Below are 229,089 nucleotides of genomic sequence, written 5' to 3'. Positions count from 1 at the left end.
CCGTTGTGGTCGGTTTGGGCGCGATGCTAGGACGGATTATCGAGGTATCAGGAGGCGCCGAGGCAGTCGCGCGCTACTTCACCGACAAACTTGGCAGACATCGTATTACTGCCGCCGTGACCATCGCAGCCTTTATCCTCGGTATTCCGGTTTTCTTTGACGTGGGATTTATCATCTTGGCACCCATCGTGTTCGGCTTTGCTGCCGTAGCCAAGATCAACCCATTAAAAATCGGGCTTCCTGTGGCAGGCGCGATACTCACCGTGCACGTCACATTGCCACCACACCCAGGGCCTGTTGCAGTGGCAGGAATCTTCGGCTCCGATCCCGGGCTCATGCTCACCTTGGTCCTGCCCATCGCTGCTGTGACCTGCGTGATCGGCTATTATGCCGCCAAGGTACTCAACCTAGAGTCAGTGGAACGCGGCCCCTCCCCCGTGGAGCTTTCCGACGCCTCCCCTAACCACCAAGCCCCTCCCCGTTCGCAGTCCTCGGCCTTATTTTGCTCCCCATCGCGCTCATCATGGTGGGTACCACCGGTGCGATGTATACCGAAAAAGGCACTGCGATTCATTCCTTTGTCAGCTTCATCGGATCCTCTCCTGTAGCACTCCTGATAGCAGTGGTCGTTGCGTGGTTAAGCATTGGCAAACAACAAAGTTGGAATCGCGAGCACTCCGCTGGCGTCTTGGATTCTGCGCTTCCTGCCGTGGCCATCATCATCTTTGTCACCGGTGCCGGTGGCGGCTTTGCCAATGTGCTAGTGGAATCCGGTATCGGCAAAGTGCTATCAGACATGCTTGTCGCAGCTCATATGCCTCTGATACTCATGGCATTCCTTTTGTCCTTAGCCTTAAGAGCATCCCAGGGATCGGCGACCGTCGCTATGCTCACAACAGCGGGACTCCTGGCCCAGCCGCTAGCAGAAGCCGGGCTGAGCAGCATACAAACAACACTCATCATGATCGCCATCGGGTTCGGCGCCATGTGTGTATCCCACATCAACGACTCCGGCTTCTGGATAGTCACCAAATATTTAGGACTGTCTGTGAAGCAGGGCCTGCGCACCTGGACGTTGCTGTCCACGGCCTTTGGCGTTGCCGGATTCATCCTTACCGCGCTGGTGTACGCGGTGGTGTAGTGGTTGTTTAAATCGTCAATCGACCGCTGAGGGCGCGGGACAACGTCAGTTCATCGACAAACTCCAGGTCCCCGCCCAACGGCATACCGGAAGCAAGACGAGAAACCACTAAGTCGGGGAAATCGCGGAGCAGGCGCGCAAGATACGATGCCGTCGCCTCGCCCTCAGTATTGGGGTCGGTGGCAAGAATTACCTCTGTCACCGTTGGGGTGGCGTCGTAAAGCGGTGCCTCAGGCGTAGAATCTGCCAGCTCCCGATCCGGAAGCACGCCTCCGATGCGCTGCAACAACGTAGAAATATTCAGTTCACGGGGGCCAATATTGGCCAGTGGGTCTAATGCCCCGCCCAGCACATGGTAGCGGCCATTATATTCACCTGTCCGCTCAATGACCTGAATGTCTTTGGGCTCCTCCACCACACAGATCATTCCGCGATCCCGGCCAGAATCCGCGCAGATACGGCACACCGACTCTCGCGAGATATTGCAACAAATACGACAAAAGGTTACGCCGTCGCGGACGGCTCCGAGAGCGTCCTGAAGCCTTGCAATGTCAGCGGGCTCCACGTGGAGCAAGTGAAAAGCGATGCGCTGCGCAGATTTAGGGCCTACGCCGGGGAGCCGTGAAAGCTCATCGATAAGGTCCTGAAGCGGTCCTTCGAACAACAGCTGCCTACCTTTTGTCGTTCCGATTGTTTAACCATAAAACTATGGCACATAAAGAAGACCAGCCCGGCCAACGAAACTCGGACGAGCTGGTACTTAAAAAGCCAATTCGCTTAGAACATACCGCCAAGGCCGTCAAAGCCCTGGGACAACGGTCCCATCTTCTGATCGGCAAGCTCGCCAAGCTTCTGGTGAGCCTCAGCAAACGCACCAACAATCAAGTCCTGAAGGGTATCCACGTCCTCCGGATCCACAACCTTAGGATCAATGGTAACGCTGCTCACCATTCCATTGCCCTGAATGTCAATGGAAACAAGCCCGTTGCCTGCTGTACCGGTAACGGTGCTAGCGAGGATCTCGCGCTGCGCCTCCTGCAACTGAGCTTGCATCTGCTGCGCCTGTGCCAAGAGCTGGGACATGTCCGGCTGAGTCATGAAAACTGCCTTTCGCGTTTGTTTGCCGCCTCCCATAACGGAAGGCGATCGGTCAATGGGCCAGTGTACCTACTTCACGTCTGTGAAGCTCATACGGGGAAGCCTAAAGCTGGCGCGCGCCCAACTGCTCTGCGAGTAGATCCATCGCAACGGTTAAAGCATCGCGGTGATCACGCGTTACCGAGCCGCTCGCGGCCTCGCGAACCATCTCCTCTTCCTCGTCATGGTCTGGAACATTAGACGTTTCTACCGCAGTCGTTGGTTCCGAGGAACGGTGCCGTTGATACTTTGATTCCTCCTGCGAGGGCTGAGGTGCGCCCCCGGTGGGTTCTGGAAAACCTTCGTCAGCGGCATACCTATAGGGTTCCTCCGGCGGGGTCCAGTCATCCGAGTCGGGAGCGCCAAAATCATCAGGTTCTGGCGGCAGTGGCACGCCATCGGAAAACTCTGGTCGCTTTGCCCGCTCTTCCGCAGCTTGAGCACTACGCGCCACGGCCTCCTGCCACCGCGACTTGGGTTTCTGAACCGGTGGCTTCTGGGCTGGTGGTTTCTGAACCGGCGACGTTTGGACTGGCGGTGTCGCAGGCACGGGCGTAGGCACAGTGGGAACAACCTCTCGCTGCTCAACCTTGCGTGCAGGCTGCTGCGATGTACCCTGCGGCGGTTGTTCAGATTGCTCCGACTTGGCCGGTGAGTCATTCACCGCGTCAGGCTGGCCGCCGAGTGGCGCAGGCTCTCCCCACCCAGTGGTTTGAGCCACCTGCGTCGGGGGTTCTGTTCGTGGTGCGCGCTGGGTGTCTCCACCAATCGGTGCGGGTTCTCCCCACGTAGAAGAAGCAGGCTCAGCCGGCGCAGGGGGTTTCTCAGCAACACGTGGCTGAGGGGCCTGCTGCGCTACGTCTGGCTGTTTCTCCTGCTCAGCAGCGATGGGTTCCGCAGCAACGGGCGTGGCAGCAGGCGCGGGCGCAGGCTCGGAAGTCTCTGGTTCAGAGACTTCTGGTTCCGGGCTCCAAGCCTTCTCTGCTTGAGGCTCGCTAAAACCCGCCGCGGCAGGATCCGTTCCCACGATGCAGTCGACAATGACGTCCCGCCCTAGCTCAGCGCGAATAACCTCCACGATAACGTCATTGTTTTTAGCAAGATTCAACCCCTGCGCAAGCGGCCCGGTGTTATGCCCCAACACCAGCGTCCCCTCGCGCATTCCCAGAACGCAGGACTCAGCGAGCAAGATACCGGCGACAGCGCTCTTCTTATGCACCATCTTCCGCAACGTTGACCATCGCGCGCGCACGTCCGCGACAAAGGCATCGTCATTACTTATCGACGCCCCCTCCGCAGCCGTTTCCACGTCATCCGAGGGAGCTACCGTAGGTGTTGGTAGCTCAGGCACCGGCGTAGCTTTTGCCGCGCTAGGTGTCTCAGGCTTCTCCGCCGCGTGTTCTTTCCGTGGCTCTGGTTCCGGAACCGAGGCCTGCTTCTCCGCTTGCGCTACTGGCTTAGGCTGAGGCATCTCCTGCTGCACAGCCTCGCGCTGAGCTGCTTCTTCCTGCGCAGCTTTGCGTTGAGCTGCTTCTTCCTGCGCAGCTTTGCGTTGAGCAGCCTCACGAGCCATGCGGACAGACTTGCGCTCATACTTAGCCGGAATGGCAGCAGAAGCCTCTGAAGACTGTCCACCCGTCGGAAGACCAGCGGGCTGTGCATTACCGGGAGGGGGCGTAAGAGCCACAGTGGCCGGGGTGCTAGGCAGCAGCATCTTTGCGCAAAGAATTTCCAGCAGCAGGCGCGGAGACGTCGCCCCTTTCAAACCGCGAAGCCCGTCATTGACCAATGCGGCCAGGTGGGCGACTTCGCCCTGATGAAAGTCTGCGGCTTGGGCGCGCATCACGTCCGCGCGGTCGGTGGGGGCGTCGACAAGCCCTAGTTCAAAAGCGTCCGGCACGGCCTGCAGGACCATGAGGTCGCGCAGGCGGTCAAGGAGATCTGTGGCAAAGCGTCGTGGATCAAGTCCCGCCTCGACGGCAGAGTCAATGGTGGTAAACAGCGCGGCTTTGTCTTGTGAGCTCAGTGCCGTGATGGCGGCGTCGATAAGCGCATCATCGGTGGCACCCAGCAGCAACCGCGCAGTCTCATAGCTCAGCCCCTGGGGGCCGGTTCCCGCGAGCAGCTGATCCAAAACAGACAGGGTATCGCGAGGGGAACCGCCACCGGCGCGGATCACCATGGGATACACAGAATCCTCAACTAGCGCGCCTTCGCTAGCAACCGTGGTTTCCAGCAGACCCCGCATCGACTGCGGGGTGAGCAGCCGGAACGGATAATGATGCGTCCGCGAACGGATCGTGCCAATAACCTTCTCAGGCTCCGTGGTGGCAAAGATAAAAATCAGGTGCTCCGGTGGCTCCTCCACGATTTTGAGCAGAGCGTTAGCACCCTGAGTGGTCACCATATGAGCCTCGTCGATGATAAAGATCCGGTACCGCGACTCCGCCGGCGCATACATGGCCCGGTCGCGTAGCTCCCTCATATCATCGACGCTGTTGTTACTCGCGGCATCAAGCTCAGTGACATCAAGGTTTCCCGGGCCATTAGGTGCCAAAGAAATGCACGAGTTGCACTTGCCACACGGAGTTGAGGTAGGACCTTCAACGCAATTCAACGAACGCGCCATGATGCGCGCCGAGGAGGTCTTGCCGCAACCGCGCGGGCCAGAGAACAAGTAGGCGTGATTGATACGTCCACTGTCCAAAGCCACAGACAACGGCTGAGTTACCTGCTCCTGCCCCACCACCTCAGCGAATGAAGCGGGGCGATACTTGCGATATAAAGCCACTGTCCTAGCCTACCTACCGTGTCCAGTCCGACAGATCCACGCCCTCATTGCCTAGCGCTTTCTGCAACTCATGGATCCCGTAGGTTGTAGCGTAATCGAATTCATTCTGCGTGAGCATAATAAGCTGCAGCAACGCCGTTAGCTGCGATGGCTCCGAATACTGCGGTACCTGCCCTCCCCACACATACGGGGCCACGAATAAACCATGTTTAACCGTGCACCTATCTAGAGCGTCCGTCATGCTACCCAAAGCTGGCACAAGCTGGTCCGGTTGCGCGGGGATAGAGCCGCCAACGTTATCCAAAAAGACAGCTAATCGACGCAGCACCTGAACCCCCACCTCTGTTGGGAACTGCCCGACAGTAAAGATCTCGCTACGCACATCTACCTGGTCGCTGCCATCCCCCAGGGTAAGACCAGTATCCACCCCGTTGAAGTCGAGCGTGGTGGCCAAAACCTGCTGGTCTCCCAGGTCTACAGTTCCTATATGAAAAGCCTCGCCATAAGAGGTTTCAGGCAGATGGATCGTCATTTCACCCGGGATAATCCCGTCAATCCACACAGCCGTCTCTTCCAAGATCACTGCCTAGCCCACATCCCCTCGGGTTTTGTCATCCACAACACGGGGGTAGGAATCTCACCTACCCCTATGTGAGGATACATCCCTAGGCGCGCTCTGCTAAGACCTTCTCCACGGCTGCGAGCAAAACGCAGGTAGCAAAGCCATCCATAGCCACTTCCAGCTCAGCGACTGGAGGAAGCGACGGTGCCAACCGAATATTCCGGTTCTGCGGATCGCGGTGCAATGGGAAGGAAGACCCAGCACCCGTCAAAGCAATACCGGCCTGTTTAGCCAGTTCCACCACTCGAGAGGCAGTCCCTTCAACCACATCAATAGAAATGAAGTAGCCGCCTACTGGCTTAGTCCACTCGGCAACCTGGTATTCCGCCAAGCGTGAATCGAGGATCTCTAAGACTCGCGCAAATTTCGGAGCAAGCGAACCCGCATGCTTGCGCATGTGAACACGCACGCCCTCGGCGTCTCCAAAGAATTGCACGTGGGCCAGCTGATTAATCTTGTTCGGGCCAATACCCCGCACATCCGCATGCGCGCCATACCAGTCCAGATTCTCCTTGGAAGAGGCAAAGAAAGCTACGCCAGAACCCGCATGAGTGATCTTTGAAGTAGAGCTCATAAACCAGAAGCGATTCGGGTTGCCAGCGCGTTCAGCGAACTCCAGCACGTTATGTACCACCGGGAATTCATCAGTCAACGTGTGCACTGCGTAAGCGTTGTCCCAGACAATGCGGAAATCAGGTGCTGCCGTCTCCAGCTCTGCCAATGCACGGCAGGTCTCCTCGCTAAATGTGATTCCCGTGGGGTTAGCAAAAACAGGTACTGTCCACATGCCCTTAACCTGCGGATCTTTAACCAGTTCACGCACCACATCAAGATCTGGTCCTTGGTCAGTCATAGGCACACTGATCATTTCACAACCAAAATGCTCAGTGATGGTGAAGTGACGGTCATAGCCGGGCACAGGACACAGCCACTTAACGGTCTCTTCATCCTTCCACGGGCGCTCCGAATCGTTGGTGCCAAAGGCATAGGCATAAGAAATCAGGTCGAACATGATGTTCAGGCTGGAACCGTCACCTGCAATGAGATTCTCAGCAGGAAGGCCCAGAACCTCAGCCCAGAGATCCCGGATATCTGCGATTCCCTTTGCGCCACCATAGTTACGGCAATCAGTGCCGTCTTGAGCGCGGAAGTTCTCACCCGGAAGCGACAACAACGCATTGGAGAAGTCCAGTTGTTCCGAAGAAGGCTTTCCACGAGTGAGGTCCAGCTTCAGATTCTCCGCCTTCAGGGCCTCGTACTTAGCGCTAATATCCTCATGGAACTGTGCAAGGCGTTCAGCATCGAAATCAAGCAAAGACATGGATTTCCCTTTCCTCGGTGGGAGCTAGGTGCACAACATTTGGGGTGTGGGAACCGGTCACCAATTGGCTATCCCGCACTGCTTAAAAGATATAGACATCCCCATGCATTTGGGCATCCTTTTGTGAGGCGAACTTTCACCTCCCGCGCTCCCCCTACTTTCTGTATATGCCCGGGGACATGTTTGGGACGCGTTGATGCATCATACACGCGCTGCCTCTGCAGTGCACGAGCTTTCACCCAAAAGATGTGGTTTGAGTGATAAAGGCTGAAGATACAAAAAGGGGACTCCGCACACCCGCCAGAGCCCGCTGACCCTTGCTGCATTCCTGCCCTGGGGGAGTTCACGGGATAAACGCCATGCGAAGTCTTGTCACATAGCATAGCCCATACATAGACCACCGCGCAAAGAAACCCCTACTCGGCAAGATTGGCAAGCACACATATGGCTTTATCATGCGATTTGTTAGTTCTTCACTCGACTGTGTATCATTTCCGGAGTAACACGGATTAACCGTGCATACACTGGAGGATTCGACTAGCGGCCTATGTCACACGCCTGGAACGCGTGCGGGTTTCACGACCCTCGTGGGTTCAAATCCCACATCCTCCGCCATAAAACCCCAGTTCATTGAACTGGGGTTTTGCTTTTGAATAGGCATGGAAATCGGGGGCCATTTCTGAGATTCAGGGCAGGCACGAAACCTTCAACATAAAACGCATCGTTATAGGTGATATATGCAACGCTCGTTGCTTTTCGCAGTCAGCCACACCACTGCCACCTCAAGCAGCTAGTCCGTTTTATACTCAGTCAATGACCACATTCGATGTCACAGGAAAATTAGCGCTGGTCACAGGCTCGACGCGCGGTCTCGGCCACACACTCGCTGCGGGCCTCATCAGCGCGGGCGCACATGTGATTGTGCATGGCTCCGACAAGCAGCGCGCAGCCGCGGTGGCCGAGGAATTAGGAGCTTATGGCGCAATCGGTTGCCCGCTGACAGACGCTCAAGCTACCAATGCCGCAATCTCAGAAATGCTGCAAGAGTACGGCACCCCGGATATTTTGGTGAATAACGCCGGAATTCAGCGTCGTAACCCTATTGAGCAGTTCGAGGACTCTGACTGGGATGACATCATCGGCGTGAATCTTTCAGGGGTGTTCCACGTGACCAAGCCAATTGCTGCAGCGATGAAGTCTGCTGGTCACGGCAAAATCATCATGATCGGTTCTGTCCAATCCCGTCTGGGACGCGCTACCATCGCACCTTATTGTGCCACCAAGGGCGGCGTAGCAATGTTCGCTCAAGGACTAGCTGCAGAGCTTTCTCCCCACAATATTCAGGTGAATACGCTCTCTCCTGGGTACTTTGATACTGACATGAACGCAGCGTTAGTCGCCGATACAGAGTTCACGGACTGGGTCTGTAAGCGCACCCCTGCAGGGCGTTGGGGCAATCCCCAAGAGCTGGTCGGCCCCTTGTTGTTCCTGGCTAGCGACGCTTCCTCCTTTGTCACTGGGCAGAATCTTGCCGTCGACGGCGGAATGACGGCGGTGGTCTAATGATGGCACAAGAACGTATGCAAGCAGCCATTATCCGCGGCGCTCACCAGTTGGAAGCCACGACTCTCCCCTGCCCCTCTCCTGCTCCCGGCGAGGTTCTGGTCACGGTCTCTTATGTGGGAATTTGCGGCTCTGATCTGCATTATTACCAGGATGGTGCGGTAGGCGCTTTTGAGGTTAAGCAGCCGCTAGTTCCTGGCCATGAAATGTCGGGCACTCTGCCAGACGGGACTCCGGTCACTATCCACCCTGCCACTTTTGGCACATGCCTGGAAGGCATAGAGGATCACCCACATTTGTGGCCTCATGGGGCGTATTTGGGCAGTGCCTCTACATGGCCGCATACTCAAGGCGCGATGCAGGAACAGTTGCTGGTGCGGGAGGATCAGATTCGTCGTTTGCCTGAGGGCGTCCCTCTGAAGCGGGCGTCGCTTGCCGAGCCTCTCAGCGTGGGTCTCCACGCCATCACTGTGGCAGGAGGAGTGGAAGGTAAGCATGTTCTGGTTTCCGGCGCCGGACCGATTGGTCAGTTAGCTGCCCTGGCGGCGGTGAGCAAGGGCGCTGCGGCGGTCACGATTTCGGATGTGGTGGATGGTCCGCTCGAGCGCGCTCACGAGTCTTTGACGTGTGTGAACACTACGCGCACGACGTTGAGCGATGAGTCTTTTGATGTAGTTTTGGAATGCGCCGGCGTTCCGGCAGCCACCACTGATGCGCTTCGAGTGGTGCGACGCCGAGGGGTTGTGGTCCAGGTAGGTATGCTGCCTAATCAGCCGGTTGGCATAAATATGGCCTCGCTGGTGTCTAAAGAAGTGCTTCTACGAGGCACTTTCCGTTTCCTTGACGAGGTAGATCAGGCAGTTGAAATGCTCAAAGACCCTATGTTTGACAGCGTGATTACTCACGAGTTCCCCCTCGCAGATGTGGTCACGGCGTTTCATGTCGCCGCCGACTCGCAGGTCTCTGGAAAGGTTGTGGTGAAGGTTTCATGAGGATCATAGTGATGGGTGTTTCCGGCTCCGGAAAAACCACGGTGGGCACGATACTGGCCCAAAAACTAGGAGTCCCCTATTTTGATGGTGATGATCTCCACCCTCAAGAAAATATCGACAAGATGGCACAGGGCACTCCGCTTAACGACGCCGACCGCTGGCCCTGGCTAGCACAAGTCGGGGAATGGCTCGCCCACCAGCCCAAGGGTGGAGTCATCGGGTGCAGCGCGCTTAAGCGCAGTTATCGCGATCTGCTTCGCGAGCACTGCCCCACTGCCGTTTTTGTGCATGTACACGGTTCGCGAGAGGTGCTGCTTGCCCGCATGAATCATCGACAAGGGCACTTCATGCCCTCTTCCCTCTTGGATTCCCAGTTTGCCACGCTTGAGCCTTTAGAAAACGACGAAGTCGGCCGCGTCTTTGACGTGACCGAATCCCCGAATCAGATTGCTGATAGCGCAAGCGAATGGGTTAAAACGCGAGGCTAACTCCGTAGAATCCCAGAACGATGGCAAAGCCAACGGCGCCCACTAGCGCCTGGTTCATCGTCCAGGTTCGCAAGGTCGTGGAGACGTCCATACCCATGAGGCGTCCCACTAACCAGAAGCCTGAGTCATTAACGTGACCGGCAAAGACTGAGCCTGCGGCCGAGGCCAACACCATCAGGGCGATCTGGAATTCATTGAATCCACCAGCTGCTACTGCGGGGCCCATCAGGGCTGCCGCAGTAGTCAACGCGACGGTTGCCGAGCCCTGTGCCAAACGCAGAATAGCGGCGACCAACCAGCATCCCACGATCACCGGAAAGCCCAGGTCAGACATCGAATCAGCCAATGCGCTGCCGATTCCGGAGGTGCGCAGCACCCCACCGAACATTCCGCCTGCGCCAGTAATCAACACGACGGAGCAGATGGGGCCGAGGGCGCCGTCGAGAAGCTTCTCAAGCTGCTCTTTCGGCTCACCGCGACGAATACCCAAGAAGTACAGCGCGATCAGCGTGGAAATCAGCAATGCAATCGGCGTATTTCCCAAGAACTGCAGCGTACGCACTGCTGCCGAGGTTTTCTCCACCCAACCTGCAGAAACCGCCATGCTCATCCCGGTGTTGCCAAAAATCAGCAGCATCGGCAGGAGCAACAACGCCACCACTAACTTGGGCGATGCCGGGTTCTTAGGATCAGCAGCCTGCGGGCCGCCAGCCAGAATATCCGGCACCGGCAATGGGTATTTAGCACCCATTTTCTTGCCCCACCACAGACCAGAAACCAGCCACGTGGGGATAGCCACCAGCAGGCCAAGCAGCATCACAAGCCCAATGTCCGCACTATAGAACTCAGATGCGGAGATGGGACCCGGGTGCGGGGGCAGGTAAATATGCATCACTGAGAACGCACCAGCTGCAGGAATACCATAAGCCAGCACGGGGCCATTCAGGCGACGAGCCACTGCAAAGATGACCGGAAGCATCACGATCAAGCCGGCGTCGAAGAAGATGGGGAAACCCATCACCAACGAGGCCACGCCCAGCGCAAAGGGGGCGCGCTGCTCACCAAAACGAGCAACCAGCGTCTCTGCCAGACTCTTTGCACCACCCGAGGTCTCAACGAGCCGCCCAAGCATCGCGCCCAAACCAACAAGCAGCGCGACGGAAGCCAGCGTGCTTCCAAACCCTTTAGTCATCGTGGACACGATTCCGTCCAACGGGATACCCGCAACAAGCGCGGTAAGGGCAGAAACAACGATCAGCGTGAGAAACGCATGCAGTTTAAACACAATGACCAGGATCAAGATGAGCGCAATTGCGGCAGCCGCAATCCCCAGCAAAGGGCCAGCGCTCAGTGTAGGAACCCAATCTTCCATTGGTTTTCTCCTTGAGGGAAGGTAAAAAGACCACCTAAATGTATGCCCTCTCCGCTATTTCGAACAATAGGGGTACGCGAGTACAGACTTTTGTTTCTCAACTACCCCCGACTCTTCAAGCCTGCATTTCCATAGACATAGACCCTCATATCGCACGCAATGAGGCGTTTTGTCTATGGAAATGCAGGCTTGAGGTCGGATCATGCAACAAAAATGGGGGTGTTTCCTAAAACTCACCTAAAAATGTAGGGCTCGCGGGGTAATGCATTGGGATCAAAGTGAGCCAAGAGCTCCGCTAGAGTCTGTCCTTTGAGCCCCAGGGAGTCGGCAATGCGCGGCAGGACGACAGTCATCTCGCGAAATGTCACCGCCCCATCTCGCTTGGCCAGGCGCTTCCCTTGCTCATTGAGCACAAGGGAAACATGGATGTATTCGGGGCTTGGATGCCCGAGCAGGTGCCCCAGATACGCCTGTCGAGGCGCAGAAGAGAGAAGGTCGTCACCACGCACTACCTGGTCAACGCCCTGCGCAGCATCATCAACCACCACCGCGAGGTTATAAGCCCAATCCGGTTGCTGGCCGCCGCGGCGCAGGATCATGTCATCCACATCCCCTACGATCTCGCCGGCATAGTAGTCGTGGATGCGCCAGGTGGTGGCGTCGGCACGCAAACGTAATGCAGGTACACAGCCCTGCGCAGCAAGCTCTTGCCGACGCCGCTCCCGCACCTCAGGTGCAAGATTCCGGCAGGTACCGGGGTACTGACCAGGGATACTATGCGGAGCACGGGACACTTCTTGAATGTCCTTGCGCGAGCAATAGCACTCATAATGAGGAAGCTGCTCCAGGGCCGCGAGGTAACGATCATAATGATCGTGCTGGTAGGTGGGTTCTTCATCCCAGTCGAGGCCAAGAGCTGCAAGATCCTCAAGCTGCCGCTGAGCAGACTCCAATGAGGAGCGTTGCGTATCCACGTCCTCGACACGAATCAGGAATCGCCTGCCTGTGGAACGCGCGAAAAGCCACGCCAACACAGCGGTGCGCAGATTACCAAAGTGCAGATCACCGCTGGGACTCGGGGCATACCTACCCGCGGGCATAGTAGCGACCCATGAACTCCGCTTTGTACTCCTCGTAGGTGCCGTTATCAATGGATGCGCGAATATTATCCACAAGCTGCACCATAAAGGCCACATTGTGCATCGTGCACAGCGTTCCCGCGAGGAATTCCTTCGCTTTCAGCAAATGGTTGATGTATGCGCGAGTGTATTCCACGGTAGGACCACCGAACTCTGCATCAATCGGAGTGAAGTCGCGCTTGAACTTAGCATTGGTCAAATTCATGCGCCCATCCAGGGTATATACGCCACCACGACGCCCCAAGCGCGTGGGTGCCACGCAGTCAAAGGTGTCCGCCCCGGCCTCAATAGCCGTAAACAGGTCGTCCGGTTCGCTGATCCCAAGGAGGTGGCGAGGCTTTTCCTTAGGAATCTCGTCGCAGACCCAGCCGACGATGGTGCCTAAGTTTTCCTTCTCCAGCGCGCCACCGATACCAAATCCGCCAAACCCGCGACGCCCCTCAGATTCTGCCTTATCGCTCAATTCCAGCAACCCGCGAATAGCCTGTTTGCGCAAATCCTCGTACTGAGCACCCTGGACTACACCCCAGAGCGACTGCAACGGCTTACCCACGCGCTCGTTGGTCAGACGATCATGTTCGACCAAGCAACGCTCCGCCCACCGGTGCGTACGGGCGACCGAACTTACCTGGTAATCACGCGTATCGATCAAGGTTGTGAGCTCGTCAAAGGCAAACATGATGTCTGCCCCAAGCCCATGCTGAATCTGCATGGAAACTTCAGGGGTAAAACGATGACGAGACCCGTTGAGCACGCTGCGGAAGTCCACACCATCCTCGTCCACCTTGGCCATGCGCTCGCGCTTCTTCGCCCGGATGTCGGCTTCTTCGTAGCCCTTAATATCCATGGCCAAGACCTTTTTAAAGCCCACGCCCAAACTCATCACTTGGAATCCACCCGAGTCTGTGTAGGTGGGACCATGCCAGTTTTCAAACGCAGCAACGCCGCCGGCCTCATCCACCACGTCGTGCCCCGGCTGCAGATAAAGATGATAAGCGTTGGACAGGATCGCCTGGGCGCTGGTCGAACGAATCTGCGGCGGCGTCAGTGTCTTGACCGTTGCCTTTGTAGCCACTGGGATGAACGCGGGCGTAGCAATATCGCCGTGCGGTGTATGGATAACACCAGTGCGGCCATGCCGGCCCGGCTCATCATACAGTTCAGTTTTCAGCTCAAAGGTTGTGTCCATAGCCTGCTAGTTTAGCTAACCCACCGCGCAAACTAAGACTCGCGCCTCCTAGACGCCCTTGTCTGCTGCCTGCCGTGCAGAATGCTCCCGCTCCAAAGCCGCACCCTCAACATCAAGGCGTGGCAGTATCTTGTCCAACCACCGAGGAATGTGCCATGTGCGATGCCCCATCAGGAACATAGCCGCGGGAACAAAGGCCATGCGGATGAGGAAGGCGTCGAAAAGCACACCTGCGCCCAGCGCGAACCCGAAAATCTTAATAAACGGCAGAGGTTGGCCAATAAAAGCAGCAAAAACAGCAATCATGATGAGCGCCGCAGCTGTGACCACCCGAGCGCTAGAGGCAAAACCTTCCACGATCGACTCTTCCACCGCGTTGTATCTGCTCTGTGGGCTGGCCGTTCCTCCGCTATGGGTGTAATGCTCACGCATCGCCGAGACAAGGAACACCTGGTAATCCATGGCCAGACCAAAGCACACGCCGATGAGGAAGATCGGCATAAACGCGATGATCGGTCCCGGAGTTGAGACGAAACCCCACAGTCCTTGCTGCCAGAACATGACCGTGACACCAAATGCCGCGCCCACAGACAACAAAAATCCCAGCCCCGCGACCATAGGCACCCAAAAGCTACGGAAAATCACCATCAGAAGGACAATCGCCAATCCCACCACAATGGCTAGATACAGCGGCATCACGCCGGAGAGCCTGTTAGTCACATCCTGCTGAACAGGGACCAGACCCGTGATACCCGACTCGACCCCCGTCGCCGACTCAACCTCCTTTTGCTGAATAAGCAGCGAGTTTATGAGCTCTTTAGTCGCATTATCCTCCGGCGAGGTCTTAGGCGTCAGGAGTAACTGAGCGGCCAAACCGTCCTGCGATATCCCCACAATTTGAACATGCTTTACATTCGCATTGACCGAATACTTCTGCACTATGTACTGGTAACTAGCGTTCGCCGCTGCTTTACGACGAGACTCCTCATCCGTAGGATTCTGCGCCCGGATCAGAGGATCCAACGCCACCGACTCCGGATTTGCCTGATGCGCATCCACCACCACAAGGAATGGCGAGTTAATGCCTGGGCCAAACGCCTCAGCCATAATGTCGGCTTGCTTACGCTGCGTGGTGTCAAGCTCAGACTGAGTATCCGAAGGCAAGGACAAATGCAGCTGAAGAGCAGGCAGCGTCAACGCACCTAGACCAATCACGGTCACGGCGATCACTACGCCAGGCACTTTGTGCACAAATTCCACCCAGCGTCGGCCCATAGTCCGTTGTGGGGCGACGCGTGTTTTTTTACGCCAGCGGATTTTGCCTTTAAATACCTTGTCGCCCAATGCCCCCAATAAGGCCGGCACAAGGGTAAGTGCAATAAGGACAGAGATCAACACTGTAAACGCTGCAGCAAATCCCATATAGGCAAGGAATGGAATATTAGCCACGGCCAAAGCCACTAGCGCAATGATCACCGTGAGACCGGCGAAAACTACAGCTGAGCCGGCGGTTCCCACCGCCATTCCTGCGGCTTCCTCACGCGTTCGGGTCAGTAGTTCACGCCGATAGCGGAAGATAATAAACAGGGAATAATCGATTCCCACAGCCAGACCAATCATCACAGCCAAGACCGGCGTCACATTGTTAAGCGACACCCACGCGGTGGCCAACGTAATGGACAAAGATCCAATGCCCACACCAATAATGGCGGTAAGAAGCGGCAAACCCGCAGCTACAAGAGCCCCGAAAGTGACCATCAGAATAATGGCGGCTACGGCCACACCGACGACCTCCGAGGTGGAACTGATGACGATCGGGTCGCCGAATCCCGCCCCACCCGCTTCTACCGTGAGGCCCTCCGAACGTCCCACGTCAAGCGCCGCATTGATCGCAGCACGCTGTTCCTTGGTCACGTTTGCCGGCAGCGGAACATCCAATGAGAAGGTTGTGTATCCCACTGCCCCATCCGCGGAGACCAGGCTTAAGTTCTCAGCATCTTTACGAGCGGTCTCCTCAGGGACTCCATTAGCCACCATTTGGTCGATCACGCCCTGCTGCAGCAGGGGGTTCAGAGTCACGGGGTTGCCGTACCGTTGTGTATCCACAATCCCCTGAAGATTCTCATTGAGGTGCGCCAGCACATCATCAATGGCTTTCTTATTCTGGGGATCCTCAAGGCGCTCACCTTCCGGCGCCTTAAACACGATGTTTACCCCGGTACCCTGCAGGGGATTTTTTAACTCGGGAAAGTTCTTAAGGTAAAGCTCCGTCGCCTTTTTGGCTGGCGTGTTATTGATCGTAAACAGGTCGTTGAATCCCGCTTGAAACGCCACCGCTGAACCACCCACGGCAGCAAGTAAAACGAGCCAGACTGAAATAACCAACCACTTAGCCCGAAACGACCACTTGCCAATTCGATAGAGCAGTTTTGCCACCGACGAACTCCTAACCAGCACACGCCCACACGAAACGACCCCCGTGAAAGCTTCTTTATCACTCAACTGTACCGGTGCTTCCGCCGCTCAGAGCATAAGCATGCGTCTTTTCCGAACACAGCAACGAGTTTTCATAGGGTCCAACGGACCCATAGGCGCGCTATGTGTCGCTTTTGAGAGCGGTAGCGAGTGTACGGCGCACAAACTACCAGGTCGCGATTTCTAGCGTTCTCAAAAACGACAATTTTGTGCTGCTCTCCCCTAGAAGCTGCTCTGAAAGACGCCCTGACGCTTACAAAAAAGAAAACCCCAGCTCAATGAGCTAGGGTTTTGGCGGTAGCGGCGGGATTTGAACCCGCGGTTGGGGGTTACCCAACACTCGCTTTCGAGGCGAGCACCTTCGGCCGCTCGGACACGCTACCGCGATTTACAGTAGCCAACCGCTTAGGTCTAACGCAAACCCTCAAAAAAATGGGTCATCAAGGCGGCGCATTCATCCTGAAGAATTCCGCCACGCACCTCCGGCACGTGCAGCGCAGCGGGATCTCTCACCACGTCAAAGGCTGAGCCACAAGCACCAGTCTTGGGCTCATAGGCACCAAAGAAAATTCGACCAATGCGCGCCCCTACCAATGCACCCGCGCACATCGTGCACGGTTCCAACGTGACAGCAAGGGTGCAATCGGTGAGTCGCCAGCCATCTCCATGGTTGGCGACCGCCTCGCGAATCGCCATGATCTCCGCATGCCCCAATGGATCCTTATCCGCTTCCCGACGATTCACGCCCCGCCCCAGCACCTCACCGTCAGGGCCAAAGATCACGGCACCCACGGGGATGTCTCCCGGGGGTGTGGCCTGCGCCTGGATGATGGCTTGGCGCATGAGGGATTGGGCGTCGATAAGCATGCGGTGCGCGGGCAGGCTCACAGTGCGTCGTCGAGTTCCTCGTCGCAGCCCAGCTCCTCCGCGATTCGCTGAAGCTGCTCCGAAGCCCACCAATCCGTCTCATCTGTGATCACAGACATAATCTGTTCGCCCACGCCAAGGTCCGCAAGAATATCAAAATCACCCTCAGCATAGGGGGCGTCGTCCGCATCCGGGAGATCTGCATCCAGCTCATCCAAGATCTCCGACGCAAAATCATCTTCCACGGCAGCCGTCGCATCAGAGATCAACAAACGCACGCCCTGAGGGGTGGGACGCACCAGCACAAAATAATCATCATCCACGCTGAGCATGGCAAACGCAGCGCCCTCCGCACGTAAAGAACGCACAGCGTTAATGGAGGTCTGCAGGGAAGAAAAATCGTCCTTAAAGACGCGGACCTGCCAGGCGGCGTCTACGCGCGCAACCGTCACAGCGAAATCTGACTTCATACCGCATAACCGTAGTCGGGTATGCCACACTTGTCAGGTGACCATCAATGAAGTTTCTCGCCCCGTCTGCATTCTAGGCCTCGGACTCATCGGAGGCTCTTTACTTCGTGCGCTTAAAGACACTGGCCTGCCAGCCTTCGGTTTCAACCGATCCCCCTCCGCCGCCCGTGCCGCCGAGAAAGAGGGCTTCGACGTCCACTCCGATCTCATAGAAACTCTCCAGCGTGCAGAACGCGAAAACGCGTTGATCGTCCTTGCCACCCCCATGCCGGCAATTGATTCCCTTCTGGAAGTCATTCAGGAGCACGCGCCTAGCTGTGGATTCACTGACGTGGTGAGCGTCAAGGGCGAGGTCTACGAGCTGGTGTGCGCACGCGGGCTCGCGCACAAATATGTGGGTGGGCATCCCATGGCCGGAACCGCCAACAGCGGCTGGGAAGCCTCCTACCCCGAGCTATTCCGCCGCGCACCGTGGGTTGTTACTTTTGATCATGCATGTGACGGCGCGGACCCGGAGTGGATCCAATTGTGGACCGACGTGGTCAATATGGCGTCCAGCGTAGGAGCTGAGGTTATTCCATCGCGTGTGAGCAGCCACGATGCAGCTGTCGCGCGCATCTCGCACCTGCCACATGTCTTTGCGGAAACCCTCGCAATCGTCGGCGACAACGGCGGCGCCCTCGCGTTATCCCTGGCAGCGGGAAGCTTCCACGATTCCACACGAGTAGCAGGTTCTGCCCCCTCATTGGTGCGAGCCATGTGCGAAACCAATTCGGAGGCCCTGTTAACTGCGCTCGATGAGGCCCTCGTGCTGCTTAACGACGCCCGCGCGCATCTCGCGGAAAAGCGCCCCAGCCTCGAAGAACTCGTGGACGCAGGCTACCGCTCACGCATCCGCTTTGAAGCCCGTTCCGGTGCGAATGCGCCAGAAAGTGCCGGGCCGACCAGAATTTCTCACCGCCCCGTATTCCGACTACAACCAGGCGTACGCGATTGGGTGAGCCAGCTGATCCAGGCAGAAGGCTTAGGCGCGCGGATCGAAGTGTTTTAGACGCGAAGGAGAAAAATGTCGTTTTTGAGAACGGTAGCGCCTGTGATGTTTGCACAACACCAGGATCCAATTTCTAGCGTTCTCAAAAACGACAATCACGCTATCCCGTGGGCTTAATCCAGATCCCAGTACGACCCCCACTTCCAGAAACCGCGCCGCCACATCGGCTCTTCATTAATTTCTGGCAGGGTTTTCGGCGCGCACTCCGCTGCAGTTTTGATCTGCTCAACGATAATTCGCTCATGATCAAACACGCATTGAGCCGAATACCGAAGTACGATAAAGCCCCTCAATACAGCGTCATTGGCTTTCCAACGATCGATTCGGGATCGTGTACGGTTTTCCGCCATAAGTCCATGGTGTGCATAGCCATACCTCGATGAGTACATTTCCTACTTTGATGTCCCATCGATAATCCCCAATCAGCACATTATTGGTGCACTGTAATCCTGCGCCACGCAGCGCATAGATGAGGTTCTTTTCAGCGGGAGAATCAGTGCCTATCGCCGCTTGGGCAATGAGTCTTCTTGTTCGATTAGGAAGTTTCCGCGTAGTACTTTCAAGCCTCTCAAGGCCATTTTTTCCTTTGTAGGCTTCTTCCAATAATTCGATCGCTGCTTCATCGTCCATATACGCGACTGCGAAAACTGCCGAGTGCAAACGCAGCCCCAGATAGCCACAGCTGTCAGTGTTTCTTACCCGATGAAACCTAACAAATCTGGTGCTTTTTACGCCTCTAGTTGTGGCTACGTGCAGTGGAAACGTCACGGGCTGCTCTTTATATACGTGCAATTGCGTGGGGCCGGTAATCATCATGCCCTGCCACGTGAGTTCTCTCAGCAGCTCGTACGCCCTCCCAGTAAATTCCAGCTCCGATTTTATGTAACTTATTTTTTGCTACTCGGTATTGAAGAACACGAGCAGATTCATTCCCCCGATAAACCCCCATGAGGCACGAGAATAGCCTAGGTTGTCGTTTTTGAGAACGGTAGAAAGCGCCTCCTGTGGATTCACTCCCACTACAAGCTCTAGCGTTCTCAAAAACGACAATTCCGGCAGGAGTTCCGGTCGGAACTCAACCCGTCAGCTTCTTATCTCACTCAGCCACGCCTCATGCAACCGAGTCTCACCTGCCGACTCCGGGTGAAAAGCATATGCATGTATCAATCCCTGCTTTACTCCCACTACGCGCCCTGCCACCTGCGCAGTCACTTCAACGGCCGGGCCCCACGAGATGATCTCCGGCGCACGGATAAAGGACACATCGGCTTCTACCTGATCAAATACGCGTACTTGGGTGTCAAAGGAGTCGGTCTGCCGGCCAAAAGCGTTCCTGCGCACAACCGCATCCAAGCATCCAAGACTGCGCTGCCCAGGGGCAGGATTGTCCACCTGCCCTAGGTAGATCAATCCCGCACAGGTAGCAAAAACTGGCAGTCCCTCCTGTATAGCTTGGGAAAGCGGTGCCGCCAAGCCCAAGGAGCGGGCTAGTTTGTCGATCACCGAGGACTCGCCACCGGGTATCACTAGCCCTTCAATCCCTTCGAGGTCTCGGGGGACGCGCACGCGACGCGTCTCTTCTCCGAGTTGGGATAAAACCTCGATATGCTCAGCAAAACCGCCTTGAAGCGCCAGAACTCCGATTACCATCCGCGTTCTGCAAGCCGGTGAGGTGCGGGAACGTCCGCTACGTTGATGCCTACCATGGCTTCGCCCAATCCACGCGAGACTTCAGCGAGGGCCGCTGGGTCGTCGTATAGCGTGGTTGCTTTAACGATGGCTGCGGCGCGCGCGGCGGGGTTGCCGGATTTGAAGATTCCGGATCCCACGAACACGCCTTCGGCACCCATCTGCATGACGAGTGCTGCGTCGGCAGGCGTTGCCACGCCCCCGGCCACGAACATGACGACGGGAAGCTTACCTGTTTCAGCGACTTCTTTTACCAGCTCATAGGGCGCCTGAAGCTCCTTAGCTGCCACATAGAGTTCATCGGCATCCATGCTGCGCAAACGATTAATATCGCCGCGAATGGTCCGCAGGTGTTTGACGGCCTCGGAAACATCACCGGTACCGGCCTCGCCTTTGGAGCGAATCATCGCAGCGCCCTCGGTGACTCGGCGCAGCGCCTCCCCAAGGTTGGTAGCGCCGCACACAAACGGCACTGTGAAATTCCATTTGTCGATGTGATTGGTGTAGTCGGCGGGGCTAAGGACCTCGGATTCATCGATGAAATCGACTCCCAGGGACTCAAGAATCTGAGCCTCTACAAAATGTCCGATACGGGCTTTTGCCATGACTGGGATGGAGACTGCGTTGACGATTCCCTCGATCAAATCGGGGTCGCTCATCCGGGCAACCCCGCCTTGCGACCGGATATCCGCCGGAACGCGTTCGAGCGCCATCACTGCCGACGCCCCAGCGTCCTCTGCAATGCGGGCTTGCTCGGGCGTAACCACGTCCATGATCACGCCGCCTTTGAGCATATCTGCGAGACCGCGTTTGACGCGGTTAGTGGCTGTAGAAGTTGGTGTTTCAGTCATGGGTTCCATCCAAGCCCACAAAAGTGGTCTACTGCTAGATCCAAATAATACATGTTGCACTAGACCACTTTTCGGAAGAAAATAAGCACATGCGATCCGAATTAGTCACCCAGGTCTCTATCGCCGTGGACCCGTCGTCATCGCAACCGCTCCCAGTTCAAATCACCTCGCATATCCGCTCTTTGGTGTCCCAAAGAATCATCGCGCCCGGTGACCATATTCCCAGCTCACGCACGCTGGCCGCCCAGCTAGGGGTCTCCCGGGGAACAGTCGTGGCCGCCTACGAACAACTCACCGCCGAGGGATACCTCCTTGCGTCGCATGGATCAGGAACCACGATTAACCCTCAGCTCACGGCCTTACAATCCCCACCACCCCCAATCAGTCACACCCCCAGGCACCCCTCCCCTCCTCCGCTTCTCAATCTGGAACCCGGCATCCCCGACACTGCCACGCTTGCCGATTCCTCCTGGCGCGCCGCCTGGCGTGCCGCATGCTCAACTCCGCCGGCGGTAACTGACCCCCTTGGACTTCCCCAGCTCCGCATGGAAATCGCCGAACACCTGCGCCATATGCGCGGCCTCATCGCAGATCCCGAGCAGATTGTGGTCACGGCCGGGGCTCGCGAGGGACTCAGTCTTCTGCTCACGTCTTCCCAGCGCCGCCTGACTATCGGTGTGGAATCACCCGGATATCCCAGCCTCCGGCGCATCCCCCATGCGCTGGGGCACCATACAAGCGACCTTCCCACCGACACCGAGGGGCTCAACCCCGACTCCCTCCACGATGGCCTCGACGCGGTGCTGGTTACCCCGAGTCACCAGTACCCCCATGGCGGCTCGCTCTCTGCGGCACGACGCACAGCGCTCTCCGCGTGGGCCAGCGACACGGATTCCCTTATCATCGAAGACGATTTTGATTCCGAGCTTCGATACGTCGGCATGCCTCTGCCAGCGCTCACTGCCATCAACCCCGAGCGCGCTGTCCTTTTGGGCACATTTTCCTCGGTCATCGCCCCGCAGGTGGCCACCGGCTATCTGGTCGCCCCACCTCATATCGCGAACACTTTGCGCGACTTACGTGCCGCGCTCGGTCAGCCAGTGAGCGCGATTACCCAGGATGCGATTGCGCGTTACCTTGCCACAGGAGCGTTACGACGCCGCACCCAACGACTTAGACGCATCTACCGGCGCCGACGCGAAATGGTGTCCGCAAAACTTGGCCACCTCAACTCCGCAGAATTACGCCCCATTGATGGTGGCCTCCATGCGGTTCTCTCCTGCCAGCGCCCCGAGGCAGAGGTCATAGCGGATTGCGCTGACCGTGGCATTCATATCGTTGGCCTCTCCAGCTATTGGGGAGGAACCGATGAAAGCACTGCCGCCGGCGACAATGGCGTCGTCTTTGGCTTCGGATCCCATGACGATCAGACTCTGATAAAAGCCCTCGATGCACTAGCTGCAGTTGTGGCGTAGATAAAGTGGCAGTCTCGCGAGCCTAAGTGGTCTGCTTATTTTTCTTCAGCAGCGACTCTACAGCTGCAAACAACGCCGCCAGCACAATCGTGGATGCCACAAATATCATGGCTACAGCTAATACTCGCTCCCCGCTAGAAAATATTTCTTTCGGAGGCCAGTTCGAAACGATCACTGAAATCAACGAGAAAAATATGGCTTTGGGAAGCTTTCGGAAAACGTATTGAGCATGCTGCATCTCCACTTCATCGGTCGAGTCAGAACATCACCACATCCCAATGTCTCATTAATCGCGACACAAAGAAACCCCAGCCCATACATACTGTGAGCCGGGGTTTTAACCGTGCGCCCGGAGGGATTCGAACCCCCAACCTTCTGATCCGTAGTCAGATAAGAATTCTGCTCTAACTGTGCATACTATAGCGCCATTCCGGAACCGTTCGGCTTACCGGCACACGACCCCACTACCTTTCAGCTTTTGATTTCAAAAAATAGCGATAGCTTAGAATTAACCTTGGTGTGATCTACTATTTTCTGGTATCCAAGAACGCCTATGGAATCCGACGAAATTTCATTAGAATGAATTTTCTCCGAGCTGCTTCTATGAAATGCCACGTGAAGATTCGCATGCACACCATTACCAACATAAACAGGAGATTTAGGGCGACAAAAGGTTACATCACCGTCTATAGCTCTGCATCGCATCCTTATTTTCCGACCATTTACGGAAATATGAGTCTTGGACTTATTAACGTCCAGCTTTCCAGGAATAGTCGGTAGTAGGACACCCGCGATTGGAAGCGGGGTATTTTCAGCAGTAATTTTTATGTCGTGCCCACTCTCCCCTTGAAAACCAGTTTGGATTATCGAATCTTCAACAGTGTTCCAACTGACAGCATACCCGTCATGAAGAAATGGTTGCGTTTTATGCCCCGGAGAATACGCGGGACGATTATACGAATTATGAACTACTTGAAATAAATTGATAATACTCTCTACAAAATTATATGCAGCGAAACCAATATCAACTAGCTCTCCTACCAATGGTATAGCTTGAGCAACCATTAAAGACGATAAAGCTATTGATTGTGCCACTATCTCTTCAGTATTGTGGTGAACGGCACCGTCCGCAATACCCATTACGCTACCGATACCAGGAAGTATCGAAAGAGCAGCAGTTGTCTTTTCCAAATTATCAGCTGTTTCGCTATCGATAACTTGCGCAACGTTTACTGCCCACGCCGCATAGTTAGCCCCAGCGAATACAGAATTGGTCCCAGTAACGGTTTTAAGTTCTGACAATTCAGGATGTTCTAATGCCGTTTGATGAAATTCTTCTAGATATTGTTTAGCTTTTTCCTCAGATACCGCTTTATTGGGACTTTCGCTCATTTTATTTTTGATAGGACCATGCTCTTTTAAAGACTCTATCTTTGTCTTAGTTTTATCCCTTATAGCATCCCAATCAAGATTTATGCATGACGATGAATTACCTACTGATCGCCTGACACGATTTCCCGCACACGATTGAGCCATATACTCATACATCGCATCTTGGCCACGTTTTCCACGGGTTTCAAAATTAATCTCAAGTTCTACGCTTAACGCTTTCGCCTGTTCCCAGTTATTAATATATTCAACGCTAGAACTCCCCTCAGCAAAGGGAAGGCTGAGTACTACACGTGAAGCACCATCACCAAACCTTTTGATAAACTCTTCCGATCCGACTTGCTCCATCAGTGGTTCAGTGAGACTTAGACCTAACTCTTTCTTAATAGTTTCGGCATTATCCACTTTTAGCGCGAGAATCTTCGTCAGTCCTGGATACGTCACTTTGACCACGCCTCCAGCTTTTCCAGAGAGCGGGTTTTCATTATCTACAGAGTATCCCGCAGCGTCGTATTTATTGTCGGTACTATAAAACCCTTTCCAATCATCGTCATAATTTCCTTGCGTACCAGATTTTGGCTTTTGTATACCTTTTTGAATGGAATCTACATACCCAGGTTTAGTCCCGTGGTACGAAGAAAAGTTTTCCATCACAAAAGATTTAGAAGAATCAACAACATCATCAGCGCTTGCATGAGCTGAAAGTGGGGTCCCTATCCCCAGCAGCGCCCCTATTAAGATTGACGCAAACAGTTTTCTGTTCACAACGTATCCCCTTACCAGGACTCATAAAATAATTAGATAAACCTATCCTAATTATAGGGGTGGTCCGAAATCAATAACATTTTTTGATAGATTGGTTACATGGGGAAAGCTAGCTAAGCTTCACTAGCAAAAACCAATCGGGACTTATTCCTCAATGAGTTTTTTAATCGCTCTCAGATCAGGGACATCATCCCAATCATTACAACCTGAGTGTAGCCACTGGATACGCAACGCCGGTTACCCCCAGCGTAGACCGGACCCGGATCAGGTGTGCCACACACAAAAATGGCCCCCTTGGCCTAGGTGATACACCTAAACCAAAGGGGACTAAATTTTTTATGCTTTTAACAAGCCTTTGATCTCACCTAAATCAACACTAACGCATTGACTCAAACGGCCTGCGTGCCTTACATTATGGGCACCGTGGTCACCCACATGCATTAAAGAATAGAAACGGCAAAGGTAATGAATCATGACGATAATCAGCATCAAACGCCGGGCACTTCTCATGGGGATCGGCAGCATCATGGACCTGAGGGGCAAGAGCACCTACCAACAAGCCCAAAAACTCCTACCCCCACCAGCCCCACGTACCAACCTCAACAGCCAATTCCTCCGAGCTTCAGCGCAGATGAACTCAGAGACAACCCCATCCTCCTCGCGCAGGTAACCGCGTACCTGCAGGAAAATCACCTGCATCTACCACTGCTCACGCCCGATCTGGATGAGATGACCCGTATGAAACAGGACACCCCCGAGCTTTACCGGGCATATGTAAAAGCCATCAATAAGCAGGTTGATGCCGATTATAAGGCGAGGACGCTCCCATATACCGAGCCAAGCTCAATCGCCAAAAGAGGCCAGCGGTTTGGGCTTATTGCGATCATCGCGGTTCTTACCTTTTGCGCTTTCCTTGCATTCCGTGGGCATGCTATCAGCGCCACCCTTATCGCCGCGTTTGACCTGATCGCACTGGCCAGTGTTTTCGCCTCCAATAAAGGGCCTTCAGAAGATAAGTAAAACAAAGATAGTCCCCTTCAGCCTAGGTGTATCACCTAAACCAAAGGGGACTAAATTTTTTACGCCTTCAACAAGCCTTTAATCTCATCTAAATCAATATCATCAGTCCTAGGTGGCTTCGCACCACCAGCCCACCGGATCAACTGCTCTAAATGCTTCACCGCCGTTACCAATGCCATACGCAGCCGGTGATTATCCACCTCCACACCACGCCGCTTAGCCCGCTCATCGTCTAAATCGGCCTGCATTATCAATGCGTGCCTCCACGCGTCCATGCGTGAGCCTTTCACAGCCTGCGTATCCGACCGGGCTTTTACCACACCGATCCACACACCACCCAGTGCGGTTATAAGGGCGCCGATGCCGCTCAGTATCGCAGCTACAACGCTCACTGCTTCCCCCCTTCTTTAACGAACGGAATATCCCCACGCTTCCCACGCCACACAGCCCACATCAACGACACCGTCAACGCGAAAATAAGCACAGCTACCAGCCATAACACAGCCTCACCAGTCTCAATGGATGCCACCATAAGACTTGATGCCCACGACAAATTCAACGCCGTAGACACCGCTAACACCACCGTATCCAGATGCCATTTCCGTATGATCGCAGCAACCACACCCACCACACCCACGATGATGTGCACCCACGCCCATATCATAAGTGGCATCACCAACTCACTAGGACGCTGCCACTGCAAAGGATCACCCAAAATCCCGGGCACATAATAGGCTCCCACGGCGATTTGCACCACAGCCAAAATCAGCAACGCGGTGGAATCAGTCATCACAAAAGCCCGCACACGGCGGGCTACAGGTCTCATTTTTGCAGGCAGTCGCTCAATCGGCATGGGCTACACCCACCTCAGCGGTACTCTGGCCTGAGTATATCGGCAAACCCGCAGGCTCCCCACTGCTATGGCGTGGCTCATACGATACAGCCTTGCTATACACCTTTGCTGCATCAGCAATACTTAACACCGCAGGCAACAACGCTGCCAGATCAAGACCTGCGGTTTGTTGATCAGGTGCTTTCGGTAGATTCACCACTGCCGTACCACCGGTCACGGCTGCTCCTGCACCAGCAACAACGCCCAAAAGGGACGCTATCTGCTCATAGCCCAAGGTGGTGGCCACAACTGCTGCCACACCCACAAGCGCGGATAAAACATACATCACAAGCCGTACCCAACCAGCAGGATTTAGTGTATTCATGAATTATTTCCCTTCCTTGTCCATAAGGCTCAAAATCTTGGCAACATCGGCACGCAAAGCAGCAATCCCATCAACCGGGGTTAAATTATCGCCGTGGATGTTACGCCCCAGTTGCGGCCATCCCTTCAACTCAGGGCCACGAAGCTGGGTGTGAATATCTTTCACCATGGTTTCTATGCGGAATACCGCATCAACAACCGGGGTTAAAAACCCAGTGATGAAATCCTTAAATACTTTTCCGTTAAAGCCCCCACAGGGGCCTCCTTCCTCTCATGTGTTTTCTGAGCCGCCGTGGAATACGCATAGCCTTTGGGCACAATCAGCGTGCAGAACTGGTCAAACCCAATCCAATAGCCATAAGGGTAGAACCCAGAATCAGCGATCCACAGCTTGCGCATGCCTTCATCCGAGTACCCCATCACTGCGATGTAGTGATACACCACCCCACCGCCATAACGCGGTGACATCGTTGACGGGGCAACAGCACGCGGATAATTGCTTGGCGGGGCCACAATATTGGCCACCACCCCATGACCTGCACGAATGCTATTAGTGATCTCATCCCAGATCACATCTTTCAACCGGTAATCCGGATAAGCCCCAACATCACGGTGCCGGTACTCCCCACCAGGAACATTCGCGTTCAACACCGCCGGGAATTGCCCAATATAATCAGTGCCATTAGTCGTCGTCCGAAGGTCTTTCCCCAAAACGCTTTCTGACACCAAGCCCCCTGTCGCAGACCTAATCACGGTCTGACAGGACGCCGGGCCACAGTTATAAAAAGTGTCTTGGGTTACTTGATCCCGTGGGTAATCAAGAACTTTTTCCATCACTTTCCTTTCTGCCTGGCCTCCACCAAGCAAGCGCTGCCCGATGCCTAGGGCGCGCTCATACCTTTCTTTTCGATCTTGGAACCCATTCAGCCCGCCATTAATCGCACGAGTGACCCCCTCGATATCCTCCGCATCACACAAGTCATTGATCTCGGGGCGGGCCACAGTCCAATACCACGTAGCAGCAAGAAACCCCCAACGGGGGTCTTGACGCACCAACTCCGGGTGCTGCTCAAAATCAAGTGTTGTCAGTCCCCGTGATTGCACCCACCTGGTGAACGCGCGGAAATTATTCCGGCCTGTCAGCTGTATCGGGCCTGAGCCCTTAAAACGCCTGCCGTCACCAGGGTGGATATTCCCCAGGTCCGACCGACCTTCGTAGGCATCACCGCTAGCTATCTCCTCCATATAGCGCAGACCTGCGGATTCATGCCCGATCTGCGCGCAAAACATCGCCGCGCGGCGCACCGTAGTACACCCTGCAGCATCCATCGCTTCTGTGAAAGGGGCTGCAAAGCGGGCGTAATCCGCACTACCGCCCATTACTTCAGCAAGTGTTTGAGCATCCAACGTTCCCTCCTTTTGGGCATAAAAAATGCACCCGATGAGGGTGCCTGCCATCTTGGTTAACTCCTGCGGAAACGTATCCACGCCAGCCCATCCGCGCCGGACTGCCCTGGATTAAACTTCCCCAAAATGCCTCCGGTGCCCCCACCACCACCATCCCCGGGGGTCATGCCAGGGGTATCGACACCAGCAGGAGAGCCAGCAGGTGCATAAAAACCATCAACCTTGACCTGCTCACGTACACCGGCTGCAGCACCTCCAAATCCACTGCCGCCTCCGCCTCCAACAGCAGTTCCGGTAATGCCACCCCCATTGACAGAGCTTTCACCTCCGGCACGCCCATTTCTATCATCCCAGGATAGCCCGCCACCCCCTCCAGCACCGACTGTAACTTTGAATTGAACTCTGCCTAGCAAGGGTTGGGTGCCACTTGTGACCTGCCCAGCGCCTCCGCCATTGCCTAAGCGCCCCCAAGAATTATCACCACACGCCCCACCACCACCGCCGGCGATGAGAACAAAATCCATAAACTTCGCCCACGAGGGAGAGAAAATCACGTAGTGCCCAGGCTGCCTAAACTCGCGAACCTCTGGATGGCGTGAATTCCTCCACACCAACACCCCACCGCGATACACCTCCTGAACCTGGACCGCACCGACAGTAATGCTTTTGATTGCTTTCCCACCAACAAAAATCACTTTATGACTCCCTGACGAAATACCACACGTTAGGCGCAGGATATTCAGGGGCAGCATCAACAACACGCATATCAGTATTCCTGCCAACGCGCGGCGCGCATAATCCCAGGCTTGCTCAACCTTCCGAGATTTTTCAACAACCCCGACAACGTCATCTCGATCAACCTTTTGGCTCAGGGAGCTTTTAAGCTCATTTATCTCACCACCTAGCCCTGTGATCTCGGAAGTTCTGTGCGTATGGCTCGTGTTCGCCTTACCAGCCAACGCCTGCGACAAACCAGACACACCAGAAATCGCAAGGGACTCAACTTTTTGACGCAGTGCCGAAAGCTCAGTCACAGACGCTTTCTCAGAAAGCTGCTTCATCAATACAGCCGCAGCACTCTTCTGAGACACCAACTCATCCGCTACTTCTTTCAGCGTGTCATAAGCTTGCGACGCACCATCAAGAAGCTTATTAATCGCTGATTCAACAACGCGGTTCGTCACCGACTCCGCGGTATTTGCCGCTGCTTGCGCTTTCAGCGAATGCTGCCCCGCTGTTGCAGCATCCCGCTTCACAGCTTCTGCATCACCTTTGACCTGCGAGATAACCTGCTGTGTGGCTTGGGTGATCTTTTCTTGCACCACCGAAAAAGACCTCTCAGCGTTGTCTTTCAGCCACTCATACTGCGGCTGCCACGCATCTAGCTGCTGGACGCGTGGCTCCCACTGAGCAAGCCGATCCTTCAACTGCTGCCACGCTGACGATGCCGCCGACTCCTTCTGACTGGCCACAGACGCCGACTCTTTAGCGGCGGTGGCGGACTTTTCCGCTTTCTCACGATCAGTAGCAGCAGCCGTAGCAGCCTCGCCAGCAGTCTTCACACCACGAGCCACCTGATCAGCCAGCTCAGCCAGCTTATCTGCCACTTCCGGGGTAAAATCCTTCGCATCCTCCACAGCCTGACGCAGCGTGGCCGTGCCCTCATGCACCAGCATCGGGATAGACTCACGAGCTGTGAAATCAGCCCCGATTAACACCAACACCGCAGCACCCACTGCTACATCAACACTGAACTCACCACGCTCATCCACAGTGATACGCACTGGCTCATCCACAATCAACCCACCACCCCCAGGGCGGGTGGCAGCAGGACGCAGCCACACCTCCCGAATACCAGAAGGCTGCTTGGTGACCGTGGACAATTTTCCCTGAATAACAGGCATACTTTTTATCTCTTTCCTTCGCTAAAAACCGGCAAAACAACAACGGTTGCAGACCTATACGCCTGGTAGGAGCAACCAGCATGCATCTCGTGAACTTGGCCGGCTTGCGTAATCTCCATAGCAGTGATGTCAGTCGCACCGTTCGTCGCAACACAGATCATCAGAATGGACCCCTTCCATCCAGCTTTGGAAATGAAAGCCGCGCCAGAATTTTTTGTGAACGTCGTTCCCCGAAATTCCAGGCTTCCGAATTCATCCCCTGTAGAAAGCTTCCCTGAAGAACTGCCATAAAACCCCGGCTTACCATCATCGATGTGCAAAAACCGTGGGGCACAGGTAAGGGCTATTGAGTTCGCCTCAATCGCGCGTTGCTGGTCGTCATTAGCTTTCGCGTTCGCCTCAATCTGAGCAGATTGCAGCGCGTCAGTTGCGTCTTTTTGCTCACGCCACTTCTCTATCGACAACTCAGCAGTCTTCTGGGCCTCCCCAGCTTTTTCGTCTGCGGCTTCAGCCTTCCCATCAGCAACCCTGGCGTCTGACTTCGCCTCGTGAGCAACACGAGAAACCTGAGACACATCCTTAAGACGCTGACGCTTCTCCTGCGCGATCTGCTGCAGAAGCTGGTCATTATGACTTCTTAGCGCTTCGGCGTCTTCAATCATCGCCCCGCCAACATGGTATGACCAGCCAAGAGGCACGGCCTCATTTGAGACCATCTCCCACCGAGTCACAGGAAGTCGCAGCGTTTTCCCCCAGATCAAAACATCAACAACATCCCCACGCTTGATATCAACACCTGGGCGATACCTGCCAACGCCTCGCCCGCTGATATCGCACTCGAAGAAAACATCACCCTCCGTGCGCCGCTGTGCGGCCTCAATCTGGGTTTCCAAATCAGACGTCTGCGCACCCACGTCAACAGTGGCATCAGCCCTAACAAAAGAGACATCAAAACGGCCCAACATCGAGGCATCAGGACGATAAATATAACCATCCTGCAGGCGTTTTTCACCTTCGACCTGCTCTTTTCCTTCCGGCAAGCGCACATCGAACGCCCCATAAACAAATGTTGCTTAGCAACGCCCAACAGTCATCGTCCCACCGTCGGCTATTAACAACGGCCTAGACATTGCTCACCGCCTTCTCACGCTGGTCAACACGCACCACAACCGTTGGGCGTGTGAGAGTCAACCCCGGGATGGCAGGGTCAGTTGGCCACCACATCGATGCAGAAATCATCACACCAGCAGCAGCCACCGGAGCCAACTCTTCCCAGATCGACCCATCCGTCGGGCGGATCAACACATGCGGCGACACATGGCCAACAGTGGCAGGGGCCACTTGGACAGGAGGATCATCAATAAGCCCTTGCTGGCCTATCGCGCGCCACACAGCCGCAAGAGACTCGGCAATAACCCTCCTGATCACCTGATCCGCAGGGCCTTCCACGGTTACTCCATCTGCTACGGTGGCAAGTTTGATGTCATGCAGATCCCGGGGCTTCTCAAAACGAACACCGACATTATCTGGGCCGGCCCAATCCCTGGTGAACGTCGCCCACTTACCTGCCCATGTTGTCGGGGCAGACATGGCAGGAAACCGTGCCAGCATCTTTGACATGTCCGTGCCATGGATCGTCAGTTTAACAGGAGCTGCAGCACCACCTTCGGCAACCACGAACTCCACACGAAACACCCGCCTGTGGCCTGCACGCTCAATCGCAAAAAACCGGGTCGGCCCTGACAAAGGCACCAATTTGCCCACCTCATCGGTTTTCCCAAGACCATCGGCGACAAGCTCAGAAATCACCGGGTGAACAACACCGCGAGCTGATTGCACACGAAGTTTCACCATCCCAGAAGCAGGATCGTTCGTTGCTTCAGGTAGTGACATCTCCACAATCGGAGGTAAATCCATCATGGGGGTTGCATTTTCATCAAGCAGCCCCAGCCATTGGCCTTGATCTGCGATCAGGTGATCGCGGTGTTTTTTGTGATTTCCCCAATCAAAACCCACGTAGATCACCTCCCAGGGGTCTGTCAGTGCGATCCTCCACATGGCGCAAGCACCTGCTGGGAGGATGAATCGTCGCTTTTGGTTCGGCGGAACTAGCTCCGGGACCACACTGATTTTTGATGGCCACAGACCATAATCAGGCTGCCCATCATCATCATCAAGAACAACGCAGGATTCCTCCGGGTCAAGGATGAGCGTTCGCCAGTCACTTGCAGGCGGAAGATCAAACATCGCACCTGATGGCAATGTGACCTTACCCCCCTTGTCTTTCCACCGGATGTGAATAGCCACGGCAATCTCCCCATCATTGATGACATCGACTGCCCCAACACCTGTGACCTGCTGGGTCCACCACACACCTTGGTCACAGATCAAGGGGATCTCCACAGCATCAACAGTCTCCTCCCCCAGTAAATCTAAATCTGCTTTGGGAGGGGTGATAAACCCAGCAAGTCGCACCTGTGCAGACACCATCCCATGGCACGGGGTGTGAATGCGCAAGGTTCCAGGCAGTGTGTGGGAAAACGCCGCACACAACCGCCGATACACTTGATCAACGGGGCCGCCTTTTCCTGAAAGAGCCACGGTGAGTGTGCCCTCCATCGCAGGGAAACGCACCGATTCCACCACCTGGCCTGGTTGTCCAATTGCCTGGATTGTGGTGGTATCCGCCTTGGCTTTCAACCCAGAAAGCCCGCCGTAGCGCAAGCCCGTATCCCAATCACTGGCGGAAAGATCAATGGCCTTCCCATGTGGGGTCATATACGAGATTTTGGTCATCCCATCCACAGGGTTTCCCTCCTATCTAATCTTGGAATCAACAAAACGATTCGCATCAACCTGGGTTAACGCCGCGATACGCCGCTCATATTCACTACGGACCTCATCGAGGATCGCCTGTGTTTGTCCCCGGGTAAATGCCTCACCTTCTGGCAAAACAAACTGCACCGGTTTAAGGCTGATCCCAGCTTTTGCGACTGCTGTGCGCTGGGCTTCCACAATCAACGCCAGCTGCCGATTCATCTCCACCTGCTGGGCGACGTGACGCTGGGACAAAACAAGCATCGCTTCACGACGCTGCGCTGCCACCTCAGCAGCCCTAGCCAAAGCTTCTGCTTCCTTCTTTGTGGAAGCCTCGGCAAGCTGCTTGTGTAATGTTTCATACTCAAGCTTCGCTTTTAACGCCTCCACCTGGGCTGCGTGCTGTGACTGCTGAGCAAACCTCTGAGCATCAAGTTTGAGCTTTTCCACATCCGTTGCAGAGGTCAACGCACTGCGCTGATCCTCATGACGGCGCTTCATCGCAGCAATCTTGGACTCCACGTCATAGGCCATCGACCCAATCGTGGCATCCATCCACTGCTGAGCAAGACGCGCACCACCTTGAGCAGCCTCCGGCCCAAACTGGTGAGCTAATGCACCACCGCCAATGGCAAGGCCTGCGCCACCAAGACCACCAAGGATCAGCCCGGCTTTACCACCGTGTGATAGACCCTTCCAGCCGTCCTTGATCTCTTTGCGGTTGTTGTGAACATCCACACCACCACGAACAAGATCAGTGATCCCACCTAAAGCCATCCCAGCACCAGCAAGAGCACCGACTGGGCCACCAACAGCAAACCCTGCAGCAGCGCTTAACAAACCACCTAAAATCTTGCCAAGACCGCCGGTGATTTTCCCGATGCCGCCAAAGCCTGCAGCTGCACCACGTGCCTGATTTGCGGTCAGGCCGTAAAGGTTTTTCGCGTGCTCTGTTAGTGCTGCCGTGTTCAGCCTGAGCATTTCAGCAGCAGCATTCTGGGCAAGGGTCGCCTCGGCTACCTGTAGCTGTGCTGCCGCCTGGGCATGGGTTGCTTCCAGGTGGTTAATCTCAGCCTGGGTTTTCGCTGCTTCTACCTGCCAGTGGGCTGCACGCACCGCAGCGGAATTTTCCACCACAGATGACGTAACCTGCTCGATAGAGAAAATACCGGTGCGTCTGAACCTATCCATCGCACCGCGCATCGCCTCAATCGAGGTCGCCCCCAGCTCTTGGCCTGCTGTAGGCGTGCTTTCTCCAGCGCTGCTTCAGCCTGGGCCACAGACACAGCACCTGCAACACGGGCTTTATGTACATCCCATTCTTTCACCTGGACATCGTGCAACGATTTCCACAGCTGCAGACGGTTGGTGATCTGCTGGGAGGAAAGCTTTGCGATCTCCTGGCGGGTGTTATCTACCCTACCATCTCGGCGAGATCACCCATTGCAGAAAAATACGACTGGACATGCCCAAGGCCAGCCTGCAAGGCCTCGCCAACACCCAACGCCATCTCTGATGCCGCCTTCAAACGTGCTGCGACAACCGTGCGCTCAGCGGCCTCAAGCCGCTTGGCTACAGTGGCAGATTTTTCTCGCAGCTCATTAATCTCAACATCAAGTGCGCTGATTTTATCCGCCGCAGCTTTCGCTTTATCCGGTGCATCTTCACGAGCTTTCGCCAGGTCACGCTCAGCTTTAGCAACCGCCTCAGCGTTCACGCGGCCCTTTTTATCGCCCTTGCGGGCTTTTGTGAGGGCCGCTTCACGGTCAGCAATCCGGTAGGTTGCATCACGCTCGGCCTTAGACAGCCCTTGACGTGCCTGGGCTGCGGCTTCCTCTTTGCGTTGAAGCTCAGCGGTTTCAGCTGCAATATTTTTCCGAGTTTGTTCCAACCCTTTCTCAGCATCGATAACGATCTGGGCATGGGAAAGGAAAGCAGCAGGGCCAGTGCCTGTGTGGAGTTGATGGACAACCGTATTCATCGCGTCAACAAGCTTGCCGATCTTGTTCCACTGATCTGCGGTAAGCACCGGTTCAGGCCGGCCTGAAAGATTCATCGCCAACCCACCATGCGGGAGGAAGCCACCCTGGTCATATAGCCCCACGTGACGCTTGGCGATGTCATGAAGCTCAGTAGCGGTTCCGAAGTGTGCATCACCTCGATGGCTTGCACCAGTAGAACTATCGCGCTCTGATTCTCGGCGGGCTTGGCTACTAACCTCACCACCACCTGGGAAATGCCGCCACTGGGTAAACCCACGACCATCCAACGGGCCGGCCTTGCCACCAATGGTGAAACCGCTACCAGTGTTACCGCCGGACTCGATAAACGTGCCATCCTGCAATGACATGGCCGTGTGCCCATTAGCACCACCGCCTTAATCCCACCAACCGACACTGATATCACCAGTGCTACCACGGCCAGGCAAAGCACCACGAGCATCAAGCCAGGTGCCTTCCGTGACCGTGGACATACGGGAATCAAAAAACGGTGCACCCAACGCAACATTGATCGTGCCAGAAACAGCACCGGAACAATCCGTCGCAGCCGGAGACCACCCACCCATAAGGTACGGGGTGCCATGCATAAACTGGATGGCTTTTTTGATCTCAGCAGCAGACTTAATCAACCCGCCCGCAGCATATGCCGGGTATGTGCCAGCATTAATCTGGGCGAGAATATCGTGGTATCGCTCCGAGGACTTGCGGTTGATAACCCATTCGCCAGCATCAACACGTGCAACAGGCATCCCATCGGAACCGACACCCAAAATCCCGTCAACACGATCCGTCCCAGGACCATACACAGGCAACCTACCACCGGTAGCGAAACCAGCAAGACCCCCCTCAGCGTTGCCGCCAAGCCACGACATCACTCTTTTTGCGTGGATCGTGACTACCTTGTCTTTGATACTGCCCAACCAGTTTTTGGACTCTTTCACAGATTCCTGCAACGGTTTGTTATCCGCGCTGATCGTCGGCTCGGTTTTCTGCTTGGCCACCTCATTAAGGTTGTCCAGCGCAGTTTTCTTATCCGCGATCAACTGATCCAAAACAAGCTTGGTTTTCGGGTCAGCAACCTGGGCAGACAGTGCCTCTAGCTCAGCAAGAGAGGTCTCTTTGCCTGCTAGAAGCTGCTCAATATTCAAACGAGCCTCAGCAGAGATATCAGCCCCATCAAGCTGCTTTAACAACACCTCACAGTCACGAACACCAAGACGAAACTTCGTATCGTGGATATTGATGGTCACCCCAGCGCGCAGATCATCAACCTTGGCAGTTGACTGCATCACCTCACCATATCAAGGTTGTTCAGTGCTTGCTCGGTGTCAGCAGTGATCTTGATCTGCCCGGTGTGGGCGTTAATCACATCGACTTTGAGGCCCAGTGCGGTGAGGTCATTGGAGGTTTTTTCAACATCAGCAACCTTGAGCTCCACAGGCTGGCCAAACTTGTCGCGCAGTGTATCAGCGTGTGACCACACAGTGGCAAGATCAGCTTTCGCTGGATCAGCGTTAACACTGATTGCCGTTTCAATCGTCGAGGGGACAAGACCCATGGAGGCGGCTAACTCCTGCACCTGCTGGGAGGTTAAACCATATTTTTCCGCCAGCTGACCCAAGGCGCCTTGCGTGTGAGACCACGCCTGGGCCATATCCCCACCCGTGGCAACAACCTGAGCCAACTCATCCCTAAAACCGATGAGCTCCTGACGCACACCTCGCGCGTTCTTCTTGGTCAGATCAAGACTGCCTGTGGCATTAAGCAGTGATGTACCAAAACCATCAGCTTTATTCACCGCCTGGGCGGCAGCCTCACTGACTTTATCGATATGCTCTGCCAAAGCTGCTGCAGCATCATCTTTTGATTGCTCTTGCCCAAACATGTGATCAAGCACGGTGTTGAGCGCTTTGACTTTGTCTGTTGCAGACGAAGAGGAATCAGCGATCTTGGCGAACGCCTCAGAGACCTCCAGTGCACCAGGAGCTAGTTTTTTGGTTTCCTCGCTGATTTTTTGCCACTCGGTGCGTTGGCGTGTTAATTGGGCAACAGCAGCCCGCCCGCCTTCATCGGTGTGGTCAAAACGAGCAATCAACGCTGAAAATTTTTCATCACTGCCGGTTATCGCATGAGTCATCTCATCAGCAGATGCACCCACTTTTTTGAACGCCTCAGCTGTTTTTTCAGCGTGCTCAGCGACCTTGCTTGTTGCAATGACCTTTTTTGATCCCGCGAACGCCTTGCCGTCAAAAAGGCCAGCAAAATCTCCCCATGCAGCAGAAAAAAGCTTCCCGAGTTTGCCAGGCTTGGTAGCTGCAAGTTCTTCCTGGCGGGTAACAAACCCCTCGATCTGGGAGTTCATCACAGAAAAAGCGCCTTGAAGATCACCTGAGGTGAAAGCCTGAGCCATCTCACGATAGGCCTTCTTCGTGTTCGTCGCAGCCTGCTCCAACAGCTTGTGCTGCTGGCGGGCTTTTCTTAGCTCGTTGGTAACTTCGCCGACTGTCCAGCCAGCTGCAAGCATCGCCGCGCCCCAAGGGCCGCCAAGCATGTTGATCAGGCCACCGGCTGCTGATTTCACACCAGAGATCGCAAGGGCAACTGTGCCTTTCATGGTCCCTGCAAACGATGCCGCCCTAGCTGCAGCCTGATGCCCCATCGACGCGCCCAAACGATCAACTGCCGTATAAAGAGGTCTTTTTCCGCAATCCACTGTGCTTTCGCAGCAGCAGCAGCCTCATAGTGTGCTGCTGCAACAGCTTTCAAATTCGAGGATGCACCGCGATAGGCGTCCCCCATTTTGCCGATGGCTGGAACCCGGCTTTCGATAACTGCCATGGCAGAGGACATGCGCCCAAGGGTCACCCCATGCTTTTCAGCTAAAGCCTTCTGAATGCGCATCTCGTCACCAAAGGCAGCGAAACCTTGCTTCGTCTCAAACGTTTTTTTCGAGAGCGCACCAAGCGCCCCGGTGTGCTTAGCGATAGCTAGCCCAGCCAGTGCGAACCCAAGGTGCTGTACCTCCGGTGGCAGCTGGGAAAAAGTATTGCCCAAGGCTGCTGCTGATCCTGCAAGATCGGCGAAGGTCCCGACGGCAGCTGCAGACACATCGGCAATGGACGGGGCAAGGCCTGTGATCCCTTCAGCAAGCCCTTTCAACCCATTGGCAAGAGGCCCTTCCACCGAGGTGTAAATACCAAGGGCTGTTTCCTCCCAGGCATTACCCACCATCTCAATAGCACCAGGTAGCCCTTGGGTCTGCGCTGCAGCCAGTTCTGCTGCTTGCCCTGCACGAGTGACAGCACTACGGGTACGATTAAACCCTTCCGAACCCTGCTGAGCGGCAATACCGGCAAGACGCATCGCGTCGCTTCCAAAAAGCGTCGCCGTAGCGGCCTGGTATTGCTCATCGGTCATCCGTGCCGCAGCGATATTGAGCTGATCGAACAGATCAGACATGCCCACGAATTTTCCGCGAGAGTCATAGACCGTGAGTCCAAGTTCTTTGATTGCAGCTTGTGCCGGCTTTCCGGTGTCCGTCAGCGCGAGCAACGCAGACTTCATGAGCGTGCCGGCATCGCTTCCCTGGATGCCAGCGTTGGCGAACATGGCCAGCGTGGCCGCGGTGTCTTCCATCGAGACGCCGAATTGGTGCGAGACCGTGCCAGCTTGCTGCAGGCCTTGAGCAATACCAGTGATGTCTGCGCTTGACGCATTTGCAGCACCTGAGAGCACATCAGCAGCCGTAGCCGCATAGTCAGCACTCAACCCAAAAGCTTGCAGTGCCTGAGACTGAATCGTCGCAGCATCAGCAGCTTCCATTGCCGCACCGGACGCCTGCGTGACCGCCTGCAAAGAATTCATCTCCGTGCGGTAGGTATTGCCTACGTCGATGATTTCCTTGCCGAGTCCTGCTATACCAGCACCTGCAAAAGCAAGCCCTAATGCGCCACCGAGCTTGCCGGCAACGCCGAGCGCAGGGCGCAGCCCTGCCTCCATCTTTGGACCAAAGCCCTTGACGTCCGGTTCGACGAGAATATCAATTTTGCCGCCAGCCATAGCATGCCCCTTTCACAAGGTGTAGGTGTTACCGCCCAAGCGCTGCGCGGAAAGCCTTTAATGACTTTCGTTTCTGCCGCTTTTTCTGTGCCTGTTCATGTTCCTGATATTGGCCCAGGACACGGACTGAGAGCTTTGCTGCTGCGCGCTGTGGTCGTTCCGCGATTGGCCACAAGATAGGCTTGGGAGGGGGTTTCATTCCGGATTGCTTGCGGTGCTCACGAGCACTCTGAATCTCCGGATCATCAGCGTCGGTGATCCACGAGGAATACTCGGCATTCAGCCAAAAATCTTCACGATCGACGAGATGGGCGATGTTCTCATCGGTTTTTGTCCACTCGAAATCATCAAGTTTTTCGACCAAGATCATAAGGTCGACCCACCAGCGGGTTTGGCGCTGCTGTCTCCAGTCGATGCCGTAAAAGCGCTGAAAGCCCACTAGGCAGCGAGCGTGTTCTTGTGGGTCTTCTAGGTAGGTTAGGAGTCTTTCGACCCCGTCAAAAAATTTCCATCTTCGCCACGGATGCCTGCGATCTGTGTGAGCATGATCTGCACTTTGTGAAATTCCGGGAATGAAAGCTGCATCAAATCATCCACGAAAGCTGCCTTCGCTTTCTCGTCCGATATGGAAATTATGTCGATGAGCTCACGGAGGACATTTTGTAGTGGCTGCTCGGCGACTTCTGGGCCGTATAGGCGGATGATCTTGTGGACTTCATCTGCGGTGAAATTCCGGCGGATGGTGAGATCATTTCCTCGAAGCGTGATCTCTTGCGGCTCGCCGGCGTCAACGGAGCATGCTTTTTCAAAAATATCGATTTTTTCAGACATAAGGGGTTTCCCTTCTTGGTGATGGAATAAAAAAGGGCGGATCCTTTTCTTCAAAGAAGAGGCGATCCGCTTTTCCTCAATGCCGGCGCTGCTGGTTATGCGACGGTGACCTCTTGCGAACTGGAACCAGTAAGGTTAGCGCCGTCTGCGGTCAGTACACCGGTCACACCCTTCACGGTGAAGGGGCCTCCTGCGCGGCCTGTGACCGAGGCTTTCTCCCCGCCCTTGACTTTGCGCAAAATCAGCTGGACAGCAGTACCGTTGGAATTCTGCGCAATATCAGCGGATTTCTGACCATCAATGGAAAGGGTGAAGGTGCCTCCGGATGCTCCGGAGGGAAGTGTCACGGTTTTTTCGCTGGCCCCATCTTCTTCATACTGATCGTTATCGTCATCGACGTTCATTCCTTCTGGAAGCTCAGGAAGAATTTCGACGGCAGGGACAAGGAATTCCACGGAGAATTCATAGCCATCAAGGCTCTTGCCATCAATCGCAGCGCGAGTCGCAGGGCCAGAAAGGGTGCATCGCTCACACCAAATGGCCATTTGATCCTCACCATCATCGAGGCGGATCAGCAAGGAGAATTCCTCACCAATACCCTTTTCGATGGTGTAGTGCTCACCAATCTTTTTGACTTTCCCACCCTGGGCACGCGTGCGAACAGTTGCCTCAGAGTTATCGACTGCACGGAACTTGCAGCCCTCGGTTAGCGGGTCACGAGCCACCTTGTAGGCCGCCTTGCGATAATTAAACACCTGCAGCTTATTGACCGCTTGCTCGGACGTCAGCTCAAAGCCAACTTCGACACCGCCATATGGCAGAAATCCCTCAAGTGCTTCAGCGAAAAGATCGCTAGGATATCTACGCCAGCGGTCCCTCGGAATGCATCGCCGTCAAGCCACACATAGGCTTTTTCCGGATTTGCGTATTGAGACATAAAAACTCCTTAAAATGTTAGATAATCTGCGCACGTCGGCGCAGGTGAACCTGAAAACGAACCGGCGCATAGTACAGAACTTTGTCTGCGCCGCGCTCGGTGTCATACAGCTGGATCGGCCCATCAACCCACGTGGAAGACCATGCGTGCTCATCATCAATAACGATGTTTTTCGCACGTCCAATAAGCTCCCCTGCCGTCGCGGCAAGGTTCCACGCGGTAACATCTGGGTCCTCATCAAGGCCGGAAGCATCACGCCCCGGCACCCACGGGGTGACCTGGATCATGAGCCGTCGTAGCATCGGGTCATCACCAACATGGCCCACCGTAGCTACTGTTACATGCGGCTTTATTAGAGGGTCTGGCACCTCACGTGTCGTGACCTTCCCACCGTGCAAAAGCTCGGTGAACGCTTCATGTTGAAGCAAAAACTTTCGGATCTCACCCGGCACATAGGGCATGGGTGTTCTCATCGCCTACCCTTGCCTTTCCTTGGTCGCATTCCTGAGTACTTGCCGTAACCCATCGCCGCATTGGTAAGTGATGCATGAGCAGGTGTTTTATTCGTGCCATACTCTTTGTGAATCGCCGTATCATCGTTATCGACAACCATGATTTGAGTTCCGGATTCTTTGACTTCAATCCCCGTTGCATAAGCGCCGGTTCGATAAGGTGCGTCAGCGCGGGCGGCGTCGGCGATTTGACGGGCGATTTTTCTTCTCCCTGACCTAGATTGCAACCTCACCTGCTGCCGGATCTGGGTCTTGAATATCGTTAGCCGCGCTTTCATCTCTTCCCCTTGGCCCGGCGAACCCGTACCGCGACGTACTCAGGCGCTTGGCCCGGTATACCACGCTCATGCCCATCAGTGATGCACTGCCAGACCTGCCCACGTGGATCTTCGACCTCGTCAGCAGCAGTCACCACCACATCAGAAACCCCCATTGACACAGGGCAGAACATGATCAGGCGTTCGTCCTTCACGGACGTTGGGCCCACTTCTTTTTCGCTTGACCATAGCGGCTCTTGGACTAACCCACGTCCAACAATCTCAGTAATGGTAGGACTGCCAGGTTCTCCAGTGATTGGGTCTTCACGGCCTTCTACCACTTTTCGGAGAGTGAAACCCGTTTGGAAAAGGACTGTTGCGCTCACCACCGATTGCTCCCTTCCGAAAAAGTTGGCGTGGGAGCTTTTCTAATGCTGAAGACCCCGCGTGGCTGCGGTGGAGAGAGCAAAACAATTTCATCCGTTGTAAGCCAGAGGAGATTTCCAGACCCGAGGCCGCCATCAGAAGACCATTCCATCTGAACTTCTGGGTACGCGAGCTTATCCATACCGCCACGGCCAGTTTTATCAAGGGCCCTAGGACCATGTCTTCAACAACGCCTGCGACCACACTGGCTGAAATTGATCCATCGCGGGTTCTTTTCTCCAGTGTGGGAAAACGCTGTATGATGATGGCCTCAGCGCGACCGACTAGCCTCTCAGCGTAGGATTCGCGAGAACCGTCTAGGTCAGGCCAGATTTCTGCAATGAGAGATTTCAGGAAGATTGCCATAAGAGCTACCTCCTAATCTTCTACGTGGGCCTCAATTACTTCGCGAAGACCTGCAACGTCAAGCCCTTCAGTATCGATACCGAGCGTTTGGGCGTAAGCAATCAACTCAGCTTTCTTTGCTTTTGCACCCGGTATTCCTGACGCACTGGTTTCGGAGGCTTCCTGATCTGCTAGCTCTTCGACCTCGATGGTGTACCCATGCCGCCTGTAATACGCGAGCTTGTTATCTGACACCTGACAGACTCCGTCAACGAAATAATCATCACCAACAGAACCCGTATATCCAGGCACTGGTGTTTTTACAATCGCCATCTCTGCCCCTCCTAGCTATCAGCGATCTTGACGTTGCGCATGACGGCAGCAGCCTTAGTGGACTTCAGCGCAACCGCAATCGGACCGAGCTCGACCTCGCCACGCTTGACGGCACCAGCGGTAGAGAAATCCGGAAGCCAAGTCTTGATCATGCGACCATCCGTCGTTGTGACACCATGGAAGCCATCAAGGCCAAACCTGACCGCATACAGGCTCGTCTTACCAAGAGTCACAGGAATGATCGGATCATTGCTACCGGCTTTTGTGCCAGGATCAACGATAATCACATTTCCGATCTGTTCACGCGTGATCTGATGACCATTGGATCCCAACAGACCATCAACAGGTTCGCGTGAATACATATTTGCTCGGCGCGCTGCTGCGCGAACCTTTGCTAGCGCACGTTTGTTACCGAAGAGCATGGTTGGCGGGCCGTCAAGCACATCCAAAAGTTCGTCGAGATCATCGAGCACCGACATCGCTTCATCTGCAGATGTGAACTTGGACCAATCGCGCTCGGTTCCTTCTTCTTCCTTGTTCAATTCGGTAGAAGAATCTTTCAGCGCCTTATCAAGGCCATCAAAACCGTTTGCGTCCTTTGCTGTGTCTCCGTTGATCACAGCATCACAGAACTTTGTAGTAGTCGCTTTGATCAGCTGTGACATCTGTAGAGCAATCTCATCAGATGCTGCTGGGCCAAGGTGTGCGAGCACACGATCGACTTTGAAGGAACCACCGAGCGGTTTCAGCTCGACACTGATTTTCTTTGTGGTGACTTCTCTATCGGTGTACTCCGCTCCGATTTCGCGGAATGCTGCATCACGCTGCGTAGCTAGGCGGCGATAGCCGTACGACAATGTGGCTCCACCTCCCGCTGGATTCACTGCCGTATCGAATGCCAAGCTATCCAGAATCACCGATTCCTTGCGGAACTCATCGATGACTGTTGGCTCATAATCTTCTAGGGTATTGAGCTTTGCTTGCTCTAGGTTTATAGCCATTTATTCCTCCTTTAGGCGTTAAAGTGGGCACGCAAAGCGCTTGAGAGTGAGTTTGTTTGCGACTTGCCAGCTGCGTTCTGACCTTGTGAAGGGTCTAATGCAGAGCGGTCGAAGCCGATTGTCTTTGCAAGTGCTTTTGCGTCTTCCATGATTTCTTCTGCGGTTTCTCCCCGCAGTCTTTCCGCCATCTCGGCGGGTAGTTTGGTTGCAGCCAATGCCCCTGCCACGGCCTCACGCCGTTTGGATGCAGCTTCCCCATCAGCGATTTGTTTTTCCAGCTCCGCAATTCTTGCTAATGCCTGATCACGATCCGCTACTGTTTTTTCGTGATCGCTCATTTTTGACCGCTCGATCTCATCGAGCTTTGCTTTGAATTCGTCGCGCTGCTGTTCTGCTTCTTGGCGTTTATCACGCTCACGAGCAAGATCCTTGAGCACCATATTCTTTGATCCACGGGCCTCCGGATCTTCATCACCGACATGACCTACGGCAGCCTTATCTCCTTCGGCTTTCCCGTCTTGCGGAGTAGTTTTAGGGCTGCTTTGGTCATCTACTCCCGCACTAGATCCACTATGAGCGGTGTCGGAGTCGTTGATGATCGCTCGGACCCATGGAGCTTTTTTCTTGGGCATTGCTTACAATCCTTCTGATTTTGGGTATAGAAAAACCCATTACCGCGATCGGTAATGGGTTAGTGAAATTGTTGAATTATGCGGCTTTATGGAGGAATGTGGATATATCTACACGAGGCTCCATGTCCGCATATTTTAGCAGGTTATGGTACGTTTTCAGCTCTATTGGATCAAGATCATCCAAGTCATCGTACATATCATCACTGAGCCATAAATCCAGAAATTCTTTCTTCAACTCTACGTCAAGATAACCATATTTAATGAGTTCTTCTACATAGCATATTTCAATAGCGATCTCATCTTGGTTACCCGGTTTTAGCCCTACTCCGAGATAGATCTTCCCACCGGTTTTTTCTTTTATTTTCTGGTACGTGTTCATGTCTCTATTCCTCCTTTCCTTTTAACTACATTGACGATACCATCTTGACGGATCACCGTAACACCTTGTCCCCCGACTGGAAAAGCAGTATTCACCTTAAAAGTCCTGCTGTCGCGTCCCTTCGTTGGCCCTGTATAAACAGTAACGTCCAAAGAATGCCCATCAGGACTTATAACCGATTTTTTTAGTGTCCATAAACCATTTTTTGAAATATCTATCCGATCAGGATCTGCAAGAATTTCACTGATCAATCCGGATTTTTCGTCTCCTAACCATGCTTCTAAAGCTTTTGTTCTTCCTTTCAACAATGGAAAGAAAGTTTTCTCACCGTTTGGTATGGAGACTCCATTCTCGACTTGCTCAACAACCCATGAGCGCCTGGAATGATCATGAGCACCTTGGATAAATTTCTTCTTTACCCTTCCAGTGATGATGCGTTCAATTGGCACGCGCTTATCCGCTGTACGCAAATCCTGGAAATACCGACGCCGAATCTCATCATCACCACCACCTATCTTCGACCAGCTTGGCGGATCACCGCTACCAGCCTCGACCTTTACACGCTTTAACTCTTTTTCATGCCGCGCTTTCAGCTTCACACGAGCTCGCTCTGTAGCTTCTTTTACGGCTTTGTCCCGCGTAAAAAAGTTGAGCTTAGAATCCAATGTGGGCGATGCATCCAGTAAGAACCCGTTTTTATGCAGCAATGACACAGCTATGTCGCGGTCACCACCTGCAAGGTGGTAAATCTCTTCCGGCATCAATCGCTGCCGTCCAGTATGCATATACCGCCCCCGCTTCGACATCTTCGAGTCATACTGCTGACGCAGATACATCGAAGCCCAACCGCGCTTCGTCGTTCCCTCCGAAGTCATAACAGCGCGAGTGCCAAAACGATCTGCAGCAACCTTCATTCCCCGTCGCGCATTGATGACCTGTGATGGGTCTGCTCCGTCGCGGATTGCTTGGGCGCCTGCGATGGTGAAGATTTTGTTTTGGTCTTTTTCGGATAGTTGTGCGAAATATTTATCCACATCAAATATCCACAGCTTGTGCATGTCCGATGTTTCTTCGGATACAGGGATTGCGTCGCAGTCACAGCCTGGGTGCCGTTGGAATCCAAGTCCTGCTCCTCCGCGTTTTCCTGCAAGGATTGCGCAGCGAGCGCAGCACGGTGGGCGGACGATTCTCACCCATGTGGTTCGTGGGCGGGCGATGAGGTTGGTGAGTTTAGCGATTCTCGATGCGTCTGAGATTGCCGTTTGCGTTGCCATTTGGAGGACTTGCCCGCTGTATTTCCATATTTTTGCCCTTTCTATATCGGTCGCGCCGTTGTCGATTGCTTCTGTGACACGCAGTCCTTGTGCGTAGGCGAGGCCCATGATTGGCTGCCCAGAGCCGGTGATTCCGGTGAAGGCTTCTGGTGAGGCGTGTCCTAGCGGGGTGCCGTCATAGCCTTGGAGTGCTAGTGCTGTGTCGACGGAGCCGATGGCGATGCTTGCTGCTTCGAGCTGCGCTTCTGCGACTCTCTTGGTGAATTCTTCGGCGTAGATCTCGAACCAGGTTGATGGATCCATTGGTCTGTTTTTATTCCAGACCGCTGATACCCATCTGACTGTGTCCCTTATGATTTCTGAGCGTGTGCCAGCTGCGGCGCGTAGTTCTGGTGGTAAACGGCTGAACTGATTGTCGTGCATTTCCCCACCCCCTTACTGTCACGTTTCTGCGTCACGTTCCAGTTTCTGCAGAAGTGTTCCGGCTTCTTCTTGGCTGAGCCATTCGATTTCGCGGTCGATCCTCGCTTGCGGCCAGCCCATTTCATTCATGGCTCCACGCACCGATAACGTTGGCCTACCGCCAGTCAGTTTCTGCATCGCACCTGCTTGCTGAGCTTCCGTTGGCGTCCCAGGATTACGCCACAAAATCTGGATCTTGCCATCAGCTGACCATTCTCTGGTGCGGATACGCTCGGCAATTCCAAGCGCCCATGCCCAGCCCGCTCCTGCAACGGAGTTGATTCTTTCGACCTGCTTGACAAGGCGTGACTCGTCAGCCCTGATAGCACCCTCAGCTGCCGGATTAGCGGTGTTTTGCCCCATCATCCGGACTGGAAGCCCCGTAATCGTTGAGGCCTGCTCGGCAAGCATCTTGATGGTGTCATGGAAGCCTGACAGGCTTGCACCTGCGAGCTGCTCCACTTTGGCGCCTTTGTTGGACAGCGCCCAGACAGCCCCCCCAAGTATGTGTCCCACGGATCGAGTCGTTCCCCGTTTTCGTCGACGAAATCTTCTTCGCTGACGCCAAGAGCGATTTTCTGTGGCATGGACGTGGTCTCCATCGCGAGCTGCAGCTGCAGCATTACACGCCCAGCCATATCAACGATTGGCTTGAGATCCGAGAGCTGTGTTTCCCCCTCGAAGGATCCCGACTGTTGGCGGTTAATCATCATGACGATCGGGACGCGCCCAAGATTGTGCTCAATCTGCGTCTTTGCTTTCCACATCCCCAGTTTTTTGCTCATGATCACTGTGGAATCCGGCAAATACAGCGTCATGTGCTCTGCAATTCCGATGGAATCGCGATAAATCCGCAGCGCCGCCGTCATCGATCTTGTAAGCGGATCAACGATTGCCGCCATATCTTTGGGAGATTCTGCTCTGATTCGAGGACGCCCACCGTCTGGATCAGCAGCCACCGAGATGAAAGCACGACCGTAAATCGTTAGGTCCTTGTGCACGAGGTGGCTTTGCACATCAAGATCATTTGCTTCCCAATCAAGGCGCAGCTCCTTGTCTTCGGTGATCTCACCAGAACGGATTAGCAAACGGACGTCTTGCCGCTCTTCAAGAACATCAACATAGGTCCTTCACCAATTGAGCGGAAAGGCGAAAGGCTGTACATCTGGAGGAACGGAGATTCCCAGATTGCCGATCTGCTGCAAGCCTTTGTAATAGCGCTCATTGATTTTGTCCTGGTTACGCTGCTTTTGAATCTTCATAAACAGCTTCTTCACGAGCTCTTCTTCCGGCTTCGTGAGATCCATTATCTTCTCCTCCTTCCTAAGACGACAACGCGGGTGGTCTCTGAATCCCATTGCTTTGCATGAGCATCCATCGCTGCTTCATGAGCGAGGATCGTCGCCATTGCTGCATCTATTTTTTGATGTTCTGAAGGCTTTCCGAGAACGTACTGCTGCCCAATTTTTGCAACTTTTTTCGCATTTGCCATTGCAAGCGCCGTCAGTGGGCATCCATCATGCGTGATTCGCCCATTGGCTAAATCAATTTCAAAACGAGAAATTGCCGCATACATTCTCTTGATCGCGTTGGTTGGCCATTCAAAAACACGTTCTTGGCCGATTTGCAGCGCCCACTCCCCGATTTCAGATCTCCAATCTTGCGGATCCGCGTAAAACCGCTGAATCTGATACCGGTTTCGGATCTCATCGACAGCGGCCATGACCTCCGACCGTGGAGTTTTTCCGCCCCACTCTGCAGGATTCCAGATAGTAGGCCTACGATCCGGCCCATAGCGCGGCGTGAAAATGAATCCACCACGCGTTTCAGCGCGCAAAGCCGTGAAATCGTTGTTTTCAGAGCCGTCGAATCCGACACAGATTGATTCACCATCAGGCGGGTTCTCGATCCAGTGCAAAGCAATCCTCCCAAAGATTCGTCGGCAACCATGTGCCTGATGAATATGTAATCCGATTCCCGAAGAATCGCTCTGCTTGCTCTGGATCGCGCTCTGAAATCTCATTTGCTTCTGCTAGCACCGAGTCAATATTGACCCATGGAGAGCCCTTATAGACGGCTTCGAGGATTCGGCGGCGGTCTTTAGGGCGTTTCCACAACAGCCCTTTTGGCGGCGGGATGTAAAAGCAAAACACATCTAGCGCCGTCGATTCAAACGTCGTTTGCGCAACTGAGCGTTCCGCCGAGTCGTAAGCATTTGTGGTTTCGATTGAACGCCCAGCCATACCTGCAAGGCCACGGCGTTGCGCGTCAGCTACTTTTTCCATCTTGTTCCGCTTGTTCCACAAACCGGTCTCGTCTTGAAGCACGAAACTGACGGGGTTACCGACCCTGGAGTCAGCAGAAGCTGTCACGGCGTCGATTCGATCAGCATCATCGCCTCCGAGCCCTCCGAGAATGCGAATGAATTCCCCTCGGGTGGCTAGAAGATGATGCAACGGCCCCATCTTGATCATCGACTTCAATGGGCGCATCGTGTTATCTACTTGGTCTTCTGATGTCGCTGTGAGCTGAATCAGCGGTGATGGGTGTGGGCGGCCTTTCGGCTCTCCCTTCTGGTAGGGAAACTCAAAACCACAATCGCAGCCCCAGTCAGCGCACCGATACGCCTCACCTTCTTCTGCCCAGCCATCAAATTCCGATGTCCCCACGGCCTGTATAAGCGTCATCGTGGCCGCCCACGGCCCCTTGCCCGTCTTTTGTGGAGCAATCACCTGCATTCGGCGATATTGGAACGCTTGATTGCCTAAAGGCTCGCCATTCCATTCCAGCCCGGCGCGGATGCGGCCGAACTGAGCCGCACACCAAAATTGCCAATCACTCCATTGAAGAGCTTGCCCGCGTTTGTATCCGTCTGGGATGAGGCAGTGTGCTTGTACCCATGCGTCCCAGAGGTCGCCGAGTGTCAGGAAGGTGATGAGCCAGTCGTTATTCTGTGTCTCCATTTACTGCGCGGAGCCGACGGATAGGCTGCGGAGACCGTGGCGGGGTGGTTGTCAGCGCCGCGTCTCCTTCCGTCTCGGATGCGGAGATCACCCAGTCATTTGCTCGGAGTCCTGCAGGAGAAAGACCGAGGGACTCAGCCATGCGCAAAACTACTGTCATCGTAGATGCAGGTGTTTCAGGGTCTTCTGTGACCACTAATTTCCGTACGTACTGCGCGAGCTCCAGCCAGCGCCACGGCTCGTTAATCCAGGCTGCTGCTTGGGGGTAAGTCCAGATGTGCTTCCATACATCACGCTCACGCTTCTTTGTCCCCTTCTGTGGCAATGGCCATGGTGGTGCATCTCCTTGCCATCCACTTGCGGGCAGCACTTGTAGTTTTTCGTCGAGCTTTCGGCGGTCTGATCGCCCCGATGTTGGGTCTGGTGCTGGGCCAGACCGGCTTCTCGCCCCACCTCGTGGCATAATTTCGCCTCCTTTCTCACGCCCATTGGGCACAATTCCAACATGTCGGGTTCAAAAAAAACGGCTGGTCAGTGAACTTTTTGAACCCTTCGCACCTCTGAGAGATCTCCCCCACGGCTGGGGTTCAAAGCCGTCGAGGGCCCCTCCCCTGGGGCCTACTGTAAGTGGATGCCAGCGCCCGCCGCACGTCCACTGCGTGACGGGAGTTACACCGCCGGCACAGCACCGTCAGATGCTGCTCCGAGCCGCCTCCGAGCGCTAGAGCCTGTGTATGCTGCGCGGTCAAATCATGGGCTTTATGTCCGTAGCACTTGTAGCCTGGGCACCAATCTCCATAGATTTCCCGCCATCTATCCACGGCTGCTCGTCTAATGACTGCTGTTCGTTGTCCATCAATCTTCGTTGCCACAGTTTTCCGCTCGTGTGTTTCATGGGCACGAGCATGCTCACTGCATCGTCCTCGGTATTTAGCCGGCTCTGGGCATCCTGCTTCGCAGCAAATTGAGCCTGCTCTCGCCATGACACCTCCTGAGCATGACAAAAGGCCCAGCCACATGATTGCGGTTGGACCCAGGTGATACGAGCGCTAGCTTACTACATAGGTGTCCCACGAGTCTACAAGTGTCATTGCAGCCTGTTCATAACATCACTCAAAGCCACGATGACAACACCGTCACGCACTGTGGAAGGAATAAGCCCATCATGCACCCACCGGTAAATAGTGCTCTTTGAAAGATCATGACCACGCTGCCTGCAAGCCGCAGCAATCTCTCTACACGAACCTTCCACCGGAGTGTCATCAGCAAAGATCGAATCAAGCAACTGTGCTTGAGCAATGATCTCTTCTGCAGCCACAGTGGCAGCTGGAGCATCTGCAAGCACATGGAGACGTGCCTGCATCCACGCAGCAATCCCAGCAATCCGCTGAGGACACAGTACAAGCCCCTGGCCAGTTTCACGCGCAAGGATCCTTGCCCAAAATGCAAGAAGATGCTCCGTTTCCATCTTGAGATCAAGAATAGGAACTCTCAAAGGCGGACGTGATGAACCTCGATGAGAGCCACTACCGCCACCTGCCTTCTGCCCTTGAGTAGGAACCATAATGTCATCAATCAAAGGACCAAGCTTTTCACAAAGATACAAAGCTTTCCCAAAATCATGCAGGCGCCAATCATCCATTCTTTTCTTCCCTTCCACCACGACGGCCTCTGCGCCTGCGGCGCTTCCTTGCCGTCCCTGCCTGTCTCTGCCCGTCCCGTCCCGAGAGATCTAGATCCGTCACCCCACCGATCTGTGATTTGTGCTTGATCCGTCGTAGGTTTTACCAAATCGTTATAAACATGGTTTCGGGTCGGCGCGTCAGCGTCCGGCGCTGCTCGAAGAGTCGGCGCTGCTGCCACCACGGGCGCTGCTGCCTTACTCTCCTGCTGCTGCCTTGACGGCGCTGCCGAGGTATCGATGGGAAGTTCGGTTTGGGCTGTGTAGATCTGGATTCCGTTCTCTTGAGCCCAGTGTGAGCCGTTGATGAAATCAACTGTGTGGCGTGGTAGTAGGCCTTTCCTTTTTCAGGAGCAGGAAGAAGTTCAAGCTCTTCTCCTGCGCCGCGTTTTGAATTACATTTTTTGCAAGCAACCACAAGCGTTTCCACTGTTGATTCCTTGTGCGCATTGAGCGAATCGATTGTTGCTGCCCGCCAGCTTTTTCGATCCTTCCAATTCACTGTACGGCCGCACCAGCGACACTGGTCACCATCGCGGTGACGTACTGCCGGTATAAGTTCTGGATTTCTCTTATCGGCTGCACGACGACGGTCGATTTCGACCTCTTCTTTGCTCCTGTTATGGAGAAATTCAACATCATCAACGATCCGCAAAACTTTTCGCCCATCTGCGTCTTTCTCCCTAAAAAGCAAACCAGCGGAAGAAAGAACCTCGATAATGACTTTTTCACGACCCGGCGCAACTTGTGCCATGTGTCCGTATTCGACGATGTAGTCGGTGAGGTGGGCTGCGCTGGCGGAGGTGAGTTGGACGAGGAGTCCGAAGGCTTCGTTTTTGAGTTGGTGGTCGAAGTCGCATGAGGTGAGGAGTCTGGCCATGAGCGGGTGTGTGGCGATGTTGTCGCCGAATCTGCTCCATGCCATTGTTGTTTCCTTGCTGTTGGGTGGTCATCATGCGGTTTTGCGTGCTGTTCGTGAGAATGTTGGGAAGCATTGTTCACATAATCCTTCACCTTTATGCGCACGCGCTTGAGGTGATACGTAGTGAGTTTTTCCTGATTGTGGGATCAACTCTGCCAAGCACGCCCTACAGGTTCGTTGGAGAGTCATAAGATCGTTAGCCATATGTCGTGTTCTCACATCTGAATAACGACCTGCTATAACACCTGTGATAGGTAAGTCTTGTTGTTCACACTCGGATAAATATTTTTCGCAAGGCTCTAACAGTGGGCATTGGTGGCAGATGAGTTTTGCCCGTAGATTGCGTGCAATCATTTCTTGCGTTGATTCCCCAGGCAGACGGGTATCCCAGAGAGAGGTCTCCCCTTTCATACGGCTACGGTGGCACAGGGCTTCGTTGTTGTTCATGAGATGCCTTTTGTGGGGTTTGTTTCAACAACACGCAGTGTTGTTTTTTCGGGGAGATCTGATTCAGGTTCTATCTCATCGTCTTGTTGCGATGCACCAGGTCTATCCAAGACACTCATAGCCCAGATTGGTGTTACAGCGACGATTCTTACAGCTGCAGTGTGGTTATGAACATAGGAGCACTGATAGAGTTCAGGGCGGCTTCCCATCGATGATGCGGCTTTTGCCACCGCCATGATCTGGCGTGGAAGTGGGCGAACAGGGCCAGGGTCAGAGGTTTGTTTAAGCTGGTTTATCACTCGTGTGATAGTTGCCCTGGGGTCACCGATGTTTGCTGGTTCTTGATGTCTTTTCACTTTGACCAAAGCGATATCAAGACCGATACCGGTTTCGTCAGTGATCGTGATCTGGTTTTCTGCCACATGCAGGCCGGTGAGAAGTTCCACATCACTGTCTTTTGTGATTCCTGATGTTGCCATAATGAAGGCAGGTAGCACCGTTTTCGGGAATTCGATGACCTCATCTTCTTCAGACCCCATGCGATAGATCCTTGTTTCGATGCTCGCGACAAATGTTGTTGTGTCGTTGACTGCGCACACTGCAAGGCCATCTTCACCATAGGGGCGCAGTTGAATCACGTCATAGGGGTCTTTATTTCCTGCAATCGTTTTTGCTGCTTTTAATGCACGATTGAGCATGCCCGTGGGGCAAACAATAAGTGTTTGTTCCTGTGGTTTACTTTTCGTCTGGTTCATTGTCTTTTCTCGATTTTTTCTAGAAGTTCCATTTGTCCTGGTATTTCCAGATTTGGGTTTTCCTTCATAGGTTTCTCCCGTTACCGTGCGTAATAATTTGCGATGGTCAGGAAGGCAGAAACCGGCATTGTGAGGCGGTTCCAGCCGTTTCTTTTCAAAAGTCTGATCACTTCGCTGGTCATGTCGTCTGCTTCGGCAGGGGTGAGTTTCCGGAAAAAGCGTGGCGCTGCAGCGAGAAGATCCTCCCGGCAGGTCGCGAGGTGAATATCGATCCCGGATTCTTGATGTGCGTGTGTCATATCTTTTTTTCCTATTTCTGGGTGCCCGCCGCCTAAAGTCTTGTGCAAATCTTTTAAACCTTTTGGTGTCACGCGGATCGTTGGGGAGGGTACTTCCATTGATCCTGTATGTGGATTGCGAAAAGGCTTTCCAAGCTTGTGCACCAAGCGGTGAGTATCGATTGCTTTTGCCTGGGATGCTTCCCAGTGACGCCTTCGTGCTCCACGGGGCCTGAAAATCCAGCCAAGTTTTTCCATGTGAGCGAAAAGGCGATCACGGCCAATAGAGATTGCTGGATCCCTCGAAAGGACTTTTGCAGCCTGGGCCACCGAGTAGTCTCCTTCAGCTTCTGCGAGCTGATTCCATGCAGCTGCAGGCGCTTCTAGCTGACGGGTTCTTTCCTGCTCCTCTTTAAGCTTGGACGCTAGGTAAATGATTGTGTCCGGGTCTGTGATGACCTGTTCAATCGTGGCAGGGGTCATATATGCCCCGTATTTCCGGATCGAGGGAAGAACTTCGGCAGTCACCCACTTTTTGAATTCTTTTGCTTGATCAAGGCGGCTTGCGAAAATCGCGGAGTACAGACCCGCCTCAGTAATAACGGTCATTGCCCTTGCTGAAGAATCGCCGCTGACCTGCGACGTACTCACTGAACGAGTACCTTTTTCATCCGCGTCCAAGCGACGCGTCATATTCGCAGCGTCCCGGTAGCCAAGGACTTTAGCTACATCACTGGCCACCCATTGTGGGTCACCTTGATCATCAATGATGATCCGGACTGTGTGACCTTGGAAGGTATAAGGCTGGATATTCATTCTTCAACTCCACTTTTAACGGGAGCTAGATTCGATGATGTCGGCCCTGTAGTCTGGCCGAGGAATTGTCATCTCGTTATAGATGTCATCAATGTGCATGGTTAGCGTCTGGATTTCGACGTCCATGTCATTGGATGCGTCCACGAGCTCAATCACCGTTTCTGCAAGGTTTGCCAGTTGTAAAGCAAGCCATACAGTTAGCATCATGGTCACGACCAGTGCAACAGTTAGCGTGATAATCATTGGTTTCTTCTTTCTTGCGCTGTTTGGGCAAAAGCGATGATGGCGGAGTGTTTGATCATGATGCGGTTGTTTTTCGAACCTGGCTTTTTCGATGACGGTAGAAGTCCTTCACGGCAAAACTTCCTGATCTGCCACGGTGAATATGGGATGATTTCTGCAGCCTGGTTTGGTGACAACCAGCGATCTAGTGTGCTAACGTTGGTCACGGAAATTCCCCTTTCCTTTTTGAGTCTCCATGACCGGCCTGTTACAGCAGGCCGGTTTTCTTTTCCCTCATGCCGGTCATGTCAAAACCCCAATTACCCTTCCCGGTATGGATTGGTGGTCAATTGTTTTGGTATCTCTGGTGTCATAAGCGGATGTGGCGGCATATTCATTGCGCAGCTGGCTTATCGCGCTGCGAAGAAGTCCAATAGCATCGCCAAGCGGGCGATCGGTGAAGCCGCCGAAGCAAATCGCATCGCTATACAGGCAAACCAATTGGCTGAGGATGCGAACTTGATCAGTAAGCGAGCGCTGAGGATCAACAGTGAAGATTTCGAATACGAATGGAGCTTCAGGGTTAAAGATGATGGGATCTGTTGCATCACCCATAAGGGTTCCCACGATGCTTACAACCTCACCATGTTCGTATACATGCAGTGTTCGGGTGAACTGGTAGGTTCCAGTTACTGTGCTCGAAGGAATACGCATTGTGTTTCCCCGTGTGAGCAGATCACGTTCGACGCGCAGAGCGTTTTCCCGCAACTGGTCACCGATGCGAGAGCACATACGCCTCTTTTTGAGTCCTCTAGCACCGAGGATTTCTTCCCTGCAGGGCGTAAGGCTATCAAGTGTAATGTCACTATTGTGGCGAATTGGCAAACGCCTGCTGGCTGCAAGATGGGTCGCATCATTGAGCACACATTGAGCTGTCGCGAGAACAAGGACGGTGTCATCGAGTTTGCTCTTATCGTCTAGCATGCCCTCGGTTTCGTTTCCTGAGATGGCATTTTTTATCCGTTTCCACGGCATGAGCTATCATCCCTTTTTTGAATTTGTGGATTAAGCCATTTTTTCTTGGTTAAGCGCGCAAACCGTATTCGCCTATGCCAGCTACGATGTAGTCTTTTGATATGAGCGAAAAAACTTTCACGCTTGACGTCAATGGATACGAATACGAGCTGGACTACTGGACTTTCCCCTGGATCGCACAAGCTGTGGCTGACCTTAAAGAGTCCAGCGTGGCGCTGAATCTTCGTGCCTCTGGCGGTATTGACCTGTGGATCAAGCCGGACTACCAAGTCAGCTTCGTATTCGCCGACCCGCAAGATCCCGAGATTCCTGAGCGTCTTACGCAGTATCAGTTCCATCAGCTCATGAGCATCTTTGACGGGGATCGCCTCTATGGTTATCGGGTCCTTGACCTTCACGGTGATGATCGAGAGCCCTGTTTTTTCGAGTGGGATGATCCCAACTTCTGATCGGGGAGCACCGATCATCTTCAACGTCATCAAACGCATGAAAAACTCCTATGCTATGTGTCCAAAGTTGTTCTTGTTTACGGTGGTCAGCGCTACACGCTGGCAACCTCAGATATTGCTTCTGTCCACTTCCGTATCACCGAGCGTTTGAATCATTCTGCGCACTACTGCGACCGACTCGACCGGCGCCCATTCGGACAAAGCCAAGGCAGTCTCCAAGATTTCCCCGGCGGTGCGTTGCTGGAGCAGTTCGACCCCTTTGAGGTTTTCGAGCTGGCGGACGGCGGCGAAGTCTGGGTCGCTTGCTACGACGGCGTTGACCTCGCGCTGGAAACGGAGCAAAGCACAAAAGACTTCTTTGAGCCGTACCGTAATCAGCGGTAACCATTCCTCTGGCACGCCCGCTGCGTCATAAACGCCGAATCCAGTTTCTTCTTGTTTTAATCGTGCGATTGCTCGCTCAAGCTCTTGGCGTGCCTCAATTTGGCGCGGACGCCGTTGCTTCGGCATCACTCCGGTTAGATCGATTATTTTTCTACGTCCATGCAGCTCTTTGTTGGTTCTTACCCAAGCCATGAGTAGTTCCTTTCTTTGCTTTCCGACGCCTACGGTTCCCGGCGCGTTTAGGCTGCTGTGGTTTCTGCGGTTTCCCAGGTGACGATTTCGGAGAGGCCTAGGCCGAAGGCTTGGGCGATTCCGATTGCGAATGCGAGGGATGGTTCGCGTTCGCCGGTTTTGACGTCGACGAGTGTGCTTCGGCTGGTTCCGATGGTTCGGGCGAAGGCTTCGTCGCTGGTGATTCCGCTCATGTTTCGGAGGCGGTCGATGAGACCATCACGGATTTTGATCTTTACATTTGCCATGTTCATCCCCTCTAGTGAAGTTCTTACAAATCACAGTGAAGTATTTTTAGCTCACACTGTCAAGCGCCAATGTTTCGCAATGTGTTGTTTTTACTACACGGGTGTGCCACTATTAGCTCATGGAACGTATCGAACTCTGGATTCGAAAGACCGTTGGCAATGCCTCAGATAGAGAGATCGGCAAGCTGGCGCACATCGGCCAATCAACACTCAGCCGTCAACGCCGCGATGGCACGGTTACCGTTGAGACGGCAGTAAAGATCGCACGCGCATACCAGGTAAGCGTCGTCCCGGCGCTGCTCGCGCTCGATGTTCTGACTGAGTTCGATCTCAAGGCATTTTCAACGTCGAGCGGAATCATGGACGCTAGTGATGAAGATCTTGTCGCTGAGATTCTCCGACGAATGAAAGCCGGGCAAGCTGACTGGGCAGAGAAACCAATCAGCGAGTTGGACACCCGTCGCAACGCAAAACGCGGCAATAACTCCCCCACTGCACCCCCGCATGTCACTGAGCCCGATTACGATGCCATCCTCGACGGCATCAACGCCGGAACAGAGCCAATTGCAGCACAAAAGGCCACCGACCCACTCGAAGAGAACTACACCTAGGAGCACTTCATGAGCCCTGTGGAAGCAGCCCTCGAAACACTCGCCCACAACATGGGCATCACAGTGATCGAGACGAGCAATCTGGGATGCACCCTCAACGCTTGCTTTAACCCACCGACACGAACCATCTTCATCAAAACCGGCCTCGACCCAGTCACCCGCCACTGTGCCATCGCCCACGAACTAGGACATGCTCACTACGGGCACGGGTGCTCAACTCCCGGCGCGGAGCGGCAGGCTGATGAGTGGGCTGCGCGGCAGCTTTTGGATGTTGGTGATGTGGAGGCTGTTGGTTGGGAGTGTGAGGGGTCGGCTGCGGCGATGGCTGCGGAGTTGGGTGTTACGCCTCATCTGCTTACTTTGTGGATGCGGATGTATGTGCAGGGAAGAATTCAGCAGGAGAAGAGGGCGTGTTGAGGTGCCTTTGTTTGTAATGGTCGTTATTTTACCACTTGAAACGTAACGCTATGTAGTGTTATAATGGGTGTGTGAACAGGAAGGAGGTGACAACATGGAAATGGTACATCATCATCAAGAAGGAGAAACGAAAAAAGAAATAGCCCAACCGGTTCCAGATATCCCAACTATCCGGAACCGGGGGCTACCCCCTAACACTAACAAACCGGAGAAAACAATGAACACCCCACTCAACAACGCCGCAATATACATCCTCGTCACAACACTCGCCTACCTTGCAACAGGCTGGACGTGGACTCTCATAATCGGCGCTATCGTCACCTGCTCAGCTATCGCCCGCCACATCCGCACAGATAAGGCATAATCATGAACCCCGGCATCATCGACAAAGATACTGGCCGCGAACTATGGACCGGCCCAGAATGCGCCGACTACATCGGCGTAACACCCGCCACATGGCGTAACTACTCAGCCAACGAACGCACCCCCAACTACGTGGCCACCATCCTGGGGAAAACCAGGCTATGGGACGCCGAAGAAATCAAATCTTGGCACACCAATCGTCCAGGCTCCCCAGTACCAACAGAAACCATATGAAGTAACAAAGACTCCCTTCCACGGTCATCTTGGCGGAAGGACGTGAAAGGGAGCTGACGCAGGGATTGAACTATTCGGAAACTCTAAATAGTTCGTCCCCGACAAGGAAGAAGTCTACCCCATGGCCACCGTCCGCGACCTCTGGACAAAAAGAAACCCCAACACTGAATCCCGGACTAAACGCATCCACTCAGAACGATGGGGCGTCGGCAAGCGCTGGCAGGCTGTCTGGATTGAGAACGGGCGCGAAGCAACGAAGAGCTTTGCCACCCGCGACGAGGCAGAACTCTGGGCAGCACGCGCCGAAGTCGGAAAGCAGACGGCACCTGGATCACCAAAGACAAAGCAGACGTCACACTCTCCGACCTATGGGATCCTTGGCTCGCCGCTAAAGGAAACGTCTCCGACAAAACCAAACGCGACTACCTCAGCTACTGGAATGTCCACATCCGACCACAATGGGGACAAACCCCCTGTGCACACATTCAACGCTCGGTCATCAACGCCTGGATACCCACGCTCTCGACAATGAAAGGCGTCCCAGCCAGCCAACCACCGCGACCACTCAGCGAATCAGCCATGCGCAAAGTAGGCCTCATCATTCACGGAATTCTCGACCTCGCAGTGGAACTCGGAGTCATCCACCAAAACCCCACCAAAACCGGTGAACTGCCAAAACAAAAGAAATCAGAACGCCGCTACCTCAAAATCACAGAAGTCGACGAACTGATCAGACAAGCACCAACCGAACAAGCACGACTTCTTCTCCGAGTCCTCGTCATGACAGGGCTGCGCCCAGGAGAAGCAAAAGGACTCAAAGTCAAAGACCTAGACCCAGTAGGCGGGCGTCTCATGATCCGCCGTGACGTCAACGACTTAGGACACGAAGACTCAACAAAAACACGAAACCACCGTGATGTTCCCATCGGTGGCGACATCCTCTTACGCCTAGACCGCAATGCCCAAGGCAAAGACCCGGATGATTGGCTGATCCCTGACGAACGCGGAAAAGTCTGGACTACCGCCCGATGGCGGGTCGTGTGGAAAAACCTGTGCATCTGGACTGGGATTGGTGACCTCGACACCTACGAGTTGCGCCACACTGCCGCATCTATCGCTATCGCAGCCGGTGCCGATGTGAAAACTGTTCAGCTCATGCTCGGCCATTCCAGTGCCGCTATGACTCTTGATGTCTACGCACACCTCTGGGAAGAAGGACTCGACGCCATCCCCGGCGCGATGGAAGCGCACATGGAAAGTGAAAGGAAACGCGCCGAAGAACTGTCCTCGATGCGTGAAGCATCAGAGGCAGAACGTCGACGCGCTGGTCTTAGGGTGATTGGGTAGCCCAGCTCGTATGTTACAAATACGCCGAATTCAGATTGGGAACTTTTCTGCTATTGGCTCGCCACTGTCCTTAACGCCCCTCTTTAGCTCGATTGCAAGCGGTATCTGTGCTGCTTCCAATTGGGCTCGAACATGATGAATTACGGAAAGTAGATTTGCGGCCTGGACAAAAGGGCGTGCTCGCCCTTTAACGTAACTCTGCGGCACTCCGATCCAATGAATGCCACTGCTACGGCATTGAGCGCGTTCCAACGTACGATCGGGGATCGCATTTGTTTGATATCGCTAGTAATCACCGCATCAACGTCCAGTTCTTCTAGGCGCTGAATAAGAGAGATGTCATAGAGCCCGTACGGGATACTCGGTCCCGATCGCAGAAACTCGTCCCTTTTAAGCCATTGTCTTAGTGGTTCGTCAACTTTGACATTCATGCACTCATCAAGGAAGAACCTCATGCGACATTCTCCAGCACCATCGTGTGAAATTCCACAGCATCCCTTGCAGACTCATATTCATGAATCCGTCATCGGTCCATACCTTGACAGTCTTGCCATCGGTGGCGAATTGATACTTAGAAGGGTGATCCACCATGTCAAAATCGCTCAACGATGAAAATGCCTTGCGAATCTGCTGAAGCGATGTCTGAGCCCGTAACTTGGCGATCGTACGCAAAGCGACCAAATCACGGAAAGAATATTCAACCGGCCTAGAAGCTGAGGCCTCAGGAACAAGCAGACCCGTCCTACGCCAACGTTGAAGTTGGGCAACCGTTGCACCGGTTAGCGTTGCCGTAAGTGAGATATCGTAACCCATGGCGAACTCACCTCCTTTCCCTACAGTGTATATGGGATCAAGATGCACTCCGCACTAATTTGATTAAGTTCTCCTGTTCGCTATCTGTTCGGTTTCTGTTCGGCCTATGTTCGGTATGCGTTCGGTACGAACGGCAACAACCTGCAACAATAACCAACAACCAAACAATCCACACAGCATGAAGAAATCCCAGCTCAAACATGCCATGAGCTGGGGTTTTATTTGTGCGCCCGGAGGGATTCGAACCCCCAACCTTCTGATCCGTAGTCAGATGCTCTATCCGTTGAGCTACGGGCGCTTAGGTGGATTGCTCGACGCGATGCCGTGCAACGGACTTAAACTATACTCCACTGGCATACATCGAACAAAACACCTGCTTAAAGCGAGTATTAGTCGCCTAATTCCGATTAACGGTTAGATAGCTGGAAGGTTGCGCCCTGCGGGTCTGCAACTGTAGCGATCCTGCCGAAAGGGGTGTCGACGGGGCCGTCGAGAAGCTGGCCGCCCAGCTCCTGGAGCTTGTTCACGGTAGCGTCAACGTCAGCGACCGTAAAGTACGTACGCCAGTGGCTGGGAACTTCCTCCGGAAGGAAGGAATTTGCCTCGCACATGCCAGCCGTGGCGGCCTCGCCCGGCGCGTTGGCGGCGTAGCGGATTCCGTCGCCTGGGCCATCGGTAGGTTGTCCGTCTTCGCCGATATAGCTCAGCTTCCAGCCAGTGACCTTTTCATAGAACGGTGCTGCTGCATCGAAGTCCTTGGTCATTACTTCAAACCAAGCAGGTTGTCCGTTGACTGCTTCACGGGTGATGCCCGGGAAGTCCAAGGCCTGCCACAGCCCCACCACGCCGCCCGCGGGGTCGGACACAATGGCCATGAATCCTAGGGTCCCTACCTGCATAGACGGGAGGATGATCTGTCCACCGGTTTCCAGCGCAGCAGCCAAGGCGACGTCCATGTCATCAACCTTGAGGTATATGGTCCATGCGGTGGGAGCCATCGGGGTCTCGGAACGACCTTCAGGACCCATGTGGGAGTCCATGGCACCGCCGACTGGTTCGCCTTCCGACAGGATGATGTTGTAGCCACCATATTCTCCACCCTGGCTGTTGAATTCCCAGCCGAAAAGTTCCTTGTAGAAGGTTCGTGATCCTTCAAGGTCATGGGTGGAAAGGTCGATCCACGTAGGATCACCGTGCAGAATGGGGGACATTGTGCCTCCTAAAAAGCGGCCTCGTAAAAGTGTTAGGACGACTCTACGCGCATAGGGCAAGAAAAGTTGCACAAAAAAATCCACTAGATAGAATTAATCCCCCGCAATGAGCCGCAATGCGGTTGTGCGGGGGATTAAAATTCTTTTAGCAGGTGGGGTTAGTTCAGAAACACCGTCACTTTTCCCGCGTCCGATTCCACATGATCCACGCATTTCTTATTGGTAAAAACCACAAGAGTGACGGGATCACACCCAGCTGCTCGTACTGCATCAAAATCTACGGTGATCACCGTTTCCCCTTGAACCACGTCCTGGCCGGATGACTTGTGGGAGACAAAACCGCGGCCTGTCATCCCAACGGTGTCAAGACCGATATGAACAAGGACTTCAAGGCCTTCAGGAGTCTTTATAGCAAAAGCATGCCCTGTTTTGAACACCGTGACCAGCGTTCCCGATACCGGCACCACAATATCTCCGACACCTGCATCTCCCGTTCCTTGTACAGGCTGCACAGCGAAACCTTCTCCCATCATGCCCGAGGAGAATACTTCGTCGCTGACGGAGCTGAGTGGCAACAAGGGGGCGTCGATAGGCGGAATAACAACGACTTTCTTCTTGGCAAACCCAAACATTATTCGCCCTGTTCACCTTTCAGCGACACTTTTCCGGCCAGCTGCGCGGCGACTTCATCGTAGACAAATTGCACCTGCGGGCCGATCACTACCTGCACGTTTTTAGCGCCAGGGCGCATCACGCCGATCACGCCTGCTCGTTTGATCGCGGGTTCATCAACGCGAGCGGAATCTCGGACGGTCACGCGCAAACGGGTAGCGCAATAATCCACAACGTCGATGTTGCTCGGCCCGCCTAGACCCTCAATAATCTGTGCCGACATCCCAGAAGCGGAGGCATCAGCCGTGCTTTCCGACTCCGCTTCCTCTTCATCTTCCCGTCCTGGGGTCTTGAGGTGTAGGACGCCGATGAGGGTGTAGAAGATACCAAAATACAGCGCAAAGTAGACCGCTCCCAGGACCAGCAACATCCACCACTGGTGCGCCAACGGGTTCTGCGAGGAAAGGAACATGTCAATAAAGCCCGCAGAGAATCCGAACCCTGCCGTCCAGTGGAAGACGGAAGCGATAAAGAGCGACAGGCCAGTAAGAAGCGCATGGACAACATACAAAACTGGAGCTAGGAACATGAAGGAAAACTCCAATGGCTCCGTCACACCAGTGAAGAAGGCAGCCAATGCACCAGCAAGCATCAAGGAGCCAACGACCTTCTTACGCCTAGCTTCCGCGCGTAGATATATGGCCAGTGCGGCACCGGGCAGGCCGAACATCATCACTGGGAAGAATCCCGCCTGATACTGGCCGATAACACCCACAACCTGGCACGACCCATCGATCCAGTTGCCGGGGCAAGATGCGGCATCCGTAGCTGCTTGGGCAGCCTCAATAGTCTTGCCGCCGCCAAGGAATTTACCGATGTCATTAATACCGATCACGTCGAACCAGAAGATCGAGTTGACTGCGTGATGTAGGCCAGTAGGGATCAGGAGTCGGTTAATAAAGCCATAGATGCCCGCACCGGCAGGCCCCATGCCCTGAATCCACTCACCGAAGTTAAACAGCACGTTGTAAATGATCGGCCAGACAAAGTACATAATCCCGGAGAGGATTATTGAGAAGAACGAGGTCAGAATCGGAACAAGCCGCCGCCCGGAGAAGAAAGCCCAGAAGTCCGGCAACTTTGTCGCGTGGAACTTGTTATACACCCACGCTGCGAGCACACCGACCAGAATGCCAAAGAGCACGTTCTTGCCACCGATGGCACTCCACCCCTGTGATGCCCATTCCAGGGCAGCGTCGCCTTCTAGTTTGGTTGGATCGCCGATTCCTTTGTAGCTGGATACCGCTTTTGGCCCTATTAACTGGGTAATCGTGGCAAAACCCACAAAACCTGACAGAGCCGCAGCACCATTGGAGTCTTTTGCTAGACCGCAGGCAAGAGCGATGGCAAAAATCCAACCGAGATTATCCAGAATCGCTAAGCCCGACTGGATAAAGATTGCCGCAACTGTGTTGTCCGCTCCCCAGCCGACAGGATCAATCCAATAACCAATACCCATCAAAATGGCCGCGACCGGCAGCACCGCAACTGCGCCCATCAGGGCCTTTCCCAGGCGCTGCAGGGCATTCATAACAGAACTCATCATCTATCCCTTCTCTTAGATTGAGAGATATTTAGTTGTGTACGTTTTCTTGCGTCCAACCGTGCAAAAACACCGCGAGGAACGCAGCCTCCCCGCGCACGGACGGTGGGAGCTGCGACTCACCAGATAAGTCAGCAAGCAAAGCCGCCGCGACCGAATACTCACACGGTAAGAGCTTTTCGACGCTCGCCAGCAGCACGTTATCGCGCAACTGCTTACGCTGAAGGCGTCGATAAGCCAAGGCCAGCTCCATAGATAGCGCGTCATTCCCGGCTTCCGTGGGGGCGTCGAGTAGCTGGCGCGCTTTTGCGGTCACCCTCCCGATCCTGTTTGCCACCGCGAGCGGTTGTTTCACAGTGCCACCGGTGCGGACCGCATGGAGGTGGAGGGCGATGAACGCGGCTTCGTCGATAGGCAGCACAATCGAATCAAGGTGTGTGTTCAGATAGTTGACCACCAGTTCAGCGGCTGAAAACTCCTCCGGAACCACCGCTTTGATCTCCGCGACGAGGGAGTTACGGATAGTTTCACCCCGCCCGACTCGCTGCACAGCAAAAGACAGATGCTCCGCGAGGATCACATAGACGCTCGGATGAAGCATGCCTAAAACATCGGCGGCAATATCAATGCTCGCTGAAATAACTTGGAAGGTAGCCTCATCAATGCTGCTCAGCCCCTCAAGAAGCGCACGATGCTGCTCACTAATCTCCACATACTCACGGCTTCCGCCGCCGTGCTCGACGTAGTCCCCCGGTTTTTTGGAAAACCCTATGCCTTTCCCCACCAGAATCCGCTCCCCCGCCTCCGAGCAGCTTTCCGCAGCGAGCACAGCATTATTGCTTAGCACGCGGCGAATAATTAGCTCAGGCATAACGGCTGCTCCTCAAGGCTCATATGGCCAACAAGTGCAGGCCACGATGGACTTAGCGGGGGATCATCCGGTCATGCCCGAGGACACCGGCAATGCACCAACACCAACAAAAGTGCACCCTGACCGGCTCAGTAACACCCAGAGGGAAGCTCACCATTACAATAACCCGCCACCCAACCCCTTGGGAACGATTTAGTGATTTTAACGTCAGACGACTGCTGTTTTACAGGATTTTCGACCCTTATTGGGGGCAAAGTTCAGTCACACAAAAGCACCGAACATCATAAGACATTCGGTGCCGTACTGGGTTTTATAGACGGTTAAAGAACTATGTCAAAAACCGGGATCGCCAAGAAGTAGGTCACCAGAGTAACCAGAATGATTCCGATCAAGTTCAGCCACACGCCACCCTTGACCATGTCGCCGATCTTTACAAAGCCAGAGCTATACGCGATTGCGTTAGGTGGGGTTGCCACCGGGAGCATAAACGCACAGGTCGCTGAGAGCGCAACCGGGATAGTGAGCAGAAGAATGTTCTGATCACCATTCGCATTCAGCCCAATGCCCACTGCCACGCCAGCCATAATCGGCAGGAAGGTCGCCGCAGTTGCAGTATTGGACGTAAATTCCGTGAGGATGAGCACCAGTGCAGCAATAGCGCCGATGAGCAGGATCAACGGCAGGACTCCCAGGCCCTTAGCTGTCTCACCAATCCACAGGGACAATCCCGACTCCGAGAACATCTTGGACAATGCCAAGCCGCCACCGAACAACAACAGCACGTCCCAAGGAAGCTCATTAGCGGTCTTCCAATCCATCAAGCGGGTACCCGTCTTACGATCCGCAGGGATCAGGAACAGCAGCATCGAGGCAACCAAACCGATAACGGCATCTGCAATGGAGACCTTCCACCCCATCCACTTAATAACCAGCGGAACAAAAACCCACGCAAGGGTTGCGCTTGCGAAGATGACAGCCGTGGCGGCTTCACCAAACTTCATCGCACCCATCTTGTGCAGCTCTTCCTTGATCATCTCTCGACCACCAGGAATCGTGTCCACTTCCGGCTTAAATACGGTCACCAAGATGAACCACGCGATGACCATGTACACCAGGGCAAGTGGCACGCCTACGAGCATCCACGTGCCAAAACCAATGTGAACATCATGGTTCTCCGCCATGTACGCCACCAGCAGCGCATTCGGAGGCGTACCAATGATCGTTCCCAATGAGCCGATCGAAGCAGAATAGGCGATCGCCAGCATCAGACTCGTGGCAAACTTCTTCTGTGCGCGCATTCCACCAACGGATTCCGCAGTGAGCTGAAGAACAGAAACGCCAATGGGAAGCATCACTACGGCCGTTGCGGTGTTAGACACCCACATAGATAAGAACCCAGTCGCCAACATAAAGCCAGCGACAAGCTGCTTGGGCTTAGTGCCAACCAGCAACACCACGCTCAAAGCCAGACGACGATGCAGATTCCAACGCTGCATCCCGAGCGCCAAGATAAACCCACCCATGAACAAGAAAATCGTTGGCGAGGCATACGGCGCTGAGATCTTAGAAAACTCAATGACCTGCAGCAAAGGGAACGCAACCAGCGGCACCAGAGCTGTAGCCGCCAGAGGAATGGCTTCAGTCATCCACCAAGCCCCCATCAAAACTGCAATAGCGGCTGTGATCCTCAATGCACCGTGAGTATAGGAGCCCTTGGAATCGGCAGAGCTCACCACGTCTACAGAAGACTCAGGGAAAATCAGATACACCAACGCTGCCAGTGCCAGACCAACAAAAAGGCCAATAATCTGGCGACGGCGTTCACTTTGATCGCGGACTTCTGCGTCTTCAGCCAACGCGTGTTCTGAAGACTCATGTGTAATGGGGGTACTCACGGACTCACTTTCCAGCTAGTTCGCGCACATTCAGTGCAAAATGATCAGCTTCTCCACCATCTGGGTGCACGATTATCACGGTGATGTGAAGAAAGACACTCAGTAATCTACAGTGACAAGCCGTAATCTTTACCCCCTATAAGGGAAGACTTTCCCAAAAATTCCAAGACAAATCCGCAAAAATCGCTTCACCTGTACAAATGCCACGCTTGCATAGGTTCGACACTCCCCCATAATGGGGAATGCTCGCTAGATAACACATAAGTGGAGGTTTTCTGCGGCGAAAACAGGCAGGAAGGATAACCCCAAATGAACGTTATGATGCGCGCTGCCACAAGCACAGGGTTAGGGCCTGCGGCTAGACCTTGTGTCGTTTTTGAGAACGCTAGGGGTTATCCAGCTAGCAAAACACCAAGACAAGAACATGCTGCGTTCTCAAAAACGACAACGGGCAAGAGCCACAGGGCAAAAGGCAAGCACCCACCCACACTAAACACGCAAAGAAACCCCAGCCCACACATACTGTGAGCTGGGGTTTTAATCGTGCGCCCGGAGGGATTCGAACCCCCAACCTTCTGATCCGTAGTCAGATGCTCTATCCGTTGAGCTACGGGCGCAAGTTCCACCAGGCCCGGTGAAACGCTCCCACCGAAGTGAGAGTGAGCGGAGACGAGAGGATTTGAACCTCCGGACCTGCGTAAACAAGTCAACTCCTTAGCAGGGAGCCCCATTCGGCCGCTCTGGCACGTCTCCAGCGATTCCGTTTAAAGAATCTTACTTAATATTAATCGCGAACGGCGTTTTAGACAAAACGCAAGGCCAGTGAACGAAATTACTAGCCAAAGGATAAACTAACGCCATGATTCGCGAAGACCTGGCACAGATTCCCACGTATGTCCCTGGAAAACAGGCAGACCATGCGTTAAAACTTTCTAGCAACGAGGTCGCCTTCGGCCCACTTCCCGGCGCAGCGGAGGCGATGGCAAAAGCCGCTACCACCGTTAACCGTTACCCAGACATGGGTGCTGAGGAGATTAGAAAACGCCTGGCCGAACATCTCGGTTTAGACGCCCAACAAGTGGCAGTGGGCTGCGGTTCTTCCGCTCTCTGCCAGCAATTAGTTCAGATCTCCGCCGGCCCAGGCGATGAGGTGATTTTCCCTTGGCGCAGCTTCGAGGCCTACCCCATCTTTGTGCATGTGACTGGCGCTACGCCGGTAGCCGTACCGCTTAAAGAGGGCTTCAATGATCTTGATGCCATGGCCGCAGCCATCACAGAAAATACTCGACTCATTTTCGTGTGCAACCCCAATAACCCAACGGGCACTCTCATCTCTCAAGACGCGTTCCTAGCGTTCATGAACAAGGTCCCAAGCAATGTGCTTGTTGCGCTTGATGAGGCCTATATCGAGTACGTCCACGCAGAGGATACGCCTCTTGCCACAGAGCTTATCGATGCCTACCCCAACCTCGTAGGCCTCCGAACCTTCTCTAAGGCTTTTGGTTTGGCAGGCATCCGAATCGGTTACGCTTTCGGCTCCCCTAGCCTCATTGAAGCGCTCAATAAAGTCGCTCTCCCCTTCGGCGTGAACGCCGTTGCTCAGGCGGGCGCAATCGCCTCATTAGAAAGCCTCGACGAGCTCATGGAACGCACTGAAGAGGTAGTGACCAATCGCGACCGCGTAGCTGACCATGTTGGCGCAGGCCACTCTCAAGCCAACTTTGTATGGATCCCCGCCGATTCCCGCCCAGAGTCCCCCATGGAAATAGCTGAGCAGCTCCGCAACCATGACGTGGTCGTCCGCGCATTCCCTGAGGGAGTCCGAATCACCGTGACCAATAGCGAGGAAACCGATCGCCTTCTTGCTGCCTGGGATGCAAGCTTCTCATAGTAGTATGAACCCCCAGCCTCAGCGGGCTTGATTCCGTCCGCTGAGCCGTCCGGACCGAGATTCTCCTCGTCGACGGTGGACTCATAGTAGGCCACGGATTCACCGTGCATCTACACAATGGCCGGCGCGGAAGCAGTTTACTGCAAAATGCACCAACGAACATTTGGGCGAGATCTTTGTTGCTATGCTCTAGCGGTTTTAAAGACTGCGTTGGCGCGAGAATAGACGCTTGCTTCAAGCAGATATGTACGCGAGTATGAAGATACCTGACTTGATACGTTCTAATGGTTATTCATTAAAAGAGCTCTCGTAACAGAAACAGAAATACAAAGAATCTAGCTCCTAAATGCACTAACGATCCTTTTTGACGCAATTGCTAATTGCTTCTGCTTCTCAAAAGTGGTGCCGTATCGTCCTTGCCAGGCAGCTAAAGAAGCACTTTGTCCCAAACGCTAACTAATCATCCTTTTTGATCTCTACGCTACGAAAGAATGAGGCTATGCAACAGAAAAAGGTTCCATTTATATCCGGAATCGTAGTCGCGTTAATCGCGTCACGAGCACTTCGTAGCACAACAGATTGGAACGAATTTTCCGTTATCGCCGTATCCATTGCTATCGCATTTGTAGTCTCGGCCATCATTGTTTTTATCGGAGGAGCCCTAGGAACTTTAGATGAAAACCCCAGCAAAGAGGAAGAACGCTCTTAGCCGTACAGACTGCTTAGCTACCCATCTTCCCGTTCCCCAAAAATCACTTTGAGGATTTAGCAGAAGATCACCAGAACAAGACGAAACAAACTCATCGCGTCCGTTCTTGGCAACAAGAGCGACTTTCCGAGAATCTACTCAACAGAGAATGGAATGGCAGCGCTGCGGCTTTAGCTGCTCTTGGACACCCTGTACGTCTGGAGTTATTGAGGTGCATCATGAATGGAACTCATAAGACGGCCGATTTGGCTGTTCTGGATATTTTGGGGACTACAGGCCAGCTACATCATCACTTACGACAACTTGTGGATGCCGGCTGGCTACAGGCAGTTACTCGCGGCTATTACGAGATTCCTGCGGCCCGAGTGATTCCATTAATGGCCTGCATCATCGCATCAGGAGAGTAGGACTATCGTGGATAGTCTGCTTTTGGAGAAGCGATCATGGAAGTACTGCAACTTTGGAAATAGGTGCAGTATGAAGGATAAACTCACACACCTTTACGGTGATCGCTTGTTATCAGCGAAGCTTCAACGCGAGCTGGACGGAACGGATCATCTCGGAGCGTGCGTAGCGTTCGTTAGTCCTGGACTCCCCAAACGGATCACTTACTGCGGGAGTGGGGGTTGCCCCAGAGCGTACGTTCCACATGGGGTCGATAGGCAAAGCCCTCAATGGGTTGATCTACTCCTCAATGGTCACTGAAGGCACTGTGTCAGGAGAAGACACCTTGAATAAATTCCTTCCATTGATTGGTGTGGACGCCGGTTTAGTAACCCGGGAATCTCTCGTGACTCACACTTCCGGATTGCCAACCATTGGTGGCGGACGACGCGCTTCGTTCCGGTCTCGTTGGCGTCTGTTGCGGAGGAAAGATCCCCAACCGGAAACTCTCGAGGAGTTTGTCTCCCATTTAAGAAAAGCCCCTGTCCGTCCCGAAGGATTTCACTATTCCAATCTTGGGGGTTCTGCGCTTGGGCACGCCTTGGCCGCCGCCGATGGAGTCTCCTATCCGGATCTCATTGCCAATCGCATAGCAAAACCGCTGGGCTGCCCGAGCCTATATGTGCCGGGACCCGGCGATCTAGAGCTGTCTGGCGACGTTCCCGGATTGAGCATATTCAACACCACACAGGAACCTTGGACGGGAGAAGGCTACGCTCCAGCTGGTGGGGTTCGAGCGTCAGCAGACGATATGATCATCATTCTGGACGCCATACTCAACCATCCGCTGCCGGGCTGGACAAGCGCTTTCACGCCATTAAGCCGTACAGATTTTGAAAGCTCTGACGGCCTACCGCATTCCATCGGAGCCGGGTGGTTTATTCAGGAGGCCACTGGTTCCACTGGTGAGCTGGCATGGCATAACGGTTATGCCAACGGATTTGGGTCGGCGATTGTCCTAGATCTAAAGAATTATCGTGGGGCTTTTGTTTCCGTCCTAGACGGAAGCATGCAAGTGGACACTGTGTCCACTGTTTTATCTTTAATGAAGAAAGAAGATTCTCATCGTTGACTGAGTCTCGCTCCTGTTGCCCCTAGCTCACACTCGCCTCTACAAAAGCCAGGAACACCTCGTTCGAAAGGGAAATGGTTGCATCCTTTCTTCGAGTCACCAAAGAACACCTTCAACCCCGCTGGTTGAAAAACGACCAGCAAACAGAGCAACCAGCTCTTTACGACACGCCGACCCGACACACATTTTCCCCCTAACCCCACATATCCAGACAAAAAGAAGAAAACGCAGGTCACTCACAACCTGTGGTTTCACTAGCAGCGGAGACGCAGGGATTTAACAACCACCACCCCCGGCGCGTGCCATATACGTGCCATAAGTGAAACAGGAAACACCCCGGCGAGCCAGGACACCTGCCCACCTATTGCGGACAGATGAACACACAACACCTGTTCTACGCTCAGGACGCGCTCAAGACTCACTGCGCCACTCCGTCGGACGCCTTACACGCGACCTGCCCCCAGCTCGTTACCGTGACCGTGGGAGAAAGTCAGGGTAGTACTCCCACTTTAAAACCCGTAAAATTAACTTTACAAAACTCGTAAAGTTAATTTTACAAATCGATGTGACAAAATGGCCCACTCCCCTGACACAGAGAAACCGGCAAATAACTAGGAATCGAATAGGAACATGACCACATACACCGCCAAAGCCTTCCGAGAAGAAGGCTGGTGGGGGGTTCAGCTAGAAGAACGCCCCAACATCCTTACCCAAACCCGCCGTCTCGACCAGATCCCAGACATGGTACGCGATGCTCTGAAACTTTTCCCCGAAATAGAACCCCACCCTGAAACCGCCACCATCAACGTCGTCGTTGTGGGCGACATCGAGTCACAGGTGGCAGAAGCCCTTGATCTGCGTAACCGTGCAGCAAAAGCACAGGAAGAGGCGACAGCATCTATGCGTTCCACGGCCAAAGCGCTTCACGATCAAGGACTCACATATCGAGACGTCGGCCAGCTACTCGGCGTCACCCATCAGACTGCGAAGAACCTCGCTACCGCTTAGCCCTGGGTTAAGTAGCAAAAAGAAGAAACCGCAGGTCGCTCACAACCTGCGGTTTCACTACCGGCGGAGACGCAGGGATTTGAACCCTGGGATGGTTTCCCATCGCTGGTTTTCAAGACCAGTGCATTCGGCCGCTCTGCCACATCTCCATCGCGTTCGCGCGCTTAAAGCGTGCCAACAAGTTAAGGAGTCTACCCGAAGTAGGCGAATTTCTTTAAAGTGGGTGGATATGAAGGCAATCATCATCGATGAAAACAAGCAATTGTCGTATCAAGACGTCGCCGATCCGCAGCTAGAATCTGGTTGTGCCCTGATTCGTGTTAAGGCCAGCGGGGTTAACCGTGCAGACCTACTGCAGGCTGCGGGACATTACCCGCCACCTCCCGGAGAGTCGGAGATTCTGGGACTTGAGTGCGCTGGCGTTGTGGAAGATCCAGGCGATACCTCGTGGAAGAAGGGCGACAAGGTCGCCTGTCTTTTGGCTGGTGGCGGCTATGCGGAGCTCGCTGTGGTTCCTGAGGGACAGCTCATGCCGATTCCTGCTGGTTATTCCTTTGCTGAGGCCGCGGCAATCGTTGAGGTCGCGTGTACCGTATGGTCGAATATCGGCATGCTGACTGGTCTCAAGCCGGAGCACACGATCCTCATTCATGGCGGTGCCGGCGGAATCGGCACGTTTGCTATTCAGATGGCTAAACATATCGGCGCCACGGTGGCGGTCACGGCGGGTTCCGCGGAAAAACTTGAGGTGTGTCGCGAGCTCGGCGCGGACATCCTGATCAATTATCGTGAGCAAGATTTCGCGGAGATTCTCAAGAACAAGTGCGACCGCATCTTGGACATCATGGGAGCCAAGTATCTTGACCAGAATGTCCGTGCGCTAGCCATGGATGGGCATCAGGTCACCATCGGGATGCAGGGCGGGGTGAAGGGCGAACTGAATATCGGCCGGTTGCTGAGCAAACGCGGGACGATCTCAGCCACCGCTTTGCGTGCGCGCGACCGCTCGGATAAGTCTCGGATAGTCGCTGACACGGTGAAAAACATCTGGCCGTTGCTGGAATCGGGCAGAATCGTTCACCGCATTCATGCCACGATGCCGCTGTCAGAGGCTCAGAAAGCCCATGAGTTGCTGGATTCCGGTGAGGTGTCCGGCACGCTTGTATTGCTTGCCGACGCCACCAGCTAGGCCAAGCTCGCCACAACGCGGATGAGCTGGTCCACATCCGCGACCGTGTTGTAGGGCCCTAGCCCCACGGAGATGGCCCCCTTAGTGTCGCCAATTCCCATTGCTGTCAGGAGGGGGTCTGGCTCAGCTACCGTGGCCACCAGCCCATTGTTTATCAGCCGTTGCTGGATCATGTCGGCTGGAACACCGTTGATGCAGAAAGTCGCGTGTGGGATCCGGTCCACGTCTGAACCTGCGGCGGCTTCACCGGTCACACCGAAGACGTGGGTGTTAGGGAGCGACTCGATGGAATCCACAAGGTAGGTCCCCAGCCACCCCAGATAGTTTGCTGCGGACTCCACGCCCTGTGCCAGGCGATAGCGGCGGGTTCCGCGTGCGTCTTCGTCGAGGTCTGCAAGGTGGTCTACGGCTGCGGGCACACCAGCGGCAAGACCTGCGGCAACAGGGGTATCAAAAGCTTCCATGTCTATGCGGGGGAACATCATGGTGTCGCGGAATGCCAGGGCGGCAACTTGGGGGCCACCAAAGGCAACGCAGTCCACGCTGATGATGTCCGCGCCTAGGGCTTCCAGAGTGATGGGGCGATGTCCGGCGAGTGGGGTGGCGTCGACAAGCACCCACGCGCGGGAGGAATCATGCACATGTTCCGCGATCTCTAGAATGGGGTTAATCGTTCCTACTTGGCGGCTGGCGGCGGAGAGCGCAACGACGCGGGTGCTGCCGTCGACAAGCTTGGCAAACTGCCACGCAGGCACCTCGCCTGTGCCCAGATCCGGCTCCGCCCAACGTATTTCTGCATCGAGATCAAGGCCGCAGGAATCTGTGCGCGAAAACACAGCGGAAGACCCACGCCGAAGCAACGGCCGCAACGCGCGCGACAACCGGGCAAAAAGCACATCACGGCTCGGGCCAAGAAGCACAGCTTCCGGTGACGTTCCCGTCATATCCGCAATTGCCATCCGCGCCGAATACATGTGATCGTCGGCAATAAAACGTCCCGCACGCTGTAATAGAGCATGCGATCCCGCGCCCCGCTCAATTTCTGCCGCCAGCGGTGCACTGCGAAAACCTCGGGAAACGGCAGACGACACCCGTTCCGGGATTTGCGGTTGCTCCTGTGCATTGAGATAAGTCCACGTACCGCTCACGGAGGTGTAAGCACCTCGCACACGAGCTACATCAAACGCCATCTCTCACTCCCTGAAAGTTCCAGAGCATCGCTTAAAAAATATGCAAAGCAACACCACCGCAACGGAAACAACTGCCAATTTCATCCCAACGAACTCACTTATTATGCCTGCCGGATTCATTCCGCGCACCAACCCAGCTAGGGTAGGTATTCGTGCAGGAACAGACCAAAGTAAATAATCCCGAGAGTCTCGAGTCGATGATCGCTCGTATCACGCATGTGGACGACGTTGACCCCAAGCCATCGCGGTCCAAAACCTTGGCAGCCGCATGGTCTGATCTCGTCCGTGGATTCAAGCAACACGAGCTCTGGCTACAGCTCGGATGGCAAGACATTAAGCAACGCTACCGCCGAAGCGTCCTAGGCCCATTATGGATCACCATCGCCACTGGTGTCATGGCCCTCGCCCTCGGGTTGCTTTACTCTGTGCTGTTCAAGATCCCTGTCGCCGAGTTCCTTCCCCACGTCACCGTGGGTCTTATCATGTGGAACTTCATCTCCGGCTGCATTAAAGAAGGCTCCGAAGTCTTTATCACCAATGAGGGGCTGATCAAACAACTCCCCTCTGCCCTTTCGGTACACGTGTACCGACTGGTATGGAAGCAAACGCTCTTCCTCTTCCACAACATGGTGATCTGGCTCATCTTGATGCTCGTATTCCCGCGCCCTTTGGGTTGGGACATCCTCCTGGGCATCCCAGCCATCGCATTGCTCGTGGTTAACGGCGTATGGGTGTCCATGTTCTTTGGCATCATCGCTACCCGCTACCGTGACTTCTCCCCTCTTCTTGAGGCCCTCACACAGCTCCTGTTCTATGTCACCCCCATTGTGTGGACCACGCAGACCCTCTACGCACAAGGCGGAGCTGTTTCCGAACGCGCCAAACTAGCCATGCTCAACCCCCTTTATCACTACATGGAGGTTGTTCGCGCCCCCTTGATCGGCGCCCCCATCAACCCATTGAACTGGTACGTTGTCATCGGATGCACCGTCGTGGGCACTTTCCTAGCCATGCTTGCAATGAAGCAGTGGCGCTTCCGTGTGAGCTACTGGGTATAGAAGGAGTACAACACCATGGTTTCCATTGATACCTATAACGCCTGCGTCGACTTCCCCATTTTCGAAGCCAAGTCGCGTTCCATGAAGAAAGCCTTCCTCGGTGCTGCCGGCGGTGCCATCGGGCGCAACAAAGACAACACCGTGGTTGTGGAGGCGCTTCGCGACGTCAACCTGCATCTCAAAGAGGGCGACCGCATTGGCCTCGTAGGGCACAACGGCGCCGGTAAATCCACACTGCTCCGGCTACTCTCTGGCATTTATGAGCCCACACGCGGCTCCGCTCATGTCCGCGGGCGCGTCGCCCCTGTCTTTGACCTCGGCGTTGGCATGGACCCGGAGATCTCGGGGTTTGAAAACATCGTGATCCGCGGCCTGTTCCTGGGACAAACGCGCAAGCAGATGAAGCAAAAAATGGATGAAATCGCCGAGTTCACCGAACTAGGCGACTACCTAGCCATGCCGCTACGCACATACTCCACTGGCATGCGTATTCGTCTTGCTCTCGGGGTAGTCACCTCGATTGAGCCCGAAATTTTGCTTCTCGACGAAGGCATCGGCGCCGTCGACGCCGCCTTCATGGCGAAAGCTCGCGAACGTCTCTCCGACCTCGTACAACGATCCGGCATCCTCGTCTTCGCATCGCACTCTAACGACTTCCTCGTCCAGCTCTGCGACTCCGCGCTCTGGATCGACCACGGAACGGTCAGGCAGGCAGGCGCCGTCGACGACGTCGTAGAGGCTTATGAGGGCAAAGGGGCTGCAGTCCACGTGCGGCGTCTGCAAAAGCGCATCCGCGAAGAGTCCAGCAAGTAGGTTTCTTGTCGTTTTTGAGAACGCTAGAAAATCTCTCCTGCGGTTTTCTCAGCGGTGCGACCGCTAGCGTTCTCACAACGACTAACCCGACGCCCCACATTATCGATCAGGTTCCACGCAAACGGCGCTACCGTCGTGCTCCAGATAACCGCAGCTATCACATCCGTGGGGTAATGCACTCCCATGGTCAGCACCACACCGGCGATACCTAGGGCAGCGCAAAGCACGAAAAGGGCTCGTAGGAGCAACGGCAGCCGAGCGCCCACAGTAAGCATCAACATCATTGCCAAGGCCGTCACATACGTCGTGTGCCCACTGGGGAACAACCAATCGCCCGGAGTCACGGGGATGGGATTGGAAAGCATCTCTGAACTGGGTCGAGGACGCTCAATAAGCATCTTGATAAAGACCACGGGCACCCATGTGATCGCAATGGCCACTGCACATTGCAGCCCTATTCGGACTTGTTTGCACGCAATGCCCACTAGCGCAGAAACAACCAGCGTGAGTACCAGCGCATAGGCGGGTTCCAAGCCATAGTAGATGGTATCCACGAGTGTCCCAACAGCGCCTTTTCGCTGGTCATTCATGGCTTGGGTGACAAAAAGATCGCTGGTTATCGGCTTAATCACAAAGCCCATGATCACCACGGTGAGAACTCCGAGAATCGCAGTCCATAACCGCTGAACACTTATAACCTCGTCCCACGGGCGAGAGGGCGATACTACGTGAGTTTCCGCTGCCATTGTTTTCTCCACTCCAAGAGATGTACTCTCCGCTTCTGTGCGTTTCCTCCAAACACTATGGGAAAACCGTAGGCAGATAGCAAAACTTCCCAGCTGATCGCCGGGAAGTTTCTCGGATTAGCCCTTGTAAGCGGCCGCAATAGTGTCCGCGTTGTAGCGCAACGCACCGGTGTACGTATCCGCAGGTGCTGTGGCTCCGAGTGAGTCACTGTAGAGCTCTGCGCTACTGACAGTAACTTTTCCGCCCTTAGCTGCCACGTTCTCTTCCAGGGACTTGACTGCCCGTGGGTTCGCAGAAGCGTCTTGCAAAATGACTGGAACTTTATGCTTCACGATGAACTCTGCCAGGTCGTTCAGCTCAGCAGCAGACCTCTGCGCATCCGAAGTCACAAAGTCAGTCGCCTTAATTTCTAAGCCGAACTGCTTGCCAAAGTAACGGAAGGCATCATGGCCAGAAACCAATGTGCGCTGGTCAGCAGGGATCGTGTTGATCTTTTCCTGCACATAAGCTTGAGTCTCGTCGATCTTCTTGTTGTAGTCTGCACCGTTGGACTTGTAGGTATCGGCTTTACCGGGATCTGCCGCAGACATCTTCTTTACTATCTGATCAACGACGAGCTTCCAGTTGTCCGTGGAATTCCATACATGCGGGTCCCAGGCACCGTGATTATGCCCTGCATGATCGTGGCCCTCGTGGTCATGGCCCTCATGATCGTCATGGTCGCCATCTTCCTCCCATGGCAACAACATGTTTTCTGGAATCTGCTCAGCCAGCGCGATTTGTTTATCTCCCAGGCCTTTAAGCTGGTCAATCATGTTGGCTTCCTGCATAGCCTTCACGTCCGAAGTTGAGGGCTGGTAGGTGTGAGGGTCGCCGCCAGGGCCCACCATAACGGTAAGGTTCGCGTCGGGAGCCACATTTTTAACGGCGTCTCCGATGTATCCGGTGGTGGCAAAGATCTTCAAGGAAGAGCTATCCTTCGCCGGTGCTGCTTCTTTGTTATCGGCAGCGCATGCAGAGGTGGCTAGCAGGCTGACTACTGCAATGGCAGCACGCAGCACCTGCGTTTCGGAAAAATGAGCGATTCATACAGCCACTATAGGAACAGAAATTTTTACCCCGCTAAATGAAAATGCACACCTTCAGCGAACTGCACATAATCAGTTTTGTTTTCAATAAGTCTCCCTCATGTGTGTGAATGGGCAGGCTAAACAACCTCCGCACGGATGCGAGCTTCTTTGCGTTTGCGCAGCACACGAACACCGATCCAGAGGGCAAGGAAAATAAGACCGTCGACAAAGGCCATCGTCGGAGACGTGGCGGCATCAATCCGATACGCCACCCAAAAACCAACCTGTGAGCTGGCCGCGGCGATCACCAATGTCATCACCACCATTGCCGCTTGCGAGCGGGTGATCATCAGCGCTGCTGCCGCCGGGACGATCATCAACGCCACGGCCAGAATCGCGCCAGCGGCATCAAAAACCACCACAATAGTCAGCGATACCAACACCATGACCAGGTAATTCAACAAATGAGTCCGAATCCCCACGGTTACGGCAAATGTGGGATCAAAAGTAGAAATCATCAGGGGCCTACGCGCCAGCACAACAACGACCAATGCCACGAGCCCCACTATGCCTATCGTCCATGCGCTCTTCGGGCCAAAGTCGATTCCCCACGCTACCCAGTGGTTCAGTGCTGCGATATTGAGGTCTCCGACCAGCACGGTGTGTTCCGAGATCGTCGAGGTATTAAAGCGTGTGGAGATGAGGATGACGCCAATGGCAAAGAATGCCGGGAACACCAGGCCAGTCGCGCTGTCTTCCGTGACCTTCTTCCGGTCGCGAATCCACTCGGTGAGGGCTATCACCGCAACGCCGCTTAATGTCGCGCCCACTAACAAGAGAGGGTCGTCCGGGGACGCAGTCCAGAGCGCCGCCACCGCGATACCGGGTAAAACGGCGTGAGAGAGGGCGTCGGAAAGCATAGCTTGCCGACGTAACACCAGCACGATACCGGGGATCGCCGCGGTCAAAGACACCACGAGCGCCAACACAGAGACAGATGCTGCGAAATTCATCGGACCACCGCCACGCGACGAGGGGAAGCCACAAGAGCCACGAGTACAAAGGCCGCAAGCACCAAAAGGATCACCGGCCCCGTGGGCACTTTACCTGCAGAAATAGAGATGTATGAGCCCACAATTGCAGAAACCGCGCCGATCAAGCCAGACACCACAACCATCTGAGCCACCGTCCGAGTCCACTGGCGCGCAGCCGCCGGCGGAAATACTGCAAAGGCGATCATCAAGATCAGGCCGACCGCTTTGACCCCAATCACAATCGCAACCACGACCAATAAGAAAAGCACATGCGATACCCACCGCGGCATACCCGAGACCTGGGCCAAAACTGGGTCAAAAGTGACCAGCGTAAAAGGCCGCCACAGAACGACCATCAGCACCAGAATCGCTATGGCCACCACAAGCAGGGTCTTTACGTCCAAATTAGTCAATGTGGCTGCGTTGCCAAACATCAACTCATCAATTCCGCCCTTGCCCCGAATATGACCGCGCTGAATCACCTGAAGCAATATCAGGCCACCTCCTAGGAACAGCGAGAGCATGACCGCCATCGTTGAGTCGATGCCAATACGAGTGCTATCAGCGACCGCATTGGCCAACACTGCCGAAGCCAACCCCGTGATCATTGCCCCGATGGTGATCACCGGCATCGAGCGGGCGTCGATGCCCCAGTCGGCGAGTAGCTGTGACTCGCTAAGCCACGGCGTAGTGGCAAAGAAGAGAAAGGCGCCCATTACACCGGGAGTCGCAGAATGACCGATCACGTCACTCATCATGGACTGTCTGTGCAGGTACAAAAACGTTCCCATTGCCCCTGAACACAACCCAATGAGCAGCGTTCCCCACACCACCCGCCGATAGGAGAACTCGGCAAGAAAATCAATAATACTCATAGCAACCCCAGGCCAAATGCAGCGTTCACGGTTTCCCTAGTAAACGCCTCTTCTACAGTTCCAGTTGCCACGATTCGCCGATTGATAACGGTCACGTGATCGCAAAGCTCTGCCACGGTGGACAAATCATGATGAACAATAACCACCGATTTTCCAGCCTCACATAAACAATGCAAGACATCGCGGATCACGCGTTCGCTGGCTGCGTCGACACCGGCGAAAGGCTCGTCCAGCAGGAAGATGTCAGGATTTTGCACCAGAATCCTTGCCACAAAGACACGACGGCGCTGGCCACCAGAAAGCTCAGAGATATGACGCTTAGCCAGATCGACGATGCCCACCCGCTCAAGGGCATGCCGAACTTCCTCGCGGTGTGCACCGGTGAGACGCTTGAACCACCCCACGCGGGAATACAGGCCCATCCCCACCACCTGCTCCACCGTGATGGGATAATCCCAGTCCACGGAGGCAGATTGCGGCATATAAGCAACGCGATCACGCACGTGCGAAAGAGGCTGACCAAAAAAGGAGACCTCACCATCATGATCTACAAGGTCGATCGCAGACTTGATAAGCGTGGATTTCCCTGCTCCGTTGGGCCCAATAAAGCCCATCACGGCACCGGCGGGAACCTCAATGCTTGCGTTTTCCAAGGCCACCGTAGGTCCATAGCTCACGCTGATACCTGTCATTTTCAGTGCCACATCCACTAGCCGCTTTGCCCTTCTATCTTCAATCACCACATGCGAGTGAAAATCACTACCAGCTGTTACTTTACGGGGTGCTTCCCGCTACGTGGCCAGAGCTGCCTTAATGGCATCAGCGTTATACTTTAAAACACCCAGATAGGTGTCGGTGGGCGCCGATTCTCCGAGCGAATCCGCATAAAGCTCTTTATCTGAGACCTCAACGTTCCAGCCTTTTGCTTTCACTGTTTCTTTCAGCGAGTTAATAGCTTGTGGATTGGCCAAATTGTCCTGGAAGATCGTCGGTATTTTCTTTTCTGCGATGAACGCGCCCAGTTCTGCCAGTTCAGTAGGAGACATCTCCGACTCCGAGGTAACAAAATCTGTGGCGTGAATCTCTAGCCCGAACTGCTTGCCAAAATAATTGAAGGCATCGTGTCCAGTAATCAGGATGCGCTTTTCCGCAGGGATGGCGTCGATACGCTCCTTAACATAGGCCGCGGTCTCATCGATCTGCTTTTTATACGCTTCAGCGTTCTTTTTGTAGGTCTCCGCGTTTTCTTTGTCTACCTCGGAGAGCTTCTTCACGATCGCATCAACAACGTACTTCCAGTTTCCCGTGGAGTTCCATACGTGTGGGTCCCAGAGTTTTTCACCGTTGTCGCCAAGCTCCGGCCATTCAAGACGCTCAGATTCCGGTATTGCTTCCGCCACCGCTGCCTGCCGATCCCCCTGTGCAGCCAGTTCATCCAGCATCTTGGCTTCCATGTGCAATCCCGACCAGAGGACAACGTTGGATGTCTTGATCTTGGAAACATCCTGAGTGGTCGGCTGATAGGTGTGCGGGTCTCCGCCAGGCCCCACCATCACGGTGACATCGGCGTCGGGCGCGATGTTTTTCACGGCATCGCCGATATAACCAGTGGTAGCAAAGACAGAGAGTGCGCCGGTTTTTGCTTCACTAGGTTTTTCATTGGAGCAAGCGCTGAGTCCGCCTACTAATGCCATTGCCGTGAGTGTGGACACAGCAGCACGGAGAAAACCGCGCCGGCTAGAACGATAGGATTCCTTAGTCATAAGTACGGATCCTATTACCGTTCTGCACTACCGGATAGCTTTTTCTTTGCTTACCCTTAGTTAGTTTTTCCAACCCTTATAATTCACTCTGTCAATAACTGAAAATAACCGTACCAACGTGCTATTTTTCAGTCCAACGCCAATAGCCGAGAGGTACATATCACAACCAAAATTGGGCAATCCCATCACAGCGATAACCACTATCTCCTCGCCCTGTGCAGACTATGCCACAATAAACCCCATGCCTATCGCTTCTACTGGTCGCATCGCGGCTGTCATTGTCGCCCACAACCGCGTTGAACTGTTGCAGAATTCCCTGAAGATCGTTGCGCAACAGACACACCCCGTGGATCACATCATCGTTGTGGATAACGGTGACGACCCCGCCGTCGAGAGCCTAGTTACCGATATTGCCGGCGAGCGCGCCGTCTATCTAGGAAGCAAACATAATCTAGGCGGAGCTGGTGGGTTTGCCCTTGGCTTCCTCACAGCGCTGCGACTAGGCGCCGACGCGGTCTGGTGCGCCGACGATGACGGACGGCCAGAAGACGAGCACGTTCTGGCAACGCTCTTACAGGTAGCGGAAAAACATCACCTCGATGAGGTCTCCCCGGTTGTCTGCAACGCAGAAAAACCCGACCAGCTGGCTTTCCCGCTGCGCCGTGGCACCACCTGGCGCAGGTTCCGTAGCGAACTCGGCAACGAAGACTTTTTGGCAGGCATCGCCTCACTCTTCAACGGCGCTTTGATCTCCGCCCATGCCATGCAACGCATCGGAGTCCCCGATTTACGTCTGTTTATCCGAGGCGATGAAGTCGAATATCATCGCCGCCTCGTGCGCTCCGGACTCAAGTTTGGCACCTGCCTCACCGCCGCATATCTCCACCCGGACGGCTCGGATGAGTTCAAGCCAATTCTTGGTGGCCGTATGCACACGCAATACCCCGATAACGAGGGAAAACGATTCTTCACCTACCGCAACCGCGGGTACCTCATGAACCAACCCGGCATGCGTCGACTTCTTCCTCAGGAGTATGCGCGCTTTGGGTGGTTCTTCCTTATCCAGCGCAAGGATCCTCGAGGATTTATGCAATGGCTCAAGCTCCACCGCATGGGCCGCTCGGAGCGTTTTGAACGGCCTTAACTACTTAAAAATAAAGATGCGCTGAACAAAGAAGTTGATCACCGTGGCTGTCCCCTGCGAGATCACGAAAGCAATAACAAGGGCAATGCGCTCGCTCAACCCGTAATGAGTCAAGAGCGAGAAGAGCAGCGCATGCCCGCCCACGTTAACAAAGTAGGTAATGGTATACAGCGCAGCTACCTGCAAGAACCGTTTGGTCGATGCCTCAGCATGGAATGTCCAACGCCGGTTGATCAGGTAAGCGGTAATCGTGCCAAAAATAAACCCAATGGTGCGTCCGCCTGCGGCAGAGAACCCAAAAATGATCTGACACAGGTAGGTCAGCCCGAGATCCACGACCGCGGAGATGCCTCCGGAGATGATGAACTTGATGCCTTGAGAAGTCACGCTCTCCGAAGAGGTCCTGATAGTCACGTTGGCGTCATGCGCGCCGGTGTTGGAATTAGCCACGGGGCGCGATTTTACCTCTTGCGGAGCAATTCCCGGTAGATATCGATTCTTTCCACAGCGGATAGCGCGTCGTGAACGCCACATCCGCCGACCTCTTCTAGCTTGCTTATCGACGCCCCGCACAATTCACGAATCCGCTCATCCGTGAGCTCCTCCTGCCAACCCAGCTTCCGCATGAGCCGCCCGGCGACCCGCAGCCTCAAGGCTTCCCCGCCCAGGCACGCCATCCCGATCACCAGTGACCACCACGCATCCCGTGCCTGACGCGATTCTTCCACAGGCAAAGCATGCAGGCCAGGCACGACGTGGTGTGGCTCGTCCTCAAGCCCTAGCGCCTGCAGGAGCGGAATCAGCCCAGTTTCCTGGGTGCGTTGGATAATGGAGACGACTTCCTCATGTGCATGGGACAAACCTCCAATAGCCATATTGATCCGAGCCGTATCCACTGGCATATCCGGTTCATAGAGGTTCCCGTTTCCTCCCAAGCATACGGCCTCCGGCGTGGAAGCTTCACGGGAATATGTCCCCAGGATTGAAAGGCGTACTCGCCACAGTTCCCAGTCATATTCGAGCTGCCCGGCGCGAATCGCAGCGACATGCTCATGAAGACAGTCGTTCATGGACAGCTGCTCGCCACAACGATAAAAAGACTGCGGTGAAGCGGCATCAAAACCAAAACACGTCTTGATAACCTCAGCGACCCCCGCAAGCTTAAGCGTGTCTCTCAGACCAATGATTCGATGCAGGCTCCCCGCCGCATCGGACCACCTTAAGCTGTAAAAGTAGTACCCTGGCCCGCCTGCGCCGGGTGACGGGCCTCCCACGGCGCAGACGGGCTTCACTCATCGAGATCACTCCGCTGCGCCGTATTATGTTGCCCAGCGTAGCGATTTTTAGCGCAGCGGTAGCGGCCGCGGCTCAGAGCCAAACGCTTCTTTGAGGTACGCGCGGCTCCTGCGCACGGATTCTATGTCGAGCCATTGTTGCATCCAGCCAGCCACCGCACTGGCCATCATCCATGCGTCTCGCACCCGAGGTTCGCCCCGATATGCGTCACGGAAGTCCTCCGGAGAAATGTCCATGATGGCCTCGAAACGCGGTGCGATGAGTTTTTCGTTCTCCGCTTTTGCTCGTGCGACTTCCTTCTTGATGGTATCGAGCCCCGCATGCACTGCGTCTGCAACGTCGTCAAGACCGATGCACTCACTTACTAACGCGCGAGCTTTGTCATTCAGGGGAAGGGCCATTGTTCCTGCAAGCAGGTCCGGAAGCCTATCGACGGGCGTAGCTTCCCCCGCCCCAAGCATCCACGCCCCGGACATGAGGCTGGTGGGATAGTTGGGGTCCGTGTGCACGTGCCAGAGCACAACGGTGTGATCCGGCGCCTCCCCGAGGACGTCGATAATGCTAATCACTTCGGATCACCGGAAGAAACAAAAACCAGCGCCGCCCCGAGGACGCCGAGGAGCGTATGGGGCTTGGACACGCCGCGGCGACGCAAAAATGCAACGACTTTTTTGGTGATTGCTCGATCTATTTTATTGATCCCGATGATCACCAGCAGCAGCACAGCAAAGGAAGCCCACGTAGCAACCGGACCAAATTCTTTCGCTTCGTCGCTTTCCAGCTTCTCTCGCACGTGTGCCGCGATTACGTCGGGGTCATTATCCGGATCATCATCCTGCGTGTTTGCGTACAACGCAACGCCTAGTAGAGAACCGAGAATGACAGTACTGATAACCCATCGGCATGTCTTATTGTGCACATAATCTGGCAGGGCCGTGACCAGACCTACGGCAGCGACCTGGGATATGCGTCCCTTCATGGTGTCATCTAAAGGGTCTGCATTTCTAGCGCGCGGCGCAGCAGTGGTGTCTTTCATGCACTCCAGAGTAGCGAACTCCGCAGGAGGTACAGTGACTTCTATGTTTGGATTCCTCAAGAAAAAGAAGGCCGTCGAAACACATATTGCTGCTGAGCAGACGAATACTCCCATGGACTCGCGCATGACACTACTCATGGCTGAAGAGATCCCTATGCTGGATAGTGCTTCCCGAGTACGCGTCTACCAAATCCTTGAAGAATATGACGGCCCGCAGATTACGTCGCAGGAAGAACTCCCTCAGGAAATTCGCGACATGATGGACCTCTAAACGCGTTTTAGTGAGGAAAACCACCCTTTCCAGCACGCTTAGACGTGGTCACATTCGGAAGTAAACGGGTACGGTGGTTAGACGATGACGAGCGCCAAGGGCACGTCCAGCACCGCAGCTTCGAGCGGTGTCTCCGGAGCCTTACACACAGAAGCCATGAAACTCACCGGCTGGGGACGCACTGCCCCCACGACGGCAGAGGTCCTCGCAACTCCAGATTTGGAGACCATCGTCAAGGCCGTGCGCCAAGTCGCCGAGCAAAATGACTCCAAGCCAGATTATCTGCGCCGTGGTGTAATTCCCCGCGGCATGGGCCGTTCCTACGGCGATCCTGCACAAAACGCTGGTGGCCTTGTCATTGACATGCAGCCTTTGAACAAGATCCACTCTATTGACCCAGAGACTGCCATCGTCGACGTTGACGGCGGCGTCACCCTTGACCAGTTGATGAAGGCAGCTCTCCCCTACGGGCTGTGGGTTCCTGTCCTTCCTGGTACCCGCCAGGTCACCATTGGTGGCGCTATTGGTCCAGACATTCACGGAAAGAACCACCACTCGGCGGGTTCTTTCGGCGACCATGTCACGTCCATGGAACTACTGGTTTCCGATGGTCGCATCCTGCACCTTGAGCCAGAAGGCTCCGCAGACGACCCAGACGGCTCTATCTTCTGGGCAACCGTTGGCGGCATGGGCCTCACCGGCATCATTGTCCGCGCGAAGATCCGCATGACCAAGACCGAGACTGCGTACTTCATTGCAGACGGTGACCTCACCGCTAACCTCGATGAAACCGTGGAATTCCACTCCGACGGATCCGAGTCCAACTTCACCTATTCTTCCGCATGGTTCGATGCCATCAGCCCAGAGCCTAAGCTCGGCCGTGCTGCCATTTCGCGTGGTTCTCTAGCAACTCTTGCCCAGTTGGAAGAGCTCTCCCCCAAGCTGGCCAAGGATCCGCTGAAGTTCAATGCTCCGCAGCTGGTAACAGTGCCGGACATTTTCCCGTCCTTCACCATGAACAAGCTCTCCATGATGGCGATCGGTGAACTCTGGTGGCTCAAGTCGGGCACCTACAAGAATAAGGTGCAAAACCTCACCCAGTTCTACCAGCCACTCGACCTCATCGGAGAGTGGAACCGTGGCTACGGCTCCAAGGGCTTCCTGCAGTACCAGTTCGTCGTTCCGCGCGAGGCCGTCGAGCCGTTCAAGGACATCGTCCGTGACATCCAGCGCTCCGGACACTACTCCGCACTCAACGTGTTCAAGCTCTTCGGAGAAGGAAACCGCGCACCGTTGAGCTACCCAATGCCAGGTTGGAACGTCTGTGTAGACTTCCCCATTAAGCCAGGCCTGGGCAAGTTCCTCGATGACCTTGACCGTCGCGTCATGGAGTTCGGTGGACGTCTCTACCTAGCTAAAGAGTCCCGTGCCAGCGCCGAGAACTTCCACTCGATGTACCCGGGCATGGAAGGCTGGCTCAAGACACGCAACGCGATCGACCCCACCGGCGTCTTCGCTTCCGACATGTCCCGCCGCCTTGAGCTGCACTAATCCGCCGAAAGAAAGATTCCTATGCTGAACGCAGTGGGCAAAGCCCAAAACATCCTCCTTCTCGGTGGCACCTCCGAGATCGGCCTAGCCATCGTGAACGAGTTCCTTACTCACGGCCCTGCGCACGTTACCCTTGCTGCACGCAAGGAATCGCCGCGTATCGACGCCGCCGTGAAGGCCATCGAATCCGCTGGCGCATCCGCTGTTGAGGTCATCGACTTCGACGCAACCGCCTTTGACACTCACGCTGACGTCATCGACCAGGCATTCCTGGTAGGAGATGTCGACGTAGCCATCGTTGCCTTCGGCACCCTCGGAGACCAGGAAGAGCTCTGGCAGGACCAGTCCAAGGCCGTGGCAAGCGCTGAAACCAACTACACCGCACCGGTGTCCGTTGGTGTGCTTCTCGCAGAGAAATTCAAGGCTCAAGGCCACGGCACCATCGTTGCACTGTCTTCTGTTGCAGGTCAGCGTGTTCGCCGCTCCAACTTTGTGTACGGCGCATCCAAGGCCGGCATGGACGGCTTCTACGTCAACCTCGGTGAGGCGCTCCGCGATTACGGCGTTAACGTCCTTGTCGTGCGCCCCGGCCAGGTACGCACCAAGATGTCCGCCGATGCAGGAGAGGCTCCGCTGACGGTGGATCGCGAGGACGTAGCTAAGGCAACTGTCCAGGCAGTTTTGTCCGGCAAGAGCTCCATCTTCGTTCACCCGTTGTTCGAATATGTCTCGCTTGCTTTCAAGTTCATCCCACAGACGATCTTCCGAAAGCTACCGTTCTAACTTTCTAGCCGCCGTGCGATGCACGGCGGCTTTGTACTTCAGCGGCAAAATCAGTGATGATCATCACTAAAGCCGCTGTCACCGGCAAGAATATCAACGGTATTTCTTAAAGCTCTCAAGAGCGTGTGACACACTGTTCTCTATGATCATTCGTGCCCGCAACGCAGATTCCCAACCGCCGAAAGACGACTCGGAAGCGCCGCACACCTCCGCTGCAGCCAGCGACCCATTTCCGGTGATGCTCAAGCACCCGGATAAGGCCAACCCACGGGACAAAAGCTACGACTTTGACTACACTCCCGACATCCAAGATGGCCCGCGCACGCTGCTCGGAATAGCCGCCGCGATCCTGGGAGGTGGGCTCTTTACCTTCATCTCCTGGTTCATACTCAAGCAGGTCAATCTCCCAGCATTCGGGCCTTCCCTGGTCACGCGCGCTCTAGCCACTGTCTGCACGCTTCTGGTTGTCTTTGCGGTCACGGCCCTCCTGATCGGGTGGGTCCATTATGAGAAGACAAACCAAGAACGGCCTCGCTGGCTGACCTGGCTTACCTATGTTGTAACCTACCTATCTCCAGCTGGTCTGGTGGTGGCTTCCCTCGGAATACCGCTCTCCCCGACCAAGCTCTATCTCGATGGCCTGACCGTGGACCAGGTTTTCCGCACCCAATACATGACGCGGCTTACAGACTCCTGGCACCTCACCGATATGAACTACATCGACCTGCCAGCGTATTACCCCGGCGCGTGGTTCTGGTTCGGCGGTAGATTAGGAGCACTCCTCGGCTTGCCCGGTTGGGAAGTATTTCAACCGTATTCGCTGATCTCCCTCGGCGTGGCCGGCTGTGTCCTCGTGCCGGTGTGGCAGCGTATCGTCGGCAGCTTGCCCGTAGCCACCGGCATCGCTTTAGTAACCACCACCGTTGCACTCGTCATGTGTGCAGAAGAGCCCTACGCCTGCGTTATCGCAATGGGCATACCAGCCGCGGTTATTATCGGCCGTCGTGCCTTGTCGGGACGCAAAAGCGCCATTCTTGCGATCATTTTCTACCTGGGTGTTTCCGCATCCATGTACACCCTCTACACCGCGATTATCGCCCTGAGCTTGGTCTCCATCACCGGTGTCATTTCCGCATTGATCCTGCGCTCGTGGAAGCCTATCGGACGCATCGTCATTATCGGCGTTTCTTCCATGGCCATCGCCGCTATCGCGTGGGGCCCGTACTTTACGTTCCTCTTAAGCGGCAAACACACCTCGGGCGCCACCGCCTCCCACTTCCTTCCCGTTGAGGGCACGGAAATTCCGCTGCCTATGTTTGCCGCCAGCATTGTAGGAATCCTCTGCATGCTAGGCCTGATCTATCTCCTTGCTCGAGCGGCAGATCCGGATATCAACTCACTAGGCGTTGCTATCGTCGTTGCTTATATCTGGGTCATCGCATCCATGGCCGTCACGCTCACAGGATCAACTCTCCTTGGCTTCCGGTTGGACCCCGTTATCACGATCCTCCTAGCCACCGCAGGCGTACTGGCTATAGCGGACTTCCGCCTCGTGGGAATCCACCGCCTCTACCCGGTCCAGTTCTCTCCCAGCACTTCACGGCAGATCACGATGGTCATTGCTATCGTGGTCGCTCTTGCCGGCATCAAATATGCGCAGGATATCCCCGCTAAGAACACGCACTCCATCGACCACGCTTATTCCAGCACAGATGGAAACGGCGAGCGGGCAGACCGCTATCCTGCAGATGCCACGCAATACTATGCAAGTATCGACGAAATCCTGAGGGAAAAAGGCTCAATTCCCAGTGAGACTGTGGTCCTCACGGATGAGATGAACTTCATGGCTTACTACCCCTACCGCGGTTTCCAGGCGTTTACCTCACACTATGCAAACCCTCTCGGCGAGTTCAACGAGCGGAATAAAACGATAGAACAGTGGGCGATGGACAGCTGGCAGCAGCTCAAGGACCCACAGGCCTTCGACCGCGCGTTGCAGTCCACTCCGTGGAAAGCACCCGAGGCGTTTATTTTCCGCGCCGATGCCACGGCAGAAAACTCACGTGGCTGGAACTTTGACCTTGCGGAAGACATCTACCCCAATAACCCCAATGTTCGTTTCCGCGGAGTGAAAATCAACCCTGAGGTCTTCACCGGCGAAGGCACCCCCTGGAAGGTCAATCAGGTAGGACCATTTGTGGTGGTGACCCGTGGATAAGCATGACGTAGACTCGAATTCCGTGTCTAGTTCAGTTTCGCAGAATCCAGTGAGAACGCTAAAACTTTTGGCGGTTTTATCTGGTGTGCTCGGCTTCTTATTCTTCCTTTTGACGCCGTTTATGCCAGTCAATCAGGTGCAGTCATCCCTGTCCTGGCCGCAGAATGGAAACCTCAACAGCGTGAATGCGCCGTTGATGAGCTATTCCCCACAGGAATTTAACGCGACTATTCCGATTAGCGCTTCTGAAAAACTCCGCCCGGGACAAAGCCTCATCGTAGGAACTCTGCCTGAGGACAGCGAAGATGCCGCAGCTCGTGGCCTCTTTGTGCGTTCTTCTGACAGCGGAATCCAGATCACATCCCGCGGCGAGCTGGTCTTTGAGCTTACTGCGGATGAACTTAAAAAACTGCCTGCCGACGCCACGATCACCGTCTCCTCCACCAAGGATGCGACCACCGCTTCCGTCGGTGAGCACAGCGGCTCTATATATGAAGACAAGCGCCCGCAACTCACAGGCCTGTATTCCGAACTCGAATCTCAGGCTGCGGGCGCTCTCAGCAGCGCGGGGCTTAAAGTCGACGTAGAGATTAACTCTCGCTTTACCACCTCCCCCACCACCGCAAAGTATGCAGCTATGTGGCTGGGCGGGATCATGACCGTGATTGCTCTTGTCTGCTTGGGTCTGCTAGATCTGCAAGACAACAAAAAGGTGCGTTTCCTCCAACAAGGCGCGTGGCGCCCTCGCGGACTCGACGCCATCGTCGTTGCAATCCTGGGCTTCTGGTATTTCATCGGCGCTAACACCTCCGATGACGGCTTCATCCTCGCCATGGGCCGAATTGCGGCACACGCTGATTATATGGCCAATTATTACCGTTGGTTTGGCGTTCCGGAATCACCATTCGGCGCACCATACTATGATCTCCTAGGTCTCATGTCGCATGTCTCCACGTCTTCTATCTGGATGCGACTGCCTTCCCTGATCTCTGGTCTTATCGTGTGGTTCGCGCTTTCCCGCGAGGTTCTCCCGCGTCTGGGAGAAAAAATTGCTGGACGACGCGTCTCTCAATGGACCATGGCCTTTGTATTCCTTGCCTTCTGGCTGGCGTACAACAACGGCCTGCGTCCAGAACCGATCATCGCTGCTGTCACTCTGCTCACATGGCTTTCCTTCGAGGTCGCCATCAAGACTGAACGCCTCCTCCCGGCTGCCGTGGGAACGCTTCTTGCAGCTTTCACCCTCGCTTGCGGCCCTACTGGTCTCATGGCTGTGGCCTGCTTGCTGGCTGGTTTGTCGTACCTGATCCGCATCATCTACCGCAGAATCCCGCTCCTGGGAGGCAAACCTGCCTTCAGCATCGCTGCCATGGTCGCACCTTTTGCTGCCGCCGGCACTGCGGTGTTGGTTGCTGTTTTCGGCGACCAAACCCTGATGAACGTCTTCGAGTCCATTCATGTCCGCTCGGAGACGGGACCGTCGTTAATCTGGTACAACGAATTCGCGCGTTATCAGGTGCTCATGCAGCAGACCGTAGACGGTTCTTTTGCCAGAAGGGTCGGTGTCTTCTTCACCTTCGTCTCAGTCGCTCTCGTTATCACCTCAATCCTGCGAAACGGGAAGGTCCCCGGCAGCAACAAGGGACCGGTTTTCCGCCTGCTCCTCGTCATGGTCGGAACGCTGTTCTTCATGATGTTCACGCCTACCAAGTGGACTCACCACTTCGGCGTATGGGCTGGTATCGCAGCGGCTCTCGCTGGCGTTGGCGCGGTCGCACTCTCGCACATGGCGTTGCGTTCTCCGCGATCACGCACCCTGCTCACGGGCGGAATACTCTTCGTGTTTGCCTTCGCGCTCTCCGGCACAAACGGTTGGTGGTACACGTCTAGCTACAGCGTGCCGTGGTGGGATAAGACGATTCAGATCCATGAGATCGAAGCTTCTACCGTGATGCTGCTTATTTCACTCATCGTGTTGGCCATCGGCGTTTTGCAGTCTTTTAAAAAGGACGTGGCAGAAGAACGCGGCGAGGCTCCTGCGGATTTCCGCAAACAGCGCTTTGAAGGCCTGGCGGCTGCTCCGATTGCGATACTCAGCATCCTCGCCGTGGCGTTCTCTATGGCGTCCCTAGGTAAAGGATTCATTTCGCAGTATCCTGCCTATTCTGTCGGCTTAGGCAACCTGCGCGCGGCTGCGGGCAATACGTGCAACCTTGCTAACGACGTCCTCGTGGAATCAAACACCAACGAGTCCTTCCTCCAGCCACTGCACAGCACTCTGGGTGAGTCACTCACTTTTGGTAAGAATCGAGCATTCGACCCCAACCACATTTCCTCCGAGGCTTACACGGAAGAAAGCAAGTCTTCCTCCAGTACCGCCGGAACCGCCAACAGCACGGATACCGCCGATACCAACACCGAGGGCAAAGAACATCGCGCAGCTGTGGGTGTCAACGGCTCTACCGCACAACTCCCCTTTAATCTGGATTACACGCGCGTGCCCGTTCTTGGCTCCTGGACCAGCGGCGAACAGCACTATGCCGAGGCAGTCTCGGATTGGTACAAGCTACCGGAACGCAGCGACTCTGCCCCTATCATCGCGGTTTCTGCTGCCGGAAGCATCGAGCACCTCGACCTAGATGGAATCAAAAAAGAGGGACAGAAGCTGCTCATTGAGTACGGCACCGCCTCAGGTGGCAAGGTCGAAATGCTCGGAGAAAAGCAGCTGATTGACATCGGCCCCGAGCTTAAATGGCGCAACCTGCGACTTCCGCTTTCGGAGCTTCCTGCGGAGGCCAACGTTATCCGTATCCATGCAACGGATGGCAACCTCAGTCCCGATGAGTGGCTAGCGTTTACGCCGCCACGTGTGCCCACGCTTGAGACGCTTAGCGACGTCTACACCGCAAATACCCCAGGATTGCTCGACTGGGCAGTACCGCTACAGTTCCCCTGCCAGCGCACCTTTAACCACTATGCAGGTGTGGCGGAGATTCCTCAGTTCCGTATTTCCGCCGATGCAGACGGCCGCGCTTCTGGCGCTTCCTTCCAGGATTACTTCGGTGGTGGCGTGACCGGAATCGCGGAAGCGGTGAACTACAACTACCAGCTTCCGAGCTACTCCAAGAACGACTGGCAGCGCGATTGGGGTTCCATCGAGGTGTACCACCCTCGCCCCAACTCACAGGGCAAGGAACCTGATCTGGCTACCATCAACACAGAGAAAGTAACACGATCAGGACTGTGGTACCCCGGCCCGATGAATATCAACACTGACCACTAGTGCGTTTTTAGCCATTCCTTGGCTATCAGCGCGCTAGGCAGCTGTTCTGTCACAGAACGCATATTGAGTTGAATCAAATCCTGGGTGGTGAGTTTCGCGTTCACCGCATTAAGTACTGCCACGGCATCTGCATCTAATGTCTTGCTGGCTAGTGGCACTACTCGTGAAGAAAGAAACTGGCCTTTGGGGTCCTTGAGACTCACCAGGTTATTTGCGGCAATAGATGGGTCTGCGCTGTAGATGATCGCCAATTGGATGTCGCCATCTTTGAGTGCTTTGACCGTTAGTGGGCCGCCGGAATCCTCGATGGGAGTAAAGGCGGCATCCACTCCGTACACGCTTTTGAGGCCTTTGGGCCCATTGGGACGGTCCTCTGCCTCGGAGTTAGCCCCCAGGGTTATGTTCTGGACCTTTCTAAGGTCCTGAATGGACTCCACACCATGTTCCTCGGAATATTCCTTAGTGACAACGTAGGAATCCTGGTCCGAGGCTTCTGCCTGGTTTAACACCTGCAACTTATCGGGAAGGGCGGATTGCAGTTCCGCATAGACGTCCTCTGGTAGCCAGGCCGTGGTGTCTGGCTTCCAATACTGCAGCAACGGGCCTGAGTATTCAGGAAATACATCTATGCTCCCGTTTTCTACCTCAGCCATATAAACTTCCCGCTGCCCGATCTGGAATTGGCGGTCTACTTTATGCCCTGCTTTTTCCAAGGCCTGCGCATAGATCTCAGCGATGACTTCGTTGGAATAATATGCCTGAGACCCAACAACGATCCCGCTGTAATCTCGGCCACCTTCAATGGATTCGATAGAGCCGCAAGCCGTTAGGCACATCGCGACTCCCAGTACTGCAATGCGTTTATTCATCGTTCCTCACTTGGCTTACTAGCGTTAATGGCGAGGGCATGCGGATCACGCCGAGGTCAGCTGTGGCATCCCTGTGGCATCTGATCCACAGATAGATAACAAGAGGATAGAGGCATACTGACACCACGACCACGTTGATGATAGCGGCGAGGTTTCCGTCCCAGGTCAGGTTCCAACAGAAATGGAAAACAAAGGCCACTAGCAACGCAACGCCTGCTACCTGAAAACGGCGTACCCGATCCCAACCATACGTAAACACGGCCAGGCCAATGCCGTATCCGGCTATTGCGGTGAAGAAAACGTGGAGCCCAGGGCCAGCAATGCTCCGTAGTCCCCAAGACACTAGCGCTCCAGGTGCATCAGAGTTTGCGTCGGACATTCCCCCAATAACCCCATACATCAGGTTTTCAAAGACTTCGAAGCCTAGGCCGACTATGCCACCGGTGACAAAGCCATGCCACGGGCGACTGAGCTTGGAGAAGGTAAACAGAATGAGAAGAACGCCGAGCGCTTTGGAAATCTCCTCCGGATACGCCCCGCCAAAGGAAGCGCTCACGGTCTTCCAACCCAGCTTGTCCGTCAAGTCAATAATAGGCTGCGCCGAGGCCATGACCAGGGCAAAGGAAGAACATGCGCCCCATCCGAGGGAGGTCAAATACCACTTCCAGCCAGCTTTAGGCCACATGGGGGATACTCGAAATATCAGGGTTCCCACTACCAGGTATGCAGCTCCGCACAGCAGGCCTACAGCCGATCCGCTGGGAGAGAGCAAGACATAAACCCCCAAAAAGAAGAGAGACACCGGAGTTGATATCCCGATAATCGCCCACATCACCCAAGAAATAGACGCTGGATGGGCAGCTGGTTTTACAGGGCCTACCAAAGCGCTCACGCGGCTACTCCCTTATAGTTCTGAAAATTGTTCACAATAAGTTGCACGGCGTTGTCCACGTCCGGTCCTTCCACAAGGACAAACAGAGTTTTTTGTTCACCGTCGTCCCCTTGTACAGCCAGGCTTAGTCCGATTTGGTCTTTAGGCCCTTCGATCATCCTGATATTTCCCTCACGGAATATCTCTGCGTTTTCCGGCAACGAGCTCAATGCGTTAAAACGCATCATCCTTCTCAGCGTGTGGTCTTGGTCTGTGCTGCCTTCCACCACCATCGAATTAATTTTGGTGCCTTCGCAATTCCATTGGGGCTGAAACAAGTCAGACATTTCTTCTCTGCATTGCAGGTGTGCGCCGTCTTCTAGCAACACCGGAAGTTCAATGCTCTCTGCCTCTCCTAGGGTCACGTTTTTCAGTTTGAAGTCAATGCTGGGAACAACGGCATTGAGCACGGCGGGGAGGGCAAGAAGCAGAGTGACTAGTGCAGCGACGAGCCACCAGGATTTTGCCGACATCGCAGGCCGGAACTGGAAGTAAGACATACTGTTCAAACTACCTTCTTCATCGAACATTCGATATATCCTGGGGACCATGACTTCTCAGCAACTTGTAATGAAAGACTTGTACCGCTTTGTTAATGGCGAATGGCTCGACACCCACGTCATCCCCGAGGACCGGGGCGTGGATGGAACATTTCATGGCTTGCGCGACCAGGCGGAGAGCGATGTCCACGAGTTGGTGAAATCTTCTCGCTCACGGGCAGGTAAACTTTATGCTTCTTTCATGGACGTCCCCGGAATTGAATCCGTGGGTATATCTGCTATCGACGAGGATTTGGACCTCCTAGAAACAAGCGACCTGGCTACTGCATTAGGAACGCTGGATCGCCTCGGCGTCGGCGGTCCCGTGAGTTTCTGGATAGCCAAGGATTCCGCTGGTAGCGATGCCGTAGCTTACATTGTGCAGTCGGGGCTTGGACTCCCTGATGAAGCTTATTATCGGGAGCACCCAGAGGTGCTCAAGGCTTACACGTCCCACGTCGCCACGATGCTGGGCTTCCTCGATCCACAGCGGCTCGGTGGTTTATCCGCCGAGGAGGCAGCAGATCGCATCGTTGCTTTAGAAAAGGACATCGCTCAGGGGCACTGGGATGTGGTGAGCACTCGCGATGCGCTAAAAACCTTTAACCCAACTGAGTTTTCCGAGATTCCGGAGAACGTCGCAACGCTCCTGCGTGCGGCAGGACTCCCTGAATCCCGCGTGATCGTGATGATGCCCTCCTACTTGGAGCACATCAACACCCTCCTCTCCCAGCGTATCGACGATTGGAAGCTGCTTACTACCTGGCATATCCTCCACGCTCGCGCAGGAGTTCTCACCCCCGAAATCTCGCGCGCAGACTTCGCTTTCTTTGGCACCACCCTTTCTGGTGCAACCGAACAGCGCGACCGCTGGAAGCGTGCCGTGGGACTTGCGGAAAGCTTTGTGGGTGAAGAAATTGGTCAGCTCTTTGTCCAAGAGCACTTCCCGGCCTCCTCCAAAAAAGACATGGCGATTTTAGTGGACTACCTCATCGCCGCATACCGGGAACGCATTCAGAATCTTCAGTGGATGACTCCGGTAACCCGCAAGCGCGCGCTGGAAAAGCTAGAGAAATTCAACGCTAAGATCGGTTATCCCGACACATGGCGTGACTATGGCGATCTAGATTTCTCCGAATCTGGCCAAGACTTGCTGCGCAACGTCCGCGCCGGTTCCGCTTTTGCCCACGACTACGAGCTCTCCAAGCTGGGCAAACCCGCAGATCGCTCCGAGTGGGTCACCACTCCACAAACCGTCAACGCTTTTTATAATCCGGTAGTCAACGACATCACTTTCCCCGCCGCCATCTTGCGAGCACCGTTCTATTCCGAGGCAAACGCCGCCGAAAACTTTGGCGCGATCGGCGCAGTCATCGGCCATGAAATTGGCCACGGTTTTGACGACCAAGGCAGCCAATACGACGGCGATGGCAACCTGAACTCCTGGTGGACAGAGGAAGACCGCGAGGCATTCACACGGCTCACCTCGCAGCTTGTCGAGCAATTCCATGGACTCGTCCCTTCTGTTCTCAAGGAATCCGCTGGCGTTAACGGCAGATTCACTCTCGGAGAAAACATCGGAGATCTCGGCGGCCTAGGCATTGCCGTGGTGGCTTATCAACGCTATGCAGCTGACCAGGGAGAAGAGCCCTACCTCCAACGCCTCTTCCTATCCTGGGCCCGCATCTGGCGCACGGCGATCCGCCCCGAGCTAGCGGAACAATACCTAGCCATAGACCCACATTCACCAGCGGAGTTCCGCTGCAACGTCATCGCAGGCAATATCGCCGAGTTCTATCAGGCCTTTGACGTGCCAGAAGATTCCCCTATGTGGATCGCACCAGAAAAACGCGTCGCGATCTGGTAATCCCGGCTTACCATGGGCCGCATGGATGATTTTGAAGTCGGCGGTAAAGATCGGAAACTGACACCCGAACAGCAATTGGAGCAGCTTTCCACATACATAGCGGCCCATTATGAACGCCCTGCGATGAATCCTCCATGGTCGGACTCTCCCTCTGACCCCCATGTTCTGGACACTTACGACGCCCGCCTCGCCGACCGAATCACCCATGCTTCCATGCTGATGCTTGGTTCCGCACTGGATCACACCACGCCGGGCGTCGCTTTTAGCGACGGTGTGACCACCGAAGACATACCCAACGCTCAGATCATCCGTCCCGCACACCCAACCGGAGTGTGGGGTATTTCACTCCACCCTGGCGGTTGGTGGAAAGGTTCGGGAGTCGCCTTGGAGAACTCCTGGCGCCCCGAGGTCGCAGCCGTGGCCAATCTCTCCGGCATCACATTCCTCGACCTCGACTACCCGCTCCTCCCAGAACACTCACTCTCCGAGGTAATCGCCGCGGTGCGTCACGCTGCCCAGTGGGTACGCAGCATGAACCCGCCGCGTCTCGTGGCTTGGGGATATTCCTCGGGAGCCGCATTAGCCGCTCTCACCAGCGATTTATGGGATGCGCAAGCCCTCACGTTTCCGCATTTAGCCCTCGATCATCTCCCCGCCCACCTACGCGACGCAGAATTCCCGCAAACTTTCCCACCCACCTTCTTGCAGGTGGCCACTCAGGATTCCGTCGCGGACCGCTACCCGTGGGCAGAGGCTCAATCCACCGTCAAGGAATACGTCTCTGAGCACCGAGTCGCTACTCCGGAAGTTATGCGCGAAAGGGTGAAAGACGTAGCAAATTTCCTAAATTAAAAACACATAAATTTTTCTTCGTTCTGTATTACCTTTAGTCACCTACTACCAAAGGACAAAAATGACTGGAGTTGAATATCTATACTGGGAGTTTTTTGGAACAACCATCCTGCTCTTGATGGGTAATGGCATCTGCGCGCTGGTGACCCTCCGTACATCAGCGGGGCGCAATGCAGGATGGCTGGCCATAGCATTTGGCTGGGGTTTGGCCGTCTTTGCAGGCGCCAGCATCGCCGACCCATCCGGTGGACACCTAAACCCTGCAGTAACACTCATGCTTGCCACCAAAGGCAGCGTCGCATGGAACCTGCTCCCTTGGTACTTCGCAGGCCAACTACTCGGCGGCATCTTCGGCGCATTCCTCTGCTGGGCAGCCTTTAAGCAGCTTTTCGACGCTAACAACTACGACGAAGACGGAAACCCAGGTGGCAACAAAACCACTGGCGGCATCTTCTTTACCAACCCGGCGCATCCGAATAATTTCTGGAACGCAGTCACCGAATTCATTGCAACCTTCGTGCTTCTAGCCTTTATTGCATTCGGTCCCTCCGGAGACGTTGGCCCACTCAAATACTTCGCCGTTGCATTCATCGTGGTTTCCATCGGCCTCTCCCTCGGCTCCCCCACCGCATATGCCATCAACCCGGCACGTGATCTCGGGCCACGCATAGCGTACGCATTCATCCTTCCAATCAAAGACAAAGGCAGCGCAAACTGGTCTTATGCATGGGTTCCGATTGTCGCACCTATGCTTGCTGCCGTCGCCGCAGGCCTACTGTAAGGAGCAATCATGTACATAGCAGCCATCGATCAAGGCACTACTTCAACCCGCTGCATCATCTTTGACCATGACGGCAACCAAGTCTCCGTCGGCCAATACGAACACGAACAGATCTTCCCACAAAAGGGCTGGGTTGAGCACGATGCCACTGAAATCTGGGACAACACCCGCCGTGCAGTAGGCACCGCCCTAGCCGACAGCGATCTCTCCGCCAAGGACATAGCCGCGTTAGGCATCACCAACCAGCGCGAAACCACAGTAGTCTGGGACAAAAACACCGGCGAGCCCGTATACAACGCCATCGTGTGGCAAGACACTCGCACCACCGCAATCTGCAAAGAACTCGCTGGTGACAAAGGCGCCGACCGGTGGTACCGCAAGACCGGCCTCCTCATTAACTCTTATCCCGCCGGCCCCAAAATCAAATGGATCCTCGATAACGTCGACGGCGCCCGCGAACGCGCAGAAGCAGGCGAGCTGCTCTTTGGCACCATCGACACATGGCTCCTGTGGAACCTCACCGGCGGAGCCGACGGCGATGACGGTACACCAGCATTGCACGCAACCGACGTCACCAATGCTTCCCGCACCCTCCTCATGGACATTGAAAAACTTGAATGGGACAAGGACCTCTGCAAAGCCATGGACATCCCCATGGAAATGCTCCCGGAAATACGCCCCTCGGTTGGCGACTTCCACCAGGTCCGTGAGCGCGGATCCCTCTCTGGCGTGCCCATCCGATCAATGCTTGGCGACCAACAAGCCGCCATGTTCGGCCAAGGTTGCTTCCGCCCAGGCGAAGCAAAAAATACCTACGGCACAGGCCTCTTCCTGCTCCTGAACACAGGAACCACCCCTAAATGGTCAGAAAATGGACTGCTCACCACGGTTGGTTTCCAAATCGAAGGCCAAAAGCCGGTTTACGCACTGGAAGGCTCTGTCGCGGTCGGAGGATCGCTAGTCCAGTGGCTGCGCGATAACCTCATGCTTGTCCCCAACTCTCCCATGATCGAAAACATGGCGCGCAGTGTTGAAGACAACGGCGGCGTCTATATCGTCCCAGCTTTCTCCGGGCTGTTCGCCCCATACTGGCGACAAGACGCCCGAGGAGTCATCGTCGGACTTACCCGCTTTGTCAACCGCAACCACCTGGCTCGCGCTGTTTTGGAAGCAACGGCATACCAGACCCGTGACGTTGCAGATGCTATGGTCGCCGACTCAGGTGTGGAGCTCACTGAGCTTCGTGTCGATGGAGGCATGACCTACAACGAACTCCTGATGCAGTTCCAAGCAGATATCCTCGGTGTTCCGGTCACCCGCCCTAAGAACGTGGAGACTACCGCTACTGGAGCAGCTTTCGCCGCAGGCTATTCTGTGGGTTACTGGGAGAATCTTGAATTCCTGACACAGCAAAAAGGCGATTTGCACGTCTGGAAACCCAAGATGAAGCAGGAAAAAGTCGACGAGCTCTACCACGATTGGAAGCGCGCAGTAAAGCGTTCCCTGAACTGGGAAGAAAACGTAGACGAGGTCTAGGCACTCTGGCGGATAGGTGTATCCGCCAGCCTTATCCGGTAACCCGCAGACTTGCGCCTACCTGGAGATTCATTTTCTTCTGGGGGAGCACCCGGTCTATAAAATTTTACGACCCCCGCTTCCCTCTCATAGTGCCCCACACCAAAACGAAAATCTCTTCTATCGTTGTTGCTCGTGTGGTGATGTCTGCATAATAGGGTTAAATTTTCAAGGTCCGTGCGCCTACCCTCAAACCACGCTACCAAGTGGTGAACGTCGCAATTAGAAGCGGGTTGTTCGCAATGAGGGTGCGAGCACACGGCCTCCCTAGCTACCAGCGCTAAACGTTGATAGACACTAGCTGTACGTTTACTTCTCCCTAGCTGCAGTGGAATCCCTTGTTGATCCATAAGACAAGCAAAGAGGTCTTCTCTGAGGCCTAGCATCAGCAGGTCTAGAGGAGAGAGTTCGACATCTGTGTTTGTGTAAAAACGAGTGGAAAAGTTAGCTTTTTCAAGTTCTTCCATGGTTGCAGACACAATAACAGTCCCTACGCCGCCATTGTGCTTTGCAATTATGGAAGAATTTTGAGCTAGGCATTGGTGGAAAACATCAACTCTTCGTTGCGCCCAGGTTCGCTTATCTTCTTCCGGAGCAACTGGTGATGCAGCACCTTTTCTCCTCGCAGGAGTGAGCAAAGATTTAAGCAAGGCCCCCGTGGCCGGCGGCAAATAACCACTCACGTATACCCCACCGTCTTTATCTGGTTTGCTTACGGTGAGTTTTCTTCTTTTAATCGCAGAATATGGGTCTGGGTCAGACTTACAGTTAAGCTCTTTCACACGATTTCTCATGTATTGCCCAAGGGCTTCCGCGCCCATGTCTTGCGCTTTCGCGATAAATTCCGCTCGTAAGTGATGGGCCCTTATCTCAGTGTTTTCTTTTAGGCTCCGCAGCTCTCGATCAATGCTCTTTAATTTTTCAACTTTTGTTCTCGCTGCGTCCGCCCGCAGATTGTCCTCTATGGGAAGGGCGAAAAGATTAATGCCTCTCGCGAGCCTTTCCCGAGCTTCCGATAGGGAAAGATCTAAACCATTAACAAGAAAATCGACGGACTTTTTACTCCCTACGAGTGCGCCTGCATTATTAATATGCGCGCAGTAGGCCACGAAAGCATCGCTATAGCCTTTAAAAGAGAAAGCTTGTTCTAATTTCACAAAGGAATCGACCACTTCAGAAAAGTTAATTTATTCCGGTTTGGTCAATAGTTCACGCAAAGAAGCAATATCGTCTGCGATTCGATCAATAGCTTCAGATATCTCTTGCATGACTTACCCCCTTGCCCAATTCCCTTCATTATAGAACATATTTTCTAAGACATGCAACCCCATCGAGACTTACTCATGGAAACCCTTTTCCCATTGTGCGCAATATTTTCTAAATCCCAGTGCTGAACAGCGCGATCAGCCACATGGCTACTCCCATCCGACCTCACTACCCTCCACCAAGCAGTCAGATGCCCAACCGTCGCCATAATCTTCCCGACTTGTCGCGGACCAGTACCTACGATTTCTGCAACATCTCCATAAGAAAGCACGTGGCCAACGGGTATTCCGTCGACCACGTCAAGGACTCTCGAACTGAGATCATCGAGCTCATGCATTTATTTAGAGACCAAATTGGCTGAGATCGATCCCATCTAAAGGATCAGACTCACGCCCTTCTTCCACGGCTTCTTCCACTTCACATAGCGTCACCGTGGCGCCTGTTGAATCGGAAATGATGCTCATCAAACCAAATTCTGAAGCAAATGGCTCACGAATTACTTCTCCTCCGTATTCCTTTGCCTTCCGCACTGCTTCATCCATATTGGAGACCCCGAGATAGGTCTGCCAAAAACTGGGCACCTGAGGAGGAAATTGCCCTTCTGCATTGAAAATCCCAGCGAAAGCGCCCCCGTCAGTCTCCGCTGTGGTGTACTCAAAATTATGATCCGAGTCCATCGTAGCTGTGGTCCAGTTGAACAGGGAGGGGTAAAATTCCACCACTTTGGCATAGTTCGTTGTACACGTTAATTCATGCCAAACTGGCGTTCCTGGTTCACCAGCTGCAATAAAAGCATCTTCCCCAGCAGGCTGAATTAATCCAAAAAGCGCACCTGAATTGTCCACGACAATGGACATGAGACCGAGCCGTACTTCCATTGGCTCTGCGAGCACACGGCCACCTAGCTTTTCGACGCTCTCACAATCAGTGTGAATGTCATCAGTCAGAAAGTAGGTCACCCAGGTATCAGCTTGCTGCTGATCCTCTGGTCTTTTAATAAATCCTGCGACTGGGAGGCCTTGTACCCGTGCCAGATAGTAATCCTGGCCGAATTCTTCAATCTCCCATCCCAATACCTGCGCATAGAAGTATGTTGATTTACGCAAGTCACTGGATGTCAGATCAATCCAATATGGCATTCCTGATGCAGCTTGGAAAGCTGGCATTAAACGTTCCTCCATACTTCCGGGTCAAAATCATCATCGGCTGTCTTTTCATCAAAGTAGTCGTCTTCTTCAGCCGTGGTTTTAACGCGAGCGCAGAGAGTTCCTACGCAGACCACATCTCCGTCGCTAAGCTTCTTGCCACGACGAGTATCCACGGCACCGTTGACCGTGACCTCGCCGTTCGCAATAACTTCCTTTGCAATGCCGCCAGTCTCTACGAGACTGGCGAGCTTAATAAATTGACCTAGTTTGATCTCTTGGTCACGAATGGTGACATCCTGCGCGTGCATGATGCTTAGTCTATCGTGCGGCCCACCACCTAGTGGTTTTGGGCAAAGCGCACTGCTGTACCGGTCGCAGAAACCATCATCATTCCGTTATCTGAGCCGAGAGTTTGATAGTCAATATCCACGCCCACTACGCCTTCAGCACCAAGCTCGATGGCACGCTGCACCATCTCCGCCAAAGCTTGTTCACGCGCGTTTTTCACTTCACCTTCATAGGCCTGGCTTCTGCCACCCACCAGGTTTCTAAAACCAGCAGTAATATCTTTGAACACGTTGATACCGACGATGGTTTCTCCCGCCACTACCCGGACGTACTCAGAAATTTCCCGGCCAGAAACAACACTGGTCGTAGTAACAATCATGATGTCTCCCAACTTGTCATACTGAAACGAAAAAGCACCCTTAGTCTACTTTTATTGCACGATCCCCGTAATCCCCTCAAAGACCATAACTGCAGCGATAATCACGAATAATGTGCCAGCAATCATGTCCAGCCAGAGACCATTTCTTAACAATTTTTCTGCCAGCACCCGCACCATCACTGCAAAGCTAATAAACCAGCACAGGCCAATCGTGATCAGAAAGACTGCAATAAAGATAGTCCAGGCAACACTCATATCTGAATGAAGAAACTGCGCAAATACTGACGCAAAAAACACTAATGCTTTGGGATTGGATAGGTTGGTTGCCATTCCAGTTTTTAGTGCATGAAACGGCGTCAAAGCTCCATTGTCCTGCTGCAGACTGTTCACAATCATGTCCGGTGAAGGCCCATGTTTATGGTCCCGCATCTCCTGAATACCGGATTTCAATGAGCTAAATCCGATCCAGGCAATATAGCAGCCTCCGATGATCTGTACGAGACGCATGAGAACAGGTTGTGCCATGAAGACCGTGGATAGTCCCATAAGGGAAGCAACAATCCATATGGTGCTTCCCATCATGATCCCTATGGCACACCAGATGCCAGCACGGCGGTCTTTTGTCCCCACCCGAATAACCTGAAGAAGCAGGTCCGGGCCAGGCAGAATCAGCACGCATATCCATACAACAAAAAGCGCACCAAGTTCCCCTATCGTCACGTTTCCTCCTCTTAAACGATTTGGTCGCGTGGAGTAATGACCATCCGATCAATGTTCATATGTTCGGGGACTGAAGCTACCCACCTGATGGACTCGGCAATATCCTCTGCAGTGAGATTGAGCTTATCTGCATAAACTGCATCAGCTTTAGCCTGATCACCGTGGAAACGGATGAGTGAAAAGTCTGTTTTAACTCGTCCTGGATTAATTTCTGTTACTCGTAAATTACGCTGGGCAAATTCGATGCGCATTACTTTAATTAACAGCAGTAACGTCAAACTTTGCTGCGTTATAACCCGCGCCACCTGCATAAGGGGCGATACCCGCAATAGAACTAACATTTATGATCTGTGCGCCGTCATGAAGCACGTCAAGAAGAGCACGAGTGACTCGGAGTGTACCGAGTACGTTAGTTTCATACATCCATTGCCAGTCTGCAATCGATGCCTCCGCTATAGGATCCAAGCCAAGCGCACCTCCAGCATTGTTGACAAGAAGATGGCATTCTTGAATGCGGGAAGCAAAATGAGCAACTGACTCATCACTAGTCACATCTAGTTGTATGGCTTCACCGCTAATCTCCGCTGCGATACGGTTCAGTCTGTCCATCCGGCGTGCCGCCACAATGACGTGCCAGCCATCGGCAGCTAACGCCCTAGCTGTGGCTTCACCAATCCCAGAAGAGCCCCCAGTCACGATTGCGGTCTTTGTCATGCCACCACTCCTTTGCGCAGATCATCGTCGAGTAATTTCGATGCCCCCACCGGTCTGTCATCGATCATGCCAATAGCTTGACTTAGCGCATAACACGTCGTTGGACCGATAAACGTAAATCCGGCTTTCTTCAGCGCTTGCGCTAAGGCTTTTGAGTCATGAGAAACCGTGGGAGTATCTGCTAGCGTAGCTGGCGGTTGATGGTCTTTAGGGGCGAATCCCCAAATAAAAGCGTCTAATCCTCCGGACTCCCGCAAGGCAATCGTCGCGCGAGCATTAGTTACCACGGCTTCAATCTTGCGTCGATTTCTGATAATTCCAGTGCATCCTAGTAAACGAACAACATCGCCCTTCGTAAAGCGAGCAACCGTATCCGCATCAAAATTATAAAATTCTGTGCGAAAAGCATCGCGTTTGCGCAACACGGTTGCCCAACTGAGACCAGATTGGAATGCTTCTAACGATAATCGCTCTAATAAGCCTGATTCTGTGTGAACAGGTTTTCCCCATTCATAGTCGTAATATTCTTTGAGCAATGGATCTTTTGCGGCCCATTCAGGGCGTACTCGTCCGTCTTCACCTACAACGAGCCCCTTTGCACGTACAGCGCTTGTGTTCAATGGTTTCAGTGCATTGCTGGTATTCATGTGGCCACTCTATAAACGCGCTATGACACTCATCCCCCTTCCCACCCCTTCAGCCAGTTAACAGGGCGAAGAACTACAGTTCTACCTGCCTAAACGTCATATTGATTCGCCCCTTTTCAAGTCCGCAGTTATCCGGGACAGTGGCGTCGTCGATACGCTTAATACCGTGAAATATCTTCCTTGAAGGACCACCAAATACAAGTGCATCGCCGCTTAATAACAGTATGTCTTGCCAGGGTTTATTCCGATTTCCCGAGTTACCTGCTCGAAACACCGCCGTGGCCCCTATGGATAGGGAAACAACCGGGGCCGAGGACTCCTCGAAAGCATCTTGGTGCAGCCCCATCCCCGAACCTGGCGGATAGTAATTCACGAGTGCAGCATCGATACGATAATGAGAAGCCCACGGTGCCAGGGAGGAGTCCAGACAAGCTGCTTGTTTCATGGCTTCATATGCTTGGGCCAAAAAGCTGTCTGGGATAGCGGGCACATTCTGCCCCTGCCATTCCGATACATACTGATGAGAGCTATATTCCCAGTGTTTTCCCAACGACATAAGATGTGCACTCATCGTCCCTGTCTTCCACTGCTGCTGATGCATTGCCAAAGGAGTATGAGCTAATCGACGCGCAACCGCACGCGCTTTCCCCACAATTGCGCGCTGTTCTGCGAGCGAGAGAAAACCTGGAAGATGCACAACGCCAGGCCTGATGACCTGCGGAGATCTAGGTACGGGATAAGAATCGAAAAGCGTAGGCACCCACCCAAATGTAGTAGCAATGTCAAACGCAGTTTTTAGAATCGTGCACATGAACTTTGATCCTCTAAACCACAGCACTTTGAATGATCTCCGCAACCAAAAATGGCACCTTCCGGTATCTGCGGAGATTAGAGAGCACACCGACCGAACCGCAGAGTTGGTATATAACTACAACCACACACGACCATCAGATTCGAAGCGACTCAAAGAGCTGCTCAAGCGCATATTGAGTCCCCAATCTTCGTATTGCACGATTAAACAGCCGATGACCATTGAATATGGGTGCAACACCACCGTGGGCAAAGATGTCTTTATTAATTACAATGTGACGATCCTTGATACCGCTGAAGTAACCATTGGTGCCCATGCCGTGATCGGGCCCAACTGCCAGCTCATCACAGTTACGCATCCCGTTGATGATGCAGAAATGCGGGCAGGTGGCTGGGAAATAGCTCACCCCATTGTCATAGGCGATCACGCGTGGTTAGGTGCGGGAGTGATCGTGCTACCAGGTGTTTCAATCGGACAACATGCGGTTATCGGGGATGGCAGCATTGTTTCTAAAGACATCCCTGATTACGCCATTGCTATGGGACAACCCGCTCGTGTTGTCAGAATGCCCTCGGAGTCTTGTTATGAACGATCGGAATTAGCCGTAGGTCTCCCGGTCCAGGGACTCACATCGGCGGTAAGAACCGATGATGCCACGCAGTAGCATGTATCCCACTATGACTTTCTTTGATCTCGATTCCATTGGCAACGGACTTCCAGTTATGGGTTCGATTTCCGCGATAGAATCGGCTTTGCTCTCTTCTGGTGCTGTCATAATCCAAGCTCCACCGGGTACGGGAAAAACTACAGTCGTTCCGCCGCTGATTGCCAATATTCTGCATAAAAGCAGGTCTCAGAGCCAGGGAAAAGTAATTGTAGTGGTGCCCCGTCGCGTCGCTGTCCGCGCGGCTGCCCATCGGCTCAGGTTCCTCGATGGTGCACGCGAAAAGAGCTCTCGCGTGGGCTTCAGCATACGAGGCGAGTCTCAACGCGGCACACTCGTAGAGTTTGTTACTCCAGGTGTACTGCTGCGCCGCCTTATGTCCAATCCGGAGTTACCAGGAGTTTCAGCAGTCATTGTGGACGAGGTTCATGAACGACAGCTGGATACCGATGTAGTTCTAGGCATGCTCATTGAACTCCGAGAGCTGCGTCCCGATTTATTCCTCACAGTTATGTCTGCAACTGTAGATGCACACAATTTTTCACGTCTTGTCGGCTCAGCCCCCATTGTGACAGTGGAGGCAATCACACACCCCGTGAACATAGAGTATCTTCCTGCGCCAGGACGCTCGGAGTTCAGTCGGGACTACATCCGCCATCTAGCCTCAGTCACCGCACACGCTGTGTCTCAGTCAGAACATTCCGCGCTCGTCTTTGTACCCGGTGTCCGTGAAGTTTCCTCAGTATGCGCTGCGTTAGAAGCCGCTACCTCCATCAAGGTTCTCCCCCTGCATGGACAACTCGGAAGCGCCGAACAAGAAGTTGCGCTTTACCCCGCTGAACAGCGAATAGTCGTATCCACTTCTATCGCAGAAAGCTCTCTTACCGTCCCCGGCGTGAGAATCGTCGTTGATGCAGGGCTTTCTCGTATCCCTAAACGAGATGCGGGAAGAGGAATGAACGGACTAGTCACGGTAAGCACTAGTCAATCTTCTGCAGACCAGAGGGCTGGCCGTGCCGGGCGTGAAGGCCCAGGTAGCGTACTGCGGTGTTATTCAGCCCAAGAGTTCTCCCGCTTTAGTTCTCATGCCTCGCCAGAAATATCTTCCGCCGATCTCACTCAAACAGCCTTATTCTTAGCTAGCTGGGGCGCCCCAGGCGGCGAGGGATTCCCACTGCTTACCGCTCCACCGACAGCAGCAATGGAGCAAGCACAGGGCACTCTTATTCGATTAGGAGCTTTGGATGATTCAGGGCATTGCACAGAACTTGGGCGTACATTAACAACGCTCCCCACCGACCCACGGCTCGGACGATCGCTCCTGGAGTACGGTGTTTCAGCAATCCCCACTGTCGCCGCCTTAGGCGCACATATTCGAGGCGATGTTTCCAAAGAAATTCAGAGTCTCAACGGGCAGCGCCACTATGAGTCAGAGAAAACTAGATTAGAAAAACTCCTTTCGCACAGATGCAGAGGCTCTTCTCCCGAAGGACATTCCTGCCAAGAAAAGTCCGCCTCCGTGGTTTCTCCTGGAGAAGCCATTGGGCGTGCTTTCCCAGAGAATATTGCTCGGGCAGAGGGCGAATCATATTTATTGGCCAAAGGTACAAGGGCGATTCTCCGCAATATCCCATCGTTATCAGGCGCGCCATGGCTGGCTATCGCGGAAGTCGCTTTGCCGCAAGGGGCCCAAAACCATGCGGTTATTCATACGGCGGCTGCTATCGATAAGGACACCGCACTAGAGATCATTGGCACGTCCGAAGAGGTCACAGCCACGTTCGCTGAAGGAAAACTACGAGGGACCCGCGTGACTCGAGCGGGTGCCATCGTACTCAACTCAACGCCTTGCGCTTTGGAAGGAGAATCCGCGCGAAAAGCTCTTGCAGAGGTCATTCAATCACGCGGATTGACCCTTTTTAATTTTTCAGAGAAAGCTTTGGACCTGAAGAATCGGCTTCGCCACGTATTCGATTGTTACGGAGCCCCGTGGCCTGATGTCGATTCCATCACCACGGAAGAATGGCTCACTCCAGAGATCGATCTTCTTTTAGCAGGGACGACCATCACCAAAGTCGATATGTATCCAGCACTCCAACGGCTGCTCCCGTGGCCTGAGGCCGCTCAGTTAGAGGAATTAGTGTCTAGTGCCCTGCACGTTCCCAGCGGACGTAGCGTCAGCATTGATTACTCCGACGATCGACCTAAGATCAGCGTCAAACTGCAAGAATGTTTTGGACTGCAGGACTCTCCCCTATTATCTGCGGGAAACCATTGCAATTCCACCTTTTATCTCCGGCTGGTAGACCGCTGGCTGTCACCGATGACTTGCGCAGTTTCTGGAGTGGTCCCTACCGCCACGTCCGCTCAGAGATGCGAGGACGTTACCCCAAGCATCCCTGGCCAGAAGACCCAACAACAGCGTTAGCCACAGGAAAAACTAAAAAAGCGCTCTCATGAACTGGGATTCAACGGGCTTATCCTAGTGGCGGAGGAGGAACTGGCGCACCTTGTGGCGGGGCTATGCGGGGATAAGCGTCAATGTTCTGACGACCTGCATCCCGACCTGTATCCGCTGAACCGAATCCGCCTGAACGATGCGGAGCGGGATCCCAGTTCCTTTCGACGAGCTTTTTCTGCGACCACAGTCCATGCCCAAGAATTGCGATACCGATGAGAACGATCAGGATAAGCCCCACGGTCTTTCCACTGTGGGCCGCTCCACCGATAAGTATTCCGAACCATCCAAAGTCTGCATCACCAAAGGTGGTGTTTGCTTCCCCAAAGGTGCCAAGGACCCCAAGAAGGAAAGCCGGAAGGAAGGTGATGAGCAGTCCGTTAACAAATGCACCGCATAGCGCGCCTCTGTGCGACCACCGGTGGCATTGCCATAAACGCCTGCCGCGCCACCAGTGAAAAAATGTGGAACTAGGCCGGGGAGAATCAGGGCCACCCCGAATACTGGATTCAACCAGGCAGAAAGCACTGCTAATCCAACAAGGCCTCCAACAAAAGAAGAGATAAACCCTATAAGGACAGCATTTTGGGCATAAGGGAACACAATAGGGCAATCCAGCGCAGGGATTGCGCCGAGGACTACTTTTTCTGCAATTCCTTGGAACGCAGGGACCAGCTCTCCCAGGATGGTACGCACGCCAAAGAGAATCACGGCTACTGCTACGCCAAATTGTAGGCCCTGGGTCACCGACTGCATAAGGTAATTTCCGACGCCTGTCGCACCTCCGGTAAAGGCCGTGAAAGCCTCGGTTTGACCAGCCCTAAGGATAAAAAGCACTGCTAGAACTACATACATCAGCGCCATCGATAGTGCAGTAGCGACCATGGAGTCGCGTAGGAATCTGAGTCCTTCAGGTAGTTTCATTTCTTCGGTGGAAGGGCTGGCTTTCTTTCCTTTGCCTCCCACCAGCTTGCCCACGGCACCTGCGGCCACGTAGCCGGAAGTGCCAAAGTGGCCAATCGCCACTGAGTCGTCACCCGTGATCCGACGAGTCCATGGATGCGCGATGGCGGGGAGGGAAACCATCAAAATGCCAAGAAGAACAGCACCGACGATGATAACCACCCATGGGTCAAAACCAGCAGTGGCCATCACTATGGTCAACAGCGTCGCCATAAAAAGAACATGGTGACCAGTGAGGAAAACATAGCGTAGTGGTGTAAAACGCGCCAACACCAGGGACACCGCGTATCCCAGGATCATGAGCCACGCTACCTGACTGCCATAGTGTTCCTGAGCAATTCCAACGATCGCCTCGTTGGTAGGTACCACTCCGTGCGCCTCGGTAGCCCCCTGGATCATCACTCCTAGTGGTGCTAAGGAAGCAGAGACGAGGCCCGCACCTGCGCCGATGAGAAGAAAACCCAGCGTTGCTTTCAGTGCACCACCAAGAACCTTGCCGGTGCCTCGGCCCAGCGCGCCGAGGCCGACAGCCGTGATGATGCCGATAAGGAATGCTGGAACGGCAAGGATCTCGTTGACAAGAAATTCCGCAATCGAAAGTAGGACGTTCATGTGTGCCTCCGTTAGACGTCGAAAAGCTGACGTAGGGCTGAGTCAATTTCTGCTGGTGAAGTGAAGTTTTGAATAACATAGACCGGCACACCTAGATCACCCAGGGTCGCCGCAATCTCCCCTGAGGTCAAGATGAAATCTGCCTCATGGGCACGCCCTTTTGCAGAAATCGTGTCGGTGGCTTCAACCGAAAAATAGGGGGACCACTTCCAATAATCGAGGACCTGTTCCAGCGTGTTTTTCAGGAACAAAGAGGTCCCCAGGCCATTCCCGCACACCGTGAGTATTTTTCCTTTGGGCGCTGTCGCCTGCGCGCTGGAAAGCCCAGCTGCAACCGTTACCGCGGGATTGACCGCAAAGCTAGCGCCCACGCCATCCCTCACAGCAGACCCCAAAACCTCCCGCAATTCCGCCACAGTCTCCACCCGGTTAAGCGCCTCCCTGCGTTGCTTGTCTCCCAACAACTGCGCCAAATCTTTCATCGCGGCAGTATGTGCGGTATCAGCGTGTGCAGCGAGCGCAACAACCAGGTCAACGGGATCGTTCTTTGGATGGCCAAAGGAAACTGGCTGCTCCAGACGCAGCCAGGAAATCGCAGTCTGTTTCACTGCAGAAGACGGGCGAGCATGGGCGAAGGCAAAGCCGGGTGCCACGACGATGTACGGCCCGTTGACTTCCACGTTGTCAATCATTGATTCGGTGTACGCACCCGCTATAACACCTGTTTTTTTCTAAAAGACCGCCAGCACTGGCAATGGCATCGCGCCAGGTTTCCGCCTTTCCGTGCAGTTCTATTGATTCATCTGCAAGCAGTTCATTGAGCATTGACATCATGACATCCTAAGGATGTTCAGCACTCACATGCGACAGCAGAAGTGCACACTAGAAACCTGATGAGACAATGTATAGCATCTGAGCCTGGCGTCGTCAGTTGCCAATTTCACGCTCTTTGCGCGACCGGCACCATCGGCGCGACCAGCGCAACCGACAAAGACCGGCAAGCCCATAACCTCAAGTCCTATACCCCGCGCACCTGCTGCACTGTCAGGTAGATGCTCATCACAATGACCAGAGTCAAAAGCGCTAGGCGCAGGATCTTGGTTCCACCACCCAACACCGTTTTTGCCCCGAGTTGTGCGCCCGCGATATTCGCCACAGCCAGCACGATTCCCAGGGACCACAAAACATGGCCTGCTGCGATAAATACGAGGAGAGCCCCCAGGTTAGTGGCAGTATTCACCACTTTGGTCAGGGCTGCCGACCGCAGAAAATCTTGAGAGAGCAGCGCGGTAAAAGCCATGATCAGAAACATTCCGGTACCGGGCCCAAAGAGGCCGTCGTAAAGCGCAATGGCCCCGGTCGCTACAACGGCAAGTCCGCGCCGCCTAGCGCTCGCGGTTTGTGTGGGTCCGCCCTGCCCAAATTCTGGTTTGAGGGCAACAAAAATCCCGGCTACCAGCATAAGTACGATCACGATCGGACGCATCACGTCTTTGCTTATCGACGCCGCCAGCAACGCCCCGCCCGCCGAACTCAGGGCCGCGACAGGCACAAGCCGCAACACCAGCGAGCGATCAACTCCCACTTTCCTCACCATTGTCACTGCGGCTGAGGCGGTTCCGCTCACGGCCACAAACTTATTGGTAGCGATGGCAACAACCGGGGCAAGTCCCGGCGCGACGGCCATGATAAGCGGGATGAGCACTAGCCCTCCGCCACCAATCATCGCGTCAACCCACCCGGCTATTCCGGCACCAGCGATCAAGATCCCCCAGCCGCTCACAGTAATGTCCACTGTTGCCTCCGATTATTGATGGCTGCCAATTTCATCAGAAGATATTACGCTCGGTAATAGTCAAAAGTGATCTATTTCAGAGGTCCTTGTGAACCGGAGGAATGTCCATGAAGAAGCTCTTCCCGTAGCATTATCCGCAGTAGTTCTCTTTGGCGCGAGCGCGTGCGCGAATACTCAACCGCCACAGCCCACGTCTACAGCCGCCGATGCCTCACGCACATCCGCAACAACGTCCCCCCTGACAACCCAGCAGACCCAACAGCCAGCAACTCAACAACCAACAACCCAGCAGCCCAAGCCTGCGCCGAGTCCGCCGTCGCCACGCCCTACCCCGCGACCGGATCTAGCTGCTACTCCGATCCCGGCTGGGGGCTATCTTCTGCCGTTGGATAAGGAAGTAACTCTTGCTTGCGTGGTTGATTATCCGGCAGGTGTCATTGCCGATTGCTCCCCCACCACCTATGCGATTACGTGGAAAGCTACGAGCGGAAATCATCCGCAGGCCAATAGGATCAAAGCCACATTTTCACCGTTGACGCTGAGCGCTACTGGCGATGGTGCAGCTGTCGACGGCAGCACGTTTAAGCGTCTCGACGCCGGCAAGAAGTACTCCGTCGACGCAGTCATCATCGATCTGACGGCACCCGGCAGCGTGACAATACGGGAGCATCGGGGCCCTGGAGTCCGGATTACCCGCGACTCTTTTGAAGAAGTCTCAGCTTCAAGGTAGTGCCACAGGCCACAGGTGGGATTAAAGTCGAGTGCATTCTAAGAGAGGAGCACTCGACGCATGAGGAGATTCATTACGGATAAGGGCCTGGTTCTCTGCTGGTCTGTGGTGGCACCTGTGTCCATTGCGTTTGGTTTCCTCTTTGCTTTTCTCCATGTCCCTGCTGCGTGGATTCTTGCAGCTATTGCGGCTTCTGGTACGTCGGCTCTTATCACGGGCAAAGAGTTACCGATGAACCGCCATTTGTTTAATTTTGCTCGCGGTTTTATCGGTGTCCTCGCAGCTCTGCCGCTGTTATCTACGCAATTGAGCCAACTCGCTCACTTTGTCTTACCCAGTATCGCGGTGACCATTGTGACGTTGGCAATTGGCATCGGCGGCGGGCTATTATTAGCCCGCAAAGAACCCGAGATTAGCCAGGAAACTGGAGTGCTCTCCATGTTGGCCGGCGGAGCCTCTATTATGCCGATCCTGGCTAAAGACCTAGGCGCCGACTATCGCTACGTCACTCTCAGCCAGTATCTGCGCCTTCTCACAGTCTCGATCTCCCTTCCTTTGATAACCCATCTCTTCTCGCATACGCCCGCCAGTCATGCTGTGTCTGAAGCAGCGCAGTCACAACCATGGTGGGCGCTGCTCATCGTGGTTGTTATCGCTTTGGTTGGCCATCGGGTGGGTAAGTTTTTAAGGCTGCCGGCAGCATCGATCCTGGGACCGATGCTTCTGGTGGTCATAGTTGGATTGTTTATCCCGCATGACGTGAGTCTTGCACCACCCGAGACAGTGCGCTATTTCGCTTTTCTCTCTATCGGGTGGATCTGTGGCGGTTCGCTTTCTTTAGCCGCGCTCAAAGCATTCGCCGCTCAGCTTCCATCCACCATTCTCTTTGTGGTTGTGCTGATAGCAGGCTGCGCACTGACCGCATGGCCTCTCATGTCTGTACTGCACGTCTCCTACTTTGAGGCGTATTTGGCCACCAGCCCGGGTGCTTTGGAAACCGTGCTTGCGCTCTCCAGCGAAGGTGGCGCGGGGTCGGTGGTCGTGGCTACTCAGGTCATCCGAATCGTAAGTGTTCTTGCATTAGCCGGGTGGATACCCGCTCTTATCGCTCTGCTGCAACGGAAAAAATCCTAAGGCGTCGCATCGCAATCATCAGTCTGTTCCGACTCCCACTGCCGCTTCTGCTCTTCAGATTTCTTGTGATTACGGATCGCCATGATGCCTACAAAGACAGCAATCACCAAGGGGATCCACACTTTTTTATACTCAAGAAGAAACATAACCCACCATGGGAGTTCAATATGAGGAAATTCCCAGTCCGGGAACTGCACCACGGGAAGCGTGATCTGCGGAAACCGTGGAACAGGAAGCTCGATTGAGGGGAGTTCCGGAAGATCAAAGAAGTCCCAGTCGGGCAACAACTCCAAGAGTTTTTTCACGATCCTGCTCATGATTGGTCCCAGAACGATCACGGCAATTGCCCAACCGCTCTTTCCTAGACCCGCCATCATGGGGAAAAGAATTCGCTTTATGCTGCTTTCTTCCATCGCCTGGTGGCGCTTATGCCCCCGAGTCCCCACGGGTGGGGTGAATTCTATGACTTGGCTTCCTTCGCGATACTCAATGCCCAGAATCTCGTTGAATATAGTGGACTGTACGTAAAGGTGAGGCTTTTTCCGGTTTACTTTTGCCATAGCCGGCATGGTTAAAGAATTGTCTACGGATTTGTTCAAAGCTATTCGGCCCGAGGGGACGTCGTTAAGCCGGCACCATGTCTCGCCGTTCACCTTAATGTGCAACCGGACCGGGGGATTATGGATAAGCGCTTCTATGCGTTCCTTGAATCCAGCGTTGGGACCAACGTGGCGGATTTCTTTTTCGGAGGGTTCCTCGGGCCAGTCCGGATCGGCCGCCCGAAACTCCGCGTCATAACCGCGTTCCACGCTGATAAGCCCCAGTTCAGGGTGCTCAAAAGACCATATCTCCATCAGTCTTCCTCCCCCAAGGAACGCAGCCCCTGAGGGGCTCCGAGGGCACCGCCTACAAACGCGAAGATCACCATGATGGGAAGGTAGATCCAGGTCCCCGCATTAAAGTACATCTGCATGTCCAAGAAGTACGCAACCCCAACCAGCAACGGAAAGCTAGCTGTAAAGCGAAAGGTTTTTGCGTCTATAAAACCAAAAATCAACGCCGCCAGCAGCAATGTCACGAGTATGACACCACCGCCGGCAAAAAGATGAAGCAGCGGCGGCATCAGAAGAATCATGAGCAAAAAAGCCACGATCATTCCGTAGCTCCAAGGCTTGCGCGAACTTTTCTTTGAGTGCTCTTTGTCCATGATCCCTTCTTAAGGGTTAATTTTGCTCATGAGATCGTGCATAGCAGCAAGGTCCTGGTGATCGAGTCTGAGGGTCTCCATGAGCTCCTCCTGCATGTCATCAGCACGAGGTTTGAGGCGTTTGCCCTTAGCGGTCAGGAAAATGCGCAGTCTTCGGTAGTCCTCTTTTTCATGCTGGCGTCGGACAAAGCCGTTATCCTCCATACGCTGCAACAGAGGAGACAGGGTGCCGCTGTCCAGATTGAGCGGATCGGCAAGCTGGCCAATCGACCTGCCATCGCGTTCCCATAGGCAGACGAGAACCAAGTACTGCGGGTAGGTAATGCCCCAATCGTCAAGATAAGGGCGATATATACGCTGCATCAGGCGGGATGCCGTGTACAGCTGAAAGCAGATGAGTTCATCGAGCGAGTGATCTTTGGCCATGCACTAATTATATTGTGCGCAATTAAATTACGCCAAGCTTAATTATTTAAACCCACCATAAATCCTCCGCGGCAGATCCGCAGTAGATCCACAGCAGAGGACTCTACATTAGCCTTGGAGTACTTGTGCACCGAGAATAGACATGGGGATTGATCCATAAGATAACGCACGAGTATGGAATTTCTTGAGAGTCTGCCCCTGAGCTACCGCACGGTCGCGCAGCTGTTGCCACAAGCGCTGCCCCAAAGCATAGGAAGGAGCCTGGCCGGGCCAGCCTAGATAGCGATCCAGCTCAAAGGCAAGATTGCGCTCGTCCATGGCGGAGTTCTCACGCAAAAAGAATTTTGCGTACGACGCATCCCAGACACTCGTTCCCTCCGGGGTCCGCTTTCCCAGATGGATCCCGATATCTAAGACAACACGCGCTGCACGGAGGCGCTGCGCATCCAACATTCCCATCCGCGTGCCTAGGTCATCGTGGTAACCCAAGTCCGCCATCAGCTGCTCGGCATAAAGCGCCCAGCCTTCGCCGTGGCCCGAGTTCCAACAGGCTATCCTGCGCCAAAGATTGAGGTTCTCACGCTCACAAACCGCCTGACCGCACTGAAGATGATGCCCAGGGACGGACTCGTGGAAAACGGTGGTCAGCTCTTGCCATGTGTGAAAAGTAGTTTGTCCCGCCGGAACAGACCACCACATGCGGCCTGGACGAGAGAAGTCATCCGATGGCGGGGTATAGAAAATGCCACCGGTACCTGCAGGGTCAATGCAGGCTTCCAGGGTCTGTACTGGCTGCGGAATATCAAAGTGAACGCCATTGAGCTGGGTGATAGTGTTATCCGCCCGCTCCTGCATCCATTCCCGCAGCGCATCAGTACCCGTGATGGTATAGCGAGGCTCAGCATCCAGTTTCTTCATGGCGGCAGCAACGGAGGTCCCCGCTCCATAGAGTTCCTCGGAGATGCTTTGTTGTTCGGCCACTATCTCTTGTAGACGATCAAGGCCCCACTCGTAGGCGTCGTCAAGATCTACAACATCGCCCACAAATAAGTGACTAAAGCGCTCGTACCGCTCCCGACCCACCGCATCGTTGTGAGGCGCATGCGGTGCTAATTGATCGCTCAACCACTCAGCCATAGAGCCAAAGGATTTCTTTGCAGACGTCACAGCGGCAGAATGAGGGTCTACTCCCAGCTGATCGAGCATGGAACCTGGTTGGGTAAGCTCACGGCACTGACCAATAACGGCCTCAATCTGACGAATCGCCGCCACTTTTCCGTGAGAGGCCGCCACAGTCAAAGACTCCCGGTATCCCGCGAGCGCCTTGCCCACCTGCGACAAACGAGACGCAATGGCTTCCCGCTGTTCCTCGGTATCCTGCGGCATCAGCAAGAAAGTATCCCTGATGGTCTGAATCGGAGACGCAATATTGTTGAGCTGGCCTAAAAACTCGTCGTTATGGTGCAGCGATAGATCTAGACACACCCGATCTCTCAGCACTGCAGCAGTGACGATATCAACCTCATCAAAATCATCCTCGTCATCGCAATCATCGGTGCCGTCGTCGAGAGCATCAACGTCCGCGAGCATCTCACGGTTACGGTTCGCGACGGCCTCCCAATACGACGGGGAAAAGTCTTGCAGTTCCCCGTCGTGGCCCTCAATGCCCCATGCGGTCGCCTCAGTCGGCGATAACGCAGCAAGATCATGAACAAATGCTTCGCAGGAAGCATCAAGGAGCGAGGGGGTTCGCACGTCCGTATTTCCGTGAGTCATGATTGGCTAGTTTAGCCAGAAGCACGCATTCCTTCCAGCATGTAGTTTTTCGCCCTCATTGGGGAAGAATCCGGGAACATCATGGCCCCTTAGCGTGCCGACTAATTCCATTTCAGGCCGGGGTTGACCCAGGTGGCAAAGCCCTCGAAAAGCTCATCGGTATTACCTGCAACGACCAGCGCATCAATGTATCGCTGCGCAATAAATCCTTCTTCGCTCATCGCATGGAAGGCTGTGACCAGCGGCTCCCAATACTCTTCTACGTTAAAAAGCGCCACGGGGCCGCAATACGGGCCAAGCTGCTGGCAGACCAGCACCTCAAACATCTCTTCCATGGTGCCCATGCCGCCGGGCAGAACCACAAAAGCGTCTGCCAGGTCCTCCATCCGAGTTTTGCGCTCAGCGATGGATTCTGTGATTTCCAATCGAGTCAGTCGCGGATGCGCCTGCTCTAGATCGACAAGATTCTGTGGCATAACGCCATGCACTTCTCCACCTGCGGCGATGGCTGCGTCTGCAGTCTCCCCCATCAGGCCGAGTTTGCCACCACCATAAACCATGGTGATGCCCCGTTCCGCGAGCGCAGTGCCCAGAGCCCGCGCCGCAGCGGTGTATTCCAGACGCGCCCCATGCGCAGAACCGCAATACACGGCCACACTCCGAATTTTCGGGCTAAGGGTTTTCAGCATCACGCTCCCTGCCACGGATCCACCGTCTTGAGTGACGTAATCGCAGCGTACATAAAGACGTCGCGCGGGGCTTTCCTTTTCCACGTTCACAGCAATGCCCGGCCAACCATGAATCCGGCCATGCTCTTCAGCCTGGTCCAACATCCATTGCCCCACACCCTTGCCGTGCCATTCCTCCGCGAGGTAGAGCGTCAGTTCCGGCACGCTGGCATTGATAAAACCGAATCCCTTAATAAAAGCAGCCCACATTATGCCGACGGTTTCTCCCGCATCATTGGCAAGCAGAAGGCCTATATCGCCACGAGCAGGGTCAAAGCTGAGGTAATGGCACAAAGGCTCGGACGCACAATCCTGCACATCAAAGCGCTGTTCAAAACGATTCAGATTCTTCAACAGCGCGGTCATACGTGCATCTTTGTCATCCGCAGTCATGGTGCGAACAGTCAAGCCGGAAATCAGTGGCTCCTGAGGGGAAAAGCTCATGGGGAATCAGTCTAGTGTGACTCCCCCACAAAACTATGAATGCATATGCTTATGACGCATCTCCGGTGCTCACAGTGGTGGCTGAGGCGTAGCGTCGATAAGCATTAATGTGCTTTACGACGCCGCGAACGCACCACGTCCCAGATCACACTGCACACGAGGAAAGCCAAGCACGTGACTCCGAATACCGGGGCGAAGAATCCATAGGCAATCATTCCCACCACCGCAAGGATTCCTGCCACGCCAAAACGAAGCTCAGCGCCGCGGGCACGCGCCGGCGCATCAGCCACAAGCTGGCCTTGCGGACGCCGCTGGGACCACAACATATAACCGCGAACAACCAAAATAATGATTCCTACCGCCAGTAAGCCCAACACGATCTGATTCGGAAGCCCCAGCATGGTGCCCATATGCAGCTGAATCATCCATGCAGTAGCTTGCGCAGCCAAGGGCCAGTCCGCAAATGCCAAACGGGCAGTGACTTCACTCGTATCGCCATTAACCGCAATAGAGTTGTTGTCTTTACGATATGCCTGACGATTCTCCATGACGCTCCACGCCTGACCCGCCTCACTTGGCGGACGCAAGGTGACACCGCTGCGCAATTCAGTAGCAGCAGTCGCCGCGACTTTTGTGGATTGCGCCGCAAGACTCAGCTTTGAGGGTGCTGCCGTCGCGGAGTGACCGCTGTGGTCATGACCAGCATGATCGTGGCCAGCATGATCGTGGCCAGCATGAGGATCTTTTACCGCAGGAGCAGCTGCGCCGTCGAGAGAAGTAGTCACTTTTGGTGTAGCCCAATTCAGCTCAGTACGAACTTTGCCAATATTGGTGCCCGCCACAGAAGACCATGTCAGTCCGGTGAAGGTGAAAAAGATCATGCCCAGTGCAAGAGCCGTGCCCAATGCTCCGTGCCAGCGCAGGTTCCTGGTGCGGCCGCGGCCAGAAACCTTCAGCATGGAAGCGCTTCTGCCAGTGCCGCTGCGCTGACGCTTCCACCAGAGGTACACGCCACTGACGGCCAAAACTCCAAGCCAAGACGCCGCAAACTCAGAATAGAAGCGCCCGGTGTCCCCCAACCATAGATCGCGGTGCCCGTGGGACAGCCAATCTCGCAATGGCAACGCTCCAGAGTTGCCGTATTGCACCATGTCTCCCGTGATCTCGCCGTTGTAGGGGTTAACAAATACAGCATCGGTGAAGCTTGCGCTCTTGGTGGGGTGCTTAAATAGCACCCGTACTGCCTGGTCTTTTTCACCGACGCGAATACCGGAAATGGGCTGTTCAGGGTGACGCTGCGTAGCTATATCCACGATCTTTTCCATCGGGAGCTGCTGACCATCAGCGGGGACCTCAACAGTGATATTGCTGGAGTACACCGCATTCTCAAGCGTCGGGGCAAAGGCATAGGCGAGCCCGGTAAGAGACGCTATGAAGATAAGCGGTGCGCAGATGATTCCCGCAAAGAAATGAAGCCGGCGTAGGTGGCGCGGCAAATGGCGGGACTTCCCGCTGTTTTCGCCGGCGCGTCCAGTCCCAGGTTCTACAGCTTGTGGCGCTGCACTTCCCGCCGAGAGGGCTTGATCGGTGGTGACCATGTATTCCTAATACCGCTTTCATACACACGTTGGATTACGCACAGACTGTGGCCACAGTCGTACCACGGAGGGATCCGTTCCACTCCGCGATGGGCGCATCCACAAAGGGAACCAATCTCGTTGTGAGTCAAGGACGAGAGGCATTCCCGGCGCGCTCAGAGATGCACCCGCGCGACGTTAGTAGTTGTCGCGCGAAAGTTGACAAGAGTTCCCAAAGTTCAAGCCTTTATTAAATTTTTTTCAACTCATCGAAGTTTGATGCTATGTCACCTACATCACATGGCATGGAGAAATGCGTCACCCCGTGAGTGAATAATGCTTACATTATTTCCCCCGACACCTCCTGAGATTAAGGGGCGCAGCCGGGGGTATCCATCCCCCAATTCGCGGTCAACCTCCCCCTTTCGCTTATCGACGCCCACACCCACCCAAAAAAGCTCAAGGTTTAAATAGTGACATTTGACTCAAAACTTTTTTGCAAATCATTTTTGAAAATACAACGCTCAGCGACATTTTTTCTCCGGCCCAAATATTCTGCCCATAATATACTGGTCAGTCTATTTAAATACTTCATATCTATATTTAAGCTGCTCACAGGTTGTCAAAACCGTCCAACGAGGGGGTGGATAATTTAGACTGCGTGGTCTATCGCTATAGAATTTTTATTATGCACACGCGCAGCCACTTGAGGAATACCCCTTCTTTTACTCAGCCGTCTGTACCGGCTGCATCGTGCCTGCACCTCATCAGGCACTTCCAGCCGGTGACGCGCTCCAAGCTCGTCCACGGCTCCGGAAAATCCCAGCCCACCGTGACCCGCGCCGTCGCAGCGCTCATGGAAGCAAAGCTCGTTCGGGAAAGACCAGACCTTTCCATCCCCAACGGCCCGGGTCGCCCCACCATCCCCATCGAGCTTTCAGCTTCCCCCTGGGTGCAGATCGGTGTAGCAGTAGGAACTAAGACCACGTACGTAGGTGCATACAGCACTCGCGGCGTAGTAATAAAGGAAAAAATCCTTGATATCGTTCCTACGCAGATGAGCACTGATCAGTATGCGGAGACGCTAGCCACAGCCATCCGCAAGGTCGCAGAACTCAGCGAGCTGCCCCTTGCCAACGTCGGCATTGCGACGTCCGGCCACGTCAACTCCCTCGGCCTTGTCACCGCGAAAAACCTTGGTTGGGAAGGCGTAGACCTCGCTGGACGGATCTACAACCGCATCTCTATTCCAGTGACCGTCGCCAGTGCTATTACGGCCATTGCGGGCGCTGAGCAACAGGCGCAAAACCCCGATGTGCCCGCCAGCTCACTCATCTTTTATGCGGACGATTCCATCGGTGCGGCACTGCAAAACCCCCAAGAGGTGGTGGTGCTGCCGATCGATGAGAATATTCATGGAGCTTCCTCCCTGGGAGCCTCAGCCGTAGCCCTAGTAGAGCAGACGCGACCAAAGGTTATCGTCCTTGCCGGGTCGGCATTCGAAAACTCAGAGGATGCCCTGGCAGTGGGCCAAGCGCTACGCAAGTCTCCTCACGGGACAAAGGATAAGTTGGAGATCCGGGTGATCCCCACTCACCTTGATAATGCCCGTGCCGCCGCCCGGGCCATCGCGATGGATCGGCTGATGGAAGACCCCTTGGGTCTTGCCAAGCGATTGATCACTAAGCGCAGGTAGTTCTAGCTAAAACACACCTGGTCGAGGCTCAGACTCATCCCAAGTTCTCTATGCATGCTGGCAACATTCACATACCTGCCAGCATGCGGGATGAACCCTGCCGATTGCTCGGGCGAGAGTTCCCGCCGGACTTTGGCTGGAACGCCAGCTGCAAGGGAGCCTGCGGGTATTTCTTGCCCTTCAAGCACCACGGCTCCCGCAGCGATCAGGCTGCCCGCGCCAACTACCGAGCGTGAAAGCAACGCAGAGTGCATGCCCACCAGGGTTCCGTTGCCCACGGTGGAGCCATGCACCAAAGCCATGTGGCCCACCGTGACGTCTTCGCCGAGGATGCACGGCGCATCGCCGTCGACATGCAGCACCGAGTTGTCCTGGACGTTAGTTCGCGCGCCCACACGAATCATGTTGATGTCTGCTCGCAAAACACAGCCATAAAACACAGAGGCATGCGCCGCTATCTCTACATCGCCGATCAAGGTGGCGTTCGGCGCGATAAAAGCGGTCTCGTGAACTCGCGGAGTTTTCCCATTAAACGGCAAAATAATCGGGCCAGAATTCACAGATTCTCCTTTAATGTCTCAATGCCGTCGAACAAATGCACCTTCAAGCCATACATCTGCCCCGCTTCAATATTGGCGCGCGTATCTTCAATAAACAACGTGTCCCCCGGCATAGCCCCAAACGCTGGCACGCAATGTCAAAAGCCCTCGCGCTTGGTTTAGCCACGCCCACCTCACCGGACAAAAAAACGGCATCAAAGTCTTCCATCCATGGTTGCTCTCGCCGCAGCCTACGCGCAAAGTCTAGGGGGATGTTAGACAAGATGCCGATGCGATGCCCCTGGTCTTTAAGATCAAGCGCCCACCGGACCATCTCCGCATCGACCCCCATGGACATCTCAAGATCCATCTGGTGAGCTTCCGCCCAATCAATATCATCGAGCCCCAAAGCTACTTTCATTTGCCGCCAGAAATTCTCCGCATTAACGCGGTTCTCATCAAACGATGGTCGCAGCTTATGAAACGTAGGACAGAATCGATCATCTGCGCCGATAGTTGCGCCCAGATGATCGATCTCCTCCTGAGTGGGGAGCTTAAGCAGCACCCCATAAAGATCAAACAAAAAAGTGGCCATAATGTCCCCTAGTCTACGGGGTGACCACACACAAACTCAGTCGCGCGCATAGCCGTCGTTAACCCGACGGCTCTCTGCCCGACCGGGATGCGCTGGGAATTCCGCAGGATATCCCATGCCGATCACCAGCCCCACTGCACGATCGCTGCGGTCGGCCAACCCTATAGCCTCAAGGACCTTCGCCTCATCCCACCCCGTGGTAGGCGACGTGGCGAGCCCCTCGCCTTGGGCAGCGATCAACGCAAAACCCGCCACCAGCATGGCATCTTTAAGCGCGGTCTCCCTCAGACGCGCAGCATCGGCTTTAGCTAAAACATTGCGCACAAACGCTGCACGTTCCACGCCAAGGATCTCGTCAAGATCCTCGGGGACGTCGGCACGCGCAACCGTGACCAGAACCACCGGGGCGTCGCGAAGCTGCTTCTGGCCCGAAGCCGCAAAAATCTTGTCCTTGATCGCCTGATCCCGAATCACTACAAGATCCGCACGCTGCGCATTAAACGCACTCGGCGCCTGAAGAGCTTGCGAAACGACGACGTCAAGCACCGCGTCGCTCACCTCCTGCTCGGTGTATTGACGAGTGGCACGGCGGTTCGCAATTGCCTCAGCAACAGTAAGGGACACGGGAAACTCCTTAAAAACGCTCACTGAATTTCTTAGGTATGGTACGAAAGTATCCCCGGCAGGAAACAATCGCAAAGGAGGTCGCGCTCCCGCATGGCAATTATCGACGCTCCCCTGCCGCTCTCCGCGCGGCTTCCAGCACGAGGGCTTTTTGAAGACGACTGGCGCGCCCGCCCCACTTCGCGACACCCCTACCCAGTGATTCTGATCCACGGCACCGGGGTGACCAAAGGCGACTGGATGGAACTAGGCACAGACCTACGCAAGAAAGGCTACGCGGTCTTCGCACCCGACTTTGGGATGCGGTCAACCGCCGCGGTGGCCGAATCAGCAGACCAGGTCGGCGCATATATCCATGCCGTGCTCAAAGTCACCGGCGCCGAGCGAGCGATCCTTGTCGGACATTCCCAAGGCGGAATACTTGCCAGATATTGGATGCATCACCTAGACGGGGCCCGCTACGTCACACACCTCATCTGCCTCGCAGTTCCCAATCATGGCACCTCCCACGGCGGCGTTATCAGTCCACTTACCCGTACTGCCCGCGGCACAGTCGTGGTAGATTCCATCATCACGAACTTCTTTGGGGCCTCGGGATTTGAGATGCTTGCCGAAAGCGACCTCATCCAAGAGCTCAACGCCAACGGCGATACACTGCCCGGCATCTATTACTCCTGCATCACCACAAAATCAGACACCATCATTCAGCCAGTGGAATCCTGTTTTCTCACCGGCCCCCTCGTCCGCAATATATACGTACAAGCAGTGTCAAAGCGCGCAATAGTTCTCCACGAAGATGTCCCCTACGATCGCCGCGTACGACGCATCGTGCTCAGCGAACTAGAACGAGTGGAACGTCTTACCGCTAAAAAGCACGTGCGCACCGAACATAACACTTAACTTCCCACCTACTTCCCACGGTGTTATGTTAAGTGGGAAGTTGAGTGTTATGTTGCCAGTTTTTCCATTCTGACCTGCATAAACAGCATGACACTACTGGCGCTGCATACTTAATTCAAGGCGAAGAAGAAGGCTTCGCCCAGCGTCACGATATGCAAGGACTGAAGAAGCCTATGGGCTTCTTGGACTCACTGGGGATTAGCGCAACAGCAGATGAAGCGATGGTGGCCCGTGTTCACCAGCAAGCAACCGCAGATAGCGACTAGAACAACGACCAAGACAACTGGATGGACAATGCTTTGGGAGATGAAGGGCCAGAACGTTAAAAAGCAGTCGGCGCATCCGCGCCATAAACAGAAGAGTCAGGAAGGTCATACCTCTCCCAAAAACTGCGATGGTTCCTGCGTAAAGAATCCATATCCAGCCGATAGAAGCACTGTCAACATTACGAGGGTAAGGCAATCAGTTTCTGGGAACTCCGCAGGACGTTGCCCGTATTGCTATTACCTATCGAAGGTTTACATGTTTACGAGCATGTAGTCTTCGTTAAGATATTGGCTAAAATTCTCCGAGTTAAGCAACAAACACCACTTATACCTAGTCCTAAGAGAAACAGCGAAACCCAGCCCAGCCCAACGCTAGCAGTATCACCAGAAAACTTGAGTATAAGGATTCCTAATACGCCTAGGGATATAAACAAAAGGTCTACGGAGAAAAAGCGCAGCGGAATGAGGCTGAGAATTGGTAATCCAACGAAGGAAATGAAAATTACAGCGTATATATGTCCTACGTGGTGACTTGAGAAAATATCAACAATAAAAGTGACAACCAAGAGCGCAATTTCAAGAAAGGGGATTCCGTACCATTTTGAAAATAGCAAAGGTTTTTGTCTGTCGGTATTTTCTCCGCTATCCGATGGTCTGTTTAAACTTTTGTGCATTTTTTACTCCCAAGTACATGAAGTCCGCTTCCGATCCTGTCAAGGTTGGTTAATCATGAGATTTTGGCAGAAGAAGAAAGCTTGTGGGCCCACCGATACTGTCGTATTTTCCTTGATTAGACCTCATACTTCGAAGCTAGTTGGCCAGTATACGCTACGGCCTGGGCAAGCATTCAAAGTCGGATTATCCGAATCTGAAAGTTGTGCTTCTCGAATTTCGGCTTTATCGGCTTCTACTTTATCAACACTGGCAGGGATCTCTTTCCTGTCAGAGCGCATCTGGCCAGGAATGATTTCACCATTCGGGTTTGGGGCTGGATGCCACTCTTCTAGTCCTTGTGGGTTACGTTCTTCCGCCATGGCCTGGTTGACTTCATAGCCTTCGACCCCTGGAGGTATGGGGATACCCCATTCCGCAAATGGACTACCTACTGTTTGCGTCGAAACTGCACCATTATCAGCGCCTGGGTCTTGAGACGTTTCGAGTGCCAGTTGCGACTGGTCACGATGAGACGAACCGGAAAACGGTGATTAGGCTATTGCAACACCGGGAGTAGTGCTAAGCAGTAAGCTTGTTGAGATAACGGCAAGTATTTTGCGCGAGAGCACCTTCATGGGTGAGCCTTAGGCCAAGAGCTAGAGTATAAGGTTGCTTATTGAGTTACCCTATAGGCTAATGAGAGTCTGTGTCAGTTAAATGAAAAATTCTCAGCCCTCAAGCGCGAGCTATCCCCATCGGAGGCGACCGTTCCAGACGCTACCGCTTGGTGGAATAGCAGTCCACTATTCCACCAAGGTTCCCGCGATTACACGATTCATTGTGAGATTAGACCCCTTCTATTCTCACAATCCCCAGGTCGCATTGATGTGGATGAGATTTGGTAGTGGTTTTCTATCACCCATCCATCCGTTCAATGTTTGGATAACTGCTAAACAATCACGTCAAGCACTTTCGAGCATGGAAAGCGGTTAACCATGCATTGTCAGTTTCGATATTAAAGCCAGGAGTGGTCGATACAGCACCGGCCAGCCATCCAAACAAAGCACAACAAAAAAAAGGGGTGTTGCACTTATATCTGCAACACTTTAAGCTTGCCCTGAATATAGCAGCCAAGTACCAGATGGAGAATGAGGTGAACCCCATGACAATACAAACAGAAGCATCGCTCAATCTGACTACAGAAGATGCGAAGATGCTCACTGCTTTTCGCCACCAACTGGCTGGCGAAGACCCCAAGATAACCTCAAAAGCGGGCCAAGAGGCTCCAGATCAGCTTATCGACATCATCCGCAAAGTGCTTGATGCCGTTGCACATGGCAGAGCGATTAGTATTTCCCAGTTGCCTGCGCGCATCACCACCACAACAGCTGCTTCCATGCTGGGAGTTTCTCGCCCTACAGTGATGAAGTACATCAAACAAGGAAAACTCAGCAACACCATGGTTGGATCACACCACCGACTGGACACACAAGAGGTGCTCAAGCTACTGAACGACCGCAAGGAAGAAATGCGCCGCTCCGTATTTGAAGTGCTCGATCTGGAGACATAGCTCCCTAGGATTGCATATAGTCTGACTGTGACAACTGCAGCTCCCAACGAATACACGCCAATCCCTAATAGTGTTTTGCCCGATACCAATATCTGGTTCTCTACTACACTGCATGCATGGATCGGGCTGCTGGCCGCAGAAGCCTTAGGTAGTTGGCCTTTCTACTGGACTGAGGATATTCTCGCTGAGGCAATCTATCACAAGCGGCGAGAGTATCCGAAGACTTAAAGCCATCCGAGACAGGCTGATGACTGTGATGGCGGAAAATCGAATCACTGGTTTTGCCATTGATGAATCAGTCTCCTATTCCGACACGTTTGACGCACATGTCCATAGCGCAGCGATTCACGGACGAATACAGATCATTGTCACTCAGGACTACAAAGACTTTGCCGGTCTCTATTCGAATTCAGACGACTGCCCGTATGAGGTTTTCACGCCAGATGAATTCCTGCTACTAGTTGCGGAAAGCGCCCCTGAAGCCAATGATGCAGTAATCGAGCAACAGTTTTCTTACTACATGCAGAAATCTCATTCCTTCAATCTGGCACAAAAGCTCATATCTGCAGGGTGTCCGCATTTTGCGGAGTATGTGAGAACGCGCCTGCAAGCACTATCACCATAAGGCGACAACCATCCCTACCGCTTTGCCAACCGCACGGCAGAAATGAGCCCTAGCAGCAGCACTCCGGCCGATACGTACAGCACCGAAGAGGTGGCGTCGGCAAAAGCTGTGCTGAGAACACTTCCCACGTCAGGCCCCATCTTTTCTGCCAGCGCGGGGATGGCAGCGCCAGCGGAATCGGCGGTAGCGTGTGCCAACTGCTCAGCTTGCGCCCCCGTCATTCCGAGGTTCGTGAGCCCTTCGACCACCCGGCGCACTACGTCGATTGCCAGGACAGTTCCCGCGATTGCCACACCGAGCGCGGAGCCGAGCTGGCGGGAGGTCGACTGCGTGGCCGATCCCATGCCGGAGGATTCGACGGGGACGTCGGCAAGCACAACAGAAGCCAGCTGCGCCGAGGCAAGCCCTACCCCCGCGCCGTAGATCGCCGGGACCAGAGCGATAAGCGGTGCCGACGTCGCCGGTCCGATCAGCAGGCCCGCTCCCGCAATACCGGCCACCTTCTAGCACGAGTCCAATAATCACGGTGACCGCAGGCCCAAATGCAGCCGCCACATGGCGAGCAGCCGCACCGGACAGTATCGAGCCAAGCGCCAGAGTAGCAAGCACCCAACCTGCGTGAATAGCGCCTAGGCGCAGTACCGAAATGAGGTACAGCGGCAGAACGAACAATGCGGAGAATTCACCTAGTGCCACGGTCAGCGCGGTGATATTGCCGTTGCTAAAGGACCCGATGCGAAAGAGGCGGACGTCGAGAAGCACCGGCTTGCCGGCCCGCTGGCGCGCGTTCCAGGACGATAAAAAGCGCGGCAGCGATAAGGCCACAGGCAATCGCGAACGGCACTGGGGAGTTCCACCAGCCTAACGACATCCCCTCAATGAGGCCGAAGACCGTCAACCCGAGGGCCAAAGCAGAAAGCAGGGTGCCGGGGACATCAAAACCAACAATGTCCCCCTTGTGATCCGGCCCGAAGACAAAGTGGCCGGCAATGAGCAGCGCAATGACGATGGGAATGTTGATCAGAAAGATCCAGTGCCACGAAAACGAGTGCGTGAGCCAGCCACCGAGCAGCGGCCCGATGGCTGCCATCGATGCCATTGTGGCACCCCAAATTCCAAACGCCCGTGCGCGTTCCTGGTCACGGAAAACAGTATTGATAGTGGCCAACAAGGTGGATGGCAGGATCATCGCACCGCCAACGCCTTGCAGACCCCGGGCCAGGATCAAAAGAGCTGCAGAGCCGGATACCGCGGCCAGCAGCGAGGCAAGCGCAAAAACGATAAGGCCGATGCGGAAGATAAGGACGCGACCGAATTTATCCCCCAGTGTTCCCGTGAACAGCAGCAATGCTGCAAAGACCACGGAATAAAGAGAAGAGACCCATTGCGCATCAGTGAGGCTCAAGTCGAGCGACGTGATGATCGTTGGGAGTGAAACGGAGACGATTGTTGAGTCGAGAACAATGAGCGATACACCGATCATCAGGATCGTCAGCACTACCCAGCGGTTGGATGTCTTGGTCATGGTGGAACCTCTCTCAAACCACTTTCAAAACTGCGACAGGGTGTCGCGCCATAACTTCATTAAAGCACATTCGGAGACGCTTCACGCAAGTGCTTAAATGGAAAACATGGGTAGCCAGGAACAAAATCGAGAAAAAACGCAGGCAGCGATACTCGACGCAGCCGAGGCTCTGCTCCGCGAGGGCGGAGTGGAAGCTCTTACGGCGGGCGCCGTCGCACAGCGCGTTGGACTAGCCCGTAACTCGCTCTATCGCTACGTGGAATCCATGGATGAACTGCGCGGACGCGTCATCCTGCGCCACTTTCCCGACTATGTGGATGCCATCAACCAAGCCATCCACGAGGCAACCACCCCCACAGAAGCCCTGTGCGCCTATATCTCAACAAACGTGCAGATCGTGGCGGTGGAAAACCACGGCTGGCTCATGGAATTGGCACAAGGTGTCGGCGGAGAAGCTGAAGCAAACATCGCCCACATTCACCGCCAGCTAATCGAATCCCTAAGCAACCTACTTATACCGTTTGACCTGGACAATCCCACGCTTGCAGCCGCACTCATTCAGGGACTGCTCAGCACAGGTTTCAACGCACTGGAACGAGGGCATGACGTGCAGGAAGTAAACGCACTATGCGTGCGGGGCGCGCTGGGGATCGTCGGCAAGCCACAATAAGGCCACAATAAGTACGCCGGGGTATCCACGCGACTCTCCTAGTGCGTACCAAGCACCCCGCGCACAGACTCATCGTTGATACACAACCCCCATAACCGCCCATAAGGGTAGGTTTTCCCTGCTAAGGGTAGGTTTCCAATCCTTGTTAATTCATGTTGAATAGGCCACAATCGGCAGGACACTCTCTCTTAGTGAGTGATGCCGCTTTCTACCCTAGGCAGGATAATCATGACGTTCCCCGACTACACCGCCGCGCAGCCGGAATCCCAAACGCAGCCGGAGACTCAAAAAGAATCGTCGAATCGACTGAACTCCCGCCTCAACTGGCTGAGGGCTGGCGTGCTCGGAGCCAATGACGGAATCGTTTCCGTATCCGCCCTCATCCTCGGCGTGATAGCCACTGGCGTGGGCCACGGCGCCATCTTGGCCTCCGGTATTGCAGCTACGGTAGCTGGTGCTATCTCCATGGCGTTGGGCGAGTTCGTCTCAGTCTCCGCACAACGCGACTCGGAGCGGATGGTCATGGAGCGCGAGCGCCTTGAGCTGCTTCATACCCCCGAAGAGGAACGACACGAGATCGCAAAGATCCTCTCGGACTATGGAATGTCAGAGGAAACCGCCTTGCGCGCGGCCACTGAAATTGGGCACAATGACCCGTTCCCCGCGCACTTGCGCATCGAATATGGCATCGACGCCCAAGATCTGACCAGCCCTTGGCACGCTGCGCTTTCTTCCGCAGCAGCCTTCACCCTGGGAGCTATCCTTCCCCTGCTCATGGTGGTCATCGCACCTCAGGGCAACAGCACGGTAGGAGTCATCGCGATCAGCTCGATCACCATCATCGCGCTCGCGGTTACCGGCTATCTCTCTGCAGCCATCGCCGGCACGTCGCGGATGCGTTCCGTTCTGCGCCTGGTGATTGGCGGCACCCTCGGATTGGCACTCACCTATGTTGCCGGCGCACTTTTCGGCGGAGTCGTCTAACACCCCCTCTTGAGGGCTTTTTGTCCTTCCATCCTCTATAAAAATCGGAAATTTTTGCTTTTCCTACCCGCTGGTCAATGCCAGTGAACCGATTCACTTAACCGATACACAAACGCAATTCCTGCCTTTACCTGAATAAAAGCGCCGATATAGTGGCGTGCATCCATAGATAGGGACGGGGGTTGCGTTTTTTGCAGCTTCCTTCCCGCCATCGCTTGCGAGTAAAGAGGAATCTGCATGAGTAACAACAGAACTATCCGCGTGGCCATTGCTGGGGTTGGCAACTGTGCTTCTTCGCTTATCCAGGGCGTGGAGTACTACAAAGACGCTGACCCCGCCACCAATGTCCCCGGTCTCATGCATGTGCAATGTGGCGACTACCACGTGGGCGACATCGAGTTCGTTGCCGCCTTTGATGTGGACAAAGAAAAAGTTGGCCTAGACCTGTCCCAGGCCATCAATGCCTCAGAAAACTGCACGATCAAAATCTGTGACGTCCCCGAACAAGGGGTCACTATTCAACGGGGCCCCACGCTGGATGGGCTGGGGAAGTATTACCGCCAAACCATCACAGAATCCGATGCTGAACCCGTCGATGTTGTCGGCACGCTCAAAGGCGTCCGCGCGGATGTCCTGGTTTCCTATCTTCCAGTCGGTTCCGAGGAAGCGGATAAGTTCTACGCGCAGTGCGCTATCGACGCCAATGTGGCCTTTGTCAACGCCCTTCCCGTGTTCATCGCCTCCGATCCCGAGTGGGCGGAGAAATTTGAGAAAGCCGGGGTTCCCATCGTGGGCGATGACATTAAATCGCAGGTAGGAGCCACAATCACCCACCGCGTGCTCGCAAAATTATTTGAGGATCGCGGCGTGCATCTTGATCGCACGATGCAGCTGAACGTCGGCGGCAATATGGACTTTAAAAATATGCTCGAACGCGATCGCCTAGAGTCCAAGAAAATCTCCAAGACGCAGGCTGTCACCTCTAACTTGGATCAGCACATCGAGGCGCACGACGTCCATATTGGCCCATCGGATTACGTCGGTTGGCTGGATGATCGCAAGTGGGCTTATGTTCGCCTGGAGGGAACCGCGTTTGGTGATGTGCCGCTTAATCTTGAGTACAAGCTGGAAGTATGGGATTCGCCTAATTCTGCCGGCATCATCATCGACGCTATCCGCGCCGCCAAGATCGCTAAAGATCGTCGACTCGGCGGCCCAGTATTCGCAGCGTCCTCGTATTTGATGAAGTCCCCGCCACAGCAGCTTCGCGACGAACACGCCCGCGCGGAACTGGAATCATTTATTGCCGGCGACCCTAGCTAAAACGCAACACCCCCTGAGGATGAGGCATCTCAGGGGGTAGTTGTTGACGTCGATTAGCGGGCGGCGAGGCCGCGGATCACCCGCGCGACCTGGTTAGCGTCGATATTGAGCCCATCTGCACGCATTGCAGCTTGAGAGCTCTGGCCTACGTCTATACCTGCAAGGTGGGCGGCGTTATCCAGCAGGATGATCAGGTCACCAACGGTGTAGTTACCGCTAGCCATCTTGTTCAGTTGATCGACCGGGAGCTTGCCAGCCTTAGCCAAAGCCTGCACCACCGCGGTGAGGTCCTGCGCACCCTCGGAGCTCAGACCTGCGGCTTCGGCGGCTTGAATCAGTTGTGGCGCGGCAGCTGCCCCGGCGCTCAAAGCCAGAATGACTGCCACTACCCCACCTGCACTCTTGCCCAGGTCTGCTAGCTCGGGGAGGTTGATCGAGGCGAATTTGTTGCCCGCAGCATGGAGATTACCTGCAGCAAAAGCGGCGAGTTCGCCGTCGTCACCGTTAAACAGGTTCATATCTACGTCGCCGACAATGCCGTTAATACGTCCGGAGCTGGAACGCTGCCAGAAATCAATTTGATCCCAGCCGCCCACGGTCCCGGGCACCTGCGCCTGATATGCCGCAAGCCAGAGTGGGTACTGCGAGAACTCAGTGGTGTTAGCCATCTGCTCAATCCAGAAGTACCGGTAGGTGTAGATCATGGGGACGCGACCGGTCTGCTTTTCCAGCTCTTGAACAAAGTCTCGTGTCCAGTTGACCAGCTCCTGCGGGGTTTTCCCCTCAGCTACCTCAAGGTCCAGAACAGGCGGCAAGGAATGATTCGGCGTATGAAAGATGACCTTGGCGTAGTGACGCGCCTGCTGCCGTGCGTCAGCGCCCGGACGGGCGTAGTGATACGACCCAACTTTGAGCCCCTGAGCCGCAGCTTGGGTGATGTCACTAGCGTAAAAGTCATTGGTCCAGCCCAGTCCCTCTGTCGCTTTAACAAAAGCGAAGGACTGACCGTGGGACTTGACGTCCTGCCAATTGATGCTGCTGCCGTTGGGGTGTTGGTGACCCGAAACGTCTATGCCTGAGGACGCGCCGATCGGGAAGGGAAGCGGAATTGCTTGGACCGAGGCGACGGCAAACGTGGACGAGGCAAGAACTGTACAAAGGGCAGTCTTCAGACGACGGGTTTTCATCATGATCGCCACCCTACCAATAATCCCACTAGTCACATAAGTAACATTCGTAACAATTATTGTCTTTTTAGGTTTTAGAACACTCGGAAATTCCATGCAAAGCTAGAAAATCGCTGTACAGAACACATATTTCCAACCCTTTGAACAATAAAAGGGGCCGGTTAAGGCCCCAAAAATTTTTAGCGCTTTACCTCCCCTATTACCCCACCCGCATCCGCAGATCGCGGCCATATCTGCCATGAGCATCTGCCAACGATCTGCGGATAACGCGCTCATGCGCCTAATTCTCCAGCGTCACGCTCTCCTTCCAGTTCTGTTGGCATAGCCGAATCCTCTACCAGCGATGCACCCTGATCAGAAGTAGTCCACGTGAGCTTCTTGGTTTGTTCCTAGGTATTTGCCTTGATTTCCATTAATTCTTGCCCCTGGTTGCTCGTCCAAAATTCTGCTTCATCTTTCTACAAAGTAATCTGTCGTATTTTCTTCTCTTTGAATACGGGGATTATCCCGGATTGATGTTATGAAACTCAACAGACATCCAGCTAACAGGAAACCGCTGATTTGTAAATGGGTAGCCCAGTTTCCGCCACCGCCGGAAACGACAAGGAAAATGGTAAAAGCGATAGCAGCCAAGCAATGGATAGCAAGGCGACTATGCGCTCGCAGCCGGCGATTCTTTGGCCATATTCCCTCAACGAACCAGTTGACCACTGTAAGGATAAGATAGAAAACGATCCCAGCTAACATCCCTGGCACTATGTAGAGCATATCTTCCCTTCTCCAGTAGGAAACCCGAGGGAGCTACCTAACAAAGTAGTAGATATCTCGAGCTTCCTTGTAAACCTATATTTAGGAATTGATGGGCTCTCGGCTAGAACTTTCCGCAGGATCTGTAATAGTCCTCCCGCGTCTGAGGTTCTCGCTTCTTGCGCTCAGCCAGTGCATACTCACCGTGTGGATCTGCCTTCCAGCGCTCTGCGGCTTTCTTACCTCCCCTACGTCCCATGGTGACCAACGCTTTCCGCTCGGTACTAGTTGCTTTCCCAGACGCGATCGAACCGATGGAGGCGTGCCCTTAGATTGGGTGACGTACCCGCACACACGCCTGGCCATGGCCTGGCAGTCACGCATCGGCGGCATCTCGTTATCACAACCTGCACCACCGTGAGTGTGTGGACATTATAGGCCTACTCATAGGCATCGATAATCACTGCGTCTGTCAGGCGCTGACCTTGCTGACGCAAGCGGTGACCAGTCTTGAGCACGCGCCTAAAAGCTGTTTCGTCACGTGCTGCGATGCCCTGGGCAATCCACAACACGCGAACACCATCGATAAGCTCCTCCGGGCCGTATTGGTCGAGACCACCAGAGATTTCCACATCTACGTCCCGTGCAAAAGCTTTAAACGCTTGTGCTTCTCGCGACGGGTCTTCACCGCGTTAATAAATTCGCGGCTAAAGCCGAACTGTTGGCACGGGGCAGGGATCAAACTGACCGTGTCCTGCCATATCCCTTGCCTACTTTACCAAGCCTCCAAAACTCATCACCCGGTTGTGCTGCCTATACCAACGATAAGCCGTAGGAACCTTGCCGGTACAGAACAGGCTACGGCTAAAACGGTGAGAAAACCTTGGGACATGGTCTAAAAGCTCACCCAACACACGTGTGGTCGCAGCCAGAAGCTTCATCTGCGGTATTAAAGAACTCATGAGTTTCCGGGTGATAGAAGAATGTGACTTTTTGTTTGTCCTGAGTCACCCGAAACTTCACGTTTTTACCATTGAGTACGCCCTCGTCACTCTCACGCGCTCCCTCGTTTAGTGCCCCATAGCTCCGATCCCAAGAGCCGCCAGTAGCAATCTTGTATTCGTACTCGCCTGGCTTAAGGGTCAGCTCTGCGGTCTTCCATCCGGAAGAATCATCGCGCAGTTCAGCAGCTGCACAACCAGGGTCCCAATTACCTTCTTGGCCTCCCGTGCATCCGAGGTCTTTGGTAAAGTTCCCCACCACAACGGCAGCGGGAACAGTGGCGGAAGCCGTGGTCGCAGAAACGCTTAAGGCTCGGGAATCAACAGCCAAGTCCACGCCAACCACGCCCCACCCATGGGAGGCTGTTTCTTTATTGTCGCCGTCGACGGTGACGGTCCGATACTCCACCACGGTGCCCGGCTCAAGGTCGCGCACGTTATGGAAAATACGAGCATCTTGGCCAGTGTCGGTCCCAAGGTAGTTCCACTCTTGTTCGCCAAGCTTGCGCCATCCAAAGTTGGCTTCCGACCAGGCGTTTCCGCCGACTGTCGTCATGATCGGCGCATCACCCTTAAGCTCTTGGCCCACGATGTTCAGGCCGCCGGACACAGACCCCGTGACCTGCTTTCCGTTTTTCACCTTGTACACCACAGCGGTTAAGCCCGGAACAGTAACATGGGTTTTTGCCTCGTTGTCAGTGGTCAGGGACTGGCGTGTCTCATTAATATAATCACTGGCATAGACCCGCTCGAATTCAGCGTTAGGAGTCAAAGCGTTCAGATCTACCTCGCGCGTGGTGGTGGCGTTATTCAAGGCCACCAAGTACTCCTGCTTTTCCTCACGATTCACACGAGAAAATGCATAGATACCCGCACCTGACGTTGCATAGCGCTCAATCTGCGCACCTTCTACCAGGGCTTTACTCTCCTTGCGCAGTTTTGCTAACTCAGTAATCGTCTTGGCCACCGGAGCCTCAGGCTTAAAGTGGTCGCCCGTTCCAAACTGCTCGCCATTGACCAGCTGCTCGTTGTGTACATCCGTGACCTTCGTGGCAAACATATCCTGCCGAGCATCTTTATCGGCACCCTTTCCGGCAAACCCCTGCTCATCACCATAGTAAACAACAGGCTGACCGCGAGTGAGGTACAGCAGGGCGTGCGCGAGCTGGTCACGTCGGAGCCGCTCGGCACCATCGCCACTATTCTGCAGCAGGCTTCCGATACGACCCATGTCATGGCTTCCCAGGAAGGTCGGCAGTACGGCGGCGTCGGAACGCGTTGTGGTGTACCAGTCATCTCCATAGAACAGGGACTTCAGCTTGTTGGTGTCCCCGCCTTTAGCAAGGTCAACATGCTTAACGGTGTCGATGCGGAAGCCATCCAACCCGTAGTCAACCCACTCGTTGTAGATCTTGGTCATGCCGTCGACAACGGTGGGGTGTTCTGTCATGAGGTCGTCGAGACCAAAGAAGTCACCCATGATCACGGATTCGCCACCATCGTCAAACATGCTGTTACAGCGGTTGTGGTAGAGGGTGACGTCGTTAAGCCAATCAGGGGTCAGCTTTTCAGAAGGATTCGTGCGCTGAGGGGTATAAGGGAACGATTTCTCATTGAGTTTAGGAAACTCGCTCGCGTCCTTGCCCGCGTAGTCTTCTAGCCGGAATTCTTTTCCGTTGACATCCTTATAGGGCTGTTCCTGCTGCGAGACATACTTGCTGCCATTGGAGCCGTTGCCGCCGGCCAGCTGAATCAGGTCGGCCGTATGGTTGGTCACGATGTCAAAGTAGACCTTCATTCCTTTCTCATGCGCAGCTTTGATCAGGTCCTTCATGTCCTGGTTGGTGCCCAGGTGCGGGTCAATCTGAGTGAAGTCCGTGATCCAATACCCGTGATAGCCAGCCGAGGCATCATTACCCGTTCCCTGCACTGCTTTATTTTTAAAGGAGGGTGTCAACCAGATTGCAGTGGTGCCCAAGCCCTGGATGTAATCCAGTTTCTGGATGATGCCTTTGATGTCACCGCCGTGATAAAAGGCTTTCGACGTTGGATCGAATCCATGCTGAGCCCTATCCCCCTGCTCAGCCGATGCGTCCCCTCGGTCATTCTTTGAATCACCATTATTAAAGCGATCTGTGAGCACAAAATAGAAGTTATTCTGCGCAGCGTTCTGCCGGTAGGGAGCCTTGATCAACTACCGATCCTCCGGCTTGACCTCATGATCACCGGTAGTAATCTGGGTGGGCCTAAGGCCAATATGGTGGCTCTCCGGATCGAATATGAACTCAAGTTCTGCGTCTGCCGCCAGCTTCAGCGGGACATTGTCACGCTCGTAGCCCTTTTTCCGGGAGCGCCATAACTCGTGTCCCAGTTTTTATCCAGAACGACCTTAAAATTCCAATCGCCTTTGGGAACCTTAATCTTCTTGCTGTAGAACTTGCCCTGCTTCTCCATCTGGGTCTGAGGGCAGGCAGGATCCCAGTCCTTTGTACAGCCAGCCTCGGTTTGGAAATCCGCCGCAATCACAACGAAACTCGGGTCGGCAGCCTGAGCTGGGGGCCTGGATAGGGCACCGCCAGCAGTGATGAGTGTGAGTGTGGTGAGCGCGTTAAATATTCTTCGCGCATGACAACGATAAGTTTTCACGTCTTTGAAAGCCTTACTTCAGTGATGAGGGAATAAAACACGAGCATTCTTTTACAAAGTGTGACTGGCATATAATTTTTGATTATTTGTGCCAGCGGTCACCGTTATAAGTAGGCTAACATTCTTTGCTGGTTTGAAACGTAAATTTTTTAAAATTAGTTTCAGTAATCTCCGCGATTCTCACCACACCAGAGAAAGACCCCCAGCCTGAATAAGCTACTCCCCAGCGATCGGTACCCGATTTCTCAGTCCAACCACTGGGGAGTAGCTCATTCATTCATCACTAGGGGTCTTTTCTCATCAAGCATGTGCCTTTATTGATAGGACACAAACCAAGGCCGAGGCTCGATCTTAAACGTCTGTTCGGGAGTGAACATCGGTTGATCCTCATCGATAAAGTTCTTCCACGCAAGGTAGAACTCGGGCTGCAGATTCTTTCGCACCATATCCCACGTAGCAAACTTATCGCCCGCGGTTCCGTGACCATCTGCGTGAAGAACCCACGAAAGCTCCGGTGCTGTAGTGTCCAACGTTTCCCTGTCCTGCACCATCTGATGCTGGAATTGGTGCACAACAAAGACTTTTTGCGGGAGCTCATTATCCTTTACCAGGTCCCGCAGCCACGCCGCAGTCTGGTTCACTTCCCCAGCCCCAACACTGCCGACCCGTTCCATGGGTTTCTCCCCCGGCTTCAGCCGCCACTCGGGATCTATCGCTAGTCCGACGTGCGGTAGCTTCAGCAGCTCCTCAAATTGTTGCGCCTGCTCAAGGAAGCTGGCGCTGCCAGGTTGTAGGTCAAGAATCGCTATGCCGCCAGCATCACCGATCGCTTCGACCCACGGGCGCAGCTCATCGACGTTCCCCTCATTGGAATAATTGCCATCCAGCCCTGCCGACGAGCTCGCCACGGTAGCAATGATCTCAAAGGCAGGGATCACGCTTTCTTCCGGGTCAATGGCCTGATACTTACCTACCAGGTCATTCACCTTGTTCACGGCTTCCTCAGCAGGTTGCTCGCCAAGCACTCCCAGTGCCCCACCGGAGGGATGACCGTAAAGAGCTACCACGCGATGCGAGGGGAAAATGAGGTGCCCGCCACCGGGGACCTCACCATAATTAATCATCTCTACCTGGCGATTAAAGCGCTCTTTGTTGGCAAAGCTTGGGCCCAGGGCAACCACATGAGCGTCGGGATCAGCGGATAGCGTGGAGCTTTCACGCGCGTCGCCCGAAGACAGGTATTCCACCTTGGCTCCCGACGCGCGTGCGGTGGCTACGTCAGAGGCCGTGGTGTGCCCGGAGACCAGGATGGACGCGCCGCCGTCGAAAAGCGGGGATTCGGGCGTGAGCTGCGAGATTTTGTCGGCGATGTTGGCTTCAGAAATTTCTGGGTCCGGGGTCTGGGGCTCGTCGATCGTGATAACGTCTTGAGCCCCGAGGCGCTTTATCTCCGCATCAATGGCCGACGCGTTATCGGCAGTGCGCACCAGCAGCGGCGCACCCCGCTTCACTGCCTCTTTCGCACCTTCCCATTTCTGCCCCACAGAATCACCGGCGATAACAGCGGATGTGGAAGAGGAAAAGAGCAGCTTAGATGCATCAATCCCGTCTGCGCTGTCTATCTGCGTTGTTTGTTCTATGGACAGCGCATTGCTCGGGGCGCCCGCTTTCCCCGTGCTTCCGCATGCGCCCAGAGCCAATGCAGTACTGCAAAGTATGGCCATTGTTAGCTTTCGCAAGAATCACACGCTCCTTCGAGCCAGATTGCAGAGCCAAATTACGTCAGAGCCATCTTTGTTCCTATTGACCCAATAGGCTATCTAAATGGCACCTCTCCGATCGTACGGCGTAACTTCCTCGTCCGCAGTTTTTCTGGGGTAAGAGCAAGAAGTTCCACGGCGTGCACAGCACACATCACGTGCGCCTGTTTGGAATTTGCATAGAAGGTTTGTGCTGCAGCCGGCAGCTTAGGCACGGCGTGGAGCGGAAGATCGGAGACGGAAAGCAAGGTGCCATAAGGAATGCGGTAGCGGTACCCGTTCGCCGCAAGCGTCGCCGATTCCATGTCGCAGGCAGCAGCGGTGGAACCCCGGAGCAGCTTCCATAGTTTTTGTGGGGTGTGCCATTCCCAGTTTCGGTCATCGGTGGAGAGGACCGTACCGGTACGCATCATGGAAAGATCCTCGCCATATACATCGCGAACACTCGTCTCTAGGGCGCGCTGCACCTCAGGAACTGCAGGAATGGGCAGGTCGAGCGGGATATGGTCATCGAGGAGGTGGTCGTCACGCTGGTAGGCGTTTCCCAGGATGAGGTCGCCGAGTCTCATGCGCCCGTCGAGCCCAGCACAATGTCCGATCATCACCCATGCTTCCGGGCGGAGCACAGCGAGGCAGTCGGTAATCGTCTTGGCGTTGGAGGGCCCCACACCAATATTGATCATGGTGATGCCCATTCCGTCTTCCGCTACTAGGTCATAGCGCGGCATCTGGAACCGAGATTCTAGGCTCAGGCTTTCACGATCGATGTTTTCTGCTTGGTCGCGCGTGATCTTGTGACCGTCGGGAAGCAACAATGCGCTGTAGCGCGAGCCCTCCCGCGACAGCTCGCATAGCCCAAAGTTCACAAATTCCCGGGCGTGCATGGCGTAGTTTGTAAATAGGATATATTTTTGCACGCTAGCTGGGGAAATACCCATGTAATGCTGGATGCGCGCACATGCGATATCAAAACGCTGCGGAGTGAAATGGAAAAGCGGCTTTTCTTCGCCGTGGAAGGCATCCCATTCACCGTCGATAATGGCATCGTCAACGTCATCCAAGGTGGGGCGCGGGATTTCTGCGGCAACATCGCCTGCGCGACGAGCCTCGGTCACGCCTTCTATGCCGTCGATATACTCCGGCGGGATGCGCACGGTAGAAGGCTCCACCGTGATCACACACTCGTAGTTTGTGCAGAGGCGTTCCAGCTGCTCACAGAGGTAATCATGAATCAACTCCGGCTTGGAGAGCACCGCCGAGTAGCATCCTGCAGCGTCGACGTAGCCAAACGGCTCGGTGCGATCAACGGGGTGCCAGCTAACGATCTTCACGATGAGCTTGGGATAAACTACATCGCAGTAACGCTCGTATTCACCAGTCTCTAGAATCTCCTTGGCAAGGCTTATCGACGCCGCGTAGATATCCTCCAGCTGTTGTACTACGTCCGCGCCCACACCTTTTTTCATTGTCATTGCATCCTACTTTCTAGATTTTTCCTAAGGATTCTTTGTGTCTAGAGTAGCCGCGCCAGTCTCCGGATGCAGGGCGTAGAAAAGGGAGCAGCCAGAAAGACCAGTCCACAAAAAGGGAAGGCATACATGAGGTTCAGGAGCTTTGAACAGTACGCAGCAGCAAAAGGTCTGAACTGCCACGTCACTCCTGAGGAACAAAATAGTGACTATCAATCTGGAATCGTAGAAATTTCGGAGGCCACCTGGCACATACGGACGGCACGCACCACGCCGACCAAGAAAGGTGCTTTTGTAGCCTTTTGGACCCGAAATGACGCCGGAGAGACCGTGCCTTTTAGCCCGCACAACGTACGGGGAGGTTTGCTGGTGTTTGTGGAGCAAGACGAACACCGAGGAGTCTTTACGTTCACCGCTCCAGACCTCGAACGCTTAGGCATTACATCGGGAAGCGCCGCAGGAAAACGCGGTTTTCGGGTATACCCAAGCTGGTGCACTGGTCTCAACCCTCAGGCCACCGCCACACAGCGTGCCCAAGCACCCGCGTTCAGCCTCTACTGAACGCGCTCCCTACCACCAGACCTATCTTTTCAACGCCGCCCCAGATACACAGAATCCACCGTGCCGTGCCGTGAGCAGGTTGCTTCCCAGCCGTCGGGACGCACTTGCACCACCATGCGACGCCCGCAGATCTGGCAGAAGCGCGGTGCCTCCAACCCGGCGCGCGCCGAGGGAGAAAGCCTGATTGTTTCTCCCGCAGCGATTTCCTGTCCGGTGTTGGGGTGAAAGAGCGGGGGCTCGTCGGCAAGCATTACCTGGATGAGCTCGGTTGATGTGGTTTTCATGCCAGTTAGACGCTCGCGTTCAGGGCCTTAATGGGAAGGCGCAATTTGCCCAGCATATCCAGGTCTTCTTCCATCGGACGGCCCAGCGTGGTCAGGTAATTGCCCACGATCACCGCATTGATGCCACCGAGCAAGCCTTGTTCAGTGCCCAAGTCTCCCAGGGTGAGTTCGCGTCCACCGGCGAAGCGGAGAATGGTCTTGGGCAGCGCAAGGCGGAATGCACCAATTGCGCGCAATGCATCTGGGGTTTCCATAACATCTAGGTCTGCAAAAGGAGTTCCCGGGCGTGGATCGAGGAAATTCATGGGGACTTCCGTGGGATTGAGTTCGGCCAGTTCGCAGGCAAATTCTGCGCGCTGTTCTAGCGTCTCACCCATGCCGATGATGCCGCCGGAGCAGACTTCCATGCCGGTCTCCCCGATCATGCGCAGGGTTTCACGGCGCGATTCCCATGAATGGGTGGTGACAACGTTGGGGAAGTACGAGCGCGCAGTTTCGAGGTTGTGGTTGTAGCGGTGCACGCCCGCTGCTTTGAGTCGGTCGACTTGCTCCTGGGTAAGGATGCCTATCGACGCCGCCACCTCGATGTCTACCTCAGATTTAATGGCAGCTACGGCCTCTTCCAACTGGCTCATGAGGCGCTCATCGGGACCTTTTACCGCAGCAACAATGCAGAATTCGGTAGCGCCGGACTTTTGTGTTTGCTTTGCAGCTTCCACGAGTCCCGCGATGTCGAGCCATGCGGAACGAACGGGGGATTCAAAAAGGCCCGACTGGGAGCAGAAGTGGCAATCTTCAGGGCAGCCGCCCGTCTTCAGAGAGATAATGCCTTCTACCTCAACCTCTTCCCCACACCACTTGAGGCGCACCTCGTGCGCGAGTGCAAGGAGTTCGGGGATTCTGTCTTCTTCCAGCGTGAGTACTTGGAGGACCTCCTCCTTATTCAGGCCGTTGCCTTCCTCAAGAACCTTGGTCCGGGCAAGTTCCAGAATGTCAGTCATGGGGTTTCCTCCTCGGCGTCAGCACCCGCGAGCGCTGTGTGCGTGCATTCATCGTCGTGCGAGATGTGGTGGCACAAGGCCAACACACATCACTTGATCAACGTTCAAGAATCCTAGCCACATCTCCTGAACACTGTTTAAATTTCCACACACATTTCACCCACAAGACCCCTAATTCACCCCTTTCACCCCCGAATCAGCCTATGCTGGGGCGCATGACGCTCTACTCGGACACGCTTTCATTGCTTACCCGCATGGTGCAGAACGCCTGCGTCAACGACCTCACCTCCGATTCAGGCCAAGAAGTCCGAAATGCCGACACCCTAGAGGAATTCTTTGCCGGCGAGGCCGTCGCCATCGACCGCTACGAGCCTCATCCAGGCCGGGTAACCATTGTGGTCACGGTCCCAGGCAGCGACCCCACCGCTGAGCCGCTCACCCTGCTAGGACACACAGACGTGGTGCCCGTGGATGAGAAGAAATGGACCAAGCCTCCCTTTGAAGCGCTCATAGAAGACGGAAAAATATACGGCCGTGGCACCGTAGACATGCTCTTTATTACCGCCACAATGGCAGCCGTGACCCGCGAAGTAGCGCGGAAAAAATCCAATCGAGGCACCCTTTACTTTGTAGGAATCGCAGATGAAGAGGCTCGTGGCGGTTTAGGCGCCCAGTGGCTCCGCGAACACCACTCAGACGCGTTCAGCTGGAAAAACTGTGTGTCGGAGACCGGCGGCTCCCATCTTCCCGGCGCAGACGGTTCCGACTCCGTGATCATCTATGTCGGTGAAAAAGGCGCTGCTCAACGCCGGCTCCACGTCCACGGCGACGCCGGCCATGGTTCGGCGCCGTTCCACAAGGACAGCGCCATTGCAAAAATCGGCGAGGTGGCGCGTCGTATAGCTAGCATCCAACCATCAGTGCACAGCGATGACACGTGGCACGGCTTTGTACGCGCGTTCCGCTTTGACCCCGCCACGGAGCGCAAGCTTCTCGACGGCCACCCCGATTCCTACGAATCCCTCGGCGAACTCGCAGCCTTTGGCGATGCCATCTCCCATCTCACCATCGCCCAAACAGTCCTCCGCGCCGGCCAAGCCATCAACGTTCTGCCCAGCCACGCATGGCTAGAAATGGACATCCGAACCCTCCCCGGACAATCGGACGACTACGTTGACCAGCTACTAAACCAAGCTTTAGCCGATGTAGCACCCGAGGTCACCATCGAGCGTCTCATCAGGGAGGAGGCCACCGTCTCCCCCACCGACTCGCCACTCTATAACGCCATGAGCGATACACTGCTGGAGTTCTTCCCCGAGTCCACCGTGGTCCCCATGATCGCACCCGGAGGCTCTGACCTTCGCTTTGCCCGGCGCGCAGGCGGGGTCGGCTACGGCTTTGCCGTACACGCCAAACAGCGCACGTTAGGACATGCGCATGCACAGCTTCATTCCCATGACGAGTTTCTTTACCTAGAGGACCTGGAGCTCACAGTTGCCGGCTATCAGCGACTCGTAACGCGATTCCTAGAGTACCCCTGACCCCGAGCCGATCCCGCCCCCAAATCCGCAGGTTGTATTACCCTTAAATGTGATAACTGCCCCTCAATACAAGGAGAATCTCATGGACATCCTCAACAAGGCTAAAGAACTGCTGGATCAAAACGCCGACAAGGTAAAGGACGCAGTAGAAAAAGTTGGCGATCTTGTCGACGAGAAAACCGACGGCAAGTTTGCAGACAAAGTCGACCAGGTCCAAGAGGCCGTCAAGAAGAAATTGGACGAAAAGTAATTTCTTCTCTCCCCCCTGCCTTGCCTGCGACACTACGCAGCTCGGCAGGGGTTTACTTTTATTGCTGGCACGAGGGTGCGCCGTATAAAGATCACCAAGCGAATCAAAGCGCTTAACCGACCAAAATTCGGTTACTCCCGGACTGCTCGGAGCTAAATCAGTATGATGGCTCATAGAGTCCGCTATAGGTCACGCTTATAGCCAAACAGCAAAACTCCGCAGTCTACTTTTTAATAGCAGGAACAGGAAATTAGCGTATAACACAGCAAATGCTCATATAATCCTTAAACAGACATTATTCATTTCACGTCACCCAAGCGGCAGAGCGCCAACGGAAGCAGCAACTATGATCAAATTTATCGACGTCAGCAAGAGTTACGCTAACCCCCGCAAAGAAAAAGGTGACAAGAAAAATAAGACACAAGTAAGCGCAGCATCAGGGAAGCAAGCACCAACAGAAAATGCTGTGAACAACTTCAACCTTGTCATTCCTGAAAATCAAACCACCGTTTTTGTTGGTTCCTCCGGCTGTGGAAAGACCACTCTCCTGAGGATGATTAACCGCATGGTTGAGCCCACGTCCGGTGAGGTTCGCGTACGCGGCCACAACGTGGCCGATGTCAATCCCGTGGAACTTCGCAGGTCCATCGGATACGTCATTCAAAGCGGTGGAGTCCTCCCCCACCGCAAAGTGCTGGATAATGTGACAACGGTTCCTTTGCTTAACCGTGAACCCAAAGAAGAAGCTATTCGACGCGCCCGGCTGGCCTTAGAAACGGTAGAGCTCGACCCCAGTTTTGAAAATCGCTATCCAGGTGAGCTTTCCGGCGGACAGCAGCAGCGCGTTGGTGTTGCCCGCGCGCTTGCCGCAGACCCGGACATTCTGTTGATGGATGAGCCTTTTGGCGCGGTCGACCCGATCGTGCGGCGAGCGCTACAGCAACAGCTCATTGAGTTGCAGGCCCGTCTACATAAAACCGTGGTGGTGGTGACCCATGACGTCGATGAGGCCTTTCTCCTAGGCGATAACATCGTGGTGCTGGAAAAAGGCGGAAAAATTGCCCAAGCTGGCACGCCTACGGAAATTTTCGCACAGCCAGCCAATGATTTTGTCGCCCAGTTCATGGGCACAAATCGAGCAGATAGAGACTTGCACACCGCGGTTATCGGCGGTTCCCGGGTTGTGGTGGATAAACAAGGTCGCCCAATCGGTCGCTTAGGTGCAGACTCATGAGGTGGCTGCGTCACGCGTGGCCATATGTGCTGGATATGACGGCCGCCCATCTCCTGCTCAGCGTTCCGGCAATCCTGATTAGTATTGCGGTCTCCATCCCCATCGGCATGTTCGCTGCCCGCAGCCCGCGCGTAGGCAACCTGGTGGTATCCGCGGCGTCCTTGGCCTATACAATCCCGGCTCTTCCCATGCTGATATTGGTTCCTTTCATCGTGGGGGTTCCGCTGCGGTCAGATACCAACGTCATTATCGCGCTATGCATTTATGGGGTGGCACTCCTTGCGCGTACTGCAACAGATGCCTTCCGTTCCATACCTGAGGACGTGCGTATGTCCGCATCTGCCCAGGGAATGAGCGCGCCTCAAATCGCCGTAAAAGTGGATCTGCCGCTTGCTATTCCGGTATTAATTTCCGGAATCCGTGTGCTTGGCGTCTCCACCATCGGCCTCGTAACCATCGGAGCATTGATAGGCGTATCAAGCCTAGGAACGCTGTTTACCGACGGCTTTCAGCGCAACATCATTGCTGAGGTACTCACTGGCATCGTTGCTGTAGTCATCCTGGCTGTGCTTTTCGACGTCCTCTGCCTCATCCTTCAACGCGTACTCGCACCTTGGTCGATGATAAAGAAATGAGCTGGTTTTCCGATCTCTTCGCCCTGCTCACTATTGCTTCCCAGTGGTGGGGACCCACCGGCTATCTTGCCCGAATTGGCGAACATGCGGGCATCAGCCTGGCTTCCGTAGCCATTGCTGCTGCTTTTGCCATCCCAGCCGGCGTAGCTATTGGCCATACCGGACGCGGTTCTGCGGTTATCGGCGCTGTCAGTGGTGCTGCGCGCGCACTACCTACGCTTGGTCTGCTCACAATCTTTGGCCTTGCTTTGGGCATCGGACTGAGTGCACCGCTCATAGCTCTCGTGATACTCGCTATCCCCTCATTGCTGGCCGGGGCTTATGCGGGAGTCGCCAGCGTAGACCGCGACACTGTAGATGCCGCCCGCGCTATGGGATATACCGAGTGGCAGATTATTAAAAACGTGGAGCTACCGTTAGGCGCTTCCGTGCTCGTGGGCGGCATACGCTCAGCAACCTTGCAGGTCACAGCCACAGCCACTCTTGCGGCTTATACGTCAGACATAGGGCTCGGACGATTCATCTTCCACGGACTCAAAGCGCGCGATTACATAGAAATGCTTGCAGGTTCCGTTTTGGTTATCCTATTGGCCCTGGTTCTTGATCAGATACTCTCCACTGTTCAGCGAACTACTGGAGCGCACAGCGCGACTTCATAATTTACCAATCGCGCATGGCTCGCCGAACCGTAGTCCGGTATGTGCCTCGTCGTTGCACAGGGCGCCCCGGCACCTGACCAGAAGAGTATTTACGGCTAACGGCGGGGCGTGACCCCTCGCCACCAAGACCACCAGCGTCATAAGCTGGGTCTAAAATCAGGCGTACTTTATTGCTCAGTTTTCCCCAGCGGTCATAGAAAATCAGGGTTTGTTTGTACAAATCCCCTTTTCCTATGTCCGGGTTTTCTGCTTCAATGCACACATAACGGTCTGGAGTTCTGCTAACGGAACTTGTTCGAGGGTACGAGGCCCTAGTGAGCGCACCACTACCTCAGCCTTATCGCGTGGGCGAAGCACCATAGCTTCAGTATTCACCCGAGTAAAGGATATATCGGCCACTATGTCGCCAGAATTGAGTGCTTGTTCTACTGCGAGCATGAGACGTTCACGGATTCGTCGGCCTAGTTTTTGGTTCGAGGCGCGGCAGTACGCTACAAAAAGTCGAGAACCCAATACCGGCCCCTCGACATTGATGATCGCTTTCACACCAGCAATGATTTCCTCATCACTGCCAGACGCGACGGATGCCACTTCTCCCTCGAACGCCTCGTAAGGCAGAAACTCCATAACGCTTTCCACTCCTTTAGCTCTTTTTTGACTTTCCCACAAACACGCCAAAAAGGTAGAAAATGTGCTACTTAAGGAAAAGTTCCGGCGTTTTTTACCCCTTTGGTTGGTAAAATTCACCGCACACAGAAAAACACACACGGAGATAAATAAACCGGGAGAGCGCCCATACATATGAACATCTCTCCCGATTTTTAAGCCTCAGCGTTACCCGAAGGTGAGCGAGTACGCTGTCACGCCCGGTTCGAGTTCCAGGGTGATGATGCCGTCGAGAGGCTTATCAGCGTCATAAATGTCTATCGTGCCATCGGACACGTCGAAAGTTTTACTGCTGCCATCGGGGAAAGTAGCTTTCACTTTTCCTTGCCCTGATACCACGAGCTGGACCTTAGCCGCATGCACGTTGATGGACAGTTTTGCATCCTTCACAGGGACAATGTGATCGCTTTTCACGTCCCACTTACCGCTGAGCGAGTATTGCCCCGTCCTAGGATCTTTATATGTAAAGTCACGTTCTCCTAGGCCGTAATTGTTGTTGTTAAAGAAGCGGGCCCGCTCAGCACCCAGATAGGTCTCCGGATTACGCTGCTCCGTGAGCTTAGAATCGGTTCCGCCACCTGTTTCAATCGGGTCAGGCAGCTGAACATTGGGGTTGGCCTGTTTGAGTAGCTGGCGCACAAGCTGCTCGGTCTCCGCATAAGCGCCTTCTCCCTCATGGATATAGCGCACATTGCCCTCAGCATCAATCAAATACCGCGCTGGCCAGTATCGGTTGTTGAACTTCTTCCAGGTAACAAAGTCATTGTCCTGTGCCACTGGATAGTTGATTCCCTCGCGTTTTGCCGCTGCGCGCACGTTGGCAGCCTCATGCTCAAAGCCGTATTCGGGTGCGTGCACGCCTACTACCTGCAGTCCCGCGTCCTTATATGCGTCATACAGCTTGGTGATGTGCTCGCCGGCGCGTTGGCAGTTAATGCAGGCATAGGCCCAGAAATCAACCAACGTCACTGTACCTTCGTGCGTTCCCACCGGCTTGTCCGTATTAAACCACCCGGTCAGGCCCTCAAATTCCGGTGCCGATCCACAGTCATGCAGGGTGCCTTTATCAGCCCTACGGCAGGAATCTAGGTTGCCATTTCCGCTATTAAGAGCGTTCTGAATAGCCTCATTATCGCTCAGTCGTTCCTGCACACCGGCAGTCCAGTCAGGAAGGCTGCGCTGCAGCTTCTCGGGAACGTTCAACGCCAGTGCCAGGGCCAACGCCAAGATAATCGCGCCGACGATGCCCCGATGCTTCCGGACGGCGTCGATACGCTCACCCATCTTGTTGCCGGCGAGGGCGAAGATGAGCAGCGGAAGGCTCGCGCCGATGGCAAACGCGACGGTCAGGATCACCGTAGAAAGTCCAATATCGCCAGTTGCACCAGCAACCGTAATAGCGGCAAGGATCGGTCCCGCGCACGGAACGTATACAGCGCCCAGCGCTAGGCCGATGGCAAAGCCGCCTTTATTACGCGCTTTGACCTGCAGCGACGTTGGACGCGGGATGCGGTTAAATGGTGCTTCAATCCACTCGCCAAGCTTAGGCACAATCATGCCTACGCCCACCAGGACCAGCAATGCGATACCGCCCCATCGCAGCACATCCTTAGGCAGTCCCAGCGCACCAAGGATCAAAGTGCCCACCAATGTAATAGTGGCAAAGCTAAGCGCAAGGCCGGAGATCACATGGGTGGGTTTACGGTCTACGGAAACCGCCAAAACAACCGGAAGGACCGGGAGAATACACGGAGATATACCGGTGACAATGCCACCGATAAGCCCGATCAAAACAAGTTCAAGCATGTGCGTTCCTTTTATGTGCTTTTATGTTTCAGCTTTAACAATCTTGTGGGAGCACGGCGCTTTCTGGATGCAACCATGCGCGGCGGCTCCCTGCACACTCACGACGCAACAACGATGGCGCGGTGTGCGAGCCGTCACTAAGAAGTACGGAACATAAGAAACTTTCAGATTGGATAAAGGTAATTGTGCAGGTAGGAGCGCTGAAAACGCCACTACATCCATGCACCTCACAGTTATTTTTATTTTTCCCAATCCATCGCACACAGCGGCTCCGAAGTATTCAATAAGCGCGGAAAGTAGGCCGCGCACCTACATCAGAACTCAGTCTTATATAAGGAGCTGACCCCTATGAAGAACACCACGATCCGCAAGGCACTTATCATCGGCGCATTCTCTGTAGCTGCCCTCGGACTCACAGCCTGCGGAGATGACCCAGCCCCAGCCAGCCAGACGTCCACGAGCGAGTCTTCCCAGCCCTCCGACGTAATGTCTAAGGACGCGATGACCAAAGATGCCATGCCCAAGGACGCGATGGATCGCATGGAGCACAAAGAAGGAATGGACGGCAAAGACCACATGGACCGCATGGAACATACGGAGCCCAGCGCCGCCATGAAGCACTAAATCCCGCCCTTCTTATGCCTATCTTGCGACCACAGCCTTAACACCTCACTAATAGTTCATGATTTCCACCCTTTCCGTTGTAGAGTTACCGGTCATGGACCCCGATAACCTGCTTGTTGCCAGCGCCCACGGCGACCAGCGGGCATTCGCCGCCCTGTATGACCTACTGGCCCCACAAATGTTGGGTTTAGCCGCGCAGATCATTTACGACCGCGCACAGGCCGAGGAAGTCATCCAAGAGGTATTCATTGAGCTGTGGCGCAGCGCTAAAAGTTACGACCCAGCCAAGGGCGGTGCCCGTTCCTGGGCGCTACGACTCACACGCTTGCGCGCAATCGATCGCTTGCGTACCGACGTAGCCACCAAACAGCGCGACAACAAAGACTTCCTAGAGCAGACCACAACGTGGCACGCAGCCGAGGAAGAAGCAGTGGAATCGCTGGAATCACAGCGAGTTCGCAAGCTTGTCGACGCCATCGGCGAACCACACCGCACCGCCGTCATGCTGGCTTATTTCTCCGGTCTCACTCACCCAGAGATCGCCCAGGCCACCAGCGTTCCCCTTGGGACCGCCAAAACCCGGGTCAGAGATGGACTTAAAAAACTTCGCTCAGCGATGAGCCTCATGCAAGGAGGTGCACAATGACCTCCACAGGTCACAGCGAGCCTTTCGACGACTTCCCACACGATGTCGAAGACCTGTTGGCGCAGGCACCTGCACCACTAACCCCCTCAGCCCAGTTACGAGACAACATCCTCGAGGCCATTGCCGATACTCCCCAAGAGGAACCAGAGGCAACGCATACATCGCCGGTCGGTGTCCTATCTGAGCCTATTGCGGATGTTATTCAGCTATCTGCGCGCCGTAAGTTGACGCGCGGGTTTCTTGCCGTGGCGGCGTCGATAGCCGTCATCGCTGGTGGCTTTGCATTCTGGCCGCAAGTAGATCCGCATGCAGAAATGCACAGCATCCTCGCGGCTTCCGACGTACGCCAGGCCAGCACTCATGCCATGGGCGCATCCCTGGATATTGTTGTGTCCTCGTCAATGAATGAGGGCGGTGCCCTTGTTGATGGCGCACCCAAGCTCAGCGAAGGCATGGGTGCACAGGTATGGGCAGTAATGGCAGACGGCTCCACAAAATCTGCCGGCGTTATCGGACCCGAAGATCACGATGGAGTATGGATGCCTTTACCAGGGGAAACCTCAAAGGTGATGATTACCGAGGAACCCCTCAAGGGTAGCTCTCAGCCGCAGGGCACAGTCCTTGCCGTAGTCGATGTGTAAGTGACTGCCGTGGGCAGTGTGAGGGGCTAACTGGTGCAGTAGTATTCGGTTAGCCCCTGCACCCCATTGACAGATATGATTTGCAACACTTACTTTTAATGGTGTCCTGACTCACATTAAAAGGAACGCAATGTTCACTTTCAAACAATCCCCAACAATCAAAGCTCTAGGGGGATCCACGCCTTCGCGCATCCAAGTACGAGAAGCCGTAGTTGAAAGAAACATTTCGGTATACCCTCGGCCAGGGACACCATAACGTGCCCACGATTTTTCCAGGCGACGGCAAGGAACTAGGTTCCGTCTATGCCCTTGCTGTTACCTACTTTTTCGTGGCCACCTGTGGGTCAATGACGTCGCTTGCTATTTCACTTCACTTTGTTTCGCGTGAAAGTGGCGAAGCACTGGTGGCCACAGTTCTCATCTCAGGGGCTTGTGCACAGGTATTTTTATCACCGCTCTCCACGCCTTTTTTGACAAAGTTAGTCCACTCACCGTCGCACAGACTGCCGCATTCATAGAATGTGTCGCTCTGGTACTTTTGTGTTTCTTCCCCGAACCAGTGTTCCTCATTGCTGGAAACGTTGTGGTGGCTACATTAAGTGGCTTGTCTATCCCAGCCTATTGTGTGATCGCGGAAGAATTCGCACCATCACACAATCAGGCGCGCGTATTTTCACTCCTTGACACTGCAGGGCTCAGTGGAAGCTTCGCAGGACCTGCACTGAGTGGCCTTCTTTTAGATTTTGGAACCCTAAGCACTGCACTGACCTACGAAGCTGCAGCCGTTGCAGGCTCATTCCTTGTGCTATGCATACTAGGTTTTCGCCTCCGCAAAAACTCTGCACAGACTAATAAATAGCACCAATACCAGCCGGAAACCGCTTAAAATCTTCCGCAGCATCCTTGAGGCCCCCGCACTGCTCCTTACTCAACCTCGCACGCGCCAAGCACTGACAAGCATCTGGACCGCCATCATTTTTACGTCCATCTACAACGTGTCTCTCGTCTTCTATGCCACAGAGACTCTCCAGGTGGGCGGACTTATGTACGCAATCGTGGCCCAATGCTTCATCGTGGGGCGCATTATTGGCGCACGTATTTCCGCACGCCTCACCGAGGCCAACGCGCTGCCCACCCTGGTTAAGGCTGGCGCTGCCATGGGTTTGTGCATCGCCATTCCGGGGTTCGTGCCGTCACTTTTTGTATGTATCCCATTCTTTGCGCTGGCCGGAGTCTGCAATGCTCTCCAGGTTGCCGCGCTCAGGATGGTCATTGTCGACAGTGTCCGACCAGCGATCAAGCCCAAAGCACTATCGACGATGGGCACGGTTAATAACTCAGCAATGCTCGTTGGCTATATCGTTGGCGCCCCGGTCGTCGCTAGCATCGGCCCCAGCTTGGCACTTGTTGTCGCCGGCCTCGGCACGATACTTTTTACAGTGCTACCGCCAACGTGGCGAGCGCTGCGCATCGCCACTCGCGGGAAGACCGTTACTTCCTCACCTTGGATAAAGAGGCATCTCTTCCTTCACAAAACAAAGTAAGAGCTGCAACCTACCTCGGGCAGAATAAGTACAATAAGCGGCTTTGAAAATAGCCCCTGATGCGAACACACTAAAAAGAATATTCAATTTATAGTTCTTTACTCCCCTCCCGCTTGGACACAATTCGATCTCCCGCAAATACTATTATCGAAAAAGCCACAATCCCCAATAAGAAACTAACTGTCAAAATGGCCTCAACCTTTTCGTTTCCCATAAAAATTAGAATCAAATTGAAAACACCGGCCAAACTGAAATAAATTGCCAGAAGGGTAAAGTATGGAGACATAGCTTCGTGTGCCACAATCCACGTCTCCTTTGATTTCAGCACATTAGGAGTAAGAATCCCAGGCAAAGACGTATATTCCCAGCGCTTATAGATTCCCTTCGGGGATTCTTTTGCAATAAAGAATATAAAAACACTCAACAAGGAGAAGGTAAAAATTGTAAATAGGGCTGAAGTAATCAAACTTTCACTCCTAAGATATTTTCAATTAATTATTACTTAAATCATTTTCCAACAGATAATTTTATAGAATTGAAACTATCCTAAGATGGCCTTAATTTCATCATTTCAAGATATAGACCTAGCACCCCTTCCATAATTACTGAAAAGCTCTCCAACCATCCCGCCCCAGCCCACAAAAAAGCCCCCTGCCAGTTGGTTCCTGATTTCTCAGTCCAACGAACAGGGGGATTTAGTGAGGATACGACCTATTTAGTGATCGTCCCAGTGGCCCTCGTGAAGGGCGTGGCGGTGTCCATCGTGGATGTAGTCCACGTGATCGCCGTGAGGAACAGCTACGTGTCCACATTCTGGGCCATGATGGTGATCGTGGTTCTCGTGAACATGGTGCTCGGTGGTCTCGCACTCATCCCAGTGGCCCTCATGCTCGCGGTGGAGGTGGCCGTCATGGACGTAATCAACGTGGTCGCCGTGAGGAACAGCTACGTGACCGCACTCAGGATCGTGAGCGTGGGTGTGCTCTGCGTGGGTTGCACAGGACATGGTGAACTCCTTTTCTCCAATAAGCGGCACCCGAAACTGTTGGCGTTTCAGCCCCGCTCCGTTATTTTCAACAAGATCTACAAACTGAAAATAACACCGATCTCAAAGATTTTCAACATGTTTCATTAATGGAAATGGCATCACTTAACCATCAGGCGCCAGCACCCCTTTTCCCCTGGTCAACAGACACCCCGACACCTACACTGGTGAGTTGTGCACCAGAAGATTGGGAACGTCGACAAGCTAGCTGCAGCCCTCGCCGCGCTACTGAGCAGCGTATATGTGGTGGGTTTCATTACCACGCCGACACTGCTCTCCGCCATCCTTATGTCCTGCTCCCTGGCATTTATCCCGGCTCTGCTCTTTTTGCACCACAATGTCCCCTGGATGGCAGCGCTCAACCTCGGAATCCTAGGTGTGTGGGCGTTAGTGTGCCTCATAGCTTTCCCCGCCAATCTCGGGGTTCCACCTCAGTTGATTGTCGCTCCCTGGGTGATATTTTCCGCAGCTCGCACCGAGTCTTCTCTTGTAGTTCGCAATGTATTCATCGCTTGCTTGGCAGGATCACTGCTGTCACCCGCTATGTGGAAAGTCGCAGATATCGGCAGGGTCGAATATCGAGGCCTAATAGATGCACCACTGATGCTGCTTGTTCATTGGCTTATTGCTCTTACCGCATTGCTTCTTGGGCGGGCAGTCAAAAGCCGTAAAGAGGCCCAGCTTGCGCAGGTTATGCGAGAGCGAGAACGGGAGCGAACCCTTATCGCCGCCGAGATTCACGATGTTCTCGCCCACTCGCTCACGCTCATCCGCATGCAAGCCACTGCAGGTATGGCCGTTCCCAGCACTGCTAACGACGCACTCACCACGATTCATTCCGTAGCTGGCGAAGGCATCGCTGAGGTTCGTTCCATCATCCATGCGCTCGGCAGTAACGGCATCTCTGCCCCGGAATCCGCCAACCTCGACGATCTTTTCCAGCGGTTTCGGGAACAGGGCCTAGAGATCACGGCATCTGTTGCCGATCTCTCCACCACCTCTCCCATCACCCAGCTTGCTGCTTATCGAATTATCACAGAGTCGCTCACCAATGCGCTCAAACATCAACGTCCCCCTATCAGCGCCGATGTCACCGCGAACACCGACCCGCGCGGCATCAGCATCACATGCACCACCCACGGCAACTCCGCATCCACGTCTACTCACGGGGGCTTTGGACTCGTCGGACTAAGCGAACGCTGCGCAGCCCTCGGGGGCACACTCACACACAACTTTGCTCACAAGCATGCGACGATAACCGCATGGCTCCCCAAGGAACAACCATGACCACACGCATTGTGCTTGCCGACGACCAACCTCTCCTCCTCAGCGCTCTTCAAACGATCATTGACGCACAAGAAGATTTTTGCGTGGTAGCAGCCACCTGCAGCGATGGAGTTCAAGCCGTAGCGACGCTGCGTTCAGACCCCACCATCGACATCGTCATCATGGATATTCGCATGCCGGTCATGGACGGAATCGAGGCTCTTACACAGATCCGCCAGGTTGCCCCTGAAGCGCGCGTCATCATGCTGACAACCTTTAACGTTGGAGATTACGTAGACCGAGCTTTGTTTGCCGGCGCCCATGGTTTTCTTTTAAAGGATGCCGAACCCGACGAGCTGATCAGGGCAATCCGCACCGTCGCGCGTGGAGAATCCATTCTCAGCGCCGGCGTCACAGACCATGTGCTCGACATGTGGAGATCCCAGCTAAACGGTCTTTCGCCGGCCATCCCGGCCGAACAAAAGCAAGGCCTGAGCCTTCTCACTCCCAGAGAACGTGAAGTCTTCCAGCTGGTGGCGCGGGGAATGAACAACTCAGAGATAGACAGCGCGCTTGTGGTCTCAGAGACAACAATTAAAAGTCACGTTTCTTCGCTCCTTGCCAAGCTACATTGCCGCGATCGGGTGGGCTTGGTTGTACTTGCAGGTAGAATGTAAAAAGACTCCCAGTAAAACCCTGCGAGCACGCTTGTCCCCCCTTCGTTGTTAGGAGAGATGTCCGTGGTTTCATATTTCATTCTCGTGGTAGGTCTCTTACTCATTGCTGGGCTAAATTATGGACTCAACAAAGCAACCACGTCCGGATCTCTTGTTCGCAATAATCTCATCGGAATCAGAACATACGCCACGCTATCCTCCGATGCCGCATGGGTTACCGGCCATAAAGCAGCCATGCCGTATGTCCGATACAGCGCATATGTCGGCGTCCTGGGAGCCGTGGTTTCGCTCGTGGCGCTGTACCTTGTTACCCGCGACGGCACCATCTCTCACAACGCTGTATACGCACTTCCCATCACGTTTTTCACTGTCCAGCTGCTCCTGCTCATAGTTGCCTCGATAAAGGCTAATGCCGCTGCTCAAACAGTCCAGGAATAACAGCTCGCCGAGCCACGCACACAGCACGTCGGGCCACACCATGCACACACGTCTCCTACTGCAGTAGGAGACGCCTTTGGTTCCACAGGAGGGAGCTTTACGCTCTTTGATAACCGACGATAAACAGTATGGAATCTTCGGGGAGCCTTTGCGTAAAGAACACCTGGCCAGCATCGGAGCCAGCATCAACGGGCCAGCACTTTATAGCCACCTCACTGCCCGTGAAAATCTTCAAGTTCACAGCTCTTTGCTTGGCCTACCCTCTTTAGAAATAGACCGGGTGCTCTCCATAGTCGGATTATCGGATACTGGAAGGAAGAAAACCCGCACATTCTCTACCGGAATGAAGGCCCGTCTGGCACTGGCTATTGCGTTACTTGGCAACCCCCGCATTTTGCTTCTCGACGAGCCCCAGAACGGCCTCGACCCACAAGGCATCGCAGATCTGCGTACCTTTTTACAACGGTGGGCTGCTGAGGGAAACACCGTCATAGTCAGCTCTCACCAACTCGGAGAGATCGCGCGCCTGGCACACGACATCACAGTGATCAAGCATGGAACAACTCTCTTCTCTGGACCTGCGGCAACGCTCGCTAACCATGGCGACCTTGAGAAAGCGTTCTTCCAGCTCACCGGGGAAAAGGGAGAACACTGATGCAGCTACTGTGGAACTCATATATAAAAGCGGAAGCGATCAAGGCCCGACGAACATCTTTGGTTTATCTTCCTGTTGTCGGTCTCTTCCTTGCACTGATGAACATCACCCTTTCGCAGTTAGCCAGAGGACAAGGGTTTCAAAGCACACCGTTCGCCTGGCAATCTCTCTATATCACCGGTATTTCGGCGCCCATTCTGGCTCTTATTGCTACCCTTCCAGAGCGGCGAGAGGTGCTTGCCCAGGATGGCGGAATTCCTATCCATGCAGTCTCGATGCAACGATTACGCCTGGCTCGCTTCCTCCTCGTATGCATCTCCTCGTTAGCTTTACAGCTCCTGCTTTTTGTCCCCATGATTCCGGTTGGGGCACCACCGCTCGTAGCATTCCTCGCCATCCTCTCTTTGTTTGGATCGGATCTCTCCTCGGCCCCCTCGGGCTTTTTAGCGCTCTCGGTAGAGTCATAGGACTTATCCCCACCTTGCTGGTAGCAGTGCTATGGCAGATCGTAGGGGTTATTTCTACGGAGAAGGAATTCTGGTACTTTTCCCCACCAGCGTGGGCGCTAGGCATCATGCTGCGCCCCATGAACATCCACGTCAACGCTGTCCCATTGGAACCGGACTCTCCCCTGCGTACGGAGTCCCCCGCCCTCGGCCTCATTCTTTGTCTACTTTTGGCCCTGTTAGCCGGTGTTCTTACATACTCGGTTTCTCCTGCTTCTCCAACAACGGAAAAACACCGTTGCCTTTTCATGCAGCACCGGCAGCATCAGGACCAAAACCGCACTACAACCGATGAAGACCACACTGCATTCGACCTTGCACATATAGCTCAAGGAACAGACCGGAAACCAGTCGGCTGCCTCAGAGCAATCGGCGCTTTTGCTCGCTCCTTGCGCCGAACTGGCATTTACCCCTTATCCATTCTCACGGTAGTGTTGATTACCCTGACAGTCTTCACCTATTCAGAGATCACCGCTCTGCAGCTCTATTCTTATTTCCTTGTGCCACTGGGCACCGGATTCCTATCTGTACTGAGCTGGTACGCCACGCGTTCTGTCTATTCCCAAAGCGCACTGGACAATCCCCGTGCTCATACCGGCTTCGCTCTTACTCATACCGCCATCGTGTCTGTGATTACGCTCGTGGTGTACGCCATCACGAGGGCTCCTTTTCCCAGTATTGTGCTGTTGCTCTTACTCGGCAGTGCACTGGCCACAGGTTGCTGCACAGCTGTAATGAGGTTTGGGAATGCAACTCCTATAGTGCTTAGCCTCATCGTGTGCGTTCTTTCCATCACAATCGGCGGAGATGTGCTTGCACACACCAAACTCTGGGTGATCGGAATAGCCGGCTGGCCATTACTTGCTTCAGCGGATCCCATGCGTTTTACCGTGGCTTTCGCATTGAGCGCGCTGCTCTGCGGCTGCTCCTGGTGGGCCTTTCATATCGCAAGCAAAAAGCACCATATTTAGCCCATTGCCCATTTCCATAAGCACAACCGTCGGTAGAATGGAGAAGCATGTTTAACCCTCGAAACGGACTCCCCGTTCCTCCCGCATGGCTTGAAACGGCGATCTTTTATGAGATCTATCCGCAAACTTTCTACGACTCTAACGGTGATGGAATCGGCGACGTGCAGGGGATCGTCGACAAGCTTGATTACATAGCTGACCTTGGCGCAAACGCGTTATGGATCAACCCTTGCTTCGATTCCCCCTTTAAAGACGCAGGATACGACGTCCGCGATTACTACACAGTCGCGCCTCGCTATGGCACCAATGCTGACCTAGAAAAGCTGTTCACGGAAGCCCACAACAGAGGGATTAAGGTTCTACTCGACCTTGTCCCCGGCCACACCAGTGAGCAGAACGACTGGTTCCAGTATTCCTGTAAAGCAGAACCCAACCAGTATTCGGATCGCTACATCTGGACATCTCACGCCTTTGATAACGGCGACGGCCTCCCTTTTATCGGAGGCGAGGCACCCCGCAATGGCACCTATATCCTCAACTTTTTCAAGAGCCAACCGGCACTCAACTACGGTTTTAACAAGAAAACACGCCCCTGGCAGCAAAGCGTTGATGCCCCTGGTCCGGTAGCTAACCAAGAAGAGATGGCCAACATCATGCGCTACTGGTTGGACAAAGGCGCGGACGGTTTCCGAGTAGACATGGCCGATTCCTTGGTCAAATTTGATGGTGAAGATAAACAAGAAACCATCAAGGTGTGGCAGAAAATCTTTGCGAGATTCCGCAATGACTACCCAGAGGCGGCATTTGTTTCAGAATGGGGTAAGCCTATTCAGGCACTTAAGGCCGGCTTTGACATGGACTTTTACCTAGATTGGCGCAACAACGGCTACAACGTCTTGGCCCGCAACACAGACGATCCGCTAGGGCACAGCGAAGACCTCAGCTTTTTCAAGCAGTCGTCTGGAACCTCGCCGCAGGAGTTCATCGACCAATACTGGCCACAATATGAGCAGATCCGCGATCTTGGATACTTCAGCCTGATCTCTTGTAACCATGACACCCCACGTCTTGCGCCTCGACTCAATGATGCCGAGCGTCGCCTTTTCTTCATATTTCTGCTGACCATGCCCGGCGTCCCCTTCATCTACTACGGCGATGAAATTGGCATGCGCTACCTCGATATTCCAACCAAAGAGGGCGGATACCAACGTACTGGTACACGCACACCGATGCAGTGGGATGCGACAAAGAAAAACTACGGGTTCTCTAGCGCGCAAACAGAGGAGCTGTATCTTCCACAAGACACAGCCCCTGATGCACCGGATGTAGCCTCGCAAATGCTGGACCCCGCGGCGTTACGCCCCTTCGTACAAAAGCTCATCGGGCTGCGATCGCAACACCCAAAGCTGCACGCAGACAGCGACTTCTCCTTCCTGTGGGCACATGATAACTCTCGGATCCTCGCGTATCGCAGAGAATCCTCAGGCGGAAATCGCTGTGCAGTAGCACTTAACGCCGGCGACACCGCAGATAGCATCACTCTGGAATCCCCGGCGACCATCATCGTGAGTTCCGGCGACGCCCGAGTGGAGGGTAACACCGTACACTTAGGGCCTTCATCGGGAGCAGTGGTGGAATTGGCTTAAAAAATATACGCGGTGCAGGGCATGGGCAGTGCGGGGCATGGTTGCAAGCCGGCTGCTCATGGCCTCAGTCCTCGTGCCTTTCCTGGCGCGAGGGCCAACCACACGAGGCAACGCGGCAACAAGGCTTAGCCTTGGCAATATAACTTCACAACAACCTGTGAATGTAATGCATCGAACATTGACCGGCTGAGAAATATTTATTTTTATTAAAAGGTCTTTAAAGATCTTAATCTAAGTCATCAGCTACCCGAGGAGGTGACATCGATGGACACCAGTGCGAGTCCTCTTCCTGCGCAACAGATAATACCTGGACAGCCCCATACGTCCATCGATTCGCCTTGCACGCAGGAATAAACCCGCGCTTTACGCCATCGATGAATCTGCTCTACCCGCACGAGGGAGATCACGATGCATCAGGGCAATCTTTCACCAACTACACCACCAGCAGATGCCTCAATGGTGGACATTCTGCATTCACACACACCGGAAGCTGCCGCACAGTGGTTCGCAGCCATGCCGCACAGCACGGTGACCACACTTATCGCAGGACTTTCCACGGACGACCTATACCTGCTGGCCACAGCCCTAACCCCAGAGAATGCCCGAGTCTTACTCACGGCACTTGGCCCCGAGGCAACCGCCCGCATCCTGCAAGCTTTATCGCCACGGGAGTGCGCGGAGCTCGTCGTTACGCTTGATACCGATGTCGCCGCACAAACGCTACGGCAGCTAGGCATTAGTTCCGAAGAGCTTGTCGACGACCTCCTATCAGCCTTGCCCGTGTCCACCTCGGCGGTACTCTCGCAAGTGCTTGCCTGGCCCACGGAATGTGCGGGTGCCTGGATACGCCCGGAAGCAATCAAAATTCCCGTGCACTCAGATGTCGGGGCAGCTGCGGAGGCATGTCGACAAGCCCCTGCAGCATTAGATGAAGGCATCTTTATCGTGGATTCCGACACGCACGTGGTGGGATGGCTTGCTCCGGCAACGCTCATCACGTCTCTGGACGGGACGCTAGTTGAGGATGTCATGGTCGATGCCGCCACGCTAAGAACCTGGTCAACCGGTCCTCTCAGCGACCAGGAACAGGCGGCAGAAGTGGCCCGGCGCTCCCCCACTGGTTCAGTCCCCGTTCTAGATGCCGACCATGTCCTTGGGGTGATCACCCGACACTCCATCACGCGTATTCGCGAGTCAGAATTGCGGGAGGACAATGCTCTCCAAGGCGGTGCTTCGCCTCTCGACGTCTCCTACCGGCAGGCTTCAGTAAAAGAGCTTTGGCGGGTCCGGATAGTCTGGCTGGCGCTATTGTTCCTGGCCGAGATGTATACGGGAACCGTCTTGCGTTATTTCCAAGATGAGTTAGAAGCAGTGGTCGCTCTGGCGTTTTTCATTCCCCTACTGATTGGCACCGGCGGGAACATCGGTACCCAAATCACCACCACTCTCATTCGAGCAATGAGCACCGAGAATATACGACTCCACGACATCGGCCGAGTGCTGACTAAAGAATTGGGAACAGGCCTGCTGCTAGGACTAGCCATGGGCCTATTAGGGGCGCTTCGCGCTTGGAGTCTGGGCGTAATCCAACCGGTCATCCTCACGGTCGCCATTGCTTTGGTGTGTATTTGCTTGTGGTCATCGCTGATCGCATCCATTCTTCCGCTCATACTTAAGAAGCTTGGCGCAGACCCCGCCGTGGTATCCGGTCCCATGATTTCCACAATCGTCGACGGCACAGGACTCGTCATCTATTTCACCGTCGCCCGACTCGTCATTCTGGGAGGCTAACCCCCCTAATCATCAGCGCGATTACCTGCACGACACACCAAAAAGTATTAGAAATGACATTCATTTCTGTTTAATATTGTCCAGGTGCCCCACCAAGATGCGATGAAACACCTCAACAACAGACCGGCGGGTACCAGTAACCAACGAACCACCCGCCAACGTCAAGCAGCCAAGACACGAGCCCTCTGCGCTGCCCTGACGTGCGCAATCCTCATTCTCCTCATCATTTCCGGAACAACCGGGACCGTTGAGGTCAGCTTTTTAGAGGCTGCACAAATAGTGACAGGACACCTCGTTCCCAACATGCCATGGATGAGCGATGGCAGCCTTAGCACCCTGCAAGATCAGGCTGTGTGGCAATTCCGTTTGCCCCGCACCTTGCTGGCAGGGGTTGCGGGTGCCGGCCTAGCGCTAGCAGGGGCATTGATGCAGGTTACCGTGCGCAATCCCCTTGCAGAACCTTATATCCTCGGAGTCTCTTCCGGTGCAAGCGTGGGGGCCGTGCTGGTGATCGTTTTTGGTTCAGCAGCGCTTGGCGGCCTCCCCTTGCACATCGCCGCATTCCTGGGCGCGCTATGTGCATGCATCGCAGTCTCGCTCCTGGCAAGGAAAGATGGCTCGCTTTCTCCTACGCGCATGATTCTGGCGGGCGTCGCTCTAGGCACACTATTGAGTGCCATAACAAGCTATCTCACCATTTCCACCAGCGCACAGAATGTGGTGAGCGTGATGTTCTTCCTGTTGGGGTCGGTGTCGGCGGCGTCGTTAAGCAGCGTGGTGGCACCGTTGGTCGCGCTTCTTGTTTCACTCGTGGTGACATACGTGCTGGCAAGGCATCTCAATGTACTTATGACCGGCGACGAATCTGCCATGTCCTTAGGAGTGAATGCGACGAAACTTCGCGCACTTCTTTTGGTCATAGCATCGGTCCTCACGGGGACGGTGGTGGCTATTGCCGGCGGCATCGGATTTGTGGGCCTTGTTGTCCCCCATATCGCGCGCATCGCGGTGGGCGCAGATCACCGCCGAATGATTCCGGTAACGGTACTGGGTGGCATGGCTTTTCTTATGGCAGCAGATCTACTATCTCGTACAATCGCGCACCCCACGGAGGTTCCGCTGAGCATCCTCACCGCTTTTGTTGGTGCGCCCTTCTTCCTGTGGCTTATGCGCCAGGGCGGCGCGGAGAAAGCGGGGTATGGCCGATGAACATCGAATTTGATTGCGTGAGCGTGGAATTATCCGGCCGGACTGTCGTTGATCAAGTCAGCGCTTCAGTGGAATCTGGTCAGATCCTCGGGCTGGTGGGGCCAAACGGTTCAGGCAAATCCACGCTTCTTCGCACCGTGTACCGCGGCCTTAACCCCGCGTCAGGAACCGTACGACTAGGAGGTGAGGATGTTCGCGCGCTTGCCCAGCGCGAGGTTGCCCGGCGCGTGGCGGTCATGCTGCAGGATTCTCCCACCGATTTCGATTTAACCGTTGAGGAGACAGTGATGTTGGGGCGCGCCCCGCATCATTCGATCCTGGGCCGAGACACCGGTGAGGACGTCCGCATCGTGGAGGAGGCGATGCACGCCACCGACGTCGTAGAGCTCGCGGACCGCATGGTCTCTACGCTATCCGGCGGCCAGCGGCAACGGGTGCTCCTCGCCCGCGCGCTTGCCCAGCGCACCCCAGCTTTGCTTCTCGACGAACCCAGCAACCACCTCGACATCAGCCACCAACATGAGCTCATGTCCACCGTGGCTTCTCGCGGTGGCACAGTCATCGCAGCACTGCACGACCTGAATCTTGCAATGCACTATTGCGACCAGGTGCTCCTCCTCAAACAGGGATCAGTGGTGGCCATGGGCACCCCTTCACACGTTCTCACACCAGAACTCATCCGCGAGACCTTTGCCATCAACGCCCACCTACTCCCAGGGCCAGTAGATCCCGTTCTCGCGTTTACTCCCCTTTCTTCCAGCCTTTAAGGATATTTAATGCGTATCTCTCACTCCCTCATCGTTGTAACTTCCACAGCACTGCTGCTCACGGCTTGTGGTTCTTCCGTGACCGCACCAGAAACGCCCACCAGCTCAGCAGCCAAAGCCGTGACCATATCCAACTGCGGTCGGGAACTGAGCTTTGATAAAGCACCCGAGGCCCTCGTGGGTATGCATCCAGCGCAGACAGAACTGCTGATCCGCCTAGGACTGACGGAAAAGATCGTTGGACAAGCTCAGGCGAAAGCGCAGGCCTTGCCTGATGATGTCGTGGATAAGGCAAAACCGAGCTCGAAGGCGTAGAAAAGGCGCTGAAAGACCAAAAGAAACTACGCGTCGCGCAGATCTACATGGAAGGCGACACTCTCCAAGCCATCGGCGCTGGCATTGAATATGACATCCTCAAGCGCGCCGGAGCAGACAACGTCTTCACCCCAGACCAGAAGAACTTCTCCGATTTCTTCGCCTCAACGTTAACCCCCGAGGCACTTGCAGCCGAGAACCCCGAGGCCATTGTCTTTGCGGCTTATGACGCAGACCATGAAAAATCCACGCGCGACTACCTGACCAAGACGTTCCCGGACATGCCGGCAGTCCGCGAAAACCGCATCATCTCAGTATCCACGTCCGATATGTTCCCCGGAACACAAGGAAACGTTAAAGCTGTGAAGCACATCGCCAGCCAGCTCTACCCCGGCGCGTTTAAATAGTCCATCACGCGCAATAGCCCCCTACTGTGTCGTTTTTGAGAACGCTAGCGTCTATCGGGTCTCTAAAACCCCAGGACGCGTTTTCTACCGTTCTCAAAAACGACAATTTTCCGGGGGGCACGTCAGCTCCCTCGAACTCCTCGGGGGAGTTTTCCCATGGACAGCACTATCATTTAATTATATATATTATTTAACGATATATTCGATGCGATGAAAGGAGGGCATTGTGGCCCGCAGCTCCGGGTTTAATAACGGCAACCTCAGCGACGCCGCCGTCCACATCCTCTTAGCCCTCACAAAACCCCGCCACGGCTACGCGGTAATGCAGTTTCTTCACGATGCAAGCCACGGCCACATCGACATCGGCCCTGCCTCGCTGTACACCACCCTGAAAAAACTCACCGCAGCCAGCCTTATCACTGAAGTAGACGCCGACGAGAACCGCCGCATCTACCACATCACCACCCACGGACACGAGGTTCTCACCGCCAATCTCGAACGCCGCCGCCAGCTCATCGCTATGGCCGACTCAATTTTGGAGACATCATGAACACCACCCGACTAGGAAGCGGACTCGCCTTCTCCCCCAACAAAGATCTGGAAATGTTCTCCCGCATGGCGGCGAAAGGAAAGCACCTCGCCGGAGTTGGGCTTGCTGGGCACGGATGGACCTTCACCGACGGAGAACCCGAGCATGCCACTTTTGACCTCGTCTACGAGCGCAATCCTCACAAAGACTTCTACGATATTTTCACCGCAGCCGGCTGGACGCACGTCCTAAGCGCAAGTGACATTCATATCTTCAAAGCGCCACCTGGCACCACCCCGGCCCACACCAGCCTCGAATCCAAGCGTGAGAAACTCACCCGCCAAATAAAGATCTTCTCCCGCTACAGCGCACTAACCCTGGCAGTCTTTATTGCCGCCGTTTTCCTCATCACGCACGTGCAGCTACCCTCCTGGGCCGCTCTCCTGATGATGGCGGTAACGCTCGTCCCTGTGGTGTACACCGTGATGCCGCTTCTAGGTTTCTGCTGGCACCGATTCAGGCTCCCCACACCGCAATCGTTTGCTTGAGGCGGGCGGCGTCGACAAGCATGGGCAAGCCGAGCGAGGCGTATCTTGGTCAGTGTCATGCAAGCGAACGGCACCCCCGGCAGGAGAACACATGTACCCCCTTGTCACCGCAGAATGGCTCAACCAGCATTTAGGACGCACAGATGTAGTGATCCTCGATGCCAGCATCAGCCTCGCCCCAACTCCCGTCCCCCACTCCGAGTACATCCCCGGGGCCAAAATTATGGACATCGACGGCGCGTTTTCCGACCCCAACAGCGATGTGCCGCACACCATGATTTCAGAATCGGAGTGCGAACGGCAGCTGCGGGCGCTGGGGATCAACGATGATTCCATCGTCATCATCTACGACAACCAAGGCATCTATTCCGCACCCCGCGGCTGGTGGATGCTGAAGTCCATGGGCCTGCCCAATGTCGCAGTACTCGACGGCGGACTCCCCGCCTGGCAAGCGCACGGATTCCCCACAGTGGCGCGCCCCAGTGCCCCGGCCGAACCCGGAACAGTGACCACGCGCTTTCAGCCCGACTACTTTGTCACGGCACAACACGTGCTTTCCTTGCTTGACGACGCCCCCACCGCCGTCATCGACGCGCGCTCCCACGAACGATTCCTCGGTCTTGCACCCGAACCTCGCAAAGGGCTCCGCCCCGGACACATGCCCGGCGCCATCAACATCCCTTTTACGACTGTCCAAAGCAACAACCTGATGCTTCCTCCACAGCAGCTCCGCGAGATCTTCTCCGAAGCCTTGGGCAACAAACAAAGAATCATCGCGTCCTGCGGATCAGGCGTCACCGCTTGCGTCATCATCCTCGCCGCCACGCTCGCCGGATACGAGGAACTCGCAGTATACGACGGCTCATGGAGCGAATGGGGACGCCCCGGCGACCTGCCCGTAACAACGTAAAGCCTTAGGAACGGAAGGGAAACTCACATGAGCCAAACCCGATACGCAGGAATCTCGCCAGCTCCCCACACAGTGCATGCGTTATGGGCAATGGCCCTGCTGATCGGCATCATGACAGGTGCCGCAGCCGGAGGATTTTCCGCCGGTTTTGCGGCTAAGCGCATCCAGGCGCCGGTAGCTGACTTTATCGCTGTCGGCGGCATGCTCGGAGCATTGTTGCTAGGGATTGCGATCTTCTACCTAGGCTTCATTCGACGATGCAACTGGGGACGACGAGAACTCGGATTTATACCTCCAACCAGATCGCTCTGGCACCTTATATGGTGGTTCCCCTTGACCGTCATGATCGGAGGCATCAACGCAGCAATCATCGGAACATCACTAGGGCTATCCCCCAAAGAAGCTGGCGGCACCGCAACGGGATTCCACCTTGGCCCCATTGCGGCCATCGTCTTACTCGCAGGAACCGTTCTCATTGTCCCCTTCTTTGAAGAAGTGATCTTCCGACGCGTCCTCCTCGACTGGTTAGCCACTAAAATTCCGATACAGCTTGCCTCGCTTCTCGTAGTGCTGGCATTCACTCTGATCCACATCTCACCAGCGATCATGGTGTACGTACTCTTCTTAGGGATCTCGCTGGTGCTCGCCAGACTGTGGTTTTCTACGATGTGGGCACTGTTTATCGTCCATGCAGCCAACAACGCCCTGGTGACGATCATTGCGCTAAGCGTGTGAACCAGAAACGATACTGTCATCAGTTTCAACAACAGTTATAGAAAATCCCACGCAAATCATCGTTTACATTAACAAAATACAATAAACGAACTCATAACGTTCTTGTTGATCATAGACCTTGCTACCCAGACAAACATACAGCTCTAGAAACTTCACAGTAGTAGTTTTCTCACGTACCCTCTACAGAAAACAGCCCACCAGATTACTTCGTCTAGAGCTGTTAAATTTCCCCTATCACTGGGCTAGCAACTGTTTCATTACAAAATTCTCTGTAAACACGCGACATCGACGTCTTCACGAATCCCCACTATCATCACGCCTACCTGACAAAACATATCCTTGGCAACAGCTTGATTCAAATATCGAATCTCACAATGAATAATGTCAAGTGACAATTCGGTGTCCCCGATAAAATCGGTATAGTAACTCCTCCAGCCTGATGATCACACCGAAATCCATCTCACAACCCCACGTTGGAAAATTCATGAACTCGCACTCGATATTGTTAGTCTTCACAGCTAGTTTTTAATTCAGGACTTCCGGCTAACTTATACCCCAGCACCAATAGCAGTCGGTAACTAAACTCAACTTCATGCACCATGCATCTTCACCATTACTTACACATCAGACCTATTTCGAGCATGCATTGGTAATTCTCTACCCCATGAGCATCTCACAAAAAGCAAACGTTCAAAGAGTTCGCAACCGCTACTAACCTACCCTTCTCATTTGTCTGACTTCGAACGTGACAAAAGGAAGCATCTTCTGAGGTACTTCGAAGCTTCTACAGGAATATCAATGATCATCTGATTGGATCCCACTAGGAGCGTTATTCACAAGCATATTGTATGGCCCAGAGCATTTTAATTGAGCAGGCGCTGCAAAAAGCACCTCCCACTGTGCTGATGTCAGCATATACTGTTTCAACGAGCCCTTCATGCACAGCTTGGCAGCACTCCATTATCCTTCCAGGTCAGGTCAATGCCACCATGAAACCATCATTGACAAGGCACTTTACGGTTGTCCTCCCTATTTCTCTGAAACCACCGGTGAGAAGCCCTTTTATGAACATTCTGTGTTATATAACCAATGATTATGCGAGGTTACCGTTTCCACCAGGGATTCAGCTATAAGCAGAATCCTTCCAGTATTAGTTATTACCACCAACCACGATCAAACCTAGGACTCGGCCTTCTGCGTGGTGACATCCACTATGAGGACCTCGACGTTGGAATAAAACAAGAGGAAAACACCATTCGTCATGCATACGTATAAAATGTCTTCTTGTCAGTAATCACGTTCAAACCGTGGGTATCAACAGCATCTCTGATAACCTCCGATATGCGTCGAAAACTCGGTATACACAAATCTAATTCATATCTCGACGCGTCCCGACTCTTAAATTCGATAAGATCGGATCTCGACAAACCATGAGGTTTTGGGAGGGCCATTCCTTCGGCACTTAGCAATTTAGATCGCTTCTTCAAAGCAAGCCAGATAACGTTTACTATCCACCCATCGAGAGCATTCAACTGAGTTTTATCATCGACTAGAGGAAAGTACGACATCACTCCGTCGAATTTTAATCGGGAAACAGCTCCCCGCCTGTACCTCCGTAGATCTTCTTCGCTTAATGAGCCGTAAAGATAACGTCTTATTTGAAAAATAAGCGTAACATAGTCTTTATCTACATCTGGATAAGAAAGTCGACCTTTGTCCTGTTTCTGACGAAGCGGCTCTAACAACAAATTGGTATAAATCAAGTGCTCAATCCGTGACTTGATCTTTCGGATCGATGATTCTTTGATTCTAACCTTTTTTAATCCTAAAGTGTGCCCTAGGAAGTCTACACTGGAAGTAGAAGCTATTTCTGCGCCACCGGAAGCCTCAGGAACGAGGAGGCGAATTCCGGGGCTCTTAATCTCATTAATTTCAACCCCCATACGGTCAACACAATCGTGAAGCGACTCTACCGCTCGGCAGATTTGCTCGTAACTCGGACTCCAGATCAAGGTGTCATCAGCAAAGCGTACAAAGCATACCCCGAGCCGCTCCAGCTCACGATCAAGTTCATGCGCTGCCATATTAGCTAAAAATAAGCTCAACGATGTTCCTTGCGGTATACCTACCTTCCGCGGCTTAGGGGCAAAACCTCCATTGTGATCAGGTACCAATACTGGCGAATCTAGGAAACTCTTCATTATCTGAGCTTCCAGATTTGTAATTTTGAACATCGAGCTCTCGACTAATGTCATGAAATACTCATGTCGAATGTTATCGAAGAATCCACGAAGGTCGTATTCAGCGATAAATAGTCTTTTTCTACACGAGAACTCACTATTGATGAACGAAATTGCATCATGTGGGCCACGGTCGTACCGATAAGCGTAAGCTCGAGAACTCAACACAGGAAGTTTTTATTCATCAACGAACGATACGTTCTAAGCGATACGATTTCATCAGCAATTTAGAACGTGCTTACTAAACGTTGATCGCCGTTTTCTTTGGGAACCTCGAATACACACGGCGTGCGAGGTTTGTAAGTGCCTGATTTCAGCGCATTGACTACCGAATGCGCAATGCTCTTGTGGCGGGATCGCACATGATAAGGGTTAAAACCAGGATCTGTATCCCAAGAGCTAGGCCTCAAAGCAGAGACTAGTCCAGCTGGGCCGTTACTCCTTTTACTTCGACGTCGGTTCTCATTATGCACCCATTTCAGATATGCTTCATGCTCACTAATTAAGTCAGTAGTACGTCGCTTGAGTACAGATTCAAAGTCTGACCATATCGCATTCATTCTTCCTCCAAAGGGAAAGTGGCACAGCGAAATGCTCACTATGCCACTCAACTTCGACCGGCCATAAAAGTATGCCTCTAGGTTTTACTCTAGAAGTAAGTTTCCGTGGGAAACTTACTCAAGAAAAAACCGGTGATCAGCCGCTTAGTTCTTTCCAAAACTGGCCAAAGTCTAAGCATCTCTTGATGCCTAGATTTGATTGTATCAAACCAACATTTAGGATTACTTCCCCTTCTTCCAGAATATTCGAATGACTTTTGAAACTGCGTATAGACTCCAATGTCAAACTTCTTTCCTAGAGTGTCGACATGTATAGAGTTCAAATCAGATGATTCTTACTAAAAGTCGGCGGAAATTACCTTTGCCCGTTACTTTGTGAGTATCCCCGATAATGGGGATACTCACTGGTCCCGGTATGGCTTATCTGCCCTGTAGTCTCAATGATCCAGGGGGTGTTGCCACCAGGAGCCAGGACGTTCGATAACAGCTGATAAGGACACGGCCAGTTTTCAAAACTAAGTCTCTTTGCAGGCGTGGGTGCTCGCAACGAATGTCATGACACCAGCGACTAGAACAACGACATATCTATCTCGTTTTCTAGGAGCTCACCATGTCCCGGAGCATTCCATCGACATATTCTTAAGGCCTAGACGTCAGCAAATCTGAACACCACACCTGCGCCCTAGACCGTGACGGCAACAAAGTTTTCGACAAGCCGTTGCCACAACTCGAATCCGAACTAGCAGGCATTTTCCACCAACTTCAGGAGCATGGCACCATACTCGTAGTCGTCGACCAACCCAACACAATCGGTGCCCTTCCCCTCGCTGTAGCCCGAGCCCGTGATTGCGGATGTGAAGTCGGATATCTTCCAGGCCTGGCCATGCGCAAAGCAGCCGACTTGTATCCGGGACATGCAAAAACAGACAAACGTGATGTTTTCATTATCGCCGATACCGCACACGTTACGGGCGGTAAACCGAAACAACGAAGTTCTCTCGGCACTAACGATGCTGTCCGGCTTCGACGAGGACATCGCTCGCGACTGCACCCGAACCGTCAACCGGCTGCACAGCATCCTCACCCAGATCTACCCAAGCCTGGAACGAGTCTTTGCAGATAGCACACTGACGCACTCCCATCCTGGACTTGTTGATCCACTACAAGGGGCCGCAGAGGCTTAAACGAACCGGATACCAACGAGTACTGAATTGGATGATCAAGCACACGCGCAAAGACCCAACCTCACTGGTAGACGAAATATTTGCAGCACTGAAAGCACAAACAGTCACCGTACCTGGAAGTCATGCCGCCGAGTTAGTAATTCCTCAACTGTCTGCAAACATCAAGGCCTTCAAAGAACAACGAAACACCATCGCAGAACAAGTCGAGGACATGCTTGATGATTTCCCTCTTTGCGAGGTCGTAGATAGAGTATGCGCGGAGTCGACCGTCTTGACCGCAGCACAGATCCTCCTCGTGATCGGTGATGGCTAAAGACTTCGACAGCGCTGGCAACCTAGCTGCCTACGCTGGAATTGCCCCAGTCACAAGACGATCTGGTTCGTCGATCAGAGGTGAATTCCCCGCACGGTCGGGAAACAAACGACTAAAAAACGCCTTGTTCTACTTCGCTTTCGCCGCTATCCGCAGCCGTAATTTGCCTGGCACGACGCCGATGCAACGTCATCTACGCAATGCTGAAAAACAAAAAATTCTTCCGAGAAATCCCACCACGGACAGCCGCCGCCTAATCCCATAAGAACATGTCGACCAGCATTCGCTGGCCGGCTCCTAGGCATGCCAAAACTACCCCATGTCTGTACTCGTCAGCATTGGCCTCACACTTGACAAAAACATAGGGACGCCCCCACAAGTCCCCGCCCATCCAATCCGACGCCACCTCCCCCGGAAAACCAAAAACCGGAGCCCCCACACCCCAAAAGAGTGTGCGACCTCCGGTCTCAGCGGTTCAAAACCGCTCTTTGTGCCCAGGGGGGGACTTGAACCCCCACGTCCTTGCGAACACTGGCACCTGAAGCCAGCGCGTCTGCCAATTCCGCCACCTGGGCAGGTGGTGAAGCAATAATTGCGACCGGTCAAACGTATCACAAAATTACCCGCCAGTAGCAAACAAGCACTTCTTTAGTATATTTTGCGCGTTACACATGGACATTTCCTTGGTGCACGGCTAGGGTAAGCACCCCTTTGCCCCCTATACTTGGTTGCATCGTGTGCCCGTGGGCACGTGATCTCAGCTTTTCACATGCAAATGCCAAGGCTACGCTCAGAAGTCATCTCTTCTGTCGCCAGTATGGCAACTACACCCCAGGCCCTAGGCCTGGAGCTAAGGCAATGTGGATGGTGAAATCACGGTTAGCGAGTAAGTACGTAAGGACTATGCATTTTTAAGGAGGCGATGACTCAATGTCTTTGATGGACAAGGTGGCCAGGCTGGATAGCGCTATGCAGCGCGGCTTGGACAATGGCTTCGCCTTCGTCTTTGGCGGCAAGGTGGTTCCTGCGGAGATCGAGGAGCTGCTCAAGCAGGAGGCCGAGGACAATCTAGTCCGTACATATGAGGGTGACGTCGAGGCGCCCAATGTTTTCCACATTGGTGTAAGCCCCAAGGATCTGGCTAATCTTTCGCAGCGCTATCCTTCGCTGGCTGATGATTTCGCGGATCAGATGAGCCGTTACACCCGTAATCAAGGCTGGACGTGCGTGGGCACTGTTGTGGTGACCATTGCCGTTGAGTCAGGTTTACGTACAGGCCAGTTACGCGCTTCCTCAAGTGTTGACCCAACTCCCACGGGTTATAGCGGCTTCCAAGGAGTTGATTCTTATGCCGCGCCCGATTCCGTTGATGCAGACGATATAGAGGATGCAGACAATACGGACTCCGAGGAATCACAGTGGGATTCCTATTCTTCCCAGGACGATGAAAGCGAGGACGTCGTGCAGCACTATCAGTCGCCGCAGTTCCCCCAGGAGCCCCGCACCGAGTACCTTACGGCGCAGGCCCCCGAGGCTATCCATACGGAGGTTCCAGTTCCTCCGGCAGCACCGACTACTCCAACGGTGAGCTTGTTGTTGCAGGATGGTTCCTCTCGGACCTACTTAGTCCAGGAGGGGTCCAACATTATTGGCCGCAGAAACGATGCTGATTTCCGTCTTCCTGATACCGGTGTCTCCCGTCAGCACGCAGAGATTACGTGGAATGGGCACGATGCCATCCTTACGGATCTAAAGTCCACAAACGGCACGACCGTTAACGACACTCCCATTGACAATTGGTTGTTGGAAGACGGCGACGTGATCACCGTAGGGCATTCCCACATTGAAGTCCGTATTGTTCATCCCACGTACTATTAACCTCCCCCACTCCGGTCGTTTCCGGCGGCCGGCGCATTGCTCACAGGACAAAAGCTAGGTTTATAAGGAGCTCCTCGTGGAATCCGTTATTGTTTTCAGCTTGCGCATCGCTCTACTGGTGCTCTTATGGCTGCTGATCCTGCTTGCGCTGTGGATCCAACGTAAAGACGCCAAGGTGGCCTCGCAGTCGAGTGGCGCCCCCGTAGCTGCGCCGGCCATTCCTGGCGCGGTGAGCGTCGGCAAGCCTGCAAAGCGAGGTGGCACGCCGCGTCAGATCGTGATCGTTGAGGGCCCTCTGATGGGCTCGCGCCTGGATTTGGGTTCGCTGGATGAAATTACGTTGGGCCGGGCCAAGGAGTGCACGTTTGTTGTGGGCGACGATTATGCGTCTGCACGCCATGCCCGCTTGATCAGGCGCGGCAACGAGTGGTTTGCTGAGGACTTGGATTCCCGCAATGGCACGTTTGTGGACGGTTATCGCATTGACCAACCAGAGAAGATTAGCACTGGTAGTGACATTAAAATCGGGCGTACAACGGTGAGGTTGGTTGCTTAATGCTCAGACTTAATTATGCGGTGGCCTCCGACCGAGGCCTCGTGCGAGGTAACAACGAGGACTCGGCGTATGCGGGTCCTCACCTCATTGCGCTTGCCGACGGCATGGGCGGCCACGCAGCCGGCGAGGTGGCATCGCAGCTGATGATCAAGCACCTCATGCCGCTCGACGCCAGCCCCGACGACAACGATATGCTCGCGCTGCTTGCATCGGGCGCCGACGACGCTAACCGGGCGATCGCACAAGGCGTGCGGGATGAACCGGCCACCAACGGCATGGGCACCACGCTCACCGCAATCATGTTCAACGGCACCGACCTGGCAATGTGCCACGTCGGCGACTCGCGCGGCTACCGCTATCGCGACGGCAAACTTGAGCAGATCACTGTGGATGACACGTATGTGCAGTCGCTCGTGGACAAAGGCGAACTCTCCCCCGAGGACGTCTCCACACACCCGCAGCGTTCCATGATCCTCAAGGCCTACACGGGCCGTCCCGTCGAACCCACGCTCACCATGCTGGAGGCGCGCGCCGGCGACCGCCTCTTACTGTGCTCCGACGGCCTCTCTGATCCAGTCACGCACTCGACTATAGAGACCGCCATTACCTACGGAACGCCCGCCGAGGTCGCCCGCAAGCTCGTAGACCTAGCGCTGCGTTCCGGCGGCCCGGATAACGTCACCGTGGTGGTCGCGGACATTGTGGAAGGCCCCAGCGACGGCCAAGAACTCCCCGTGGTTCCCATGACGGCAGGGGCTTTGAATGGAGAACAACCGGAAGACCCCCGGCCGGATACCTCCGCAGGACGTGCCGCCATGGCAATCGCGGCGCGCCAGCCGCAACCCATCCCGGCGCGCGACGCACACGCACCCACCGCGAATCAGACCGATGCCGCAGCTCCTAACGAGGCACCAACCAATGGCGAGAAGAAAAGTAGGCGCGGTAAGTTTTGGGCCGCTATCATCGCGCTTCTTGTGATTGGCGCAGTCATAGCCGGTGGCTGGTGGGCAAAAACCACGATAGATAACAACTATTACGTAACCACGGCCAATGAAGAAGGTCTAGAAAACGCCATCGTGATTGAACGAGGCGTAGATATCGACCTCTTTGGCAAGCCGTTGCACTCCACTTACCAATACGCCTGCCTCAACTCCAGTGGCGATCTCACCCTCATACCCGCAGATTCTCACGACGCCTGCCAGCGCTTCCGGCTCAAAGACCTCACCGAGTCCGCGCGCAGTTCCGTCGCTAGCCTGCCGGAGGGCAACTACAACGATGTGCAACAGCAGGTGCAGCAGCTAGCCAATCAGCTGTTGCCGGTGTGCATCACCCGCGAGGCAGTGGCTAAGCCGGAGGAGAAGAAGCCCGAAGATCAGGCAGCTAATGGCTCCCCTAGTGCAGAGCCACAGCCAGCTGCTCCGCAGGAACAGGAGGGTGCGCTACCAAGCACAATGCCAGAGCCGGGTGATCTCTCCACTCCCGGAGTGACCTGTAGGGAGGTGAAGTAGATGTCTTTTGCTCAACGCCTTGCTTCACGACGCATCGAGTTCGGGTTGCTTGTCCTGGCCACCGTCCTGATCGGGGTCACCCTGATCAACCTGAATATGGCGCAGGGCCTCAAAGTAACTACGGAGACGCTGTGGGTGATCGGTGGATTCATCAGTGTGTTCACCATTGCGCACCTCGCCATCTGTTTCACGGCCCCCCATGCGGACCAGCTCATGCTCCCCGTGGCCAGCGTGCTTAACGGGCTCGGGCTAGTGACCGTCTACCGGCTCGACTTGGCCACTGGAAAATCACTGGCCAGCCGGCAGGTTATATGGACGCTCGTGGCCATCATTTTGATGATCGTGGTGCTCGTTGTGATCCGCGATCACCGAATACTCTCCCGCTACTCCTATATCCTGGGGCTTCTTGGCCTTGTGCTTCTCGCGCTGCCGCTTGTATGGCCCACCAAGATGAACGCCGACGCGAATATCTGGATCTCCATCGGCCCCTTCTCTGTCCAGCCTGGCGAGTTTTCCAAGATCCTGCTGCTGCTCTTCTTCGCGCAGCTGTTAGTAAACAAGCGAGCGCTCTTTAACGTGGCGGGCTACCGCCTCTTTGGCCTCGAATTCCCTCGACTGCGCGACCTCGGCCCTATCTTGGGCGTATGGTTCTTTGCCATCCTGGTGATGGCCGGAGAAAATGACTTTGGCCCAGCACTCCTGTTGTTCAGCACCGTATTGGGCATGCTCTACCTAGCTACCAACCGAGTCTCATGGCTGCTTATCGGCGCCATGTTGGTGGGCATCGGCGGTACCACGCTGTACCAGATCTCCTCCAAGATCCAATCCCGCGTCAACAACTTTATGGATCCCCTGGCCAACTTCAACGGCACGGGATATCAGCTCTCCCAGTCTTTGTTCGGGCTTTCCTCCGGCGGTATCGCCGGTTCTGGCCTCGGGCAAGGCCATCCCAGTCTCATTCCAGTCGCAGAGTCTGACTTCATCCTTGCTGCTATTGGCGAGGAGATCGGGCTCGTAGGGCTGGCAGCCATTCTGGTTCTCTTTGCGATCTTTATTACCCGTGGTTTCCGTACTGCATTGCGTGCCCGCGACTCCTACGGAAAACTCGTTGCCTCTGGACTCTCCCTCACCATCGCTATCCAGGTATTCGTGGTGACCGCCGGTATCACAGCTCTGATGCCGATGACCGGTTTGACCACACCGTTTATGTCCCAAGGTGGTTCCAGCCTTATGGCCAACTACATCCTCCTTGGATTGATCCTGCGGATCTCCCATTCGGCGCACTCCGCACAGTCTGGTGCTGTGGGAGCTGCCGCTCAGGATGGGTCTTCTGCTGGGCGTAGGTCAGTTGCTAGCGAGGAGGCTCAACGATGAACCGATCAATCCGTTTTACCAGCATCTTCGCTCTTCTTCTCATTCTGGTTCTCCTGGTTAACCTGACCAGGATCCAGGGCTTTAGCCAAGAAAAGTATGCGCAGAGTCCTTACAATCGACGCGCCTTCATCGAGGCAAAGTCGCAGGCCCGCGGCCAAATCTCCGCCGGAGGCCAAGTGCTAGCTGAGTCCTATAAAGACGAAAATGGCTACTATCAGCGTCGTTATGTCACTAACCCCATCGCTTACGGCCCGGTGCAGGGATACCTATCCGATATTTATGGTGCCGCAGGCCTGGAATCGAGCTACAACGGGATCCTCAACGGCACGGATGATTCCCTGGGATTCTCGCGTTGGTGGGAGGATATCCTGGGCAAGAAGCATAAGGGCGCTAACGTAGAGCTCACGCTGATCCCCAGTGTGCAAGAAGTGGCGTACAGCCAGTTGGCCAACGCTGGCTACGAAGGTGCTGTGGTAGCACTGCGCCCCTCTACCGGTGAGGTCCTCGCCATGGCGTCTACCCCGAGTTTCAACTCTGCTGAGATCGTCGATCCCGCAACTGCAGAGACCACATGGGCAGCACTCAACGCCAATCCGGGCAACCCACTCCTCAACCATGCGACCCAGGAAATCCTGCCGCCTGGTTCCACGTTTAAAGTGATTACGGCAGCTGCGGGTCTCAACGCCGGGTATGGCCCAGATTCCAAGCTCACTGGCCAATCGCAGATCACGCTTCCGGGAACCACGGCAACGTTGGAAAACTACGCTGGTCAAACGTGCGCTGGTTCCAATGAGGTCACCCTGGCCACGGCTTTCCAGCTGTCCTGTAACACGGCCTTTGTTCAGATGGGCATAGATACAGGGGCTGAAAAGCTGCAGGAAGCAGCCAATGCTTTTGGTGTTGGGGATTCCTACGATCTTGGCATCGGTATGGCACGCGGAACGATTGGAGACATTTCTTCCGCAGCAGCCCGGGGACAGTCCGCAATCGGCCAAAAAGACGTCGCGATGTCGGTTCTGCAAAATGCCGTCATCGCTGCGACAGTGGCTAATGGTGGCAAGCGGATGGAGCCACACCTGGTATCCAAGATCGTTGGCCAAGATTTGAAGACGATTTCTGAGACCAAACCCCGCGAGCTCAACCAAGCGATCACCCCTCAAGTAAGCACGACGCTGACCGAACTCATGCGGCTTTCGGAGCGCCATACAGCGGGATACACCGGCGCGGACATCGCCTCCAAGACAGGTACTGCCGAGCACGGCGAGGATTCTCGAAACTCCAACCCGCACGCCTGGTATATCGCTTTTGGCCCCTCTGTTAACGCCGATGTTGCCGTGGCTGTGGTGGTCAAGAATGGTGGTTCTGCTGGCCAAGCAGCAACTGGTGGTTCAGTGGCTGCCCCGATTGGCCGGGCAGTGATCGCAGCGGCTCAAGCAGCGCGTGGTGCGCAGAGATAGGACTGACATGAGCACTGATTACAATTCTCCAGATCCCGCGCTCCAGGCCCTCATCGGCGACGATTATCGTCTCCAGTGGGTCGTGGGCACCGGCGGCATGTCTACGGTATGGCTTGCCGACGACACCCGCAACCAGCGCGAGGTGGCTGTCAAAGTTCTGCGCCCCGAGTTTTCTGACAACAACGAGTTCCTCTCTCGCTTCCGCAATGAGGCGCTCGCCAGCGAGAACATCCTCTCAGAAAACGTTGTACAAACTTTTGATTACCGCGAACTCACCGACCCCTCCGGCCGAACCCTGTGCTTCATTGTCATGGAGTACGTGCGTGGTGAATCCCTCGCAGACATGCTGGCGCGTAAAGGCAGCCTCGACGAGCACCTTGCTCTCGATGTCCTTGAGCAGGCAGCTCATGGCTTGTCCATCATCCATAGGATGGGCATGGTGCACCGGGATATTAAGCCCGGCAACCTCCTGATTACTCAAAATGGCCAAGTAAAAATCACCGATTTTGGTATCGCTAAGGCAGCTGCGGCTGTCCCACTAACCCGCACGGGCATGGTGGTGGGCACGGCGCAGTATGTTTCTCCTGAACAGGCCCAAGGTAAAGAGGTCACTGAGGCCTCTGATGTGTATTCCCTGGGTGTTGTTGGGTATGAGATGCTCGCTGGCACGCGTCCTTTCACTGGCGATTCTTCTGTCTCAGTGGCAATTGCCCACATCAATCAGGCGCCACCGGCTCTTCCCACAACAGTCTCCGCCCCGGCGCGCGAGCTCATCGGTATCGCTTTGCGTAAGGATCCAGCGCATCGGTATGCCGACGGCAATGAGCTTGCGCTAGCAGTATCCGCTACTCGTATGGGGCAACGGCCTCCGCAGCCGCAGTCAGCACAGCTCCAGCAGATAGCACCCGAGCCAACACCTACCGCCTCAACGTACGCATTAGGTCAAACGGCACAGCCCACCACGGTCATACCAGCAACCGAGGAGGTTCCGCAGACTGTTGCCGTTGGTCAGGTAGCAGGACCGCGTACTGGCTATGGTGCTGCTCCAGCAACGATCCCGCCGGAGGAAAATAAAAAGAGCTCTGGTGGGGTGGGCACGGGTCTTGCCGTGGGGGTTCTCCTCGCAGCATTGTTTGGTGCCGGCATATGGGCTGCTAATCAGGGTCTTTTTGGTGATTTATTGGGCGGAAGCGACCAGCCCAGCAGCTCGGTTAACCCTGCGACGATTACCGCCACGGTCACGGAAACGCCTACGATTCGTGAAGAACCACGGCCGATCCAGCGCCCACAGGAAACTCCTACGCCTACCAGCGAGCCATCGGAGTTCCCCGATGCCTCGGAGTCTGTTGTTCCGATTCCGTCTACTGACGATCCCCGGACAGCGCCGACTGTAGATCTCAATGATGGGTCACAGATCCCCTCTACTCATCGCAATCCGGCTCCCAGTCCAACACGCGGAAACGGTTCCGACCCCATCGCCGATCTACTGAACAGTCTTAATGCCCCAGAACAAGGAGGTGCCCCATGAACGATGTGATTGCTGGCCGCTATGAGCTTGGTGAGGTCATCGGCACGGGTGGAATGTCAGAGGTGTACTCTGCCACCGATACTCTCCTTGGTCGCGAGGTTGCGATAAAGATGCTGCGCGCGGACCTTGCGCGCGATGTGAACTTCCGCGAGCGGTTCCGTCGAGAAGCTCAAAACTCCGGCAGACTGAATCATCCCGCAATCGTTGCGGTGTACGACACTGGCGAGACCGAGCGCGCTGGTATCAGCACGCCTTATATCGTGATGGAACGCGTGCACGGCAGGACCCTGCGAGACATCGTGAGGGAAGACGGGCCGCTTTCTCCGACGGAAGCCGCACAAACGTTGCTTCCGGTATGCCAGGCGCTGCAATTTAGCCATGACGCGGGGATTATCCACCGCGACATTAAGCCCGCAAACGTGATGATCACCAATACGGGCACTGTAAAAATCATGGACTTCGGCATCGCCCGTGCGCTTGACGACGCCACCAGCGCCATGACGCAGACCTCCGCAGTGATCGGCACCGCCCAGTATTTATCCCCGGAACAAGCCCGAGGCAAGCTTGCCGACGCCCGCTCCGATGTCTACGCATTGGGCTGCGTGCTTTATGAGACACTTACGGGACGCCCTCCTTTTGAAGGGGAAACGCCTTTCGCCGTCGCATATCAGCATGTTCAAGAGGACCCGGCAAAACCCAGTGATTTTGTTTCTGATCTCACTCCCACCGCTGCGGTGAACGTGGATGCTGTCGTGCTCACAGCAATGGCCAAGCACCCCGGCGATCGCTACCAAACGGCTATGGACATGGGGGCGGATCTTGAACGCCTGGCTCGTCATGCTGTGACAGAAGCTGCTCGCCACTATGTTTCGCCGGCGAGTTTGATCAGCCAAGAACCCAATCCCACCACCATCGTCCCTGTTACTCAGCTCGATCAGCCAGGACCTGCCTCAGCTGCGCCGCACACCGAGATAGCTGGGTATGAGCGCTCTGCGTTCACTGGCCCGGCTCATGCTGCGGAAGAAGAACGCTCCGGTATGAGCAAGGCCATGAAGGCCATTCTCGCGGTTCTTGCAGTGCTCGTCCTTGGTGTCGGTGGTGCTTTTGCCTATGATTTTGTGAGCAACAGCAGCAAGAATAGATCTCTTGTCAACATCCCCAAGCTGGAAAAGACCTCTCAGCAGGACGCTGTGAATCAGCTAGAGCAGCTGGGTCTGCAGGTCAACTTGATCGAAGAGGCTAACCCGGAGATTCCACGAGGGAAAGTCATCAGAACAAACCCCACCAGCGGATCCTCAGTACAAAAGAACACCACTGTCACGGTGGTTGTCTCTTCTGGCAAGGAAGTCACAGAAGTCCCCGATCTTGCGCGCAAGAACACCGCGGATGCCGCGAAGATTCTTGAAGAAGCCGGCCTTCAGCTGGATTCGACTGTGCGCGAGGAGAGCTCAGATAGTGTTCCCAATGGAGAAATCATAGAGCAGACACCGAGTGCCGGCTCGCAGGTTTCCCGAGGATCAAAAGTGGTCATCACTGTGTCTACCGGAGTGCAAAACGTTCGCGTCCCGGTAGTGACGGGAATGAAGTGGGATCAGGCGGAAGGCAATCTCACTTCCTTGGGATTCGTCCCCGATGTACGCACTGTCGACGCCCCCGAGCCAGCCGGTACCGTTGTCTCTGTGTCCGGCGAGGGCACTGAGGTTCCTAAAGGATCAACTGTCACGGTCAAGGTATCCAACGGACAGATGTTTAACGTCCCTAACATCACCCGACTCACCGTCGCTGATGCGGTGAGAGCGCTCAACGCTGCAGGGTGGACAGGTACTGCATCTAAGATCACGCAAGGCGAACGGGTGCCTACGGTGTCTTTGTCTGATCAGAATTTGATCGCATCCCAGGTGCCGGCTGCCGGCACGCCGCTGCGCAAAGATGCCCCGATAGAAATTCATCTCTACGAATTCAGCCTCTCGGCCCTTACCAACCCGCGCTAGTATCCCTGATACCCACGCGCAGGGCTGGTAAGTCCACCCAAAGCTGATAGATTAGTTCCATTACGTGACCTGCGGGCCACACCAACGATATACAGACATACAAAGGTGCATTATGCCAAAGTCAAAGATCACCCAGAGCTCCGCTCCTTTTGCGTCGAGCTCTACTACCAACCGTACCCCGGTGAAGATCAACTCCACTGGAACCCCCGTGTGGTACAAAACCATCATGTTCGGTCTTATCCTGGCCGGTCTGCTGTGGCTTATCGTCAACTACCTCGCAGGTGAAGACATTGCCTTCATGATGTCTCTTGGCGCGTGGAACTACGGCATCGGCTTTGGCCTGTTTATCGTGGGTCTTCTCATGACCATGGGCTGGCGCTAGCCTCCCCCGCTTAGTCTTTAGGCATATCGCGTGATCGGTTACGCGATATGCCTTTTCTCTTTCACGCATCGTTGGATTGGCGACACAGAAAAGAGAAGAGCCACAGAGTTGTCTCTGTGGCTCTAATTTTTTAAGCGTTAATGCCCGAGCATTCTTATTTCTTAGGAAGCAACTCCTTGAGGTCTTCCACGATCTGCATAGCGCCGGTGGGCCCAAAGCCTAGGAACCATACGTCATCGTTAACCTCATGTGCCTGACCATTCTTTACTGCGCTGAGGTTCTTCCACGCAGCACCATTAACAATGGCGTCTTGGCCAGTGGCATCGGTCTTGCCGTAGCTGCTATAGAAGATCACGCTTCCTTCTGCCTGGTCAATGGTCTCAGGGGAGATCTCGGTAGCCAGCTCGTCAACGTTCTGGTTCTCCGGACGGGTAATTCCTGCGTCTTTAAGAATCACGCCGATAAGAGACTTGTTGGCGTAGAGACGGATGCGCTTAGGCATGAAACGAACAAGTGAGACCGTGGTGTCTGCTGGCACGGAATTCTTGATGCCCTCAACCTTGGCGGTGTACTCGTTCAGCTTTGCTTCTGCTTCTTTTTCCTTGCCTAGAGCCTCGCCGATGAGGAGGAAGTTTTCTTTCCAGGGGAAGCCGGGGCGTATGGAGAAGACGGTCGGTGCGACCTCAGAAAGCTGGGCGTAGATTTTTTCTGCACGCAGTTTGCTGCCCATGATCAGGTCGGGCTGCAAGGCAGCAATCTCTTCTACGTTGATCTCATTGATCGTTCCCACGCTCTTCGCGTCTTTTACTTTGTCTGCAAGGTAGCTTGGAACAGGATTTGCGCCCTTCGTAGTCACCATTCCCACGGGGGTGATCCCCAAGGAAAGAACGCTATCTAGTTCGCCAGTGTCTAGAACGACCACGCGCTTGGGTTGTTCCTTGATCTCGGTCTCACCCAACGCGTGCTTGACGGTGCGAGGGAATTCACCTGGGGCTGCGTCGCTACCAAGCTTTGCAGTTTCCGCGTCAGCCGTGGAAAAGTGTGCGCCACCGGTGGCTACATCGGAGTTTCCTTGTCCGGTGTCCTTGGATTGTTTTTCTTCAGTAGAACATGCTGCCAGCGCAAAGACGAGGGAGACAGAAACAAGAAGAGCCAGCATCACAGCGATGCGACGACTCCATAGGTTCAGAGATTGAGTATCTTTCACATTGTGCAGTTTAGCCTAAACTAATTACTGTAGTTAACATAGAACAATGGTTTCGACCGCCACCTCCAATTCCGACTCACACCGCAGCTTCCCCGCGAAGCATCCGCGCACCACCCAACGGACACGCCGACCCCTGATCGCCGTAGTAGCACTGCTAGTAGCACTGCTAGTAGTACTGCTTGCAGCGTTAAGCGTCGCCAGTGTCATGATCGGCGCGAGACTCATCCCGCTCCCCGAGATCGCCAACGCCATACTCCACCCAGATCCCACTAATGTGGCCTCCACGATTGTGTGGGACAGGCGCATCCCCCGCACCCTCCTTGCCCTTGTTGCTGGCATGTCTCTTGGCCTTGCTGGCACACTCTCGCAAGCGCTCACCCGCAATCCCCTGGCAGACACCGGCGCGCTGGGAATCAATTCGGGCGCAGCCTTTGCCATCGTGGTGGGCATAGCCCTCTTTGGCGCATCTTCCTTGTGGGTGTTCTTAGCACTCGCCCTCGCGGGCGCATGCGCTGCCGCAGTGGTGGTGTACTCAGTGGGCACGCATCGTGCGAAAACGGCAGACCCGGTCCGGTTGGTTCTATCTGGTGTTGCCCTGAGCGCGATTCTTTCCGGAATCGGCGAGGGACTTTCTCTGGTTAACCACCAGGCCTTTGACCGGTTAAAGAGCTGGATGGTGGGAAGCGTGGACGTCGGCACGCTTACGCCTCTAGGCATCGCCGGCGCTGGTCTTGCGTGCGGCATTGTCCTCACGATCACGTGCGCTCATGGGCTTAATGCGCTGGCGCTGGGCGACGCCATGGCCACGTCCATCGGTGCATCCACCGCGCGCATCCGCTTCATTTCTTTTATCGCCATAGTGATCCTCGCGGCCAGTGCTACTGCCACAGCCGGAGTGATTATCTTCCTTGGACTTATGGTTCCCCACGTCGCGCGATGGATCGTGGGACCAGACCTCCCCCGAGTGCTCGTCACGTCTCTCCTTCTCGGGCCACTCGTCCTTGTTGCCGCAGATATTCTGGGCCGCTTGATCGTTCCCGGCGAGTTTCCCGCCGGAGTGGTCGTGTCCTTTATCGGCGCACCCTTCCTAATTGCGTATGCCCAAAGCCGGAAGGGGGAAATGTGATGATCCACCGCCGTTCCTTATACACCGTGTTCGTTCTGGCGTTGTTGCTGGTTCTCTCCGCGGCAGTGGCCGTTTCACTGCCAGGTGCAGGCATCACTACTGCCAAAGTCTGGTCAGTTTTCCAAGGCACTGAATCTGGTCTTGCTCACACCATCGTCTTTTCTTGGCGAACCCCGCGAATCGTCACAGCTCTCTTTGTCGGCGCTGCCTTAGGAATTGCGGGATCGCTATTCCAGGCGCTAACCCGAAATCCGCTGGGTTCTCCCGACATCATTGGCTTTAACACTGGCGCCTACACTGGGGTTATTCTCACCATGATGGCGGGCATGACCGGTTTCACTTCCGTCGCTTTCGGCGCCCTCGTCGGCGGATTAGCCACAGCCCTCGCGGTTATGTTGTTCTCCGTCCGCGTGCGTATCGACGGCCTCCGCATCATCCTGGTCGGCCTTGGCGTTTCCGCAATGCTCTCGGCTTTCAACCGCTGGCTTATCACCCGTGGCGACCTCAACACCGCAATGTCTGCCGCCAGCTGGGGCGCCGGAACCCTCAACGGAATCCGTTGGTCCGTAGCCACCCCTGCCGTCATAGCGCTGGCCATTATCGTGGCACTTGCTCTACTCCTAGGCTCTCGCATTGACATCCTCAACCTCGGCGACGATACCGCCACGGCACTGGGGCTGCCAGTTAACCGCAGCAAGCTTATGTTGCTGATCGTGGGAGTCCTCCTCGTCGCGATCACTACCGCTATCGCCGGACCCATTTCTTTTATCGCGCTGGCCGCTCCGCATATCGCTCAACGCATCACAGCCAGCCCCCGCACTCCTTTATTAGTCTCTGCACTCACAGGGGCGACGCTTCTTCTTATTGCAGACATCATCGCCCAGCGGGTATTCTCCCCCGTTCAGCTTCCCGTGGGACTGGTCACCGTGGTTATCGGCGGCATATATCTACTCACGCTCATCGCCTCAGCTTCTCGACGCGCCTAAGGATTCCCATGCACACACCCGCAACTGCCTCCCCAGATTCCTCCTCCGCAGCCAATACTTCCGCGCTTCGCACAGAAAACGTCACCCTCAGCTGGGATAAGCATGTGGTGAGCACCGACCTCAGCGTCGATATTCCCGCAGGAAAGTTCACGGCAATCATCGGCCCTAACGGATGCGGAAAATCAACATTGCTTAAAAGCTGCGCCCGCATTCTCGCCCCAGACACCGGCTCTCTTTATCTCCACGGGCACGACCTCACCCACCTGCACACCAAGGAGATAGCCAAACAACTCGCACTTCTCCCCCAGAGCACCATCACCCCAGCCGACATCACCGTAGAAGAACTCGTCCGCCGCGGACGATTCCCCCACCACAATTGGCTGCATCAATGGACCAAAGAAGACACTCGGGCCGTCGATGCTGCGCTCAGTGCCGCCAGCGTTAAAGAACTCACTCACAAACGCGTCACTGATTTATCTGGCGGGCAGCGCCAGCGCGTATGGCTTGCCATGGTTCTCGCACAGAACACCCCCACCGTGCTTCTCGACGAACCCACCACCTTCCTGGACATCGCCCACCAGTACCAACTCCTTGAACTAGCACGCTCCCTGACAACCCAGCTCAATCGCACCGTCGTCGCGGTACTTCACGACCTCCAGCAAGCCGTCCGCTACGCCGACCACCTGATTGTTATGAAAAACGGAAGCGTCGTAGCCACAGGATCCCCCAAAGACGTGATCAGCGCAGAGCTCATATCCGAGGTCTTTAACATCACTGTTCGTACCACACTTATCGACGACCAACTCATCGTCATCCCAACCGAATTACCAGTTCCAAACGTCGCAATGATGCAGGACTAGGGCCTCCCCTGTATTACGGGAGGCCCTAGAATGCGATGCCGACTTGGCGGCTACCAGCTCACCACGGATTATCTGCGGCAGTGGCCAAGTGATGGGTATCGGAGTGTTTATCTACCCACGTCTTGATGGCTTTGAAAGAGTTTTCAGTGCCTGCGTGACGGTAGAAGTGGGTCACTTTAAAACCAAAGATCATTCCGTCTACGTGGGCTTTTTCTAGGAGGTCATTGACGCGATCATCCTGGCCTGTAGTGATTGTCCATCCAAAAGTTTTACCGAGTTTTCCTTGGTCGCGAGCTTCGCTGGATTTACGCAGTTGATCGCATGTCTTATTGCCGTCGCCATAGCAATTACCAAACCCTTGGTTGATGTTGTAATACCCATAGTCGGCAATCTTTTGTTTGGTCAGGATCTTGTCTCCTGCTTTTGCAAAATCGTTCAGCACGTCGTGCGTCGGCCCGCTGAGCGCTACTGCCTCGTTATCGCGCAGATCAGAAGTAATTGTCTTCCATCCTGGGCCGCCAACTGTTTTATAGAATCCATACAGCACTCGAACACCTGCTGGCTCAAGGTATTTGCGCGCTAAGTCGCGCAGCGCGTTAATGGAACACACGCTATGAGGGTCTGTGCAGTAATCAGGATTCTTAATATCGAGCCAGGTGAAAGTGATATTTGCTCCCTGCTTCCGCTTTTCAGCGATATGTTTAAAAATCGCCTCTGCAGTAGCTCCTGCGCTGGTGGGAATGCCATCATGGTCCGCCCACCAGCCACCGTGCCATGCCGTGAAGTCAATTTCGAGTGCATTCGCACCAATTGCGACTGCATCGTCTACGCCTTGAGTAGTGAGGACCCTGTGCGCAATCGCATAAACGGGCCGGTTCCCTGTGGAAGCTGCGTCATGTGAAACAGGCGTTGCTACCGCATTTCCTACAGGAAGTAAGATTCCTATAATTATAGATAAGAATAAAACAACTTTTTTCCTCATCGTTCATCCCTCTACATTCGGTGCATAACGGCAAAAAGATGCCACACCATCGTTTGCGGATAGATTTTTCGCGGAAAGATGCTCAAAAAATGGTCACTGACCAGTGTGAACAACCTGCGCTATACCCCCATTGTAAAACTTAAACCACTATAAAATCAATGGTTATTTCCTGTAACTATAGCTCACATAATTTTTAGTAAATTGACAGTCAGTGTAAAAAAGTTGGCTTTTAATAAAAGGAATCAAAATAAGTCGTGAAAGGCTAGCGCTATCAATCAGGCATTATGCATGGACAATAACTGTGTAAAATATGTCAAAATAGCCAAAGTTTTTATACTTAAAGGCCAAAAAGTGTGTCCAATATTGCTGTTTTTAGGCTATGTGTAGCAGATTTAAAGCTGCTAATTATAAATTATGGCTTCACACCCATACGGGCATCACTGCGACATATGCGGCAGTACCTTAAAGAAAAACGGCAAAACATCCGCAGGGAAAACCCGGTACCGATGCAAAGGATGCGGAGCGTCGTCGACAGCAACGCGATCAGGAACGCTGCATCAAAGACAGATGAAAGCCTTCATATCATGGCTCTTAGGCAACTCACGCGATAAAAGCGATGTTTCACGAACCCAGCGCCGCTTAACATCGTGGTGCTGGCAGGTTCCCGTTCCGCAACCATATATGACGGACAAAGCGTGCATATTAGTGATGAATGACGGCACGTTTTTTCACTCGTGGTGCCTCATCGTGGCCTATAACAACACCCATGTGCTGGGATGGCAATGGGTAGACAAAGACAATAAAGCCGCGTGCACACAGGTGTATACCTATTTTCCACGGCCAAGTGCCGTGGTTATCAGTGGAGATGAATCCACTGCTCAGGCGATCCACTCCATATGGCCAGGGGTACCAATACGTCGATGCTTATCGCGCATCAAAGAAAGCGTTTATCGGAAGACGTCACAAGCACCCCACACGCAACCCGCGATAGAGATCAAAAACCTGACCGAGTCCCTTAACTACGTTTACACCCCCGAGCAGGCAAAACTGTGGCTCGATCGCTATAACAGCTGGGAGACTACATGGAAAGAGCTGCTGAAGCACCGCACAGATTCTCCCAACCCTAACCACAATAAAAACAATTGTGGATGGCAGTGGACGCATAAAGAATTGCGATCAATCCGCTTAATGTATAGGACTTTGATCAAAAAAGAAGAGCTCTTCTTTCAGTTCACAGAACCCGCTATCACCATCAGTGACGTAGCTTTGCCCTACCGTACTTCGCATCTAGGAGACGACATCAGCGCGGACATTAAAAATCTCTTCCGCACACACCGCGGCATCACCCACGAACATGCCCGACGCATGGTGGAGTGGTATCTCAATAGTAAAACTGAATTTCCTTTTATACCCGAGCGAATTATCAAACACGACCACTGGGAATAATCGATTCCGCCCTGCAGTATATGCAGAGAAGTGGCCTCTCGTGCTTCTGTGAGAGACCACTTCTTAAAAACCTTACGCAAACAGCGCTTTGGTCTTTTTTAACCAGTCCGAGCGCTCTTGCACCGCAGGCACGTTAATATGCTCCGCCGAGGTGTGCAGATCGGCGCTGCAGTGATGAATCTGAACCCGCGCAGTATCGCGTTTGGTGCCAGAAAGATCACAAGCAGGGATGCGATGAAGCACATCGACGTCCGCAGTAGCACCTAAAAAGAACGGGAACGCTGGCGCGAAAGCCTTCCGCCCTAAATAGGTGCTGAACTTCGGCGCACGTAGCGCGTCACGCAACAGCTCACCATGCGTGTCCGATGCGACTTCGACGATAAATTCAGCTTCTGCCAGGTAGGTCCGCTGGATAATACTTGTCATTCCGCGTCCATCAGGAGTTAAACGAGTTGCCTTAGCACTGGGCCGTTTTCCCGTCGCAAAGATCAGACGCTCACGGAACAGCATCTCCTCTTCATGGGCTGACACCGTTTGAAAATCATCCACGAATTTTCCAGGATGATCCACACGAACCCGAAAGCTAAGACGATTAAGCCAATCGGGCCACTCGTCACGTCGATAGCCACAAGCACCCGCGATGAGACCTACTAATGCAGAATGTGTGGGGATTGGTCCCGTTCGTACAAAGTTTCCCGTTACAGCGGGCCCTGCCCATGACTGCAACGGTCCAGCTAATCGTAGATATACCGAGGTAGTTGTCATACGATCACCAGTTAACGCTGAATCCAGGCAACAACTTCGTCGATAAAGCCATTCTTGTCAGAATACTTAGCACCGGCAAAGAACTCAGATACCTCGGGGTAGGTGCCAGAAACTACCTGGGTTTCCCCAAAGTTATCTGCGTCGAAAGCCCTGGCAGAGTCATACTGACGTTTCAGTTCTTCCACGGTCGGCTTGAGGTAGCCGCCTTCACGAGCATCTGCTTGGACAGGGGACTCAAAATCATAAGCACAACGGTAGGATTGTTCTTCCGCCAAGATCAGGGCGGGCTGGACAAAAGGCGCCGTTGAATGCTGTTTTCCGCGGGAAAGTCCATAAATGATCGCATTTACTAACGCAGCAAGGTTTTCCTTTGCGTCTTCGCGATCCAATCCAGTCCAGCTTTCGCGCAATTGTTCTTTATCAATTGTCACTGTCCGATAGAAAACGCCGGTGGTGTACTGTATACTGTGCCACGCCAAGATAGGTTGCTCCAGTATCGCGATTTCGCTCACGAATATCATCGACCGTGGAGAAATAGTCCGTAGCAATCGTCACGCCGTGAGTTGTCACCGCAGGAGACACACTCAGAGCAGCCTCGGTTCCTTTCTGCGGAGCAGCTGCAAACATGCGACCAAAGGCAGCGATAGCCAGCGAACCTGTCCGGCCGTCCTCGATAAAGTCTTTCTTTTCCGCTTGCTCAACCACGCTCACAGCGGCGGCTTCTAGCTCCTCGGCGCTGAGCCAAATCGAACGATCTGATTCACCTTCAGATTCATTAGCCTCGGCAACCTTTGTCAAGGTACCAATGATCTTCTTCACTGCTTTTTCTAGCGCTTTAGTGTCTGCCTCAGGAGCAAGTACTTTCGCTCTTTCAAGCACGTCGTCCGCGATACGACCTGAACGCACCGAGGTGTCCAAAGAGGCTTCCTCGTATTTAGTACGAATTCCCTTTTTAATGGACTGGGAGCTCAATAGTGCACATGTCACTCCGCCTCGACGAACATTCTTCGGTGTACCAGAATCGTCACGGTTGAGGTTGGAGTAAGGAACAGAAGCAACAACGTGAATAGTGAGATGACGAGACATTATTTTTCTCCTTCGGAAGAGCTTTGTGGATCAGTGTTTTCTTTTTGTTTGGTGCTGTAAAAATCGCGCAGGACACTGAGTCGATGCTTTGTCGACGCGTCTGTAAACCCATTTCCCCAATACCAGAAAAGTTCGACAAACTGATATGGGTTTAATTTGGTAGTCACGTTTTTTCTGTCGGCAAATGCCATGATGCGCCGCAAGAAGAAATCGCTTCTTCCAGATCCTGCGTATGCAGATATTTGATTCGAGACGCCACCATAGAATCGGGTTCTGACTGCCCTTGTTTTCCGTCAAAGGCAACACGGTTCACCCATTGACCTACCGATGAAGCTGTAGCTTTTTCACCACTGGAAACAACATCCGGATACTCGGCCAACGCTGCCATGCAACGTAGCAAAGCAGTTTTTGTGCTCCTGAGTGTTTTTCTCCTAAAAATGGCAGAACATACGAGTAAGCACGGAACTCCGTGTATGTTCCAGACCCGGCGCGAAGTGCCGATCGTTTGGCCCGAAACTCCTTATCTTTCTTTCTCTGAGCAAACTCGGCTACCAAAGGTGTCCATGATTGCTTGGGTCTACTAGTTGTCACTTCTGATCACCTTCATTTGTCTCTGCGATCTTGCTTGCCAAATAAGAATGGATGCGTCGACGCACTTCATAGGCCTGGCTGGGATTCTGCAGCAGATAGGGTTCAAGGACCATATCGAACGCCTTTTGAGCAGTACTAACAGCGTCTTTTTCCAATTCCTTGAGAGTCTTTTTCGCTTGAGCGCGAACTTCTTTCCTTGTCTCATCTCCAGACACTTGTTCTGTGAAATAAAGGATGAATTCCTCATATATTGGTGCGATTTCCCGCCAAAAAGTCGCGTTCATCTTTGGTCGCTCGCTGGCCAAACTATCCAAAACTCTTCGTCCTCTATCGCGGTCGCTCTTGTTCTCGCGCCTAAACGGACTCAACACGATATTTCTCAGCGAGAGAATAAAATCTGCTTTGCCTCGCACTTGTTTCTGCAGCGCTCCGGTGGTGTCAAAGACCCACTGCTGCTTTCGAGCTTTAGAAACCACCGACTCACGGATCATCGCAGAGGAAGCATTGCCACCTATCTGGTGCCTGATGAACAATAATGAGTCTTTTTTAAAATCGACTCTTAATGCGCGACCGCGCACTCTATCAGCTAATGCGGTGGACAAGTCTTCTGCAACCCACTCCACAGCCAGTTCTGTGAGGTCCCGGCTTAAATCAAGGCGCTTTGCTTTTAAAGCTCCACCCTTATCCGGTTGATAGAAGTAGAAAGGATCCTCGGTATTTCTTTGATCCCACCATTCTTTTCTAGCCTCGGGCTTGCTTCCCATCTCAAGGGCATACCATTCTGGAGGAATTCCACCTATGCCCACACCAACTAGAGTTTCTCCGTCCCAACAACATGCTGCAGTATTAGAACTCCACGTCGCACGCCATAAAGGATGCATTTCCCCATTGGGTTTTCTGGATTCGGCACCTGTTCGATCTAACCAAGCAGGCAATCCACCTGGTTCGCACCATTCCAACGGAATGGATTTAAGTAAAGATAGCAGTGGCGTTTGCGTTTGGGCTTCAATGATGAATTCCGTGGCCGTGTTTCCACTGCCAAGGAACCTGATGCCTGGTGATCCGTTGAGGCACTTTGCGCCATCGTATTTCGAGTTTCCAGTAAATGAATACATAGAGAAAACCATCAACGCAACAATCGCGTCTACAGCTTCCAAGGATTCAGGCTTTAGCTTCTCCAAATTCCAATAAATCTGGGATTTTTCACTGGGGGCGGTTGGCGATAATTTCCAAGCAGGATCTTTCCCTGGACCTACATACCGGGCAGTATCCTTCGGATTTTCCCCCTCCAAAAGAGGGCGCTGGAAAAAAAAGATTTTTCCCCTCAGTCAAACTTATTTTTGATCCTAAATCATCAAGTATTTGAGATATAAATTCTGGATCAAACCTCAGTTCAAGGCTAGTTTCCTTCCCCTCCAAAAACGAAGGATCGCGTTGCACTAGCACTGCAGTGAGTGAGGTAAGTAATCGCCAAATCGCCCCATATTCATATCCAGGAATGGAAAGATACAAATGGAGAGATTCTTCATGACTGGAATGAAAAAACTCTTCCACAGTCATGGGCCCCTTATTAGTTTTTATGAATGGAAAGTCTTTAAAAACATTGCTTTTCATGGTCCCCTTCCTTCAACTTTAAGTTCTCAAAACAGTTACCTAAAATTACCTAAAATTTAAAAGTCTGATAAAGTTAGGACAAGGGAGAAGAAGCACCCTACCCCCGCAAAACGCAAGGAATCATTGGCCAAGGTGCTTCTTCCTCATTGAGGCTATACAGAAAGAGGTCTACCATGCCAAACACTATTTTTAGAATAGTGGTCTGCTACCGACACTCCGGTCACTCTCCTCACCGCAACAATGCCTGCATGGCAAAGAGAAAAATTCCATCTCTCTTACACCGGAAAAGAACCCCACTTTAAAGGAGTCTTTCCTTCTCTAGAAGGCTGATCGACACCTAGTAAGAACACAGAAACCAGCCAGGAAAACATCCCCATTGAAGCTTCCACTATCCCAATCCACATAGACAAAATTGCACACAATGAGATTGTGGATTCTCACGTGCAGTGGGTTATCGAGCAGAGGAAACTTTTTCCACAAGCACGGATTGGCATTATCTGTAATACGGTTGGTCGCGCGCAATCCATTGCAGAAGCTCTAGCCCATGAGTCACCGATTGTCTTACATTCTCGTATGACCGCGGGGCATCGTAAAGAAGCAGCAACAAAGTTAGAACAAGCAATCGGCAAAAAAGGAACAGCAAACGCCACCCTTGTTATTGGCACACAGGCAATCGAGGCATCCCTTGATATTGACCTCGATCTGCTCCGAACCGAGCTGTGCCCCGCTCCCTCTCTTATTCAACGCGCAGGAAGATTGTGGCGACGTCTTGATCCACAAAGGGAGGTACGTGCCCCAGGGATGGTGGGGAAAAGCTCACCATTGTAGTGATGGATTCACCTAGTACAGGACAAACTCTCCCCTATCTACGCTCGCAGTTATACAGGGTGGAATCATGGCTCAAACAACGAGACCGGATTGAATTCCCTGCCGATATTCAGGATTTTATTGATGCAACTACGCCTGGGTTGCAAGAGCTCTTCCAAAGAGTGTCATTACCGGAAGATTGTAGTTCTGCCGAAGAACGCGAGACTCTCGCCGATGATTATCTCAACGAGGTTGCCTCTTGGGTCACTAAACAGCGCCAAGCAGGTACATCGCGTATTGATTTTGCAAAACATGGGAAACCACGACAGGTTTTATCCTCTGATTGCGTAGTAGAGGATTTTCTTCAGATCACTTCTGCAAAGGATCTGGAAGAAAGAGCTACTCGACTCATCGACTATCCGACTACTTCGGCGATTCTTTGCGATCCTACGGGGACGATTCCTGGCGCGTGGACGGGTAGTGTGGAAAAGCTTATAGCAATTTCTTCCAAAGACAGCGAGTTTCTCCGTAGGGCACTCCGTGCGTCTATTTCGATACCACGCTCAGATAAATTTCTCCCGATCACCAGCAGGGAGGTCCCGCTATCAGAGGCAAAACCCTGCTCTCTGGTTATTCAGCCGTACGTACACATCCAGCCTGAAGAATATGACCTCCAGAGCGGTTTGAAAGGCCCACAAAAGTGAGTTATTCCAATGAAGCCCTCGCATTTTCTACTATCCCAGCTTCTGAACAAATCAGGCTCGAAGACAGAGTATCTTTTCTGTATCTCGAATATTGCCTAATCAGACAAGACAGAACAGGGGTTATCGCTGTAAGCCGTGGCGACGAAAAAGCCCCTGCCGAGTTGAAAGATCTCCCGATCAAAGCCCGAATCCAACTTCCTGTAGGAGGGCTTGCGGTGCTCATGTTGGGGCCAGGAACTAGCATAAGTCAGCCTGCCGCTACCTCCTGTGCGCGAGCAGGTGTCTCCGTCTTATTTACCGGTGGCGGTGGTGTTCAAGCATATAGTTTGTCCACCCCACTTACGTCCTCTGCACGATGGGCCATCGCACAAGCACGTCTTGCATCAAACGAAGCCAAACAACGGACAGCTGCCCGAATCCTATACAAACGACAACTGGGCATAGAAGAAATAGAAGCAGACTCCATCGCAGTTATGCGTGGCGTTGAAGGCCGGACCATCAGAAACCTATACAAAAGGCTCAGTGCTCAACACAAGATCAAAAATTTTAAGCGCGATACTAACGCCACTGATCCTGTGAACACCAACCTTAACCTGGGGAATTCCATCCTTTACGGATGCGCCGCCTCTGCATGCGCAGCACTAGGAATTAACCCAGCTCTAGGGATCATTCACCGCGGAGATATCCGATCCCTCCTCTTTGACCTCGCCGACCTCTACAAACCAACACTCACAATCCCCGCTGCTTTCAAATGCGCTAACAACGACGACGATGGTTCCGAGTTTAGAAGACTCGTGCGAAGCGAAATCGTGAATCAGGACCTCCTCAAAAACATGATCCACATTATGATGGAGATCCTCACTCCGCATCTCCCCGAGCGTACCGATGACCGCCTCATCGGCGGAAGAAACCACGAAGTCCCAGGGCACACACAATACGGTGGTAAATAAATGTTTGCGGTCATCCAAGGACATAACCTTCCGAACCACCTCAACGGCTACCTCAGTCGTTTCCTTTCCGAAGTGGACGCAGGTCTTTATGTAGGAGTTCTATCCAGAGCTGTCATGGAAAACCTTTGGGAAAAATGCCACTCCGTAGACCTAGCAGGATCTCTTACTCTGATTCACCCGCAATATGATGCTGAGCAAGGGTTCAGAATCCGCACAACAGGAAAACAACGCCGCCCCGTCGTTGATCTTGATGGTCTTTTCCTCTCTGCTCGTGGTCTAATAGAAGATGTGCGTTTTGCTGACCCCCTGGATGAAGCCGATGCAATTATTCCAGACGAAGTTTTGGAGGATTTTTGCTCGGAGAGTGAGTAAAAGCGCAGGTTATTTAGTCTTTTCTCCGCGTATGCGGAGGTAGTTCCATCGCCATCCCTGAACTGGACAATTATATAGTTTGTCCCCGAAAATTCTCCGTTGATAGGAATTTGATATACCGACAAATTTTCAGCGTTGGGGATAGATACAGTTTCCGAGATGTTAATCTCTGAGAGGTTTGCATTGTGTGGAATCAGACCATTAGAGAGTTTTCTAGAAGATTTTGCTCTTCAGCAGAACTTATTTTTGCCCCTACTTGTGTTGTCGCCATCTGTGATGAGGCTGAACATTCAGAGGTTTGGTCTGCATTTCTTGAGCAATTGCAACTGGTTGATTAAGCGATAAAAGGCGCATCCAATTGCGATGACCACTTTGACAGAACTGAAACGTTTTACTTTTTAGTTTCTTTCTTTTTTTTTCAGAGCGTTGCGCAATAAACATAATTACATACACGAACAGCCAAAAAGCGGTAGCTATGACAATAGAGCCGATAAGCCCTGCTGCGATTATTTCAGGAGAGGACTTAAAGGAAAACACCCCTGACAGAATCAATCCGATAAGCGACAATACTTGTATGGCTAAGAAGGCTGTAATGGCTTGTTTTTTGTTCATTGCACGATCCTTTCAGCGTGTAGGCAGGTTTATTTCATTATTCATACGCCATTCCAGATGTTGCGGTGCAAATTCTTAGTTTTTTATATAAAAACTCCTTTAAATTGTGTCTTTATTAACAAACATTAATTATAATACCAAACGGCTCTTGTTTGATTAAAATATATATAAGTCGCATTTCAGACATTCACACTCCAAGTTGTCTCTGCACTTTCAGGTGTATGGTATGACTTTTTAAATTCTAAAAATCTTGAAAGTTCAGCCCTTGAATGTGAAGTCTGCGGCTCAAGTGATTATTGCTGTCACTATGGTGGCGAGGTCCCTTGCTCACGAAAAACAGTGACAATGACAATGATGAAGTCATAGAGCAGGCAACCGACTACCAAGAGTCCATCTAGTGCTACATACCTAGAAATATAGCAATCTAGAAATGTAGCACCCAGGAAAAATACTTGCCTGCTAGGGCACAACCGCTATACGAAATCTATTCAATGAAACGCTCGCTTTTTCTCTGCACGTACGTAGGGGCCGGAAGAAAACTCTAGACGTAATTCTCACAAGATTATGGTCTTCGACCTATCCATAGGTACCAACGCTTGGACACTTATATAAATATATTATTGTGTGTGGAATTGAGAATACGTATCGATAACAAAAAGAAGCAAGCTTCACACAGCACGGTTAAAGAAGAAGACTTATTTAATAATTAGATACGCCGACTAAGCACTATTTTTATTATCTCAATTAATTTTAGTTTTCAAACCATATACAAAGAAAGTCCATCTCCAACAATCCGCTTACCATTCCTGAATTACCAGAATGATCATCAATACCCCCAAAAGTGATCTTACAAATATTAACCACTGACAAATTTATAGATATTGATCAGGAAAGTCACCATAGTTAAGAAGTATATTTTTTATATGTAACACCTATTGCAAACACCTTATTTATATTCACCATCTGCATCTACATAGATAAAAGGTAGTTATTGTTCGCATGTCAACAATGGAGACAAATAGTGGTTATTACACCCGAAGAAGTTATGCGCCTGATAGGCAAAGGCATGACCCAATCCCAGATCGCTAGAGAATATGGGGTTACCCGTCAATACATCTTCATACTTGCCAAGCGGGCTGGCCACGAAGCTGCAGAGCAGGAATATATCAAAAACGATTTACCGTGGACTAATATCGACGAGACACATAAGGACAATACAATCTTTAAAGCTTTGCGTATGCACGCCCGTTATATGGAACGTGGACAAGAGGGTTTGCACGGTTCGAGTTGCGTTAAGCTACTCGGCATGTACCGAAAATTTGTTCGATTCAATCAGGTTATCGACTACGACGAGGCCTATCCACCTGTAGAAGGTTTGTCGAATACAGGCGGGTTTATGTACGTACCGAGGTCTCCAGAAGACGGGAACCTCATTATCAAAATGAAGCCCGGTGTGCGGATCACAAAAAGAGGTGCGCGCATATGGCAACTGTTTCCAGAGAAACAGTAAAAACAACTACATTTTACAAGTAGATAGAGATAAAAAATGACCAACACTTTTACATCCCTCACGGAACGAGGTGAGGGCTGGTGGGTAATCCAGCTTAAAGAAGATCCAGGCTTACTAACCCAAACCCGGCGCCTGGATCAAATTCCAGATATGGTCCGCGATGCATTGGGGCTTTTCCCTGAACTTACCGACGATCCAGAAAATGCCATCGTGACCATCGAGTTCCGTGAAGGAGAAGATATAGCGGATATAGCCAACCAAGCGGTGCAGGCTAATCAAAAGGCAAAACAAGCCCAAAAGGAAGCCTCCCAACTCATGCGACAAGCCGCCGCAGAACTATCCAAAAAGGGCTTGTCTTATAGGGACATCGGCACATTGTTGGGGGTTAGCTTCCAAAGAGCGCAAAAACTCGCAACGGCGTAGCAGCGGCGGGCGGGCGTCGAAAAGCTAGCCCCTTGAGAGAAGAACAAGGGGCCAGATTTCACTTATTTCCGGTGGATCATTCTGAGTTGCGTTTTCTGCGAATAATCATGAGCAATCCCACGCCACCAATTATCAAGAACAGGGCAGGGATAACCAGACCTGCGACGGAAGCTCCAGTACGAGCTAGAAGGTGCTTTGCGGGCGGTTTAGGTGCAGCGTCCGCAGGCTTATTGGAAGCTATCGACGGTGTGGCGGGCGGCGACACAGGCGCAGGAGCATGCGGCGTCACCGTTGTGGTCACCGGTGGTGCAGGCGGAAGCGGTATGGGGATGGGAATATGTATCGGCAATAAAGGATTACGCGGTGCCCGCGTGGGTTCTGTAGTTCTTGGCGATGACGACGGCGCCGACGACGTGGTTGTCGTTGCAGAAGGCTCGGTCGTCTTCGTTGCAGTGGTGGTTGTAGTCGTGGTCTTCGTTGTAGTCTTCGTTGACGTTGTTGTCGACGGCGCATAGGACGAGGTAGTCGTAGGAGGCACAGGAGGGATCTCCGGATCCTCTGGTTCTTCCTGGCAATAAATATTCGTTGCTACTACTTGAACTGCCTGTTCTTCAGGCTGCCTGATGGATATGGTTACGGACTTTCCTTCTTTTTCCTCACCATCTACAGACCACTTCAAAGAATGCTTCTTCTCAGACGCTGCATCAGCATCTTCCTCTTTAATCACACACGAGGCATCTTTATCCAGCTGTTTCTCATGATGCACGTCCCCGTTTGCGAGCTTAATCGTGCCACTCTTCATTTCTTTGCCTTGCGACGTGCACGACCACGCAAAGGAAAATTGTTTCGAGGTATGCTCCCCGGAAACAATTTTTTCAATCGTAAACCCGCCTTTGCTTCCCCGACCCTGGCCACCGGCGCTAGGGAACGTAACGCTACCGCTGATCTTTCTGCCATTTACTTCTGCGGTGTTATAGACAGTAGAACCTAAAGCAGGCTTCTCGGTTGAGATAGTGAGCAAAGAGATGAGCGGGCTGGAGTCAGGGGAAATTCCGTAGGGAAAATCGACGGATATCTGCTGTGGCGTGCAGTTGAGTTTGTAACTATGCCCAGCCAAAAAACCATCATCGTTTTTGATACTGTCTCCAAACCCATGCCTAGTTCCTCCCTGGTCAAAATTTTGAGGATTTATATTTCGATGACGCAGAATCTGGGGAGGGTTCCCTTTTAACAAGGTTGATACATACACCGGAGCATATCCGTCGTTATATTTTCCGTCGCAGGCAAAGCTCCATCCAGCGGGAGCATTATCGGTGACCAAGACTCGCTGCCCGTTTCCCGTTTTTCCGCTCAGCCCTACTGTCCACTGGACTTTATGCACCTTATTCTCGGAATCATATCCCTGATATTCACCAATCTTGGCAGTCTCGTGTGAATCACCTTCCGAGCCTTCCTCGTATCTTCCGTTAAGAGATCCACTACCGCATCCGTTAAAGCTCAGCGACCCATCAAATTTCTTAGGGTTTCCATCAATCCCATCACGGTTCCATTTCACTGAGACAAAGGCTGTTCCGTGCACGTTAAAGTGGGTGTTGGCAAACTGTTCAAGCGTAATCACAAAAGATTTAAGCCTACTGTCCCAACTTCCCCGCGCTACAAGTTCGTTCTCACTATCCCTCAGTAAAATTGATCCGGTGTCCACGCCTTGTAATTGTGGTGGAAGTGTAAAAGTGATTTTGTCGCCCTGCCTAGCGTCAGCTTTTGCCTTCCACGTAAACTGCACTTCAGCGTAGGAACCCGGCCCATAGTAGGTGTTAGCACTCAGGCTAGGGTTTGAATGCTCGTCTTTCCATGCAAGGTCAGACCAATTCCCGCCACTACATACGGATTCAGCACGTGCTAGAGGCTGCCTGGTGGCAAACACCATCAGCGATGAGACGAGTGCGATCACACATGCAACAACGCATAGAAGTTTCCCTGCTCGCTGAGAGCGCGCAGGGAAAGACATATTTTCCATAGTTCTTCACTTCCTGGATAAAATTTATATAAATCTCAGGATCAACAAACCCGGATTGATGCCCAATTTCTTAACAGGGATTACACCTGCATAAATACCAACACATCAAGCGATAATCGCTCCACTTTCCTTAAAATATGCCAATCTAAGAATTTAAAAAACCTTTAAACGGAAGGTGTCTAGTGTGCAACACACGCCTAAAAAACTTTTATACACAAAACACAAGGTTATGGCACTAATAAGGTTTCTCCGCGGCACGCTTCCACCCCAGAAACGCTTCCCAATAAGTGACCAATCCCATCCACAGGTGTGACGCAACACGGGCGTTCCGGGCCCGACCCACCTCCCGCAAACCACGTCGGCGCAACCACTCATGTTTAGCCATAATCCGCATAGCAGCGTTCATCCCCACCCCTTTTTATTCACAAGAACCGTTGCGCCCTAGCCAATCAGACACAATCGGCGATTTGATTTTTATTCGCCACCACAGCGCGTCACCTCCGCAATAACTACAGGATCACAATCGGTCCCATTTTTTTCTTTCCACTGCTATGTGTACAACTGTGCACAAAGTTATCCACAGGCTGTGTATAAAAATGTGCAGAACCCAGCCATAGGATTATCCCCAGAGTTTCTTCACAGCCTGTGGATAACTTTGTGCACTTCTTCCCCACCTGGGGCTTTGTTCGAGAGCTTCTGCAAAAGCGCAGGTTGTTCCCCGTAAAAATTCAGAAATTAGAGAATGACGCGTTGAACAACACTCGTGTAATTATCCACAGTGTGGATAACTCTTGTGGATAATTCACATCCTTGTGAGAACTACGAATTATTCCAAAAATCTGTGTAATTTCAGTGGATAACTCGATCGACACAGGGCTAAATCCCATGATTGTGATTTAAATGAACGCGTGCGTCTCAAAGGCCATGTATAAGAAGACAGATACAAATGCAATCAGACATATTCAGGCACTCGCAGTCCTCCAGGAGAGAAGTGAGGACATAAAAATAGTGCTGTGAAACCGCGTCAACGATTCCACAGCACCATCCCACGTTGTGGGCTACAACAATCTAGTGCCGGCTACCCAGATTCCGATGACCTCGCATACAGCAATCGCGGCCACTATAAGCCATGTAATTACGTGTCCGCGTAGAAAATGACGACGAGTTCTCGGCGTTGCATAAGCTAAAAGTACTCCGGTAACAGAGCGGCTGCGGTGTGCAGACATGAGAGGAAGCGCGACTATAGCGCCAGCAATAAGACCGCCGATGTGTCCCCAGAGAGAAACGTTGTCGGTGATCAATGAGTATCCCACGTTCACGGCAACGAGAATGAGAGGTGCACGAATATCAGTTTTGCGCGTTATTGCTATGGCCACCATGATTGCCATTAACCCGTAGATAGCGCCGGATGCTCCCGCAGTCGGCGAAAGCGGATCCATAATCATGATTGTTAGCGATGCACCTAATCCGCTAATAAAATACGCGGCGCTAAAGAAAGCAAACCCCATAAATTGCTCAACTTCACGGCCCAAAAAGAAAAGTAAAAAGAGGTTGATCGCAAGGTGTGCAGGGCCAATATGCAGGAACATTGAGCCAATTGCGCGCAACATTCCTAGGGGGTCGTGCATCTGCGGAGTGTAGAGAATCCAGTGATCGCCGAGCCACGAGTCATAGAGGTTATCGGTTATCGACCGCGATTGGAAAGCGGTGATCAGGAAAATGATGAGCGTCGATAAGCTAAGTATCACTGTGGCAGGAGCCTGGTTATACGCTGCACGCAATGTTCGTTGGGCGGACATTCTCCCATTTTCGTTGAAAGTAGAAGAAAACCCCAAGTATCCGAAGCACGGTGGCCGCGGTACTTGGGGCTATGTGGAGCGTTTTACTCCGTGATCTCTACAGACTCGATCACAACTGGCTCGACAGGGCGATCCATGCGGTCGGTGGAAGTCTGAGCAATGTCCATAACAACCTTCTGCGATGCGGGATCAGTGACCTCGCCGAAAATGGTGTGGTGGTTGTTGAGGTGCGGGGTGGGCACCACGGTGATAAAGAACTGGGAACCGTTGGTGCCTGGGCCTGCATTGGCCATAGCGAGCAGGAACGGACGGTCGAACTGAAGCTCCGGGTGGAACTCATCTGCAAACATGTAGCCTGGGCCGCCACGACCGGTGCCTGTGGGGTCACCGCCTTGAATCATGAAGCCATCGATGACGCGGTGGAAAACCGCACCATCATAGAACGGTCCTTCAGCGTTTCCGGAGGCGTTCTCAGTCTTGTAGTCTGCAGAGCCATCTGCCAAGGTGACAAAGTTTTCGACGGTCTTTGGAGCATGGTTGCCAAAGAGCTCGATTGCAACATCACCACGGTTGGTGTGCAAAATCGCGGTAGCGGTTTTCAAAGTCATACGCAACATCATAAGCGCGAATGTGTCAACCTCGCTACGCTGGAAGGAACAACGAACTCATTTTGTCAGTTTCTGATGGGAGCATCCTATGAACAGCAGCACTACTATTCGCGGCGCCGTTTTGGTGACCAAGGCGGCATACGACAAGTACGCAAACTACCGCGATCGTAAGACTCGTGAGGCATATGATGCGCTACTCAATGCTGCCGATTCTTATGATGACGTCCGCAAAGACGTAAAGTCCAACGTCGCAGATCTCTACGATCAGTCCCAAGAGCGCGTCAGCAGCCTCACCGCGCAGGCCCGCAAGCGCCTTGATTCCGCAATCGCCGACGCCGCAGCCGCCAAAGATGACACGGTGAAAACAGTCAATAAGCAGGCTTCCAAAGCATCTAAGTCTTTGAGCAAGCAGTCTAAAAAAGCTCAGAAGGCCGCGCGGAAAGCTGCACAATCTGCTAAGAAGAGCGCAACACCCAAGAAGCAGCCCAGCTTTGGTAAGCGCCTGTTCAATTTCTCGCTCTTCACCACGCTTCTCGCTGCAGTGGGCGCCGTCACCTACTACTTCTTAAGCAAGCGTGATGTCGTCTCTACTGAGCCGCCACACGTAGAGGATTTCGGCGCAGACTCTGTGAACACCCAAGAATCCCGCCTTGTTTATTCCACTCAAACGCCTGTCGATGGCGAGGACGAGCACGTGGCGTCTCCGGAGGAAGGGGCCACAGAACGCGACGAGGAACTCCTCGGTTCCCTAGAAGACCAGCTCAAGCAGCATACGGATTCTAAGGAAGACAAGTAAAACAACACCGCCTCTCCGCTAGTCCCGGATGAGGCGGTATTTTTGCTTATCGACGCCCTCCCCTGCCCGCGATCTTCTCCCTAACGGGATAACTCGTGGCTTAACGCCTCTAGTTCCCCACCACCGGCCATCTGCTGCGTTAATTGTTCTAGGGTTACCTGATCCCGCGACGCGTTCAATATCTGATTGCCCAGGTTGAGGATAGTAAAGCGGTCGCCCACCAAGTATGCATGGTGGGGATTGTGGGTAATAAGAACAACACCAATCCCCTTGTCTCGTGCGGCTGCCACAAAGCGCAGCACCATGCCAGATTGCTTCACGCCGAGCGCTGCAGTGGGCTCGTCAAGGATGATAACGCGAGCGCCGAAATACACAGCGCGGGCAATGGCTACCACTTGGCGCTGTCCGCCTGACAAGGACTCAACGTCCACGTCTATGTCGGGCAGATCGATCCCCATGGCCTTCAACTGTTCTTGAGCAATCGAACGCATTTCCTCTTCACGAAGACGCCCCAAAAAGCCTGTGAGCTCTTGACCTAGGAAAAAATTCCGCCACACCGACATCTGTCCAACCACCGCTAAGTTTTGGTGAACAGTAGCAATCCCATGGTCTAACGCCTCGCGAGGGCTGCTAAAAGTTACTGGTTGGTCGTCGATAAGCAACTCTCCCGAGGTCTGCTTATGCAAGCCCGACAATATCTTGATGAGCGTGGATTTTCCTGCGCCGTTATCACCTAGAACACACGTCACCTCACCCGGCGCGACGCTCAGGTTCACGCCGCGTAGGGCATCGAATGCGCCATAGCTTTTTGTGATGTCGCGTAGTTCAATGATCGGAGTTGTGGACGTATCCATTTATTTCCTCCCCTTGGTGAGCGTGGCAAAGGAAGTGTTGGTGAGCACTGCAAAAAGCAACATGGCGCCGAGGAAGAACTTAAACCAATCGGGGTTCCATCCTGCATAGACGATTCCCTGGTTTGTCATTCCAAAGATGAGAGCGCCGATAGCGGTGCCTATGATCGTGCCGCGCCCACCGGTCATTGCACAGCCGCCAATCACCGCAGCGATGATGTACAAGAACTCGTTACCCACGCCTTGACCAGCTTGAATGGAATCGAAGGTGAAGAGGTTATGCATGCCCACAAACCAGGCGGCAAAACCAACGAACATGAACAAGATTATTTTGACGCGTGCCACGGGCACACCAGAGGCGCGGGCGGCATCAGCATCCCCGCCGACTGCAAAAATCCAGTTGCCAAATCGCGTCTTAAACAGCAACCATGAGCCCGCTGCGACAAAGAATATCCACCAAAAAACGGTTGCACGCACGGAGACGCTGCCGATGTGTACGGTCCCGGCAAAGACCTTCTGAGCTGAAGGAAAACCTTCCATATCGGCGATACTGGGGGTCGCTACTTGGCTGGTCACCAGCTTAGTGATAGCCAGGTTAAGTCCTTGCAGCATGAGGAACACCGCTAGTGTGATCAGGAAGCTATCGATCCCGGTCTTAGTCACCAAATATCCGTTCAGTGCGCCGATTGCCAGCGCAATGAACAAAGACATAAGCGCACCGACCCAACTGTTGAGATGCAGGTTGTAGTTCAGCATCGTCGCAGCTAACGCCGCTGTAGTCACGGCCACGCCCGAGGACAAATCAAATTCATTGCCGATCATGAGCAGGCCCACGGCCACAGCGACGATTCCTAAAGTAGAACTCGCATAAAGGACCGTAGTCAGCGCGTCAATGGAGCGAAACGACGGTGCCACGCTCAAAAACAGAACGAATATGGCGACCGCGCCTAGCAGGCTGGCAAACTCTGGGCGCAGGATCAACGCGGAAAGGCCTGTTCGTCGGCGCAGTCGATCGTCACCTTGTGTGGCAGTTCCAATGTCCGCAGTGCCTGCTGCTGCGGATTCTGAGGTAGGAGGAGTGATCAACGTAGGCCTGCCTTTGCGGAATCTGCAATCTTGTCTACGTTGGTGGCGTCGACAAAGCTCGGGCCTGTGTAGACCGGTCGATTCCCTCCGACGGTTGATCTATTGCGTTGCGCAAGCCACAACGCATCAATGGCCATGTAGCCCTGAAGATACGGCTGCTGATCCACAGCCCACTGCACTGTGCCGCCCTTGATGGCAGTCACGAGCTGCGCATTGGTATCAAAAGTTGAGATTTTGGCTGAGCTTCCAGAGTTTTTTACGGCATCAACGCTGGTGAGAGCCACAGGTGCCACAAGCCCCATCACCCAGTCAATGCTCTTGTCCTGTGCGAGCTTTGCTTGCACAGTGGATTGAACGCTCGTCATATCCTTACCGTTGACATAAAGCACTTCCATGTCAGCGCCGGCAAGCCCCTCTTTAAGGCCCGCGCAACGAGCTTCCTGTGAGGAATTTCCTTGCTCATGGATAACGCAGAGCGCGTGTTTGGCGCCGTCTTGGGCAAGGCGTTTGCCGGCTAAGGTCCCGGCTACTTTTTCTTCCTGCCCAAAGAACGCAGAGATGTCATATTTTTGGTATGCGTCCATTCCGGCGTTGAGCGCCACCGTCGGAATCTTGGCGGTCACCGCTTTCTTGGCGGTTGGCCCAATTGCCTCTGCGTTGGGCATAGTCACCGCGATTCCGTCGACTTTGGAGTCGATGGCATTTTGAATCAGATTAGATTGATTCGGTGCTTCGGGATCCGAGGAATAGCGCAGCTCCATGTTGTTCTTTTTAGCTGCGTCTTCTGCGCCCTTACGCACCAAATCCCAGAAAGTATCGCCAGGGGCGCCGTGCGTCACCATTGCGACGACATAACGAGGCGTGTCCACTCCGCCTACCTGCCCGCCCGAAGTATTCGAGGAACGCGGGGCACCGCCTGTTGCAGAGCAAGCGCTGAGCACGACGGACGCGGCGAGCGTAACGACCGCCGCACGTAGGGGGAACCGGAGATTTTTCACCTATGCATAGTGTCGCACTATGTGACCGGGGGTCAAGCCCAGCACCACTGTACTGACCAGCTAGTTTATCGATTCAGAGGCGTTGAGCTGCACAAGCATCACCCCGCAAACGGGGGCATGCTCTTATGTCCGTTCATGTGAGATGTGCGACCTCGCCTCAAAACCTCACGATTCTTTTCATGAACCTCTTTTCACAAATCCTCGGTGTTCTACTTTCCCTCTGCCAGGTTGCCGATATGCAATGTGAGATACGCAGTCTCTGTGAGCCCCAAAGTGGCATGGGTTTGTTCTTCAATATGCTGCTGCACGTTTACTGCAACATCCCAATAGCTCGGCATCGACGTCTTAATCGTATGAACAAATTTTCTGCGTTCTTTCACCTCAGGCCCTTGCTTTTCAAATCTTCCCAACACAAACCTCAAATGGGTCACAAAGCGTCGAGTGGCAAAGTCATCGCGTGAAACAACAAAACCTAAATGTTCTGAGACCAGTCGCAGGATGTCGTCGATAAGCTGCGTCATTGGCCACGGCTCGGGAAATCCTAGACCGGCCAAACTGCATACTCACCACGTGCAAAGCAAAAGCAGCGGCTTCACTTGCTGGCAGAGAAACGCCCAGTTCCGCGATGATCATTTTTAAAACATGCTGGCCAAACTCATATTCTTTGGGAAATAAATGCCGTATCTCCGTTTCCAAGGGAAAATCTACGTATTTTCCTGCGCCAGCACGATCTACGGCAAAACTCATGTGCTCCGCAACGGGGAGCAACAATGCCTCAGCGTTGTCTATCCCTAAACGATCGTGTGCTGCGACAACAATGGGCCGAGTGAGAATAAGAATCTCAGGAGAAAGGCTGCTCAGCCTCACCGCAATGCTTGCCGCATGCTGTTGTGATTCCAAAACATAGGTCATTTCGATCCGGGTTTTGTCTATTGAGTCTCCTACAGACACCCCAAACCCAATGCCTCTGCCAAGCAGCACCACGCTACGTCCGTGGTCGTCGATAGCTTGCACCACATTGTTGTTGTGACGGCGTTGCATCCGGTACATGGTTTTTACTTCAGCTCCATGACGATCTGTCCAAAAGCTGCGTTCTTATCAACAGCTCCCACATTAAATTTATCCGCGTTAGTAACCACGACAACGGTATCCATTGAAGGGACGCGCGCAGCTGTCTCTTTCCAATCGCGAAGTTGCACCAACTGTCCCTGCGCCACGAGAGCTTGAAACCCCTCCCCCTTGAGTTTCACTGTGTCTATTCCGATGTGTACGAGCACCTCCACACCGTTTTCCCCACGTAAAGCGCACGCGTGACCTGTGGGAAACATGACTATGACCTCCCCTGAGATGGGAGCGACAATGGTGTTGTTTGCCGTGTCTACGGCAAACCCAGGCCCTAATGTTCCCTGCGCAAATACCGGGTCAGACACCTCAGCGAGGTCTTTAATCTGCCTTATCACCGGCGCAACGATCCCCTGCGGTACAGGATTTTTCTTTTTAAACCCAAACATTTTTACTTCATCATTCCTCTCGTCGCTATGTGGCTAACGCGGGAAACACCAATTCAGCATTTCCCGCATTATCTTCACAATCGCTTCCCGCAACTTTTAGTCGTCGATGCCTAAGATGTCTGCGATGGCGTTCTTATACAGAATGGCTTTGGCACCATAAACGGCTTGGACCCCACCAGATACGTCAAGCACATCCGCAGCTCCTAGTCGTTTCAATCGCTCGCGATCCACCTGGGAAGAATCTACAACTGACACCCGAAGACGCGTGATGCACGCATCAATGTCTTCTAGGTTCTTTTCGCCGCCTAGTGCATCCACAATCTCACGTGCCTCGGTATACAGTGCTGCTTGTTTTTTCTCCGCCCCGGCGGTGTCCGTTGAGGTATCGCTCACGGTATCGTTGAGTCGGCCTGGTGAAGCCACGTTGAACCGCTTGATATACCAGCGGAATACCACGTAATACAGGCAGAACCAGGCAACGCCGACGGGCAGTACATAGAGCCAGTGTGTTTTTTCTTGTCCCTGCAAAATTCCAAACAACGTAAAGTCAATAAATCCACCCGAGAAGGTATTTCCGATTCTGATCTGTAGCAGGTCTGCGATGAGGAAGCTCAAGCCATCAAAGAAAGCGTGAATCACATACAGCGCAGGTGCCACGAAGAGGAACATAAATTCCAAGGGCTCGGTTATGCCTGTAATAAAAGAGGTAAGCGCAACGCCTAGGAACAGACCGGCATATTTCTTTCTGCGATCTCGGGGGATACTGTGATACATCGCTAGTGCAGCACCAGGAAGCCCGAACATCATGGTGTCAAAGTGCCCGGCAAAGTATCGAGTTCCTTCAGTGAAAAGCCCATGATGGTTGGGGTCCGCGAGCTGAGCAAAAAAGATCTTCTGTGCCCCCACCACGGTTTCCCCATTGACCTGCTCTATTCCACCCAACTCGGTGTACCAGAACATGGGATAAATCGTATGGTGCAGTCCTACGGCACCCGATAGTCGAAGCACAAATCCATAAAGGAACGTGCCTATGGCCCCCAGGTTGGCCATTCCGTTTCCCGCGGTTACGAGTAATCCTTGGAACGTTGGCCAAATAAGATAAAACACTCCGCCCACAAGAACGGCTGCGCCGGCGGTCACTATCGGCACAAAACGAGATCCGCCAAAGAACCTCAGAACCGCCGGAAGCTGAATGTTGTGATACCGATTGTGCAGATAAACAGCGACAGAACCCACGACCAAAGATCCGATGATTCCCGTATCAATGGCTTCACCGTCTGGATTGAAGACTTTGAGCAACGAGGCAATGGTGCCTGTCATGACAAGGTAACCGACCATACCCGCTAGAGCTGCGGTCCCCTTATCTTTCTTGGCCAGGCCGATACAAAGTCCAACGGACAGCAATAGCGCAAGGTTGGCAAAAATGATGCTTCCGGCATCAGACATCACGGTAAAAATGCCCTGTGCTACCTAGTTATTGAGGGCCGGATACGCCGCGATCGTGTTGGGATTGGAAAGCGCACCACCAATGCCGAGCAGCAAACCAGCTGCCGGAAGAATCGCGATGGGCAGCATGAATGCTTTGCCGACTTTTTGTAATGTTTTAAACGCCGCACCACGAGGGGTAGGCCGCGACGCCACACTCTGTGACATGGACTGAGTCACGGTGTTCTCCGATCTCCTGCATACACAGGAAAACGAATGCGAGTGGTCTGCAGTCATGCCCACGCATATATCTAGGTAACAATCTGCAGCCTTTGTGAGGTAATCGTTCCTCTTAGCGCACACATTACTGCGAGCAGCCAGGCAGAAGCAACGATCCTCACCCCCTACGTTTAAGCGTATCGACGCTTTATCTCACACCATTAATGTCAGATCGACGATGCCCCGCGAAGTTCCGCAGAAGACGAGGCGAACGTCGTGATGTCGTCAGGCCGGGGCGAGCGTCTTCCATCGTTTGAGCTGATCGGTAACGTTGGGCGCGTTACGGACGAGGGTAGTTTTCCATGACAGTAGGCCATCGTTTTGAAGCCTGCCGATCAGCGTAATCGGGTGCACACCCAGCGCCTCCGCTTGTGTCTGTGCCCAGGTCATGCTTGGCCGTTCGGGAACGACGGGAAGCGGTCTCGAAATCGTTAGTTCACTAGCAAGCTGATCAGCTTCCATTTCCTCGTCCTGGCTCTCTTCAGACAAATCATCAATGATGACTCCCCCGTCCTCTGAGACATGCCCCAGCAAAACATGGGCAGTTTCATGCAGAATTGTGAAGAGTACTTTATCTAGCCGCTTCCATCGACCGGAGATACCGATCACGGGGGTTTCATCGACTATCAATGCACACCCATCGAGCTTCCCTCCAGGGAATGCTTCAACGTAGATCAACTTCACTCCGACTTCCATAAACGATGCTTGAAAGTCTGCAAACGCCTCCGGGTTGCGTGCTCGTTCCGAGAGTTGCTCAGCCAACCGGCGGAGTCGTTCACGAGAGTACGGCGCAACCTCTAGCTCACGCGCACTGGCTTTGACGCACGCAACCCAAGCCCGTTGCAGCACGGTGACTGCCTCGTCCGGGTTGCTTCTCCTCGCGGCGAACCTTACCGTCGGTTCTTCATCAAGGCTCTGCATTCCGAAGAGGCGAAGGACCTCGTTCGATTGGCCTTCTGGATCGGCCATGGTGATAAATCCGCGCTTCCTTAATAGGGCGACCGGTGCCAACGCGCGCAATCTAGCACGGGTCTTTACAGCATCAAGATTCTCCCTGGTGCGAGAGTCCTGTGATTGTTTCCAAAGAAGATAAGAGTCCTGGAGTTTAAGCCAAAGCTCCGCGCTTGTTCCGAGCGCAGTCGCGATCTGCGCGGCAGACTCGCGAGTGATCTCTTTCTTTCCCGAGATGACCTCGGACACGAACTGTGCTGGTCTTCCCAGCACCTCCGCAAAGTCAGCCTGAGTCCAACCGCGTGCGTCGAGTTCGTCAGCCAGGTGCTCCCCGAGCGGGAATACCTCGGCAGCCATCGGCGTACTCATGGTCATCACTCTCCTTCAGTGGTTAATCAACCATCTCGATGACGATAACTATCCGGCCCTCGTCATCCGTCTCAAACTTGATGATGAGCCTGAACTGGTCATTCAGACGAATGGATGAGGTTCCAGCACGGTTGCCTTTGAGTCGCTCCAGCCGGAGGGAACGCATCGCATATAGGTCTCGTTCGTCGGTAGCCGCGAGCAGTACTTGGATCTTCTTCCGGTACGCCTTGATGATGTCTACGCCCCAGCGCCGCGGCGCATAGGACGCATTTTCGGCCAGTCGACGGGGGTCATCATCCTTAAAGACGACACGCAAGCACTCCACCTCGCCCAGAACAACATGGTCAGGTCTGCACTACTACATCCCTTATTTGAGATACATACAATAAGCTTATCACCCCTTGTGTGAATCATGCAAACCAAATAATATTGGTTTCGAAAACACATCAATTACAGAGGACCGACCCCAGTGGCGGCTACTTGAACCACAAGGAGGTTCAAATGTCCGGGTATGCCAAGATCCCTAGTTTCATCAATGAGTTGGTTGACCATTGTTCGACGGATACCTTCTATGTGGGCAAGACACTGACATACCAACTCTCGGATCTGGCATCCGGTGCTCTTGAACACCTTGGGATCACTTCAGACGGAGAATCTGTACACCTCACTAAAGCCGTGGTGCCCGAAGCCACCAACGGCAAGTGGTCTCGGTACAACATCGACGGCAGACTCTTCGTGCGTAAGGACCTCCCGAAGGTCAAGAAGCTTATTGGAGGATGGCAAGTTCCCAACTTCGGAGACTGGAAGCATGGTAGTCATACACACTATTCCACGCGCAAGGTCTTCCAAAAGGAGATCTGGTACGCGAAGCAGCTGCCGATTCTTATCGATGTCCAGGACCCGGAGGATGGAAAGGTCATTATTGGATTCCGTGTTGATCATGTATTCGACCGCAGGGAACTCGATGAGCGTGATCTTCACCTGGCAGCTTCACTTCTAAGAGAAAATATCAACGCTCACGTGTCTATCGTTTCCTCGAAGCTCTCGGTCACTGATTGGCTTAACGACCAGCAAGTGACATGGGAGCTTCTCCCGAAGGGCGAAGCCAGCTTCACCAGGGTTCTGACGCTTCTGAATCCCACCCCAGGAAGTCCGCGCTTGAAAACAATGCAGAATAGATACGAAGTTGTGAACGGGTTTCACCCGAGCGCGACCATCGTAGGGAAAGGACAGTTCTCTCGTTATTTCGGATTCAAGTTTCGTGAAAATCTTATCGTACTGGAGAATCTCGACTATGGAAACGCCCTCTATGTGATGTACGAAGACTGGACCAATCTCAGCCGCCGCAGCCGGATCGACCTTCTCTCAGATTCAAAAGCTGATTACGTCAGAATCATCCACAAAAAAGGCTGGGAAAATCGTCTCAAGGATACGCTTACCCTCAAGGGGCATGACATCACTGGAAGAGAGAAAGAAAACCATAGGCAGTCCGAACTATAACTGGCCCGTCTTGGTCATACACGACTGCAATGAGATCTCTCACAGTATCGCGATATCGCCAATAAGGTGGACAACCGACGTCGAACTAACAATGCAGAGTCGTCGTATATTGGGGAGGCGCTCGGCACCGCGTTCGAGCACACTACAGTCATCGTCGTGTTCATAAATCCCGATGAGGTCACTACCTACAGCCGTGCTACGGCAACGGTGAAAGCGCGTCGAGATCCAGCTTGCCACGCAGACTCAGCCTAATATTCTATTCAAAGCGGGAATGACTTTATTACGCAACATACCCGACGGCGGTCTTATACCTGGGTTGCTCCAGCCGCGTACAGCACCTTCGAGAACAGCTTCGACCGGGCACCGCTGCCCCTGGGTGTTCGAGATCTATCACAAAGGAGAGCACACCGTCCACGACCTACTCGTCGAAGCAGCCACCAGGGATCTGCCTCCCCCTTATCTTCCTCCAAATGCACCCCCTCAGAACCGTAGAACGCTCAATACTTTCAAACTGTTGTGCACCCCCTACGCATCAAACAGGTCAACCACCAAGACTCCGTGTGTGCCGGTGTATACGAACTAATCGTGGATCGTTCCTGGGACTGACAGTCAGTCCAGGCTCCGTAGGACAGTGTGACTGCGAGGTAACGCCGCCGCAAACACGACTACTACGTCAAGGCACCCTACACCAGGAAGGCCGCCCCGACATCGTCGAACAACCCGCCCCACCTCACGTCAAAACACCCCATTCACGCGAGAAGACCACCTCTAAAATTAGAGGTGGTCTTCTTCATGCCGTGGAGCATAGGAGAATCGAACTCCTGACCTCCTGCTTGCAAAGCAGGTGCTCTACCAATTGAGCTAATGCCCCGGTGCGGTATCAGTGTAGCAACTAGATCCCCGCTACGTCTAATACACCCGTATACAGCATAAACAAGATCGTTTTGACTTAGGACCCAGCCACCAGCTCAGCCGATAAACGCAGCATATTTCTACTAGAAAAGAACAGTGAGGTTCTCCTTGTGGGGGCCTCACTGTTCTTTCACTACATAAGTTCATTCATGCGGTTAGCGTCGTTGCATATGCATCCTTACTCACCCACAGTGAAGGGCGTTTCTGCCCACGTTACCTTCCCATCAAGGTCGATGACCTTGACTTTTACCGTATATGTGTCGCCGGGTTTCGCATCGGGACTAGCGCTAACGCTAACCTTGCCGGTTTCCTCATCCACGGAGACAAACCAGCCCTCCGGGATGCCAGACTGCGAGTAACCAAAGATGGTGTCGTCATCAACTTCTCCCTTGATGTCCGCATAGGCGGTGTGCCCTGCAGCCACGGTCGTCGGCTCGTACTTCAGCACGTCGTCCAGATCATCAACCTCTGGTGTCTCTACATCGGGAGCGTCGTCGAGATCCAGAAGCTCTGGCTTATCCACCTCAACAGGAATGTCCTGTTCGATGGTGGGGGCAGGTTTTTCTGCATTGACCGCTGGTGGTGTTGCTGGCTCATCGGCAGCCATAGCTGCTCCAGCAGTTCCGAATACCGCACCAAGACCCAGGGCGGTGGCACCAGCAGCTACTGCTAGGTTACGGAGAGCAACGTTCTTGTTAGAAGACAAACAATTCTCCTTAATCCACATTGAAGGTTCAGGATGATGCCTGTTGTTGGCATGATCGAGTGCTCAATCCTGTTGTCCCTTGTTTGGGACGAGCCCCACCTTACGGATAATCGTTTTTCTATCAACAGGCGATCTCATTTCGGGCACGATTCGGCAAAAAATCATCCCTATTACCACCCGTTTTCAAAAAGTGAGTTCTATGCCACACACCAAATACGGAGTGTTCACATATGCCCAGAAAATCCCCAGCACACAGCGGTGTAGATATGAAAAAATTAATCTTTAGCAGCAAAAATAACCTTTTGAGGTGCCAGGTCTTTTTATATCAACGAGGCGGAAGCACTGCGGCTAGAACGACCAACACCCCGAGGAGAGCGTCGAGAAGCCCTACTTGCTTGGGTGTCCACGGGCGTTCCCGACGCGCACCGGTAGTGGGCATGAGCCATGCGCGAAGCAGAAGGATTCCAGCGATCACTGCCACCGCACCGTGAACCGCCTGATACGCAACGGCCACACATGCAGCAATCAGGAAAGCTAGGTGAAAAGTTATAGAGCCGATAATCCAGGGGCGGGAGCCACGTTCCCGGATAAGCGTTTTCACGTACGGGATACTGCCAGCAAAATACAACAGCAAAACCCCACACACAGCCCACACACGGGCAGTAAGACCACCACCAGCCCAGGCGATAACAGGCAAGATAAGGCAGGCCGCACATACGGTGGATAGACCAGAAAGAAGTGAGCGCGGCCTGCGTCGCCATGTTTCATATACGGCGATCCCTACGAGAGGAAGAAAGGCAGGGATCCACACCACCAGCCGCCAGTTGCAGAACAAGACCACCAGCCCCGCAAGCGCAGTAACGGCACCATAAACAGCAAGTGGCGGTAAGTGGCGCTTTCGGTACCTCCCCCGCATCCATACACTTCCCGCAAAAAACGCAAAGTACCCGCACCACCACAACAGCAGAAGAGGAATATCAATCCACGCAGGGGCAAGGACCACTCCGATGAGGGCGGGAACAGTCACCATAAACCATGCCCCATGCTGGTTAGGGACCCATCCTGGTGAGCGACGGGACTTCCGAGGAGTCGCAACTCTAATCATATAGTTCATCCTAATGTCAACACAAAGGAGCACTAACGGGTTGTGTCTAGGATCATTGCAACAAACAAAGGACCCAAGCCTAAGCTTGGATCCTTTGTTTGTGGAGCATAGGAGAATCGAACTCCTGACCTCCTGCTTGCAAAGCAGGTGCTCTACCAATTGAGCTAATGCCCCGTTGTTCCTGGTGGGCCTAGCAAGAATCGAACTTGCGACCTCATCGTTATCAGCGATGCGCTCTAACCGACTGAGCTATAGGCCCTGGGAACGAGATAGAACTTTACCTAGAAACTATAAAATTTAGCAAATCGCCTGCACATAACCCCTTTTTCCAAGGTTTTGCAATGTACTTGAATGCTCATAAAAGGCTCATAAAGATAGCCTCTTGCTCAGATCCTCTGTTCTCCAGGATCCTAGCAAGAGGCCTCGTTCACGCCACAGCGACTAACTAATCGTTTTCTTCACGGTACGTAATGGCAAGGCCACCAAAAAGGTCCACGATCGAGTTGTAGATGATCGCACCGAGGGGAGCCAGAATAGTAACGATGATGGAGGTAATAGCGCCCATCAACGCAGCCACGCTAAGAACTAGACCAAACGTAACTATTTGGCTGCCACCGACGCCACCAATAACCTCGTTGACGTTATCCCAGACCCCTACAGACTGCATGCCAAGGTACAGCAGAGCCACGCAAATGACCCATGCAGCCAGACCGATGAGGGACAGGGACAAGGCGGTTTTAAACGCCGATACAGGTGAAATTCGAGTTATAACAACATGACGTGTTGCCATTACTGGTCTTCTCCTTCGGGCTCAATGGTCACTTCGGTCTGACGGCCGCGATTGGCGGGACCATCGATGGCTCCCGTAGCAACTGCTTCAGCGGTTTCTTCGCCTTCGCCTTCAACGTTGCGGTCGATAGCAAGCAATTCCACGCCGTCTTCCAGATTGACCAAGCGTACACCCATGGTTGCTCGCGAACTTGGGCGAATCTGGTTGACCTCGGTACGGATCACTCCACCTGCAGATGTAATAGCAAAGATCTGATCGTCCTCATCAACAACCACGGCGGCAATGAGTTTGCCGCGCTTTGGTGTGTACTTGAAGGTAACCACACCAAGGCCACCACGACCCTGCTGGGAGTATTCCTCAAGCGAGGTGCGCTTTCCATAGCCACCCGACGTTGCGACGAGAAGATAAGCGTCCGAACGCACCACGGTCATAGCGAGCAGCTGATCGTCGCCACGGAATCGCATGCCCTTCACGCCGGCTGTTGCACGCCCCATGGGGCGCAGCTGATCGTCGTCGGCGCTGAACCTAATCGACTGCCCTTCCTCCGACACCAGAAGAAGCTCGTCGTCGTTGGAGCACAGAGCAGCGCCAATGAGCTTGTCGTCTTCCGCCAGGTTGATAGCGATCAGGCCGCCGGAACGGTTGGACTCGTAGTCGGACAGACGCGACTTCTTAACGCGTCCCTGCGCGGTGGCGAGCACCAGGTATGGCGCATCTTCATAGGACTGCAGCTGGATAACCTGGGCAATGCGCTCCTCCGGCTGGAACTCCAACAAGTTAGCCACGTGCTGGCCGCGGGCGGTGCGGGATGTCTCTGGCAGCTCGTAGGCTTTGAGTCGGTAGACCCGGCCAAAGTTGGTAAAGAACAGGATCCAGTCATGGGTGGAGCAGACAAAGAAGTGGCGGACCACGTCGTCTTGCTTGAGTTCCGCACCACGCACGCCTTTGCCGCCGCGTCGCTGTGACTTATAAGCATCGACTTTGGTGCGCTTAGCGTAGCCGGTGGAAGTAATGGTCACGACCACATTTTCCCGCGCAATAAGGTCTTCCTCAGTGACGTCCCCGGTGGCTGCAATGATTTGCGTACGACGCTCATCGCCGTACTTAGTCACGATCTCTTTAAGCTCATCACGAACAATGGCACGCTGACGTTCCGGCTTAGCAAGAATATCCTTGTAATCGGCAATTTCGATTTCAATTTCTGCCAACTCATCAATGATCTTCTGACGCTCAAGGGCTGCCAGGCGACGCAATTGCATAGCCAAAATAGCGTCAGCTTGAATCTCGTCGATAGTGAGCAGATCAATCAACCCACTGCGAGCAACGTCCACCGTGGCAGACCGGCGGATCAAAGCAATAACCTCGTCGAGCATATCCAGGGCTTTAACCAAACCACGCAGAATATGAGCACGCTTCTCAGCTTCTTCAAGGCGGTGCTGTGTACGACGAACGATGACTTCGATCTGATGCGTAACGTAGTAGCGCAGCATCTGATCCAACCGCAGGGTGCGCGGTACTCCATCGACGATGGAGAGCATGTTCGCACCAAAGTTAGTCTGCAGCTGGGAATGCTTGTACAGGTTGTTCAGCACAACGCGCGGCACGGCATCGCGTTTCAGCGTGACCACGATGCGCATACCCACACGATCGGAAGACTCATCTTCGATCTTGGAGATACCGGCCAGTTTTCCATCGCGCACCTGCTCCGCGATGTTAGAAATCATATTGTCCGGGTTCACTTGGTACGGAAGTTCCGTGATCACAATGATCTGCCGGCTTCCTTCTTCCTCAATCGAGGTCACGCCCCGCATGCGGATAGAACCGCGGCCGGTTGTGTAGGCATCATTAATACCTTGGGAACCAACGATTTGACCTGCTGTGGGGAAATCTGGGCCCTTCACATAGGACATGCACGCTTCAAGGGCTGCGGCTTCGTCGGCATCTGGGTTTTCCAGGAGCCAGAAGATCGCGTCGGCAAGCTCGTTGAGATTGTGGGGCGGGATGTTGGTTGCCATGCCCACGGCGATGCCGTTTGAGCCGTTCATCAAAAGGTTAGGAACGCGGGACGGAAGAACGTCTGGTTCCTGGGTCTTACCGTCGTAGTTCTGGGAGAAATCAACGGTATTTTCGCGAATATCCCGGACCATTTCCATGGCCAGCGGTGTGAGTCGGCACTCCGTATAACGCATGGCGGCGGGGCCATCGTTACCGCGGGAGCCGAAGTTACCTTGGCCGTCGACAAGCGGATAACGCATGTTCCAGTCCTGGGCAAGGCGAACCAGCGTGTCATAAATAGCTGAGTCGCCGTGCGGGTGGAATTGACCCATGGTGTCCGAGACCGGACGGGCAGATTTTACATACCCGTGCTCCGGGCGGTAGCCCGAGTCATACATCGCGTAAAGGATACGGCGGTGCACCGGCTTAAGTCCGTCACGGACCTCCGGCAAAGCACGTCCGACGATGACCGACATCGCATAATCGATGTAGCTGGTCTCCATCTCCTCGTTGAGGTCAATCGGATGAATCCGGTCGAATCCCTCGCCACCCAAGAGATCGTCGCTCATATGTCACCTTTTCTAGGGTTGTCCGAACGGCTTACACAAGCAGTCCGAATATGTCGCTGAGAACTTAACTCTTAGAGTCTATCCGCTTAATTCGCCCAGCGCCCCACTGAGACGTGATTACGGCACATCTCACCCCATTTTTGCTACCAAACTGATACCATTTGCTAATGGCGATGACTCTACGGCTAACTCCCGAACAGGATCGAGCGCTCACACTGCTCGCAGAAATTCAAGGTTCCAGCAAACACGAGGCAGCTGTGCGCGCCATCGTGAGCACGGCGGTTCGCACAGTCGCAGATTCCGAAGTACGAGAGCTGGCCCGCGTGCATCTCCCCACATTCACCGCCACAGAACGCCGCATACGAGGAAACAGATAATGCGAGGCTTTTCCGCAGAACAAGTGCTTATGCTTGCCGACGACTTCTGCAGCACCTGCAACGCCACAATCAACGACTTTGCCGCACTAGCGGCAATAGCAGCAACGACAACAGCCTCTTTTGAAGGGGTATCACCCTTTTCTTCGCCTATGCAGCAGTCGGAATATCTCAGGTTTTTTGTCCCCCGAGTATCTCCACTCACCAGACAGAACGAGTCCTTTGGCATATTTCTTTCCCGCGTATTAAAGGACCTGAACTCCTAATGCTTAGGAATTACATGGCATGAGCACAGTATGGGATTGCACACACATAGTGTTGATCAGCACAGAAATACAGCTTCGGTAAAAACAACGGTGAAAGATCGATGCCAAAAACTACGTCATTTTGTGTCATTATTGCCGCAAGAGAGGCGAATCATATAACATTTGTGACTGTTGTGATTACAGTAAACAGCAGTGAACAATGTACCTGTTCAAAAAAATTGCTTTTCCTGTGGTGGAAGAATGACAACACAAGTGACCTCCGTCGTTGGACGCATCAATGTCTGGTGTAGCCAACAATGGAGGTCGCTTTATATATAATCAAGCGATAACCTAAATGTTTCCGGCTATGCCATCATTGTGAAAGGTCATATATATGTCGAGTCTGAAGTCCCTCCTCGAAACCAAGCACGCCACCGTGGGGGCAGAACTCTCCGCTTTCATCGAAACAACCGTTGCTGAGCAAAAGGGCCTCTCCGGTATGGCGCTTAAAGGCACCATCGGAGCTGCAAAAACAGTCAACGGCGACATCGTCACCAAAGCTGCGAACCGACTCCTCCCCGAGGTCATTGAGGTTCTCGATCCTTATTGGACTCAGTTTGAAAAATCAGGAGACGCTGATTTTGGCATTTTCCTAGCAGGACGCAAGGAAGAAGTATCCAGCGAATTGCTCGTCATGGCAGACCGTAACGCAGAAAAAATCGACGTTCCGGCTCTCAAAAAGGCATACAGCTCACTTCGCGGCAAGGCTGCGGGCTTCATCGAGCCTAACGTCGAAGGCCTCGGCCGTATCATGCACAACCACATGTAGTATCCCGCAGATACGCCTTGTATAAAGCTTAGGCCGCCACCGAAAAGTTTTCGGTGGCGGCCTAAGCTTTAGGTTAAGAGCCTAAATATCAAGGAAACGAACGTCCTTTGCCCTACGGGTGATGAAGCTACGACGAGCAGCAACGTCATCACCCATCAAGATGGAGAAAATTTCATCAGCACGCTGTGCATCGTTGATGTCCACACGACGCAATACACGGAACTCTGGGTCAAGCGTGGTTTCCCACAGCTCACTAGCGTTCATCTCGCCCAGACCCTTGTAACGCTGGATTCCGTCATCCTTGTTGATCTTGCGTCCCTGCGCTAGGCCCTCTTCCAAAAGTGAGTCGCGCTCGGCATCCGAATATGCAAAGCCAGGGTCACCCTTGCCCCACTTAAGCTTGTACAGAGGCGGCTGAGCCAGGTACACGTGGCCTTCCTCGATGAGCTGAGGCATGAAGCGGAACAAGAGAGTAAGCAGCAGCGTAGCAATGTGGGAGCCATCCACATCAGCGTCGGCCATAAGAACAATCTTGTGGTAGCGCAGTTTATTGATGTCAAACTCATCGTGAATGCCGGTGCCCAAAGCAGTGATAATCGCCTGAACCTCGGCGTTCTTAAGCACCTTATCCAGTCGCGCTTTTTCCACATTCAGGATTTTTCCGCGCAAAGGAAGAATAGCCTGGTAAAGGGAGTCTCGGCCTGCTTTAGCCGAGCCACCTGCGGAATCACCCTCCACCACATAAAGTTCCGACTTCACGGGATCTTTAGAACGGCAATCTGCAAGCTTGCCTGGCAGTCCACCAAGGTCCGTTGCAGACTTGCGACGCACCAGGTCACGAGCCTTGCGTGCCGCCATACGCGCATGCGCAGAAGACACAGCTTTATTAATGATGGTCTTTGCTTCTGCCGGGTTCGCGTCTAGCCAATCCGCCACATGCTCGTTGACCATGCGCTGAACAAAGCCCTTGACCTCGGTATTACCGAGCTTTGTCTTAGTCTGTCCCTCGAATTGAGGATCGCCCACGCGCACGGAAATAACCGCAGAAAGGCCCTCACGGCAATCGTCACCGGTAAGGTTGGATTCTTTTTCTTTAAGCAGTCGGTGTTCACGGGCATAGCGATTCATCAACGTTGTGAGCGCAGCGCGGAAGCCCTCTTCATGGGTACCACCCTCAATGGTGTTGATGGTGTTAGCAAAGGTATGCACGCTTTGTGCGTAGCCGTTGTTCCACTGCATAGCCACCTCAACCTCGTGGTCCTCCCCTTTGGCTTCAAAGGCGACGATGGTCGGGTGAATGACCTGCTTGGACTTATTCAGATGCGCAACATAGTCTTTGAGGCCCTCGGGGTAATAAAAGACCTTTTTCTTCTCGCGTTTCTTCGGCGCAGCAGGAGCCTCGATGTTGCCATCGGCATCGGAATCTATTTTTTCCAGCGAAACGTTCTCTGCGGTATCGCCTTCATCGGCGATTGCTTCCAGCTCAAGTTCCTCATCGCTCACGCGCTTATCTGTCAGCGAAAGGGTCAGTCCCTTGTTCAGGAACGCCATTTCCTGCAATCGGCGTGCAATGATGTCGAATTTAAACGTGGTGGTTTCAAAAATCTCAGCATCCGGCCAGAACCGGATGGTAGTTCCTGTCCCCCGCGCATTTCCGCCCTGGATCAACTCGTCCGGAACCGCGTTGGAGAAGTTCTGATACCAGTGCTTGCCGTGAAGTTTAATGTCGGCTTCAACGCGAGTGGACAGCGCGTTCACGACAGAGATGCCCACACCGTGAAGACCGCCGGAGACAGCATAGGAATCAGAGTCGAACTTGCCGCCCGCGTGGAGCTGCGTCATAACGACCTGCACCGTCGGTGCACCAGAAGCGTGCATATCGACAGGGATACCACGGCCGTTATCCACGACCTCCACGCCGCCGTCTTCCAGCAGTGTGACGTCGACATGCGTGGCGTGACCAGCCATCGCCTCATCGACGGAGTTATCTACGACCTCCCACACCAAATGGTGTAGGCCGCGTTCACCGGTCGAGCCGATGTACATACCGGGGCGCTTACGTACAGCCTCTAGACCCTCAAGGATCGTAATGGATGAGGCGCCATATTCATGTTCAGCGGTTGCCACGGAACGAGCACTCCTTGTTATTAAATACGCTTAGACCGTTCCATCTTACACTGCCTACCCCTCCCTACAAGGAATGCATTCACACGCTTATAACGGCAAAATAGGGGTGAATTAGACGATTTTGAGGCAGTTCTCCCCGCCTTATCCGTATGTATCGCGCGGGCCGCGACCTTTCACATGCAAGGGGCCATGGCGCCAGCTAGGTGTCTTAGGGCCAAAAATCTTCAGCTCCGCCACCACATCAGGGCCTACTTTTTCCGCAATAGCCTGCAAGATCGTACGCTGCATCATACGCAAATTTGTAGCCCATGCAGTGGAATTACACGATATAAAGAGGGACTTCTCTTTGAGTATTTCCACTTTGGTGTGCGCCGCGATTTTTTCCCCCACCAGTTCATCCCAATGCGAATGCACCCAACCACCAGCAATCCCGTGTCGCCATCCGCGGCGTTGGATTTCTTTACTCAGCACAGAGCCTACTGGCTCGACATCATAAGAGCGCCGTAGTCTACGGCCATCCGGACCAGTCGGTTTTCCCGGGGTTTTGGGCCGGCGAGGAGTAGCGGGGGCGTCGTTAAGCTTTAATCCGGGGCGTGGATTATGGGCAGACAGGTCAGGGATACGCCCCGTGCGGCGTTGCGCCTCGGCGCGAATAGCTGCAAATGCCTCTGCTACGGGATCTTCTGATCCAGCATCAGCAGGCTGAGTGCTCATCGCTCGATCCTTCCGCGTCTTTGTCCTTGTCCAGCTCAGAAATACGTCCCTCTGGGGTATCCGTCATGGTCACCATATGCCGGTGTACCACCGATTCTGCCAGGTTATCTGGAAGATCGTCGCCGACAGCCGCCGTGATGAGCACTTGTTCGGCCTCTGCGGTGATCCCCACGAGTTTTTGTCTGCGTTTGGAATCGAGTTCCGCAAACACATCATCGAGGATCAAAATCGGCTCCGACCCGTCCGCGCTGAGCAGGCGAAATTCCGCTAGCCGCAGGGCTAACGCCATCGACCAGGTTTCCCCATGGCTCGCATATCCTTTAGCGGGATAATCACCCAACAAAACAGCTAGGTCGTCGCGATGCGGCCCCACCAAGGATAGTCCCCGATCAATCTCCTTTTTTCGCTGAACTCCCAGCTGAGAAAGCATAGCGGCTTCCAGTACGTCCATGTCGGGAATGCTTGTCGACGCAGCCTCGGTATCAACGACAGAGGCCGGCACGGGAACAGTAGATTCATAGTTAATTCGCGCGGGCCGCGATTCCGGAGCAATGCGGGCGTACGCGGAATGAACAAGCGGGGCGAGCTCTGCAACGAGGCTAAGTCGAGTATGAATAAGCTCGCTGCCGAGCCGAGCAAGCTGGGTATCCCAGACATCCAGCGTGCTCAGAGTCCCGTCATCTGCACCATATCCCCGGCGCAGCGATGCACTAGCTGTTTTCAACAGCGAATTTCTTTGCTTTAAGACCTTGTCATAATCTGCTTTTACCCCTGCCAGCCTGGGCTTTCGGGTAGCGACGATATGATCCAGATAGCGCCGGCGTTCCCCCGGCTCGCCACGAACCATGCTCAGATCTTCCGGAGAAAACAAGACAGTCCGAACCACACCTAAAAGCTCTCTGGGAGACTTCAGCCGGGTCCGATTGATCTGAGCCTGGTTGGCGCCCTTATGTTGGATCAACATATGAGCTGTTAGCTCGCGTCCCTGGTTAACAGCGGTAACGGATACCCGCGCAGAGTCTTTCCCCTGACGAACAAGCGGAGAATCCTGGGAGACTCGATGGGATCCCAAATGCGCAATATAGCCGATGGCTTCAACGATGTTGGTTTTCCCAAAACCATTGCGCCCAACAAAAACCGTGACACCCGGTTCAAGATTTACGTGGCAGTCTGCCCACGAACGAAAATCTCGGAGCGATAGCTCGCGAATGTACACGGTAATTACCTCTAGTTGCTTTCTTTTGGTGAGACACAAAGATGCATCTCACCAGCAGTTTTCGCTTTTAGCCTGGCAGTCGAACTGGCATCAAAAGGTACGTGAAGTCAGTGTCGGGTGTGGGGAACGTGCCATCGGCATCAGCCTCGGGAAGCTCTTCTGGTTCCGGGATCATGATCGCCGGACGAGACGGCTCAGTAAAGCCAAAGACCACACGGTTTGTCTTGATCACGCCTAGGCCATCGCGCAGGTAGCCCGAGTTAAAAGCGATGAGGAAATCGTCTTCCCCGGTGTATGCGCAAGGAACTGATTCTTCTGCGTGGCCGGCATCCGATCCACCGGCAGACAAAATGACTTCGTTCTTGGAAAATTGGAGCCTGATCTGTGCGTTTCTTTCAGCGACCAAAGCCACACGACGGATTGCGTCTGCTAACGCAGAAATCTCGACACTCGCCATCGACTTGTGCATCTTAGGAAGCAGCGGGTTCACATTGGGGAAATCCGCATCAAGCATGCGCGTTGTTGTCTGGCGACTGTCGATGTGAATGCCAAAGAGGCCTTCAGAACCGATGCTCTCGCCAGCACCGACAGCGATTTCGACCGGATCGGTTGAGTTTTGATCAAGGCTGCGTGCGTTATCCGAGAGGTTCTTCGCGGGAATCAAAAGATCTGCTTTGGCATCGGCGACAGCAGGTGTCCACTGGAAGCGTCGTAAAGCCAAACGGAATCGGTCGGTGGCCGTGAGCGTGACGTCTTCCCCGTCGATCTCCATGTGAATACCGGTGAGCATAGGCAGCGTGTCATCTTTGCCAGCTGCTGCTGCGACCTGGAGCACTGCATCTGCGAAAAGTTTAGGGTCGATGGCGCCTGTTGCTGCAGGTAGCTTAGGCAAAATCGGATATTCATCCAGCGGGATGAGCGGAAGCTCAAAGCGAGAAGATCCACAGACCACGAGAGCCTGGCTACCTTCTACAAAAATTTCCACCGGCTTTGCTGGCAGAGTTCCGATGATGTCTGAGAGGAGCTTTCCAGCAACAGCGATACGTCCCGGTTGGCTTACATCTGCGGAAATACGAACTTTTGTAGAGATCTCATAGTCAAAACCCGCAAACTCTAGCCCTTCATCATCAGCTGTGATGACCACGGCTCGCAGTACGGGTTGGGTGGGCTTTGTTGGCAGGTTACGCGCAACCCAGCTCACTGCACCTGAAAGGTCTTCCTTCTCGACCCGGAATGAGACAGCTTGTGCGTCCATGCGTATGAGGGCTCCTCGCTTGAGTGAATCTTGGAATTACAAGACCTAACCGTACCCGGGTTGACGCGACTGCAAAACTCCGCAGCCCCAGATTTTTGTAATTTCAAGAATCCGGTGAGACCGCAGGCCGAGCCTCAAAAGTTGTTATTCCCCAGCTCCTCTTTCTACTTAGTTTCATTAAGAGTAAATCGTTGGTAGTAACAGTAAGTCCTGTGCATTCTGTGGAATGAGGGGTGAACGCTACGGTCGTAGCGGATTTTTTGGCTGTGAATGCGATTGTGGAATGTCGGTGGATAACTCGACGGTCCTGTGGATAACTTTTTGGGGTGGTGAGTTGTTCACATTCTATCCCCAGTTCAGGGTTAATTCTTACACATAAAAGGCAGTGTTATCCACAGGTCTTGGGCGGCGTCGAAAACCTCAAAATGTGTCGAGTATCACCAAATTACATGTTTGTAATTACACAGCTGTGTATAACTCTGTGTACTACTTTTAAAACTGTTGTGACCTGGAAGAACCCACAACAAAGGCTGCCTCCCGGTAATTCTGGGAGGCAGCCTTTGTTAGAAGCCGATAACGGTCTTATCCGCGAGAAGAACTCTTGATCTGCTGCGTGAGCAGCTGAATTTCGTCGTAAGTTTCTTTCTTCTCTGTGATCTCTTTACGAATTTTTCGATCCGCGTACATCACCGTGGTGTGGTCTTTACCGCCGAATTGTTCGCCGATCTTTGGAAGCGACAGATCTGTAAGCTCGCGGCACAGATACATTGCTAGCTGACGTGCATGAGCCACCGCACGCGTCTTACCACTGCCCTTGAGCTCATTGACATCCATCTCAAAATACTCAGCAGTAGCCGCGAGAATGGTTGTCGCCGTAATTTCTTGATTGGCCTGCTCCGGCATCATATCTTCAAGAGCTTTTTCGGCTATCCGCAGATCAATACGGTGCTTGCCCTTATCTGGAGACATCAGCGACGCATACGCAGAAACACGAATGAAAGCGCCTTCTAGCTCGCGGATCGACGTATTAAAACGGCTCGCAATCAGCTCGATAGCTTCACGATCCGCAACAATGCGTTCCGACGTCGCCTTCTTCATCAAAATCGCAATACGAGTTTCTAAATCTGGCGGATAAATGTCTGCAATAAGGCCAGCCTGGAACCGGGTACGTAGTCGATCTTCCAAGGTAGTCAGCTGTTTTGGAGGCCTATCTGAAGACAAAACAATCTGCTTATTAGCTTGGTACAAAGCATTAAACGTATGGAAGAACTCTTCCTGAGTACCCTCTTTACCCTGGAGGAACTGAATATCATCAACCATCAAAATATCTAGTTCACGATACTTACGCTTAAACGCTTCCTGCCGGTCATCTCGCACCGAATTAATGTATTCATTAGTGAATTCCTCACTAGAAACATACTTAATGCGAAGACGCGGATTTAAATATTGGGCGTAGTTGCCTACCGCATGCATGAGGTGAGTTTTACCTAGGCCTGAGTCTCCCCAAATAAAGAGCGGATTGTAGGCACGAGCAGGCTTTTCCGCCACAGCGATTGCTGCTGAGCACGGCAATTTATTGGAATCACTGACTACATAAGAATCAAATGTGTAATGCGGGTTAAGCGCTAAAGCACGATCGGGGTTAAACGATGGCTGCTCACGAGCACGCGGTGTGCCGGAAGGAATCTGTTCTGCAGGAGTGGGTTCCTGGATATGGTCAGTACGCCATCCTCCAGTATTCCCCTGATAGTCCTGGTTCAACGATGGTTCAGTTCCACGCGTTTGAAGTGGATCATGCAATAACGCAGATCCACTCTGTGGTGCGGTATGAGAAGTCGCCGGCGTGGTGTGTTGAGCCTCGTTAAAATTTTGCTCGTTAAACCCATAATGAGGAGTGGAAAAGCACTGTTCAAGAGTGTTTTCTGGGTACTTTTCATTTCCGTATGAGAGGGAACCAAAAGTCACAGGATGCTGTGCGTCCTGTGACTGGCGGTATGCCGCGCTTTGCTGATTCTGATACGCCGCATTGACAGAGCCTGCGCCATAATGACCAGAAACAGCAGATCGCTCCTGGTATGCAGGCGCGGTATCTGGGCTAAGTGAGGAGTCTTCTGGTTCTTCCTCTGAAGCATGAACGCTCACTGCAAGGCTGTACTGTCGCCCTAACCTACGAGACAATACCTCAGTGATAACAGGGCCCAGCGTAGTCTCAATCTCTTTTTTCGCTCGGGCGTGGGGAACGCTTAAAACTGCAATACCCTCTACAAATGCGACTGGCTTAACCAACCGCAGGTATGCACTTTGCTGGCGAGTAATGGAAATACCACTTTCTGGGTCCTGAGACTGTGACAGCAGCTCATTAGTAACTTCCTGCCACCGTTCGTTCCATGTCGATGGAGTCTCCGACAC

At 53.8% G+C, this 229,089-nt stretch carries 233 protein-coding genes, 11 tRNA genes, 1 other RNA gene and 9 pseudogenes (1 of these 254 only partly in view); 99 read left to right on the top strand and 155 right to left on the bottom strand.

Annotated elements, in window-relative coordinates; translation table 11 throughout:
- Window positions 1–1,141: pseudogene (locus CBE74_RS13470) on the top strand (GntP family transporter); it begins 196 nt to the left of the window's first position.
- 7 nt (window positions 1,142–1,148) lie between these two features.
- On the opposite strand, the gene CBE74_RS13465 reads toward CBE74_RS13470, so the two are convergent.
- From CBE74_RS13465 to ffs, 6 genes are all read right to left on the bottom strand, one after another.
- Complete coding sequence (locus CBE74_RS13465; protein WP_013910599.1) at window positions 1,149–1,805, bottom strand: recombination mediator RecR; 657 nt, start codon at window positions 1,803–1,805, stop codon at window positions 1,149–1,151.
- 113 nt (window positions 1,806–1,918) lie between these two features.
- Window positions 1,919–2,239, bottom strand: a complete 321-nt coding sequence (locus tag CBE74_RS13460) for a YbaB/EbfC family nucleoid-associated protein (RefSeq protein ID WP_087454815.1) — start codon at window positions 2,237–2,239, stop codon at window positions 1,919–1,921.
- A 103-nt stretch (window positions 2,240–2,342) separates the two neighbouring features.
- Entirely contained in the window at window positions 2,343–5,069 is a 2,727-nt protein-coding gene (locus CBE74_RS13455) for a DNA polymerase III subunit gamma and tau (protein WP_087453232.1), read from the bottom strand.
- 13 nt (window positions 5,070–5,082) lie between these two features.
- The gene (locus CBE74_RS13450; protein WP_087453231.1) at window positions 5,083–5,652 is read right to left on the bottom strand and encodes a suppressor of fused domain protein; all 570 of its coding nucleotides are present in this window, start codon (window positions 5,650–5,652) and stop codon (window positions 5,083–5,085) included.
- 82 nt (window positions 5,653–5,734) lie between these two features.
- On the bottom strand, window positions 5,735–7,012 hold the full coding sequence (locus tag CBE74_RS13445; RefSeq protein WP_087453230.1) for an aspartate aminotransferase type Ic: 1,278 nt from the start codon (window positions 7,010–7,012) through the stop codon (window positions 5,735–5,737).
- 277 nt (window positions 7,013–7,289) lie between these two features.
- Window positions 7,290–7,386, bottom strand: an RNA gene (ffs, locus tag CBE74_RS13440) — signal recognition particle sRNA small type.
- A 152-nt stretch (window positions 7,387–7,538) separates the two neighbouring features.
- On the opposite strand from ffs, the gene CBE74_RS13435 reads away from it, so the two are divergent.
- The 4 genes from CBE74_RS13435 (at window position 7,539) to CBE74_RS13420 (ending at window position 10,055) form a co-directional block, all read left to right on the top strand.
- Window positions 7,539–7,627: transfer RNA gene (locus tag CBE74_RS13435), tRNA-Ser, on the top strand.
- 198 nt (window positions 7,628–7,825) lie between these two features.
- A complete protein-coding gene (locus tag CBE74_RS13430) occupies window positions 7,826–8,575 on the top strand; it encodes an SDR family oxidoreductase (protein WP_087453229.1) in 750 nt (249 codons plus the stop codon).
- A 17-nt stretch (window positions 8,576–8,592) separates the two neighbouring features.
- The gene (locus tag CBE74_RS13425; protein WP_166741067.1) at window positions 8,593–9,567 is read left to right on the top strand and encodes a zinc-binding dehydrogenase; all 975 of its coding nucleotides are present in this window, start codon (window positions 8,593–8,595) and stop codon (window positions 9,565–9,567) included.
- The gene (locus CBE74_RS13420) at window positions 9,564–10,055 is read left to right on the top strand and encodes a gluconokinase (RefSeq protein WP_087453228.1); all 492 of its coding nucleotides are present in this window, start codon (window positions 9,564–9,566) and stop codon (window positions 10,053–10,055) included. Before CBE74_RS13425 ends, CBE74_RS13420 begins: the two co-directional genes overlap by 4 nt.
- Here CBE74_RS13420 and CBE74_RS13415 read toward each other — a convergent pair.
- From CBE74_RS13415 to CBE74_RS13385, 7 genes are all read right to left on the bottom strand, one after another.
- A complete protein-coding gene (locus CBE74_RS13415) occupies window positions 10,039–11,427 on the bottom strand; it encodes a GntP family permease (protein WP_087453227.1) in 1,389 nt (462 codons plus the stop codon). The genes CBE74_RS13420 and CBE74_RS13415 overlap by 17 nt on opposite strands.
- 233 nt (window positions 11,428–11,660) lie before the next feature.
- Entirely contained in the window at window positions 11,661–12,527 is an 867-nt protein-coding gene (gene gluQRS, locus CBE74_RS13410; RefSeq protein WP_087453226.1) for a tRNA glutamyl-Q(34) synthetase GluQRS, read from the bottom strand.
- Window positions 12,514–13,755, bottom strand: a complete 1,242-nt coding sequence (tgt, locus tag CBE74_RS13405) for a tRNA guanosine(34) transglycosylase Tgt (protein WP_087453225.1) — start codon at window positions 13,753–13,755, stop codon at window positions 12,514–12,516. Before tgt ends, gluQRS begins: the two co-directional genes overlap by 14 nt.
- A 48-nt stretch (window positions 13,756–13,803) precedes the next feature.
- Complete coding sequence (locus CBE74_RS13400; RefSeq protein ID WP_087453224.1) at window positions 13,804–16,191, bottom strand: MMPL family transporter; 2,388 nt, start codon at window positions 16,189–16,191, stop codon at window positions 13,804–13,806.
- Window positions 16,192–16,522: 331 nt separating this feature from the next.
- A tRNA-Ser gene (locus tag CBE74_RS13395) sits at window positions 16,523–16,613 on the bottom strand.
- Between the two features lie 28 nt (window positions 16,614–16,641).
- The gene (locus CBE74_RS13390) at window positions 16,642–17,097 is read right to left on the bottom strand and encodes a nucleoside deaminase (protein ID WP_087454813.1); all 456 of its coding nucleotides are present in this window, start codon (window positions 17,095–17,097) and stop codon (window positions 16,642–16,644) included.
- 17 nt (window positions 17,098–17,114) lie between these two features.
- Window positions 17,115–17,567: a tRNA adenosine deaminase-associated protein gene (locus tag CBE74_RS13385; protein ID WP_014835782.1), complete on the bottom strand. Its 453-nt coding sequence runs from the start codon at window positions 17,565–17,567 to the stop codon at window positions 17,115–17,117.
- Window positions 17,568–17,604: 37 nt separating this feature from the next.
- Here CBE74_RS13385 and CBE74_RS13380 point away from each other — a divergent pair, with 37 nt between their 5' ends.
- Entirely contained in the window at window positions 17,605–18,618 is a 1,014-nt protein-coding gene (locus CBE74_RS13380) for a prephenate dehydrogenase (protein ID WP_087453223.1), read from the top strand.
- 113 nt (window positions 18,619–18,731) lie between these two features.
- Here the strand turns inward: CBE74_RS13380 and CBE74_RS13375 are convergent, their stop codons facing one another.
- From CBE74_RS13375 to pdxS, 4 genes are all read right to left on the bottom strand, one after another.
- A complete protein-coding gene (locus CBE74_RS13375) occupies window positions 18,732–18,872 on the bottom strand; it encodes a hypothetical protein (protein WP_225870247.1) in 141 nt (46 codons plus the stop codon).
- Window positions 18,873–18,918: 46 nt separating this feature from the next.
- A complete protein-coding gene (locus CBE74_RS13370) occupies window positions 18,919–19,248 on the bottom strand; it encodes a hypothetical protein (RefSeq protein ID WP_225870248.1) in 330 nt (109 codons plus the stop codon).
- A 453-nt stretch (window positions 19,249–19,701) separates the two neighbouring features.
- Complete coding sequence (gene pdxT / locus CBE74_RS13365; RefSeq protein WP_087453222.1) at window positions 19,702–20,268, bottom strand: pyridoxal 5'-phosphate synthase glutaminase subunit PdxT; 567 nt, start codon at window positions 20,266–20,268, stop codon at window positions 19,702–19,704.
- Window positions 20,262–21,158 carry a pyridoxal 5'-phosphate synthase lyase subunit PdxS gene (pdxS, locus tag CBE74_RS13360; protein WP_087453221.1) on the bottom strand — a complete coding sequence of 299 codons (897 nt, stop codon included), beginning with the start codon at window positions 21,156–21,158 and terminating at the stop codon, window positions 20,262–20,264. The genes pdxT and pdxS overlap by 7 nt, the downstream gene beginning before the upstream one ends.
- An 89-nt stretch (window positions 21,159–21,247) precedes the next feature.
- Between pdxS and pdxR the strand changes: the two genes are divergently transcribed.
- Window positions 21,248–22,633, top strand: coding sequence for a MocR-like pyridoxine biosynthesis transcription factor PdxR (pdxR, locus tag CBE74_RS13355; RefSeq protein ID WP_142778469.1), 1,386 nt, complete (start codon window positions 21,248–21,250; stop codon window positions 22,631–22,633).
- 22 nt (window positions 22,634–22,655) lie between these two features.
- Here pdxR and CBE74_RS13350 read toward each other — a convergent pair whose 3' ends face one another.
- From CBE74_RS13350 to tox, 3 genes are all read right to left on the bottom strand, one after another.
- Entirely contained in the window at window positions 22,656–22,808 is a 153-nt protein-coding gene (locus tag CBE74_RS13350; RefSeq protein WP_166741070.1) for a hypothetical protein, read from the bottom strand.
- 169 nt (window positions 22,809–22,977) lie between these two features.
- Window positions 22,978–23,088 (bottom strand) — tRNA-Ser (locus CBE74_RS13345).
- Between the two features lie 16 nt (window positions 23,089–23,104).
- On the bottom strand, window positions 23,105–24,787 hold the full coding sequence (gene tox / locus CBE74_RS13340; protein WP_087453219.1) for a diphtheria toxin: 1,683 nt from the start codon (window positions 24,785–24,787) through the stop codon (window positions 23,105–23,107).
- A gap of 465 nt (window positions 24,788–25,252) precedes the next feature.
- Here tox and CBE74_RS13335 point away from each other — a divergent pair, with 465 nt between their 5' ends.
- Window positions 25,253–25,807: a hypothetical protein gene (locus CBE74_RS13335; RefSeq protein ID WP_134316405.1), complete on the top strand. Its 555-nt coding sequence runs from the start codon at window positions 25,253–25,255 to the stop codon at window positions 25,805–25,807.
- A gap of 59 nt (window positions 25,808–25,866) precedes the next feature.
- On the opposite strand, the gene CBE74_RS13330 is transcribed toward CBE74_RS13335, so the two are convergent.
- From CBE74_RS13330 to CBE74_RS12315, 35 genes and pseudogenes are all read right to left on the bottom strand, one after another.
- Entirely contained in the window at window positions 25,867–26,199 is a 333-nt protein-coding gene (locus CBE74_RS13330; protein ID WP_087453218.1) for a hypothetical protein, read from the bottom strand.
- A complete protein-coding gene (locus CBE74_RS13325; RefSeq protein WP_087453217.1) occupies window positions 26,196–26,660 on the bottom strand; it encodes a hypothetical protein in 465 nt (154 codons plus the stop codon). The genes CBE74_RS13330 and CBE74_RS13325 overlap by 4 nt, the downstream gene beginning before the upstream one ends.
- Window positions 26,650–27,024 carry a hypothetical protein gene (locus CBE74_RS13320; RefSeq protein ID WP_087453216.1) on the bottom strand — a complete coding sequence of 125 codons (375 nt, stop codon included), beginning with the start codon at window positions 27,022–27,024 and terminating at the stop codon, window positions 26,650–26,652. The genes CBE74_RS13325 and CBE74_RS13320 overlap by 11 nt, the downstream gene beginning before the upstream one ends.
- Before the next feature lie 3 nt (window positions 27,025–27,027).
- Window positions 27,028–27,192, bottom strand: coding sequence for a hypothetical protein (locus CBE74_RS13315; protein WP_166741455.1), 165 nt, complete (start codon window positions 27,190–27,192; stop codon window positions 27,028–27,030).
- A 35-nt stretch (window positions 27,193–27,227) separates the two neighbouring features.
- A complete protein-coding gene (locus CBE74_RS13310; RefSeq protein WP_225871224.1) occupies window positions 27,228–28,481 on the bottom strand; it encodes a C39 family peptidase in 1,254 nt (417 codons plus the stop codon).
- A gap of 5 nt (window positions 28,482–28,486) precedes the next feature.
- Window positions 28,487–30,334: a glycine-rich domain-containing protein gene (locus CBE74_RS13305; protein WP_087453215.1), complete on the bottom strand. Its 1,848-nt coding sequence runs from the start codon at window positions 30,332–30,334 to the stop codon at window positions 28,487–28,489.
- 5 nt (window positions 30,335–30,339) lie between these two features.
- A complete protein-coding gene (locus CBE74_RS13300) occupies window positions 30,340–31,380 on the bottom strand; it encodes a hypothetical protein (protein WP_193432999.1) in 1,041 nt (346 codons plus the stop codon).
- Between the two features lie 76 nt (window positions 31,381–31,456).
- The gene (locus CBE74_RS13295) at window positions 31,457–33,112 is read right to left on the bottom strand and encodes a hypothetical protein (protein WP_259493878.1); all 1,656 of its coding nucleotides are present in this window, start codon (window positions 33,110–33,112) and stop codon (window positions 31,457–31,459) included.
- A gap of 39 nt (window positions 33,113–33,151) precedes the next feature.
- Window positions 33,152–39,210 (bottom strand): annotated as a pseudogene (locus CBE74_RS13290) (phage tail tape measure protein).
- Window positions 39,211–39,238: 28 nt separating this feature from the next.
- Complete coding sequence (locus CBE74_RS13285) at window positions 39,239–39,580, bottom strand: hypothetical protein (RefSeq protein ID WP_087454810.1); 342 nt, start codon at window positions 39,578–39,580, stop codon at window positions 39,239–39,241.
- Between the two features lie 107 nt (window positions 39,581–39,687).
- Window positions 39,688–40,041, bottom strand: a complete 354-nt coding sequence (locus CBE74_RS13280; protein ID WP_087453214.1) for a hypothetical protein — start codon at window positions 40,039–40,041, stop codon at window positions 39,688–39,690.
- Window positions 40,042–40,136: 95 nt separating this feature from the next.
- Window positions 40,137–40,796, bottom strand: a complete 660-nt coding sequence (locus CBE74_RS13275; protein WP_225870171.1) for a hypothetical protein — start codon at window positions 40,794–40,796, stop codon at window positions 40,137–40,139.
- Between the two features lie 29 nt (window positions 40,797–40,825).
- Window positions 40,826–40,978, bottom strand: a complete 153-nt coding sequence (locus CBE74_RS13270) for a hypothetical protein (RefSeq protein ID WP_225870172.1) — start codon at window positions 40,976–40,978, stop codon at window positions 40,826–40,828.
- A gap of 17 nt (window positions 40,979–40,995) precedes the next feature.
- Window positions 40,996–41,451, bottom strand: a complete 456-nt coding sequence (locus CBE74_RS13265; RefSeq protein WP_087453212.1) for a hypothetical protein — start codon at window positions 41,449–41,451, stop codon at window positions 40,996–40,998.
- Window positions 41,448–41,768, bottom strand: coding sequence for a hypothetical protein (locus tag CBE74_RS13260; RefSeq protein WP_087453211.1), 321 nt, complete (start codon window positions 41,766–41,768; stop codon window positions 41,448–41,450). The genes CBE74_RS13265 and CBE74_RS13260 overlap by 4 nt, the downstream gene beginning before the upstream one ends.
- A complete protein-coding gene (locus tag CBE74_RS13255) occupies window positions 41,765–42,133 on the bottom strand; it encodes a hypothetical protein (protein WP_225870174.1) in 369 nt (122 codons plus the stop codon). Before CBE74_RS13255 ends, CBE74_RS13260 begins: the two co-directional genes overlap by 4 nt.
- A gap of 418 nt (window positions 42,134–42,551) precedes the next feature.
- The gene (locus CBE74_RS13250; protein WP_087453208.1) at window positions 42,552–42,851 is read right to left on the bottom strand and encodes a hypothetical protein; all 300 of its coding nucleotides are present in this window, start codon (window positions 42,849–42,851) and stop codon (window positions 42,552–42,554) included.
- Window positions 42,852–42,862: 11 nt separating this feature from the next.
- Entirely contained in the window at window positions 42,863–43,852 is a 990-nt protein-coding gene (locus CBE74_RS13245) for a major capsid protein (protein WP_087453207.1), read from the bottom strand.
- 11 nt (window positions 43,853–43,863) lie between these two features.
- Window positions 43,864–44,484: a hypothetical protein gene (locus CBE74_RS13240; RefSeq protein ID WP_087453206.1), complete on the bottom strand. Its 621-nt coding sequence runs from the start codon at window positions 44,482–44,484 to the stop codon at window positions 43,864–43,866.
- A gap of 76 nt (window positions 44,485–44,560) precedes the next feature.
- Window positions 44,561–44,863 (bottom strand): hypothetical protein, encoded by a 303-nt coding sequence (locus CBE74_RS13235; protein WP_087453205.1) that lies wholly within the window; start codon window positions 44,861–44,863, stop codon window positions 44,561–44,563.
- On the bottom strand, window positions 44,860–46,440 hold the full coding sequence (locus CBE74_RS13230; RefSeq protein ID WP_087453204.1) for a hypothetical protein: 1,581 nt from the start codon (window positions 46,438–46,440) through the stop codon (window positions 44,860–44,862). Before CBE74_RS13230 ends, CBE74_RS13235 begins: the two co-directional genes overlap by 4 nt.
- 138 nt (window positions 46,441–46,578) lie before the next feature.
- Window positions 46,579–47,010: a hypothetical protein gene (locus CBE74_RS13120; RefSeq protein ID WP_225870471.1), complete on the bottom strand. Its 432-nt coding sequence runs from the start codon at window positions 47,008–47,010 to the stop codon at window positions 46,579–46,581.
- A complete protein-coding gene (locus CBE74_RS13015; RefSeq protein ID WP_259484369.1) occupies window positions 46,962–47,687 on the bottom strand; it encodes a phage portal protein in 726 nt (241 codons plus the stop codon). Before CBE74_RS13015 ends, CBE74_RS13120 begins: the two co-directional genes overlap by 49 nt.
- Window positions 47,688–47,729: 42 nt before the next feature.
- Window positions 47,730–47,906 (bottom strand): hypothetical protein, encoded by a 177-nt coding sequence (locus CBE74_RS13010; protein WP_167552591.1) that lies wholly within the window; start codon window positions 47,904–47,906, stop codon window positions 47,730–47,732.
- Window positions 47,906–48,517: a terminase gene (locus CBE74_RS13005; protein ID WP_087453202.1), complete on the bottom strand. Its 612-nt coding sequence runs from the start codon at window positions 48,515–48,517 to the stop codon at window positions 47,906–47,908. Before CBE74_RS13005 ends, CBE74_RS13010 begins: the two co-directional genes overlap by 1 nt.
- The gene (locus CBE74_RS12750) at window positions 48,492–49,562 is read right to left on the bottom strand and encodes a terminase (RefSeq protein WP_171483365.1); all 1,071 of its coding nucleotides are present in this window, start codon (window positions 49,560–49,562) and stop codon (window positions 48,492–48,494) included. Before CBE74_RS12750 ends, CBE74_RS13005 begins: the two co-directional genes overlap by 26 nt.
- Window positions 49,546–50,025 (bottom strand): hypothetical protein, encoded by a 480-nt coding sequence (locus CBE74_RS12625; RefSeq protein ID WP_087453200.1) that lies wholly within the window; start codon window positions 50,023–50,025, stop codon window positions 49,546–49,548. Before CBE74_RS12625 ends, CBE74_RS12750 begins: the two co-directional genes overlap by 17 nt.
- 282 nt (window positions 50,026–50,307) lie before the next feature.
- Window positions 50,308–50,457 carry a hypothetical protein gene (locus CBE74_RS12415; RefSeq protein ID WP_166741021.1) on the bottom strand — a complete coding sequence of 50 codons (150 nt, stop codon included), beginning with the start codon at window positions 50,455–50,457 and terminating at the stop codon, window positions 50,308–50,310.
- Window positions 50,458–50,649: 192 nt separating this feature from the next.
- Window positions 50,650–51,204 (bottom strand): hypothetical protein, encoded by a 555-nt coding sequence (locus tag CBE74_RS12405; RefSeq protein WP_087453198.1) that lies wholly within the window; start codon window positions 51,202–51,204, stop codon window positions 50,650–50,652.
- 142 nt (window positions 51,205–51,346) lie between these two features.
- Window positions 51,347–52,168: an HNH endonuclease gene (locus CBE74_RS12390; protein ID WP_225871210.1), complete on the bottom strand. Its 822-nt coding sequence runs from the start codon at window positions 52,166–52,168 to the stop codon at window positions 51,347–51,349.
- A 440-nt stretch (window positions 52,169–52,608) separates the two neighbouring features.
- On the bottom strand, window positions 52,609–53,367 hold the full coding sequence (locus CBE74_RS12370) for a hypothetical protein (RefSeq protein ID WP_134873825.1): 759 nt from the start codon (window positions 53,365–53,367) through the stop codon (window positions 52,609–52,611).
- A gap of 80 nt (window positions 53,368–53,447) precedes the next feature.
- On the bottom strand, window positions 53,448–54,461 hold the full coding sequence (locus CBE74_RS12335; protein WP_225871209.1) for a phage antirepressor: 1,014 nt from the start codon (window positions 54,459–54,461) through the stop codon (window positions 53,448–53,450).
- A gap of 15 nt (window positions 54,462–54,476) precedes the next feature.
- Window positions 54,477–54,704: a hypothetical protein gene (locus CBE74_RS12325; protein WP_087453194.1), complete on the bottom strand. Its 228-nt coding sequence runs from the start codon at window positions 54,702–54,704 to the stop codon at window positions 54,477–54,479.
- Entirely contained in the window at window positions 54,701–54,910 is a 210-nt protein-coding gene (locus CBE74_RS12320; protein ID WP_087453193.1) for a helix-turn-helix domain-containing protein, read from the bottom strand. The genes CBE74_RS12325 and CBE74_RS12320 overlap by 4 nt, the downstream gene beginning before the upstream one ends.
- A gap of 76 nt (window positions 54,911–54,986) precedes the next feature.
- Window positions 54,987–55,718, bottom strand: coding sequence for a hypothetical protein (locus CBE74_RS12315; RefSeq protein WP_134316074.1), 732 nt, complete (start codon window positions 55,716–55,718; stop codon window positions 54,987–54,989).
- 101 nt (window positions 55,719–55,819) lie between these two features.
- Between CBE74_RS12315 and CBE74_RS12305 the strand changes: the two genes are divergently transcribed.
- Window positions 55,820–56,167 carry a hypothetical protein gene (locus CBE74_RS12305; protein ID WP_087453191.1) on the top strand — a complete coding sequence of 116 codons (348 nt, stop codon included), beginning with the start codon at window positions 55,820–55,822 and terminating at the stop codon, window positions 56,165–56,167.
- 108 nt (window positions 56,168–56,275) lie between these two features.
- Here CBE74_RS12305 and CBE74_RS12290 read toward each other — a convergent pair whose 3' ends face one another.
- A complete protein-coding gene (locus CBE74_RS12290; protein WP_171483361.1) occupies window positions 56,276–56,743 on the bottom strand; it encodes a hypothetical protein in 468 nt (155 codons plus the stop codon).
- Window positions 56,744–56,790: 47 nt separating this feature from the next.
- Entirely contained in the window at window positions 56,791–57,030 is a 240-nt protein-coding gene (locus tag CBE74_RS12285; protein WP_225870179.1) for a helix-turn-helix transcriptional regulator, read from the bottom strand.
- A 119-nt stretch (window positions 57,031–57,149) separates the two neighbouring features.
- Between CBE74_RS12285 and CBE74_RS12225 the strand changes: the two genes are divergently transcribed.
- The 6 genes from CBE74_RS12225 (at window position 57,150) to CBE74_RS12155 (ending at window position 60,002) form a co-directional block, all read left to right on the top strand.
- A complete protein-coding gene (locus CBE74_RS12225; protein WP_087453189.1) occupies window positions 57,150–57,641 on the top strand; it encodes a hypothetical protein in 492 nt (163 codons plus the stop codon).
- A gap of 9 nt (window positions 57,642–57,650) precedes the next feature.
- Window positions 57,651–58,058, top strand: coding sequence for an ImmA/IrrE family metallo-endopeptidase (locus CBE74_RS12200; protein WP_087453188.1), 408 nt, complete (start codon window positions 57,651–57,653; stop codon window positions 58,056–58,058).
- A 94-nt stretch (window positions 58,059–58,152) separates the two neighbouring features.
- A complete protein-coding gene (locus tag CBE74_RS12190) occupies window positions 58,153–58,422 on the top strand; it encodes a hypothetical protein (RefSeq protein ID WP_087453187.1) in 270 nt (89 codons plus the stop codon).
- A 2-nt stretch (window positions 58,423–58,424) separates the two neighbouring features.
- Window positions 58,425–58,655, top strand: coding sequence for a hypothetical protein (locus tag CBE74_RS12185; protein WP_087453186.1), 231 nt, complete (start codon window positions 58,425–58,427; stop codon window positions 58,653–58,655).
- Window positions 58,656–58,776: 121 nt separating this feature from the next.
- Complete coding sequence (locus CBE74_RS12180) at window positions 58,777–59,187, top strand: hypothetical protein (RefSeq protein ID WP_225870180.1); 411 nt, start codon at window positions 58,777–58,779, stop codon at window positions 59,185–59,187.
- A complete protein-coding gene (locus CBE74_RS12155) occupies window positions 59,184–60,002 on the top strand; it encodes a tyrosine-type recombinase/integrase (protein WP_225871208.1) in 819 nt (272 codons plus the stop codon). The genes CBE74_RS12180 and CBE74_RS12155 overlap by 4 nt, the downstream gene beginning before the upstream one ends.
- 438 nt (window positions 60,003–60,440) lie before the next feature.
- Here the strand turns inward: CBE74_RS12155 and CBE74_RS12150 are convergent, their stop codons facing one another.
- The 9 genes from CBE74_RS12150 to CBE74_RS12065 form a co-directional block, all read right to left on the bottom strand.
- Window positions 60,441–60,815: a helix-turn-helix domain-containing protein gene (locus CBE74_RS12150; protein WP_225871207.1), complete on the bottom strand. Its 375-nt coding sequence runs from the start codon at window positions 60,813–60,815 to the stop codon at window positions 60,441–60,443.
- 225 nt (window positions 60,816–61,040) lie between these two features.
- Window positions 61,041–61,113: transfer RNA gene (locus CBE74_RS12115), tRNA-Arg, on the bottom strand.
- 109 nt (window positions 61,114–61,222) lie between these two features.
- Window positions 61,223–62,026, bottom strand: coding sequence for a VOC family protein (locus tag CBE74_RS12105; RefSeq protein ID WP_087453183.1), 804 nt, complete (start codon window positions 62,024–62,026; stop codon window positions 61,223–61,225).
- Window positions 62,027–62,184: 158 nt separating this feature from the next.
- Window positions 62,185–62,658 carry a PTS sugar transporter subunit IIA gene (locus CBE74_RS12100; RefSeq protein ID WP_087453182.1) on the bottom strand — a complete coding sequence of 158 codons (474 nt, stop codon included), beginning with the start codon at window positions 62,656–62,658 and terminating at the stop codon, window positions 62,185–62,187.
- Window positions 62,658–64,244 carry an N-acetylglucosamine-specific PTS transporter subunit IIBC gene (gene nagE / locus CBE74_RS12095; protein ID WP_233426063.1) on the bottom strand — a complete coding sequence of 529 codons (1,587 nt, stop codon included), beginning with the start codon at window positions 64,242–64,244 and terminating at the stop codon, window positions 62,658–62,660. Before nagE ends, CBE74_RS12100 begins: the two co-directional genes overlap by 1 nt.
- A gap of 28 nt (window positions 64,245–64,272) precedes the next feature.
- Complete coding sequence (locus tag CBE74_RS12090; RefSeq protein ID WP_087453180.1) at window positions 64,273–65,112, bottom strand: PRD domain-containing protein; 840 nt, start codon at window positions 65,110–65,112, stop codon at window positions 64,273–64,275.
- A 320-nt stretch (window positions 65,113–65,432) separates the two neighbouring features.
- A complete protein-coding gene (locus tag CBE74_RS12075; RefSeq protein ID WP_087453179.1) occupies window positions 65,433–67,007 on the bottom strand; it encodes an SLC13 family permease in 1,575 nt (524 codons plus the stop codon).
- A gap of 544 nt (window positions 67,008–67,551) precedes the next feature.
- A tRNA-Arg gene (locus tag CBE74_RS12070) sits at window positions 67,552–67,624 on the bottom strand.
- 47 nt (window positions 67,625–67,671) lie between these two features.
- Window positions 67,672–67,760 (bottom strand) — tRNA-Ser (locus CBE74_RS12065).
- A gap of 106 nt (window positions 67,761–67,866) precedes the next feature.
- Between CBE74_RS12065 and hisC the strand changes: the two genes are divergently transcribed.
- From hisC to CBE74_RS12025, 5 genes are all read left to right on the top strand, one after another.
- Complete coding sequence (gene hisC, locus CBE74_RS12060; protein WP_087453178.1) at window positions 67,867–68,898, top strand: histidinol-phosphate transaminase; 1,032 nt, start codon at window positions 67,867–67,869, stop codon at window positions 68,896–68,898.
- Window positions 68,899–69,397: 499 nt separating this feature from the next.
- Complete coding sequence (locus tag CBE74_RS12055) at window positions 69,398–69,607, top strand: hypothetical protein (protein ID WP_087453177.1); 210 nt, start codon at window positions 69,398–69,400, stop codon at window positions 69,605–69,607.
- Window positions 69,608–69,825: 218 nt separating this feature from the next.
- Entirely contained in the window at window positions 69,826–70,014 is a 189-nt protein-coding gene (locus CBE74_RS12050) for a hypothetical protein (protein ID WP_134316078.1), read from the top strand.
- A 212-nt stretch (window positions 70,015–70,226) separates the two neighbouring features.
- The gene (locus CBE74_RS12035) at window positions 70,227–71,123 is read left to right on the top strand and encodes a serine hydrolase domain-containing protein (RefSeq protein WP_225870183.1); all 897 of its coding nucleotides are present in this window, start codon (window positions 70,227–70,229) and stop codon (window positions 71,121–71,123) included.
- A gap of 630 nt (window positions 71,124–71,753) precedes the next feature.
- Window positions 71,754–72,131, top strand: coding sequence for a transcriptional regulator (locus CBE74_RS12025; protein ID WP_087453175.1), 378 nt, complete (start codon window positions 71,754–71,756; stop codon window positions 72,129–72,131).
- 64 nt (window positions 72,132–72,195) lie between these two features.
- Here the strand turns inward: CBE74_RS12025 and CBE74_RS12020 are convergent.
- Window positions 72,196–72,280: transfer RNA gene (locus tag CBE74_RS12020), tRNA-Ser, on the bottom strand.
- 80 nt (window positions 72,281–72,360) lie between these two features.
- Here CBE74_RS12020 and CBE74_RS12015 point away from each other — a divergent pair.
- Complete coding sequence (locus tag CBE74_RS12015; protein WP_087454809.1) at window positions 72,361–73,320, top strand: NAD(P)H-quinone oxidoreductase; 960 nt, start codon at window positions 72,361–72,363, stop codon at window positions 73,318–73,320.
- Here the strand turns inward: CBE74_RS12015 and CBE74_RS12010 are convergent.
- A complete protein-coding gene (locus CBE74_RS12010; RefSeq protein ID WP_087453174.1) occupies window positions 73,317–74,510 on the bottom strand; it encodes an aminotransferase class V-fold PLP-dependent enzyme in 1,194 nt (397 codons plus the stop codon). The genes CBE74_RS12015 and CBE74_RS12010 overlap by 4 nt on opposite strands.
- Before the next feature lie 152 nt (window positions 74,511–74,662).
- Between CBE74_RS12010 and wzm the strand changes: the two genes are divergently transcribed.
- Both wzm and wzt read left to right on the top strand, forming a co-directional pair.
- Complete coding sequence (wzm, locus tag CBE74_RS12005; RefSeq protein WP_013910567.1) at window positions 74,663–75,568, top strand: galactan export ABC transporter permease subunit Wzm/RfbD; 906 nt, start codon at window positions 74,663–74,665, stop codon at window positions 75,566–75,568.
- A 15-nt stretch (window positions 75,569–75,583) separates the two neighbouring features.
- The gene (gene wzt / locus CBE74_RS11990) at window positions 75,584–76,381 is read left to right on the top strand and encodes a galactan export ABC transporter ATP-binding subunit Wzt/RfbE (RefSeq protein ID WP_087453173.1); all 798 of its coding nucleotides are present in this window, start codon (window positions 75,584–75,586) and stop codon (window positions 76,379–76,381) included.
- Window positions 76,382–76,404: 23 nt separating this feature from the next.
- On the opposite strand, the gene CBE74_RS11985 is transcribed toward wzt, so the two are convergent.
- The 6 genes from CBE74_RS11985 to CBE74_RS11625 form a co-directional block, all read right to left on the bottom strand.
- Entirely contained in the window at window positions 76,405–77,127 is a 723-nt protein-coding gene (locus CBE74_RS11985; protein WP_087453172.1) for a phosphatase PAP2 family protein, read from the bottom strand.
- Window positions 77,128–77,244: 117 nt separating this feature from the next.
- Complete coding sequence (locus CBE74_RS11980; protein WP_375167326.1) at window positions 77,245–78,159, bottom strand: metal ABC transporter substrate-binding protein; 915 nt, start codon at window positions 78,157–78,159, stop codon at window positions 77,245–77,247.
- Window positions 78,160–78,335: 176 nt separating this feature from the next.
- Complete coding sequence (locus CBE74_RS11880) at window positions 78,336–79,211, bottom strand: metal ABC transporter permease (protein ID WP_087453171.1); 876 nt, start codon at window positions 79,209–79,211, stop codon at window positions 78,336–78,338.
- Window positions 79,208–80,107: a metal ABC transporter permease gene (locus CBE74_RS11815; RefSeq protein ID WP_087453170.1), complete on the bottom strand. Its 900-nt coding sequence runs from the start codon at window positions 80,105–80,107 to the stop codon at window positions 79,208–79,210. The genes CBE74_RS11880 and CBE74_RS11815 overlap by 4 nt, the downstream gene beginning before the upstream one ends.
- Window positions 80,104–80,799 (bottom strand): metal ABC transporter ATP-binding protein, encoded by a 696-nt coding sequence (locus CBE74_RS11810; protein ID WP_087454807.1) that lies wholly within the window; start codon window positions 80,797–80,799, stop codon window positions 80,104–80,106. The genes CBE74_RS11815 and CBE74_RS11810 overlap by 4 nt, the downstream gene beginning before the upstream one ends.
- A 99-nt stretch (window positions 80,800–80,898) precedes the next feature.
- On the bottom strand, window positions 80,899–81,870 hold the full coding sequence (locus CBE74_RS11625; RefSeq protein WP_087453169.1) for a metal ABC transporter substrate-binding protein: 972 nt from the start codon (window positions 81,868–81,870) through the stop codon (window positions 80,899–80,901).
- 241 nt (window positions 81,871–82,111) lie between these two features.
- Here CBE74_RS11625 and glfT1 point away from each other — a divergent pair, with 241 nt between their 5' ends.
- Window positions 82,112–83,014, top strand: a complete 903-nt coding sequence (gene glfT1 / locus CBE74_RS11550; RefSeq protein ID WP_087453168.1) for a galactofuranosyltransferase GlfT1 — start codon at window positions 82,112–82,114, stop codon at window positions 83,012–83,014.
- On the opposite strand, the gene CBE74_RS11530 is transcribed toward glfT1, so the two are convergent.
- The 4 genes and pseudogenes from CBE74_RS11530 to CBE74_RS11195 form a co-directional block, all read right to left on the bottom strand.
- Window positions 83,015–83,464, bottom strand: a complete 450-nt coding sequence (locus CBE74_RS11530; RefSeq protein WP_087453167.1) for a GtrA family protein — start codon at window positions 83,462–83,464, stop codon at window positions 83,015–83,017.
- Between the two features lie 11 nt (window positions 83,465–83,475).
- A pseudogene (locus CBE74_RS11465) lies at window positions 83,476–84,337 on the bottom strand (hypothetical protein).
- Window positions 84,338–84,357: 20 nt separating this feature from the next.
- Entirely contained in the window at window positions 84,358–84,879 is a 522-nt protein-coding gene (locus CBE74_RS11410) for a hypothetical protein (protein WP_087453166.1), read from the bottom strand.
- On the bottom strand, window positions 84,876–85,346 hold the full coding sequence (locus CBE74_RS11195; RefSeq protein ID WP_259484365.1) for a hypothetical protein: 471 nt from the start codon (window positions 85,344–85,346) through the stop codon (window positions 84,876–84,878). Before CBE74_RS11195 ends, CBE74_RS11410 begins: the two co-directional genes overlap by 4 nt.
- 43 nt (window positions 85,347–85,389) lie before the next feature.
- Here CBE74_RS11195 and CBE74_RS11190 point away from each other — a divergent pair, with 43 nt between their 5' ends.
- The 5 genes from CBE74_RS11190 (at window position 85,390) to CBE74_RS11005 (ending at window position 93,452) form a co-directional block, all read left to right on the top strand.
- The gene (locus CBE74_RS11190) at window positions 85,390–85,617 is read left to right on the top strand and encodes a hypothetical protein (RefSeq protein WP_031269850.1); all 228 of its coding nucleotides are present in this window, start codon (window positions 85,390–85,392) and stop codon (window positions 85,615–85,617) included.
- An 84-nt stretch (window positions 85,618–85,701) separates the two neighbouring features.
- On the top strand, window positions 85,702–87,168 hold the full coding sequence (locus CBE74_RS11105; protein ID WP_087453165.1) for a decaprenylphosphoryl-beta-D-ribose oxidase: 1,467 nt from the start codon (window positions 85,702–85,704) through the stop codon (window positions 87,166–87,168).
- Window positions 87,169–87,189: 21 nt separating this feature from the next.
- Window positions 87,190–87,951 (top strand): decaprenylphospho-beta-D-erythro-pentofuranosid-2-ulose 2-reductase, encoded by a 762-nt coding sequence (locus CBE74_RS11065; protein ID WP_087453164.1) that lies wholly within the window; start codon window positions 87,190–87,192, stop codon window positions 87,949–87,951.
- A 142-nt stretch (window positions 87,952–88,093) separates the two neighbouring features.
- Window positions 88,094–90,169 (top strand): galactan 5-O-arabinofuranosyltransferase, encoded by a 2,076-nt coding sequence (locus CBE74_RS11060; protein ID WP_087453163.1) that lies wholly within the window; start codon window positions 88,094–88,096, stop codon window positions 90,167–90,169.
- The gene (locus CBE74_RS11005; protein ID WP_087453162.1) at window positions 90,162–93,452 is read left to right on the top strand and encodes an arabinosyltransferase domain-containing protein; all 3,291 of its coding nucleotides are present in this window, start codon (window positions 90,162–90,164) and stop codon (window positions 93,450–93,452) included. The genes CBE74_RS11060 and CBE74_RS11005 overlap by 8 nt, the downstream gene beginning before the upstream one ends.
- Here CBE74_RS11005 and CBE74_RS10795 read toward each other — a convergent pair.
- The 3 genes from CBE74_RS10795 to CBE74_RS10770 are packed head-to-tail and all read right to left on the bottom strand — an operon-like array spanning window position 93,449 to window position 95,752.
- Window positions 93,449–94,321 (bottom strand): ABC transporter substrate-binding protein, encoded by an 873-nt coding sequence (locus tag CBE74_RS10795; RefSeq protein WP_087453161.1) that lies wholly within the window; start codon window positions 94,319–94,321, stop codon window positions 93,449–93,451. The two genes, CBE74_RS11005 and CBE74_RS10795, sit on opposite strands and share 4 nt — an antisense overlap.
- Window positions 94,314–95,153 carry a PrsW family intramembrane metalloprotease gene (locus tag CBE74_RS10775; RefSeq protein ID WP_225870227.1) on the bottom strand — a complete coding sequence of 280 codons (840 nt, stop codon included), beginning with the start codon at window positions 95,151–95,153 and terminating at the stop codon, window positions 94,314–94,316. Before CBE74_RS10775 ends, CBE74_RS10795 begins: the two co-directional genes overlap by 8 nt.
- Before the next feature lie 56 nt (window positions 95,154–95,209).
- Window positions 95,210–95,752 carry a hypothetical protein gene (locus CBE74_RS10770; RefSeq protein WP_225870186.1) on the bottom strand — a complete coding sequence of 181 codons (543 nt, stop codon included), beginning with the start codon at window positions 95,750–95,752 and terminating at the stop codon, window positions 95,210–95,212.
- A gap of 49 nt (window positions 95,753–95,801) precedes the next feature.
- Here CBE74_RS10770 and CBE74_RS10720 point away from each other — a divergent pair, with 49 nt between their 5' ends.
- The 4 genes from CBE74_RS10720 (at window position 95,802) to glpK (ending at window position 100,827) form a co-directional block, all read left to right on the top strand.
- Window positions 95,802–97,658 carry a M13 family metallopeptidase gene (locus CBE74_RS10720; RefSeq protein WP_087453158.1) on the top strand — a complete coding sequence of 619 codons (1,857 nt, stop codon included), beginning with the start codon at window positions 95,802–95,804 and terminating at the stop codon, window positions 97,656–97,658.
- 12 nt (window positions 97,659–97,670) lie between these two features.
- Window positions 97,671–98,510, top strand: a complete 840-nt coding sequence (locus CBE74_RS10530) for an alpha/beta hydrolase (RefSeq protein WP_087453157.1) — start codon at window positions 97,671–97,673, stop codon at window positions 98,508–98,510.
- Window positions 98,511–98,571: 61 nt separating this feature from the next.
- A complete protein-coding gene (locus CBE74_RS10525) occupies window positions 98,572–99,291 on the top strand; it encodes an MIP/aquaporin family protein (protein WP_087453156.1) in 720 nt (239 codons plus the stop codon).
- Between the two features lie 9 nt (window positions 99,292–99,300).
- Window positions 99,301–100,827: a glycerol kinase GlpK gene (glpK, locus tag CBE74_RS10490; protein ID WP_087453155.1), complete on the top strand. Its 1,527-nt coding sequence runs from the start codon at window positions 99,301–99,303 to the stop codon at window positions 100,825–100,827.
- On the opposite strand, the gene CBE74_RS10370 is transcribed toward glpK, so the two are convergent.
- The 9 genes and pseudogenes from CBE74_RS10370 to CBE74_RS10000 form a co-directional block, all read right to left on the bottom strand.
- On the bottom strand, window positions 100,824–102,038 hold the full coding sequence (locus CBE74_RS10370; RefSeq protein ID WP_259493877.1) for an HNH endonuclease signature motif containing protein: 1,215 nt from the start codon (window positions 102,036–102,038) through the stop codon (window positions 100,824–100,826). The genes glpK and CBE74_RS10370 overlap by 4 nt on opposite strands.
- Window positions 102,039–102,178: 140 nt before the next feature.
- Window positions 102,179–102,469, bottom strand: coding sequence for an MGMT family protein (locus tag CBE74_RS10365; protein ID WP_087453153.1), 291 nt, complete (start codon window positions 102,467–102,469; stop codon window positions 102,179–102,181).
- A gap of 4 nt (window positions 102,470–102,473) precedes the next feature.
- Window positions 102,474–103,298, bottom strand: a complete 825-nt coding sequence (locus CBE74_RS10330; RefSeq protein ID WP_087453152.1) for a VOC family protein — start codon at window positions 103,296–103,298, stop codon at window positions 102,474–102,476.
- Complete coding sequence (locus tag CBE74_RS10315; RefSeq protein WP_087453151.1) at window positions 103,298–103,588, bottom strand: RNA-binding S4 domain-containing protein; 291 nt, start codon at window positions 103,586–103,588, stop codon at window positions 103,298–103,300. Before CBE74_RS10315 ends, CBE74_RS10330 begins: the two co-directional genes overlap by 1 nt.
- A 29-nt stretch (window positions 103,589–103,617) precedes the next feature.
- Window positions 103,618–103,947, bottom strand: coding sequence for a heavy metal-binding domain-containing protein (locus CBE74_RS10145; protein WP_087453150.1), 330 nt, complete (start codon window positions 103,945–103,947; stop codon window positions 103,618–103,620).
- Between the two features lie 51 nt (window positions 103,948–103,998).
- Window positions 103,999–104,667 (bottom strand): LysE family translocator, encoded by a 669-nt coding sequence (locus tag CBE74_RS10140; RefSeq protein ID WP_087453149.1) that lies wholly within the window; start codon window positions 104,665–104,667, stop codon window positions 103,999–104,001.
- A gap of 11 nt (window positions 104,668–104,678) precedes the next feature.
- Window positions 104,679–105,381 (bottom strand): annotated as a pseudogene (locus tag CBE74_RS10105) (SDR family NAD(P)-dependent oxidoreductase).
- Complete coding sequence (locus CBE74_RS10065; RefSeq protein ID WP_087453148.1) at window positions 105,378–106,028, bottom strand: DNA-3-methyladenine glycosylase I; 651 nt, start codon at window positions 106,026–106,028, stop codon at window positions 105,378–105,380. The pseudogene CBE74_RS10105 and the gene CBE74_RS10065 overlap by 4 nt, the downstream one beginning before the upstream one ends.
- Before the next feature lie 73 nt (window positions 106,029–106,101).
- Window positions 106,102–106,839 carry an alpha-ketoglutarate-dependent dioxygenase AlkB gene (locus CBE74_RS10000; RefSeq protein WP_087453147.1) on the bottom strand — a complete coding sequence of 246 codons (738 nt, stop codon included), beginning with the start codon at window positions 106,837–106,839 and terminating at the stop codon, window positions 106,102–106,104.
- Between CBE74_RS10000 and CBE74_RS09990 the strand changes: the two genes are divergently transcribed.
- Together CBE74_RS09990 and hrpB are read left to right on the top strand one after the other, a co-directional pair.
- Window positions 106,838–107,503, top strand: a complete 666-nt coding sequence (locus CBE74_RS09990) for a sugar O-acetyltransferase (RefSeq protein WP_225870188.1) — start codon at window positions 106,838–106,840, stop codon at window positions 107,501–107,503. The two genes, CBE74_RS10000 and CBE74_RS09990, sit on opposite strands and share 2 nt — an antisense overlap.
- A 13-nt stretch (window positions 107,504–107,516) precedes the next feature.
- Window positions 107,517–109,963, top strand: a pseudogene (gene hrpB / locus CBE74_RS09945) (ATP-dependent helicase HrpB).
- A 17-nt stretch (window positions 109,964–109,980) separates the two neighbouring features.
- Here the strand turns inward: hrpB and CBE74_RS09935 are convergent.
- The 3 genes and pseudogenes from CBE74_RS09935 to CBE74_RS09915 form a co-directional block, all read right to left on the bottom strand.
- Window positions 109,981–111,536: pseudogene (locus CBE74_RS09935) on the bottom strand (PTS ascorbate transporter subunit IIC).
- An 11-nt stretch (window positions 111,537–111,547) separates the two neighbouring features.
- Window positions 111,548–112,367: pseudogene (locus tag CBE74_RS09920) on the bottom strand (PTS sugar transporter subunit IIA).
- 187 nt (window positions 112,368–112,554) lie between these two features.
- On the bottom strand, window positions 112,555–113,331 hold the full coding sequence (locus tag CBE74_RS09915; RefSeq protein WP_087453143.1) for a TSUP family transporter: 777 nt from the start codon (window positions 113,329–113,331) through the stop codon (window positions 112,555–112,557).
- Between the two features lie 88 nt (window positions 113,332–113,419).
- Here CBE74_RS09915 and CBE74_RS09900 point away from each other — a divergent pair, with 88 nt between their 5' ends.
- Both CBE74_RS09900 and CBE74_RS09885 read left to right on the top strand, forming a co-directional pair.
- A complete protein-coding gene (locus CBE74_RS09900; RefSeq protein ID WP_171483357.1) occupies window positions 113,420–114,061 on the top strand; it encodes a hypothetical protein in 642 nt (213 codons plus the stop codon).
- 60 nt (window positions 114,062–114,121) lie between these two features.
- Window positions 114,122–115,195 carry an AbrB family transcriptional regulator gene (locus CBE74_RS09885; RefSeq protein ID WP_087453141.1) on the top strand — a complete coding sequence of 358 codons (1,074 nt, stop codon included), beginning with the start codon at window positions 114,122–114,124 and terminating at the stop codon, window positions 115,193–115,195.
- On the opposite strand, the gene CBE74_RS09830 is transcribed toward CBE74_RS09885, so the two are convergent.
- From CBE74_RS09830 to CBE74_RS09530, 6 genes are all read right to left on the bottom strand, one after another.
- The gene (locus CBE74_RS09830; RefSeq protein WP_087453140.1) at window positions 115,192–116,049 is read right to left on the bottom strand and encodes a hypothetical protein; all 858 of its coding nucleotides are present in this window, start codon (window positions 116,047–116,049) and stop codon (window positions 115,192–115,194) included. The genes CBE74_RS09885 and CBE74_RS09830 overlap by 4 nt on opposite strands.
- Window positions 116,049–116,402, bottom strand: coding sequence for a hypothetical protein (locus CBE74_RS09770; protein ID WP_087453139.1), 354 nt, complete (start codon window positions 116,400–116,402; stop codon window positions 116,049–116,051). The genes CBE74_RS09830 and CBE74_RS09770 overlap by 1 nt, the downstream gene beginning before the upstream one ends.
- Window positions 116,403–116,411: 9 nt before the next feature.
- Window positions 116,412–116,828 (bottom strand): MarR family winged helix-turn-helix transcriptional regulator, encoded by a 417-nt coding sequence (locus CBE74_RS09630; RefSeq protein WP_087453138.1) that lies wholly within the window; start codon window positions 116,826–116,828, stop codon window positions 116,412–116,414.
- A 108-nt stretch (window positions 116,829–116,936) separates the two neighbouring features.
- On the bottom strand, window positions 116,937–118,604 hold the full coding sequence (locus CBE74_RS09610; RefSeq protein ID WP_087453137.1) for a DUF885 domain-containing protein: 1,668 nt from the start codon (window positions 118,602–118,604) through the stop codon (window positions 116,937–116,939).
- A 101-nt stretch (window positions 118,605–118,705) separates the two neighbouring features.
- Window positions 118,706–119,776, bottom strand: a complete 1,071-nt coding sequence (locus CBE74_RS09580; RefSeq protein WP_087453136.1) for a TIGR00730 family Rossman fold protein — start codon at window positions 119,774–119,776, stop codon at window positions 118,706–118,708.
- A gap of 104 nt (window positions 119,777–119,880) precedes the next feature.
- Window positions 119,881–121,374, bottom strand: coding sequence for a PepSY-associated TM helix domain-containing protein (locus CBE74_RS09530; protein ID WP_087453135.1), 1,494 nt, complete (start codon window positions 121,372–121,374; stop codon window positions 119,881–119,883).
- 667 nt (window positions 121,375–122,041) lie between these two features.
- Here CBE74_RS09530 and CBE74_RS09525 point away from each other — a divergent pair.
- Entirely contained in the window at window positions 122,042–123,049 is a 1,008-nt protein-coding gene (locus CBE74_RS09525) for an ROK family protein (protein ID WP_134316090.1), read from the top strand.
- A 2-nt stretch (window positions 123,050–123,051) separates the two neighbouring features.
- Here CBE74_RS09525 and CBE74_RS09515 read toward each other — a convergent pair whose 3' ends face one another.
- Genes CBE74_RS09515 through CBE74_RS09450 form a run of 3 tightly spaced genes read right to left on the bottom strand, consistent with a single transcriptional unit; the run spans window position 123,052 to window position 124,807 of the window.
- Window positions 123,052–123,609: a gamma carbonic anhydrase family protein gene (locus CBE74_RS09515; protein WP_087453134.1), complete on the bottom strand. Its 558-nt coding sequence runs from the start codon at window positions 123,607–123,609 to the stop codon at window positions 123,052–123,054.
- Window positions 123,610–123,652: 43 nt separating this feature from the next.
- Entirely contained in the window at window positions 123,653–124,183 is a 531-nt protein-coding gene (locus CBE74_RS09460) for an HAD family hydrolase (RefSeq protein ID WP_087453133.1), read from the bottom strand.
- 36 nt (window positions 124,184–124,219) lie between these two features.
- Window positions 124,220–124,807 carry a nitroreductase family protein gene (locus tag CBE74_RS09450; protein ID WP_087453132.1) on the bottom strand — a complete coding sequence of 196 codons (588 nt, stop codon included), beginning with the start codon at window positions 124,805–124,807 and terminating at the stop codon, window positions 124,220–124,222.
- A gap of 93 nt (window positions 124,808–124,900) precedes the next feature.
- Here CBE74_RS09450 and CBE74_RS09290 point away from each other — a divergent pair, with 93 nt between their 5' ends.
- Entirely contained in the window at window positions 124,901–125,707 is an 807-nt protein-coding gene (locus CBE74_RS09290; protein ID WP_087453131.1) for an esterase/lipase family protein, read from the top strand.
- 1,063 nt (window positions 125,708–126,770) lie between these two features.
- Here the strand turns inward: CBE74_RS09290 and CBE74_RS09190 are convergent.
- Window positions 126,771–127,007 (bottom strand): hypothetical protein, encoded by a 237-nt coding sequence (locus CBE74_RS09190; protein ID WP_087453129.1) that lies wholly within the window; start codon window positions 127,005–127,007, stop codon window positions 126,771–126,773.
- Window positions 127,008–127,654: 647 nt separating this feature from the next.
- On the opposite strand from CBE74_RS09190, the gene CBE74_RS09000 reads away from it, so the two are divergent.
- From CBE74_RS09000 to CBE74_RS08875, 3 genes are read left to right on the top strand one after another with little or no spacing between them, the layout of a single operon-like run.
- Complete coding sequence (locus CBE74_RS09000; RefSeq protein WP_225870191.1) at window positions 127,655–128,197, top strand: helix-turn-helix domain-containing protein; 543 nt, start codon at window positions 127,655–127,657, stop codon at window positions 128,195–128,197.
- Between the two features lie 27 nt (window positions 128,198–128,224).
- Window positions 128,225–128,425 (top strand): hypothetical protein, encoded by a 201-nt coding sequence (locus tag CBE74_RS08930; protein WP_225870192.1) that lies wholly within the window; start codon window positions 128,225–128,227, stop codon window positions 128,423–128,425.
- Between the two features lie 25 nt (window positions 128,426–128,450).
- Entirely contained in the window at window positions 128,451–128,822 is a 372-nt protein-coding gene (locus CBE74_RS08875; RefSeq protein ID WP_225871206.1) for a hypothetical protein, read from the top strand.
- A 14-nt stretch (window positions 128,823–128,836) separates the two neighbouring features.
- Here CBE74_RS08875 and CBE74_RS08805 read toward each other — a convergent pair whose 3' ends face one another.
- Together CBE74_RS08805 and CBE74_RS08725 are read right to left on the bottom strand one after the other, a co-directional pair.
- Entirely contained in the window at window positions 128,837–129,322 is a 486-nt protein-coding gene (locus CBE74_RS08805) for an MFS transporter (protein ID WP_225870194.1), read from the bottom strand.
- Window positions 129,323–129,543: 221 nt separating this feature from the next.
- The gene (locus CBE74_RS08725) at window positions 129,544–130,347 is read right to left on the bottom strand and encodes an MFS transporter (protein WP_225871205.1); all 804 of its coding nucleotides are present in this window, start codon (window positions 130,345–130,347) and stop codon (window positions 129,544–129,546) included.
- A gap of 106 nt (window positions 130,348–130,453) precedes the next feature.
- On the opposite strand from CBE74_RS08725, the gene CBE74_RS08710 reads away from it, so the two are divergent.
- The 3 genes from CBE74_RS08710 (at window position 130,454) to CBE74_RS08515 (ending at window position 133,324) form a co-directional block, all read left to right on the top strand.
- Complete coding sequence (locus CBE74_RS08710; RefSeq protein WP_225870196.1) at window positions 130,454–131,017, top strand: TetR/AcrR family transcriptional regulator; 564 nt, start codon at window positions 130,454–130,456, stop codon at window positions 131,015–131,017.
- A gap of 228 nt (window positions 131,018–131,245) precedes the next feature.
- Window positions 131,246–132,001: a VIT1/CCC1 transporter family protein gene (locus CBE74_RS08540; protein WP_087453126.1), complete on the top strand. Its 756-nt coding sequence runs from the start codon at window positions 131,246–131,248 to the stop codon at window positions 131,999–132,001.
- A gap of 237 nt (window positions 132,002–132,238) precedes the next feature.
- Window positions 132,239–133,324, top strand: coding sequence for an inositol-3-phosphate synthase (locus CBE74_RS08515; protein ID WP_087453125.1), 1,086 nt, complete (start codon window positions 132,239–132,241; stop codon window positions 133,322–133,324).
- 53 nt (window positions 133,325–133,377) lie between these two features.
- Here the strand turns inward: CBE74_RS08515 and CBE74_RS08175 are convergent, their stop codons facing one another.
- From CBE74_RS08175 to amn, 8 genes are all read right to left on the bottom strand, one after another.
- On the bottom strand, window positions 133,378–134,514 hold the full coding sequence (locus CBE74_RS08175) for a glycoside hydrolase family 25 protein (protein ID WP_087453124.1): 1,137 nt from the start codon (window positions 134,512–134,514) through the stop codon (window positions 133,378–133,380).
- Between the two features lie 868 nt (window positions 134,515–135,382).
- Complete coding sequence (locus CBE74_RS08130) at window positions 135,383–135,517, bottom strand: hypothetical protein (RefSeq protein WP_259493875.1); 135 nt, start codon at window positions 135,515–135,517, stop codon at window positions 135,383–135,385.
- Window positions 135,518–135,698: 181 nt separating this feature from the next.
- Window positions 135,699–135,890, bottom strand: a complete 192-nt coding sequence (locus tag CBE74_RS07960; protein WP_225870197.1) for a hypothetical protein — start codon at window positions 135,888–135,890, stop codon at window positions 135,699–135,701.
- Between the two features lie 138 nt (window positions 135,891–136,028).
- Window positions 136,029–136,199, bottom strand: coding sequence for a replication initiation protein (locus CBE74_RS24725; RefSeq protein WP_225870468.1), 171 nt, complete (start codon window positions 136,197–136,199; stop codon window positions 136,029–136,031).
- Complete coding sequence (locus CBE74_RS07760) at window positions 136,162–138,453, bottom strand: alpha-amylase family glycosyl hydrolase (RefSeq protein WP_225870199.1); 2,292 nt, start codon at window positions 138,451–138,453, stop codon at window positions 136,162–136,164. Before CBE74_RS07760 ends, CBE74_RS24725 begins: the two co-directional genes overlap by 38 nt.
- 116 nt (window positions 138,454–138,569) lie before the next feature.
- On the bottom strand, window positions 138,570–138,905 hold the full coding sequence (locus CBE74_RS07740) for a pullulanase X25 domain-containing protein (RefSeq protein ID WP_225870200.1): 336 nt from the start codon (window positions 138,903–138,905) through the stop codon (window positions 138,570–138,572).
- 314 nt (window positions 138,906–139,219) lie between these two features.
- Entirely contained in the window at window positions 139,220–140,629 is a 1,410-nt protein-coding gene (locus CBE74_RS07735) for a hypothetical protein (RefSeq protein WP_087453122.1), read from the bottom strand.
- A gap of 92 nt (window positions 140,630–140,721) precedes the next feature.
- The gene (amn, locus tag CBE74_RS07700; protein WP_087453121.1) at window positions 140,722–142,131 is read right to left on the bottom strand and encodes an AMP nucleosidase; all 1,410 of its coding nucleotides are present in this window, start codon (window positions 142,129–142,131) and stop codon (window positions 140,722–140,724) included.
- A gap of 132 nt (window positions 142,132–142,263) precedes the next feature.
- On the opposite strand from amn, the gene CBE74_RS07695 reads away from it, so the two are divergent.
- A complete protein-coding gene (locus CBE74_RS07695) occupies window positions 142,264–142,695 on the top strand; it encodes a MepB family protein (RefSeq protein ID WP_087454805.1) in 432 nt (143 codons plus the stop codon).
- Between the two features lie 29 nt (window positions 142,696–142,724).
- On the opposite strand, the gene bsaP is transcribed toward CBE74_RS07695, so the two are convergent.
- Entirely contained in the window at window positions 142,725–142,979 is a 255-nt protein-coding gene (gene bsaP / locus CBE74_RS07685) for a biotin synthase auxiliary protein BsaP (RefSeq protein ID WP_013910497.1), read from the bottom strand.
- 5 nt (window positions 142,980–142,984) lie between these two features.
- Complete coding sequence (gene bioB, locus CBE74_RS07670) at window positions 142,985–143,980, bottom strand: biotin synthase BioB (protein WP_087453120.1); 996 nt, start codon at window positions 143,978–143,980, stop codon at window positions 142,985–142,987.
- Between the two features lie 203 nt (window positions 143,981–144,183).
- On the opposite strand from bioB, the gene CBE74_RS07660 reads away from it, so the two are divergent.
- From CBE74_RS07660 to CBE74_RS07000, 5 genes are all read left to right on the top strand, one after another.
- Window positions 144,184–145,521, top strand: a complete 1,338-nt coding sequence (locus CBE74_RS07660; protein ID WP_087453119.1) for a M20/M25/M40 family metallo-hydrolase — start codon at window positions 144,184–144,186, stop codon at window positions 145,519–145,521.
- Between the two features lie 82 nt (window positions 145,522–145,603).
- Window positions 145,604–145,771: an antitoxin gene (locus tag CBE74_RS07645; protein WP_013240920.1), complete on the top strand. Its 168-nt coding sequence runs from the start codon at window positions 145,604–145,606 to the stop codon at window positions 145,769–145,771.
- Between the two features lie 346 nt (window positions 145,772–146,117).
- The gene (locus tag CBE74_RS07635; protein ID WP_087453118.1) at window positions 146,118–147,005 is read left to right on the top strand and encodes an ABC transporter ATP-binding protein; all 888 of its coding nucleotides are present in this window, start codon (window positions 146,118–146,120) and stop codon (window positions 147,003–147,005) included.
- Entirely contained in the window at window positions 147,002–147,640 is a 639-nt protein-coding gene (locus CBE74_RS07290; RefSeq protein ID WP_087453117.1) for an ABC transporter permease, read from the top strand. The genes CBE74_RS07635 and CBE74_RS07290 overlap by 4 nt, the downstream gene beginning before the upstream one ends.
- Window positions 147,637–148,299, top strand: a complete 663-nt coding sequence (locus CBE74_RS07000) for an ABC transporter permease (RefSeq protein WP_087453116.1) — start codon at window positions 147,637–147,639, stop codon at window positions 148,297–148,299. The genes CBE74_RS07290 and CBE74_RS07000 overlap by 4 nt, the downstream gene beginning before the upstream one ends.
- 1 nt (window position 148,300) lies before the next feature.
- Here the strand turns inward: CBE74_RS07000 and CBE74_RS24525 are convergent.
- Both CBE74_RS24525 and CBE74_RS06135 read right to left on the bottom strand, forming a co-directional pair.
- Window positions 148,301–148,926 (bottom strand): annotated as a pseudogene (locus CBE74_RS24525) (hypothetical protein).
- A gap of 207 nt (window positions 148,927–149,133) precedes the next feature.
- Window positions 149,134–150,771 carry a cytochrome c biogenesis protein DipZ gene (locus CBE74_RS06135; RefSeq protein ID WP_087453114.1) on the bottom strand — a complete coding sequence of 546 codons (1,638 nt, stop codon included), beginning with the start codon at window positions 150,769–150,771 and terminating at the stop codon, window positions 149,134–149,136.
- A 348-nt stretch (window positions 150,772–151,119) separates the two neighbouring features.
- Here CBE74_RS06135 and CBE74_RS06090 point away from each other — a divergent pair, with 348 nt between their 5' ends.
- The 5 genes from CBE74_RS06090 to CBE74_RS24715 all read left to right on the top strand — a co-directional run bounded on the left by CBE74_RS06090 (window position 151,120) and on the right by CBE74_RS24715 (window position 154,226).
- Window positions 151,120–151,395, top strand: a complete 276-nt coding sequence (locus CBE74_RS06090; protein ID WP_087453113.1) for a hypothetical protein — start codon at window positions 151,120–151,122, stop codon at window positions 151,393–151,395.
- Between the two features lie 58 nt (window positions 151,396–151,453).
- Window positions 151,454–152,041 (top strand): sigma-70 family RNA polymerase sigma factor, encoded by a 588-nt coding sequence (locus CBE74_RS06085; RefSeq protein ID WP_087453112.1) that lies wholly within the window; start codon window positions 151,454–151,456, stop codon window positions 152,039–152,041.
- On the top strand, window positions 152,038–152,682 hold the full coding sequence (locus CBE74_RS06080; RefSeq protein WP_087453111.1) for an anti-sigma factor: 645 nt from the start codon (window positions 152,038–152,040) through the stop codon (window positions 152,680–152,682). The genes CBE74_RS06085 and CBE74_RS06080 overlap by 4 nt, the downstream gene beginning before the upstream one ends.
- A 430-nt stretch (window positions 152,683–153,112) precedes the next feature.
- Window positions 153,113–153,541 carry an MFS transporter gene (locus tag CBE74_RS24720; RefSeq protein ID WP_225870203.1) on the top strand — a complete coding sequence of 143 codons (429 nt, stop codon included), beginning with the start codon at window positions 153,113–153,115 and terminating at the stop codon, window positions 153,539–153,541.
- 136 nt (window positions 153,542–153,677) lie between these two features.
- Window positions 153,678–154,226: an MFS transporter gene (locus tag CBE74_RS24715; RefSeq protein WP_225870204.1), complete on the top strand. Its 549-nt coding sequence runs from the start codon at window positions 153,678–153,680 to the stop codon at window positions 154,224–154,226.
- A gap of 88 nt (window positions 154,227–154,314) precedes the next feature.
- Here the strand turns inward: CBE74_RS24715 and CBE74_RS05945 are convergent, their stop codons facing one another.
- Both CBE74_RS05945 and CBE74_RS05940 read right to left on the bottom strand, forming a co-directional pair.
- Entirely contained in the window at window positions 154,315–154,692 is a 378-nt protein-coding gene (locus CBE74_RS05945) for an SdpI family protein (protein WP_087453110.1), read from the bottom strand.
- Window positions 154,693–154,941: 249 nt separating this feature from the next.
- Window positions 154,942–155,232: a hypothetical protein gene (locus CBE74_RS05940; protein WP_087453109.1), complete on the bottom strand. Its 291-nt coding sequence runs from the start codon at window positions 155,230–155,232 to the stop codon at window positions 154,942–154,944.
- A 213-nt stretch (window positions 155,233–155,445) separates the two neighbouring features.
- Between CBE74_RS05940 and CBE74_RS05870 the strand changes: the two genes are divergently transcribed.
- From CBE74_RS05870 to CBE74_RS04270, 16 genes are all read left to right on the top strand, one after another.
- Complete coding sequence (locus CBE74_RS05870; protein ID WP_087453108.1) at window positions 155,446–156,558, top strand: sensor histidine kinase; 1,113 nt, start codon at window positions 155,446–155,448, stop codon at window positions 156,556–156,558.
- Window positions 156,555–157,214 (top strand): response regulator, encoded by a 660-nt coding sequence (locus CBE74_RS05770; RefSeq protein WP_087453107.1) that lies wholly within the window; start codon window positions 156,555–156,557, stop codon window positions 157,212–157,214. The genes CBE74_RS05870 and CBE74_RS05770 overlap by 4 nt, the downstream gene beginning before the upstream one ends.
- Before the next feature lie 57 nt (window positions 157,215–157,271).
- The gene (locus CBE74_RS05765; RefSeq protein ID WP_216605418.1) at window positions 157,272–157,652 is read left to right on the top strand and encodes an SdpI family protein; all 381 of its coding nucleotides are present in this window, start codon (window positions 157,272–157,274) and stop codon (window positions 157,650–157,652) included.
- A 106-nt stretch (window positions 157,653–157,758) separates the two neighbouring features.
- Window positions 157,759–158,307: an ATP-binding cassette domain-containing protein gene (locus CBE74_RS05610; protein ID WP_225870228.1), complete on the top strand. Its 549-nt coding sequence runs from the start codon at window positions 157,759–157,761 to the stop codon at window positions 158,305–158,307.
- Window positions 158,307–158,774 (top strand): hypothetical protein, encoded by a 468-nt coding sequence (locus tag CBE74_RS05465; RefSeq protein WP_259484353.1) that lies wholly within the window; start codon window positions 158,307–158,309, stop codon window positions 158,772–158,774. Before CBE74_RS05610 ends, CBE74_RS05465 begins: the two co-directional genes overlap by 1 nt.
- 14 nt (window positions 158,775–158,788) lie before the next feature.
- A complete protein-coding gene (locus tag CBE74_RS05375) occupies window positions 158,789–159,784 on the top strand; it encodes an ABC-2 family transporter permease (protein ID WP_225871204.1) in 996 nt (331 codons plus the stop codon).
- 47 nt (window positions 159,785–159,831) lie between these two features.
- Window positions 159,832–161,430, top strand: coding sequence for an alpha-amylase family glycosyl hydrolase (locus tag CBE74_RS05300; protein ID WP_087453105.1), 1,599 nt, complete (start codon window positions 159,832–159,834; stop codon window positions 161,428–161,430).
- A 408-nt stretch (window positions 161,431–161,838) separates the two neighbouring features.
- Complete coding sequence (locus tag CBE74_RS05025) at window positions 161,839–163,221, top strand: magnesium transporter (RefSeq protein ID WP_087453104.1); 1,383 nt, start codon at window positions 161,839–161,841, stop codon at window positions 163,219–163,221.
- Between the two features lie 84 nt (window positions 163,222–163,305).
- The gene (locus tag CBE74_RS04955; protein WP_087453103.1) at window positions 163,306–164,430 is read left to right on the top strand and encodes a FecCD family ABC transporter permease; all 1,125 of its coding nucleotides are present in this window, start codon (window positions 163,306–163,308) and stop codon (window positions 164,428–164,430) included.
- Window positions 164,427–165,197 carry an ABC transporter ATP-binding protein gene (locus tag CBE74_RS04590; protein WP_087453102.1) on the top strand — a complete coding sequence of 257 codons (771 nt, stop codon included), beginning with the start codon at window positions 164,427–164,429 and terminating at the stop codon, window positions 165,195–165,197. The genes CBE74_RS04955 and CBE74_RS04590 overlap by 4 nt, the downstream gene beginning before the upstream one ends.
- A gap of 9 nt (window positions 165,198–165,206) precedes the next feature.
- Complete coding sequence (locus CBE74_RS04575) at window positions 165,207–165,512, top strand: TroA family protein (protein ID WP_225870207.1); 306 nt, start codon at window positions 165,207–165,209, stop codon at window positions 165,510–165,512.
- A 47-nt stretch (window positions 165,513–165,559) separates the two neighbouring features.
- Entirely contained in the window at window positions 165,560–165,919 is a 360-nt protein-coding gene (locus CBE74_RS04570) for an ABC transporter substrate-binding protein (RefSeq protein WP_225870208.1), read from the top strand.
- Window positions 165,920–166,145: 226 nt separating this feature from the next.
- Complete coding sequence (locus CBE74_RS04400) at window positions 166,146–166,469, top strand: PadR family transcriptional regulator (protein ID WP_087453101.1); 324 nt, start codon at window positions 166,146–166,148, stop codon at window positions 166,467–166,469.
- Window positions 166,466–166,996 (top strand): DUF2812 domain-containing protein, encoded by a 531-nt coding sequence (locus CBE74_RS04345; RefSeq protein WP_087453100.1) that lies wholly within the window; start codon window positions 166,466–166,468, stop codon window positions 166,994–166,996. The genes CBE74_RS04400 and CBE74_RS04345 overlap by 4 nt, the downstream gene beginning before the upstream one ends.
- Before the next feature lie 91 nt (window positions 166,997–167,087).
- Window positions 167,088–167,906 carry a sulfurtransferase gene (locus tag CBE74_RS04305; RefSeq protein ID WP_087453099.1) on the top strand — a complete coding sequence of 273 codons (819 nt, stop codon included), beginning with the start codon at window positions 167,088–167,090 and terminating at the stop codon, window positions 167,904–167,906.
- Window positions 167,907–167,933: 27 nt separating this feature from the next.
- Complete coding sequence (locus CBE74_RS04270) at window positions 167,934–168,641, top strand: CPBP family intramembrane glutamic endopeptidase (protein WP_087453098.1); 708 nt, start codon at window positions 167,934–167,936, stop codon at window positions 168,639–168,641.
- Window positions 168,642–169,900: 1,259 nt separating this feature from the next.
- On the opposite strand, the gene CBE74_RS04260 is transcribed toward CBE74_RS04270, so the two are convergent.
- Window positions 169,901–171,049 (bottom strand): reverse transcriptase domain-containing protein, encoded by a 1,149-nt coding sequence (locus CBE74_RS04260; protein WP_087453097.1) that lies wholly within the window; start codon window positions 171,047–171,049, stop codon window positions 169,901–169,903.
- A 1,095-nt stretch (window positions 171,050–172,144) separates the two neighbouring features.
- Here CBE74_RS04260 and CBE74_RS24710 point away from each other — a divergent pair.
- The 3 genes and pseudogenes from CBE74_RS24710 to CBE74_RS24700 all read left to right on the top strand — a co-directional run.
- Window positions 172,145–172,564, top strand: a pseudogene (locus tag CBE74_RS24710) (IS110 family transposase); the annotation flags it as partial.
- Between the two features lie 92 nt (window positions 172,565–172,656).
- A complete protein-coding gene (locus CBE74_RS24705) occupies window positions 172,657–172,938 on the top strand; it encodes a hypothetical protein (protein WP_225870209.1) in 282 nt (93 codons plus the stop codon).
- Entirely contained in the window at window positions 172,931–173,203 is a 273-nt protein-coding gene (locus tag CBE74_RS24700; RefSeq protein ID WP_225871203.1) for an IS110 family transposase, read from the top strand. The genes CBE74_RS24705 and CBE74_RS24700 overlap by 8 nt, the downstream gene beginning before the upstream one ends.
- A gap of 226 nt (window positions 173,204–173,429) precedes the next feature.
- Here the strand turns inward: CBE74_RS24700 and CBE74_RS04225 are convergent.
- Window positions 173,430–173,513 (bottom strand) — tRNA-Leu (locus tag CBE74_RS04225).
- 355 nt (window positions 173,514–173,868) lie between these two features.
- Between CBE74_RS04225 and CBE74_RS04115 the strand changes: the two genes are divergently transcribed.
- The 8 genes from CBE74_RS04115 to crgA all read left to right on the top strand — a co-directional run bounded on the left by CBE74_RS04115 (window position 173,869) and on the right by crgA (window position 183,612).
- Window positions 173,869–174,816, top strand: a complete 948-nt coding sequence (locus CBE74_RS04115; protein ID WP_087453095.1) for a DUF3662 and FHA domain-containing protein — start codon at window positions 173,869–173,871, stop codon at window positions 174,814–174,816.
- 76 nt (window positions 174,817–174,892) lie between these two features.
- Entirely contained in the window at window positions 174,893–175,372 is a 480-nt protein-coding gene (locus CBE74_RS03905; RefSeq protein ID WP_087453094.1) for an FHA domain-containing protein FhaB/FipA, read from the top strand.
- A complete protein-coding gene (locus CBE74_RS03900; protein ID WP_087453093.1) occupies window positions 175,372–176,880 on the top strand; it encodes a PP2C family protein-serine/threonine phosphatase in 1,509 nt (502 codons plus the stop codon). Before CBE74_RS03905 ends, CBE74_RS03900 begins: the two co-directional genes overlap by 1 nt.
- The gene (locus CBE74_RS03885) at window positions 176,881–178,254 is read left to right on the top strand and encodes an FtsW/RodA/SpoVE family cell cycle protein (RefSeq protein ID WP_087453092.1); all 1,374 of its coding nucleotides are present in this window, start codon (window positions 176,881–176,883) and stop codon (window positions 178,252–178,254) included. It abuts the gene before it with no gap.
- Window positions 178,251–179,711: a penicillin-binding transpeptidase domain-containing protein gene (locus CBE74_RS03845; protein ID WP_087453091.1), complete on the top strand. Its 1,461-nt coding sequence runs from the start codon at window positions 178,251–178,253 to the stop codon at window positions 179,709–179,711. Before CBE74_RS03885 ends, CBE74_RS03845 begins: the two co-directional genes overlap by 4 nt.
- Before the next feature lie 7 nt (window positions 179,712–179,718).
- Entirely contained in the window at window positions 179,719–181,239 is a 1,521-nt protein-coding gene (locus CBE74_RS03730; RefSeq protein ID WP_087453090.1) for a serine/threonine-protein kinase, read from the top strand.
- A complete protein-coding gene (gene pknB, locus CBE74_RS03675) occupies window positions 181,236–183,230 on the top strand; it encodes a Stk1 family PASTA domain-containing Ser/Thr kinase (protein WP_087453089.1) in 1,995 nt (664 codons plus the stop codon). The genes CBE74_RS03730 and pknB overlap by 4 nt, the downstream gene beginning before the upstream one ends.
- A 112-nt stretch (window positions 183,231–183,342) precedes the next feature.
- On the top strand, window positions 183,343–183,612 hold the full coding sequence (crgA, locus tag CBE74_RS03635; RefSeq protein WP_087453088.1) for a cell division protein CrgA: 270 nt from the start codon (window positions 183,343–183,345) through the stop codon (window positions 183,610–183,612).
- Window positions 183,613–183,766: 154 nt separating this feature from the next.
- Here crgA and CBE74_RS03630 read toward each other — a convergent pair whose 3' ends face one another.
- Window positions 183,767–184,819 (bottom strand): ABC transporter substrate-binding protein, encoded by a 1,053-nt coding sequence (locus CBE74_RS03630; protein WP_087453087.1) that lies wholly within the window; start codon window positions 184,817–184,819, stop codon window positions 183,767–183,769.
- 46 nt (window positions 184,820–184,865) lie between these two features.
- Here CBE74_RS03630 and CBE74_RS03590 point away from each other — a divergent pair, with 46 nt between their 5' ends.
- Genes CBE74_RS03590 through CBE74_RS03510 form a run of 3 tightly spaced genes read left to right on the top strand, consistent with a single transcriptional unit; the run spans window position 184,866 to window position 187,791 of the window.
- Window positions 184,866–185,945, top strand: coding sequence for a FecCD family ABC transporter permease (locus CBE74_RS03590; RefSeq protein ID WP_087453086.1), 1,080 nt, complete (start codon window positions 184,866–184,868; stop codon window positions 185,943–185,945).
- Entirely contained in the window at window positions 185,945–186,931 is a 987-nt protein-coding gene (locus tag CBE74_RS03565; RefSeq protein WP_087453085.1) for a FecCD family ABC transporter permease, read from the top strand. The genes CBE74_RS03590 and CBE74_RS03565 overlap by 1 nt, the downstream gene beginning before the upstream one ends.
- Before the next feature lie 8 nt (window positions 186,932–186,939).
- Window positions 186,940–187,791 (top strand): ABC transporter ATP-binding protein, encoded by an 852-nt coding sequence (locus CBE74_RS03510; protein WP_087453084.1) that lies wholly within the window; start codon window positions 186,940–186,942, stop codon window positions 187,789–187,791.
- Between the two features lie 58 nt (window positions 187,792–187,849).
- On the opposite strand, the gene pld is transcribed toward CBE74_RS03510, so the two are convergent.
- The gene (gene pld, locus CBE74_RS03470) at window positions 187,850–188,773 is read right to left on the bottom strand and encodes a phospholipase D Pld (RefSeq protein WP_087453083.1); all 924 of its coding nucleotides are present in this window, start codon (window positions 188,771–188,773) and stop codon (window positions 187,850–187,852) included.
- A gap of 414 nt (window positions 188,774–189,187) precedes the next feature.
- On the opposite strand from pld, the gene CBE74_RS03315 reads away from it, so the two are divergent.
- Window positions 189,188–190,219: an IS1/IS1595 family N-terminal zinc-binding domain-containing protein gene (locus CBE74_RS03315; RefSeq protein WP_087453082.1), complete on the top strand. Its 1,032-nt coding sequence runs from the start codon at window positions 189,188–189,190 to the stop codon at window positions 190,217–190,219.
- A gap of 72 nt (window positions 190,220–190,291) precedes the next feature.
- On the opposite strand, the gene cas5e is transcribed toward CBE74_RS03315, so the two are convergent.
- The 6 genes from cas5e to CBE74_RS02805 all read right to left on the bottom strand — a co-directional run bounded on the left by cas5e (window position 190,292) and on the right by CBE74_RS02805 (window position 194,275).
- Window positions 190,292–190,984, bottom strand: coding sequence for a type I-E CRISPR-associated protein Cas5/CasD (gene cas5e, locus CBE74_RS03245; protein WP_087453081.1), 693 nt, complete (start codon window positions 190,982–190,984; stop codon window positions 190,292–190,294).
- Between the two features lie 11 nt (window positions 190,985–190,995).
- Window positions 190,996–191,415, bottom strand: coding sequence for a type I-E CRISPR-associated protein Cas7/Cse4/CasC (locus CBE74_RS03125; RefSeq protein WP_241656033.1), 420 nt, complete (start codon window positions 191,413–191,415; stop codon window positions 190,996–190,998).
- On the bottom strand, window positions 191,405–192,070 hold the full coding sequence (locus CBE74_RS03075; RefSeq protein ID WP_259484335.1) for a type I-E CRISPR-associated protein Cas7/Cse4/CasC: 666 nt from the start codon (window positions 192,068–192,070) through the stop codon (window positions 191,405–191,407). Before CBE74_RS03075 ends, CBE74_RS03125 begins: the two co-directional genes overlap by 11 nt.
- A gap of 163 nt (window positions 192,071–192,233) precedes the next feature.
- Window positions 192,234–192,458, bottom strand: a complete 225-nt coding sequence (locus CBE74_RS03035) for a hypothetical protein (RefSeq protein ID WP_225870212.1) — start codon at window positions 192,456–192,458, stop codon at window positions 192,234–192,236.
- 199 nt (window positions 192,459–192,657) lie between these two features.
- On the bottom strand, window positions 192,658–193,818 hold the full coding sequence (locus CBE74_RS02870; protein WP_263059977.1) for a type I-E CRISPR-associated protein Cse1/CasA: 1,161 nt from the start codon (window positions 193,816–193,818) through the stop codon (window positions 192,658–192,660).
- A 46-nt stretch (window positions 193,819–193,864) separates the two neighbouring features.
- Window positions 193,865–194,275 carry a hypothetical protein gene (locus CBE74_RS02805; RefSeq protein WP_259493873.1) on the bottom strand — a complete coding sequence of 137 codons (411 nt, stop codon included), beginning with the start codon at window positions 194,273–194,275 and terminating at the stop codon, window positions 193,865–193,867.
- A 429-nt stretch (window positions 194,276–194,704) separates the two neighbouring features.
- On the opposite strand from CBE74_RS02805, the gene CBE74_RS02540 reads away from it, so the two are divergent.
- The 4 genes from CBE74_RS02540 to cas2e are packed head-to-tail and all read left to right on the top strand — an operon-like array spanning window position 194,705 to window position 197,108.
- Window positions 194,705–195,103: a helicase-related protein gene (locus CBE74_RS02540; RefSeq protein WP_225870213.1), complete on the top strand. Its 399-nt coding sequence runs from the start codon at window positions 194,705–194,707 to the stop codon at window positions 195,101–195,103.
- 2 nt (window positions 195,104–195,105) lie between these two features.
- Complete coding sequence (locus CBE74_RS02535) at window positions 195,106–195,786, top strand: hypothetical protein (protein WP_225870214.1); 681 nt, start codon at window positions 195,106–195,108, stop codon at window positions 195,784–195,786.
- A complete protein-coding gene (gene cas1e, locus CBE74_RS02490) occupies window positions 195,783–196,736 on the top strand; it encodes a type I-E CRISPR-associated endonuclease Cas1e (protein ID WP_087453077.1) in 954 nt (317 codons plus the stop codon). The genes CBE74_RS02535 and cas1e overlap by 4 nt, the downstream gene beginning before the upstream one ends.
- On the top strand, window positions 196,737–197,108 hold the full coding sequence (cas2e, locus tag CBE74_RS02335) for a type I-E CRISPR-associated endoribonuclease Cas2e (protein WP_087453076.1): 372 nt from the start codon (window positions 196,737–196,739) through the stop codon (window positions 197,106–197,108).
- A gap of 252 nt (window positions 197,109–197,360) precedes the next feature.
- Here cas2e and CBE74_RS02330 read toward each other — a convergent pair whose 3' ends face one another.
- Window positions 197,361–197,720: a hypothetical protein gene (locus CBE74_RS02330; RefSeq protein WP_259484334.1), complete on the bottom strand. Its 360-nt coding sequence runs from the start codon at window positions 197,718–197,720 to the stop codon at window positions 197,361–197,363.
- A gap of 1,021 nt (window positions 197,721–198,741) precedes the next feature.
- Here CBE74_RS02330 and CBE74_RS02100 point away from each other — a divergent pair.
- Window positions 198,742–199,230: a helix-turn-helix domain-containing protein gene (locus CBE74_RS02100; protein ID WP_087453074.1), complete on the top strand. Its 489-nt coding sequence runs from the start codon at window positions 198,742–198,744 to the stop codon at window positions 199,228–199,230.
- A gap of 36 nt (window positions 199,231–199,266) precedes the next feature.
- A complete protein-coding gene (locus CBE74_RS01790) occupies window positions 199,267–199,653 on the top strand; it encodes a transcriptional regulator (protein ID WP_087453073.1) in 387 nt (128 codons plus the stop codon).
- Between the two features lie 76 nt (window positions 199,654–199,729).
- Here the strand turns inward: CBE74_RS01790 and CBE74_RS01605 are convergent, their stop codons facing one another.
- The 3 genes from CBE74_RS01605 to CBE74_RS01595 form a co-directional block, all read right to left on the bottom strand.
- The gene (locus CBE74_RS01605) at window positions 199,730–201,580 is read right to left on the bottom strand and encodes an Ig-like domain-containing protein (protein ID WP_233426110.1); all 1,851 of its coding nucleotides are present in this window, start codon (window positions 201,578–201,580) and stop codon (window positions 199,730–199,732) included.
- A gap of 1,148 nt (window positions 201,581–202,728) precedes the next feature.
- Entirely contained in the window at window positions 202,729–203,469 is a 741-nt protein-coding gene (locus tag CBE74_RS01600) for a rhomboid family intramembrane serine protease (RefSeq protein WP_087453071.1), read from the bottom strand.
- 83 nt (window positions 203,470–203,552) lie between these two features.
- Window positions 203,553–204,089, bottom strand: coding sequence for a peptidylprolyl isomerase (locus CBE74_RS01595; RefSeq protein WP_087453070.1), 537 nt, complete (start codon window positions 204,087–204,089; stop codon window positions 203,553–203,555).
- 76 nt (window positions 204,090–204,165) lie between these two features.
- Between CBE74_RS01595 and CBE74_RS01590 the strand changes: the two genes are divergently transcribed.
- On the top strand, window positions 204,166–204,873 hold the full coding sequence (locus CBE74_RS01590) for a hypothetical protein (RefSeq protein WP_087453069.1): 708 nt from the start codon (window positions 204,166–204,168) through the stop codon (window positions 204,871–204,873).
- A gap of 80 nt (window positions 204,874–204,953) precedes the next feature.
- On the opposite strand, the gene CBE74_RS01580 is transcribed toward CBE74_RS01590, so the two are convergent.
- The 10 genes from CBE74_RS01580 to CBE74_RS01045 all read right to left on the bottom strand — a co-directional run bounded on the left by CBE74_RS01580 (window position 204,954) and on the right by CBE74_RS01045 (window position 212,659).
- The gene (locus tag CBE74_RS01580; RefSeq protein ID WP_087453068.1) at window positions 204,954–205,727 is read right to left on the bottom strand and encodes an ATP-binding cassette domain-containing protein; all 774 of its coding nucleotides are present in this window, start codon (window positions 205,725–205,727) and stop codon (window positions 204,954–204,956) included.
- Window positions 205,728–206,762: an ABC transporter permease gene (locus CBE74_RS01575; RefSeq protein ID WP_087454802.1), complete on the bottom strand. Its 1,035-nt coding sequence runs from the start codon at window positions 206,760–206,762 to the stop codon at window positions 205,728–205,730.
- Between the two features lie 44 nt (window positions 206,763–206,806).
- Window positions 206,807–207,808, bottom strand: coding sequence for a substrate-binding domain-containing protein (locus CBE74_RS01355; protein WP_087453067.1), 1,002 nt, complete (start codon window positions 207,806–207,808; stop codon window positions 206,807–206,809).
- 209 nt (window positions 207,809–208,017) lie between these two features.
- Entirely contained in the window at window positions 208,018–208,329 is a 312-nt protein-coding gene (locus CBE74_RS01345) for a PRD domain-containing protein (RefSeq protein WP_134316102.1), read from the bottom strand.
- Complete coding sequence (locus tag CBE74_RS01285; RefSeq protein ID WP_166741025.1) at window positions 208,259–208,849, bottom strand: CAT RNA binding domain-containing protein; 591 nt, start codon at window positions 208,847–208,849, stop codon at window positions 208,259–208,261. Before CBE74_RS01285 ends, CBE74_RS01345 begins: the two co-directional genes overlap by 71 nt.
- A gap of 14 nt (window positions 208,850–208,863) precedes the next feature.
- Window positions 208,864–209,319, bottom strand: coding sequence for a PTS sugar transporter subunit IIA (locus tag CBE74_RS01220; protein WP_087453065.1), 456 nt, complete (start codon window positions 209,317–209,319; stop codon window positions 208,864–208,866).
- 96 nt (window positions 209,320–209,415) lie between these two features.
- Entirely contained in the window at window positions 209,416–210,777 is a 1,362-nt protein-coding gene (locus CBE74_RS01215) for a PTS transporter subunit EIIC (RefSeq protein ID WP_310795232.1), read from the bottom strand.
- A 12-nt stretch (window positions 210,778–210,789) separates the two neighbouring features.
- Entirely contained in the window at window positions 210,790–210,984 is a 195-nt protein-coding gene (locus CBE74_RS01095; RefSeq protein ID WP_225870216.1) for a hypothetical protein, read from the bottom strand.
- 264 nt (window positions 210,985–211,248) lie between these two features.
- Entirely contained in the window at window positions 211,249–212,343 is a 1,095-nt protein-coding gene (locus CBE74_RS01075) for a helix-turn-helix domain-containing protein (protein ID WP_087454801.1), read from the bottom strand.
- A 22-nt stretch (window positions 212,344–212,365) separates the two neighbouring features.
- Entirely contained in the window at window positions 212,366–212,659 is a 294-nt protein-coding gene (locus CBE74_RS01045) for a type II toxin-antitoxin system RelE/ParE family toxin (protein ID WP_375167310.1), read from the bottom strand.
- Between the two features lie 185 nt (window positions 212,660–212,844).
- Between CBE74_RS01045 and CBE74_RS01030 the strand changes: the two genes are divergently transcribed.
- Both CBE74_RS01030 and CBE74_RS01025 read left to right on the top strand, forming a co-directional pair.
- Window positions 212,845–213,843, top strand: coding sequence for a hypothetical protein (locus CBE74_RS01030; RefSeq protein ID WP_087453063.1), 999 nt, complete (start codon window positions 212,845–212,847; stop codon window positions 213,841–213,843).
- Window positions 213,844–213,909: 66 nt separating this feature from the next.
- Window positions 213,910–214,095: a hypothetical protein gene (locus CBE74_RS01025; protein WP_134316106.1), complete on the top strand. Its 186-nt coding sequence runs from the start codon at window positions 213,910–213,912 to the stop codon at window positions 214,093–214,095.
- Between the two features lie 546 nt (window positions 214,096–214,641).
- Here CBE74_RS01025 and CBE74_RS01020 read toward each other — a convergent pair.
- The 7 genes from CBE74_RS01020 to gyrA form a co-directional block, all read right to left on the bottom strand.
- Window positions 214,642–214,714 (bottom strand) — tRNA-Ala (locus tag CBE74_RS01020).
- A 219-nt stretch (window positions 214,715–214,933) separates the two neighbouring features.
- Complete coding sequence (locus CBE74_RS00985; protein WP_087453062.1) at window positions 214,934–215,461, bottom strand: YPDG domain-containing protein; 528 nt, start codon at window positions 215,459–215,461, stop codon at window positions 214,934–214,936.
- A gap of 325 nt (window positions 215,462–215,786) precedes the next feature.
- Entirely contained in the window at window positions 215,787–216,566 is a 780-nt protein-coding gene (locus CBE74_RS00935) for a YwiC-like family protein (protein WP_166741026.1), read from the bottom strand.
- A 101-nt stretch (window positions 216,567–216,667) separates the two neighbouring features.
- Window positions 216,668–216,740 (bottom strand) — tRNA-Ala (locus tag CBE74_RS00895).
- Between the two features lie 8 nt (window positions 216,741–216,748).
- A tRNA-Ile gene (locus CBE74_RS00885) sits at window positions 216,749–216,825 on the bottom strand.
- 186 nt (window positions 216,826–217,011) lie between these two features.
- Window positions 217,012–217,356: a DUF3566 domain-containing protein gene (locus CBE74_RS00880; protein WP_087453060.1), complete on the bottom strand. Its 345-nt coding sequence runs from the start codon at window positions 217,354–217,356 to the stop codon at window positions 217,012–217,014.
- Window positions 217,356–219,920 carry a DNA gyrase subunit A gene (gene gyrA, locus CBE74_RS00850; protein ID WP_087453059.1) on the bottom strand — a complete coding sequence of 855 codons (2,565 nt, stop codon included), beginning with the start codon at window positions 219,918–219,920 and terminating at the stop codon, window positions 217,356–217,358. The genes CBE74_RS00880 and gyrA overlap by 1 nt, the downstream gene beginning before the upstream one ends.
- Before the next feature lie 167 nt (window positions 219,921–220,087).
- Here gyrA and CBE74_RS00635 point away from each other — a divergent pair, with 167 nt between their 5' ends.
- The 3 genes from CBE74_RS00635 (at window position 220,088) to CBE74_RS00455 (ending at window position 221,368) form a co-directional block, all read left to right on the top strand.
- On the top strand, window positions 220,088–220,297 hold the full coding sequence (locus CBE74_RS00635; protein ID WP_087453058.1) for a CopG family transcriptional regulator: 210 nt from the start codon (window positions 220,088–220,090) through the stop codon (window positions 220,295–220,297).
- Entirely contained in the window at window positions 220,297–220,560 is a 264-nt protein-coding gene (locus CBE74_RS00500; protein ID WP_087453057.1) for a hypothetical protein, read from the top strand. Before CBE74_RS00635 ends, CBE74_RS00500 begins: the two co-directional genes overlap by 1 nt.
- Before the next feature lie 373 nt (window positions 220,561–220,933).
- Window positions 220,934–221,368 (top strand): DUF6918 family protein, encoded by a 435-nt coding sequence (locus CBE74_RS00455; protein WP_087453056.1) that lies wholly within the window; start codon window positions 220,934–220,936, stop codon window positions 221,366–221,368.
- A gap of 81 nt (window positions 221,369–221,449) precedes the next feature.
- Here the strand turns inward: CBE74_RS00455 and gyrB are convergent, their stop codons facing one another.
- The 5 genes from gyrB to dnaA all read right to left on the bottom strand — a co-directional run bounded on the left by gyrB (window position 221,450) and on the right by dnaA (window position 229,089).
- A complete protein-coding gene (gene gyrB, locus CBE74_RS00450) occupies window positions 221,450–223,495 on the bottom strand; it encodes a DNA topoisomerase (ATP-hydrolyzing) subunit B (RefSeq protein WP_087453055.1) in 2,046 nt (681 codons plus the stop codon).
- 141 nt (window positions 223,496–223,636) lie between these two features.
- Window positions 223,637–224,209 carry a DciA family protein gene (locus CBE74_RS00305; RefSeq protein WP_087453054.1) on the bottom strand — a complete coding sequence of 191 codons (573 nt, stop codon included), beginning with the start codon at window positions 224,207–224,209 and terminating at the stop codon, window positions 223,637–223,639.
- Window positions 224,190–225,425, bottom strand: coding sequence for a DNA replication/repair protein RecF (gene recF / locus CBE74_RS00270; RefSeq protein WP_087453053.1), 1,236 nt, complete (start codon window positions 225,423–225,425; stop codon window positions 224,190–224,192). The genes CBE74_RS00305 and recF overlap by 20 nt, the downstream gene beginning before the upstream one ends.
- A 67-nt stretch (window positions 225,426–225,492) precedes the next feature.
- Window positions 225,493–226,680, bottom strand: a complete 1,188-nt coding sequence (dnaN, locus tag CBE74_RS00170) for a DNA polymerase III subunit beta (RefSeq protein ID WP_087453052.1) — start codon at window positions 226,678–226,680, stop codon at window positions 225,493–225,495.
- 582 nt (window positions 226,681–227,262) lie between these two features.
- Window positions 227,263–229,089, bottom strand: a complete 1,827-nt coding sequence (dnaA, locus tag CBE74_RS00140; RefSeq protein ID WP_087453051.1) for a chromosomal replication initiator protein DnaA — start codon at window positions 229,087–229,089, stop codon at window positions 227,263–227,265.

The sequence above is a fragment of the Corynebacterium silvaticum genome, assembly GCF_002162115.2.
Classification (GTDB): domain Bacteria; phylum Actinomycetota; class Actinomycetes; order Mycobacteriales; family Mycobacteriaceae; genus Corynebacterium; species Corynebacterium silvaticum.
Note: the sequence above shows the minus strand (reverse complement) of the source record. Positions and strands in the feature narration are given on the sequence as shown.

Excerpts from the sequence above, each read along its gene's own strand:
- CBE74_RS13460 (WP_087454815.1), bottom strand. The coding sequence starts at position 2,239 with ATGACTCAGCCGGACATGTCCCAGCTCTTGGCACAGGCGCAGCAGATG.
- CBE74_RS13445 (WP_087453230.1), bottom strand. The coding sequence starts at position 7,012 with ATGTCTTTGCTTGATTTCGATGCTGAACGCCTTGCACAGTTCCATGAG.
- CBE74_RS13430 (WP_087453229.1), top strand. The coding sequence starts at position 7,826 with ATGACCACATTCGATGTCACAGGAAAATTAGCGCTGGTCACAGGCTCG.
- CBE74_RS13425 (WP_166741067.1), top strand. The coding sequence starts at position 8,593 with ATGCAAGCAGCCATTATCCGCGGCGCTCACCAGTTGGAAGCCACGACT.
- CBE74_RS13420 (WP_087453228.1), top strand. The coding sequence starts at position 9,564 with ATGAGGATCATAGTGATGGGTGTTTCCGGCTCCGGAAAAACCACGGTG.
- CBE74_RS13415 (WP_087453227.1), bottom strand. The coding sequence starts at position 11,427 with ATGGAAGATTGGGTTCCTACACTGAGCGCTGGCCCTTTGCTGGGGATT.
- gluQRS (WP_087453226.1), bottom strand. The coding sequence starts at position 12,527 with ATGCCCGCGGGTAGGTATGCCCCGAGTCCCAGCGGTGATCTGCACTTT.
- tgt (WP_087453225.1), bottom strand. The coding sequence starts at position 13,755 with ATGGACACAACCTTTGAGCTGAAAACTGAACTGTATGATGAGCCGGGC.
- CBE74_RS13390 (WP_087454813.1), bottom strand. The coding sequence starts at position 17,097 with ATGCTTATCGACGCCCAATCCCTCATGCGCCAAGCCATCATCCAGGCG.
- CBE74_RS13385 (WP_014835782.1), bottom strand. The coding sequence starts at position 17,567 with ATGAAGTCAGATTTCGCTGTGACGGTTGCGCGCGTAGACGCCGCCTGG.
- CBE74_RS13370 (WP_225870248.1), bottom strand. The coding sequence starts at position 19,248 with ATGGACGATGAAGCAGCGATCGAATTATTGGAAGAAGCCTACAAAGGA.
- pdxT (WP_087453222.1), bottom strand. The coding sequence starts at position 20,268 with ATGGTAATCGGAGTTCTGGCGCTTCAAGGCGGTTTTGCTGAGCATATC.
- pdxS (WP_087453221.1), bottom strand. The coding sequence starts at position 21,158 with ATGACTGAAACACCAACTTCTACAGCCACTAACCGCGTCAAACGCGGT.
- pdxR (WP_142778469.1), top strand. The coding sequence starts at position 21,248 with ATGCGATCCGAATTAGTCACCCAGGTCTCTATCGCCGTGGACCCGTCG.
- CBE74_RS13335 (WP_134316405.1), top strand. The coding sequence starts at position 25,253 with ATGAATCATGACGATAATCAGCATCAAACGCCGGGCACTTCTCATGGG.
- CBE74_RS13325 (WP_087453217.1), bottom strand. The coding sequence starts at position 26,660 with ATGCCGATTGAGCGACTGCCTGCAAAAATGAGACCTGTAGCCCGCCGT.
- CBE74_RS13320 (WP_087453216.1), bottom strand. The coding sequence starts at position 27,024 with ATGAATACACTAAATCCTGCTGGTTGGGTACGGCTTGTGATGTATGTT.
- CBE74_RS13315 (WP_166741455.1), bottom strand. The coding sequence starts at position 27,192 with ATGGTGAAAGATATTCACACCCAGCTTCGTGGCCCTGAGTTGAAGGGA.
- CBE74_RS13310 (WP_225871224.1), bottom strand. The coding sequence starts at position 28,481 with ATGGCAGGCACCCTCATCGGGTGCATTTTTTATGCCCAAAAGGAGGGA.
- CBE74_RS13305 (WP_087453215.1), bottom strand. The coding sequence starts at position 30,334 with ATGCCTGTTATTCAGGGAAAATTGTCCACGGTCACCAAGCAGCCTTCT.
- CBE74_RS13295 (WP_259493878.1), bottom strand. The coding sequence starts at position 33,112 with ATGACCCCACATGGGAAGGCCATTGATCTTTCCGCCAGTGATTGGGAT.
- CBE74_RS13285 (WP_087454810.1), bottom strand. The coding sequence starts at position 39,580 with ATGATCTTGGTCGAAAAACTTGATGATTTCGAGTGGACAAAAACCGAT.
- CBE74_RS13280 (WP_087453214.1), bottom strand. The coding sequence starts at position 40,041 with ATGTCTGAAAAAATCGATATTTTTGAAAAAGCATGCTCCGTTGACGCC.
- CBE74_RS13270 (WP_225870172.1), bottom strand. The coding sequence starts at position 40,978 with ATGTCTCAATACGCAAATCCGGAAAAAGCCTATGTGTGGCTTGACGGC.
- CBE74_RS13265 (WP_087453212.1), bottom strand. The coding sequence starts at position 41,451 with ATGAGAACACCCATGCCCTATGTGCCGGGTGAGATCCGAAAGTTTTTG.
- CBE74_RS13260 (WP_087453211.1), bottom strand. The coding sequence starts at position 41,768 with ATGAAAGCGCGGCTAACGATATTCAAGACCCAGATCCGGCAGCAGGTG.
- CBE74_RS13250 (WP_087453208.1), bottom strand. The coding sequence starts at position 42,851 with ATGGCGATTGTAAAAACACCAGTGCCTGGATATACGGGTTCTGTTGGT.
- CBE74_RS13245 (WP_087453207.1), bottom strand. The coding sequence starts at position 43,852 with ATGGCTATAAACCTAGAGCAAGCAAAGCTCAATACCCTAGAAGATTAT.
- CBE74_RS13240 (WP_087453206.1), bottom strand. The coding sequence starts at position 44,484 with ATGCCCAAGAAAAAAGCTCCATGGGTCCGAGCGATCATCAACGACTCC.
- CBE74_RS13235 (WP_087453205.1), bottom strand. The coding sequence starts at position 44,863 with ATGAACACGTACCAGAAAATAAAAGAAAAAACCGGTGGGAAGATCTAT.
- CBE74_RS13230 (WP_087453204.1), bottom strand. The coding sequence starts at position 46,440 with ATGGATCCATCAACCTGGTTCGAGATCTACGCCGAAGAATTCACCAAG.
- CBE74_RS13120 (WP_225870471.1), bottom strand. The coding sequence starts at position 47,010 with ATGCTTGCCGAGCAGGCCTCAACGATTACGGGGCTTCCAGTCCGGATG.
- CBE74_RS13010 (WP_167552591.1), bottom strand. The coding sequence starts at position 47,906 with ATGGATCTCACGAAGCCGGAAGAAGAGCTCGTGAAGAAGCTGTTTATG.
- CBE74_RS12750 (WP_171483365.1), bottom strand. The coding sequence starts at position 49,562 with ATGGAGACACAGAATAACGACTGGCTCATCACCTTCCTGACACTCGGC.
- CBE74_RS12625 (WP_087453200.1), bottom strand. The coding sequence starts at position 50,025 with ATGCCACGAGGTGGGGCGAGAAGCCGGTCTGGCCCAGCACCAGACCCA.
- CBE74_RS12415 (WP_166741021.1), bottom strand. The coding sequence starts at position 50,457 with ATGAAACACACGAGCGGAAAACTGTGGCAACGAAGATTGATGGACAAC.
- CBE74_RS12405 (WP_087453198.1), bottom strand. The coding sequence starts at position 51,204 with ATGGATGATTGGCGCCTGCATGATTTTGGGAAAGCTTTGTATCTTTGT.
- CBE74_RS12390 (WP_225871210.1), bottom strand. The coding sequence starts at position 52,168 with ATGGCATGGAGCAGATTCGGCGACAACATCGCCACACACCCGCTCATG.
- CBE74_RS12370 (WP_134873825.1), bottom strand. The coding sequence starts at position 53,367 with ATGAACCAGACGAAAAGTAAACCACAGGAACAAACACTTATTGTTTGC.
- CBE74_RS12335 (WP_225871209.1), bottom strand. The coding sequence starts at position 54,461 with ATGAATATCCAGCCTTATACCTTCCAAGGTCACACAGTCCGGATCATC.
- CBE74_RS12325 (WP_087453194.1), bottom strand. The coding sequence starts at position 54,704 with ATGATTATCACGCTAACTGTTGCACTGGTCGTGACCATGATGCTAACT.
- CBE74_RS12315 (WP_134316074.1), bottom strand. The coding sequence starts at position 55,718 with ATGCCGTGGAAACGGATAAAAAATGCCATCTCAGGAAACGAAACCGAG.
- CBE74_RS12305 (WP_087453191.1), top strand. The coding sequence starts at position 55,820 with ATGAGCGAAAAAACTTTCACGCTTGACGTCAATGGATACGAATACGAG.
- CBE74_RS12290 (WP_171483361.1), bottom strand. The coding sequence starts at position 56,743 with ATGGCTTGGGTAAGAACCAACAAAGAGCTGCATGGACGTAGAAAAATA.
- CBE74_RS12285 (WP_225870179.1), bottom strand. The coding sequence starts at position 57,030 with ATGGCAAATGTAAAGATCAAAATCCGTGATGGTCTCATCGACCGCCTC.
- CBE74_RS12225 (WP_087453189.1), top strand. The coding sequence starts at position 57,150 with ATGGAACGTATCGAACTCTGGATTCGAAAGACCGTTGGCAATGCCTCA.
- CBE74_RS12200 (WP_087453188.1), top strand. The coding sequence starts at position 57,651 with ATGAGCCCTGTGGAAGCAGCCCTCGAAACACTCGCCCACAACATGGGC.
- CBE74_RS12190 (WP_087453187.1), top strand. The coding sequence starts at position 58,153 with ATGGAAATGGTACATCATCATCAAGAAGGAGAAACGAAAAAAGAAATA.
- CBE74_RS12185 (WP_087453186.1), top strand. The coding sequence starts at position 58,425 with ATGAACCCCGGCATCATCGACAAAGATACTGGCCGCGAACTATGGACC.
- CBE74_RS12180 (WP_225870180.1), top strand. The coding sequence starts at position 58,777 with ATGGCCACCGTCCGCGACCTCTGGACAAAAAGAAACCCCAACACTGAA.
- CBE74_RS12155 (WP_225871208.1), top strand. The coding sequence starts at position 59,184 with ATGAAAGGCGTCCCAGCCAGCCAACCACCGCGACCACTCAGCGAATCA.
- CBE74_RS12150 (WP_225871207.1), bottom strand. The coding sequence starts at position 60,815 with ATGGGTTACGATATCTCACTTACGGCAACGCTAACCGGTGCAACGGTT.
- CBE74_RS12105 (WP_087453183.1), bottom strand. The coding sequence starts at position 62,026 with ATGTCCCCCATTCTGCACGGTGATCCTACGTGGATCGACCTTTCCACC.
- CBE74_RS12100 (WP_087453182.1), bottom strand. The coding sequence starts at position 62,658 with ATGTTTGGGTTTGCCAAGAAGAAAGTCGTTGTTATTCCGCCTATCGAC.
- nagE (WP_233426063.1), bottom strand. The coding sequence starts at position 64,244 with ATGATGAGTTCTGTTATGAATGCCCTGCAGCGCCTGGGAAAGGCCCTG.
- CBE74_RS12090 (WP_087453180.1), bottom strand. The coding sequence starts at position 65,112 with ATGCCTGAGCTAATTATTCGCCGCGTGCTAAGCAATAATGCTGTGCTC.
- hisC (WP_087453178.1), top strand. The coding sequence starts at position 67,867 with ATGATTCGCGAAGACCTGGCACAGATTCCCACGTATGTCCCTGGAAAA.
- CBE74_RS12055 (WP_087453177.1), top strand. The coding sequence starts at position 69,398 with ATGCAACAGAAAAAGGTTCCATTTATATCCGGAATCGTAGTCGCGTTA.
- CBE74_RS12050 (WP_134316078.1), top strand. The coding sequence starts at position 69,826 with ATGAATGGAACTCATAAGACGGCCGATTTGGCTGTTCTGGATATTTTG.
- CBE74_RS12025 (WP_087453175.1), top strand. The coding sequence starts at position 71,754 with ATGACCACATACACCGCCAAAGCCTTCCGAGAAGAAGGCTGGTGGGGG.
- CBE74_RS12015 (WP_087454809.1), top strand. The coding sequence starts at position 72,361 with ATGAAGGCAATCATCATCGATGAAAACAAGCAATTGTCGTATCAAGAC.
- CBE74_RS12010 (WP_087453174.1), bottom strand. The coding sequence starts at position 74,510 with ATGGCGTTTGATGTAGCTCGTGTGCGAGGTGCTTACACCTCCGTGAGC.
- wzt (WP_087453173.1), top strand. The coding sequence starts at position 75,584 with ATGGTTTCCATTGATACCTATAACGCCTGCGTCGACTTCCCCATTTTC.
- CBE74_RS11985 (WP_087453172.1), bottom strand. The coding sequence starts at position 77,127 with ATGGCAGCGGAAACTCACGTAGTATCGCCCTCTCGCCCGTGGGACGAG.
- CBE74_RS11880 (WP_087453171.1), bottom strand. The coding sequence starts at position 79,211 with ATGAATTTCGCAGCATCTGTCTCTGTGTTGGCGCTCGTGGTGTCTTTG.
- CBE74_RS11815 (WP_087453170.1), bottom strand. The coding sequence starts at position 80,107 with ATGAGTATTATTGATTTTCTTGCCGAGTTCTCCTATCGGCGGGTGGTG.
- CBE74_RS11810 (WP_087454807.1), bottom strand. The coding sequence starts at position 80,799 with ATGACAGGTATCAGCGTGAGCTATGGACCTACGGTGGCCTTGGAAAAC.
- CBE74_RS11625 (WP_087453169.1), bottom strand. The coding sequence starts at position 81,870 with ATGACTAAGGAATCCTATCGTTCTAGCCGGCGCGGTTTTCTCCGTGCT.
- glfT1 (WP_087453168.1), top strand. The coding sequence starts at position 82,112 with ATGCCTATCGCTTCTACTGGTCGCATCGCGGCTGTCATTGTCGCCCAC.
- CBE74_RS11195 (WP_259484365.1), bottom strand. The coding sequence starts at position 85,346 with ATGAAAGACACCACTGCTGCGCCGCGCGCTAGAAATGCAGACCCTTTA.
- CBE74_RS11190 (WP_031269850.1), top strand. The coding sequence starts at position 85,390 with ATGTTTGGATTCCTCAAGAAAAAGAAGGCCGTCGAAACACATATTGCT.
- CBE74_RS11105 (WP_087453165.1), top strand. The coding sequence starts at position 85,702 with ATGACGAGCGCCAAGGGCACGTCCAGCACCGCAGCTTCGAGCGGTGTC.
- CBE74_RS11065 (WP_087453164.1), top strand. The coding sequence starts at position 87,190 with ATGCTGAACGCAGTGGGCAAAGCCCAAAACATCCTCCTTCTCGGTGGC.
- CBE74_RS11060 (WP_087453163.1), top strand. The coding sequence starts at position 88,094 with ATGATCATTCGTGCCCGCAACGCAGATTCCCAACCGCCGAAAGACGAC.
- CBE74_RS10795 (WP_087453161.1), bottom strand. The coding sequence starts at position 94,321 with ATGAATAAACGCATTGCAGTACTGGGAGTCGCGATGTGCCTAACGGCT.
- CBE74_RS10775 (WP_225870227.1), bottom strand. The coding sequence starts at position 95,153 with ATGTGGGCGATTATCGGGATATCAACTCCGGTGTCTCTCTTCTTTTTG.
- CBE74_RS10770 (WP_225870186.1), bottom strand. The coding sequence starts at position 95,752 with ATGTCTTACTTCCAGTTCCGGCCTGCGATGTCGGCAAAATCCTGGTGG.
- CBE74_RS10720 (WP_087453158.1), top strand. The coding sequence starts at position 95,802 with ATGACTTCTCAGCAACTTGTAATGAAAGACTTGTACCGCTTTGTTAAT.
- CBE74_RS10530 (WP_087453157.1), top strand. The coding sequence starts at position 97,671 with ATGGGCCGCATGGATGATTTTGAAGTCGGCGGTAAAGATCGGAAACTG.
- CBE74_RS10525 (WP_087453156.1), top strand. The coding sequence starts at position 98,572 with ATGACTGGAGTTGAATATCTATACTGGGAGTTTTTTGGAACAACCATC.
- glpK (WP_087453155.1), top strand. The coding sequence starts at position 99,301 with ATGTACATAGCAGCCATCGATCAAGGCACTACTTCAACCCGCTGCATC.
- CBE74_RS10365 (WP_087453153.1), bottom strand. The coding sequence starts at position 102,469 with ATGCATGAGCTCGATGATCTCAGTTCGAGAGTCCTTGACGTGGTCGAC.
- CBE74_RS10330 (WP_087453152.1), bottom strand. The coding sequence starts at position 103,298 with ATGCCAGCTTTCCAAGCTGCATCAGGAATGCCATATTGGATTGATCTG.
- CBE74_RS10315 (WP_087453151.1), bottom strand. The coding sequence starts at position 103,588 with ATGCACGCGCAGGATGTCACCATTCGTGACCAAGAGATCAAACTAGGT.
- CBE74_RS10145 (WP_087453150.1), bottom strand. The coding sequence starts at position 103,947 with ATGATTGTTACTACGACCAGTGTTGTTTCTGGCCGGGAAATTTCTGAG.
- CBE74_RS10065 (WP_087453148.1), bottom strand. The coding sequence starts at position 106,028 with ATGAATACCAGCAATGCACTGAAACCATTGAACACAAGCGCTGTACGT.
- CBE74_RS09990 (WP_225870188.1), top strand. The coding sequence starts at position 106,838 with ATGAACTTTGATCCTCTAAACCACAGCACTTTGAATGATCTCCGCAAC.
- CBE74_RS10000 (WP_087453147.1), bottom strand. The coding sequence starts at position 106,839 with ATGTGCACGATTCTAAAAACTGCGTTTGACATTGCTACTACATTTGGG.
- CBE74_RS09885 (WP_087453141.1), top strand. The coding sequence starts at position 114,122 with ATGAGGAGATTCATTACGGATAAGGGCCTGGTTCTCTGCTGGTCTGTG.
- CBE74_RS09830 (WP_087453140.1), bottom strand. The coding sequence starts at position 116,049 with ATGGAGATATGGTCTTTTGAGCACCCTGAACTGGGGCTTATCAGCGTG.
- CBE74_RS09770 (WP_087453139.1), bottom strand. The coding sequence starts at position 116,402 with ATGGACAAAGAGCACTCAAAGAAAAGTTCGCGCAAGCCTTGGAGCTAC.
- CBE74_RS09630 (WP_087453138.1), bottom strand. The coding sequence starts at position 116,828 with ATGGCCAAAGATCACTCGCTCGATGAACTCATCTGCTTTCAGCTGTAC.
- CBE74_RS09610 (WP_087453137.1), bottom strand. The coding sequence starts at position 118,604 with ATGACTCACGGAAATACGGACGTGCGAACCCCCTCGCTCCTTGATGCT.
- CBE74_RS09580 (WP_087453136.1), bottom strand. The coding sequence starts at position 119,776 with ATGAGCTTTTCCCCTCAGGAGCCACTGATTTCCGGCTTGACTGTTCGC.
- CBE74_RS09530 (WP_087453135.1), bottom strand. The coding sequence starts at position 121,374 with ATGGTCACCACCGATCAAGCCCTCTCGGCGGGAAGTGCAGCGCCACAA.
- CBE74_RS09525 (WP_134316090.1), top strand. The coding sequence starts at position 122,042 with ATGCACACGCGCAGCCACTTGAGGAATACCCCTTCTTTTACTCAGCCG.
- CBE74_RS09460 (WP_087453133.1), bottom strand. The coding sequence starts at position 124,183 with ATGGCCACTTTTTTGTTTGATCTTTATGGGGTGCTGCTTAAGCTCCCC.
- CBE74_RS09290 (WP_087453131.1), top strand. The coding sequence starts at position 124,901 with ATGGCAATTATCGACGCTCCCCTGCCGCTCTCCGCGCGGCTTCCAGCA.
- CBE74_RS09190 (WP_087453129.1), bottom strand. The coding sequence starts at position 127,007 with ATGGCGGAAGAACGTAACCCACAAGGACTAGAAGAGTGGCATCCAGCC.
- CBE74_RS08725 (WP_225871205.1), bottom strand. The coding sequence starts at position 130,347 with ATGACCAAGACATCCAACCGCTGGGTAGTGCTGACGATCCTGATGATC.
- CBE74_RS08710 (WP_225870196.1), top strand. The coding sequence starts at position 130,454 with ATGGGTAGCCAGGAACAAAATCGAGAAAAAACGCAGGCAGCGATACTC.
- CBE74_RS08540 (WP_087453126.1), top strand. The coding sequence starts at position 131,246 with ATGACGTTCCCCGACTACACCGCCGCGCAGCCGGAATCCCAAACGCAG.
- CBE74_RS08515 (WP_087453125.1), top strand. The coding sequence starts at position 132,239 with ATGAGTAACAACAGAACTATCCGCGTGGCCATTGCTGGGGTTGGCAAC.
- CBE74_RS08175 (WP_087453124.1), bottom strand. The coding sequence starts at position 134,514 with ATGATGAAAACCCGTCGTCTGAAGACTGCCCTTTGTACAGTTCTTGCC.
- CBE74_RS08130 (WP_259493875.1), bottom strand. The coding sequence starts at position 135,517 with ATGGGACGTAGGGGAGGTAAGAAAGCCGCAGAGCGCTGGAAGGCAGAT.
- CBE74_RS24725 (WP_225870468.1), bottom strand. The coding sequence starts at position 136,199 with ATGAAGCTTCTGGCTGCGACCACACGTGTGTTGGGTGAGCTTTTAGAC.
- CBE74_RS07735 (WP_087453122.1), bottom strand. The coding sequence starts at position 140,629 with ATGGCCATACTTTGCAGTACTGCATTGGCTCTGGGCGCATGCGGAAGC.
- amn (WP_087453121.1), bottom strand. The coding sequence starts at position 142,131 with ATGAAAAAAGGTGTGGGCGCGGACGTAGTACAACAGCTGGAGGATATC.
- CBE74_RS07695 (WP_087454805.1), top strand. The coding sequence starts at position 142,264 with ATGAGGTTCAGGAGCTTTGAACAGTACGCAGCAGCAAAAGGTCTGAAC.
- bsaP (WP_013910497.1), bottom strand. The coding sequence starts at position 142,979 with ATGAAAACCACATCAACCGAGCTCATCCAGGTAATGCTTGCCGACGAG.
- bioB (WP_087453120.1), bottom strand. The coding sequence starts at position 143,980 with ATGACTGACATTCTGGAACTTGCCCGGACCAAGGTTCTTGAGGAAGGC.
- CBE74_RS07660 (WP_087453119.1), top strand. The coding sequence starts at position 144,184 with ATGCTGGGGCGCATGACGCTCTACTCGGACACGCTTTCATTGCTTACC.
- CBE74_RS07645 (WP_013240920.1), top strand. The coding sequence starts at position 145,604 with ATGGACATCCTCAACAAGGCTAAAGAACTGCTGGATCAAAACGCCGAC.
- CBE74_RS07635 (WP_087453118.1), top strand. The coding sequence starts at position 146,118 with ATGATCAAATTTATCGACGTCAGCAAGAGTTACGCTAACCCCCGCAAA.
- CBE74_RS07290 (WP_087453117.1), top strand. The coding sequence starts at position 147,002 with ATGAGGTGGCTGCGTCACGCGTGGCCATATGTGCTGGATATGACGGCC.
- CBE74_RS07000 (WP_087453116.1), top strand. The coding sequence starts at position 147,637 with ATGAGCTGGTTTTCCGATCTCTTCGCCCTGCTCACTATTGCTTCCCAG.
- CBE74_RS06135 (WP_087453114.1), bottom strand. The coding sequence starts at position 150,771 with ATGCTTGAACTTGTTTTGATCGGGCTTATCGGTGGCATTGTCACCGGT.
- CBE74_RS06090 (WP_087453113.1), top strand. The coding sequence starts at position 151,120 with ATGAAGAACACCACGATCCGCAAGGCACTTATCATCGGCGCATTCTCT.
- CBE74_RS06085 (WP_087453112.1), top strand. The coding sequence starts at position 151,454 with ATGATTTCCACCCTTTCCGTTGTAGAGTTACCGGTCATGGACCCCGAT.
- CBE74_RS06080 (WP_087453111.1), top strand. The coding sequence starts at position 152,038 with ATGACCTCCACAGGTCACAGCGAGCCTTTCGACGACTTCCCACACGAT.
- CBE74_RS05940 (WP_087453109.1), bottom strand. The coding sequence starts at position 155,232 with ATGTCCTGTGCAACCCACGCAGAGCACACCCACGCTCACGATCCTGAG.
- CBE74_RS05770 (WP_087453107.1), top strand. The coding sequence starts at position 156,555 with ATGACCACACGCATTGTGCTTGCCGACGACCAACCTCTCCTCCTCAGC.
- CBE74_RS05765 (WP_216605418.1), top strand. The coding sequence starts at position 157,272 with ATGTCCGTGGTTTCATATTTCATTCTCGTGGTAGGTCTCTTACTCATT.
- CBE74_RS05465 (WP_259484353.1), top strand. The coding sequence starts at position 158,307 with ATGCAGCTACTGTGGAACTCATATATAAAAGCGGAAGCGATCAAGGCC.
- CBE74_RS05300 (WP_087453105.1), top strand. The coding sequence starts at position 159,832 with ATGTTTAACCCTCGAAACGGACTCCCCGTTCCTCCCGCATGGCTTGAA.
- CBE74_RS05025 (WP_087453104.1), top strand. The coding sequence starts at position 161,839 with ATGCATCAGGGCAATCTTTCACCAACTACACCACCAGCAGATGCCTCA.
- CBE74_RS04590 (WP_087453102.1), top strand. The coding sequence starts at position 164,427 with ATGAACATCGAATTTGATTGCGTGAGCGTGGAATTATCCGGCCGGACT.
- CBE74_RS04575 (WP_225870207.1), top strand. The coding sequence starts at position 165,207 with ATGCGTATCTCTCACTCCCTCATCGTTGTAACTTCCACAGCACTGCTG.
- CBE74_RS04570 (WP_225870208.1), top strand. The coding sequence starts at position 165,560 with ATGGAAGGCGACACTCTCCAAGCCATCGGCGCTGGCATTGAATATGAC.
- CBE74_RS04345 (WP_087453100.1), top strand. The coding sequence starts at position 166,466 with ATGAACACCACCCGACTAGGAAGCGGACTCGCCTTCTCCCCCAACAAA.
- CBE74_RS04305 (WP_087453099.1), top strand. The coding sequence starts at position 167,088 with ATGTACCCCCTTGTCACCGCAGAATGGCTCAACCAGCATTTAGGACGC.
- CBE74_RS04270 (WP_087453098.1), top strand. The coding sequence starts at position 167,934 with ATGAGCCAAACCCGATACGCAGGAATCTCGCCAGCTCCCCACACAGTG.
- CBE74_RS24705 (WP_225870209.1), top strand. The coding sequence starts at position 172,657 with ATGATCAAGCACACGCGCAAAGACCCAACCTCACTGGTAGACGAAATA.
- CBE74_RS24700 (WP_225871203.1), top strand. The coding sequence starts at position 172,931 with ATGGCTAAAGACTTCGACAGCGCTGGCAACCTAGCTGCCTACGCTGGA.
- CBE74_RS04115 (WP_087453095.1), top strand. The coding sequence starts at position 173,869 with ATGTCTTTGATGGACAAGGTGGCCAGGCTGGATAGCGCTATGCAGCGC.
- CBE74_RS03900 (WP_087453093.1), top strand. The coding sequence starts at position 175,372 with ATGCTCAGACTTAATTATGCGGTGGCCTCCGACCGAGGCCTCGTGCGA.
- CBE74_RS03885 (WP_087453092.1), top strand. The coding sequence starts at position 176,881 with ATGTCTTTTGCTCAACGCCTTGCTTCACGACGCATCGAGTTCGGGTTG.
- CBE74_RS03845 (WP_087453091.1), top strand. The coding sequence starts at position 178,251 with ATGAACCGATCAATCCGTTTTACCAGCATCTTCGCTCTTCTTCTCATT.
- CBE74_RS03730 (WP_087453090.1), top strand. The coding sequence starts at position 179,719 with ATGAGCACTGATTACAATTCTCCAGATCCCGCGCTCCAGGCCCTCATC.
- pknB (WP_087453089.1), top strand. The coding sequence starts at position 181,236 with ATGAACGATGTGATTGCTGGCCGCTATGAGCTTGGTGAGGTCATCGGC.
- crgA (WP_087453088.1), top strand. The coding sequence starts at position 183,343 with ATGCCAAAGTCAAAGATCACCCAGAGCTCCGCTCCTTTTGCGTCGAGC.
- CBE74_RS03590 (WP_087453086.1), top strand. The coding sequence starts at position 184,866 with ATGGTTTCGACCGCCACCTCCAATTCCGACTCACACCGCAGCTTCCCC.
- CBE74_RS03565 (WP_087453085.1), top strand. The coding sequence starts at position 185,945 with ATGATCCACCGCCGTTCCTTATACACCGTGTTCGTTCTGGCGTTGTTG.
- CBE74_RS03510 (WP_087453084.1), top strand. The coding sequence starts at position 186,940 with ATGCACACACCCGCAACTGCCTCCCCAGATTCCTCCTCCGCAGCCAAT.
- pld (WP_087453083.1), bottom strand. The coding sequence starts at position 188,773 with ATGAGGAAAAAAGTTGTTTTATTCTTATCTATAATTATAGGAATCTTA.
- CBE74_RS03315 (WP_087453082.1), top strand. The coding sequence starts at position 189,188 with ATGGCTTCACACCCATACGGGCATCACTGCGACATATGCGGCAGTACC.
- cas5e (WP_087453081.1), bottom strand. The coding sequence starts at position 190,984 with ATGACAACTACCTCGGTATATCTACGATTAGCTGGACCGTTGCAGTCA.
- CBE74_RS03075 (WP_259484335.1), bottom strand. The coding sequence starts at position 192,070 with ATGTCTCGTCATCTCACTATTCACGTTGTTGCTTCTGTTCCTTACTCC.
- CBE74_RS03035 (WP_225870212.1), bottom strand. The coding sequence starts at position 192,458 with ATGGCAGCGTTGGCCGAGTATCCGGATGTTGTTTCCAGTGGTGAAAAA.
- CBE74_RS02805 (WP_259493873.1), bottom strand. The coding sequence starts at position 194,275 with ATGAAAAGCAATGTTTTTAAAGACTTTCCATTCATAAAAACTAATAAG.
- CBE74_RS02535 (WP_225870214.1), top strand. The coding sequence starts at position 195,106 with ATGGATTCACCTAGTACAGGACAAACTCTCCCCTATCTACGCTCGCAG.
- cas2e (WP_087453076.1), top strand. The coding sequence starts at position 196,737 with ATGTTTGCGGTCATCCAAGGACATAACCTTCCGAACCACCTCAACGGC.
- CBE74_RS02330 (WP_259484334.1), bottom strand. The coding sequence starts at position 197,720 with ATGAACAAAAAACAAGCCATTACAGCCTTCTTAGCCATACAAGTATTG.
- CBE74_RS01790 (WP_087453073.1), top strand. The coding sequence starts at position 199,267 with ATGACCAACACTTTTACATCCCTCACGGAACGAGGTGAGGGCTGGTGG.
- CBE74_RS01605 (WP_233426110.1), bottom strand. The coding sequence starts at position 201,580 with ATGGTGTTTGCCACCAGGCAGCCTCTAGCACGTGCTGAATCCGTATGT.
- CBE74_RS01600 (WP_087453071.1), bottom strand. The coding sequence starts at position 203,469 with ATGTCCGCCCAACGAACATTGCGTGCAGCGTATAACCAGGCTCCTGCC.
- CBE74_RS01595 (WP_087453070.1), bottom strand. The coding sequence starts at position 204,089 with ATGATGTTGCGTATGACTTTGAAAACCGCTACCGCGATTTTGCACACC.
- CBE74_RS01590 (WP_087453069.1), top strand. The coding sequence starts at position 204,166 with ATGAACAGCAGCACTACTATTCGCGGCGCCGTTTTGGTGACCAAGGCG.
- CBE74_RS01580 (WP_087453068.1), bottom strand. The coding sequence starts at position 205,727 with ATGGATACGTCCACAACTCCGATCATTGAACTACGCGACATCACAAAA.
- CBE74_RS01345 (WP_134316102.1), bottom strand. The coding sequence starts at position 208,329 with ATGACGCAGCTTATCGACGACATCCTGCGACTGGTCTCAGAACATTTA.
- CBE74_RS01285 (WP_166741025.1), bottom strand. The coding sequence starts at position 208,849 with ATGCAACGCCGTCACAACAACAATGTGGTGCAAGCTATCGACGACCAC.
- CBE74_RS01220 (WP_087453065.1), bottom strand. The coding sequence starts at position 209,319 with ATGTTTGGGTTTAAAAAGAAAAATCCTGTACCGCAGGGGATCGTTGCG.
- CBE74_RS01075 (WP_087454801.1), bottom strand. The coding sequence starts at position 212,343 with ATGAGTACGCCGATGGCTGCCGAGGTATTCCCGCTCGGGGAGCACCTG.
- CBE74_RS01030 (WP_087453063.1), top strand. The coding sequence starts at position 212,845 with ATGTCCGGGTATGCCAAGATCCCTAGTTTCATCAATGAGTTGGTTGAC.
- CBE74_RS00935 (WP_166741026.1), bottom strand. The coding sequence starts at position 216,566 with ATGATTAGAGTTGCGACTCCTCGGAAGTCCCGTCGCTCACCAGGATGG.
- CBE74_RS00880 (WP_087453060.1), bottom strand. The coding sequence starts at position 217,356 with ATGGCAACACGTCATGTTGTTATAACTCGAATTTCACCTGTATCGGCG.
- gyrA (WP_087453059.1), bottom strand. The coding sequence starts at position 219,920 with ATGAGCGACGATCTCTTGGGTGGCGAGGGATTCGACCGGATTCATCCG.
- CBE74_RS00635 (WP_087453058.1), top strand. The coding sequence starts at position 220,088 with ATGGCGATGACTCTACGGCTAACTCCCGAACAGGATCGAGCGCTCACA.
- CBE74_RS00500 (WP_087453057.1), top strand. The coding sequence starts at position 220,297 with ATGCGAGGCTTTTCCGCAGAACAAGTGCTTATGCTTGCCGACGACTTC.
- CBE74_RS00455 (WP_087453056.1), top strand. The coding sequence starts at position 220,934 with ATGTCGAGTCTGAAGTCCCTCCTCGAAACCAAGCACGCCACCGTGGGG.
- CBE74_RS00305 (WP_087453054.1), bottom strand. The coding sequence starts at position 224,209 with ATGAGCACTCAGCCTGCTGATGCTGGATCAGAAGATCCCGTAGCAGAG.
- dnaN (WP_087453052.1), bottom strand. The coding sequence starts at position 226,680 with ATGGACGCACAAGCTGTCTCATTCCGGGTCGAGAAGGAAGACCTTTCA.